The organism is Pseudomonas sp. DWRC2-2, from assembly GCF_049897885.1.
GTDB classification, from domain to species: Bacteria; Pseudomonadota; Gammaproteobacteria; order Pseudomonadales; family Pseudomonadaceae; genus Aquipseudomonas; species Aquipseudomonas azotoformans_A.
The window spans coordinates 1-221,822 of the sequence record NZ_JAFCXD010000001.1; the positions used below are offsets into that span (position 1 = coordinate 1).

232 protein-coding genes, 1 tRNA gene and 8 pseudogenes (1 of these 241 running past the window's edge) are annotated in these 221,822 nt (G+C 59.4%); 109 read left to right on the forward strand and 132 right to left on the reverse strand.

Annotation, left to right across the window (positions count from 1 at the left end; all coding sequences use genetic code 11):
- The 3 genes from ACP7EW_RS00005 to ACP7EW_RS00015 form a co-directional block, all read left to right on the forward strand.
- A partial coding sequence (locus ACP7EW_RS00005) for an RHS repeat-associated core domain-containing protein (protein WP_426214390.1) occupies positions 1–855 on the forward strand: 855 nt, incomplete at its 5' end.
- Between the two features lie 3 nt (positions 856–858).
- The gene (locus ACP7EW_RS00010; protein WP_426214392.1) at positions 859–1,248 is read left to right on the forward strand and encodes a hypothetical protein; all 390 of its coding nucleotides are present in this window, start codon (positions 859–861) and stop codon (positions 1,246–1,248) included.
- 35 nt (positions 1,249–1,283) lie between these two features.
- Positions 1,284–1,697 (forward strand): hypothetical protein, encoded by a 414-nt coding sequence (locus ACP7EW_RS00015; protein ID WP_426214394.1) that lies wholly within the window; start codon positions 1,284–1,286, stop codon positions 1,695–1,697.
- Positions 1,698–1,891: 194 nt separating this feature from the next.
- On the opposite strand, the gene ACP7EW_RS00020 is transcribed toward ACP7EW_RS00015, so the two are convergent.
- Positions 1,892–2,479: an NUDIX domain-containing protein gene (locus ACP7EW_RS00020; RefSeq protein ID WP_426214396.1), complete on the reverse strand. Its 588-nt coding sequence runs from the start codon at positions 2,477–2,479 to the stop codon at positions 1,892–1,894.
- 11 nt (positions 2,480–2,490) lie between these two features.
- Entirely contained in the window at positions 2,491–3,348 is an 858-nt protein-coding gene (locus ACP7EW_RS00025) for an SDR family NAD(P)-dependent oxidoreductase (RefSeq protein WP_426214398.1), read from the reverse strand.
- A 163-nt stretch (positions 3,349–3,511) separates the two neighbouring features.
- On the opposite strand from ACP7EW_RS00025, the gene ACP7EW_RS00030 reads away from it, so the two are divergent.
- Complete coding sequence (locus tag ACP7EW_RS00030; RefSeq protein WP_426214400.1) at positions 3,512–4,438, forward strand: alpha/beta hydrolase; 927 nt, start codon at positions 3,512–3,514, stop codon at positions 4,436–4,438.
- A gap of 192 nt (positions 4,439–4,630) precedes the next feature.
- Here the strand turns inward: ACP7EW_RS00030 and ACP7EW_RS00035 are convergent, their stop codons facing one another.
- Positions 4,631–5,791, reverse strand: a complete 1,161-nt coding sequence (locus tag ACP7EW_RS00035) for an alpha-hydroxy acid oxidase (protein ID WP_426214402.1) — start codon at positions 5,789–5,791, stop codon at positions 4,631–4,633.
- Positions 5,792–5,912: 121 nt separating this feature from the next.
- Here ACP7EW_RS00035 and ACP7EW_RS00040 point away from each other — a divergent pair, with 121 nt between their 5' ends.
- Complete coding sequence (locus ACP7EW_RS00040; protein WP_426214404.1) at positions 5,913–6,695, forward strand: DeoR/GlpR family DNA-binding transcription regulator; 783 nt, start codon at positions 5,913–5,915, stop codon at positions 6,693–6,695.
- Between the two features lie 7 nt (positions 6,696–6,702).
- Here the strand turns inward: ACP7EW_RS00040 and ACP7EW_RS00045 are convergent, their stop codons facing one another.
- Positions 6,703–7,134: a DNA methylase gene (locus ACP7EW_RS00045; protein ID WP_269130915.1), complete on the reverse strand. Its 432-nt coding sequence runs from the start codon at positions 7,132–7,134 to the stop codon at positions 6,703–6,705.
- Positions 7,135–7,136: 2 nt separating this feature from the next.
- On the reverse strand, positions 7,137–7,349 hold the full coding sequence (locus ACP7EW_RS00050; protein ID WP_426214406.1) for a hypothetical protein: 213 nt from the start codon (positions 7,347–7,349) through the stop codon (positions 7,137–7,139).
- Positions 7,350–7,549: 200 nt separating this feature from the next.
- Between ACP7EW_RS00050 and ACP7EW_RS00055 the strand changes: the two genes are divergently transcribed.
- The gene (locus ACP7EW_RS00055; RefSeq protein WP_426214408.1) at positions 7,550–8,110 is read left to right on the forward strand and encodes a type 1 glutamine amidotransferase domain-containing protein; all 561 of its coding nucleotides are present in this window, start codon (positions 7,550–7,552) and stop codon (positions 8,108–8,110) included.
- 58 nt (positions 8,111–8,168) lie between these two features.
- On the opposite strand, the gene ACP7EW_RS00060 is transcribed toward ACP7EW_RS00055, so the two are convergent.
- Positions 8,169–8,375 carry a PLDc N-terminal domain-containing protein gene (locus ACP7EW_RS00060; protein ID WP_028616597.1) on the reverse strand — a complete coding sequence of 69 codons (207 nt, stop codon included), beginning with the start codon at positions 8,373–8,375 and terminating at the stop codon, positions 8,169–8,171.
- A 267-nt stretch (positions 8,376–8,642) separates the two neighbouring features.
- On the opposite strand from ACP7EW_RS00060, the gene ACP7EW_RS00065 reads away from it, so the two are divergent.
- Positions 8,643–9,119: a hemerythrin domain-containing protein gene (locus ACP7EW_RS00065; protein ID WP_369005988.1), complete on the forward strand. Its 477-nt coding sequence runs from the start codon at positions 8,643–8,645 to the stop codon at positions 9,117–9,119.
- A 65-nt stretch (positions 9,120–9,184) separates the two neighbouring features.
- The gene (locus ACP7EW_RS00070) at positions 9,185–9,469 is read left to right on the forward strand and encodes a hypothetical protein (protein WP_426214411.1); all 285 of its coding nucleotides are present in this window, start codon (positions 9,185–9,187) and stop codon (positions 9,467–9,469) included.
- On the opposite strand, the gene ACP7EW_RS00075 is transcribed toward ACP7EW_RS00070, so the two are convergent.
- From ACP7EW_RS00075 to ACP7EW_RS00110, 8 genes and pseudogenes are all read right to left on the reverse strand, one after another.
- Positions 9,458–9,667: a DUF3079 domain-containing protein gene (locus ACP7EW_RS00075; RefSeq protein WP_426214413.1), complete on the reverse strand. Its 210-nt coding sequence runs from the start codon at positions 9,665–9,667 to the stop codon at positions 9,458–9,460. The two genes, ACP7EW_RS00070 and ACP7EW_RS00075, sit on opposite strands and share 12 nt — an antisense overlap.
- A 109-nt stretch (positions 9,668–9,776) precedes the next feature.
- A complete protein-coding gene (locus ACP7EW_RS00080) occupies positions 9,777–11,396 on the reverse strand; it encodes a methyl-accepting chemotaxis protein (protein WP_426214415.1) in 1,620 nt (539 codons plus the stop codon).
- 69 nt (positions 11,397–11,465) lie between these two features.
- Positions 11,466–11,711: pseudogene (locus tag ACP7EW_RS00085) on the reverse strand (anaerobic ribonucleoside-triphosphate reductase activating protein); the annotation flags it as partial.
- Between the two features lie 56 nt (positions 11,712–11,767).
- Positions 11,768–11,851: pseudogene (locus ACP7EW_RS00090) on the reverse strand (anaerobic ribonucleoside-triphosphate reductase); the annotation flags it as partial.
- A pseudogene (locus tag ACP7EW_RS00095) lies at positions 11,832–12,152 on the reverse strand (pyridoxine/pyridoxamine 5'-phosphate oxidase); the annotation flags it as partial. The pseudogenes ACP7EW_RS00095 and ACP7EW_RS00090, both read right to left, overlap by 20 nt.
- Positions 12,153–12,267: 115 nt before the next feature.
- On the reverse strand, positions 12,268–13,290 hold the full coding sequence (locus tag ACP7EW_RS00100; protein WP_426214417.1) for a hypothetical protein: 1,023 nt from the start codon (positions 13,288–13,290) through the stop codon (positions 12,268–12,270).
- 97 nt (positions 13,291–13,387) lie between these two features.
- Positions 13,388–14,694 (reverse strand): annotated as a pseudogene (locus tag ACP7EW_RS00105) (OprD family outer membrane porin).
- 132 nt (positions 14,695–14,826) lie between these two features.
- Positions 14,827–17,001 (reverse strand): FUSC family protein, encoded by a 2,175-nt coding sequence (locus tag ACP7EW_RS00110; RefSeq protein ID WP_426214419.1) that lies wholly within the window; start codon positions 16,999–17,001, stop codon positions 14,827–14,829.
- A gap of 184 nt (positions 17,002–17,185) precedes the next feature.
- Here ACP7EW_RS00110 and ACP7EW_RS00115 point away from each other — a divergent pair, with 184 nt between their 5' ends.
- Complete coding sequence (locus ACP7EW_RS00115; protein ID WP_033901866.1) at positions 17,186–18,139, forward strand: LysR family transcriptional regulator; 954 nt, start codon at positions 17,186–17,188, stop codon at positions 18,137–18,139.
- 145 nt (positions 18,140–18,284) lie between these two features.
- A complete protein-coding gene (locus tag ACP7EW_RS00120; protein WP_033901865.1) occupies positions 18,285–19,028 on the forward strand; it encodes an SDR family NAD(P)-dependent oxidoreductase in 744 nt (247 codons plus the stop codon).
- On the opposite strand, the gene ACP7EW_RS00125 is transcribed toward ACP7EW_RS00120, so the two are convergent.
- Together ACP7EW_RS00125 and ACP7EW_RS00130 are read right to left on the reverse strand one after the other, a co-directional pair.
- Positions 19,029–20,183, reverse strand: a complete 1,155-nt coding sequence (locus tag ACP7EW_RS00125; protein WP_426214422.1) for an MFS transporter — start codon at positions 20,181–20,183, stop codon at positions 19,029–19,031.
- Positions 20,180–21,202 (reverse strand): zinc-dependent alcohol dehydrogenase family protein, encoded by a 1,023-nt coding sequence (locus ACP7EW_RS00130; protein WP_426214424.1) that lies wholly within the window; start codon positions 21,200–21,202, stop codon positions 20,180–20,182. Before ACP7EW_RS00130 ends, ACP7EW_RS00125 begins: the two co-directional genes overlap by 4 nt.
- A gap of 154 nt (positions 21,203–21,356) precedes the next feature.
- On the opposite strand from ACP7EW_RS00130, the gene ACP7EW_RS00135 reads away from it, so the two are divergent.
- Complete coding sequence (locus ACP7EW_RS00135; RefSeq protein WP_426214426.1) at positions 21,357–22,238, forward strand: LysR family transcriptional regulator; 882 nt, start codon at positions 21,357–21,359, stop codon at positions 22,236–22,238.
- Here ACP7EW_RS00135 and ACP7EW_RS00140 read toward each other — a convergent pair whose 3' ends face one another.
- Positions 22,239–22,634: a winged helix-turn-helix transcriptional regulator gene (locus tag ACP7EW_RS00140; RefSeq protein WP_177111421.1), complete on the reverse strand. Its 396-nt coding sequence runs from the start codon at positions 22,632–22,634 to the stop codon at positions 22,239–22,241.
- Positions 22,635–22,725: 91 nt separating this feature from the next.
- On the opposite strand from ACP7EW_RS00140, the gene ACP7EW_RS00145 reads away from it, so the two are divergent.
- Complete coding sequence (locus ACP7EW_RS00145) at positions 22,726–23,640, forward strand: aromatic alcohol reductase (protein ID WP_426214428.1); 915 nt, start codon at positions 22,726–22,728, stop codon at positions 23,638–23,640.
- Here the strand turns inward: ACP7EW_RS00145 and ACP7EW_RS00150 are convergent.
- Positions 23,615–24,160 (reverse strand): putative natural product biosynthesis protein, encoded by a 546-nt coding sequence (locus ACP7EW_RS00150; protein WP_426214430.1) that lies wholly within the window; start codon positions 24,158–24,160, stop codon positions 23,615–23,617. The genes ACP7EW_RS00145 and ACP7EW_RS00150 overlap by 26 nt on opposite strands.
- Positions 24,161–24,222: 62 nt before the next feature.
- The gene (locus ACP7EW_RS00155; RefSeq protein ID WP_033901858.1) at positions 24,223–24,606 is read right to left on the reverse strand and encodes a DUF2946 domain-containing protein; all 384 of its coding nucleotides are present in this window, start codon (positions 24,604–24,606) and stop codon (positions 24,223–24,225) included.
- Positions 24,607–24,770: 164 nt separating this feature from the next.
- On the opposite strand from ACP7EW_RS00155, the gene ACP7EW_RS00160 reads away from it, so the two are divergent.
- From ACP7EW_RS00160 to ACP7EW_RS00170, 3 genes are all read left to right on the forward strand, one after another.
- Complete coding sequence (locus ACP7EW_RS00160) at positions 24,771–25,379, forward strand: SCO family protein (protein WP_016976099.1); 609 nt, start codon at positions 24,771–24,773, stop codon at positions 25,377–25,379.
- Positions 25,379–25,846, forward strand: a complete 468-nt coding sequence (locus tag ACP7EW_RS00165) for a copper chaperone PCu(A)C (RefSeq protein ID WP_033896646.1) — start codon at positions 25,379–25,381, stop codon at positions 25,844–25,846. The genes ACP7EW_RS00160 and ACP7EW_RS00165 overlap by 1 nt, the downstream gene beginning before the upstream one ends.
- Before the next feature lie 146 nt (positions 25,847–25,992).
- A complete protein-coding gene (locus tag ACP7EW_RS00170) occupies positions 25,993–27,606 on the forward strand; it encodes an argininosuccinate lyase (RefSeq protein ID WP_426214432.1) in 1,614 nt (537 codons plus the stop codon).
- Between the two features lie 70 nt (positions 27,607–27,676).
- Here ACP7EW_RS00170 and ACP7EW_RS00175 read toward each other — a convergent pair whose 3' ends face one another.
- Positions 27,677–28,885 (reverse strand): cation:dicarboxylate symporter family transporter, encoded by a 1,209-nt coding sequence (locus tag ACP7EW_RS00175; RefSeq protein ID WP_426214434.1) that lies wholly within the window; start codon positions 28,883–28,885, stop codon positions 27,677–27,679.
- Between the two features lie 118 nt (positions 28,886–29,003).
- Between ACP7EW_RS00175 and ACP7EW_RS00180 the strand changes: the two genes are divergently transcribed.
- On the forward strand, positions 29,004–29,963 hold the full coding sequence (locus tag ACP7EW_RS00180) for a LysR substrate-binding domain-containing protein (RefSeq protein ID WP_177053797.1): 960 nt from the start codon (positions 29,004–29,006) through the stop codon (positions 29,961–29,963).
- Here the strand turns inward: ACP7EW_RS00180 and ACP7EW_RS00185 are convergent.
- Positions 29,872–30,807, reverse strand: a complete 936-nt coding sequence (locus ACP7EW_RS00185; RefSeq protein ID WP_426214436.1) for a LysR family transcriptional regulator — start codon at positions 30,805–30,807, stop codon at positions 29,872–29,874. The two genes, ACP7EW_RS00180 and ACP7EW_RS00185, sit on opposite strands and share 92 nt — an antisense overlap.
- Before the next feature lie 87 nt (positions 30,808–30,894).
- Here ACP7EW_RS00185 and ACP7EW_RS00190 point away from each other — a divergent pair, with 87 nt between their 5' ends.
- Positions 30,895–31,926, forward strand: coding sequence for an NADP-dependent oxidoreductase (locus ACP7EW_RS00190; RefSeq protein WP_426214438.1), 1,032 nt, complete (start codon positions 30,895–30,897; stop codon positions 31,924–31,926).
- Here the strand turns inward: ACP7EW_RS00190 and ACP7EW_RS00195 are convergent.
- The gene (locus ACP7EW_RS00195; RefSeq protein ID WP_426214440.1) at positions 31,913–32,242 is read right to left on the reverse strand and encodes a DHCW motif cupin fold protein; all 330 of its coding nucleotides are present in this window, start codon (positions 32,240–32,242) and stop codon (positions 31,913–31,915) included. The genes ACP7EW_RS00190 and ACP7EW_RS00195 overlap by 14 nt on opposite strands.
- A gap of 125 nt (positions 32,243–32,367) precedes the next feature.
- On the opposite strand from ACP7EW_RS00195, the gene ACP7EW_RS00200 reads away from it, so the two are divergent.
- Positions 32,368–32,856, forward strand: a complete 489-nt coding sequence (locus ACP7EW_RS00200; protein ID WP_426214442.1) for an HIT family protein — start codon at positions 32,368–32,370, stop codon at positions 32,854–32,856.
- A 9-nt stretch (positions 32,857–32,865) separates the two neighbouring features.
- Here the strand turns inward: ACP7EW_RS00200 and ACP7EW_RS00205 are convergent, their stop codons facing one another.
- Positions 32,866–33,336: a GNAT family N-acetyltransferase gene (locus tag ACP7EW_RS00205; RefSeq protein ID WP_426214444.1), complete on the reverse strand. Its 471-nt coding sequence runs from the start codon at positions 33,334–33,336 to the stop codon at positions 32,866–32,868.
- A 175-nt stretch (positions 33,337–33,511) separates the two neighbouring features.
- Here ACP7EW_RS00205 and ACP7EW_RS00210 point away from each other — a divergent pair, with 175 nt between their 5' ends.
- The gene (locus ACP7EW_RS00210; RefSeq protein ID WP_033896666.1) at positions 33,512–33,847 is read left to right on the forward strand and encodes a hypothetical protein; all 336 of its coding nucleotides are present in this window, start codon (positions 33,512–33,514) and stop codon (positions 33,845–33,847) included.
- Here the strand turns inward: ACP7EW_RS00210 and ACP7EW_RS00215 are convergent.
- Positions 33,837–35,450, reverse strand: a complete 1,614-nt coding sequence (locus ACP7EW_RS00215; protein ID WP_426214446.1) for an ATP-binding response regulator — start codon at positions 35,448–35,450, stop codon at positions 33,837–33,839. The genes ACP7EW_RS00210 and ACP7EW_RS00215 overlap by 11 nt on opposite strands.
- A gap of 116 nt (positions 35,451–35,566) precedes the next feature.
- On the opposite strand from ACP7EW_RS00215, the gene ACP7EW_RS00220 reads away from it, so the two are divergent.
- The gene (locus ACP7EW_RS00220) at positions 35,567–36,169 is read left to right on the forward strand and encodes a LuxR C-terminal-related transcriptional regulator (RefSeq protein WP_038851568.1); all 603 of its coding nucleotides are present in this window, start codon (positions 35,567–35,569) and stop codon (positions 36,167–36,169) included.
- Here ACP7EW_RS00220 and ACP7EW_RS00225 read toward each other — a convergent pair.
- Together ACP7EW_RS00225 and tssM are read right to left on the reverse strand one after the other, a co-directional pair.
- On the reverse strand, positions 36,166–36,600 hold the full coding sequence (locus ACP7EW_RS00225) for a GNAT family N-acetyltransferase (RefSeq protein ID WP_426214448.1): 435 nt from the start codon (positions 36,598–36,600) through the stop codon (positions 36,166–36,168). The two genes, ACP7EW_RS00220 and ACP7EW_RS00225, sit on opposite strands and share 4 nt — an antisense overlap.
- A gap of 64 nt (positions 36,601–36,664) precedes the next feature.
- Complete coding sequence (tssM, locus tag ACP7EW_RS00230; protein ID WP_426214450.1) at positions 36,665–40,327, reverse strand: type VI secretion system membrane subunit TssM; 3,663 nt, start codon at positions 40,325–40,327, stop codon at positions 36,665–36,667.
- Positions 40,328–40,623: 296 nt separating this feature from the next.
- Between tssM and tssF the strand changes: the two genes are divergently transcribed.
- The 9 genes and pseudogenes from tssF (at position 40,624) to ACP7EW_RS00275 (ending at position 52,459) form a co-directional block, all read left to right on the forward strand.
- Positions 40,624–42,390 (forward strand): type VI secretion system baseplate subunit TssF, encoded by a 1,767-nt coding sequence (gene tssF / locus ACP7EW_RS00235; RefSeq protein ID WP_426214452.1) that lies wholly within the window; start codon positions 40,624–40,626, stop codon positions 42,388–42,390.
- A gap of 15 nt (positions 42,391–42,405) precedes the next feature.
- Positions 42,406–43,203: a type IVB secretion system protein IcmH/DotU gene (gene icmH / locus ACP7EW_RS00240; protein ID WP_061448838.1), complete on the forward strand. Its 798-nt coding sequence runs from the start codon at positions 42,406–42,408 to the stop codon at positions 43,201–43,203.
- Positions 43,204–43,429: 226 nt separating this feature from the next.
- Complete coding sequence (locus tag ACP7EW_RS00245) at positions 43,430–46,210, forward strand: type VI secretion system Vgr family protein (RefSeq protein WP_426214455.1); 2,781 nt, start codon at positions 43,430–43,432, stop codon at positions 46,208–46,210.
- Entirely contained in the window at positions 46,207–47,547 is a 1,341-nt protein-coding gene (locus tag ACP7EW_RS00250) for a DUF6531 domain-containing protein (protein WP_426214457.1), read from the forward strand. The genes ACP7EW_RS00245 and ACP7EW_RS00250 overlap by 4 nt, the downstream gene beginning before the upstream one ends.
- Before the next feature lie 1,385 nt (positions 47,548–48,932).
- A pseudogene (locus ACP7EW_RS00255) lies at positions 48,933–50,433 on the forward strand (RHS repeat-associated core domain-containing protein); the annotation flags it as partial.
- 271 nt (positions 50,434–50,704) lie between these two features.
- Positions 50,705–51,079: a hypothetical protein gene (locus tag ACP7EW_RS00260; protein ID WP_426214459.1), complete on the forward strand. Its 375-nt coding sequence runs from the start codon at positions 50,705–50,707 to the stop codon at positions 51,077–51,079.
- Positions 51,080–51,155: 76 nt separating this feature from the next.
- A pseudogene (locus tag ACP7EW_RS00265) lies at positions 51,156–51,368 on the forward strand (RHS repeat-associated core domain-containing protein); the annotation flags it as partial.
- Positions 51,369–51,657: 289 nt separating this feature from the next.
- Positions 51,658–52,017, forward strand: coding sequence for a hypothetical protein (locus ACP7EW_RS00270; RefSeq protein WP_061448841.1), 360 nt, complete (start codon positions 51,658–51,660; stop codon positions 52,015–52,017).
- 181 nt (positions 52,018–52,198) lie between these two features.
- A complete protein-coding gene (locus ACP7EW_RS00275; RefSeq protein ID WP_156487859.1) occupies positions 52,199–52,459 on the forward strand; it encodes a PAAR domain-containing protein in 261 nt (86 codons plus the stop codon).
- Between the two features lie 15 nt (positions 52,460–52,474).
- Here ACP7EW_RS00275 and ACP7EW_RS00280 read toward each other — a convergent pair whose 3' ends face one another.
- Positions 52,475–52,714 carry a hypothetical protein gene (locus ACP7EW_RS00280; protein WP_426214461.1) on the reverse strand — a complete coding sequence of 80 codons (240 nt, stop codon included), beginning with the start codon at positions 52,712–52,714 and terminating at the stop codon, positions 52,475–52,477.
- A gap of 179 nt (positions 52,715–52,893) precedes the next feature.
- On the opposite strand from ACP7EW_RS00280, the gene ACP7EW_RS00285 reads away from it, so the two are divergent.
- From ACP7EW_RS00285 to argE, 4 genes are read left to right on the forward strand one after another with little or no spacing between them, the layout of a single operon-like run.
- A complete protein-coding gene (locus tag ACP7EW_RS00285) occupies positions 52,894–54,183 on the forward strand; it encodes a flavin-containing monooxygenase (RefSeq protein WP_426214463.1) in 1,290 nt (429 codons plus the stop codon).
- A 25-nt stretch (positions 54,184–54,208) separates the two neighbouring features.
- A complete protein-coding gene (locus ACP7EW_RS00290; protein WP_016969085.1) occupies positions 54,209–54,619 on the forward strand; it encodes a RidA family protein in 411 nt (136 codons plus the stop codon).
- Between the two features lie 10 nt (positions 54,620–54,629).
- A complete protein-coding gene (locus ACP7EW_RS00295) occupies positions 54,630–55,307 on the forward strand; it encodes a DUF1028 domain-containing protein (RefSeq protein ID WP_426214465.1) in 678 nt (225 codons plus the stop codon).
- The gene (gene argE, locus ACP7EW_RS00300; RefSeq protein ID WP_426214467.1) at positions 55,304–56,449 is read left to right on the forward strand and encodes an acetylornithine deacetylase; all 1,146 of its coding nucleotides are present in this window, start codon (positions 55,304–55,306) and stop codon (positions 56,447–56,449) included. The genes ACP7EW_RS00295 and argE overlap by 4 nt, the downstream gene beginning before the upstream one ends.
- A 55-nt stretch (positions 56,450–56,504) precedes the next feature.
- Here argE and ACP7EW_RS00305 read toward each other — a convergent pair whose 3' ends face one another.
- Positions 56,505–57,416 (reverse strand): LysR substrate-binding domain-containing protein, encoded by a 912-nt coding sequence (locus ACP7EW_RS00305; protein ID WP_426214469.1) that lies wholly within the window; start codon positions 57,414–57,416, stop codon positions 56,505–56,507.
- 219 nt (positions 57,417–57,635) lie between these two features.
- On the opposite strand from ACP7EW_RS00305, the gene ACP7EW_RS00310 reads away from it, so the two are divergent.
- The 3 genes from ACP7EW_RS00310 to ACP7EW_RS00320 all read left to right on the forward strand — a co-directional run bounded on the left by ACP7EW_RS00310 (position 57,636) and on the right by ACP7EW_RS00320 (position 60,137).
- Entirely contained in the window at positions 57,636–59,051 is a 1,416-nt protein-coding gene (locus tag ACP7EW_RS00310; protein WP_033896677.1) for a purine-cytosine permease family protein, read from the forward strand.
- 166 nt (positions 59,052–59,217) lie between these two features.
- Positions 59,218–59,709 (forward strand): GNAT family N-acetyltransferase, encoded by a 492-nt coding sequence (locus tag ACP7EW_RS00315; protein WP_426214472.1) that lies wholly within the window; start codon positions 59,218–59,220, stop codon positions 59,707–59,709.
- Positions 59,710–59,711: 2 nt separating this feature from the next.
- Positions 59,712–60,137 (forward strand): GNAT family N-acetyltransferase, encoded by a 426-nt coding sequence (locus tag ACP7EW_RS00320; protein ID WP_426214474.1) that lies wholly within the window; start codon positions 59,712–59,714, stop codon positions 60,135–60,137.
- Between the two features lie 154 nt (positions 60,138–60,291).
- Here the strand turns inward: ACP7EW_RS00320 and ACP7EW_RS00325 are convergent, their stop codons facing one another.
- Positions 60,292–61,491 (reverse strand): TPM domain-containing protein, encoded by a 1,200-nt coding sequence (locus tag ACP7EW_RS00325; protein WP_426214476.1) that lies wholly within the window; start codon positions 61,489–61,491, stop codon positions 60,292–60,294.
- A 127-nt stretch (positions 61,492–61,618) separates the two neighbouring features.
- On the opposite strand from ACP7EW_RS00325, the gene ACP7EW_RS00330 reads away from it, so the two are divergent.
- The gene (locus ACP7EW_RS00330) at positions 61,619–62,434 is read left to right on the forward strand and encodes an alpha/beta fold hydrolase (protein ID WP_426214478.1); all 816 of its coding nucleotides are present in this window, start codon (positions 61,619–61,621) and stop codon (positions 62,432–62,434) included.
- The gene (locus ACP7EW_RS00335; RefSeq protein WP_426214480.1) at positions 62,424–63,566 is read left to right on the forward strand and encodes a PAS domain-containing sensor histidine kinase; all 1,143 of its coding nucleotides are present in this window, start codon (positions 62,424–62,426) and stop codon (positions 63,564–63,566) included. Before ACP7EW_RS00330 ends, ACP7EW_RS00335 begins: the two co-directional genes overlap by 11 nt.
- Here the strand turns inward: ACP7EW_RS00335 and dapF are convergent.
- On the reverse strand, positions 63,554–64,357 hold the full coding sequence (gene dapF / locus ACP7EW_RS00340; protein ID WP_426214482.1) for a diaminopimelate epimerase: 804 nt from the start codon (positions 64,355–64,357) through the stop codon (positions 63,554–63,556). The two genes, ACP7EW_RS00335 and dapF, sit on opposite strands and share 13 nt — an antisense overlap.
- A 191-nt stretch (positions 64,358–64,548) precedes the next feature.
- Positions 64,549–66,144, reverse strand: a complete 1,596-nt coding sequence (locus tag ACP7EW_RS00345) for a L,D-transpeptidase family protein (protein ID WP_426214484.1) — start codon at positions 66,142–66,144, stop codon at positions 64,549–64,551.
- Positions 66,145–66,183: 39 nt separating this feature from the next.
- Here ACP7EW_RS00345 and ACP7EW_RS00350 point away from each other — a divergent pair, with 39 nt between their 5' ends.
- Together ACP7EW_RS00350 and ACP7EW_RS00355 are read left to right on the forward strand one after the other, a co-directional pair.
- Positions 66,184–66,897, forward strand: a complete 714-nt coding sequence (locus ACP7EW_RS00350) for a murein L,D-transpeptidase catalytic domain family protein (RefSeq protein ID WP_016977141.1) — start codon at positions 66,184–66,186, stop codon at positions 66,895–66,897.
- Positions 66,898–66,925: 28 nt separating this feature from the next.
- A complete protein-coding gene (locus ACP7EW_RS00355; RefSeq protein ID WP_426214486.1) occupies positions 66,926–67,672 on the forward strand; it encodes a creatininase family protein in 747 nt (248 codons plus the stop codon).
- Positions 67,673–67,685: 13 nt separating this feature from the next.
- On the opposite strand, the gene ACP7EW_RS00360 is transcribed toward ACP7EW_RS00355, so the two are convergent.
- Both ACP7EW_RS00360 and ACP7EW_RS00365 read right to left on the reverse strand, forming a co-directional pair.
- The gene (locus ACP7EW_RS00360) at positions 67,686–68,027 is read right to left on the reverse strand and encodes a hypothetical protein (protein ID WP_269130977.1); all 342 of its coding nucleotides are present in this window, start codon (positions 68,025–68,027) and stop codon (positions 67,686–67,688) included.
- A 34-nt stretch (positions 68,028–68,061) separates the two neighbouring features.
- Positions 68,062–68,706, reverse strand: coding sequence for an ATPase (locus ACP7EW_RS00365; RefSeq protein ID WP_426214488.1), 645 nt, complete (start codon positions 68,704–68,706; stop codon positions 68,062–68,064).
- A 131-nt stretch (positions 68,707–68,837) separates the two neighbouring features.
- On the opposite strand from ACP7EW_RS00365, the gene ACP7EW_RS00370 reads away from it, so the two are divergent.
- A complete protein-coding gene (locus tag ACP7EW_RS00370) occupies positions 68,838–69,110 on the forward strand; it encodes a hypothetical protein (protein ID WP_426214490.1) in 273 nt (90 codons plus the stop codon).
- Here the strand turns inward: ACP7EW_RS00370 and yfcF are convergent.
- Entirely contained in the window at positions 69,085–69,717 is a 633-nt protein-coding gene (gene yfcF / locus ACP7EW_RS00375) for a glutathione transferase (RefSeq protein ID WP_426214492.1), read from the reverse strand. The genes ACP7EW_RS00370 and yfcF overlap by 26 nt on opposite strands.
- 177 nt (positions 69,718–69,894) lie before the next feature.
- Here yfcF and ACP7EW_RS00380 point away from each other — a divergent pair, with 177 nt between their 5' ends.
- Entirely contained in the window at positions 69,895–70,590 is a 696-nt protein-coding gene (locus ACP7EW_RS00380; RefSeq protein ID WP_426214494.1) for a hypothetical protein, read from the forward strand.
- A gap of 3 nt (positions 70,591–70,593) precedes the next feature.
- Here the strand turns inward: ACP7EW_RS00380 and ACP7EW_RS00385 are convergent.
- The 4 genes and pseudogenes from ACP7EW_RS00385 to ACP7EW_RS00400 all read right to left on the reverse strand — a co-directional run bounded on the left by ACP7EW_RS00385 (position 70,594) and on the right by ACP7EW_RS00400 (position 75,180).
- Positions 70,594–71,130 (reverse strand): annotated as a pseudogene (locus ACP7EW_RS00385) (DUF924 family protein).
- 84 nt (positions 71,131–71,214) lie between these two features.
- Complete coding sequence (locus ACP7EW_RS00390) at positions 71,215–73,644, reverse strand: TonB-dependent siderophore receptor (RefSeq protein WP_426214496.1); 2,430 nt, start codon at positions 73,642–73,644, stop codon at positions 71,215–71,217.
- An 88-nt stretch (positions 73,645–73,732) separates the two neighbouring features.
- Entirely contained in the window at positions 73,733–74,686 is a 954-nt protein-coding gene (locus ACP7EW_RS00395; protein ID WP_033896702.1) for a FecR domain-containing protein, read from the reverse strand.
- Positions 74,683–75,180: a sigma-70 family RNA polymerase sigma factor gene (locus ACP7EW_RS00400; protein ID WP_426214498.1), complete on the reverse strand. Its 498-nt coding sequence runs from the start codon at positions 75,178–75,180 to the stop codon at positions 74,683–74,685. Before ACP7EW_RS00400 ends, ACP7EW_RS00395 begins: the two co-directional genes overlap by 4 nt.
- Positions 75,181–75,309: 129 nt before the next feature.
- Between ACP7EW_RS00400 and ACP7EW_RS00405 the strand changes: the two genes are divergently transcribed.
- Positions 75,310–76,464: a DUF1624 domain-containing protein gene (locus tag ACP7EW_RS00405; protein WP_426214500.1), complete on the forward strand. Its 1,155-nt coding sequence runs from the start codon at positions 75,310–75,312 to the stop codon at positions 76,462–76,464.
- Between the two features lie 39 nt (positions 76,465–76,503).
- On the opposite strand, the gene ACP7EW_RS00410 is transcribed toward ACP7EW_RS00405, so the two are convergent.
- Positions 76,504–77,112 (reverse strand): LysE family translocator, encoded by a 609-nt coding sequence (locus ACP7EW_RS00410; RefSeq protein ID WP_426160925.1) that lies wholly within the window; start codon positions 77,110–77,112, stop codon positions 76,504–76,506.
- Positions 77,113–77,343: 231 nt separating this feature from the next.
- On the opposite strand from ACP7EW_RS00410, the gene ACP7EW_RS00415 reads away from it, so the two are divergent.
- On the forward strand, positions 77,344–78,126 hold the full coding sequence (locus tag ACP7EW_RS00415; protein ID WP_426214502.1) for a hypothetical protein: 783 nt from the start codon (positions 77,344–77,346) through the stop codon (positions 78,124–78,126).
- Between the two features lie 80 nt (positions 78,127–78,206).
- Positions 78,207–78,593: a GFA family protein gene (locus tag ACP7EW_RS00420; RefSeq protein ID WP_426214504.1), complete on the forward strand. Its 387-nt coding sequence runs from the start codon at positions 78,207–78,209 to the stop codon at positions 78,591–78,593.
- A gap of 307 nt (positions 78,594–78,900) precedes the next feature.
- On the opposite strand, the gene ACP7EW_RS00425 is transcribed toward ACP7EW_RS00420, so the two are convergent.
- From ACP7EW_RS00425 to ACP7EW_RS00455, 7 genes are read right to left on the reverse strand one after another with little or no spacing between them, the layout of a single operon-like run.
- On the reverse strand, positions 78,901–80,220 hold the full coding sequence (locus tag ACP7EW_RS00425; RefSeq protein ID WP_426214506.1) for an OprD family porin: 1,320 nt from the start codon (positions 80,218–80,220) through the stop codon (positions 78,901–78,903).
- 7 nt (positions 80,221–80,227) lie between these two features.
- The gene (locus tag ACP7EW_RS00430; protein WP_426214508.1) at positions 80,228–81,061 is read right to left on the reverse strand and encodes a phosphodiesterase; all 834 of its coding nucleotides are present in this window, start codon (positions 81,059–81,061) and stop codon (positions 80,228–80,230) included.
- A 9-nt stretch (positions 81,062–81,070) separates the two neighbouring features.
- Entirely contained in the window at positions 81,071–82,102 is a 1,032-nt protein-coding gene (locus tag ACP7EW_RS00435; RefSeq protein ID WP_426214510.1) for an ABC transporter ATP-binding protein, read from the reverse strand.
- The gene (locus ACP7EW_RS00440) at positions 82,099–82,893 is read right to left on the reverse strand and encodes an ABC transporter permease (RefSeq protein ID WP_038846943.1); all 795 of its coding nucleotides are present in this window, start codon (positions 82,891–82,893) and stop codon (positions 82,099–82,101) included. Before ACP7EW_RS00440 ends, ACP7EW_RS00435 begins: the two co-directional genes overlap by 4 nt.
- Positions 82,890–83,708 (reverse strand): ABC transporter permease, encoded by an 819-nt coding sequence (locus ACP7EW_RS00445; RefSeq protein ID WP_269130992.1) that lies wholly within the window; start codon positions 83,706–83,708, stop codon positions 82,890–82,892. The genes ACP7EW_RS00440 and ACP7EW_RS00445 overlap by 4 nt, the downstream gene beginning before the upstream one ends.
- Complete coding sequence (locus ACP7EW_RS00450; RefSeq protein WP_426214513.1) at positions 83,709–84,713, reverse strand: ABC transporter substrate-binding protein; 1,005 nt, start codon at positions 84,711–84,713, stop codon at positions 83,709–83,711.
- Positions 84,697–85,716, reverse strand: a complete 1,020-nt coding sequence (locus ACP7EW_RS00455; protein WP_426214515.1) for a LacI family DNA-binding transcriptional regulator — start codon at positions 85,714–85,716, stop codon at positions 84,697–84,699. Before ACP7EW_RS00455 ends, ACP7EW_RS00450 begins: the two co-directional genes overlap by 17 nt.
- A 255-nt stretch (positions 85,717–85,971) precedes the next feature.
- On the opposite strand from ACP7EW_RS00455, the gene ACP7EW_RS00460 reads away from it, so the two are divergent.
- The gene (locus ACP7EW_RS00460; RefSeq protein WP_028616547.1) at positions 85,972–87,069 is read left to right on the forward strand and encodes a carboxynorspermidine decarboxylase; all 1,098 of its coding nucleotides are present in this window, start codon (positions 85,972–85,974) and stop codon (positions 87,067–87,069) included.
- Between the two features lie 28 nt (positions 87,070–87,097).
- Complete coding sequence (locus ACP7EW_RS00465; RefSeq protein WP_033896713.1) at positions 87,098–88,342, forward strand: saccharopine dehydrogenase family protein; 1,245 nt, start codon at positions 87,098–87,100, stop codon at positions 88,340–88,342.
- A gap of 153 nt (positions 88,343–88,495) precedes the next feature.
- On the opposite strand, the gene ACP7EW_RS00470 is transcribed toward ACP7EW_RS00465, so the two are convergent.
- Entirely contained in the window at positions 88,496–89,275 is a 780-nt protein-coding gene (locus ACP7EW_RS00470; protein ID WP_426214516.1) for an IclR family transcriptional regulator, read from the reverse strand.
- 215 nt (positions 89,276–89,490) lie between these two features.
- On the opposite strand from ACP7EW_RS00470, the gene ACP7EW_RS00475 reads away from it, so the two are divergent.
- Genes ACP7EW_RS00475 through ACP7EW_RS00490 form a run of 4 tightly spaced genes read left to right on the forward strand, consistent with a single transcriptional unit; the run spans position 89,491 to position 92,952 of the window.
- Positions 89,491–90,273 carry an ABC transporter substrate-binding protein gene (locus tag ACP7EW_RS00475; RefSeq protein ID WP_426214518.1) on the forward strand — a complete coding sequence of 261 codons (783 nt, stop codon included), beginning with the start codon at positions 89,491–89,493 and terminating at the stop codon, positions 90,271–90,273.
- Positions 90,270–90,938: an amino acid ABC transporter permease gene (locus ACP7EW_RS00480; protein WP_034106261.1), complete on the forward strand. Its 669-nt coding sequence runs from the start codon at positions 90,270–90,272 to the stop codon at positions 90,936–90,938. Before ACP7EW_RS00475 ends, ACP7EW_RS00480 begins: the two co-directional genes overlap by 4 nt.
- Positions 90,935–91,687, forward strand: a complete 753-nt coding sequence (locus ACP7EW_RS00485) for an amino acid ABC transporter ATP-binding protein (RefSeq protein ID WP_426214521.1) — start codon at positions 90,935–90,937, stop codon at positions 91,685–91,687. The genes ACP7EW_RS00480 and ACP7EW_RS00485 overlap by 4 nt, the downstream gene beginning before the upstream one ends.
- Complete coding sequence (locus ACP7EW_RS00490; RefSeq protein ID WP_426214523.1) at positions 91,684–92,952, forward strand: NAD(P)/FAD-dependent oxidoreductase; 1,269 nt, start codon at positions 91,684–91,686, stop codon at positions 92,950–92,952. Before ACP7EW_RS00485 ends, ACP7EW_RS00490 begins: the two co-directional genes overlap by 4 nt.
- A gap of 217 nt (positions 92,953–93,169) precedes the next feature.
- Here the strand turns inward: ACP7EW_RS00490 and ACP7EW_RS00495 are convergent, their stop codons facing one another.
- Positions 93,170–93,640, reverse strand: a complete 471-nt coding sequence (locus ACP7EW_RS00495) for a hypothetical protein (protein WP_426214525.1) — start codon at positions 93,638–93,640, stop codon at positions 93,170–93,172.
- A 388-nt stretch (positions 93,641–94,028) separates the two neighbouring features.
- Here ACP7EW_RS00495 and ACP7EW_RS00500 point away from each other — a divergent pair, with 388 nt between their 5' ends.
- A complete protein-coding gene (locus tag ACP7EW_RS00500) occupies positions 94,029–94,268 on the forward strand; it encodes a DUF6124 family protein (RefSeq protein ID WP_426214527.1) in 240 nt (79 codons plus the stop codon).
- A gap of 178 nt (positions 94,269–94,446) precedes the next feature.
- Here the strand turns inward: ACP7EW_RS00500 and ACP7EW_RS00505 are convergent, their stop codons facing one another.
- The 4 genes from ACP7EW_RS00505 to ACP7EW_RS00520 form a co-directional block, all read right to left on the reverse strand.
- Complete coding sequence (locus tag ACP7EW_RS00505; RefSeq protein WP_426214529.1) at positions 94,447–95,094, reverse strand: DUF4145 domain-containing protein; 648 nt, start codon at positions 95,092–95,094, stop codon at positions 94,447–94,449.
- Between the two features lie 57 nt (positions 95,095–95,151).
- Complete coding sequence (locus tag ACP7EW_RS00510) at positions 95,152–95,535, reverse strand: hypothetical protein (protein ID WP_426214531.1); 384 nt, start codon at positions 95,533–95,535, stop codon at positions 95,152–95,154.
- A 262-nt stretch (positions 95,536–95,797) separates the two neighbouring features.
- The gene (gene glsB, locus ACP7EW_RS00515; RefSeq protein WP_033896725.1) at positions 95,798–96,706 is read right to left on the reverse strand and encodes a glutaminase B; all 909 of its coding nucleotides are present in this window, start codon (positions 96,704–96,706) and stop codon (positions 95,798–95,800) included.
- Between the two features lie 157 nt (positions 96,707–96,863).
- Positions 96,864–97,274 (reverse strand): hypothetical protein, encoded by a 411-nt coding sequence (locus ACP7EW_RS00520; protein ID WP_033896726.1) that lies wholly within the window; start codon positions 97,272–97,274, stop codon positions 96,864–96,866.
- A gap of 108 nt (positions 97,275–97,382) precedes the next feature.
- Here ACP7EW_RS00520 and ACP7EW_RS00525 point away from each other — a divergent pair, with 108 nt between their 5' ends.
- Positions 97,383–98,225 carry an AraC family transcriptional regulator gene (locus tag ACP7EW_RS00525; RefSeq protein ID WP_033896727.1) on the forward strand — a complete coding sequence of 281 codons (843 nt, stop codon included), beginning with the start codon at positions 97,383–97,385 and terminating at the stop codon, positions 98,223–98,225.
- A gap of 9 nt (positions 98,226–98,234) precedes the next feature.
- On the opposite strand, the gene ACP7EW_RS00530 is transcribed toward ACP7EW_RS00525, so the two are convergent.
- The 5 genes from ACP7EW_RS00530 to ACP7EW_RS00550 are packed head-to-tail and all read right to left on the reverse strand — an operon-like array spanning position 98,235 to position 103,334.
- Positions 98,235–99,023 carry an ABC transporter ATP-binding protein gene (locus ACP7EW_RS00530; protein WP_033896728.1) on the reverse strand — a complete coding sequence of 263 codons (789 nt, stop codon included), beginning with the start codon at positions 99,021–99,023 and terminating at the stop codon, positions 98,235–98,237.
- Entirely contained in the window at positions 99,017–100,006 is a 990-nt protein-coding gene (locus tag ACP7EW_RS00535; protein WP_426214535.1) for an ABC transporter permease, read from the reverse strand. The genes ACP7EW_RS00530 and ACP7EW_RS00535 overlap by 7 nt, the downstream gene beginning before the upstream one ends.
- Positions 99,993–101,051: an ABC transporter substrate-binding protein gene (locus ACP7EW_RS00540; RefSeq protein ID WP_061448869.1), complete on the reverse strand. Its 1,059-nt coding sequence runs from the start codon at positions 101,049–101,051 to the stop codon at positions 99,993–99,995. The genes ACP7EW_RS00535 and ACP7EW_RS00540 overlap by 14 nt, the downstream gene beginning before the upstream one ends.
- Positions 101,052–101,073: 22 nt before the next feature.
- The gene (locus ACP7EW_RS00545; RefSeq protein ID WP_426214537.1) at positions 101,074–102,399 is read right to left on the reverse strand and encodes an LLM class flavin-dependent oxidoreductase; all 1,326 of its coding nucleotides are present in this window, start codon (positions 102,397–102,399) and stop codon (positions 101,074–101,076) included.
- Positions 102,396–103,334 carry an aliphatic sulfonate ABC transporter substrate-binding protein gene (locus tag ACP7EW_RS00550; protein ID WP_426214539.1) on the reverse strand — a complete coding sequence of 313 codons (939 nt, stop codon included), beginning with the start codon at positions 103,332–103,334 and terminating at the stop codon, positions 102,396–102,398. Before ACP7EW_RS00550 ends, ACP7EW_RS00545 begins: the two co-directional genes overlap by 4 nt.
- A gap of 245 nt (positions 103,335–103,579) precedes the next feature.
- Here ACP7EW_RS00550 and ACP7EW_RS00555 point away from each other — a divergent pair, with 245 nt between their 5' ends.
- The gene (locus tag ACP7EW_RS00555; RefSeq protein ID WP_426214541.1) at positions 103,580–104,524 is read left to right on the forward strand and encodes an aliphatic sulfonate ABC transporter substrate-binding protein; all 945 of its coding nucleotides are present in this window, start codon (positions 103,580–103,582) and stop codon (positions 104,522–104,524) included.
- A 72-nt stretch (positions 104,525–104,596) separates the two neighbouring features.
- Positions 104,597–105,592, forward strand: coding sequence for a GlxA family transcriptional regulator (locus tag ACP7EW_RS00560; protein ID WP_426214543.1), 996 nt, complete (start codon positions 104,597–104,599; stop codon positions 105,590–105,592).
- A 210-nt stretch (positions 105,593–105,802) separates the two neighbouring features.
- Here the strand turns inward: ACP7EW_RS00560 and ACP7EW_RS00565 are convergent, their stop codons facing one another.
- Together ACP7EW_RS00565 and ACP7EW_RS00570 are read right to left on the reverse strand one after the other, a co-directional pair.
- Positions 105,803–107,221, reverse strand: coding sequence for a mechanosensitive ion channel family protein (locus ACP7EW_RS00565; protein ID WP_426214545.1), 1,419 nt, complete (start codon positions 107,219–107,221; stop codon positions 105,803–105,805).
- Positions 107,221–108,150: a LysR family transcriptional regulator gene (locus ACP7EW_RS00570; RefSeq protein WP_426214547.1), complete on the reverse strand. Its 930-nt coding sequence runs from the start codon at positions 108,148–108,150 to the stop codon at positions 107,221–107,223. Before ACP7EW_RS00570 ends, ACP7EW_RS00565 begins: the two co-directional genes overlap by 1 nt.
- A gap of 220 nt (positions 108,151–108,370) precedes the next feature.
- On the opposite strand from ACP7EW_RS00570, the gene ACP7EW_RS00575 reads away from it, so the two are divergent.
- The 4 genes from ACP7EW_RS00575 (at position 108,371) to ACP7EW_RS00590 (ending at position 112,360) form a co-directional block, all read left to right on the forward strand.
- Entirely contained in the window at positions 108,371–109,909 is a 1,539-nt protein-coding gene (locus ACP7EW_RS00575) for a sensor histidine kinase (RefSeq protein ID WP_426214549.1), read from the forward strand.
- Positions 109,906–110,577, forward strand: a complete 672-nt coding sequence (locus ACP7EW_RS00580; RefSeq protein ID WP_038846984.1) for a response regulator transcription factor — start codon at positions 109,906–109,908, stop codon at positions 110,575–110,577. The genes ACP7EW_RS00575 and ACP7EW_RS00580 overlap by 4 nt, the downstream gene beginning before the upstream one ends.
- 81 nt (positions 110,578–110,658) lie before the next feature.
- A complete protein-coding gene (locus tag ACP7EW_RS00585) occupies positions 110,659–111,027 on the forward strand; it encodes a response regulator transcription factor (RefSeq protein ID WP_038846986.1) in 369 nt (122 codons plus the stop codon).
- Between the two features lie 133 nt (positions 111,028–111,160).
- Positions 111,161–112,360: an NAD(P)/FAD-dependent oxidoreductase gene (locus ACP7EW_RS00590; protein ID WP_426214552.1), complete on the forward strand. Its 1,200-nt coding sequence runs from the start codon at positions 111,161–111,163 to the stop codon at positions 112,358–112,360.
- A 72-nt stretch (positions 112,361–112,432) separates the two neighbouring features.
- On the opposite strand, the gene aqpZ is transcribed toward ACP7EW_RS00590, so the two are convergent.
- From aqpZ to ACP7EW_RS00610, 4 genes are all read right to left on the reverse strand, one after another.
- Positions 112,433–113,134: an aquaporin Z gene (aqpZ, locus tag ACP7EW_RS00595; protein WP_426214554.1), complete on the reverse strand. Its 702-nt coding sequence runs from the start codon at positions 113,132–113,134 to the stop codon at positions 112,433–112,435.
- Positions 113,135–113,236: 102 nt separating this feature from the next.
- Positions 113,237–114,421, reverse strand: a complete 1,185-nt coding sequence (locus ACP7EW_RS00600) for a sugar transporter (RefSeq protein ID WP_033896745.1) — start codon at positions 114,419–114,421, stop codon at positions 113,237–113,239.
- A gap of 123 nt (positions 114,422–114,544) precedes the next feature.
- Complete coding sequence (locus ACP7EW_RS00605; RefSeq protein ID WP_426214556.1) at positions 114,545–114,904, reverse strand: type 1 fimbrial protein; 360 nt, start codon at positions 114,902–114,904, stop codon at positions 114,545–114,547.
- Between the two features lie 86 nt (positions 114,905–114,990).
- The gene (locus ACP7EW_RS00610) at positions 114,991–115,989 is read right to left on the reverse strand and encodes a bile acid:sodium symporter family protein (protein ID WP_426214558.1); all 999 of its coding nucleotides are present in this window, start codon (positions 115,987–115,989) and stop codon (positions 114,991–114,993) included.
- A gap of 86 nt (positions 115,990–116,075) precedes the next feature.
- Here ACP7EW_RS00610 and ACP7EW_RS00615 point away from each other — a divergent pair, with 86 nt between their 5' ends.
- Complete coding sequence (locus ACP7EW_RS00615; RefSeq protein WP_038847002.1) at positions 116,076–116,864, forward strand: AraC family transcriptional regulator; 789 nt, start codon at positions 116,076–116,078, stop codon at positions 116,862–116,864.
- Positions 116,865–116,889: 25 nt separating this feature from the next.
- Here the strand turns inward: ACP7EW_RS00615 and ACP7EW_RS00620 are convergent, their stop codons facing one another.
- Positions 116,890–117,666, reverse strand: a complete 777-nt coding sequence (locus tag ACP7EW_RS00620; RefSeq protein WP_426214560.1) for an alpha/beta fold hydrolase — start codon at positions 117,664–117,666, stop codon at positions 116,890–116,892.
- A gap of 147 nt (positions 117,667–117,813) precedes the next feature.
- Between ACP7EW_RS00620 and ACP7EW_RS00625 the strand changes: the two genes are divergently transcribed.
- The 4 genes from ACP7EW_RS00625 to ACP7EW_RS00640 are packed head-to-tail and all read left to right on the forward strand — an operon-like array spanning position 117,814 to position 121,695.
- On the forward strand, positions 117,814–118,998 hold the full coding sequence (locus ACP7EW_RS00625) for an iron-containing alcohol dehydrogenase (RefSeq protein WP_426214562.1): 1,185 nt from the start codon (positions 117,814–117,816) through the stop codon (positions 118,996–118,998).
- Between the two features lie 20 nt (positions 118,999–119,018).
- A complete protein-coding gene (locus tag ACP7EW_RS00630; protein ID WP_426214564.1) occupies positions 119,019–120,458 on the forward strand; it encodes an NAD-dependent succinate-semialdehyde dehydrogenase in 1,440 nt (479 codons plus the stop codon).
- Between the two features lie 26 nt (positions 120,459–120,484).
- The gene (locus ACP7EW_RS00635) at positions 120,485–121,009 is read left to right on the forward strand and encodes a GNAT family N-acetyltransferase (RefSeq protein WP_426214566.1); all 525 of its coding nucleotides are present in this window, start codon (positions 120,485–120,487) and stop codon (positions 121,007–121,009) included.
- Positions 121,006–121,695: a glutathione S-transferase family protein gene (locus ACP7EW_RS00640; protein WP_426214568.1), complete on the forward strand. Its 690-nt coding sequence runs from the start codon at positions 121,006–121,008 to the stop codon at positions 121,693–121,695. Before ACP7EW_RS00635 ends, ACP7EW_RS00640 begins: the two co-directional genes overlap by 4 nt.
- Positions 121,696–121,752: 57 nt before the next feature.
- Here ACP7EW_RS00640 and cysE read toward each other — a convergent pair whose 3' ends face one another.
- The 3 genes from cysE to ACP7EW_RS00655 all read right to left on the reverse strand — a co-directional run bounded on the left by cysE (position 121,753) and on the right by ACP7EW_RS00655 (position 124,546).
- Positions 121,753–122,568 (reverse strand): serine O-acetyltransferase, encoded by an 816-nt coding sequence (gene cysE, locus ACP7EW_RS00645; protein ID WP_426214570.1) that lies wholly within the window; start codon positions 122,566–122,568, stop codon positions 121,753–121,755.
- Positions 122,555–123,766: an amidohydrolase gene (locus ACP7EW_RS00650; RefSeq protein WP_426214572.1), complete on the reverse strand. Its 1,212-nt coding sequence runs from the start codon at positions 123,764–123,766 to the stop codon at positions 122,555–122,557. Before ACP7EW_RS00650 ends, cysE begins: the two co-directional genes overlap by 14 nt.
- Positions 123,767–123,856: 90 nt before the next feature.
- Positions 123,857–124,546, reverse strand: coding sequence for an ArsR/SmtB family transcription factor (locus tag ACP7EW_RS00655; RefSeq protein ID WP_426214574.1), 690 nt, complete (start codon positions 124,544–124,546; stop codon positions 123,857–123,859).
- Between the two features lie 70 nt (positions 124,547–124,616).
- Here ACP7EW_RS00655 and ACP7EW_RS00660 point away from each other — a divergent pair, with 70 nt between their 5' ends.
- From ACP7EW_RS00660 to ACP7EW_RS00705, 10 genes are all read left to right on the forward strand, one after another.
- A complete protein-coding gene (locus ACP7EW_RS00660) occupies positions 124,617–125,867 on the forward strand; it encodes an MFS transporter (RefSeq protein WP_426214576.1) in 1,251 nt (416 codons plus the stop codon).
- Positions 125,868–126,017: 150 nt separating this feature from the next.
- Positions 126,018–126,407, forward strand: coding sequence for a cupin domain-containing protein (locus ACP7EW_RS00665; RefSeq protein WP_426214578.1), 390 nt, complete (start codon positions 126,018–126,020; stop codon positions 126,405–126,407).
- The gene (locus tag ACP7EW_RS00670) at positions 126,400–127,908 is read left to right on the forward strand and encodes a methionine--tRNA ligase (RefSeq protein ID WP_426214580.1); all 1,509 of its coding nucleotides are present in this window, start codon (positions 126,400–126,402) and stop codon (positions 127,906–127,908) included. The genes ACP7EW_RS00665 and ACP7EW_RS00670 overlap by 8 nt, the downstream gene beginning before the upstream one ends.
- Positions 127,909–127,917: 9 nt before the next feature.
- Complete coding sequence (locus ACP7EW_RS00675) at positions 127,918–128,937, forward strand: NAD(P)/FAD-dependent oxidoreductase (RefSeq protein WP_426214582.1); 1,020 nt, start codon at positions 127,918–127,920, stop codon at positions 128,935–128,937.
- A 61-nt stretch (positions 128,938–128,998) separates the two neighbouring features.
- Complete coding sequence (locus ACP7EW_RS00680) at positions 128,999–129,901, forward strand: ABC transporter substrate-binding protein (RefSeq protein ID WP_426214584.1); 903 nt, start codon at positions 128,999–129,001, stop codon at positions 129,899–129,901.
- A 13-nt stretch (positions 129,902–129,914) separates the two neighbouring features.
- A complete protein-coding gene (locus ACP7EW_RS00685; protein ID WP_426214586.1) occupies positions 129,915–131,174 on the forward strand; it encodes a SidA/IucD/PvdA family monooxygenase in 1,260 nt (419 codons plus the stop codon).
- An 18-nt stretch (positions 131,175–131,192) separates the two neighbouring features.
- On the forward strand, positions 131,193–132,185 hold the full coding sequence (gene sbnA, locus ACP7EW_RS00690) for a 2,3-diaminopropionate biosynthesis protein SbnA (protein WP_426214588.1): 993 nt from the start codon (positions 131,193–131,195) through the stop codon (positions 132,183–132,185).
- Entirely contained in the window at positions 132,178–133,200 is a 1,023-nt protein-coding gene (gene sbnB, locus ACP7EW_RS00695) for a 2,3-diaminopropionate biosynthesis protein SbnB (protein WP_426214589.1), read from the forward strand. Before sbnA ends, sbnB begins: the two co-directional genes overlap by 8 nt.
- Before the next feature lie 3 nt (positions 133,201–133,203).
- A complete protein-coding gene (locus ACP7EW_RS00700; RefSeq protein WP_426214591.1) occupies positions 133,204–135,000 on the forward strand; it encodes an FAD/NAD(P)-binding protein in 1,797 nt (598 codons plus the stop codon).
- Positions 135,001–135,397: 397 nt separating this feature from the next.
- Positions 135,398–136,321 carry a LysR substrate-binding domain-containing protein gene (locus tag ACP7EW_RS00705; protein ID WP_426216351.1) on the forward strand — a complete coding sequence of 308 codons (924 nt, stop codon included), beginning with the start codon at positions 135,398–135,400 and terminating at the stop codon, positions 136,319–136,321.
- Between the two features lie 67 nt (positions 136,322–136,388).
- Here the strand turns inward: ACP7EW_RS00705 and ACP7EW_RS00710 are convergent, their stop codons facing one another.
- The gene (locus tag ACP7EW_RS00710; protein WP_426214593.1) at positions 136,389–137,390 is read right to left on the reverse strand and encodes an ABC transporter substrate-binding protein; all 1,002 of its coding nucleotides are present in this window, start codon (positions 137,388–137,390) and stop codon (positions 136,389–136,391) included.
- A gap of 163 nt (positions 137,391–137,553) precedes the next feature.
- On the opposite strand from ACP7EW_RS00710, the gene ACP7EW_RS00715 reads away from it, so the two are divergent.
- On the forward strand, positions 137,554–137,982 hold the full coding sequence (locus ACP7EW_RS00715) for a hypothetical protein (RefSeq protein WP_426214595.1): 429 nt from the start codon (positions 137,554–137,556) through the stop codon (positions 137,980–137,982).
- Here ACP7EW_RS00715 and ACP7EW_RS00720 read toward each other — a convergent pair whose 3' ends face one another.
- The gene (locus ACP7EW_RS00720; protein WP_426214597.1) at positions 137,983–138,732 is read right to left on the reverse strand and encodes a glucose 1-dehydrogenase; all 750 of its coding nucleotides are present in this window, start codon (positions 138,730–138,732) and stop codon (positions 137,983–137,985) included. It lies immediately after the preceding gene.
- Positions 138,733–138,879: 147 nt separating this feature from the next.
- Here ACP7EW_RS00720 and ACP7EW_RS00725 point away from each other — a divergent pair, with 147 nt between their 5' ends.
- Positions 138,880–139,746, forward strand: a complete 867-nt coding sequence (locus tag ACP7EW_RS00725) for an AraC family transcriptional regulator N-terminal domain-containing protein (protein ID WP_426214599.1) — start codon at positions 138,880–138,882, stop codon at positions 139,744–139,746.
- On the opposite strand, the gene ACP7EW_RS00730 is transcribed toward ACP7EW_RS00725, so the two are convergent.
- Genes ACP7EW_RS00730 through ACP7EW_RS00745 form a run of 4 tightly spaced genes read right to left on the reverse strand, consistent with a single transcriptional unit; the run spans position 139,743 to position 142,343 of the window.
- Positions 139,743–140,207 (reverse strand): nuclear transport factor 2 family protein, encoded by a 465-nt coding sequence (locus tag ACP7EW_RS00730; RefSeq protein WP_426214601.1) that lies wholly within the window; start codon positions 140,205–140,207, stop codon positions 139,743–139,745. The genes ACP7EW_RS00725 and ACP7EW_RS00730 overlap by 4 nt on opposite strands.
- Before the next feature lie 18 nt (positions 140,208–140,225).
- Positions 140,226–141,185, reverse strand: coding sequence for a saccharopine dehydrogenase family protein (locus tag ACP7EW_RS00735; RefSeq protein ID WP_426214603.1), 960 nt, complete (start codon positions 141,183–141,185; stop codon positions 140,226–140,228).
- Complete coding sequence (locus ACP7EW_RS00740; protein WP_426214605.1) at positions 141,182–141,583, reverse strand: VOC family protein; 402 nt, start codon at positions 141,581–141,583, stop codon at positions 141,182–141,184. The genes ACP7EW_RS00735 and ACP7EW_RS00740 overlap by 4 nt, the downstream gene beginning before the upstream one ends.
- 16 nt (positions 141,584–141,599) lie before the next feature.
- Positions 141,600–142,343, reverse strand: a complete 744-nt coding sequence (locus tag ACP7EW_RS00745; protein ID WP_426214607.1) for an SDR family NAD(P)-dependent oxidoreductase — start codon at positions 142,341–142,343, stop codon at positions 141,600–141,602.
- Between the two features lie 138 nt (positions 142,344–142,481).
- Between ACP7EW_RS00745 and ACP7EW_RS00750 the strand changes: the two genes are divergently transcribed.
- Positions 142,482–143,366, forward strand: a complete 885-nt coding sequence (locus ACP7EW_RS00750) for an AraC family transcriptional regulator (protein WP_025999803.1) — start codon at positions 142,482–142,484, stop codon at positions 143,364–143,366.
- Between the two features lie 55 nt (positions 143,367–143,421).
- On the opposite strand, the gene ACP7EW_RS00755 is transcribed toward ACP7EW_RS00750, so the two are convergent.
- From ACP7EW_RS00755 to ACP7EW_RS00780, 6 genes are read right to left on the reverse strand one after another with little or no spacing between them, the layout of a single operon-like run.
- The gene (locus tag ACP7EW_RS00755) at positions 143,422–145,164 is read right to left on the reverse strand and encodes an ABC transporter substrate-binding protein (RefSeq protein ID WP_426214610.1); all 1,743 of its coding nucleotides are present in this window, start codon (positions 145,162–145,164) and stop codon (positions 143,422–143,424) included.
- A gap of 32 nt (positions 145,165–145,196) precedes the next feature.
- The gene (locus ACP7EW_RS00760; protein ID WP_016977309.1) at positions 145,197–145,469 is read right to left on the reverse strand and encodes a DUF2160 domain-containing protein; all 273 of its coding nucleotides are present in this window, start codon (positions 145,467–145,469) and stop codon (positions 145,197–145,199) included.
- A 10-nt stretch (positions 145,470–145,479) separates the two neighbouring features.
- The gene (locus ACP7EW_RS00765; protein ID WP_003232361.1) at positions 145,480–146,280 is read right to left on the reverse strand and encodes a carbohydrate ABC transporter permease; all 801 of its coding nucleotides are present in this window, start codon (positions 146,278–146,280) and stop codon (positions 145,480–145,482) included.
- Positions 146,281–146,290: 10 nt separating this feature from the next.
- A complete protein-coding gene (locus ACP7EW_RS00770) occupies positions 146,291–147,157 on the reverse strand; it encodes a carbohydrate ABC transporter permease (protein WP_010209674.1) in 867 nt (288 codons plus the stop codon).
- Positions 147,154–148,251 (reverse strand): ABC transporter ATP-binding protein, encoded by a 1,098-nt coding sequence (locus ACP7EW_RS00775; RefSeq protein ID WP_426214612.1) that lies wholly within the window; start codon positions 148,249–148,251, stop codon positions 147,154–147,156. The genes ACP7EW_RS00770 and ACP7EW_RS00775 overlap by 4 nt, the downstream gene beginning before the upstream one ends.
- Positions 148,251–149,345, reverse strand: a complete 1,095-nt coding sequence (locus tag ACP7EW_RS00780; protein ID WP_033896779.1) for an ABC transporter ATP-binding protein — start codon at positions 149,343–149,345, stop codon at positions 148,251–148,253. Before ACP7EW_RS00780 ends, ACP7EW_RS00775 begins: the two co-directional genes overlap by 1 nt.
- Positions 149,346–149,593: 248 nt before the next feature.
- Here ACP7EW_RS00780 and ACP7EW_RS00785 point away from each other — a divergent pair, with 248 nt between their 5' ends.
- The gene (locus ACP7EW_RS00785) at positions 149,594–151,411 is read left to right on the forward strand and encodes a sigma-54-dependent Fis family transcriptional regulator (RefSeq protein WP_177077974.1); all 1,818 of its coding nucleotides are present in this window, start codon (positions 149,594–149,596) and stop codon (positions 151,409–151,411) included.
- Here the strand turns inward: ACP7EW_RS00785 and ACP7EW_RS00790 are convergent.
- The 3 genes from ACP7EW_RS00790 to ACP7EW_RS00800 all read right to left on the reverse strand — a co-directional run bounded on the left by ACP7EW_RS00790 (position 151,408) and on the right by ACP7EW_RS00800 (position 155,072).
- Positions 151,408–152,340: a FecR family protein gene (locus ACP7EW_RS00790; protein WP_426214615.1), complete on the reverse strand. Its 933-nt coding sequence runs from the start codon at positions 152,338–152,340 to the stop codon at positions 151,408–151,410. The two genes, ACP7EW_RS00785 and ACP7EW_RS00790, sit on opposite strands and share 4 nt — an antisense overlap.
- Positions 152,337–152,879 carry a sigma-70 family RNA polymerase sigma factor gene (locus tag ACP7EW_RS00795; RefSeq protein ID WP_038843667.1) on the reverse strand — a complete coding sequence of 181 codons (543 nt, stop codon included), beginning with the start codon at positions 152,877–152,879 and terminating at the stop codon, positions 152,337–152,339. Before ACP7EW_RS00795 ends, ACP7EW_RS00790 begins: the two co-directional genes overlap by 4 nt.
- 75 nt (positions 152,880–152,954) lie before the next feature.
- Positions 152,955–155,072: a TonB-dependent receptor family protein gene (locus ACP7EW_RS00800; protein ID WP_426214617.1), complete on the reverse strand. Its 2,118-nt coding sequence runs from the start codon at positions 155,070–155,072 to the stop codon at positions 152,955–152,957.
- A gap of 223 nt (positions 155,073–155,295) precedes the next feature.
- On the opposite strand from ACP7EW_RS00800, the gene ACP7EW_RS00805 reads away from it, so the two are divergent.
- Positions 155,296–155,454, forward strand: coding sequence for a hypothetical protein (locus tag ACP7EW_RS00805; protein ID WP_426214619.1), 159 nt, complete (start codon positions 155,296–155,298; stop codon positions 155,452–155,454).
- 5 nt (positions 155,455–155,459) lie between these two features.
- A complete protein-coding gene (locus ACP7EW_RS00810; protein ID WP_033896785.1) occupies positions 155,460–156,086 on the forward strand; it encodes a helix-turn-helix domain-containing protein in 627 nt (208 codons plus the stop codon).
- A gap of 50 nt (positions 156,087–156,136) precedes the next feature.
- On the opposite strand, the gene ACP7EW_RS00815 is transcribed toward ACP7EW_RS00810, so the two are convergent.
- The 5 genes from ACP7EW_RS00815 to ACP7EW_RS00835 form a co-directional block, all read right to left on the reverse strand.
- Positions 156,137–156,634, reverse strand: a complete 498-nt coding sequence (locus ACP7EW_RS00815) for a hypothetical protein (protein ID WP_073860010.1) — start codon at positions 156,632–156,634, stop codon at positions 156,137–156,139.
- A gap of 748 nt (positions 156,635–157,382) precedes the next feature.
- Entirely contained in the window at positions 157,383–157,652 is a 270-nt protein-coding gene (locus ACP7EW_RS00820) for a hypothetical protein (RefSeq protein WP_426214621.1), read from the reverse strand.
- A 134-nt stretch (positions 157,653–157,786) separates the two neighbouring features.
- A complete protein-coding gene (locus ACP7EW_RS00825; RefSeq protein WP_314528298.1) occupies positions 157,787–158,536 on the reverse strand; it encodes a hypothetical protein in 750 nt (249 codons plus the stop codon).
- A 480-nt stretch (positions 158,537–159,016) separates the two neighbouring features.
- On the reverse strand, positions 159,017–159,334 hold the full coding sequence (locus ACP7EW_RS00830) for a hypothetical protein (protein WP_061449481.1): 318 nt from the start codon (positions 159,332–159,334) through the stop codon (positions 159,017–159,019).
- A gap of 5 nt (positions 159,335–159,339) precedes the next feature.
- The gene (locus ACP7EW_RS00835; protein WP_167351270.1) at positions 159,340–159,501 is read right to left on the reverse strand and encodes a hypothetical protein; all 162 of its coding nucleotides are present in this window, start codon (positions 159,499–159,501) and stop codon (positions 159,340–159,342) included.
- Between the two features lie 192 nt (positions 159,502–159,693).
- On the opposite strand from ACP7EW_RS00835, the gene ACP7EW_RS00840 reads away from it, so the two are divergent.
- Complete coding sequence (locus ACP7EW_RS00840; RefSeq protein WP_426214624.1) at positions 159,694–160,551, forward strand: diguanylate cyclase domain-containing protein; 858 nt, start codon at positions 159,694–159,696, stop codon at positions 160,549–160,551.
- A 102-nt stretch (positions 160,552–160,653) separates the two neighbouring features.
- On the opposite strand, the gene ACP7EW_RS00845 is transcribed toward ACP7EW_RS00840, so the two are convergent.
- Together ACP7EW_RS00845 and ACP7EW_RS00850 are read right to left on the reverse strand one after the other, a co-directional pair.
- Complete coding sequence (locus ACP7EW_RS00845) at positions 160,654–161,130, reverse strand: hypothetical protein (protein ID WP_426214626.1); 477 nt, start codon at positions 161,128–161,130, stop codon at positions 160,654–160,656.
- Between the two features lie 313 nt (positions 161,131–161,443).
- Positions 161,444–162,085 (reverse strand): glycoside hydrolase family 25 protein, encoded by a 642-nt coding sequence (locus ACP7EW_RS00850; RefSeq protein WP_426214628.1) that lies wholly within the window; start codon positions 162,083–162,085, stop codon positions 161,444–161,446.
- Between the two features lie 859 nt (positions 162,086–162,944).
- Between ACP7EW_RS00850 and ACP7EW_RS00855 the strand changes: the two genes are divergently transcribed.
- Positions 162,945–165,206: a KAP family P-loop NTPase fold protein gene (locus ACP7EW_RS00855; protein WP_426214630.1), complete on the forward strand. Its 2,262-nt coding sequence runs from the start codon at positions 162,945–162,947 to the stop codon at positions 165,204–165,206.
- A 50-nt stretch (positions 165,207–165,256) separates the two neighbouring features.
- Complete coding sequence (locus tag ACP7EW_RS00860) at positions 165,257–166,042, forward strand: GIY-YIG nuclease family protein (RefSeq protein WP_426214632.1); 786 nt, start codon at positions 165,257–165,259, stop codon at positions 166,040–166,042.
- Between the two features lie 161 nt (positions 166,043–166,203).
- Here ACP7EW_RS00860 and ACP7EW_RS00865 read toward each other — a convergent pair whose 3' ends face one another.
- From ACP7EW_RS00865 to ACP7EW_RS00875, 3 genes are all read right to left on the reverse strand, one after another.
- Positions 166,204–167,868 (reverse strand): UvrD-helicase domain-containing protein, encoded by a 1,665-nt coding sequence (locus ACP7EW_RS00865; protein WP_426214634.1) that lies wholly within the window; start codon positions 167,866–167,868, stop codon positions 166,204–166,206.
- Entirely contained in the window at positions 167,865–169,820 is a 1,956-nt protein-coding gene (locus tag ACP7EW_RS00870; RefSeq protein ID WP_426214636.1) for an ATP-dependent nuclease, read from the reverse strand. The genes ACP7EW_RS00865 and ACP7EW_RS00870 overlap by 4 nt, the downstream gene beginning before the upstream one ends.
- Before the next feature lie 236 nt (positions 169,821–170,056).
- Entirely contained in the window at positions 170,057–170,965 is a 909-nt protein-coding gene (locus ACP7EW_RS00875; RefSeq protein ID WP_426214638.1) for a hypothetical protein, read from the reverse strand.
- A gap of 526 nt (positions 170,966–171,491) precedes the next feature.
- On the opposite strand from ACP7EW_RS00875, the gene ACP7EW_RS00880 reads away from it, so the two are divergent.
- From ACP7EW_RS00880 to ACP7EW_RS00895, 4 genes and pseudogenes are all read left to right on the forward strand, one after another.
- Positions 171,492–171,677 carry a hypothetical protein gene (locus ACP7EW_RS00880; protein ID WP_426214640.1) on the forward strand — a complete coding sequence of 62 codons (186 nt, stop codon included), beginning with the start codon at positions 171,492–171,494 and terminating at the stop codon, positions 171,675–171,677.
- A 172-nt stretch (positions 171,678–171,849) separates the two neighbouring features.
- A pseudogene (locus ACP7EW_RS00885) lies at positions 171,850–172,108 on the forward strand (exonuclease); the annotation flags it as partial.
- A gap of 277 nt (positions 172,109–172,385) precedes the next feature.
- Positions 172,386–172,715: a hypothetical protein gene (locus tag ACP7EW_RS00890; RefSeq protein ID WP_426214642.1), complete on the forward strand. Its 330-nt coding sequence runs from the start codon at positions 172,386–172,388 to the stop codon at positions 172,713–172,715.
- Between the two features lie 69 nt (positions 172,716–172,784).
- A complete protein-coding gene (locus ACP7EW_RS00895) occupies positions 172,785–173,078 on the forward strand; it encodes a hypothetical protein (protein ID WP_426214644.1) in 294 nt (97 codons plus the stop codon).
- Between the two features lie 1,074 nt (positions 173,079–174,152).
- Here the strand turns inward: ACP7EW_RS00895 and ACP7EW_RS00900 are convergent.
- Positions 174,153–174,857 carry a hypothetical protein gene (locus ACP7EW_RS00900; RefSeq protein ID WP_426214646.1) on the reverse strand — a complete coding sequence of 235 codons (705 nt, stop codon included), beginning with the start codon at positions 174,855–174,857 and terminating at the stop codon, positions 174,153–174,155.
- A gap of 96 nt (positions 174,858–174,953) precedes the next feature.
- On the opposite strand from ACP7EW_RS00900, the gene ACP7EW_RS00905 reads away from it, so the two are divergent.
- From ACP7EW_RS00905 to ACP7EW_RS00920, 4 genes are read left to right on the forward strand one after another with little or no spacing between them, the layout of a single operon-like run.
- A complete protein-coding gene (locus ACP7EW_RS00905; protein WP_426214648.1) occupies positions 174,954–175,466 on the forward strand; it encodes a DUF4406 domain-containing protein in 513 nt (170 codons plus the stop codon).
- A complete protein-coding gene (locus ACP7EW_RS00910; protein WP_426214650.1) occupies positions 175,459–175,647 on the forward strand; it encodes a hypothetical protein in 189 nt (62 codons plus the stop codon). Before ACP7EW_RS00905 ends, ACP7EW_RS00910 begins: the two co-directional genes overlap by 8 nt.
- Complete coding sequence (locus ACP7EW_RS00915; protein WP_426214651.1) at positions 175,644–175,877, forward strand: hypothetical protein; 234 nt, start codon at positions 175,644–175,646, stop codon at positions 175,875–175,877. Before ACP7EW_RS00910 ends, ACP7EW_RS00915 begins: the two co-directional genes overlap by 4 nt.
- Entirely contained in the window at positions 175,874–176,170 is a 297-nt protein-coding gene (locus tag ACP7EW_RS00920; protein WP_426214653.1) for a hypothetical protein, read from the forward strand. Before ACP7EW_RS00915 ends, ACP7EW_RS00920 begins: the two co-directional genes overlap by 4 nt.
- Positions 176,171–176,201: 31 nt before the next feature.
- Here ACP7EW_RS00920 and ACP7EW_RS00925 read toward each other — a convergent pair whose 3' ends face one another.
- A complete protein-coding gene (locus tag ACP7EW_RS00925) occupies positions 176,202–176,543 on the reverse strand; it encodes a hypothetical protein (RefSeq protein ID WP_426214655.1) in 342 nt (113 codons plus the stop codon).
- A gap of 271 nt (positions 176,544–176,814) precedes the next feature.
- Here ACP7EW_RS00925 and ACP7EW_RS00930 point away from each other — a divergent pair, with 271 nt between their 5' ends.
- The 6 genes from ACP7EW_RS00930 (at position 176,815) to ACP7EW_RS00955 (ending at position 179,641) form a co-directional block, all read left to right on the forward strand.
- Complete coding sequence (locus tag ACP7EW_RS00930; protein ID WP_426214657.1) at positions 176,815–177,015, forward strand: hypothetical protein; 201 nt, start codon at positions 176,815–176,817, stop codon at positions 177,013–177,015.
- Between the two features lie 49 nt (positions 177,016–177,064).
- A complete protein-coding gene (locus ACP7EW_RS00935) occupies positions 177,065–177,412 on the forward strand; it encodes a phage protein NinX family protein (RefSeq protein WP_426214659.1) in 348 nt (115 codons plus the stop codon).
- A 49-nt stretch (positions 177,413–177,461) separates the two neighbouring features.
- Positions 177,462–177,689 (forward strand): hypothetical protein, encoded by a 228-nt coding sequence (locus ACP7EW_RS00940; RefSeq protein WP_426214661.1) that lies wholly within the window; start codon positions 177,462–177,464, stop codon positions 177,687–177,689.
- 37 nt (positions 177,690–177,726) lie between these two features.
- Positions 177,727–177,963: a DUF4224 domain-containing protein gene (locus ACP7EW_RS00945; protein ID WP_017254529.1), complete on the forward strand. Its 237-nt coding sequence runs from the start codon at positions 177,727–177,729 to the stop codon at positions 177,961–177,963.
- A 4-nt stretch (positions 177,964–177,967) separates the two neighbouring features.
- Positions 177,968–179,032, forward strand: a complete 1,065-nt coding sequence (locus tag ACP7EW_RS00950) for a tyrosine-type recombinase/integrase (RefSeq protein ID WP_426214663.1) — start codon at positions 177,968–177,970, stop codon at positions 179,030–179,032.
- Between the two features lie 399 nt (positions 179,033–179,431).
- Entirely contained in the window at positions 179,432–179,641 is a 210-nt protein-coding gene (locus ACP7EW_RS00955; protein ID WP_426214665.1) for a hypothetical protein, read from the forward strand.
- Positions 179,642–179,644: 3 nt separating this feature from the next.
- Here the strand turns inward: ACP7EW_RS00955 and umuC are convergent, their stop codons facing one another.
- Together umuC and ACP7EW_RS00965 are read right to left on the reverse strand one after the other, a co-directional pair.
- Positions 179,645–180,919: a translesion error-prone DNA polymerase V subunit UmuC gene (gene umuC / locus ACP7EW_RS00960; protein ID WP_426214667.1), complete on the reverse strand. Its 1,275-nt coding sequence runs from the start codon at positions 180,917–180,919 to the stop codon at positions 179,645–179,647.
- Positions 180,912–181,337: a LexA family protein gene (locus ACP7EW_RS00965; RefSeq protein WP_426214669.1), complete on the reverse strand. Its 426-nt coding sequence runs from the start codon at positions 181,335–181,337 to the stop codon at positions 180,912–180,914. Before ACP7EW_RS00965 ends, umuC begins: the two co-directional genes overlap by 8 nt.
- A 101-nt stretch (positions 181,338–181,438) precedes the next feature.
- On the opposite strand from ACP7EW_RS00965, the gene ACP7EW_RS00970 reads away from it, so the two are divergent.
- Complete coding sequence (locus ACP7EW_RS00970; protein WP_426214671.1) at positions 181,439–182,188, forward strand: SOS response-associated peptidase family protein; 750 nt, start codon at positions 181,439–181,441, stop codon at positions 182,186–182,188.
- A 91-nt stretch (positions 182,189–182,279) separates the two neighbouring features.
- Here the strand turns inward: ACP7EW_RS00970 and ACP7EW_RS00975 are convergent, their stop codons facing one another.
- From ACP7EW_RS00975 to ACP7EW_RS01130, 32 genes are all read right to left on the reverse strand, one after another.
- Entirely contained in the window at positions 182,280–182,786 is a 507-nt protein-coding gene (locus tag ACP7EW_RS00975; RefSeq protein WP_426214673.1) for a lysis system i-spanin subunit Rz, read from the reverse strand.
- Complete coding sequence (locus ACP7EW_RS00980) at positions 182,783–183,292, reverse strand: glycoside hydrolase family 104 protein (protein ID WP_426214675.1); 510 nt, start codon at positions 183,290–183,292, stop codon at positions 182,783–182,785. The genes ACP7EW_RS00975 and ACP7EW_RS00980 overlap by 4 nt, the downstream gene beginning before the upstream one ends.
- Before the next feature lie 76 nt (positions 183,293–183,368).
- Positions 183,369–184,412: a phage late control D family protein gene (locus ACP7EW_RS00985; protein ID WP_426214677.1), complete on the reverse strand. Its 1,044-nt coding sequence runs from the start codon at positions 184,410–184,412 to the stop codon at positions 183,369–183,371.
- An 82-nt stretch (positions 184,413–184,494) separates the two neighbouring features.
- Entirely contained in the window at positions 184,495–184,701 is a 207-nt protein-coding gene (locus ACP7EW_RS00990; RefSeq protein ID WP_426214679.1) for a tail protein X, read from the reverse strand.
- Entirely contained in the window at positions 184,676–185,521 is an 846-nt protein-coding gene (locus tag ACP7EW_RS00995; RefSeq protein ID WP_426214681.1) for a phage tail protein, read from the reverse strand. The genes ACP7EW_RS00990 and ACP7EW_RS00995 overlap by 26 nt, the downstream gene beginning before the upstream one ends.
- Positions 185,522–185,533: 12 nt before the next feature.
- A complete protein-coding gene (locus tag ACP7EW_RS01000; RefSeq protein WP_426214683.1) occupies positions 185,534–187,984 on the reverse strand; it encodes a phage tail tape measure protein in 2,451 nt (816 codons plus the stop codon).
- Positions 187,985–188,123: 139 nt separating this feature from the next.
- Complete coding sequence (locus ACP7EW_RS01005) at positions 188,124–188,429, reverse strand: phage tail assembly protein (RefSeq protein WP_426214685.1); 306 nt, start codon at positions 188,427–188,429, stop codon at positions 188,124–188,126.
- A gap of 12 nt (positions 188,430–188,441) precedes the next feature.
- Positions 188,442–188,945 (reverse strand): phage major tail tube protein, encoded by a 504-nt coding sequence (locus ACP7EW_RS01010; protein ID WP_426216353.1) that lies wholly within the window; start codon positions 188,943–188,945, stop codon positions 188,442–188,444.
- Positions 188,946–188,963: 18 nt separating this feature from the next.
- Complete coding sequence (locus ACP7EW_RS01015) at positions 188,964–190,127, reverse strand: phage tail sheath subtilisin-like domain-containing protein (protein WP_426214687.1); 1,164 nt, start codon at positions 190,125–190,127, stop codon at positions 188,964–188,966.
- A gap of 99 nt (positions 190,128–190,226) precedes the next feature.
- Positions 190,227–190,655 carry a phage tail assembly chaperone gene (locus tag ACP7EW_RS01020; protein WP_426214689.1) on the reverse strand — a complete coding sequence of 143 codons (429 nt, stop codon included), beginning with the start codon at positions 190,653–190,655 and terminating at the stop codon, positions 190,227–190,229.
- Positions 190,656–190,665: 10 nt separating this feature from the next.
- The gene (locus ACP7EW_RS01025; RefSeq protein ID WP_426214691.1) at positions 190,666–192,264 is read right to left on the reverse strand and encodes a phage tail protein; all 1,599 of its coding nucleotides are present in this window, start codon (positions 192,262–192,264) and stop codon (positions 190,666–190,668) included.
- Complete coding sequence (locus ACP7EW_RS01030) at positions 192,257–192,868, reverse strand: phage tail protein I (RefSeq protein WP_426214693.1); 612 nt, start codon at positions 192,866–192,868, stop codon at positions 192,257–192,259. The genes ACP7EW_RS01025 and ACP7EW_RS01030 overlap by 8 nt, the downstream gene beginning before the upstream one ends.
- A 1-nt stretch (position 192,869) precedes the next feature.
- Positions 192,870–193,751 (reverse strand): baseplate assembly protein, encoded by an 882-nt coding sequence (locus tag ACP7EW_RS01035; protein WP_426214695.1) that lies wholly within the window; start codon positions 193,749–193,751, stop codon positions 192,870–192,872.
- Positions 193,748–194,074 carry a GPW/gp25 family protein gene (locus ACP7EW_RS01040; RefSeq protein ID WP_426214697.1) on the reverse strand — a complete coding sequence of 109 codons (327 nt, stop codon included), beginning with the start codon at positions 194,072–194,074 and terminating at the stop codon, positions 193,748–193,750. The genes ACP7EW_RS01035 and ACP7EW_RS01040 overlap by 4 nt, the downstream gene beginning before the upstream one ends.
- Positions 194,075–194,079: 5 nt before the next feature.
- Positions 194,080–194,286, reverse strand: a complete 207-nt coding sequence (locus ACP7EW_RS01045) for a hypothetical protein (RefSeq protein WP_426214699.1) — start codon at positions 194,284–194,286, stop codon at positions 194,080–194,082.
- A gap of 55 nt (positions 194,287–194,341) precedes the next feature.
- A complete protein-coding gene (locus tag ACP7EW_RS01050; protein WP_426214701.1) occupies positions 194,342–194,935 on the reverse strand; it encodes a phage baseplate assembly protein V in 594 nt (197 codons plus the stop codon).
- Positions 194,932–195,435 carry a hypothetical protein gene (locus tag ACP7EW_RS01055; RefSeq protein WP_426214703.1) on the reverse strand — a complete coding sequence of 168 codons (504 nt, stop codon included), beginning with the start codon at positions 195,433–195,435 and terminating at the stop codon, positions 194,932–194,934. Before ACP7EW_RS01055 ends, ACP7EW_RS01050 begins: the two co-directional genes overlap by 4 nt.
- The gene (locus tag ACP7EW_RS01060) at positions 195,410–195,784 is read right to left on the reverse strand and encodes a head-tail joining protein (protein WP_426214705.1); all 375 of its coding nucleotides are present in this window, start codon (positions 195,782–195,784) and stop codon (positions 195,410–195,412) included. Before ACP7EW_RS01060 ends, ACP7EW_RS01055 begins: the two co-directional genes overlap by 26 nt.
- Positions 195,784–196,098 carry a DUF2190 family protein gene (locus ACP7EW_RS01065; RefSeq protein ID WP_426214707.1) on the reverse strand — a complete coding sequence of 105 codons (315 nt, stop codon included), beginning with the start codon at positions 196,096–196,098 and terminating at the stop codon, positions 195,784–195,786. The genes ACP7EW_RS01060 and ACP7EW_RS01065 overlap by 1 nt, the downstream gene beginning before the upstream one ends.
- 68 nt (positions 196,099–196,166) lie before the next feature.
- Positions 196,167–198,131 carry a ClpP-like prohead protease/major capsid protein fusion protein gene (locus tag ACP7EW_RS01070; RefSeq protein WP_426216355.1) on the reverse strand — a complete coding sequence of 655 codons (1,965 nt, stop codon included), beginning with the start codon at positions 198,129–198,131 and terminating at the stop codon, positions 196,167–196,169.
- Positions 198,132–198,225: 94 nt separating this feature from the next.
- Positions 198,226–199,752 carry a phage portal protein gene (locus tag ACP7EW_RS01075; RefSeq protein WP_426214708.1) on the reverse strand — a complete coding sequence of 509 codons (1,527 nt, stop codon included), beginning with the start codon at positions 199,750–199,752 and terminating at the stop codon, positions 198,226–198,228.
- The gene (locus ACP7EW_RS01080; RefSeq protein ID WP_426214710.1) at positions 199,749–199,961 is read right to left on the reverse strand and encodes a primosomal replication protein PriB/PriC domain protein; all 213 of its coding nucleotides are present in this window, start codon (positions 199,959–199,961) and stop codon (positions 199,749–199,751) included. Before ACP7EW_RS01080 ends, ACP7EW_RS01075 begins: the two co-directional genes overlap by 4 nt.
- A complete protein-coding gene (locus ACP7EW_RS01085) occupies positions 199,952–202,015 on the reverse strand; it encodes a phage terminase large subunit family protein (RefSeq protein WP_426214712.1) in 2,064 nt (687 codons plus the stop codon). The genes ACP7EW_RS01080 and ACP7EW_RS01085 overlap by 10 nt, the downstream gene beginning before the upstream one ends.
- Positions 201,978–202,532, reverse strand: coding sequence for a terminase small subunit (locus ACP7EW_RS01090; protein ID WP_046035594.1), 555 nt, complete (start codon positions 202,530–202,532; stop codon positions 201,978–201,980). The genes ACP7EW_RS01085 and ACP7EW_RS01090 overlap by 38 nt, the downstream gene beginning before the upstream one ends.
- Before the next feature lie 143 nt (positions 202,533–202,675).
- Positions 202,676–203,398: a hypothetical protein gene (locus ACP7EW_RS01095; protein WP_426214714.1), complete on the reverse strand. Its 723-nt coding sequence runs from the start codon at positions 203,396–203,398 to the stop codon at positions 202,676–202,678.
- A gap of 22 nt (positions 203,399–203,420) precedes the next feature.
- A complete protein-coding gene (locus tag ACP7EW_RS01100; RefSeq protein ID WP_426214716.1) occupies positions 203,421–203,765 on the reverse strand; it encodes a phage holin family protein in 345 nt (114 codons plus the stop codon).
- 298 nt (positions 203,766–204,063) lie between these two features.
- Entirely contained in the window at positions 204,064–205,134 is a 1,071-nt protein-coding gene (locus ACP7EW_RS01105; RefSeq protein WP_426214718.1) for a hypothetical protein, read from the reverse strand.
- A 178-nt stretch (positions 205,135–205,312) separates the two neighbouring features.
- Complete coding sequence (locus ACP7EW_RS01110; RefSeq protein WP_426214720.1) at positions 205,313–205,702, reverse strand: antiterminator Q family protein; 390 nt, start codon at positions 205,700–205,702, stop codon at positions 205,313–205,315.
- A 296-nt stretch (positions 205,703–205,998) separates the two neighbouring features.
- Positions 205,999–207,327, reverse strand: coding sequence for a tyrosine-type recombinase/integrase (locus tag ACP7EW_RS01115; protein ID WP_426214722.1), 1,329 nt, complete (start codon positions 207,325–207,327; stop codon positions 205,999–206,001).
- Entirely contained in the window at positions 207,324–207,533 is a 210-nt protein-coding gene (locus ACP7EW_RS01120) for a hypothetical protein (RefSeq protein ID WP_426214724.1), read from the reverse strand. The genes ACP7EW_RS01115 and ACP7EW_RS01120 overlap by 4 nt, the downstream gene beginning before the upstream one ends.
- Positions 207,533–208,900 (reverse strand): replicative DNA helicase, encoded by a 1,368-nt coding sequence (dnaB, locus tag ACP7EW_RS01125; protein ID WP_426214726.1) that lies wholly within the window; start codon positions 208,898–208,900, stop codon positions 207,533–207,535. Before dnaB ends, ACP7EW_RS01120 begins: the two co-directional genes overlap by 1 nt.
- Positions 208,893–209,600, reverse strand: a complete 708-nt coding sequence (locus ACP7EW_RS01130; RefSeq protein ID WP_426214728.1) for a helix-turn-helix domain-containing protein — start codon at positions 209,598–209,600, stop codon at positions 208,893–208,895. The genes dnaB and ACP7EW_RS01130 overlap by 8 nt, the downstream gene beginning before the upstream one ends.
- A gap of 665 nt (positions 209,601–210,265) precedes the next feature.
- Between ACP7EW_RS01130 and ACP7EW_RS01135 the strand changes: the two genes are divergently transcribed.
- From ACP7EW_RS01135 to ACP7EW_RS01150, 4 genes are all read left to right on the forward strand, one after another.
- The gene (locus ACP7EW_RS01135; protein ID WP_426214730.1) at positions 210,266–210,961 is read left to right on the forward strand and encodes a S24 family peptidase; all 696 of its coding nucleotides are present in this window, start codon (positions 210,266–210,268) and stop codon (positions 210,959–210,961) included.
- A 400-nt stretch (positions 210,962–211,361) separates the two neighbouring features.
- Positions 211,362–211,742, forward strand: coding sequence for a LuxR C-terminal-related transcriptional regulator (locus tag ACP7EW_RS01140; RefSeq protein ID WP_426214732.1), 381 nt, complete (start codon positions 211,362–211,364; stop codon positions 211,740–211,742).
- 22 nt (positions 211,743–211,764) lie between these two features.
- Positions 211,765–212,049, forward strand: a complete 285-nt coding sequence (locus ACP7EW_RS01145) for a hypothetical protein (RefSeq protein WP_426214734.1) — start codon at positions 211,765–211,767, stop codon at positions 212,047–212,049.
- Between the two features lie 97 nt (positions 212,050–212,146).
- A complete protein-coding gene (locus tag ACP7EW_RS01150) occupies positions 212,147–212,455 on the forward strand; it encodes a hypothetical protein (RefSeq protein WP_426214736.1) in 309 nt (102 codons plus the stop codon).
- 6 nt (positions 212,456–212,461) lie between these two features.
- On the opposite strand, the gene ACP7EW_RS01155 is transcribed toward ACP7EW_RS01150, so the two are convergent.
- Together ACP7EW_RS01155 and ACP7EW_RS01160 are read right to left on the reverse strand one after the other, a co-directional pair.
- Entirely contained in the window at positions 212,462–213,043 is a 582-nt protein-coding gene (locus tag ACP7EW_RS01155; protein WP_426214738.1) for a hypothetical protein, read from the reverse strand.
- 190 nt (positions 213,044–213,233) lie between these two features.
- Positions 213,234–213,821 carry a hypothetical protein gene (locus ACP7EW_RS01160; protein ID WP_426214740.1) on the reverse strand — a complete coding sequence of 196 codons (588 nt, stop codon included), beginning with the start codon at positions 213,819–213,821 and terminating at the stop codon, positions 213,234–213,236.
- Positions 213,822–213,870: 49 nt separating this feature from the next.
- Here ACP7EW_RS01160 and ACP7EW_RS01165 point away from each other — a divergent pair, with 49 nt between their 5' ends.
- A complete protein-coding gene (locus tag ACP7EW_RS01165; protein ID WP_426214742.1) occupies positions 213,871–215,916 on the forward strand; it encodes a DNA cytosine methyltransferase in 2,046 nt (681 codons plus the stop codon).
- 580 nt (positions 215,917–216,496) lie between these two features.
- The gene (locus ACP7EW_RS01170; RefSeq protein ID WP_426214744.1) at positions 216,497–216,808 is read left to right on the forward strand and encodes a DUF4406 domain-containing protein; all 312 of its coding nucleotides are present in this window, start codon (positions 216,497–216,499) and stop codon (positions 216,806–216,808) included.
- Positions 216,809–217,154: 346 nt separating this feature from the next.
- Here ACP7EW_RS01170 and ACP7EW_RS01175 read toward each other — a convergent pair whose 3' ends face one another.
- Complete coding sequence (locus tag ACP7EW_RS01175; protein WP_426214745.1) at positions 217,155–217,355, reverse strand: hypothetical protein; 201 nt, start codon at positions 217,353–217,355, stop codon at positions 217,155–217,157.
- 834 nt (positions 217,356–218,189) lie between these two features.
- Between ACP7EW_RS01175 and ACP7EW_RS01180 the strand changes: the two genes are divergently transcribed.
- From ACP7EW_RS01180 to ACP7EW_RS01195, 4 genes are all read left to right on the forward strand, one after another.
- The gene (locus ACP7EW_RS01180; protein WP_426214747.1) at positions 218,190–218,963 is read left to right on the forward strand and encodes a hypothetical protein; all 774 of its coding nucleotides are present in this window, start codon (positions 218,190–218,192) and stop codon (positions 218,961–218,963) included.
- A 622-nt stretch (positions 218,964–219,585) separates the two neighbouring features.
- Complete coding sequence (locus ACP7EW_RS01185; protein WP_426214749.1) at positions 219,586–219,813, forward strand: hypothetical protein; 228 nt, start codon at positions 219,586–219,588, stop codon at positions 219,811–219,813.
- Positions 219,814–219,850: 37 nt separating this feature from the next.
- Positions 219,851–220,087 carry a DUF4224 domain-containing protein gene (locus ACP7EW_RS01190; protein ID WP_034127852.1) on the forward strand — a complete coding sequence of 79 codons (237 nt, stop codon included), beginning with the start codon at positions 219,851–219,853 and terminating at the stop codon, positions 220,085–220,087.
- A 4-nt stretch (positions 220,088–220,091) separates the two neighbouring features.
- A complete protein-coding gene (locus tag ACP7EW_RS01195) occupies positions 220,092–221,156 on the forward strand; it encodes a tyrosine-type recombinase/integrase (protein ID WP_426214751.1) in 1,065 nt (354 codons plus the stop codon).
- A 126-nt stretch (positions 221,157–221,282) separates the two neighbouring features.
- On the opposite strand, the gene ACP7EW_RS01200 is transcribed toward ACP7EW_RS01195, so the two are convergent.
- Positions 221,283–221,373: transfer RNA gene (locus tag ACP7EW_RS01200), tRNA-Ser, on the reverse strand.
- A 152-nt stretch (positions 221,374–221,525) separates the two neighbouring features.
- Here ACP7EW_RS01200 and ACP7EW_RS01205 point away from each other — a divergent pair.
- Positions 221,526–221,822, forward strand: the beginning of a protein-coding gene (locus tag ACP7EW_RS01205; RefSeq protein WP_025858161.1) for a Bax inhibitor-1/YccA family protein. It continues 375 nt past the right edge of the window; only the first 297 of its 672 coding nucleotides appear in the window; it begins with the start codon at positions 221,526–221,528; its stop codon lies off the right edge, out of view.

Consider the following 221,822-nt stretch of genomic DNA (forward strand, 5'->3'; position numbering starts at 1 on the left):
AGGCCATTGGCGCTGCTGGAAGGCTTTGGTCCAAAGGAAACCAAGGCCTACCACTACCAACTGGATCACTTGGGTACGCCGCAGGAACTCACCGATGCCAACGGCGAAATCGTCTGGTCTGTGCATTACCGTTCTTATGGCGAAATCAGCCGCCTCGACATCAACAAAATTGACAATTCGCTACGTTTCCAGGGCCAATACTTCGACCCAGAAAGCGGGCTGCACTACAACCGTCACCGCTACTACAATCCGGATATTGGTCGCTATCTGACGCCGGACCCGGTAAAGCTAGCGGGTGGGATCAATACGTACCAGTACGCACCCAATCCTACCGGATGGGTTGACCCGTTAGGGTTGAGCTCATGCCCTGGCGGAGATGGCTGCAAACCACACACGAATACAGAAAACTCAAACACACCGCTAAAGGTAGACGAAGGCTCTCCTTCGCTACCAGCATCAAATAAAAGACAAGAATATTTATATCGAGGAGACTCAAGGCACCCGGACGAAATTTTTGAAACCGGCTTTGAGAGCAGAGGAAAAAGCACTGACCTCTACTTACACTCGCAAAACAATGCGAGTCCACCAAGCAATTTTGTGAGTACATCAGTATCAAGAGAACAAGGGCTGACGTTCGCAACATCCTTTGGGTTTGAGGAAGGCTATCTTTACACCCTAAAGAAAATCCCGGGTCGGGATGTCAACAAAGAGCTAGGTGTTTTATCCGACTATAAAAAGGAACGCGAAATTGCCATACCAAACCGGATAGACACTAAGGATATTCTAGGAGCCACACCCGTCCACGATGATGGAACAGACAAAGGCTACTCACTAATCAATCCAAACAGAAAATAACCAATGAAAAAACTCGATATCACCATAATCAAAAACGCACAAAGAGAGACCGCTACACTTGAGCTCGACAGAGCAACATCAACCTTGTCTATAGCATTTGCTGACGGCACACAAAAAACATATTCCGACATAGATATATATGTATGCTTTGGATTACTAAGAAGAGAGTTTAGTGAAATAGCTTTTTTATGCAAAGGCTCAAAGGTGAGTGTTTACCCTTCAGCAATGGCATCTCAGATGTCAAGCGGGTTAGTTGCTTATGAGGTAACGATGGGTGAACCCGACGCGAAACTCGTCCGCATATTCGATTACGAAGAAAATGATCTCACAAACGATATCAATGAACAGATCACTTACCGGAATGAATGGGCTGAGTCTCTGCAAAGCCTTTAACAACCGGAGTCTACCTCACTCGGACCGGAACGATGATGGAATGTAAAAAAATACTAGTCATTTCCAAAAATAAAAAACTTGAAACGACCGTAAAATATGATCCAGCCAAATGCATGATGACGTTTTCAGAATCAAACAACTTTGGAAAAATCTATCATGGAAGAGACATATACATCTGCTTGGCAAAAGTAAGAGCAGAATTCCCCCATATAACTTTCTTATGCAAGGGAGCAAAAATAAATGTCACACCCTCCAGAATGGCTTCCCAGATGAGCGCCGGGCTAGTCGCATATGAATTAACTCTAGGCAAGCAAGCCACATTTGACGACATAGTTCATCTATTTGACTATGAAGACAACAACCTAACAAACAACCCACAAGAACAAGTTGATTTTTATAAAAAATGGCTTGCATCTTTAGGGGCGCAAGACCATGAAAAATTTAACTAGATCTTACAAAAGCTAACCATTCACAAAATCTACTGGCGGCGAGCAAACTTACTCGCAGGACCTTGAAGCGACCCTGCCCAAGCGATGGATGTTTTTAGGTAAGTTCGCACGGTCTGCATTAGGGCTGCTCCGCAGCCCAACGCAGGGCAAGCCTGCTCACTACAGTAATCGTGTTCACCCAGCAACAAACGAACTCACCAGCCGTCCCTCAACATCCGCAATTCCAAATGCTGCAACAACATAATCGTCTTCCCATCCACAATCTCCCCACTCTGCACCATCCCCAGCGCCTGCTCGAACCCCAGCTCCAACACCTCGATATCCTCACCCTCCTCTTCCAAACCGCCTCCGCTCCCCACCCGATCCCCCGGCTGATACTCACCGATAAAAAAGTGAATCCGCTCCGTCACCGACCCCGGGCTCATGAACGCCGCATAGATCTTCTCCACATACCTCACGCGATACCCGGTTTCTTCTTCCGCTTCCAGGCGAATACGTTCTTCGGGGCTGGCGTTGTCGAGCAAGCCGGCTGCCGCTTCGATCAGGTAGCCGTGGTAGTCGTTGACGAACGTCGGCATGCGAAACTGGCGGATCAATAACACTGTGCGCTGCTCGCGGTTGTACAGCAGGATGGTCGCGCCATTGCCGCGGTCGTACACCTCGCGGGTCTGGGCTTGCCAACTGCCGTCGCGGCGGCGCAGGTCGAAGCTGTATTTTTTCAGCAGGTACCAGTTTTCCGAGAGGGTTTCTTCGGCGGTGATGCGAACGGGGCTGTGGTCCATGCTCGGGCTTCTCAAGAAAAGGGTTGTGTTTGTTTGATGCTGTTCCAGGCAGCGGCGACTGCTTCGGCGCTGCCCGCTTTGATCCGTGCCAAGTTGCGCGGGTAGTCCACCCCTGGGTTTTCGGTGAAGCGCGTGGCCGTGAATTGGCCGTTGCTGGCGCGCAGGATATAACCCGTGTCCTCGCACTGCTCAGAGGCTAGGAACAGCACCCCCGGCGTCACCCAGTCAGGCTTGAGTTCATCCGGTTCTTCGGTCACGCCCCACATGCGCGTCTTGGCGACCGGCGAGATTGCATTGACCTTGATCCCGGCCTCCACGCCCTCATGGCTCAACGCGTTCATGATCCCCAGTTGCGCCATCTTGCCCGCGCTGTAGGCCACCAGGCCGGTCTGCTCATATTGCGCATACATGGCACGGTCGGAGGTGGTGAGGATGATGCGCGGTGCAGATGAGCGCAGCAGGTGCGGCCAGGCGTGCTTGCACAGCCATAGCGGTGCGTAGAGGTTGATGTCCATGGCGCGTTGCAGGAACGCGGCGTCGAGGTCGGCGATGGCCTGGTAACCGACCCAGCCGGCGTTGTGAATCAAGATGTCGAGTTGGCCGAAGGCCTCGATGGCGTACGCGATCAGTTGCTCGCAGCCCGCGTTCGTGGACAAGTCACCCCCATGGCCGAGCACGTTCAAGCCGTCGGCCTGCAGGGTTTCTGCCGCAGCCTGGACCACCGAGGCATCGCTGCCCGCGCCGGCATTGTCGGCACCGATATCGCTGATCACCACCCGTGCGCCGCCCAGGGCCAAAGCCCGTGCGTAACTGAGCCCCAACCCGCGTGCGCCGCCGGTGACGAGTGCGGTTTTGCCTGTGAAATCCATGTGCTTGCTCTCCTGTTCGGGCCGCCCACCCTAACAACCTCGGCGCGCCTTGTTCAATGCTGTAATACTTTGCAAGCAATCCCCGTTGACGGCTGTCGAATTAATTCCTGCCCGATTGGGCCATCTGGTAAAACCCCTGCTTCACCTTTTTCCTGGAACCTTCATGTCCTCTCGTTTCTTCTCGCGCCTGAGCCTGCGCTGGTTTCCCCTGGTGTGCATGGCGTTGTTGATCGTCGGCCTGCCGGTAGGCTGTGCTGTGCTGCAACACAAGGAGCGCGAGCTGGTGTTTCGCATCGAGCCGGGCACCGCCAGTTGGTACAGCGGCTTGCCCAAGGCAGTGCAGGAATTCGAACTCAAGCCGGCCAGTTTCAAAGCCGGACAGAATATCCATGGCTGGTGGTACCCGGCGGACAAGAAAGACGCGCCCGCCATCCTCTACCTGCACGGCGTACGCTGGAACCTGACCGGGCAACTGTTTCGCATCGAGCAACTGCACGCCCTGGGTTATTCGGTACTGGCTATCGACTATCGCGGCTTCGGCCAGAGCCACGGCGAGCTGCCGTCGGAAACCACCGTTTATGAAGACGCGCGCATCGCCTGGGAGCGTTTCCAGGTGCTGCAACCGGACCCGAATAAACGCCTGATCTACGGGCACTCACTCGGCGGCGCAGTGGCCATCGACCTGGCTGCCGAGTTGGGCAGGCAAACACCGCTGCCGGTGCGCGGGCTGGTGATCGAATCCACCTTCACGTCGCTGGCGGATGTGGCCACGGCCGTGGCGAACACCTCATTGCCGGTGCGCTGGTTGCTGTCGCAGAAATTCGATTCCATCGACAAGATTGCCGATATCCATATGCCGCTGCTGGTGGTGCATGGCCTGGATGATCGTTATGTGCCGCCGCGTTTCAGCCAGCACTTGTTTGAAGCCGCCCAGGAACCCAAGCGGCTGTTAATGGTGCCCGGTGCCAGCCATAACAACAGCATGAGCCTGGCCGGTCGCAGTTATGGCCAGGCGCTGGACAAACTGATGCAAGCGAAGATGCCGGCGCAGGTAGTCACACACTCCACAGGTCGCAGCGGCGACTCGTAAAAGCGTATTTCGGCACTGGGTTCGCGCTTGCGTGTCAAGCGCAAACCCTGCCCATGCTGGGCCAAAACAGAAGTTGATCAAATAATAACCTCTGCCGAAATCGCCAACCCTGCCGGGGCTTCGCAAAGTTATCCACAGAGATACCCACGGTTTTCGTGGACAACTCTTTTTATATTTTTACGTTTTTTTTGCTCAGCAAACCTTTTCAGGAAATGTACCCGGCAACAAAATCTCGCGATTCACATCGCGTATATCGTTATACCCACACAAGGCCATCGACACGTCCAACTCACGGGCGATGATCTCAAGCGCCTTGGTCACACCCGCCTCGCCCAACGCGCCCAGACCATACAAATGCGGGCGGCCGATCATGGTGCCCTTGGCGCCCAATGCCATCGCCTTGAGCACGTCCTGGCCGGAACGAATGCCACCGTCTAGCCACACCTCAATGCGCTCGCCCACCGCTTCGACAATCGCCGGTAACTGGCTGATGCTCGAAGGCGCACCGTCCAGTTGACGACCGCCGTGGTTGCTCACCACCAGTGCGTCGGCGCCGGCATTCGCGGCCAGGCGTGCATCCTCCACATCGAGGATGCCCTTGATGATCAACTTGCCGCCCCAGCACTTCTTGATCCATTCCACATCGTCCCAGCTCAGGCGCGGGTCGAATTGCTGGGCGGTCCAGGACGACAGCGAACTCATGTCTGCCACGCCGTTCACGTGCCCGACGATATTGCCAAAACCGCGGCGTTTAGTGCCGAGCATGCCCATCACCCAGCGTGGCTTGGTCGCCATGTTGAGGATATTCGGCAAGGTCAGTTTCGGTGGCGCCGACAGGCCATTGATCAAATCCTTGTGGCGCTGGCCGAGGATCTGCAGGTCGAGGGTCAGCACCAGGGCATCCACACCGGCAGCCTTGGCGCGCTCGATCAACTGTTCGATAAAGGCGCGGTCGCGCATCACATAGAGCTGGAACCAGAACGGCTGGCCGACGTGCTCGGCGATGTCTTCCAGGGAGCAGATACTCATGGTCGACAAGGTGTAACGCAGGCCAAATGCTGCGGCGGCGCGCGCGGTCAGAATCTCGCCATCGGCGTGCTGCATCCCGGCCAATCCGGTAGGCGCCAGTGCCACCGGCATAGCCATCTCCTGGCCGATCATCGTGGCGCGGATCGAGCGTTGATCAATGTTGCGCGCCACCCGCTGGCGGAACTTGATGCTGGCAAAATCGCTTTCATTTGCCCGGTAGGTGCTCTCAGTCCAGGAGCCGGAATCGGCGTAGTCGTAGAACATCCGTGGGACACGTTTTTGCGCGAGCTTGCGTAAATCTTCGATGGTTGTGATCAACGGCATCTAGGTCACCTCTCCCTGAACTGAATGCTGAGAGTAACCGCCCATCGACTGCGCAACCAGCCATTGCGTTTAGATAGCTGCACGGCTAATCTCGCACAAACCCGCAGAAAAACGCACAAACATGCACAACACTCATCAAGACATCGACCTGCCTTCTTTGCGCAAACAGAAGATCCTGTTGCTGCTGGAGCGCGACGGTAAAGTCACCGCCTCGGAACTGGTGGAACACTTTGCCGTGTCCCAGGACACCATCCGCCGCGACCTCGGCGAACTCGCCGCCGCCGGGCTGTTGCAACGCGTCCACGGTGGCGCCCTGCCCCGGCCCAAGGACACCGGCAAAGACTTTTTCACCCGCGTCGGCGAGACCAATGAGGCCAAGCGTCACCTCGCCCGGCTGGCGGCAGACCGTGTGGAAGATGGGCAAATCGTACTGTTCGATTCCGGCTCGACCACGCTGCAGATTGCCCAGTCATTGCCGCGCTCGATCCGCCTCACCGTGGTCACGACATCACCGATGATCGCCATCGCTTTGGCCGACCATCCTGACGTGAAAGTCATCCTCACCGGCGGCCAACTCAACCCAGCGACGCTGTCCACCAGCGGCCATGAAACCGTGCGAATGATCCAGGGCATCAAGGCCGACCTGCTGTTTACCGGCGTCTGCGCGCTGCACCCGCAAGTGGGCATCAGCTCGCTGCATTTTGATGAAGTGGCGGTCAAGCAGGCACTGCTCGACAGCGCCTCCCATGTGGTAGCGGTGACCATGGCCGACAAACTCGGTGCCGTGGAGCCTTTTGTGGTGGCACCATGCAGTCGCATTCACACGTTGATCACGGAGTGGCATGTGCCGAGTGTGGAAGCGTATGAGCAGCTGGGATTGGAAGTATTCCGGGTGGAAGTCTAAGTGCTGATTAGAACAGCACCTTGGCGGCATCGCGCATGAAAATCTCAATGGTCTTGGGCCCTACACCGTCGAATTCCCCTAGGCGTTTTTCGAAGGCCTGACGGTCATCACTGGCTCTACGCATGTGGGTGATCTTGCCTGCGTACTCAGCATTCAACTTGGCACTGAGGTCGAGCAAACGTTGTGCGGTGGTTTCGTCATAGCGCACATAACGCGCGCGTCCGAGCATGGCGACCAACTCACGCGATGTGCAGTGCTGCAGCTTGCGCGCCGTGTCGCGGCCCTGCTCTTCAACGATCACCTTGTAGGCCTGTGCGGCAATCGGAGCCTGGATGCGCTTGCCCATCAGGAAGCTGGCGATAAACCACTTGAAGAGGCCGCCATCATCGTCGGGTTTGAGCTCGATGCCCAACTCCGACGCGGTGATAGAACGAGCCACGATCAGTGGTCCAGCTTGCGCTCGGCCTTAGCGGCCTGTTCATTGATGGCATCGGTCTGGCGCTCGGTGTCCTTGATCGAGGTGGGCGTCAGCACTTTGTCGACGGTTTCGGTATTGGGATTTGGACGTTCCAGGGTCTGGCCTTTTGTGGCTTTATCAGTGCCCTGCTGAGCTTCTTCGGAACTGATGGGTGCTGGGGTCTTATCGGCAGTCATGGTGTTTCTCCAATCAGTGAATGCCCGCAAAAATGTCGGGCACCTGTGCAACAGAAGCCACCCGCCTTGGATAGTTCAAGGAAATTGGCCGCGCCAACCGCCCAGGAAATAAGCGCAAATTAATTTAAACCTTTGCCGCCCGGGCCGGATCAACTTTCCCATATCCCATCCTTCGCATCCCCATCAGGAGACACTCGATCATGAGTACAAACCTTAACGGCAAGAAGATTCTGGTCATCACATCCAACACCGGTATCGAGCGCGATGAACTGCTCAAACCCCTGGAAGCCTTGCGTGGATTTGGCGCAACGGTAACCCATGGCTCCAGCAAAGGCGGCACCACCCAGACCTTCGTCGGCGACACCGAAAAGGACACAACAGTTGAGTCCGATGCGAAGCTGTCCGAGCTATCGGGCAGTGAGTTCGATGCACTGGTGATCCCCGGCGGCACTGTTAACGCGGATACCTTGCGCCAGGATGCAGCGGCGCTCACGTTAATCAATGAGTTCGTCAAAGCGGGTAAAATCGTGGCGGCAATCTGTCACGGCCCGTGGGCATTGATCGATGCCGGTGTGATCAAGGGCAAGACCCTGACCTCCTATAAAAGCGTACGTATCGACTTGGAAAATGCGGGTGCCGCAGGCTGGGTCGATGCCGAGGTCAAGGAATGCCAGGCCAATGGTTGGACGTTGATAACGTCGCGTACACCGGACGATTTGTCAGCGTTCAGCGAGGCCATCGCCAAAGCTGTCGCCGGCTGACTCTGAGCAGAAAGAAAACAGGCGCCGCAATGGCGCCTGTTGTCTGTTCAGGCCCGACTCAACTTTTACGCTGCTCGGGCATCTCGCGTTTGGGCCCGAACATCGCCCAGGCGATAAGCCCAAACAACGGCACAAAAATCAGAATGACCAGCCACAATCCTTTCGACTCCCAGCCCCCCGTGCTGCGCAGTACGATGTTGATGGCCCAGAGTTCCAAGAGCAGCAGAATCACCGCCAGCCCGATCCAGATGTATTGAATTTCCATGCTTCACCTCCTAGGTCGTATGCATTAGGTCAAGCGATGGCTGCGAGGGTTCATTAAAATTTGCGTCAACTGATTCGGGTTGTGGAATGCAACGTGTCACAGACAACATCATGCAACCTGCACGACACGCTTCACCTTCAGATTATCGTAGGCCATTGAATTAATTGATAAATTAAAAATAGCCCAAGTTGGTACAACTGATGCAACAGAGTACGGAACGAGGTATGCATTTCGACATGCCCTGATTATTCCCGTGAGGTGTCATCCATGAACGCCATTGACCTGCTCAAAGCCGACCACGAACGCGTGAAGACCCTATTGACCCAATTGAGTGAGTCCACCGAACGCGGGGTCAAAAAACGCACTGAGTTGTTGGCCAAGCTGGAAGCAGAAATAAGCCTGCACACCAAGCTCGAAGAAGAAATCCTCTACCCGGCGTTCAGGAAAGCCGGCGGCAAGGAGCAGGACATCATGTATCACGAGGCCAAAGAGGAGCACCGCACTGTCGATTCCTTAGTACTGCCGGACCTGAAGCAGACCGAACCTTCGACTACGGAGTTTTCCGGTCGGGTCAAAGTGGTCAAGGAGCTGCTCGAACACCACATCGAGGAAGAAGAAACCGAGATGTTCCCGCAGGCTAAAAAACTGCTGGGCAAAGCCCTGCTTGAAGAGTTGGGCGCTGAAATGGAAGCGATGAAAGCGGCGCATAAAAAATTGCAGTCGACCAAGCCCATGGCGGCCTGATCGAGGCATGACCCGAGCCTGGAGGAAAGCCAGGCTCTTGATGCATCACGATAGGGGATTGCGTCATGAAGACCTGGTTGCCCCAAAGGACTTTACTCATAGTCGTCGGCCTGTCAGCCCTGCTCGCCGGCCCCGCCTTCGCCGCATTTGGCGATAACCCCGAGCCGGCTGCGAGCGCGTTGAGTAGCGACAGCGCTGCCGGTTCAGCACTGCCGCCGGGAACCTACCCCAGCAGCCCCGCCGACAGCGACAAGAAAACTAAGGAAACTGAAAAGCAACCGAGCAAGCCGGCTAAACCTGCCGACCGCCAGCAAAAAGAAACTCAGCAAAAACCCCGCTCAGGCAGTTGACGACTCATCCTTCACCGGCGGCTCAGGCGCAAGCCCCCAGTCGCCGTGTTCGTACCAATCATTACCGAGCATCTCAGCGGGGTGCATGGTGCGGTCGGCGCCGTTGCCGCAAGCCAGGTCGGCCGCGCCACAGTAGCGGTCGCAGCCCCAGCAGATGCGTTCGGGGTGTTTGGGGTGCAGCGGAAAAGGCTTGGCCATGGCTGTGATCCTTACTCCGGACAGAGCCCCCACCCTACTGCTGACGCGCGGCTGTGGACTTGACTGAAATCAAACCCACAGTCCGCACTGTTTCGGCGCCCGCTTCAGGCTAAACCTTGAACCGCGCCACCGTCTGGTGCAGCGCCCCCGCCATGCCCGCCAGGTCATGCCCCGCCGTCTCGGTATGCAACGCCCCTTGCAGCACCTGCTGCGACAAGTTGCGAATGCCCACCAGGTTGCGATCCACTTCGCGCGCCACCAGGGCCTGTTCCTCGGTGGCGCTGGCGATCATCATGTTGCGCTCGTTGATCTGCGAAATAGACCGCGTGATCTCATCCAAGGCTTCACCCGAACGCTGTGCCACGCCAAGGGTCGCCTGTACGCGCTCGCTGCTGCTGTGCATGGCCGCAACTGCGTGCTCGGTGTCCTGGCGGATGTTGCCGATCATCTGCTCAATCTCCTGGGTCGACGCCTGGGTGCGATGGGCCAACGCGCGCACCTCATCGGCGACCACCGCAAAGCCGCGTCCGGCATCGCCAGCACGGGCCGCTTCGATGGCGGCATTGAGGGCCAGCAGGTTGGTCTGGTCGGCAATGCTGCGGATCACTTCCAACACGCTACTGATGTCTTGCACGCGACCCGCCAGTTGCTGGATGCGCTCGGAGGTTTCCACAACACCGGTGGCCAAGGTGTTGATCGACGCCACGGTTTCCTGCACCTGGGCACGGCCGCGCTGGGCGGTCTGTTCCGACAGGCGTGAGGCCTCGCTGGTGCTCACGGCGTTGCGCGCGACTTCATCCACGGCGGCGGTCATTTCATTCACCGCCGTCGCCGCCTGTTCGATTTCATGACCCTGGGACTGCAAGCTACTGCTGGTCTGGCTGCTCACCGCGCTGAGTTCCTCGGAGGAACTGGCCACGCCGTCCACCGATGCCGCGATGTGGCGCACCATCTGGTTGAGGTTCTGCTGCATCTGATGCAGGTTGCGCATCACACTGCCCTCGGCGCTGTTGCCCACCGGCACGTTGATGGTCAGGTCGCCCTGGGCGATATGGCTCAACACGCGCGCGGCTTCGTCCGGCTCGCCGCCCAAAGGACGGATCACGCTGCGGGTGACGATCACGGCGGCAGTCACCACCAACGCCACGCACAGCAAAAGCAGCCCGATCATGTTGCGTCGGGCGTCGTCGTACAGCGCCTGCGCGGCCTGCTCACGCTCGGCGAACAAACGCCCTTGCATGGCCATCAACGCGTCCAGGCTCTTGAACACTTCAAGCTCGGCCGGCACCACCTGCTGCTTCAGCTGGGCCAGGCCCTGCTCGCGGGCGCCTTGCTTGATCAGCGCCTGCACCTGCGTGAACGCCGCCACATAGGTTTCACGATGGGCCTTCAAGGTCGCGTAGGCTGCCTTGCCTTCAGCGGTATCGAGCAGCGGTTCTAGGGTGGCGAACGCCTGGGTGATGCGCTGCCGAGTGGTGCCAATGGCGTCCTGGGCCTGCTGGTTTTCCTGGTCAATCAGCAGGTCGCGGGTGTTGCGGCCGTTATCGCGCACGCCGGTGGCGATCACCATGATCGGGGCGATTTTGGGCCAGTCCTGCTGCACAATCTGCTCGGATTGTTGCTTGAGGGTCGCCAGGTCGTGCAAGGCGTAGAACACCAAACCGACCAGGGCCAGCGGCGCAATCGCGAAACCGATGACAATGCGTTGTGCCGTGGTTAACTGCTTCATTCTGAACATTCCTTGATGAAAGCCTGCCCACCATGGGCAGCATCGATAAAAACCGGCTGAGGGTGCGGGTCACCCTCGCAATACAAAAACGGGAAACAACTCGCGCAGACGGCCCCACAGCTCCGGCAATGCGACCTGTACCGGGGCACTCGGCAGTTGCGCGTCGAGCATGCTGGCGGTGCGCACCCTCTGCACGACGAAGCGCTGCACGCCACGGGCTTGCAAACGTTGGGCCAGGAGCAACAGGCGCGCTGGGTCGATCAGGTGCCAATGCACGGTGGTGCGGCATTCATACTCCACGCCGCTGGCGAGCATGCCGGGGTAGTCGAGGGTGGTCAGGGGCACCAGGCTCCCGACCCGCAGCGCTCGACTCATTGGCGCCCGGCCGCAGCGGCGGCTTCAGTGAAATGCACGCGCTCCGTGTGCTCGGATTGCTTGCCGGGGTTGCAGGCAGTAGCCACCCCAATAGTCGGGCCGATGCGGTTGTCGACCGGCGAAACGCTCGGTGACCTCACGCAGGCGTCCTTCCAACTCGTTGCGATGGGCCAAGGGTTGGCTTTGGGGCGAGGCCCAGCTGCCCAACTGGCTGGCGGCCGGGCGTGCGTCGAAATAGTCGTCCGACAGCTCGGCAGCGGCCTTCACCACCGGACCTTCGATGCGCACCTGACGCTCCAGGCCCGACCAGAAAAACGTCATGGCGGCATGGGGGTTGTCCGCCAGTTCCTGGCCCTTGGCGCTCAGGTAGTTGCCGAAAAAGAGCGGCGAACAGATGGGCCAGCAGAAACAGCAGGTAAAGCATGGTGGCCTCGCAGGTCGCGTCGAGGCTCCAGTGTGGTCGGCCTGACGCTGCCAAACCTTGATGCCGATCAAGCTAAACGCGCACGCCGAGCATGCCGGCGGTAATGACCAGTGTCGCCAGCGCACCGATCCCGATCACCGTCCAGGTCAAGGTCGCGCAACGTGTTTCGCTCACCCCATGGTTGCGCAGTACCCCGCGCAAACCGCAGGCCAGGTGCGCGATCAGCAGGAACACCGCCAGGGAGTAATGCGGCACCAGGCGGATGCTCCAGGCATCGGCCAGCAAGCCCACCGGTTCGGCCACGGCCCAGGCGTAATCGGTGTCGGTGCCGAAGTAGCGTGCCAGGGTGAACACTGAGTTGATATGAGAGGCGATAAACAGCGCCAGGTAAGCGCCGGAGGCCGTCTGCAAGGCATCCAGCAGGTCGGCGCGCTGCTGGGTCCTGGGGCGGATCAGCACCAGGCCGCTGAGTATCTGGAAGAAGAACGTGACAATGATGATCGGTTCCAGCCAGCCATTGCGGTAGACCCCGCGCAACACCTCCATCACCGCCCGATGCGCATCGCTGCCCAGCACGCCGAACAGATGGTTGAACAGATGCGGCGCCAGGAACACCAGCAGGATCGCCACCGACGCAATGCCATGGGCAACCCGCAGCTTGACGTAGGTACGCGCGTGCCGACTGAAATCAATGCTCGGCAATGTGCTCGACACCATCGAGAAGTAGGCGATCAACGCCAGCCACAGGCCGCTCCACACCCAGAGGTCATGGCCATTGATCTTCATCAAGTACAACAACACGCCCATCAACGTGTAGGCCGGCGGCGCGGCCACCGCCAGGCAGGCCAGGCGCCGTGCAAGTACCACCCGTGCCGTCATCACCGGCTGTATGCCTGTGACGAAAACGCAGTAGAACGCCAGCACCGGCACCGCATAGGCACTCAACATCAACGCCAGCGTCACCGGCGCGCCAGCCTCGGCGACATGGGCCTGGTTGCTCCATTGCAGCGCCCAGGGGTAATAGAGCGCGGCAGCGAATGGCAGCAGCCAGAGCCATTCGAGCCGGGTGTGGGTGAGCTTTTGTACGCGTGACATGACAACGTCCTTACTCATGGATTTTCCCTCGCGACCCTACGGGCTGGCCCGCGGGAAACCCAGGTCCAATCCCACGCTTTTTGCCTACTCCACTGCGCTAGAGCAACGGGATGCTGTAGCTGACGATCAACCGTGTCTCGTCCTTGTCGGCCGTGTCGTTACCGCGCTGCGCCAGGTAAATCCCAGACCTTTCAAGGTGCCGGTGGGGATCACGTAATCCAGGCGCAAGTCGCGCTCCCATTCACTATTGTCGCGGCTCGCGGTGCGGATATGGCTGCCGTGCAGGTAGGTCACGCTGGAGCGCAGCCCCGGCACGCCAAGGCTGGCAAAGTCATAGGCGTAGCTGCCAACGGTGGCCTGTTCACCGGCATTCACGAACTTCAGCGACTGGGAATTGGTGATCAGGTACAGGGAGCGGCCCTGGCCCTGGTTGATGTGCGGGAAGTCACTTTGCCCGCTGGTTTTCTGGTAGCCGAGGCTCAGCGAGTGCCCACTCAAGGCATAGGTGAACATCGCGCTCCACAGGCGGTTGTCGACCTTGCCCGCATTGACGCCCGGACCGTAGTAACCCGAGCTGACGTAACCTTCGCCGCGCCCGGCAGCGCTGCCATTCTTGCCGTCGGCGGTGCTGTAGAAATACCGCAGGTCGCTCTTGAGTTGGCCCACCGGCAGTTGCCAGTTGTGCACCAAACCGAGGAAATGCTGCTGGTAAAAGTTCTCGAGGCTCGCGTAGTAGTACTGCACCTGCAACTGCTTGCTGACGGCGTAGTCCACGCCGCCGTAATAGAACTGGTTGCTCGCCTTGCCTTTGATGGGGTCGTTGGCACCGGCAATCGACAGGCCTTGGCCATTGCTGGAGTTACGGTCCATCACCTGCTCGATCTTGCCGGCAATCAGGTTGACGTCCTTGAAGTCCCTGGACTCCACTTGATACCCCCGGAAGGTCTGGGGCAACAGGCGACCGTCTTCGGTGGTCAGGATGGGCAGCTTGGGCATCAGGCTGCCGGCCTTGAGTTGGGTCTGGGCGATCCGCATCTTGCCGGTGACGCCGGTCTTGCTGAAGTCATGGGCAGCCTTGCCATCGTCCAGCGGGAAGACGCTGCCGGGGGTGTTGTCTGCGCCGGCCTTGCCCGCCCGGCCCGAAGCGTCCAGGCGCAAGCCGTACCATTCTTGCAGATCCACGCCCAGGCCGACCGTGCCCTCGGTGAAACCCGACTGGTAATTGAACATGAAGGCCTGGCCCCACTCCTTGTCCGAGGCGGCCTTGGCGTTGCGGGTGTCCTGGTTGTAATAGAAATTGCGCAGGTCGAGGCTGGCTTTGCTGTCGTCGATAAAACCCGACGCAGCCGCCTGCTGCGCGGCGCCGAGGGAGACGGCGAGCGCCAGGCAAGTCTTGTGGTTCATGAAGGCTCCGAGAAGTGATTGAGGCGATCCCGCCGGCGCCCTGTTTTTTTGTCGGCCAGGTGCTGCGGCATTCAGCGGGAGCGCGCACGGTATAGGGTTGGGGCACAGGGAAAAAGCCGGCAAAACTGCCAATCACTTTTTCAGTTTGGGTAACAATCCGGCAAACGGTGAGCGCGTATCCAGCAGCGAGGTGCGGATGAAGTGCAGATAACTTTCCACCCGGCGCAACGCCGAGGTTTCGAAGTGTGCCTCGAAGGGTTCTACGCTGTGCTGCACACACTCGATCGCCTGTTCCACGGCGGCCAATGCTCGCCGCCATGGCTTATGCTCCGGCTTCAGGAACAGGCGAACCAACGCCCGCCCCATGGCACGTACCGCTTGGCGCCAAGCGGTGGACTCGGCGTAGCAGGCCAGCGTCGGCAGCTGCGCCTGCTCGCGGCGCAGTTCGATAATCGCGTGGCCCACGTCCAGCACCACAAAGGTCCAGCGCAGCAGGCGGTGTTGCACCTGGGGCTGGCCGGCCGACAAGCCATGGGCCTGGTTCAAGAGATCACGCGTGCCGCTTTCGAAGCCTGAGCCCAGCGCCGGCAAAGGCGCGTTGATGGCGAACACGACGCGGCGGCGCAGGTCCTGTTCCAGCCGACGCCACAACCACGGACTGTTGGGCGGCAGGATGATCGCCCCGGCTGCCGCGCACACCAGCATGCCAAACACCATGGCGAGGTAGTCGTTGATCAGGCCATAAGGGTTGTAGAGCGTGGGGTTGCCGGGTATCGAACTGGTGCCGAAAAACACCAGCATGCCCAGGCCGTAGCCCGCCCATTGCGGCTTGGCCAGCAGAAACGAACCGAGCATGATCACCGGCGCAATCACCAGGCACAGCAAGGGGAACCCATCGATCTGCGGGTAGACGAAGAACACTTCGAAAATGCCGATCACCGCCGCTGCCAGCGTCCCGCAGGCAATCTGGAACGACATCCGCCGGGGGTTGGTGGAGAATGCCGACAGCCCCACCGTCAGCGCAGACACCAGGGTCATTGCCGCGCCGCTGGGCCAGGCGGTGGCGATCCACAGGGCGCACAACACCAGCAATACCAGCCCTGCACGCAGGCCTGCCGCCACCGCCGCCAGCCAATTGGTCTGGGGTTGGAAAGGCTCGGCCCAGCGCTCACGCACGGGGTGATGGTCGGCCAGGGATGCATGGGTCTTGGCGTAGCGGTGCAACTCGTCGGCGAAGCGATAGAGCAGCTCGCACGCTGTGTGAAAGTCCAGCCAATCGTCGGCGTGGGGATGGGCGCGCAACAGCTCGGCGCGCAGGTGACGGATCTGCATCGGCAACCCCTGCGTGTAGCGTTGCAGCCGTGCCGACAGGTGCGCCGCATCCAGGTCCGTCAGTACCTGGCCGGCGAACGGTTCCAGCACCTTGACCAACGCAACCAGGCCTGGGTCGACGGCGTTCAGCACTGCCGTGGCACCGCGCACCTGCAAGCGGTCCAGCAACTGATGCAGGGCATTGAAGCGTGTGGTGATGGACATGAACTCGACATTGAGGCGATCAAGCCGGCCCTTGCGTCGGCGCAGTGCAGGGTCTTCGAACACGCTGACGCTGCGCAACCCTTCCAGGCCCACCGCTTCGGCAATGAAGCGCAGGTTGGTGGCCTCGAATGCCGCCTGATCGTGGCTGCCGCGCAGCCCACTCAGCACAAATGCGGCGAAGCGGCCGAAGCGCTGATAGAGGGTATTGCGCAGGGCGGCGCCTGCCGTATTGGGCAACAGCGTTGCGCTGACCAAGGTGGCGCACAGCACGCCGAGGGTAATTTCCAGCACGCGCCAGACCGCCGCCATGAACACCTGCTCCGGGTGCCCCACCACCGGCAAGCCGACCATGACCGCCGTGTACCCCGCCAACACAAACCCATAGGCACGAAAGTGACGATTGCGCGCCGCACCACACGAACACACGCCCACCCACAACGCCAGGCCACTCAGGAACAGCTCGGTGCTTTGGGCAAACAGGGCCATCAACAGCACCATGAACGCCGACCCCACCAGGGTGCCGATTACGCGATAAACGCTCTTGGCCAGGACATGCCCGCTGAACGGCTGCATCACGATAAACACCGTGGTAATCGCGGTGCTGGGCTGCGGCAATTCCAGGCGCATCGCCAGCCACAGCGCGAGGTACGACGCGATCAGCACCTTGAACAGGTAGACCCACATCACCCCATCGGTGCGCGCCCATTCCAGGAAACCCCGACGCCAGGGCAGCGCTGTCAGCCAGCGCGAAAAATCAGTGAGTGATGGCACGAAAAGACGACTCCCGACAAGCTGGCTGGCACACAAGGCCGGCGACTTTAGGCAGTTGTGCCAGGGTCGGTAAGTCATCCAGAACGTGAATGACTGTTACGCAAAACTCCACAATAAATAGCGTTTACAGCGCCCAGCGTCTTCATGTCACACTGGAAAAACTCGTCATCCCTGGTAAGCCCCGATGGACATTCTGCAGAACATGCGCATCTTCCGTTGCGTCGCCGAAGCCGGCAGTTTCACCAGCGCGGCCTTGCGCCTGAAGACCAACACCACCCACGTTTCGCGCTCGATCTCCAACCTGGAGGCCCACCTGCGCACGCGCCTGTTCAATCGCACCACGCGCCGCATTGCCCTCACCGAATCCGGGCAACGCTACCTGCTGCGGTGCGAGCAGATCCTGCATTCGATCGAAGAAGCCGAAGTGGAAGCCGGCGATGCCCACACCCGTCCTATCGGCCAGCTCAAGGTGCATTCGATGACGGGCATCGGCCAGCATTACGTCGTGGACGCCATCGCCCGTTACCGCCAACACTATCCGGACGTGACCTTCAACCTGAGCATGAGCAACCGTATGCCCGACCTGGTGCACGAAGGTTTCGACGTGTCCATCGTGCTGGCCATTGACCTGCCGGACTCCAGCCATGTTTCGCAAAAACTCGGGACGACCTACAGCATCGTCTGCGCATCGCCCTCCTACGTGAAGAATCATGGCATCGCGCAAGTTCCCAAGGACCTGCTCGACCACGCCTGCCTGCGTCTGGTCAGCCCCGTGATCCCCCTGGAGGACTGGACGTTCGACGGTCCCAACGGCAAGGAAAACGTCATCATCACCCACTCGCCGTTCCTGGTGGACTCGGTCGACGCGATGAAGACCGCGATCAGCAATGACATGGGTATCGGCATTCTGCCGGTGCACGCCGCGATCAAGGGCTTGCGCAGCGGCAGCCTGGTCCGCGTACTGCCCGACTACCGCCTGGAAGAACTCAGCCTGTACGCCATTTACCCTTCCCGGCATTACCTGGATGCCAAGATCAAGACCTGGGTGGAATACCTGCGCAGCTCTCTGCCGGAAGTGCTCGCCGACCATAAGGCCGTGCTGAAAACCCGCGTGCCTCTCAGCGTTGTCGAGTCATAACGACTACAGCTCGTCATTGCGACTACAAAACTCTGCAGTCAAAATGACCTTATTCATACTATCTGATTGATTTATATAAAGTTATTAGCTGGCATGGTTCCTGATGGGTGTGAAGTGAATCTTCGACACTCACAGAGAGATCACCATGAGCAATGAATTCAACCAACGCCTTGCCGTCGTCACCGGCGCCAGTTCCGGTATCGGCCTGGCCGTGACCCAGCGCCTGCTCGAACGCGGTGCGAAGGTGGTAGCGATGTCGCGTCAATGGGGTGGGCTCGGCGAGCTGGCCGAGACGTTTGGCGAGCAGTTGTCGTGGCTCAGCGGGGATGTGACCAAGGCTGCCGACCTGGCACGACTGGCGCAATTGGCAGCATCGATCGGCCCCGTGGATTGCCTGGTGCCAAACGCGGGGATTGCACAGCTGGCCGACGGGCTCGACCTGGCGGCGTTTGACCGACAATGGGCGGTCAACGGGGCCGGCGCGCTGAACACCCTGGGCAGCCTGCGCGGGCAGTTGGCAGCGCAGGCGTCGGTCGTGTTCATCGGGACGTTCCTGGAGCAAGTGACCTTTCCCGGATTGGCCGCCTACATTGCCTCAAAAGCCGCGTTGCGGGCCCAGGTTCGCACCCTTGCGGTGGAGCTGGCGCCCCACGGCATTCGGCTGAACATGGTCTCGCCCGGCCCGACCGCCACCCCGATCTGGAGCACGCTGGGGCTCAATGACGAGTCACTCGGTTCCGTGGCGAAGACCGTCAACGCACGGCTGCTCGACGGGCAGTTCCTGGAGCCCGGCGCGGTGGCCGATGTGATCCTGTTCCAGCTGAGCCAAGGCGCACGCAGCGTATTCGGCCAGGACTGGGTGGTGGACGGCGGGTATACCTTGCGCTGATCACGCCCGTGCAGGCAGGCCCTTGGCACCACCGAATGCCAGGGCCTTCCAGGCGATCACCAGCAGCGACAACACGGCAAAGACCAACCCGCAGCCAATCACCCCGGTGGTGCCGAAAGCATTGATGAACAGACCGCCCATGGACGCGCCGATCACCACGCCGGCATTTGCCGACGACACGTAAAGGCTGGTCGCGAACTCATGCGCCTGGGGTGCCGAAGACGTGAGCCAGACTTGCGTGACGACCAGGCCGCAGGTGTGGGCCGCACCCCAGAGCAACACGATCACACTCATCGACCCCCACGACAGGCTGCCAAACCCATACAACACCAGGTATGCCGCCGCCAACACCACCGGATACCCCACGGCGGTCACCACCAGGTGTCGACTGAGCACACGCCCCACCAGCAGATTACCGACCACGCCGCCGATGCCAAAGATCACCAGCATCAGGCTGATGGTCTGGCCGTCCATGCCGACCTGGGTCTTGAGATATTCGGCGGCGTAGCTGTACACCGAAAACATCGTGCTAAAGACCAGCACGGTGGCAATGATCGCCAGCCACACCGAGAGGCTGCGCAGCACGGCCAGTTGCTTGCCGAAACTCAACGGCGTCGCGCGCGCATGATCGGGCAGTTTGATCCACACACCCAACGCCGCCACTGCCGTCGCCAGTGCACAAAAATAGAACGAGGCTTCATAGGAAATACGCGCGCCCACCCAGGTAGTCAACGGCACGCCCAGCACCAGCCCGAGGGTGGTACCCACTACCGCCAGGGCCGTGGCATGGGCCGCGCGCTCCTTGGGGTACAGCGAGACCGCCGTGGAAAATGCCGCAGCAAAAAACACCGGGTGCAGCATGGCCGGGATCACGCGCAGCGCCATCAGCGTTTCGAAGTTCGGCGCGTACGCCGACAACACACTGCACACCGAGAACCCCAGCAATGCCCCCACCAGGATCTTCTTGCGCGCCAGCCGCGAGGCCAGCAACACCAGGAACGGCCCCAGCACCGCGACGATCAACGCAAACAAGCCCATCAACCACCCCGCCTGGGACACGCTGATACCGAAACGCTCGACGATCATCGGCAAAATGCCCACCACGCCAAATTCCAACGTGTACAGGCCGAACAACCCAAGAATGAGGTAGATCACGGGCTGACCTCGATCACCACTTTGCCGAAAGCGCCACGCTGCAAATGAGCGAAGGCTTGAGGCACCTCGGTAAACCGGTAGGTGTGGTCGATCACCGGGGCAAGGGTGTGTCGATCCACCATGCGGATCAGGTCTTCAAAGGCGCGGCGCGGGCCCACGGCCGCGCCGACAATGGATGCGCGCTTGGCCAGCAGGCTCATCAGCGGCGCGCTCAACTGGTCACTCTCCAGCAAGCCGATCACCGAGATACGCCCGCCGTTGGCCACCGCTTGCAGTGAGCGCGCCAGGTTGTCGCCGCCGGCCATTTCCAGCACATGCTCGGCGCCGCGTCCGCCGGTGAGTTCCAGCACCGCGGTGTGCCAGTCCGGCACGCGCCCACGGTGGATGCCATGGGTCGCGCCCAACTCAACGGCACGCGCAATTTTTTCATCGCTGCTGCTGGTGATGATCACGCGGGCGCCGTGGGCCGCCGCCAGTTGCACGGCAAACAGCGACACGCCGCCGGTGCCTTGCACCACGACAGTCTGGCCAGCGTGCAGGTGGCCGAGTTCAACCAGGGCCATCCAGGCGGTCAACCCCGCCACGGGCAAGGTGCTGGCTTGAGCAGCGCTCAGCGAGCGTGGCGCCAGTACGCACCACTCGGCGGGTGTGGCCACGTATTCGGCGAGCATGCCGGGGATCGGACCGCCTTGTGGCGGTGCCTCGGCCCAGGACAATGGCTGGCCATCGACCCAGCCGGCAAAGAAGCTCGACAGCACCTGGTCGCCCACTTTGAAGCGTTGCACGCCCTCGCCCACCGCCACCACCGTGCCCGTCATGTCCGAGGCCGGGGTGAAGGGAAATTGCAGGCTGGCGCCCATGCCGTTTTCCGCCACTTCGGCATCACGGTAATTGAGCGATACCGCCGCAACGCGCACCAGCACTTCCCCGGCCTTGGCGACCGGTCGCGGCACGCGGGCCAGGTGCAAGGTGTGAAGACCAAAGCTCGGGATTTCCCAGCGCTGCATCATGTCGGTCATGTTCAAGTCTCTCGTGAAGGATTTGGCGCAAGGATAAGAACCGCGCTTCACGGGATTAAGTAGGGGGCAGTTCCTGTGTCTACGGAGCTTTCATTCCGCAATGCCGGCAATTGCGCTAGGGTAGCGGCACTTCCCGTCGCCAATCGGTGCATCGATGGACAGCCTCACCACCCTGAATGCCTTTGTGCAGGTCGCCCACACCCACAGTTTTGTCGGCGCCGGCCGTGTGCTGGGCATCACTGCATCGGCGGTCGGCAAAAGCGTGGCGCGGCTGGAGGAGCGCCTGGGCGTCCGGCTGTTCCACCGCAGTACGCGCAGCGTGACCCTGACCGCCGAGGGCGAACTGTTTCTGGAGCGCAGCCGGCGCATCCTGCTGGAGATCGAGGAAGCCGAGGCGGAGTTGTCCCAGGTCAGCCAGGCGCCCCGTGGCCGTCTCAAGGTCAGCCTGCCGCTGGTGGGTCATCCGTTTCTGCCGGTACTGGCCGACTTCAAGAAGGACTATCCCGACGTCGAGTTGGACCTGAGCTTCACCGACCGCCGCGTGGACGTGGTGGAAGAAGGCTACGACGCGGTGCTGCGCAGCGGCGAAGCGCCGGACTCGCGCTTGAGCTCACGGCTGGTCGGGGACTACCGGATGATCGTCGTGGCAGCCCCTGCCTACCTCGCCAGCCGAGGCACGCCTGGGCAACCGAGTGACCTGGCCGCGCACAGCTGCATCCTGTTCCGCTTCCCCAATACCGGCAAGTTGCAGCGCTGGCCGCTGCGCCAGGACGGCGTCGAGCTGGACATACAGTTGCCCGCCGCGATGATCTGCAACAACCTTGAAGCCAGGGTGTGCTTTGCGCGCCAGGGCATTGGCCTCGCTTACTTGCCTGACTTTGCCATACGTGAATGGCTCGAAAGCGGCGAATTGGTGCAGGTGCTGCACGACTGCACCGAACGCGGCAGCTTTCGCATGATGTGGCCGTCGAGCCGGCACCCGTCGCCCAAGCTGCGCGTGTTTATCGACTTTCTCAAGGCGCGGCTGTTTGCCTGATCAGGCGTGGTCAAACCGCTCACGCGCACGGCGGAATTCATCGCCCTTCTCCACCACCCAGGTCCACAACGGGATCATATGCACCAGCAGTTCCGTACCCAGGCTTGACAGCTCGTATTCAACCCTGGGCGGTACTTCGCGAAAGTCATGGCGCAGCACTAAACCGTCACGTTCCAGCTGGCGCAAGGTGCGGGTCAGCATGCGTTGGGTCACGCCCTGCATGCGCCGGCCGATCTCGGCGTGACGCAGGCGCCCGCTCACCCCCAACACATGCACGATGCCCAAGGACCAGCGGTTTCCCGCGTGGGTCAGCACCTCGCGCTTGAGGCCATCGTCGTCGGCGCTGAGGGCGTCGCAGGCGGCTTGCGACCGGCGGATGATCTCGTCGTTATCCATGGAAGAGCCTCGGTATCACGGGTGTGCCTTCTTATGCGCAGCGATTAATTCTGCAAGCATGCCACGACTTTCCACACAGACGGAGCCTCCTATGACCCCCTCTTCCCTCCTGGTACTCGGTGCCGGCGAACTGGGCATGGCCGTGTTGCACGCACTGGCCGAGCTGGCCGAACCCCGCACCACACGCATCGCTGTACTGCTGCGCCCCGCCAGCCTGCACTCGGCGGCCGCCAACACCCTGCGTGAGCGCGGTGTAGAGCTGGTCGTCGGTGATCTACAGAACGATAGCCAACGTGCGCTCGCCGAACGGTTTGCGCCTTTCCACACCGTGATCTGCTGCACCGGTTTCGCCGCCGGCCCCGGCACCCAACGCAAGCTGGCACGCGCGGCCATTGAAGGCGGCGTGCAGCGCTATGTGCCGTGGCAATTCGGCGTGGATTACGACGTGATCGGTCGCGGCAGCCCGCAAGACACGTTCGACGAACAACTGGATGTGCGCGACCTGCTGCGCGGGCAACAGGCCACTCAATGGCTGATCATCTCCACCGGCATGTTCACCAGTTTTCTGTTCGAGCCGTCATTTGGCGTAGTCGACCTGGCGCAAAACCGCGTGCATGCCCTGGGCGACTGGGACACCGCCGTCACGGTCACCACACCGGAGGATATCGGCCGGTTGACCGCACGCATCGTGCTGGCCGAACCGGCGCTGAGCAATCAGGTGGTGTTCACCGCCGGCGACACCCTGACTTATAGGCAATTGGCGGACACCGTGGACGCCACCCTCGGCCTGCAACTCCAGCGCGAAGCCTGGTCGGTGCCGACGCTGCTGGCCGAGTTGGCCCAGGACCCCGACGACAACCTGAAGAAGTACCGCGCGGTATTCGCCCAGGGTAACGGCGTGGCCTGGGACCCCGCCGTGACTTTCAATGCCGGGCAGCGCATTGCGGTGACAGACGTCGAACAATGGATCCGACAGCACCTCAAGGCACCGACGACCACCCACTGAAACCACCCGACGCCTTTAACGGGCACCAGGCGAAATCCCAGGGAGACGGCGGTAACGCTTGCGGTTCGACGCCGAAAAAGCGGGGGTCTTTCCAATCGACAACCCGTGACGCCTGCCAGGCCAGGGCCACTCCCTGGGCCTGGCTTGCGTCCGTATTGACCCAGCGCGCGGCAGCCGCCGCCATGAACGCCTCGATCGGTTCGTCATCGATCTGCGCCCGGTACGGCGAACCCAGCAGCCAACGGCAGACATTCAGGTGATAGGTCCAATCCAGCGGCGGCCGGTGGCGATAAGCCCAGGTCATGAAGCTGCGGAACAGGTTCAATCCTTCAGGCGGATCCAGCTTGAGCAGCGCCGGGCAGATATCGAACAGGGTGTGCCAATACGGCAACAACCGCGCATCCAGGTGCACGAAGTTGCGGGAATTACTCGGGTATTCAGGCGGCGCCGGTTCCGCGTGCAGGCGGCGGGACGCCTTGCTGACCAGGCGGCTGGCGCCTGCGGGCAACAGGTGGTTCATGAAACGCACTCACAGTCATGACGAGGGAATGCCTCCCGATCACGGGAGGCCCAAGGCATACGTCAGAATGCGGGGGAAGCGCGGGGGTTGGCCGACGGCCAGGAATAACGCGGCGGCGCCTTGTTGCGCCGCTCATGAGCCGGTCGCGGGGTTTGTCCCAGGCCGAGCAACCAGGCCAGGCCGACCAGAAACACCAGGGCGACCGTCAAGGCGTTGCAGACCGGGCAGGCAAAGTAGTTCGAGATGTTGCTGGAAGACGGGCTGCCCAACCCTTTGTCGGAAAGTGGCGCTGGCTTGCCGTCCACCGAACAGAACGCCCCGCCGATGCCATTCAGCTCCTGGCCCATCATCTGCCCATGCCCCAAACCGCAGACGAACAGGTTCATCAGCACGCAGAAGTACAGGGCCCAGGCAATCAGGGAACGGTCGGGGTGGCTCAATTTCATGGCGGCGACTCTACCACCAGAGCCGCCCAAGGATGAAGTGTCGCAGGCCCCTGTGGCAGAACGTCGCAGATTACGTGCACTTCCCAGGGTTGGTAGACTGGGCGCCCTCAAAGCCTGACGTATTGATCCAGAGCAATGCAGGCGTTTCACAGGATGCACAGTTGATGAGTACCTTATTCACCCGCCGCAAAGTGCTGACCGGAATGGGCCTGCTGGGCCTGGGCAGCCTGCTGGGCGGCTGTGACTACAGCCCCAAGCTGAACTTCAAGTACGGCAAGGACCTGAGCGACAAAATCATGGGCCGTACCTTCAAGCTCAAGAACACCGACGGCGAAACCGTCACCTTGAGCTCGTTCCGTGGCCTGATGCCGGTGGTGTTCTTCGGTTTCACCCAATGCCCGGCCGTGTGCCCGACCACCCTGGCGCGCGCTGCGCAGGCCAAGAAGCTGATGGGCCGCGACGGCGAAATCATGCAAGTGGTGTTCATCACCCTGGACCCGGAACGCGACACCCCCGAGATTCTCGACAAGTACGTCAAGGCTTTCGATCCGAGCTTCGAAGCGCTGTACGGCACCCCGGAAGAAATCGCCGTGGCCGCCAAGGAGTTCGGGATCTTTTATGAAAAGATCCCCGCCGGCGACACCTACACCCTGTCCCACACCGCCACCAGTTTCGTGTTCGACACCCGTGGCAACCTGCGCCTGGGCCTGCAGGCATCCCTTACCGCTAAAGAGTGCGCAGAAGACCTGCTCACCGTCATGGAGGTCTGCTAATGACAGCCGTTCAACACCTCAAACGCACCCTCATCGGCATGACCCTGCTGGGCCTCGCCGCCCACGCCAGCGCCCAGGTGCAAGTCACCGACGCCTGGGTACGCGCCACCGTGCCGGGCCAGCCGTCCAGCGGCGCGTTCATGACCGTCACCGCCGACACTGACAGCAAACTGCTGAGCGTGGCCTCGCCGGTGGCCAAGGACGTGCAGATCCATGAAATGAGCATGAAGGACGACGTCATGCGCATGGGCCCGGTGGACTCGGTAGCCCTGCCTGCCGGCAAGGCCGTGACCCTCGACCCAAATGGCTACCACGTAATGCTGATGGGCCTGACCGGCCAGATCAAGGAAGGCGACCAAGTACCGCTGACCCTCACCGTACAAAATGCCAAGGGCGAAAAGCAGGCAATTGAAGTGAAGGCCCCGGCCCGTGGCGTAGATGGGATGGACCACAGCAAGATGCATTGAGGCATGGCGGAGCCCGCTCACCACAACAAAGCAAAATCACTCCATACCTAAAAGCTCTGCCATCGACACTTACTATATATTTTCAATCTGAAAACAGACTCGATAGCCTGACGGCTCACAATTCCAACAATAAATCGGGTATTCCTGTGAACTCATCCCCCCGCGCCCTAAAAAGCCTGCTGCACCTGGCGGTGGCTTTCGCCCTGTTCAACAGTGTTGGCGCCTACGCGGCCAACACCGGCGAGCTGCCCTGCACCACCACCGAACAATGCGCCGCCCAGGCGGCAAAAGTCGGCGCCACGCCGGACAGTGCGCAAGCTGAGCGCAAAGCCAAAGACGATCCCACCCAGACTCAATTCGCCTGGCTCAACCGCATCAACAAAGCCTCGATCGTGATGCTCACCGAAGAAGGCATTGTGAAACCCGAGATGGGCCAGAAGATCGCTGGCGGCGTGCGTTATGCGATTGCCCAGGCCGACCAGCCCGGCGGCACGCGCCCGAGCGATGTGCTGCAACTGGAAAAAATCATGACCGACAAGATCGGTCCCGAGGCCTCGCTGATTCATTCCGGCCGCAGTCGCCAGGACATGCTCGCCACTTACCGCCTGGCAGCCCTGCGCAGCCAGGTGCTGGCCTACAGCGAAGCCCTCAACACCACGCGTCTGCGCCTGTTGAACATTGCCGACAAGAACGTCGACACCCTGGTGCCGGCCTATACCAACGGCGTGCAGGCGATGCCGATCAGCTATGCGCATTACCTGCTGGCCTTTGAGGCCGCGTTCGACCGTGACGGCCAGCGCATCCGCGAGCTGTACACACGCCTGAACAAAAGCCCGATGGGCACCGCCGTGCTGGCCAATTCGGCCTACCCGCTGAACCGCGAGCGCTTGGCCGAGCTGCTGGGCTTTGATGGGGTGCGTGAGAATTCGTTGGATTCCAGCCAGGTGTCCACCTATGACATCCCAATCGAGGCGGCCAACCTGGCGTCGTCATCGGCGATTCGCGTGGGCGCCATGATTGGCGACATCCACACCCAGTATCACCAGATCCGCCCATGGTTGTTGCTGGATGAAGAAGCCACTTACACCAGCAGCGCCATGCCGCAAAAACGCAACCCAGGCCTGCTGATGCGTGCCCGCGAGACCGCCTCGGATGTGGTCGGCCTGGCCCAGGCGGTGACCTTGCGTGCGCACAACGTCACCACCGGCATGACCGACTATAAATTCGCGTTCGATTCCCTGGGCGTGTTCCGTTCCACCCAGGAAATGTTCGAAAGCATGGATGCCGTGCTCGACGCGCTGCAGATCAACCCGCAGCGCGCATTGGAAGAACTGGAATCGGAATGGACCACCTCAATGGAGCTGGCCGACACCCTGGAGCGCCAGTTCAAGGTGCCGTTCCGGATTGGCCACAGCTTTGCCTCATTGATCGTCACCGAAGCGCGCAGCAACGGCACCACGCCGAAAACCTTCCCCTACGCCGACGCGCAGAAGCTGTATCGCCAGGCGGCAGACAAGTACAAGTGGACGCCCAATACCTTGCCGCTGGACGAGGCCGGCTTCCGTGCGGCGCTGTCGCCAACCACCATGGTGCAGACCCGCAAAGGCACGGGCGGGCCGCAGCCGCAGGAGGTCAAGCGCATGCTGGTGGAGGCGCGCAAGACGCTGGAAGGCGATCAGCAGTGGTTGAAAGAGCGGCGTGAGAAGCTCAAGGGCGCTGAAGAAAATCTCGATAGGGCCTTCGATAAGCTTAAGGGCTAACACCCAGTCCACAATGTTGCGGTTTCCTACTGTGGTGAGCGGGCTTGCCCGCTCATTACATAAAGCCAGTTCATGACAGCTCCCGTTGCAACACCCCACGATCAATCGATCGCTGCCACCCACAAATCGCCAGGCACGCCACGCAGTTGCCCAGCACATTGGTCAACGAGCGGCACTTCATCAAGCGTTCCACCCCCAGCAGCAGCCCCACCCCTTCCAGCGGCACCAGTTGCAGGATGTTCAAGGTGGCGATAAGGGTGAACAACGCCGAACCCGCCACGCTGGTAGAGCCCAGCGACGTCACCAGGCAGATCACCAGCACCGCGAGCAACTCCGGCAAGGCGATCTCGACCCCGGCCATATGGGCCAGGAACATGATCGCGGTGGTGAGGTACAGGTTGGTGCCGGCCAGGTTGAAGGTGTAGCCGGTGGTCAATACCAGGCGCACTAATTGTCGGTCGCAGCCCAGCGCTTCAAGTTTATTCACGCAGCCTGGAAGTGCGGCGACAGAAGAGCCGGTAAATGTCACCAGCAATAACTCTTCTTTTAAATACACAATCAATCGGGATAACTTCACCCCGACCAGGCGCGTAATAGTGGCGAACACTAAAACTACAAACAGTGCACTGACCAGATAAATAACCACGACAAACTTCAGCAGGGGCAATACTGAACTCACACCGTATTTACCCACCACGAAGGCCATCGCCCCAAACGCTGCCAACGGGGCAAACGTGAGAATAATCCGCAGCACGTAGAACAGCCCTTGCACCGCCGTTTCCAGCCAGCCCAGGCAGCGATTGCCGAGCGCACTGCCCCGCCCCAGCAGCAACCCGCAGACCATCGCAGCAAACATCACTTGCAAGACCAGGCTTTGGGTAAACACGCGGTACAACGTCGAGGAAGCCGACAGCAGCGACAGCTCATGCAGGAAGTTTTCCGGCAGTACAGGTGGCGTCGGCGACTCGCTGTGTTCCAGGTTGAACACCCAGCCGGTGGCCATGCCGAGCATCAGCGCAGCACAAGACATCAATTGGAAATACACAATGATCCGCCGCACGACATGGCGGTGATGAGGCTCGCGCTTGATACCCGCGACCCCGGTGGACACCAGCACAAACAACAGGAAGGGCATCAACCAGCCGACCATCTTGATAAAGGCGTCGCTGAGCACTTTCATCTCAATCGCCAGGTTCGGATAAACCAGGCCCAACATCATGCCAAGTACGATGGCAATCAGAATAGGCAGGGTTCCGTTCTTGGCGTATCGGGTCGGCATCGGTACTCCAGCCTGTTTTTATTTATTGTTATTGTCGCCCCTTGCCGCTTTGGGCATATTGGGCGCCACGGTCGCTGCCGGCCGCAAATAATAAAGTCTTGTCACGGGATATACCACCATGGAACTTCGCCATTTACGCTATTTCATCATGGTGGCTGAAGAGCGACATTTCACCCGTGCCGCCGCGCGCCTGAACATGCAACAACCGCCTCTCAGCCAACAGATCCGCGCCCTCGAAACCGAACTGGGGTTCGACCTGTTCAAGCGCCACCCCAAGGGCGTCGACCTCACCGCCGGCGGTCTGGTGTTCCTCGATGAAGCGCGGATCATCCTCGCCCGTGTCGAACAGGGTTCGCTCAAAGCCTCCCGCGCCGCCCAGGGCATCGAAGGCACGCTGGTCATCGGTTTTACCAGCTCCGCCGCCGCCCATCCGCTGATCCCTCGGATCATCCGTGCCTACCGCGAGCGCTACCCCGGCGTGGAGTTGTCGATCAACGAAGGCAGCGCCCGCGAAGTGACCGAAGACAGTGTCGAGAAACGCATCGACATCGGCATCCTGCGCGCGCCGGTCAGTACGCACCAGAGCCTGACGTTCCATCGCCTGCTCAATGAAGAAATGCTGCTGACCCTGCCCATCGGCCACCCGCTGCTGAACACCCCCGCCAGCGCCATTCCCCTCGCGGCCCTCAAGGATGAACGCTTCATCCTGGTACGTCGCCCTGGCGCACCGGGGATGTACGCGAACCTGATCAAGGCCTGCCAGAACGCCGGTTTCGAACCGAAAATCGCCTTTGAAGTGGAACGCATGCTCACCAACGTCAGCCTGGTAGCCGCTGGCGAAGGCATCTCGGTGGTCCCGGCGTCGATGCGCGATGTGCACCGCGAAAGCGTGGTGTATTGCCGGATCAAAGACGCACGGCCCAAGCTGCTGGCGCCGATCACGCTGGTGCGACGCACGTTCAATCCGTCGGCGCCGTTGCAGAACTTCATTGGGTTGGCGCGGGAGTTGGGTGGGGTGTATCGCAAGGGATCAGGCCACCTGGCCTTGGCTGCGTCATCAGGTGAAAACTCTCGCTGAGCAAGTCGACCGTTGCGCGAATACTGTCGGTTTGACGCGGTACCGCGAACAATCCGTAATTGACGCTCAAGGCCTGACTACCGCTGGGGCCCAGCGAGATCACACGCAGGGTGTCCGGGCGAATATTTTCTGCCGGCAGTAATGCGACGCCCAGGCCGCTTTCCACGGCAGCCATGATCACGCCGATATTCGGGCTGGTGACGGTCACGCGAAAATCGCGGCCGGCGGCCAACAACGCGTCGAACATCAGGCGCCGCCACGCGCAGGGTTCGGCATACACGATCACATCCAACGCCGACGCCGGGTCGATCTCATCATCGATCCCACACACCCAATACAGCGGCATGTTCCAGGTATGCACGGGGTCGGCGGCAAATACCGAACTCACGCCGACGGCCACGTCGAGCAAACCATCGTGCCAGCGTTCAGCGAGGGCATCGCCGTGGTCCACGGTGATGTCCAGGTGCACGTGGGGGCTGGCACGGCGTAAACGGCCCAGGGCAGCCGGCAACGCTGAGACGGCGATGTCTTCCGACAGGCCGACGCGCACCGTGCCCATCACCGTACGTTCCTTCGAGCGTGTCGCCACCGTTTCGCCGAGTGCCAGAATGCGTGTGGCATAGCTGAGCAACAATTCGCCCTCAGTGGTCGGCACTACACCACGCCCGGTGCGACGCAGCAGACGTTGACCGAGCAACTCCTCCAGCCGGCGAATCTGCGCGCTTAGCGCCGATTGTGCCCTCCCCGCCTGTTGCGCTGCGCCACTGAGGCTGCCGTGATGACACACCGCAACAAAAGTACGCAGCAAATAGGGTTCAAACGCGTCGGATATCATGTTTGGCATAACTCTGAATCAACTGATATCAGCCTACCGTGATAGCCACCATCTGACTACGCTGCTCAGCCTGTTCAATCAGTGAGTAGACACATCATGGATAACACCCAGAACCCACGCATCGTATTGGCCGCTCGTCCCGATGGCCGACCGAAGACCAGCGATTTCCGCCTCGAATACGCACCCATCCCAGAGCCGGTCGATGGACAGGTGCTGCTGGAAAACCTTTACCTGTCTCTCGACCCCTACATGCGTTGGCGCATGAGTGCCGCCAAATCGTATGCCGAGCCGGTGGGCATCGGTGAAGTGATGGTCGGTGGCACCGTGGCGCGTATCAAACACTCACGTCATGCCGATTGGCACGAAGGCGATTTCGTCTTGGCCTACGCCGGCTGGCAGCGCTTCGCGTTGTCTGAGGGGCAAGACCTGCGCCGACTGGACCCAGGCATCGCACCGCTGACCACTGCCCTTGGCGTGCTGGGCATGCCGGGGTTCACGGCCTATGCCGGCCTGCTCAATATCGGCAAGCCCAAACCCGGCGACACGGTCGTCGTCGCAGCGGCGAGCGGTGCAGTCGGCTCAGTGGTCGGCCAGATCGCTCGCCTGCACGGTGCACGCGCCGTGGGCATTGCCGGTGGAGTGGACAAGTGCACATTCGTGAAGGACGAACTGGGCTTTGATGCAGTCATAGACCACCGCGCCCCGGACTTTGCCGAACAGCTGGCCAAGGCGTGCCCCAAGGGTATCGACGTGTACTTTGAAAACGTCGCCGGGCCAGTCTGGGACGCCGTGCGACCGCTACTCAATGATTTTGCACGGATACCCGTGTGCGGTCTGATCGCCCATTACAACGATGGCGCCCTTCAAGAAGCAACGATCGACCGATTGCCCGCAACAATGCATGACATCCTCGCCAAGAGCCTGACCGTGCGCGGATTTATCCAGACCGAATTTGTCGATCAGCAACAGGACACATTCTTGAAAGAAGCCGCGCAGTGGATCGCTGAAGGCAAACTCAAATGGCGCGAGGATGTTGTCGACGGACTGGCCCAGGCACCCGAGGCGTTTATCGGGCTGCTGGAAGGGCGCAATTTCGGCAAGTTGATCGTGCGCCTCAATCCACAATAAACAGCCTCGCGCCAATACTCGTCGATGAGCGATGGCCTTCCATGTCATTGCCCACCTGATAACTCATTCCGGCCGTCAGGGTGAACTGACGGCCGTCTTCCAATTCAGTGTGCAACTCGCCTTCAAGACACAACAGAATATGCCCTCTCCAGCACCAGTGATCCGCCAGGTAGCCGGGGGTATATTCGACCATGCGCACGCGGGTGGTGCCGAAGTGGCAGGTGCGCCATAACGCCTTGCCGATAACGCCCGGATGAATCACGGGTTCGACAGTGGACCAGTCGGTAGTGCCAAAGGGGACGGCAGTGAGTTCCATCATGAGCTCGAAGGTTGGTTAGCGAGGCTTGAGGCTATTCATCTGGAGCAACGGGCGATAGGCACAGATCAAACGCTTTTTTGGGATACAGGTATCCTGCTCGCAACGCTCCCCTGGATTCGCTTATGCACATCGACCCCGCGTACATCCTTCACGAAACCGAACACTGGCTGCTCAACCACCACCTGACATCAGCATTGCCCGGCTACCTGATGTTGGGCGCCAAGGCGCCGATCCACTCCCTGGCCGACATGCCGGAGGCGGCGCTCGCCGAATTAGGTGGGTTGCTGGCGAAGACTCAGCGGGTGATGGAAGCGCAGCTGAAACCGAAATGGCTGTACATCAGCCGTTACGGGCACATGCCGGGGTTCCCGCTGCATTTTCATTTCATCCCGGTGTACGACTGGGTGGAGGAAGCGTTTTGGCGGGACGAGCGCTATCGGCTGCTGCAGGGTTTTGGCAAACAGGGACTGGCGCAAACATTAACCGATGGCGCTGAGTTGACGTTGTTTGTATGGCGTGAGTTTGGCGAAAGTCCCACGCCACCACACATCCAGGGAGACACCGTGCATCGAGTGATTGAGCGGTTGCGCGTAGCCTTTGCGGGTCAATGACGAGCGGTGTCAAGGGATCAGTTGTTTTGTCATCGGGATACACGCCAACGTCAACCCCAACGGTGAGTGATAAAACGCCTGTTCATCCCCCACATACCCACACGCCCGATAAAAACTCGCCGCATTCAGCGTCGCATCCAGCACCACGGTTTCAATCGCCATCTCCCGCGCCACCGTCTCAAGGTGGTCGAGCATTGCCTTGCCATATCCGCGACCGCTGCACTCGGGCAATACGAACAGGGCGCCGACTTCGTGGTTGTCCGGGTCAAGCATTCCAGTGACGACCGCCTCACCGTTCAGCCAGCCCAGGTAAAACGGTTTACCCATCAGCGCGCTGTAACCATCCTCGGCTCTGCCCCGCGTCCACAACAGCATTTGCTCACGCGTATAAGCGCCGATGCATTGGCTGCGAATGGCCTGCAAGCGGATGTCGAACGCCACTTGGGCGTCCCCTGGCGTCGCCCGTTTTATCTCCAACATTTCACGCCTCCTCCATGAAATCATCGTGCCATTAGCACACTTGTGCTAATCGACCCTTCTCCCTTGCGGCGCTATATTCCCCGGCACTTCCAACGCTCTCCCGGCACCGTGCATCCCTTGCGCGTGGGCGCGTTGTGCGCTGGAAAAACCATAACAACCCCAAGGAAGAAGCACCATGAAACTGCAATCCTCCGTTACCCGTCTCACCCTTCTGGGCGCCTTGATCATTGGCGTGGCCGGCTGCAGCAACATCAAGCCTACTGAAGACCATCTCAAGACGCTGTCGGAAACCAACCTGGGCGAGCCGGTCAAGCGTATCTCCAACGTGCGCAGCGACTCGATGACCACCTACTACGTGGCCAGCGCGGCATCCGGGGAGTACAACTGCTCGGTGCCCAGCGGTGCCAGCGGCGGCATGTTTGCCGTGGCCAGCTTCGGCATGATGAAACCTGCCGCCTACTGCCAGCCCAAAGGTGCACGCGGCAACCCACTTCAGGGCTTTACCCAGTAACCGCCTCCTGACTCAGTTCCCGCAGAACACCGCGCAGTTCCGCGGGGCGCACAGGCTTGGAGAGAATGGCGATCTGACGGTCGTGCAACGCGGCCTGGATTTTCTCCACATCGTGCCCGGTGAGGATCAGCGCCGGGACCGCCCAGCCACGTTGTTCGCGCAGGGCGTCGATGCATTCGATGCCGGTGGCGTGGTTACCCAGGTCGTAGTCGGCGACGATGATGTCGCAGTCACTGACCAGATCACGCCCCGAAGACTCCGCCTGCACCTCGCACCCCCAGCGCTCCAGCAGCGCCTGGGTGGCGAGCAGCACGTTGTGGTCATCTTCGACCAGGCACACCTTCAAACCGGTGAGCAACCCGGCCTGGCGCGTGTCATCGCGCGGTGCTGTTGCACGCGGCGCGGTGGCCAGAGTGAGGCCATACAGGCTCACGGAAGTGCCACGGCCCACCCGTGAGCGCAGGCTCACGTGCACGCCCATCAACTGCCCCAGACGCTTGACGATGGACAGCCCGAGGCCAACGCCTTCGACGTCTTTGTCACGCAGGTGGCGTACCCGATAAAACTCCTCGAAGACCTTTGACAGATGCTCCTCGGCAATCCCCCGCCCCCGGTCATGAATCTCCACCGCCAAACCGCCGTCGCGGATGCGCACGCCGATCAGCACCGGACGCTGCGCGCCATATTTGAAGCAGTTGGACAGCACGTTCTGCACCATGGTCGCCAGCAGCGCCGGGTCCACCAGCACCCAATGCGCACACGGCCGCAGGCGCAACTCCACACCGGCCCACCGCGCGGCCTCGACGTTCTGCCGCACCAGGTCGGCAAGGAAGTCGCCCAGGTGCACCGCCTGGTATTTGGGCAGCAGACGGCCGTTATCGAGGGTGTAGAGGTCGAGAATCGAGCGGAACAGTTGCGACACGTTCAGCAGCGACCGGTCGATGTTGTCCACCAGTCGCCGCTCTTCATCACCCAGGCGCGCTTCGCGCAGGCACGCGGTGAACAGGCCGATGGAGTGGATCGGCTGGCGCAGGTCGTGGCTGGCCTGGGCGAGGAAACGGGATTTTTCCAGGTTGGCGGCGATGGCTTGCTCGGACGCCTTGCGCGTGCGCTCCAGCAGGATATGCGCGTACACGGGGATCACCGTGCTGGTGATCATCAGCATCAACACCATGAAAGGTTGCGCCTGCCACACCGGCGTGAGGCGGTACACGATCAACAGCGCCAGCAACGCCAACGCCGTGGCAATCGCCAGGTATCGCGAGCCGTAGCGCATGCCATTGCCGAGGTTGACCCACACCATCACCGCATACAACGGCAGTGCTGCCTCGCCACCGACTACCATGCCAAACGAGGTGCCGGTGTAGTCGTGAAGCATCCCGAAGATCCGCCGCGCCGGGTAATGCCCAGGCCAGCGCACGATGACCTGGCGCAACACAATGGAGGCCAGCAGGAACAGGAAGATATACAGGATCACCGGCAGGTAAGTGTCCACCGACTGTCCGGGCAGAAAGCCCAACACGCTGATGTAAACGATAGCGATGGAGGCAACCACAATGCGCAGGTTGGCCTGGTCGAGTTCGGAGTTGGTCTCAAGACTCATGGGGTTACGTCCTTGTGCGGCAATCAACAAATCCAACTTGCGTCACAGGCAGGCCTCGGACGCGGTGATAAGGTAGCATGCAACCGCACAGCCTTGCCCCAGGAAGGAGCACCCACATGACCGGTCGCATCATCATCGCCGACGACCATCCGATGTTTCGCGAAGCCATGCTGCGCACCGTGCAGCGCTTGCTGCCGGACGCCGTGGTGCAGGAAGCCGGCGACCTCGACGGGGTACTCGCGCTGATCCGCGAAGGCGGCGAGGTCGACACCCTGATCCTCGACCTGCGCTTCCCTGGCCTGACCTGCATGAGCCAATTGGTCGACCTGCGCCAGCAACTGCGACGCACCACGTTGATCGTGGTGTCGATGGTGGATGACCCGGCGTTGATCGATCAGGTAATGGCCCTGGGCGCAGACGGCTTCATCGGCAAGAACATCGCCCCCGACGAGATCGGCCAGGCGCTGCTGGCCATCCGCGAAGGCGAAGTACTGGTCAAATTCGCCCCCTCCGGCCTGCTGCCACTGGACACCCACACCCTCACCGCCCGCCAGCAGGACGTGCTGCGCCTGATCGCCCAGGGCAAGACCAACAAGGAAATCGCCAAGGCCCTGGATATCTCGCCGTTTACCGTGCGCATCCATGTGTCGTCGCTGCTGCGCACGCTGGATGTACCCTCGCGGGCGGCGGCGGCGGTGAAGTATTCCGGGGAGTTCTAGGCGTTCTCATTACCGGCGCGGGTAAAGGAATAGCGGTCAATGTCGGTGCGCAGCTTCCAGCCTTGGCCTTGCCAATAATCAGCAGCGCTGATGTTGGTCTTGAACACATCGAGGTGGCATTTGTGGATGCCCAGTTGCGCCAGGGCTTCGAGGCAGCGTTGCGTCAGCGCCTGTGCGATGCCTTGGCGACGGTACTCCGGCAGCACCAACGCATGTTGCAGATAGCCGCGACGCCCGTCATGGCCGCACATCACGCAAGCGATCAGTCGTCCTGCGGCTTCAGCGACAAAACTCAAGCCAGGGTTGCGGGCCAGGTAACGCTCGGTGGCGGAGCGGGAATCGGCGTCGCGCAGGGAGATGCCGGGAGTGCCTTGCATGAGCGAGAAAACGGCGTCGTAGTCGGCTGGGGTCATTGCGCGGATATTGAGCATGGCGTAAACCTTGTGGATGTGAGCTTGCCAAATAGTACGTTCTACTACCGGGTGAGCCCATGGTCTACCGCTCCGCCACCCGCTGCCCCAACGATTCGCGCAACAACGTGCGCGGCAACTCAAACCCCTTGAACGGTGTGCGGGTAAACGGGTTATTGGCCCCTTCGGCATACAGCTTGTAGCGCATCACTCCACCGACCACCGGCAAGCTCAAATCGACGCTGGTGGCAGTGCGCGCGTTGAGCTGGCCACGATTGAGCAGGCGATAGAACGACCACGGCCCCCGAAAACCGAGGCTGACGGTGCTGCCATCGCGCTTGACCAGTGTCAGGCGACTGTCGCTGCTCTCCCCCCGCACACCCGGCCAGCTCATTGCGATGCCGCGTACCGGGCCGTGGGAATAAATATGCAGCTGTCCATCGACGCTCAGTGCGCCGTTGAGATGATCGGCGCTCAACGCAAGTGGCTCCAAGGTAAACGGTACGTTGAGCACACCTCGGTTATCGAAAAAGGTGTCGCGGATCTGTTCGACCGCCTTGAGCTGGGCGATCACCTCGGGGCGGATCAGGTAGTCCTCCTGACTGTCGGCATACAACGCTTCCAGGTTGTCCTTGAGGAACACTTTCAGGTACTGGTCGTGAAAACGTTGCACCAGACCGGCGGGACCAAAGAAGGCTTCAAAGTCCTTGAGCGACACATCGTCCTGGCTGCCGCTTAACGGGTAGCGTGAGGCCAGGCGTTCCTTGTAGAAACTGTAGACGTCCGCCTCCCAACGCTGCTCCAGCTCACGCAAGGCCAGCACCATCAGCACCTGCGAGGTCTGCTCGGCCAGGTGACGCACCTGCTGGTTCAATGGTTCGGGCAGGCCGGCGGCGATACGTTGCAGGTTGCGGATCGGGTCTGGGTCGGCTTGGGAAAACCGCGCCAGCACTGCGCCGAGCGCGGCCTTGCCACGGTTGGGGTGGTCCTGCACGGCCTTGGTGTAGTCGTAGACAGCGTTGATCGCCCGCAGGGTCTCTTCGTAGTAGGACGGCTTGTCTTGCTCAGCGTTGAGCAACCCGGACAGGCCGGCGAACGCGCGGTGAATGCCCAGCGCCTGATTACGCCCGGCCTCTTCACTGGACGACTTCTCGTCCTTGCCGGTGACGGGCGGGTAGATCAGGGTGTTGTCGCGCACGGTTTCCAGCAGCCGGCGCAGGGGCGCGGCCGGACCGGTGACCTGCCCCAGCACTTCCAGGGTTTGGGCCAGGTCGGTGAAGTCGGTGACGGTGAACTGGTTCAGCGCACGGCGCCAGCTGTCGACGTAATCGGCGCTGTACAAGGCGCGCAACCGTTCGGTCAGCACGCGACGGTCGGCCTCGGAATAATCCAGGTTACGGCGCTCGCCGAGTACCCATTGGTCGATCAAGGCCAACTCGGTGACGTTCTGGCTGTTGGGCTCGAAGTAATCACGGAATCCGCGGGCAGTCAGCAACGGCGATAGGGTCAGGTTTTCATCCAGCGCCGCGCCGCTTTCGCGCTCGCTCAAGGGACGGTAGACCACGTCAAAGGCCGGGCCGATTTCGTTGCGCAAATCCAGTTCGCCGTGCAAGCGTTCTTTCGCCTGTTGGCGCAGGGTCATGTATACCCGCTGCGCCATGGGCAGCTTGCGCAGTTGTTGCTGGGTCTGCGCGATCAGCTCGCGGTGTTCGGGCAGTTCGACGTCAGCATAAGTCAGCGCATAGGTCAGGTGGCGCATCAACGCCGCCTGGCGTTGACCCTGACCCGGATAAGCCTGTTGCCATTGCTCGGCCATCCATTGCGCGACGATCCCCGGGCGGCGGTTATTGCGGTCCTCGATCATGCGGTACACACGCAGGGCCGCGAGCTGTTCATCGCTGCCCGGCTCGGCGCGGCGGATGACCTCAACCGCCCCCGCGGCAATCGCCGGCAGGAAGCGCCGCGATAACAGGCTCAAGTACGCCTGGTCGACCATCGGCCCGATCAACTGGCCTTGATACAACCCCATATCGGCCAATTGCGGCCAGGTCGCCCGATAATCGCCATACACCGTGACCGCCTCACGGATTTCATCCAGCGGCACCAACAGGTTCAGCCCGGTGGGGTCGGCCTGCAGGTCGCTGGCCTTGCTACTGAACGCCTGGCTTTTGGCCAACACCTGGTCGGCCTTGTCGCGGTTGATGCCGTAGTAGTACCACCAGCCGCCGACCAGCAACGCCCCCATAAACCCGACCAGCACCGAGCCGCTGAGCAACAACCGGCGCTTGCGTCGCGCCACCTTGAAGTTATCGCCGGCCAACCCGGCCTCGGGATACACCACCTGCTTCAACAAGTGCTGGGCAAAATACACCACCGAATGCCCCTGCGGCTTGGTCGCGCTGACGGGTGCGGGGAACCCATAGGCCCGCGCCGAGGCTTCGACAAACAGGTTCGCCACCACGCCACGCTGATACACAGACGATAGGTACACGCCGCGCACCAACGCAGGCGTGGTGTAGCGGTCACTGCCCAGCACGTCGCCCAGAAAGTGCAGCAGGATCTCGCGTGAACCGCTGAGCTGGCGCATCAAACTGAACATACGCTCGCGTAAAGCTTGCGGGCCGGGCTCGCCCATGGCCCGTACCACTTTCCGGTTGAGCGTCTCGACAAAGCGGTCATAAGCGCCCGCCAGTTCGTCCAGCCATGCGTCAAAATCCTCAACTGCCGCGAGGCTGAAGGTAAAGCCCTGTACTTCTTCCCGCGCCGAGGCGGGCAGCTTGGCGAACAATTCTTCAAACCCTTCGAGCAAATCGAACTTGCTCAGCACCACGTACAACGGCAGGCGCGTGCCCAATTCATGGCCCAACTCGGTCAGGCGCGCGCGCAACAGAAACGCCAGGTTGCGGCGCTCGTTGGGCGGGCGTTCAAACAGGCTGACCATGTCCACTAACAGCACTACGCCATTGAGCGGGCGCCGGCTGCGGCTGCGCGCCAGCCAGTCAATCAGGTGGTGCCATAGTCGTTGCTCGGCGCCGGCGGGTAGCCCGCTGGGTTGTTCAACTTGGGCGTCCACAGGGTCGGCGATTGCCTTAGTGTCCGCCGGCGCATTATCGGTGGGTACGACGGGGGCTGGCGTTGGTGGCGGTTGCCGCTCTGGCTGACTGATGAACTCGCCAGGCGGGTCGATCAACACCGCGTCGTCGCCGATCCACCAGTCGATGTCGAACGCCAGATCCGGATCCGGCGCCGTCTGCGGGGCGCCGCTACGCGCCGTACGAGTCAGGGCAAAGCTCTGGCTGGAGCGGCTGATAAAGCTGGACTTGCCTGCATTCTCCTCGCCAAGTACCAGGTACCACGGGATCTGGTGCAGGCTGCGGCCCTGATGGTTGTCTCGCACCCGCGCCAGATTGCGCTCCAGCGAACGTTCCTGGGCTAGCAGGTAGGCCAAGCAAGGGTCCTGCCCCAGCTGAGCCTGCTGCTGACGGGCCTGCTGCAAGCGGCGTTGTTGACGATGCACTTGACCCGTCCACACCAACAGCGGCACCACCACCAATGCCACGCTGATCGCCAAGCGTAGCGGCCAGCCCGCCAGTGGTTGCTCGTCGCGCCAGGTCCAGGTCGGTCCCTGCCACCAGAGCCAACCCAGCGCCCCGGCAAGCGCCATGATCGCGACGGCGATGACGACAAGCGTCCCTCGGCGCCGAAGGATTGCAAACCCGCGAGCCAATGTGCCCAGTTGTTTATTCATGACTGTTCGCCCCTGAACTTTCCACGCAAAACAACCGCTCCCACAGTAGAAACAGTGCTTAACCTGGATATATCCGATCGTTACTTGAGCAAACAGTAACAGCGCAAACAAACATCTTTCAATGCACAACACGAAAGAAACAAAAAATTACACCTGATCTTTTTTATTATCTTGACGAACTATCCTCGCCACCCGAAACATCTATAAATATCTATCCACAGCACTAATACGCAACTCCTACAGAACATTCCCACAAAGAGCCCTAACAACTTAAACTTATTAAACAGGCCAAAGCCATGTCATTGAAAGATCGCTTCTCAGAAGAGCTCCGTTACTTGCGGGAGTTAGGCCGTGAGTTCGCCGAAGACGATCCACGACTAGCCCCCTTTCTGGGCGAGCAAGCATCGGACCCGGGTGCGGCACACCTATTGGAAGGGTTCGCTTTCCTCACGGCCAAGCTGGCCCTGAAGATCGAAGACGACCTGCCCCAACTCACCCACCCGCTGATGCAGCAGGTCTACCCCAACTACCTGCGCCCGCTCCCCAGCCTGACTCAGGTGCGCTTCGACCCCGTGGTACATGCCCTCAGCGGTCCGCAGGTGATTACCAAAGGCACCCAGCTGTTCGCCCGGCCGCTGAATGATGTCAGTTGCACCTTTCGCACCTGTACCGACGTGACGATTTATCCGCTGCAGGTCAGTGCCGCCAGCGTCGCCCATAGCGTGCAGAAGTCGGTGCTGAGTATCGAGTTGCAGGCCTTATCGGAGCAGCCGTTGAGCGAGATGAACTGCGAGCGCCTGGATTTCCACCTTGGCGGTGACGACCTGCACGCACTCACGCTCTATCAGTGGCTGGCCCAGCATCTGGACAAAATCGTGCTGTGCCTCGACGAGCAACGGCTGGCCCTGCCGCCGGAGGCCCTTAGCTTTCCTGGCTTCGAACCCGACGATGCGCTGTTACCCACCTTGGACCAGCAGTTGGAGGGCTATCGCCTGATCCAGGAATACTTCTACTTCCCCCAACGTTTTCACGGTTTTCGCATCAGCGGCCTGCGCCGCCTATGGCCGCAAACGACGGCCACGCAGATTCGCCTGGAGCTGCACTTTTCTAAGCCCCTGCCCGCCTCCGTACCGATCAATCCCGACACTCTCTGCTTGTATTGCACGCCCGCCATCAACCTGTTCGAGCACCCGGCCGAACCGGTCCAACTGGACGGTCAGGCCCTGCACGAAACGGTGCAACCGCGTGGCCCGAATGCCCGAGCCTATGAGATTTTCAGCATCGACCGGGTCAGTGCCCGGCGGCGCAAACCGCATACCCCGGCAGATAACTACCGTGTCGACTTCGCTCCCTATGAATCATTGCAGCACCAAGTGGAGCCGGCTGGCCAACGCACAGCGTGCTACTTCAGCCACACCATCGAACCTGAACTGCTCAAGACCCGCGCCAAACACAGCGTGAGCCTCATTCATGCCGATCAGCGTCCCTACCTTGGCGAGCGTGAAGTGCTTAATATCTCGCTGACCTGCACCAACGCCGACCTACCCCGGCAGTTGCAGGTAGGGGACATCAGCCTGCTCACCCAGACCACACCGTCATTCGCCACTTATCGAAACCTCACCCGCCCGACCCGCGCCTACCCGCCAATCCTCGACGGCCAAGTGCAGTGGGCGCTGATCTCCAACCTTGCGCTGAACAACCTGTCGCTGTCGTCTCCGGCGGCGCTCAAGGCCGTGTTGCAGGTTTACGACTTCATCGCCGCCCACGACCTACCTCACCATCGTGCCACCCAGCGTCGCCTGGAGGGCATCCTTGAGGTCCGCACACAACCTGTCGACTGGCTGATCAAAGGCCTGCCAGTGCGCGGCAGTTGCACCACCATGACAATGGACCCCGCCGCCTTCAGCAACGCCGGCGATTTGCATCTGTTTGGCTGCGTGCTCTCACATTTCATGGCGCTGTACGCCAACACCAACGCCTTCCATCAGTTGGAAATCATCAACGCCGCCGATGGCACGGTTTTCACTTGGCCAATGCGCACCGGCCAGCAACCGATCATATGACCCACGGAGAGCAGCATGCCGACCCTGAATCCCACCACCACGTTTTCCAGCAGCCATGGCGACGCCCGCGACGGCTGGCCCGATGGCGAGCTGTTCTGCCATCACGACCCACTCGAATTCCACCTGCGCGGCCACAGCCTAAACCCATTGGTGGATGTGGCCATGCCGTTGTTCGGGCTGGTGATCCGGCTGCGCCGGACCGAGGTCTACGCCCCGGTCGAACAACTGCAAGGTCACCTCACCAACCAGATCAAGGTGATGCTCGAAGAACTACGCCAGCACGACTACAGCGAGGCCGAGTTGCGCGTGTTCTCCTACGTACTCTGCGTCTTTGTCGATGAGGCGGTGCTGGCTACGCCGTGGGGCTCCGGCTCAATATGGCAAGCCAAATCGCTGCTGAGCACCTTCCACCAGGAAACCTGGGGCGGCGAGACCTTCTTCACCCTGCTCATCCGCTTGCAGGAAACCCCGCAGCAATACCGCGACGTGTTGCTGCTCATGTACTTGTGCCTGTGCCTGGGCTTCAAAGGCCAGTACAGCGTGCAGACTCAGGGCGACCAGGCCTTGCAGCAGGTGATCAGCCGTTTGCAGGGGGTGATCGACGCGCTGCACGAGCCGGCTCCTGCTCATCTGACTCGCCCACTGGACAACGTTGCGCCACGCCATTACCAGATGAACCGACAATGGCCGTGGTGGACACCGTGGGCGGTGGGCACGGCGCTGTGCGTGGGGGCCTATGTGTTTTTTGCCGTGCGCCTGAACAGCATGACCGAGCAAGTGATGCAATCATTGGAGACCATCTTAGTGCGTTAACCTGCGTGCACCGTTTCGCTATTGCTCGTCATACACCGGCAAGTTAGCGACCCTCTTAAACTGGGCGACACACTTAACTAGAGAAACTTCCCACAACACTTGCGGAAAGCATGAAGGCGACAGCCGGAGTATGCCTCTTTAAAGTTCGAGGCCTTCGCCTGATCGCCATTGCGTTACAACGCGTGGCGATTAAAACCTGCAACCAAGGATTGCCGCAGGAGTTGCCATGCCGAACCCGCGCGATGTGCGCTTTACCTTCAGTTCAAGCGCCGATATCAACTTCGATGTCGTCTCGTTTGAACTCACTGAGGGGCTTTGCGAACTGTATTGCCTGTCCGTAGACCTGGTCAGCACATCGGCCAATGCCGACTTCGCACAACTGCTGGATCAACCGGCGGTAATGACCATTTGGCAAGGCGAGCAACCGGTGCGCCATGTGCACGGCCTGATCAGCCGCTTCGAGCAGGGCAAGACCGGCTTTCGTCGCACCGCCTACCGCGCGGTGATCGAACCACAACTGGCCCGCGCCCGGTTGCAATCGGACTGGCGCATTTTTCAGCAGCGCAGTGTGCCGCAGATACTTGAACAGCTGTGCAACGAACGCCGTTGGGGCGCCTGCACCCAGCGTCTGACCGAAAACCACCTACCCCGCGAATACTGCGTGCAGCCCGGCGAGCTGGATTGGGACTTCTACCAGCGCCTGGCAGCCGAAGAAGGCCTGTTGTCGATCTTCCAGCACAGCGAGGGCGGGCATCAGTTGATTCAGGCCGACCATATCGCCAGCTTCGGGGTGATTGAGGGCGAAGCACTGGTGTATGAGGCCAACCCCGGCGGCGATCAGGCACAACCGGCCTTGCACAGCTTTACCTACCGCGAGCAGGTGCGCAGCGCCAACCAGACCCAGCGCGACTACACCTTCACCCACCCGCGCTACAACCTCGAACAGCGTGAACAGGCGCCGCATCTGGAGCACCAGAGCACCGACTACGAACGCTATGACTACCCTGGCCGCTACAAGCACGATGATGCCGGCAAGCCCTTCACCCTGACCCGTCTGCAAGGATTGCGCGGTGATGCGCGCACCGCCGAAGTCAGCGGCGACGATGCACGCCTGGTGCCGGGGCTGGCGTTTGATCTGGTCGGCCACCCCCGCGAAGACCTGAATATTGGCTGGCGTGCCGTCGTCATCCAGCACACGGGCCGCCAGCACACGGCGATGGAAGAGGAAGCCGCTGGCAGCACCGTCGGCACCCACTACAGCTTCACCGCCACGCTGATTCCCGACACGGTGGAGTGGCAAGCACCACCGCGCCCCAAGCCCTGCATCGAAGGCCCGCAGATTGCCACCGTGGTCGGTCCATCCGGCGAAGAAATCTACTGCGACGAACACGGCCGTGTGCGCTTGCAATTTCCCTGGGACCGCGAGGGCCAGGGCGACGATCGCAGCTCCTGCTGGGTGCGCGTCACCCACAACTGGGCCGGCGCCGGCTGGGGGCATGTCGCCCTGCCACGGGTCGGCCAGGAAGTACTGGTGGGCTTTCTGCACGGTGATCCCGACCAGCCGATGGTCATCGGTCGCAGCTACCACGTCATCAACCGTTCACCGTACAAACTCCCCGCATTCAAGGCGCTGAGCCCGATCCGCAGCAAGGAACTGCACGGCGAGCGCCACAACGAACTGCGCCTGGATGACACCACCGGGCAAATCAGCGCCACGTTGATGAGCGACCACCAAGCCAGCGCGTTGAACCTGGGCTACCTGACCCACCCTCGCCCCGGCGGCGGCGTGCCCCGTGGCGAAGGTTTTGAACTACGCACCGACGCCCACGGCGTACTGCGTGCTGGCAGCGGCCTGCTGCTCACCACCCAACGGCGCCCGCGCGCCGCCGAGCACCACACCGACCTGCCGGAAACTGCCGAACAACTCGACACCGCCGGCCAACACCACGCCACCTTCGCCAACGAAGCCCGCGACCACCTGGCTCAGGACAGCGGTGATCAGGACGAAGTCGCCGACGCCCTCAAGGCCCAGCAACAGGCCATCCGTGGCACCGGCGGCAACCCCAGCGCCAACCAGTACCCGGAACTCGCCGAACCGCACCTGGTGCTGCACAGCCCGGCCGGCATCGCCAGCAGCACCCCGCAATCGACCCATATCGCCAGCGGCGAACACCTCGCCCTGAGCAGCGGTGGCCACACCAGCCTGGCCATCGGCAAACGCCTGTTGGTCAGCGCCAGCCGGGGGGTGCGCACCTTTGTGCAGAGCCTGGGTTGGCGGCTGGTGGCGGCTTCCGGGGATATCGACATTCGGGCGCTGAAGGACAACATCAACCTGTTGGCCAAGCTCAAGGTCAGCGTTACCGCTGAGCGCATCACGTTGAGTGCCAAGGAAGAGATCGTGATTCAGGCGGCGGGGAGTAGCACTACCTACAACGCGGGTGGGATTACGCATGCCACCAGTGGGTTGTACACCGTGCATGCCGTGGACTTTATCCACGACGCTCCGAAGAGTAAGGCGGCGGCGTTTCCGGAGGAGCCGAAGGCGGGGAAAGGGAATTTGGAGCTGCTTCAACAATACGCCAACGGGATTTCCTTCAAGGGAGGTGAGTACAAGGTTGAGGATGCCTTAGGCAAGGTATTCAAAGGGTCGCTGGATGGCAATGGTTTTGCGGCTGTGGCTGGTGTTGCTCCAGGCCCGGCCAAAGTGCTTTTCAGCAAAGACCCGGTGGATGTCTGGACCGATCCCGGCTTTCCCGGTCCGCATGAGCAGATAGAAGCAGTCGCCACTGAAGTCTCCCAACCACTGACGGTACAAGCGCAAACCCTGCTGGACAAGGTGCTCAGCGCCACTAAACAAACGCCAACAAGCCTTGCTACCGACCTGCTGAAAAAGTCTGTGCCAATGCCAGACGCTGCGACCGCGCTTGCCTCCCAGCTACCTCAGTCACTCATGAAAAACGCCGAGATGCTCGGATTGCCACGCAAGCTCTCGGAGAAAACGCAATGACTACAGCCACTGCGCGCCCGCCCCAATCAGCCACCGCCCCGCTCAACACCACATCCATAAATGACATTGATGCGGGAAAAGAAAAGCTTGATCAATGGCTGCGCAAACTGACCAACGACACCATTGGATGGAATGCTGTACAGACCGCCGGAGCGGTGATTCCAGGTGTCGGCACCGTCTTTGCCGCCATTGATGCCATCGGCGACCTGCTCACCCTGATCGACGGTGATCAAAACGACTTCCTGACCTGGGTCAGCTTTGGCGTCAATGTCGTCGGCCTGGTCTCCTTTCCGGGTGTCGGCCCGGCACGGCTGGCAGTGCGAACCACCCTTTCCTCAATCAGGCGCAATGTCGGGCAATCAATTCCTGAGGCGATGCTCAGCGCATTGGAGGCAAATCTCAACGACAAAACCCGAGGTGGGCTTGAAGAGTTTGCCAAAGAAATACAGTCCCGCCTCAGTGAACTGCTCACAGGCATTGCTGCCGAGATCAAGAAAGCCTGCGATGCCTTCGAAGAAATGCTCAAGGGTATTGCCAGCGACGAAGGGCAGCGGGCGCTGGCAAAAAAGACCAAAACCGCTTCGCTTTTCGCCGGACCGGCGGTTGCCCTTGCCGCGCATTTTTTAATCGACGATAGACTGCTCTCCAAGAGTACCTGCCAAAAGCTGCTCAATATCGCCAGTGCCGCTGGCACGATTGGCAACGCAGTGTCGAATAAAATTCTAGAGGCGGGCGATCCGAAAAGAATCGGCAGTATCGGCAACCTGATCATGGAGTTGGTCAGTGCACTGGCCACCCGTAAACGTCGTGGCGCTCAAACAGCCAATGCCTCCAGTCACCAGAACAATCGGGCTCAAGCGACTCAAGGGCAAGCCCCTCTGGTGACCCAGTCAACCCAACGAAAAGGTACCAATGACCCCAATCGCTGCAAGGACTGCAATCCCCGCGTTCCTTCAGGCACTGGCCACAGCATCAGCTTCGCCACCGGCAGTGAAACGCTGGAACACACCGATTTTTCGCTGCCAGGCCCCTTCCCGATCGAGTGGACACGCACCTATCGCTCAAGCCTGTCATCGTTTGATCAGGGAAGCTTTGGCGCACGCTGGATCACACCGTTCTCGATTCGCATCGACCCACATGAAGATGGCCTGAGCTACCACGGCTACGACGGGCGCAGCCAACGTTACCCTGATATTGCGATCAGCAAGCACCACTACGACCCAATCGAAGGGGTATTGCTGATTCGCACCACGGCTAGCACGTTGGTGGTCGTACGTGGTCACGACAGCCAAGAAACTTTTCAAAACAAGGCGACCACTATTTGCTCAGTGGCATGACCTTGCGGGGTGGCGCCCGCATCGCCCTGCACTACGAGCACCAACACGCGGGTCGGGTAGTGCTGTCAGACCTGGTCACTTACCAGGACGATACGGCGCATCATCATATCCATAGCGAACTTGACGAACATGGACGCATCAACGCCCTGTGGCTGATGCATGAAGGTCAGCCCAAGCGCCAACTGGCGGGTTATGACTACGATGAACACAGCGACCTGATCGCAGCCCGCGACGAACACACCGCGCAATGGGACTACCAATACCAGCATCACCTGATCACCCACTACACCGACCGCACTGGACGCGGTATCAACCTGCAATGGCACGGCGAAGGCGCCGATGCCAAGGCCATCCGCGAATGGGCCGACGACGGAACCTACGACACCCGCCTGGAGTGGGACGACAACATCCGCCTGACCTACGTGACCGATGCGTTGGGCCAGGAGGCCTGGTACTACTACGATATCCTCGGCTACACCTACCGCATCATCTACCCCGACGGTAATGAAGAGTGGTTCTACCGCGATGATGCCAAAAACATCACCCGGCACATTCACACCGATGGCAGTACCGACCGCTACGCGTACGATGACCGTGGCAACGTGCTCCAGCACACCCGTCCGGATGGCAGTTGTGTTCATCATGCCTACGACGACCAAGACCAACGCTTTAAAACACGCGATGCCGAAGGCGGACTGTGGAAGTACGACTACGATCAACGCGGCAACATCATCGAAACAATCGATCCGCTAGAAAACACCACCCAGTACAGCTACAACAGCGACAACCTGCCCGTGGTCATCACCGATGCCAACGGCGGCAGCAAACAACTGGCCTATAACGCCGACGGCCAACTGATTCGCTACACCGACTGCTCCGGCAAGGTCAGCCAGTGGGGCTACGATGCACTCGGCCAGCTCAGCCGCTTTACCGACGCCGAAGGCAATGTCACCAGCTACGAATACCGTGCCGGGCAGCTGGTGCGACTGATCCACCCGGACAAGACCGAAGAACATTTCGAGCGCGACGCCGAAGGCCGTTTGCTCAGCCACACCGACGCCCTGCGCCAGCGCACCACCTGGCACTACAACGAAGCCGGCTTGATCCAACAGCGCCAGGATGCCAACGGCACCACCCTCGACTACCGCTGGGATCGCCTCGGCCAACTGCTGGAACTGCGCAACGAAAACAACAGCACTGCCAGCTTCAAGTACGACCCCGCCGGGCGCCTGCTCAAGGAAACCGGCTTCGACCAGCAAACCACCCACTACCTATACGACCACGGCAGCAACCAACCGACTCGCCGCCTTGATGGCGACCGGGTCAACGAGTTCGAGTACGACCCACTCGGCCGCCTGATTGCCCGACATGCAGGACACAAGGAAGGCCTGGAATGGCAGACCGAAACCTTCGCCTACGACGGCAATGGCAACCTGCTGCTGGCCGAGAACGCCGCCTGCAAACTGCAATGGTTTTATGATCGTGCCGGCAACAACACCCGTGAGCATCAATACCTGCGCTACCTGCAGGAACCGCATGTAGCCATCTGGAAGCATGAGTACGACGCTCTCAATCAGCGCATCGCCACCACCCGCCCGGATGGCCACCGGGTCAGTTGGTTGACCTATGGCAGCGGCCATCTATTGGCGCTAAAGGTCGACGACACCGAACTGCTCAGCTACCAACGCGACAACCTGCACCGTGAAATCGCCCGCGACCAAGGCAACGATCTGCAACAACGCCAAGCCTGGTCACCCAACGGCCAGTTATTGGAACAAGCCCTGGGTAAACGCGGCGACGCCCAACGCCTGGTAGTGCGCAACTATCGGCACGACGCCGCCGGCCAACTGACACGCATCGACGACACCCGGCGCGGCGCGCTCAGCTACCGCTATGACCCGCTGGGCCGATTGCTTGCCGCCCAAACCATCAGTGGCGAAGAGACCTTCGCCTTCGACCCGGCCAGCAATCTGCTGGACCCGCAGGCGCCGCGTCGTCCCAATCAATATGGCCCATCCAAGTTGCTGGACAACCTGCTCCGTGACTATGTCGGCACCCACTACAGCTACGACGAGCGCGGCAACCTGAAGGAACGCCTGCAGAACGGCAAAAAATCCCACTTTACCTGGGACCTGTACGACCGCCTGATCGGCTACGTAGATGACCGTTTGACCGTCTCCTTCGCCTACGACGCACTAGGCCGACGCCTATTTAAACTGTCCAAAGCCAAATACCACGACCGCCGCGAAGCCGGACCAATGTGGAACAAGTTGGAGCGCGCCAAGCTTGATGAGCAGTACGGCTGTGGCTACACGATCTACGGTTGGGACGGCGATGTGCTGGCCTTCGAGAGCCGCCACCACGACAAGCGCGAACGCCTGACTCACTACTTTTTTGAACCGGGCAGTTTTGTGCCGGTGGCGCAGGCCGTTGAGCAGCGCAGCATCCAACTGCTGCCCGAGCCGGTTTACGAGGGCGCTTACGACGTTGACCGCGATCCGGTGTGGCAGCACAAGCCAATACCCGTAACCTTCAGCGCGCTCGCCTGGTACCAATGCGACCACCTTGGCACGCCGATGGAGCTGACCGACGAGCACGGCGATATCGCCTGGGCCGGGGTCTACAAAGCTTGGGGGTTGGCCAGGGAACAGCGCAGCGAGACCGCCAAACGGGCTGATGTGCGCAATCCACTGCGCTTTCAGGGGCAATACTTTGATGTGGAAACCGGGCTGCACTACAACCGGTATCGGTACTATGATCCGCAGGTGGGGCGGTTTATTGGCAAGGATCCGATTGGGTTTGCGGGTGGGCTCAATGTCTATGCGTATGCGCCGAATCCCATGGATTGGATTGATCCTCTCGGGCTTGCACGAAACGACACCCTTAAACCTGGACCATTTGCGGTTGAGTCAATTCCAGCTCACCGCGGGAGACCAACTGCTGGAGAGCAACGGCAAATAAATGACCTGATGCAAAAATTTGGATGCCACACATGCGGTGACAAATTGCCCGGAACTAAAAGTGGAAATGCCATAGGCGACCACCAGCCTGCTCAAGCACTAGGGGAGCCTGAAATATTTCTCCCTCATTGCAACCATTGCAAAGCTAGACAAGGCGGCCAAGTATTACAAGAAATTCGAAGACGAGGAGTGAAACCATGAAAACAAGCGTAGAGTTGGACCACCCAGTTTTATTCATTCTTGACTACAGTAATGAGCATATAGAAATACCTGAATTCAACGAAAAAACTGGAATTAATCATTCCCCCAGCTGCGTATCAGTTGGCGCAATATCCTACGCAGATGGCAAAGTAGCAGTAAGTTTATATAAGCGAAAAGAACACAACCACGACCCAGCAAAAATGAAAAAAATAATATCAACTGAAATCCTTACCCCCAGCAAAAAAATATCTGTAACAAACGCCGAAAACTCAAAGCTATTGGAAATCGATTCGCCCGATACATCCACAACTATTACTGTATACACCGACTCATCTCCATATGCGGAAAACGTAATAATCCTAATAGGCTAAATCCACCCAAACCATAGCGAAACCTATAAACGCTGGGGGAGTTAACAAGAAACAACGCTGCGAAAAAGCCAAGCGCGCGGATGTGCGCAATCCACCGCGTTTTCAGGGCCAGTACTTCGATGCGGAAACCAGGCTGCACTACAACCGGTATCGGTACCATGATCCGCAGGTGGGGCGGTTTATTGGTAAGGATCCGATTGGGTTTGCGGGAGGGCTGAATGTCTATGCGTATGCGCCGAATCCAGTTGGGTGGATGGATCCGCTCGGGCTGGCTGCTAACAGAGGAAGAATCCAAGCCCAAGGAGCAAAACTTGAACAGTCGGTAAGCTGGAATCAGGACTCACCACTTACTGCTGCTGATGCAAAGCTAAAACTGGATGAACTCAAGGGAAAACTAGGCCGTCAAGATTTGAGGGCCAGGGAAGAAGCCTTCGGCAAAGCCGAGCGTTTTATTGATAGTGCTTGCGCCTGCGGTGGAGTTAGCGCCCCCGTGAGCAAGACATTCATGGTAAGAAATACCTCACACGAACGTGTTGATATAGAAGTTACCTCTGGAACGGCATTTACGGACAAATAATATGTTCAACGACTACCTATCTACTCCAAGCACATACAAAAATCTTGAAAATCACATCAAAGAAATATTTATCAAACTTGCCACTTCGTACAGCATAGATGCCGAGAGATTTATTATGCAATTTTACAACACAACATTTTCCGATGGCACCCCATTTATGGACGCCAACCCCATATTTTCGGTCAAGCACAAAAAAACAGGAACCATATTAAAAATAGTTCTGGATGAAAACATCAAAAAGACTATTTGCTCCACTAAAAAATCAGAGCTAGGGCCTGAAACATCCATTATTTCAAATCAAAAAAATCTCACCTCAATAAAAAACGAGATATCTAAATGGCTCAAAACACTAAACACCTAAATTGGTCATTTTCTATCATCAGTACCCATACACATCACCAGCCCAACCTTCAGTAACCACCACAATCTTTCAATGTTAATAACGAGACGAGTCCGCATGAATATCCTCTCAGCTCCATACCATCTCCAGCAGAACGAGACAGCCGTCTTCACTCAGCAACCAGAACGAGTGCTGTGAAATGATGCCAATAGTTCGACTCAGCGACACCACCGACCACGGCGGTGTTGTCACCGAATCCATCCCCCACACCAACCTCAATGGCAAACCCATGGCCGGCAAAGGTAATCTGGTGATGTGCCCCTTGTGCAAAGGCTCCTTCCCCATTGCCGAAGGCAGCAGCACCTATTCCGTCAACGGCATTCCCGTGGCGCTGGATGGCATGAAGACCACCTGCGGCGCAACTTTGATCGCCAGCGGCTCCCATGGTGCCGTGCATCGCTAACCCGCGCCCCGCTCTTTAACAACCTGACGTCACCGGCATTGGCTTGATCACGCCAATGCCCATGCCAGCTCCAAAACCCGCGACGCCGAAGGCGGCCTGTGGAAGTACGACTACGATCAACGCGGCAATATCATCGAGACCATCGATCCGCTGGAGAACAAAACCCAGTACAGCTACAACAGCGACAACCTGCCCGTACTCATCACCGATGCCAACGGTGGCAGCAAACAACTGGCTTACAACACTGACGACCAACTGATCCGCTACACCGTTCCTCCGGTAACCTCAGCCAGTGCTACTCAGAGCCCCCTCCCTCTGCATCCGATATTTATGCTCACTTCCCAGCTTAATAATATTTTATTTATGACCCCCCTCCCCCTAGCCTTGAAGTCATGTAAACGCTGAATCCAACTGCATTACGCAAGGACAGAGACATGACTGAAGCAATAACAAAAACAGACACGCTGGTGGTGGGCGCCGGCCAAGCTGGCGTGGCCATGAGCGAGCATTTGAGCAAGCAAGGTGTGCCCCACCTGGTGCTGGAGCGCAGCCGTATTGCCGAGCGCTGGCGCACCGGGCGTTGGGATTCGCTGGTGGCCAATGGCCCGGCCTGGCATGACCGCTTTCCGGGATTGGAATTCGACACGGTCGCTGCGGATGGGTTTGCGCCGAAAGAGCGTGTGGCGGATTACTTCGAGGCCTATGCCCGCAAGTTCAACGCGCCGATCCGTACCGGCGTGGAGGTGCTGTCCGTGGTGCGTAATGTCGGTCGCCCTGGCTTCACCGTGCAGACCAGCGAAGGGGTGATCGAGGCCAACCGTGTGGTCGCCGCTACCGGGCCGTTCCAGAAACCGGTGATTCCGGCCATCGCGCCGAAAGACACTGCGTTGCACCAGATCCATTCCGCTGACTATCGCAATCCCACACAATTGCCGGCCGGCGCTGTGTTGGTGGTGGGCGCGGGTTCCTCCGGCGTGCAGATCGCTGATGAATTGCAGCGCGCCGGGCGCCAGGTGTACCTCTCGGTCGGCGCCCATGACCGCCCGCCCCGCGCCTATCGCAACCGCGACTTCTGCTGGTGGCTGGGGGTGCTGGGCGAGTGGGACCAGGCCGCCATGAAACCCGGCCGCGAGCACGTGACCATCGCGGTCAGCGGCGCACACGGCGGCAAGACCATCGACTTCCGTGAGCTGGCCCAGCAAGGCATGACCCTGGTCGGCCTCACACAAGCATTCAACGGCAGTGTCGCCCGCTTCCAGCCGAACCTGGTGGAAAACCTGGCACGCGGCGATGAAAACTACCTGGCCCTGTTGGATGCGGCCGACGCCTATATCGAGCGCAACGGCGTTGACCTGCCGCTGGAGCCCGAGGCCCGCCGCGTGTTTCCCGATGCGGACTGCATCAAAAATCCGATCCTGGAACTGGACCTGGCCCAGGCCGGCGTCACCTCGATCATCTGGGCCACCGGGTTTGCCGTGGACTACAGCTGGTTGAAGGTCGCCGCCTTCGACGAAGCCGGCAAGCCCCAGCACCAGCGTGGCGTGTCCAGTGAAGCCGGGATCTACTTCCTCGGCTTGCCGTGGCAATCGCGCCGGGGTTCGTCGTTTATCTGGGGCGTTTGGCATGACGCCAAGTATGTGGCCGACCACATCGCGATCCAGCGTCAATACCTTGAATACCGCGAAGCCGCCCCGGTGGTTCGTCCCTCGCCTGTCAGCGCCTGATCCCTTTATTGCCGGAGTTTTTCTGATGCCTACTCACACTCGCATCCGCATGTTCAACACCAAGGAAACCTACCCTAACCAGAGCCTGGACAACGACCTGTGCCAGGCCGTGCGCGCCGGCAATACCGTGTACGTGCGCGGCCAGGTGGGTACGGATTTCGAGGGCAATCTGATCGGCCTTGGCGACCCGCGCGCCCAGGCCGAGCAAGCCATGAAAAACGTCAAGCAACTGCTGGAAGAAGCGGGTTCCGACCTGTCGCACATCGTCAAGACCACCACCTACCTGATCGACCCGCGCTACCGCGAACCGGTGTACCAGGAAGTCGGCAAATGGCTCAAGGGCGTGTTCCCGATTTCGACCGGACTGGTGGTGTCGGCCCTCGGCCAGCCACAGTGGTTGATGGAAATTGATGTGATCGCCGTTATTCCCGAGTAAGGAGCCGCACATGACTTTTTCAATCGTCGGCCGTTGCGCCGAAACCGGCCAGCTGGGCATTGCCATCAGCTCATCGAGCATTGCCGTGGGTGCCCGTTGCCTATGGCTGCGGCCCGGTGTGGGCGCGGTGTCGACCCAGAACATCACCCTCCCGGCCCTGGGCCCGGACGTGCTGGACCTGTTGGAACAAGGCCTCGCCCCTGCCGACGCGATCGACAAGGCCCTGACGCGCAACGGCTACAGCCAGTACCGGCAACTGACGGCGATTGATCACCTGGGCCGTAGCGTGCATTTCAGCGGCAGCGAAACCCTTGGCACCCATAACGCCGTGTCGGGTGAACAGTGTGTGGCGGCGGGCAACATGCTCGCCGACCGCGCAGTGATCGACGCGATGGTCACGGCCTTTGAGCAAGGCGAAGGCCAGTTAGCCGATCGCCTGCTGGCGGCGATGCACGCCGCCATCGCCGCCGGTGGCGAAGCCGGCCCGGTGCACTCCGCCGCGCTGGTGGTGGTGGGCGAACTAACTTGGCCGATCATCAACTTGCGCGTGGATTGGGCTGACGAACAGCCGATCCTTGAACTGCAAAAGCTCTGGGATGCCTATCGCCCGCAAGTGCAGGACTACATCGACCGCGCCCTCGCCCCGGACCGTTCCCCCGGCTACGGCGTGGCCGGAGACGACCGATGAGCACCAGCCGCGAACTGCTGCAGACGCTGGTGGGGTTCGATACCACCAGCCGCGAATCCAACCTGCACCTGATCGAGTTTGTACGCGATTACCTCGCCGGTTTCGGGGTATCCAGCCAATTGGTCTACAACGAAGAACGCAGCAAGGCCAACCTGTTTGCCAGCGTTGGCCCGGTTGAGTTGCCGGGGATCGTGCTGTCGGGGCACACCGATGTGGTGCCGGTGGACGGCCAGCCCTGGACCGTGCCGCCGTTCGAATTGACCGAACGCGACGGCAAGCTCTTCGGCCGCGGAACCGCCGACATGAAGGGCTATATTGCCTGTGTATTGGCGCTGGTGCCGGCGCTGGTCGCGGCGCCGTTGCGGATGCCGGTGCATATCGCCCTGTCCTATGATGAGGAAGTCGGTTGCCTGGGCGTGCGTTCGTTGCTCAAGGTGCTGGAAGAACGGCCAGTGAAACCGATGCTGTGCATCATCGGCGAACCGACCGAACTCAAGCCGGTACTCGGCCACAAGGGCAAGTTGGCCATGCGCTGCGATGTGCACGGTGAGGCGTGCCATTCGGCCTACGCACCGTATGGGGTGAATGCGATTGAGCAGGCTGCCGAGCTGATTGGCGAGTTGGGAAGGATCGGCCAGCGTCTGCGGGAGACCCAGGATGCGCGGTTTGATCCGCCGTTCAGCACGGTGCAAACCGGCGTGATCAGCGGTGGCAAGGCCCTGAATATCGTACCGGCGGATTGTCGGTTTGATTTTGAGGTGCGTGCATTGCCGTCGCAGGACCCGGCCAAGGTCGCGGAGGAACTGAAGGCCTACGCCGAGCAGCAGGTGTTGCCGCGCATGCAGGCGGTAAGTGCGCAGAGTGCGATTCGCTTTACCGAGCTGTCGGCCTACCCAGGTTTGGTCACCGATGAGCGCAGCCAGGCGGCAGAGTTGATCGCGGCGTTTTCCGGCTCGCGGGAGTTCGGCACGGTGGCGTTTGGCACTGAAGGCGGGCTGTTTGATGCGGTGGGCATTCCCACGGTGGTGTGCGGGCCGGGGAGCATGGATCAGGGGCATAAGCCGGATGAGTTTGTGAAGGTGGAGCAATTGCTGGGGTGTGATGCGATGCTGGGGCGGATGCTGGATTCTATTCGCGCTTGAGCCGAACACCAATCAAATGTGGGAGCAAACCGCTCCCACATTTTTGGCCTTGTCCTCAACCCAAGAGTCGGGCAAGTTCCTCGCGACAGTAGTCAACAAAGAGCTGCACCGGCTTGGTCAACGGCGCGCGGCGCAACCATACCGCTGACAAGCCTGAGCCGGTCACCGTCTCCGCCAACGGCACGCACACCACCTTCTGCCCATCATAGGTGTACTCGGTGAACGGCTTGGTCACCAGGATCGAAAACCCGAACCCCCGCCCCACCATCCCCCTCACCATCTCGATCGACGGCGAGCTGAACACGATGTTTGGCGTCAACCCACGCTCTTCGAAGATGCTTACGAAATAGGTGCGGCTCGGCAGCACGTCCAGCAAGATCATCGGTTCCAGCACCAGGTCCGCCAGCGACACCTTGGCCTGCTGCGCAAAACGATGATCGGCCGGCAACAGCGCATAAGGCTGCTGCGGCGGCATCAACGGCGTGGTCTCGATGGTCGCGCCGAGGTCGTGTTCGAACAGCATCGCCACGTCAATGCTGCCCGCCGTCAGCGCCTGCACCAGCTCTTGCTTCTCGCCATCACGTATGCGGATCTCCACCCCCGGCCAACGCGCCTTGAAACCCGCGATCAGGCGCGGCAGGTACAACGGCGCCACGGTTTCAAAGCAGCCGATATCGATCTGCCCCGCCACCACGTCATTGTCCGCCAGGGCATTCTGCTCGAACTCATGGGCCACGCGCAGCAGCTCCAGGGCCTTGCGATAGAAGCGTGCGCCGCTGGGCGTCAGTGACACACCCTGGGCGTGATGACGGATAAACAGCTGCACGCCAAAGCTGTCTTCCAGCTGCTTGATCGCCGTGGACACCGACGGCTGCGCGATATACAGCTTGCGCGAGGCCTCGGCGACGCTGCCGCATTCGGCCGTGGTGACGAAATATCTGAGTTGGCGCAGGTTATACGCAGCCATCGGGACCTCCAGAAACGTGGGACTTCGCCCGCAAAACAGGTGTAGGCAACATACCGGAGCGCAGCAAGGCTGCGAGCTATATTTTTTAAGGTCTATAGCAACAAACTTACTAATTTACCTCCCTGCGCCCATTGCAGATCATCACTCCAACAACAAAGCGCCGCGCACGTGGCGCACAGCGAAGTACGTCAACGTACTCACCTTGCCTTGGAGTTCGTCATGGTCACCACTGCAACATCCTCCGCCCCGCTTATCGAAAAACACACGATTGGATACGTGCCCCCGGAAGATCGCCATGGGAAGGTAAGAGACCTGTTCACCCTGTGGTTCGGCGGCAATATCGCGCCGCTGCCGATCGTCACGGGTGCGCTGGGTGTGCAACTGTTTCACCTCAACTTGGTATGGGGCATCATCGCCATCCTCATCGGCCACCTGGTCGGCGGCGTGCTGATGGCGCTGCACTCGGCCCAGGGCCCGCAAATGGGCATCCCGCAAATGATCCAGAGCCGCGCCCAGTTCGGCTCACTCGGCGCACTGTTGGTGGTGGTGATCGCCGGCGTGATGTACATCGGTTTCTTCGCCTCCAACATCGTGCTCGCGGGTAAATCCCTGCACGGCGTGGTCGACGCGGTGCCCGTGCCGGTGGGCATCGTCATCGGCGCCATCGGTTCCGGGATCATCGGCATCATCGGCTACCGCTTCATCCACGTGCTCAACCGTATCGGCACCTGGGTGCTGGGCGCCGGTATCGTGCTGGGCTTCGGCTACATCTTCACCCATGTGCAGACCACGGACTTCCTGACACGCGGCAGCTTCAACATCGCAGGTGTGCTGGCGACCGTGTCCCTGGCGGCCCTGTGGCAAATCGCATTTGCCCCCTACGTGTCGGACTACTCGCGCTACCTGCCCGCCGACGTGCCGGTAGCCTCCACTTTTTGGACCACCTACCTCGGTTCAGCACTGGGTTCCAGCCTGTCGTTCATCTTCGGCGCCGTCGCCGTGCTGGCGACGCCGGTGGGCATGGACACAATGGACGCGGTCAAACTCGCCACCGGCGCTATCGGGCCGTTGATGCTGGTGTTGTTCCTGCTCAGCGTGATCAGCCATAACGCGCTCAACCTGTATGGCGCCGTGCTGTCGATCATCACCCTGGTACAGACCTTTGCCTACCGCTGGATTCCAACGGCCAAAAGCCGTGCGCTGATTTCGATCCTGGTATTGGCCGCCTGCGCGATTGCGGCCGTGTTCGCCTCGAAGGACTTCATCGGTCACTTCGTCGACATGGTGCTGGTGCTGCTGGTGGTGCTGGTGCCGTGGACGGCGATCAACCTGATCGACTTCTATGCGATCCATAAGGGCAAGTACGACATTGCCTCGATCTTTCGCGTGGATGGCGGGATCTATGGGCGGTATAACCCGCAGGCGCTGTTGGCGTATGCGGTCGGCATTGTGGTGCAGATTCCGTTCATGAACACACCGCTGTACGTGGGGCCGATTTCGGAACACATCAACGGGGCCGATTTGTCCTGGGTGGTGGGGTTGGTGGTGACGTCGCCATTGTATTTCTGGCTGGCGAGTCGGGACAGTGCGTATAAGCGGCGGATGGACGGAGGGAAGTTGGTGGGTGGGGTTTGAGACATCCGCTTTGAGTTGTGAGGAAACCCGCTTTGGCGGGTTTTCTGGTTTTTGGAGGTTGGCGATGAGGTTGTTGTGGTGAGCGGGCTCACCACAGGGGTTTGTGTTGCTGGGGTCGATGTTTGTCTATCATGTGGCCTCTCGCTCAACGCCTCAGGAAACGCCCATGCCCGCCCTCACCTTCCGCAACGCCCTCCCCGCCGACGCCGCCCGCTGCTTTGACATCGAGATCAGCGCCTACGAAGGCGACGAAGCCGCGACCCTGGAGAAGATCGCCACACGTATTGCCCAGTATCCGCAAGGCTTTCTGATCCTGGAAGCCGCGGGTGAAGTGGTGGGTTTCATCAATTGTGGCTGCGCCCACGAAGTGGTGATGTCGGACGAGGCGTTCAAGGAGTTGGTGGGCCACTCGGCCGACGCGCCGAATGTGGTGATCATGTCGGTGGTGGTCGACCCGGCGCATCAGGGCAAGGGCTATTCGAAAATATTGATGACTGAGTTTGTGCAGCGCATGAGCCGCATGGGCAAGCAGACGATTCATTTGATGTGCAAGGAGCAACACGTGCCGCTGTATGAGCGCATGGGCTATCAGTATGTGCAACCCTCGCCGTCGGATCACGGTGGCATGGCGTGGCATGAAATGGTCATGGCGCTCTAGAGATGAACGCAGCGCACATTGAAATCAGCGACCAACCCAACCCCGACGCCGAGCGTATCCTCGGCGGCGGCTTGGCGGCGTTCAATGAAGCCATCACCGGCTATAACGATCGGCGTCTGCTGACGGTTTTGATCAAGGATCCCGAGACCCAGCACATCCTTGGCGGCATCACTGGCAAGACCACATTGGGCATGGCCTTTCTCGACCTGTTCCACTTGCCCGACTCGCTGCGTGGCACGGGACTGGGCAGCCAGTTACTGCAAACATTCGAAGATGAGGCGCGGCGACGGGGCTGTCGCAACGCGGTGCTGTACACCCTGAGTTTCCAGGCGCCGGGGTTTTACGAGAAGCATGGCTGGGTACGTTTTGGCGAGATAGCGTGTGAGCCTGAGGGCAGCAGCCGGGTGTTTTTGTCTAAAGCGTTGTGACGCTCAGGGCTTTACCAAACAACCCGTACTGCCTCTGCGGGCTTGAAGATGCGGTGAGTCCGATACTCCTCAGCGCCAGGTTTTGGGGCCGCTGCGCAGCCCAACGCGGGGCAAGCCCGCTCGCCACACGTGCACTAAAAAACCTGAGCCCTTTCTACCAACTGCCGGACGCCCCGCCACCGCCACTGGAGCCACCGCCGCCGGATGAGCTGCTGCTGGAACTGGAGCTGCTGGAGCTCGAACTCGAGCCACCGCCCGAAGACCCCGAGCCGCCGCTGGTCTTGCCAAAGATGAACAGCGCCGCAAACGAGGCAATCGGGAGCGCGAACAGCCAGCCATCACGGCCGAGGTCCAGTAACACCCCCGCCGCCACATACACCCCCACCGCCGCCAGTAGCCGCGCGATAAAACCCACGCGGCTCTGCTTCCAGGCATCCTTCATGATCACCAGCAGCACCAGGTACAGCCCCAGCACCACCAGCGCGACCAGTGGAAAGACCAGCCAGTGGATGAAGTTGACGTCGGCATAGCGCTGATCAACCACCACCAAGCCCAGGATGTAGGCCAGCAGCCCGATCACGCCGTAAAACACCGAACGCGCCATCCACAATGCGCCGAAGGTCGCGCCGCCGATCAGCAGGGTCAATGGCAGCACCAGCAGGAACATCAGCCAATCGCGGCCCCCGCCAAAAATCGCGAATAACACGGTGACCGCTACCGCAGCAATCAAGGCACGGCGCCAGTGCAGCTTGCCGGCGCTGATCAGCACACCGCCCAGGGCGCCGATGAAAAACGACAGCGCTATCGCAATGAACTGGGGGTTGATCCCTGGCCCGGCAATTGTGGGCAGGTCGCCGCCGTCCACCAGCACCACCAGGTCGTTCACGCCCTGGGAGACACCGCCGACGAAATCACCCTGGCGGAAGGCCGGGGTGATGTGTTCCTCGATGATGCGGTGCGCGAGCAAATCGGTGACCGTGCCTTCCAGGCCATAGCCCACCTCAATGCGCACCTTGCGGTCTTCCTTGGCCACCACCAGCAGGATGCCGTCGTTGACGTCCTTGCGTCCCAGCTTCCAGGCGCGGAACAGTTGGTTGGCGTAGTCCTCGATGCTCACGCCGCCGGTGGTCGGCACCAACAACACGGCCACTTGCGAGCCTTTGCGCTGCTCAAGGTCGGCCAATTGGGTTTTCAGAAGGGTGGTGGTCGAGGCATCCAGGGTGTTGGTGAGGTCAATCACCCGCTGGTCGAGGGCGACGCCAATCGGCGATGTGCCCGCCTGGGCGGTACTCAACAGACCTAAGAACACCAGCGCTATCAGACTCAAGGCGGACTGCCGCAGAATCGCCATCATGTTTTGTTACCTGAAGTTTCTTCCTGAAGGCGGCGACTTTACCTTATCCGCGCTATATCGCGTGACCCAGCGCCGTTGACTATCTAAACTCTCTGCACGCATAGCAAAGCGCCATAACGGGAAGCCCATGGACCTACGCCACCGTAACAATGTCAGTGTGATGGGCAACGGCCGCTCGACCCTGTTGTTTTCCCACGGCTTCGGCTGCAACCAGGCCATGTGGAATTACCTGGCACCGCAATTTTCCGAACGCTTTCGCGTGGTGATGTATGACTTGGTGGGCGCCGGTCTGTCGGACCTCAGTGCGTTCGACAAGGCCAAATACAGTGCCCTGGACGGCTACGCCCGTGATTTGAACGAGATCATCGACGCCTTCGCGGTAGGCCCGGTGATTCTGGTGAGCCATTCGGTGAGTGCCATGATCGGCACCCTCGCCGACCGCCAGGCCCCCGGCCGCATTGCCGCCCACGTCATGATCGGCCCCTCGCCGCGCTATATCGACGCCGACGGCTATGTCGGCGGCTTCAAGCTGGCGGATATCCAGGACCTGCTCGACACCCTCGACAGCAACTACCTCGGCTGGTCCAGCGCCATGGCCCCGGTGATCATGGGCGCGCCTGGGCAACCGGCGTTGAGCGAGGAACTGACGGACAGTTTCTGCCGCACCGAACCTGAGATCGCCAAGCAATTTGCGCGGGTGACGTTCATGTCGGACAACCGCCAGGACGTGATCGGCCTGGCCACTCCGGTGCTGATCCTGCAATCGAGCGACGACCTGATCGCCCCCGTGGCCGTGGGCGAATACCTGCACAGCGTGCTACCCAACAGCACCTATTGCCTGGTGGACAACGTCGGCCATTGCCCGCACATGAGCGCGCCGCAAGCGTGCGCGGCGGCGATGGAAAGCTTCCTGGCGCCGTGGACGGCCGCCCATGCCGGCTGAGTTGTTTGACAGTGCCGCCTGCGCCCTCGCTGTGACGGCTGAGGATGGCACGATCCTGCAAGCCAATACGCGTTTCAGCGAGTGGCTGGGGTTCAGCACCACAGAGCTGTGCGGTAAGCGCTTCCAGGATTTGCTGACCATGGGCGGGCGGATCTTCCACCAGACCCACCTGGCGCCGATGCTGCGCCTGCGTGGCAGCGTCACCGAAGTGAAACTCGACATGCTGCACCGTGACGGCCACAAGCTGACCGTGCTGCTCAACGGCATCAAGCGCGAGCAGGACCACGGTGCGGTGTACGACCTGGCGCTGTTCGGCACCACCGACCGCGACAAGTACGAGCGCGAGCTGCTCAATGCACGCAACTTCGCCGAAGCGCTGTTACAGGAAAAGACCGCCACCGAACTCGCGCTCAAACTGGCCCAGGCCGAATTAAACGAGGCCTATGCCATCGCCCAGCGCCGGGCGCTGTTTGCCGAGCAGATGGTGGCGATTGTCAGCCATGACTTGAAGAACCCGCTCACGGCCATTCGCATGGCCTCGGATTTTCTCAACCGTGGCGAACGCACTGCCAAGGAACGCCAACTGCTCGGGCACATTGGCCAGTCGTCCGAGCGTGCCCAGCGCATGATCGCCGACCTGCTGGACTTCACCCAGGCGCGCGTCGGCCAGGGCATTACCATCAAGGCGGCGCCGTTGGACCTGCATGAGGTGATTCATCGGGCCGTGGATGAACTGCGCGTGGCGTTTCCCACAGCAACGTTGGCGCATCTCGCCGAGGGCAGTGGCGAGGCTTGCCTGGACGCCGACCGCGTGCAGCAGATCATTGGCAACCTGGTGGCCAACAGCGTGGCGTATGGCGACCTGCAACGGCCGATCACCGTCACGTCACGGCTGGGGCGGGATAGCTGCGAGGTCTCAGTACACAACCACGGCAAGGTCATCCCCGAAGCCTTGCTCGCCGAACTGTTCGAACCCATGACCCGTGGCACCGACCAAGGCAGTGATGTGCGCAGCGTGGGCCTCGGCCTGTATATCGTGCGCGAGTTGGCCAGGGTGCATGGCGGCGATGTGGCGGTGAGTTCCTGTGTCACGGGCGGCACCACGTTTACCGTCAACTTTCAGCCAACGTAGGCGCTGCCCTGCATCACCGGCTCTACGCTGCCCGTCAGCACTACGCCACCCTCGCCTGCCCAATTCACGGTTACCGTGCCGCCGTCGCATTGCACTTCGACGGTATCGTCCAGCAGTCCGCGACGAATCCCGTTGACCACCGCGCCACAGCAACAAGAACCCGAGCCCAACGGCACACCGCCGCCGCGCTCCCAGATGCGCAGGCGGATGTGCCCACGGTCAAGCACCTGCACGAAATGCACATTGGTCTTGGCCGGGAACAACGAGTGAATTTCCAGCGCCGGGCCCAAGGCCGCCACGTCGACAGCCGCAATGTCGTCTACAAAAAACGTGCAATGCGGGTTGCCCATGCTGCACGCCGCCGGGTTGCCACCGATTGGCAAGGTGCGGGTGTCCATGGCCTCGGCCAGCGGCACGGCTGACCAGTCCAGCGACGGCTCGCCCATGTTCACCGACACCTGCCGCCCCGCTGCCCGCACACAGGTCAGCAAGCCCCGATCGGTACGCAGCACCACCGAGTCCCTGCCGGCTTCATGCATCAAGCGATCAGCCACGCCACGGGTGGCGCTGCCGCAGGTGGCCAGCGGCGTGCCGTTGGGGTTCCAGAACTTGATGCGCGCCGCGGCGTCATCACAATCGAGCAGCACAGCCAGTTGGTTGAAACCGATACCGGTGTGGCGGTTGCCGAGTTGGCGGGCGATTTTCGCGGTGATCGGATCGTCCAGGCCACGGCGGTCGATGATGATGAAGTCATCGCCATGGGCGTGCATTTTCACAAACGGCAGGGGCATGGGCTGTCCTGTGGTAGACCGGTGGGAAACTGAAGGATACCCTGAAGCGGCCCAACCTTATCGAGAGCCACCCATGCTAATTGTCTGCGGTGGTGGCGGTGACTTTGACGGACCTCACCGCTATGGCGAACTAAGTCTCTCTGTAGTGAGCCCGCTCACCACAACAAGCCCGCTCACTACAGAAGCACGCTTCAGAGCACACTCCCCATCGCCTTCATCAACACCAGGTCCCGACCATAGATATCCGGGGCATACACCAACCCGCCCTCGCGATTGACCTCCACTGTCCAGTAACTCAACAACACCGGCACAGGCGTGGCCAGCCGGAATTCATGGGTCACGCCGGTGGCCAGTAGCTCATCGGTGCGAGTACGTTCGGCCGGGCTCACCAGCAAATCCCGCAGCAACAACGGTTGCTCGACCCGCACACACCCCGAGCTGAACGCCCGCGGCCCTTTGGTGAACAGCGGCTGGCTCGGCGTGTCGTGCAGGTACACCGAGTACGGGTTGGGAAAGCGCATCACGATCTTGCCCAGCGGGTTGCGCGGCCCGGCTTCCTGGCGCAGCAGGATATTGCCAGGGCGAGCCCAGTCGATTTGCTCGGGCGCCAGCGGGTGACCTTCGGCGTCGAGTACTTGCAGGTTCTGCTGGCGCAGGTATTCAGGATTGAGGCGGATGGCCGGGAGTTTGTCCTCGCGCATGATGGTGGGCGGGATGGTCCAGGTGGGGTTGAGGGTCAGCCGGGTGATGCGCGATTTGAGCAACGGCGTCTGGCGTTCCGCGCGGCCTACTTGCAGGCGGGTTTGCCACACGGGGATGCCGCTCTGGTACACGCTCAGTTGCGCGGCGGCGACATTCACCAGCACGCCTTCGGGCTCCAGATCCTGGGCCAGCCAGCGGAAGCGTTCAAGGTTGATACGCAGTTGTTCGCGGCGCACCAACGGGCTGATGTTCAATTCGGCCACGGTGCCGGCGCCGATCACGCCATCGGCCTGCAACGAGTGGCTGAGCTGGAAGGCCTTGACCGCCTTGACCAGTTCATCGCGATACTGCCTACCGCTGGGCGCGTTGGCGAGGTAGCCACCACTGACCAGGCGCCGCGCCAGCTCCGGCACGCGGGGGTCTTCCATGCCGGGGCGCAGCAGCGGACCGCTGGCGACCGGATCCCAATGCGGCAACGGCTGCTGGCGCACGGTGGAATAGGCGTTGCGCAGGCTGCGATACAAGTCGGCACTGGGCCGCGCCTGGTCGAATGCCTGGGGCATGTCTTGCAAGCCCGTGGCGGCAAAGGCCAGCACTTCGACGTTGGGGTCGCGCGTAGGCGGTTGGGAATGCCACAAGGGTTCGAAACGTGACTGTTGCAGTCGGCCGTAATGCAGATCCTGCAAGGCTTGCAGGTAACGCTGGCTGGTGGCTATATCGCTGCACAGCACGTTGGCCGTAGCATCTGGCGCAGGCAAGCTATAGTGGGTGGGGTCCAGGCCGTCATCGGCGAGCATCAGCAACTGAGATTGCAGGGCTTGTCGGCGTTCATCGGCGGACCACAGCGGCACATTACCTTGCTGCTGGTAGAAGGCTTGCAGGCGCAGTTGCGCAGCGGGGTCGAGCTGCGGCGCCAGGCCGGGGCAGACACTCGGCAGTTGCGCCAACGCCTGTTGCACGGGCGCCAGATCGACCGGCGCCGGGGTGGTCACCGGCAACGGCTCGACCGGCAGCGCGTCCGCTGTCGCGACCAATGGTGCAACGAGCAGGCAAATGCTCAAGTAACATGCGTGTTTTTTGAACAATTGACCAGGCTCCAATCCACACCGGGGGACACTTCGTAGATGCTGACTTTCATGCGCCGCCTCGGTTTGATGACCGTGGCGTTGGCTACGCTGAGCAATTTTGCGCTCGCCGCCAATCAGACCTCTCCTAACTTGTATAGCAGCCTGGCGCGCTCGGCTCCAGAACTCAATCCCACCGTACTCAAAAGCGCCCTGAACGCGGTGCAGTGCGCGGTCAATAACGGCGAGGAACGTTCCGAGCGCCTAGCGGTTATTGACTACTCCCAGCCTTCGACCGCCCGTCGGCTGTGGATCTTCGATTTGCGCAAGAAAACCCTGGTACTACGCGACCTGGTCGCCCACGGCGCCAAATCCGGGGAAAACTTCGCCACCCAGTTCTCCAACCTGGAAGGCAGCCACCAGTCCAGCCTGGGCTTGTTCCGCACCCAGGAAAGCTACCTGGGCACCCACGGCTACTCACTGCGCATGGACGGCCTGGAGCCGGGTTTCAATGACCAGGCCCGCGACCGCGCCATCGTGATTCACGCCGCCGACTACGTGAGCCCCTTGTGGAGCAAGCGCGAAGGCCGTATCGGCCGCAGCCAGGGTTGCCCGGCCGTGCGCCCGCAGGTGGCACGCCAGGTGGTGGACAAGCTCAAGGATGGGCAGTTCATGTTTTCGTGGTACCCGGACCAGCGCTGGCTGAAGTCCTCGACCTACCTCAATTGCAAACCCCAACAGGTGGCGAGTAGTCGTACAATCCGTGGCGGATAGCCTGTCCCCATAGATAAGAGAACCTCGCATGCTTCTACACAAATCCACCTGGATCGAGATCGGGCAGTTTCTGGAACGCAGCCGCACAGTGGTGATTCCCATCGGTTCCAACGAACAGCACGGCCCTACCGGCCTGCTGGGCACCGACTGGATGTGCCCGGAAATCATCGCCCATGAAGCGCAGAAGAACGCCGACCTGCTGATCGGCCCCACCTTCAACATCGGCATGGCCCAGCATCACCTGGGCTTTCCCGGCACCATTTCCCTGCGCCCTTCCACCTTTATCGCCGCGATTGGCGATTGGGTGCGCTCGCTGGCCGGGCATGGTTTCGAGAAAATCCTGTTTCTGAACGGCCATGGCGGCAATATCGCCACGATTGAAGCGGCATTTTCCGAGCTGTACGCCGAGGCCAGCTTTGCCCGCCGCCCGGCCGGGTTTGCCTTGAAACTGGTGAACTGGTGGGACCTGGAGGGCGTGAACGACCTGGCGCAACGCCAATTTCCGGTGGGCCATGGCAGCCATGCCACACCGTCGGAGATTGCGGTGACGCAGTGGGCCTATCCGGACTCGATCAAGACGGCCGATTATTCGCCAAAAATCGCCAACACCGGGCCGATCCGTGAAGCGCTGGACTTCCGCGCGCGCTTCCCGGATGGGCGCATGGGCTCGGACCCGGCGCTGGCGACAGTAGAAAAAGGTGGGGAGTTGGTGGCGTTGGCGGCGCAAGGGCTGGTCAAGACGGTGAATGCCTTCAGCAACGAAGCCAAGCCCTAGGCCATACGCAAAACTATTGGCATTCCTTGGCAGCCAGCTCAAGCCGCGACGGCGTAATCGTCGACGCCAGCGGCTTGCGCTCATACAGGAACACTTTGCCGCCGTCCTGGGACTTGTAGGCTTCCAGCACATCATCGGCGGCAATCTTGCTGGTCAACACCACCTTGGCATGGCGCGAGTTCTGCGTCACGGTGGAGGTGATCCCATGTTTCTCCAGCTTCGGCAGCACGCACTGCACATAGGCTTCAGGCGTTTTGCTGGTCTGCAAGGTCAGGGTGGGTGCGTTGGGGGCGGACACACAACCGGCCAGCAACAGGGAAGCAAAGGCCAAGGCCGGGGCGAAAAAAGCGCGCATGAAAAATTCCTGATTATAAAAATAAAGGTTCACATCAACCGGCACGGACCAGCGCTTTGAGCGACGCATCGAACTGCTTCAAGGCATCCAGTTGCACATCGCTCTGCTGCTCGATCTGCGCGGCAATTTCCGGCGCTGCCTTGTCATGTACCCACACTGACGGCACCTGCTTGTGTACCGAGCCTTCGGCCTTGGCGATGTATTGCAGGTTCGCATCATAGAACCGCGCAATAAAACGCGCCTCGACCTGGTCGTTGCGCTGGGTCAACAGTTGGTTATGGGTATCGAGCATCACCACCACATCGGGGTGAGCCTGCACCAAGGCATCCAGGTTGTCGTAGACCGTCACCGACAAAAAAGTGCCTTGCAGCGAGTTCATCAACCAATCGATGGCCAGTTCCGGATCGGAACTGTTGACGAACGCCTGGCGGATACGCCCGTCGAGGGCATCCTTGGCGCCATTCAAAGCCATGTCGTGGTAGCGTTCAAGGTAGCTGAGGTTGTCGCGGGTGTTGTCACTCAGCAATACACCCACCGACTGCGCGTGCTGCAGGGAGTCTACGCTACCGTTGATCGGTAGCAAATGGCTCGTGGGCAGATCATCGGCCATTGCCGCGTTGTTGATGGCAACCGTGCCAAGCATCAAAGCCATCAACGCCAGCTGAATAAACGTCCTCATCGCGCATTTCCTTGAACAGCGTCTCGATGGCGTGATTTTCCGCTTTTCCCGCAAAAACAGAACTTGCGATCCTTGATGGTGACTATTATCTGAACCGATAGTGCTGACATAAAACTTATAAGGACCACGCCATGAAGCCCCACCAGAAAACCTTCGACCGCATCCGCGAAGCCGTACTACCGGAGTTTCGCGAGCGGGTCGCCGATTACCTGGTCGACTATGAACACGTGCTGCAGGACGAGGCAGCCGACGCCGATCAAATCAGCGCCAGCGCCCAGCAACTGCGCGGTTACCTGCGGGGTTTGAACACCACACGGGTGCTCGGCATGGCGGACTGGGAAGACCTCGACCGCCGTGTCGTGCAAATCACTGAACGTTCTACAGCGCAGGGCGTTGCTGATTGACCCAAGCCTGCACGGACGGCCGCTGCCACTGGCGCTGCGCGTATTCCACCAACTCGGCGGGCACGCTGTCGCCGTTGAGGATCAAGCGATTGAGCATCACCGCCAGGTCCACATCGGCAATCGACCACGCGCCGAACAGATAGGCCCGGTTACCCGCCAACAGCGCCTGGGCCGCGCCGATCAGCTTGCGCGCCGCCGCTTCGGCCACGGGGGACAAGGGCGGCATCTTCTGCCCGTAGAACACCACCATCGTCGAACGCTCCTGGCGGATCGGCAGCAAGTCACTGCGCAACCACGCCTGCACCTGCCGCGCCCTCGCCCGCTGCCGGGGATCGGTCGGATAGACCGGCGTCTCGGGGTAAGCCTCTTCCAGGTACTCCGTGATCGCCGAAGACTCCGACAGCGCAAAGTCTGCTTCTACCAGCGTTGGCACGCGCTGGGTCAGGGACAGTTGGGCGAAGTCGGCGGCCTGGTTTTGCGCGGCGTCCAAGTCCAGGGTCAAGGTGTCGAACCTCAGGCCTTTTTCCCGCAGGGTGACGAACACCGACATCGCGTAGGGACTGGTATACAAATGATCAACATACAGGCGCAACGGACGCTGGCTCATAACGATTCTCCGTGAGTGGAACACCACGCTACGAGATGTGCGGCGAGAAAGACAATGCGCTGTTTTTATGGGGGCATTCCTGGTGGGAATAGCCGCACCCGCTGTAACGGCAACGCCTGCCAAGGTAGACTTTCCACCCAGCGCGCACCTGCGTAGCACTGAAAAAGGATGTTCGTCTTGCGCTTTCCCTTCGCCGTGTTTTTGTCGTTCTCCTGTGTTTCCTACGTGGCGTCGGCCAGTGATCTCCCCGCGCTGCCCGGTGAAGTGCAGTATCAGCAAGCCGCCGCCCTGTTGAAGAAAAGCGACGCTGAGTACGCCGACCTGATGCGCTCAGTGCTGGCCAAGAAAACACCTGCCGATTTGGACGAGAAGAAAGCGAACCTGGCGCTCATCCAACAACGCTTGAGCGAATCAGCGCAGGCAGGACATCCCGTTGCCGAATACCGCCTGATGCTCCTGTATCAGATCTATTTGGTGCCCGGCAAAGAACAAGAGATGTGCCAACTGGCAATCTCAAGCCTGGAGCACGGCTTTGCCCCGGCCGCACTTTACGTCGACAACACTTGCCTGGACTATGTGATGGGCCCCAAGTACATGCCGGCGCTGCAAAACGCCCTGGCTAAAATGGACGACTTTGCACCTTACTACCCGCAGCCCGCCGTCTGGTTGACCTGCGGCGCGCCGCCCAAGGGCGTCGAGCTGCAATCAGGCAGCGAAAACGATTACCGCGCCGAACTCTATAAAGTGCTCGCCAGCCGAACCAATCGCAGAACCGCCCGGCCGTTGCGTATTGAATACCTTGAGAAAGCGCTGGCAACCAACGGCTGCCCCAACGCGCGCAAACGCCTGGAAATCGACCGGGACGCTCAATAGCCGCTAGCCAGAGAACCCGCCCGCGTCCAGAAACCTACGCTCGGCGTCGGTGGTAGCCCTGGCCAACACCTCGTTTCGATGGGGAAAGCGCCCGAATTGCTCAATGATGCGCGCGTGCTCCTTGGCCCAACGGTAAGTGTTGGCGTCCAACTGCTGGTTCAGGACCAGTGAGCGCTGTTGATCCGCCGAGTCTTCAGAATGTTCGAACGGCAGGTAGCAGAACGCACGCAATGCCGGCTCGACCTGCTAATCCAATCCGGCATCGACCATGCGCCTCGCATACAGGCGGGCCAATGGATCGGTGGCGAACATGTGGGCAGTGCCGCGAAAGGCGTTGCGCGGGTATTGGTCAAGCAGGATCAGCAGAGCCAGGGCTCCTTGCGCCGAATCCAGCCAATGTTCCAGTTCGCGCCGGGCAGCTTGCAGGTGGGCGGTGTGGAAGGTGTCGCGGAAGGTGGCGTCGAAGGCGTCATCCTTGGCGAACCAGTGTTTGGGGCCAGCGTGTTTCCAGAAGTCGAGGACGGATTGAGGGGTAGTCATGATGAGCGGCCTGCACAAGCAATTTCGCTGACAGTATCAGAATCCTCGGTGGGGCAAGGATCAATGTGGGAGCGGCGTCGTCGGTTAGAAGTCCACCGTTGCGGAGAGTTTGACCGTGCGCGGCTCACCCTGGGTCAGGTAGTTGTTGGCCGTCGACGCCGACGCCCAATACGCCTTGTTCGCCACGTTTTCGACGTTGGCGCGCAGCGTGATGTACTTGTCATCGGCCCTGAAACCATAACGAGCGCCAAGGTCGACTCGGGTCCAGGCGGGGATGCTCAGGCTATTGGCCGCGTTGACGTACTCGCCACCGGTGCGCAGCATCCGCGCGTTGACGGCGGCGCCCTGGAGGCCGGGAATATCCCAGTCGGCGCCGACGTTGTACTGGAAACGTGGCACGCCAGCCGCGCGGTTACCGTCGTTGAGGCCGTTGGAGGTGTTCTTCAGTTCGGTGTTCATCCAGGTCGCACCGGCCAGCAGGCGCAGGCCGTCAACCGGCTCACCGAACACGTTCAATTCCACGCCTTTGTTGATCTGCTCGCCATCGACGCTGAAGGTATTGGTGCCATTCGGGTTGGTGTTGGTGGCGCTGCTGGGCTGCTCGATTCGGTAGACACCCAAGGTCGCGCCAAAACTGTCCCCATCCAGCTTGACCCCGGCTTCGGTCTGCTTGCTGCGGTTAGGCGCAAAGACCTCGCCAGGGTTGGTGACGTTGGTCAACGGCGCGGTCGGCCCTTGGGCTAGGCCTTCGATGCGGTTGGCGTAGAACGACACGTGCTCCCACGGCTTGACCACCAGGCCATACACCGGCGTGGTGATGCTCTCGGCATAGTTGGCGTTGCGCACGCCGGTGGTGGTGTTCCATGCATCTACCTCGATGGTCTGGCGCCGCACGCCCAGGGTCAGCAGCACACGATCATCGATAAAGCCCAGGGTGTCGGACACTGCCGCGCTTTTGATGCGATTCTTGCCGACGATGCGCGGGTCGTGGATGTCGCTGCCGAAGTAAGTAACGGACGGACGTGGGATCTGGGTCGGGTTATAGAGGTTGCCCGGCCGGCGGTTGGCTTGCAGGATCGCTTCAAATGCCGAACGTTGCTCACCCCAGATGCCGGACAAACCGAAGTTCACCTGATGGCTCACGGGGCCGGTGTTGAAGCGCCCGTTCAAGCCGGCCATGGCGCTCTTGTTGTCCTCGTCGTGAGGCGAGTACAAAAATCCCACACGGCCACTGCCATCGTTGCCCACGTACAGCGATGAATACTGCCCGTTCTCCCGCGTGTGCTTGGCCCCGCCACCTACGTAGGCGGTCCAGCTGTCATTCAAATCGTATTCGGCATTGAACATGCCATAGGTGTCTTCCAGCTCCGACCAGCTCCAGTCCTGGGCATAGTTGTGCTTGGCCGATGGCGCCTTCGGCACCTGTGTGCCGTTGGGATAGACCACCGAGCGACCGCTGTTGATGCGCTCTTTCTGGTAGCCGAAGTCGGTGGACACGCGCAGGCGATCGCCCCGGTAATCCAGGGCGACGGCCACCAGTTGCGAGCTTTTGAATTCGTCCTCGATGGCCGTGTCGCCGCCATGCTTGGCCAGGTTGACCCGCGCGCCGAAGCGGTTGTCTTCACCGAAACGCTGGCCCAGGTCGAGGTGGCCGCCGCTCTGGCCATCGGTAGTGGTGTCGAGGCTGACGCTGCGGGTTGGCACATCTTCGGCGCGCTTGGGCACCAGGTTGACGCTGCCGCCAATGCCGCTGCCGGCTGGCGATACACCGTTGACGAAGGCGTTGGGGCCTTTGAACAACTCGACCCGCTCCAGGGCTTCGGTGGTGATGATCTGCCGTGGCAGCACGCCGTACAGACCGTTGAAGGCAATGTCATCGGTGTTCAGCGGCAGGCCGCGAATGGTAAACACCTGGGAAAAGTTGCCGAAGCCTGCCGACTGGCGCACGGACGCATCATTGAGCAGCACATCCCCGACGGTGCGCGCCTGTTGGTCGGCGATGGTCTTGGCGGTGTAGCTGACCACGCTGAACGGCACGTCATTGATCGAGCGATTGCCCAACACACCCAGGCGCGCCGATCGGGCGACCTGGCCACCGGCATAGGTATCCGCCTGCGCCCCACTCTCGCCGCTGATGGTGGTCGCGCCCAGTTGCACGGCGTCGCCCGTTGCTTCAGGCACCAGGGTGTAGCCATTGGCGCCGGTGCTTTGGAGTGCGTAGCCGCTGCCTTGCAGCAGTTGCATGAAGCCCGCCTGCGCGGTGAAGCTGCCCTGCAAACCAGCGCTTTGCTGGTCGTTGAGCAGCGTGGAATCAAATGACAACGGCACCCCGGACAACGCCGCGAATTGCGCCAACACATTGCCCAAAGGCCCCGGCGCAAGGTGGTAGCTGCGTGACGCGCTGCTCGACGGGGCGTCGGCTGCCACGGCGCTGTGCAGCGGCGCGATGGCAGCCAGGGCGACAGCCAGGCTCAAGGCCTTCAAGGGGCGGATCGGGTGCGGAGTGAAGGTCATGGGGGTTCCTGTCGACGCGGTGCAGAGTTGAGGGTTCTCCCCTACACCGGGCGACAACTGAAAAGGTATCAGCGAAACGGGAAAAAATTCAGCGCGGTTCGATCGTCACCCAGTAGCCGGTCAAGCTACTGACTTTGACCGGCAGGGTTTCCTGCAACAAACGCAGGCTGGCGTCGGTGTCCCGCAGGGGGAACGCCCCGGACACGCTCAGCCCGGCGACGCTGTCGTGGCAGCGCAACACGCCGTGGCGGTAGCGTCCCAGCTCATCGAGCAAGTCCGCCAGGCGCATCTGCTGGGCCAGCAGCATGCCGTTTTCCCAGGTGGTGGCGCCGGCCTCCAGCGGCTGCACCGCGGCCACGCTGTCACTGCCGAATGCGCTCTGCTCGCCGGCCTTGAGGATCAGCCCACGACGGGCGTGCTGCGGCAGCATTTCCACTGCACCGTCGAGCACCGCCACGCGGCTGCTCTGCTCGTCCACCCGCACGCTGAAATGCGTGCCCAGGGCGCGGGCGGTGCCGTGGCGGGTCTGGACCACAAACGGACGATGGGTCGGCGCGGGGTCCTTGGCGGTGGTGATCATCACTTCACCCTGCAGCAACTCGAGACGCCGCAGTTGGTCGGTGAACGCGATATTCAATGAGCTGGCTGTGTTGATCAGCAGGCGTGTGCCATCCGGCAAAGTGAGGTTGCGTTGCTCGCCAACGGCGGTGTGCTGGTCGGCGGTCCACGGTTGCCACGGTTTTTGCCGGTAGGCCAGCCAGGTCGCAGGGCCCGCCAGCAGCAACAGGCCAAGCGCCTGGCGGCGGCCGAGGGATTTTTTGCGGCCGATACGCTTGAGGGTGTCGCCCGCAATCGCTGCCGGCACACTGTTGAAATCCCCCAGAATCGCCTGGGCCCGTTGCCAGGCCTGGGCGTGCTGGGCGCTGCGGCCTTGCCATTGGGCGATGGCGCGACGGTCTTCGTCGGTGGCGCTGCCGGACTGCAACTGCACCATCCAGTCGGCGGCCTCCCCGAGGATCAGCGGGTCGATGGACGGGTTCATGCCACGCTCAGGCACGCAAGGAACGCATCGCGCATGTAGCGTTTGACCGAGACCAGCGACACCTTCAATTCGTCGGCGATCTGCTGATAGGTCAAGCCGTCGAGCTGTGACATCAGGAAGGCCTGGCGAGTCTTTTCCGGCAAATCCCGCAACATGGCTTCGATGCGGAACAACGCCTCAAGGATCAGCCAGCGGGTTTCCGGCGACGGCACTGCCTGCTCGGGCAGGTGCGCGATGGTTTCCAGGTAGGCGCGTTCGACTTCCTGGCGACGCCAGCTGTCGATCATCAGGCCCTTGGCGATATGGGTGAGCAACGCGCGCGGCTCGCTGCCGAAACCGGCACTGTGTTGGCGGGTGAGCAGGCGCATGAAGGTGTCGTGAGCCAGGTCGGCCGCGTCGTTGGCATTACCCAGCTTGCGGTCGAGCCAGCGGTACAGCCAACCATGATGTTCGCAGTACAACGCCTGGACAGGCAGATGGAGCGAAGACGACATGCCGATCACCCGAACCCGGTAGTAATTAAGAATTGATCGCATTCTAATCTGGGCAACGAATCGCGGCAACGCGTTAATTAATGTTATAGGATAACAACCCATTTCCGCCCTACCCTGTGACCCTCACCCATGACCGATGCTGTTCCCCTGCGCCAACGCCTGCTCTCCATCGATGCCCTGCGCGGCCTGGTGATCCTGTTCATGTTGCTGGACCATGTGCGCGAAACCTTCCTGCTGCACCGTCAGGTCAGCGACCCGATGACCATCGACAGCACCGAGCCCGCGCTGTTTGTCAGCCGCACCCTCGCCCACCTGTGTGCGCCAGTGTTTGTGTTGCTCACGGGTTTGTCGGCGTGGCTGTACGGCCAGAAATATCAGGGCCGGCGCGATGTGTCGGCGTTCCTGTTCAAACGTGGGCTGTTCCTGGTGGTGCTGGAGTTCACCCTGGTCAACTTCGCCTGGACCTTTCAGCTGCCGCCCAGCGTGATCTATATGCAAGTGATCTGGGCGATTGGCGTGAGCATGATCGCCCTTGCGGCGCTGGTGTGGTTGCCGCGTCCGCTGCTGATCGTGTTGGCCGTGGTGATCATTGCCGGGCACAACCTGCTGGACGGGCTGCACTTCGACGCCGGTTCGGCACTGCATATTCCATGGACGATCCTGCATGAGCGTAGCTGGATCGAAGTGGGCGACTCGCTGCGCCTGCGCATCACCTATCCGGTGCTGCCGTGGATCGGTGTGATTGCCCTGGGTTACAGCCTCGGCCCGTGGTTTGCCCAAGGCATGCCGCCGGCGCTGCGTCAGCGTTATCTATTGCTCGGCGGTATGAGTGCGTTGATAGGGTTCGTGGTGTTGCGAGCAGCCAACGGGTACGGCGAAAAACCCTGGCAAGCCTATGACAATGGCGTGCAGACCCTGATGAGCTTTTTCAACATCACCAAGTACCCGCCTTCGTTGTTGTTTCTGGCGCTGACGCTGGGGATCGGCTTGCTGCTGTTGCTGGCGTTCGAGAAGGCGGGAAGCAAGCGTTGGATCGGCCTGCTCGCCACCTTCGGTGCAGCGCCGATGTTCTTCTATCTGCTGCACCTGTACGTGTTGAAAATCCTCTACGTCGCGTGTGTGGCACTGTTTGGCCTGAATCACGGCAACTACTTCGGCGTCGACGGCATGGGCGCCATTTGGCTGGTGGCGTTGCTGCTGCCGCTGGCGCTGTATCCGCCGGTACGTTGGTTTGCCGGGCTCAAGGCACGACGCCGCGACCTGGCCTGGCTCAAGTACCTGTAGAAGCTCGATCTATGCGTGAGTCGAGGTGACGAGCCCCACTCACGTGGCGACCAGATGCACATAGAACGCGTGAAACATGAAATACGCACACACCGCCAGCGCCAGACCCATGCAGCGGTTGAACACGGTAAACGCCGACGTCCCGTTGATCCGCCGCCCCAGCAATGCGCCGAGCAACGCATAGATCCACGGCGCGCCAAACGCGCCAAAGGCCAGCAACGCCGACACCAGCGCAATCGACACCCCAGTGATATGCGCCGCCGGCAGCATGACGCTGGTGATCGGCAGCACCGCCATGATGCCCTTGGGGTTGAGCAACTGGATCACCAGGCCGTTCCAGAACGTGAGCGTCTTGGCCGGTGCGGTAGAGACTTTTTCATCGACCACCGTGCGCGCGGTGAACACCTGATAAGCCAGGTACAAGGTGTACACGCCGCCAATCAACGAAATATAGGGCAAGGCCGCCTGGGAAATGATCGCCTCGCCGGTGTAGCCGAACAGCACGAACAACACCAGCATCGCGCAGCCCACGCCGATGAAAAACCCGGTGGAGCGCCGGAACTGACCGGTGAGCCCGGCGTTGAGGCCCATGAAGTTCACGGGGCCGGGGCTGTACATGACGCTGAAGGCGTAGAGGAAGATGTCCATGGAAAACCTGCAGTAGAGGGAGTGCGGCGAGTCTACTGAGGGAGAGAAGGGCGAATCTTGTACGTTTGTGGAGGCGTGAGCGAGGATCTACTAGGACCAGAGCGATATCACAAAAGCCATTGACGCTATTTCATCACGTCCCCAGACTTGAGGATTGCTGTTTATCCGGTTGAACCGTGCAATTTGTATAGCGCGGTCGAGATTAGAAAACCACTCAGAATAACCTCCCACATGAATGCAACCGTATCCCGCTTCAAACAAAACGTCACTGGTCGAATAAAGGCTAACTTCCAAGGCTACCCGCTACACGAAAAATTCTACTTAGCCAGTGCTTATATTCTTGGCGGCTACGTGTTCGCCAGTTTCATAGCGGTGTTGATTTTTCGAGCAAACCTGATAGATCCCTTTGCGAAATTCAGTGCGTATTTGATTGCAGCAACCTGTACCGTTGCCGTTGTCATCGAGTATTGGGCAACGCTCAAAGCGCTGTATGAAAAAACGTGGTTCAAGTGGGCGTTGGGCATCATCGGCGTGCTTGCATTCAAATACTCTGAACAGCACGCCAACGGGTTTATCAATGACTTTACCGGAATAGACCCGGGCTATCTTCCAGCGGCCTCGTCTACACTGACCACCCTCTTTGTACTCTATTCCTGGCTGCTGGCGGTCTCATCGTTCCTTGCTGTCTTTATGCTTTTGCATTGGGCCTTTGTTGGCTTTGAAAAGCCGAAAGGCGAACGACAGCTGAGAGACTGGAAGTACATTGCAAGGTTTGTGGGGTTGTTCGTCATTTTCATCATTACCAGCATGGCCACTCGTACGTTCGAAGAAAGAGGTTCACTGACCGCTGCCCTTGCCAGACAAGTCGTACTTTCGACCGAGTACTTTAAAAAATCGCACTGCGCTAACATTTCCCCATCCCAACGATCAGCGAACCTGTCAGACGGACTTGTTTCGGTGTATCAACCTGAATCAAACACTTTCGACGTCGTCAGGTGTGAGGCCTCGCGCTGAAGAGAGTGAAGGCAGTCAATTACTGTCAAGCTGGCGTACCTTCTGGTTACCGTGCCAGCACTTACAGAACGAGAACACCTATGGACACAACGACTCAAGGCAGTTGCCTCTGCGGTGCAATCACTTATCAAGTCGCGACACCACTCAAGGCCGCCACCCACTGCCACTGCAAAAAATGCCAGAAAGGGCATGGCGCGGCGTTCGCAACGTATGCCAGCGCGCGCCGATCAGACGTGACGATCCAGGCTGTGCGTGACACGCTGAAAAGCTATGAATCTTCGCCAGGTATCACCCGTCAATTCTGCTCGGAATGCGGTTCATCGCTGTTCTGGAGCGACGCTAAAGGAGAGTATCCAGAGTGGATTTCGATTGCGCTGGGCACTCTCGATACCCCCTTCAAGGTACAGAACCAGGCGCACAGTTGCATTGAGTCCAAGGCACCCTGGCTTGATGGACAGTTCCTTTGAGTCCGCTCAATGCAAACGTCTCGATACGCAAACTGGAGTAACTTTCAGTATAGGTCCCAGCCTTTCAAGGTCCTTAGGTAGAACTGGCGATAAGCACCCTGTGGCGAGCGGGCTTGTCCCGCGTTGGGCTGCAAAGCAGCCCCAGCACCAGCGACCGAAGAAGGCCTGACTCACCGCATTCCTCCTTCTAGGGTCGCTTCGCAACCCAACGCGGGCGGTGCGACGATTCGACAAGCCCGCTCGCCACAAGAGAACCAATGTGGGGCTCGACGGCCCCACATTGGGTTTTGCAGTGGTAGAAAGGTCGTTACATCAACGGAATCGAGTAGTTCACAAACACCCGATTCTGGTCCTGGTCCCGCGCCACTTCACTGCGCGACACGCCGTTGCGCCAACCGAACCCGACGTTCTTGAAGGTGCCGCTTTGCACCACGTAATCCAGCGAGATATCACGCTCCCACTCGCTGGCGTCGTTGCCGCTGGCGGTGAGGATGTGGTCGCCCTTCAAGTACATCACCGACGCCTTCAACCCCGGCACGCCGAGTGACGCGAAGTCGTAGGCGTATTGCGCAAAGGCAGTGCGCTCGCCGGCCTGGATGAAGGTTTGCACGGTACGGTCGGTGTAAAGGTACAGGCTGGAACCGCCCTCCCCTTTGTTCACCAAACCGCCCTGGTTGAGCTGGGCGAAGTTGCTGTCGTCCGAGACTTGCTGGTAGCCGGCGGTGATCGCGTGCGGGCCCAGGGAGTAGATGAACGCCGCGCTCCAGGTGTTGTTGTCGATTTCACCGGTGCCATTCTTGGTATAGCCGCCGAGCTTGTAACCTTCAGCACGGCCAGAAGCGCTGCTGTTCTTGCCGTCGGAGGTGGTCTTGAAGTAGCGCAGGTCGGTTTTCAACGAGCCGTAGTCGCCCAGCGGCAATACGTGGATCAGCCCGGCGAAGTGCTGTTGATAATAGTCTTCGAGGTTGGCGTAGTAGTACTGGACCATCAGGTCCTTGGTCACTTGGTAATCGGCACCGGCGTAGTTGAATTTGTTGCTTTCCTGGGTGCCGCCCGCCGCCGCAAGGCCGCTGCGGTCGCTGGAGCCACGGCCGGTGGTGTGTTGCAGTTGGCCGCCGACCAGGGTCAGGTTGTCGATGTCCTTGCTGGTGATTTGCCCACCTTCGAACGACTGCGGCAACAGGCGCCCGTCGTTGCTCACCAGGATCGGCAGGTTCGGCCGCAGGTAGCCGTAGCGCAGTTCGCTCTTGGCAAAACGCGCCTTGGCCGTGGCGCCGCCACGGGCCCAGTTGTCGGTGGCCTTGCCGTCGTCGTTGGGGATCATCGAGCTGCCCACGTGGCGGCCGGCGCCGCTGTCCAGGGTGATGCCGAGCATGCCGATCGCGTCGAGACCAAAACCGACGGTGCCGTCGGTGAAGCCCGATTGGTAGTTGAGGATGAACGCCTGGCCCCACTCTTCGGTCTTCGACGGTGCGGCGGTGCCGTCCCGGTTGTCGTTGTTGAAGTAGAAATTGCGCATACTCAAGTTGGCTTTACTGTCGCTCAAGAAATCAGCCGACGCCAAAGGGCTCAGGGCGACGCCCAGGCCGCCGGTCAACACGCTTAACACATTCAAAGTGGCTTTCATCACAACCTCAGTCAATTAACCCATGAGCGTCATAAAACGGATAAGGCCCCGGGTACTCCCCGAATACGCCGTTGTGGCTGATCAAACCCTGTTGCGCCTCCCAGCGATGCAACAGATAGCCCGCCGGCTCCAGGTTGAAATGCGCGGGCGCCGCTTCTTGTAGGTCCAACACGATCTGGTGCGAGGTGCCGGGGCATACACAACTCAGGCTGCCGCCGAAACGGCGCTGCATCGGCCGGTGCAAATGCCCGCACAGCAGGCGCTCCACTTGCGGATGACGGGCGACGACCTGCTCCAGCGCCGCCGCGTTGATGAAGGGCTCGCGGTCCATATGGCCGATGCCGCTGATAAACGGCGGGTGATGCAAAATCAGCAAGGTCGGCGCCTGCGGACGCAGCGACAATTGCGCGTCCAGCCAGTGCAATTGGCTGTCGAGCAACTGGCCGCCGTGGCCGCCGGGGATGGTGGAGTCCAGACCAATCAGGCGCAGCGGATGCTCGTCCACCACCCAGTCCAAGGGCCCCTCTGCGGACAAGGGCAAATACGCGTGATCCCGGAACGCCTCCAGCAGCGGCCCGCGCGTGTCGTGGTTGCCGGGCACCAGGTAGCACGGCATGCGCAGGCGGGCGAGTTCGGGGTGCAGCACGGCATATTCATCGGCGCGGCCGAAGTCCACTAGGTCACCGCTGATCACCACGATATCGGGGCGTGGGTAACTGGCGTTGAGGTGGTCGACGGCGCGGCGCAGTGCGCCCAAGGTATCCACCACTCCATAAGTGAGGCGCTGGCCGGCTTTAAGGTGCAGGTCGCTGATCTGCGCGACAAGAAACGGACGATTCACAGAAGATTCTCAAGCATTCAGGGTGAACAACATGTGCGGCGCAATCGCCAGGGCGATCGGCGCGCCGACGGCGTACAGCTGGTTGTCGCTGCTGTCGACCAGCAGCGGTTGCGGGCCGCCCACATCCACCAGCAAGCGGCTTTGTGCGCCCTGGAAAAACTGCGCCAGCAGATGGCCGTGCAGGTGCCCTTCTCCCTCCATCACCTTCAGGTGTTCCGGGCGGCAATAGACCGTGCTGGGCCGCTCGGCGGCCTGCCACGGCAACTCGCCGCCGCAGACTTTCAAGCCATGGGCCGAGGGCTCGATTACCTCGAAGGCATTGAGGTTGCCGACGAAGCCCGCGACGAAGGCGTTGGCGGGTTTCTGGTAGATGTCACGCGGGCTGGCCAGTTGCGCGACACGGCCGTGCTCCATGACCAGGATGCGGTCGCCCAGGGCCATGGCTTCACCCTGGTCGTGAGTGACGAACACCGAGGTGATGCCAAGGCCGCGCAGCAGGTCATTCAGTTCGCTGCGCAGGCGTTCGCGCAATTGCGCGTCGAGGGCCGCCAGAGGTTCGTCCAGCAACAGCACTTTCGGACGCGGCGCCAAGGCACGGGCCAATGCCACGCGCTGGCGCTGGCCGCCGGAGAGTTCGTGGATGCTGCGCTTGCCGTGATGCTGCAAGCCCACCAGCTCCAGCAACTCGTCGCAGCGCTTGTTGCGCTCAGGCACCGACATCCCGCGAATCTTCAAGCCGTAGACGATATTTCCCGCCACATCCAGGTTGGGAAACAACGCGTAGTTCTGGAACACCATGCCCACGTCGCGACGCTCGATGGGCAGGCGCGTCACGTTCTGGTCACCGAACAACACCTGGCCCACATCCGGGCGCTCCAGGCCGGCGATCAAGCGCAAGGTGGTGGTCTTGCCACAGCCGGACGGGCCGAGAATCGCCAGGGTTTCGCCGCCTTCGACGGTCAGGTTCAAGTCATGCACAGCCACGGTGCCGTCGGCGAACGCCTTGCGACAGCCTTGCAGGCGGATAGTGATAGCGGTCATCGACGCTCTCCACGGGACAAACGAGCGCTGATGGCCTGCAACGCAATCAGCAGCGGCACGATCATCAGCAAAAAGATAAGGGTGTAGGCGCTGGCAATTTCCAGGCGCGCCGAGGCGTAGCTGTCGGCCAGGCCCACGGGCAGCGTCTTGGTCATGGGGGTGTGAAGCATCCAGGTCAGGTTGAATTCACCCAGGGACAAGGTCACCACCATCAGCACGCCCGCCAGGATTCCCGCGCGGCAGTTGGGCACCACCACACTGAAAAAGCGCTTGATCGGACCGGCGCCCAAACTGGCCGCCGCCTCTTCCAGCACCGGCAGTTGCTGGCGCTGCATCACCGCCATCACCGGGCGTACCAAAAACGGCAAGGTGAACAGCACATGCCCGACCAGGATGAACAGCCAACTGCTGCGAAAGCTGCCGAACTGGCCGTAGGTGAGCAGCAACGCCAACGCACTGGCCAACCCCGGCATCGCCACGGGCAGCACCATCAGTTCTTCGAAGGCGCGGCTGAAGCGGTTGTTCATCCGCACCAGGGCGTAGGCCGCCGGCACGCCAATCACGCAGACACACACCGCGCAGGCCAGCGCCAATTGCAGCGACAACCACACAGTGGGCGAATAGGCCTGCCACACCTGGACCAACCAATCGAAGGTCAAGCCACTGGACAGACCGACGAAGAAGTTGCGGGTCAAACCCGCCAGCAACGACATCACCACCGGCACCAACATGAAGGCGCACACCAGCAGGGTAAACAGCAGTTGCAGCACAAACAGCGATGAGCGTTTCACAGCACAGTCCCCGCGTTTTTCACCAGGCGCCGGGTCAGCAGCAACACCGCCCAGGTCACCGCGCCAAGCACCACCGACAGCGCAGCGGCGACGGCAAAGTTGGCGTAGTTGGTGAATACGTTGTAGATCGCCACCGGGGTGACATTCAGTCGCGTGCCCAAGGTAAACGCCGTGCCGAAGGCGCCCATGGACGTGGCAAAACAGATCGCCCCGCAGGACGCCAACGCGGGCGCCAGGCCCGGCACGATCACGTCACACACCACGCGCCAATGCCCGGCACCCAGGGAGTGCGCGGCCTCTTCCAGGCTGCGATCAAGGCTCTCGCAGGCCGCCATCACCGTGAGGATCACCCGTGGAATCGAGAAGTACAGGTAGCCCACGAACAGCCCCGCCAGCGAGTAGGCAAAGATCCAGCGCTCGCCAGCCAGTTGCAGGCCCAGTGAGGCCAGCAAGCCTTGGCGGCCGGCCAGCAGAATCACCAGAAAGCCCACCACCACACCGGGAAAGGCCAACGGAAAGGTGAGCAACGCCACCAGCGCCGAGCGCCCGAAAAACTGATGGCGGGCGAGGAACACACCGCTGATGCCGCCGATCACCAGGGCCACCAGCGTCACCACCACGGCCAGGATCAGCGTTTGCCCAAGGCTGCCCAAGTACTGCGCGCTGCTGAGCACCTGCCAGTAACCGCTGCCGTTGCTGTCGCGACTCTCGGCGCCGAGCACCATCAAGTGCGCCAGCGGCAACAGCCAAAAGGCGAGCAGCACCGCAAAGGCCGGGGCCAATGCCCAGGCGGCATGTTTTGCCGATGCTGCCACTTACTTGACCTCGTTCAGGTAACGGGCGGCGAAGGCTTCCTGCACAGCGGCCATTTTTTCGTAGTCCACCACCCCGGCGCGGGCGTAGTCGCTGTCGGGCAGGAACTGTGCGGCCACGTCAGCCGGCATTTTCATCGGGCGCACCGGGCGCAGGTAGGCCTTGGCCCAGAGTGCCTGACCTTCGTCCGACAGCACGAAGTCGAGGACCTTTTGCGCATTGGCGCGGTGCGGTGCGTTGGCCACCAGGCTCATCACGTAGGGCACGCTGATGCTGCCTTCCTTCGGGATCACGAAGGCGACGTTAGCCTTGTCTTTGTAGCGCGCGCGGTAGGCGTTGAAGTCGTAGTCCACCAGGATCGGCAACTCACCGGACAGCACCCGCGCATAGGCGGTTTGCTTGGGCACGATGGGGGTGTTCTTCGCCAACTTCTGGAAGTAGTCGATGGCCGGTGCGAAGTTGTCCAGGTCGCCGCCCAGGGCGCGGTTGATCGCCACGGCCGACACGTAGCCGACGAAGGCGCTGGACGGGTCGAGGTAACCAACCATGCCTTTGTATTCGGGCTTGAGCAGGTCCGCCCAGCTTTGCGGCACCGGCAAACCACCCAGCGCATCAACATTGACCATGATGCCCAAGGTGCCGGAGTGGATCGCGAACCAATGGCCGGCCGGGTCTTTCAAGCCAGCGGGAATCTGCTCCCAGGCATTGGGTTTATAGGTGTCGACCACCTCGGCTTTTTGTGCCTGCAGGCCGAAGGTCACGCCGTAGTACACGACGTCGGCCACCGGCGCGGCTTTTTCCGCCACCAACTGCGCCAGCGACTGGCCGGAGTTCTTGTTGTCCAGCGGTACTTGCACGCCGGTGCTGGCGGCGATGGCCTTGAGCTGGGTGCCCCAGTCGGCCCAGTCCGGCGGGCAGTTGTAGCAGATCGCAGTTTCGGCGGCCTGGGCCAGGCTGGCCGCACCGCACAGCAGCACGGCTGCCAGGGTTTTACTGAGTGCGCGCATCAAGGGTTTCCTCGTGGGGTTGAGTACTGTCGCCCGGCCGGATATGGCAAGGCAGGCAATGGGACGTCGGGGCGTTGCCGGCGATCTGCGCCAGCAGTTGGTCAATCACGGTGCTGGCCAGCAAGGCGATGGGCTGCACCATGCTGCACAGGGTCGGGTGCATCTGGGTGCCGAGGCTGATGCCGTCGAAGCCCATCACCGACAGTTGTTCGGGCACGTTCCAGGCGTTGCGGCGCAGTTCGGCGATCAGGCTGATCGCCAGGAAATCGTTGGAGCACACCAATGCAGTCGGGGCCTGGGCGCCTCGCAAAAAGGGTTCGATGGCGGCGAATTCGGCCTGGGTGTGGGCCGGCATTTCGATCACCGCGCGGGGTTCCAGGCTGTATTCGCGCATGGCGTCGCAATAACCGGCGTAGCGCAGGCGGGCACGGTCGGACTGCAACGCAGGGCCGGCGACCATGCCGATGCGTCGGTGCCCGGCTTCCAGCAGGTAACGCGTGGCCAGCGCCATGCCCGCGCGGTTGTCCACCGACACGGCGCTGTAGTTGGGATTGCTCGGTTGGTGATAAGCCAGCACGAACGGGGTTTGCTCGGTGTTCAGGCTGCTGAGCACGCTGTTGCTCTCGGCATCGGTGACTGTCAGCACCAGACCATCAACACGCTGGCGCAACAGTTCTTCCACCACGATGCATTCGCGCTCGCTGCTGTAATCGGTGGTCGCCAGCAACAGGCTATAGCCCCGCGCCCGAGCGGCGCGCTCCATGGCCTGGAACTGTTCGGCAAACACCGGGTTGAGCAGGTTGGGCACCACCACGCCGATCAACTGGGTGGTTTGCAGGCGCAGCTGGCGGCCCAGCAGATTGGGGCGAAAACCCAGCTCACGGGCGGCGGCGAACACCTGCTCACGGGTGGTCGGGCGCACCTGGTCAGGGGAAGCAAAAGTGCGGGCGGCGGTGGCGCGGGATACGCCCGCCAGCCGGGCTACGTCTTTCAGGTCAGTCATTGTCACTCGCTTGAGATCGATCTCATTGGCGAGGACAGTAGCGGGGGAATGTGGCAGTTCGGCGGTAAGGAGATGACAGTTTGATGGCACCTGGCTTGCTACCCATTGATCCGGGGTATGCCCATAGATGGTCATACTCAGCGGGTATCATTGAAACCCAGGGCAGCAAAATCCGCCCACTAACCTTTCGATTCGATCCAAGTGCGGGCACAATGCGTGTCCTTTTTTGGCAGGCACCGCCGCAGGCTCTCAAAAATGATCAAAACGCCGTACTACCTCATCGATAAACAGAAGCTTCTGGTCAACATGCAGAAGATTGCTTACGTGCGCGAGCAGTCCGGCGCCAAGGCGTTGCTGGCGCTCAAGTGCTTTGCCACCTGGTCGGTGTTCGACCTGATGCAGCAATACATGGACGGCACCACCTCGTCGTCGCTGTATGAGCTCAAGCTCGGTCGCCAGAAGTTCGAAGGCGAGGCACACGCCTACAGCGTGGCCTGGGCCGACGATGAAATCGAAGAGATGCTGGATAACTGCGACAAGATCATCTTCAACTCGATCAGCCAGCTGCAGCGTTTTGCCGAACGTTCCGAAGGCAAGACCCGCGGCCTGCGCGTCAACCCGCAGGTGAGCAGCTCCGACTACCTGCTGGCCGACCCGGCGCGCCCGTTCAGCCGCTTGGGCGAATGGGACCCGGTGAAGATCGAAGGCGTGATCGAGCAGATCTCCGGCTTCATGTTCCACAACAACTGCGAGAACGGCGATTTCAGCCTGTTCGACAAGATGCTGGGCACCATCGAAGAACGCTTCGGCGCGCTGCTGCACAAGGTCGAGTGGGTCAGCCTCGGCGGCGGCATTCACTTCACCGGTGAAGACTATGCGGTGGACGCGTTCTGCGCACGCCTGAAGGCGTTCTCCGAAAAGTACGGCGTGCAGGTGTACCTGGAACCCGGCGAAGCGGCGATCACCAACAGCGCCTCCCTGGAAGTCACCGTGCTCGACACCCTCTACAACGGCAAGCACCTCGCCGTGGTAGACAGCTCCATCGAAGCCCACCTGCTGGACCTGCTGATCTATCGCCTCAACGCCAAGCTGGCGCCAAGCGACGGTGAACACACCTTCATGGTGTGCGGCAAATCCTGCCTGGCCGGGGACATCTTCGGCGAGTATCAATTTGATCGTCCGCTGGCCATCGGCGATCGGCTGTCGTTCATCGACACCGCAGGCTACACCATGGTCAAGAAAAACTGGTTCAACGGCCTGAAAATGCCGTCCATCGTAGTGAAACAACTCGACGGTACAGTCGAGGTGGTTCGTGAATTTGGTTACGACGACTACCTGTCCAGCCTTTCGTAAGCTGGCGGATAAAGGAGAGATAAAGCAATTGAAAAAGAACGTTCTTATCATTGGTGCAGGAGGTGTCGCCAAGGTGGTGGCCCACAAGTGCGCGCAGCACAACGACGAACTCGGTCGTATTGCTATCGCGTCGCGCAACATCTCCAAATGCCAGGCCATCATCGACAGCGTCAAGGCCAAGGGTAGCCTCAAGGTTCCCGCCGACATCCAAGCCTTCGCGCTGAACGCCCTGGACGTGGAAGCGACCAAGGCCCTGATCCGCGAGACCGACTCGCAGATCGTCATCAACGTAGGTTCCGCGTTCCTCAACATGTCGGTACTGCGTGCCTGCATCGACACGGGCGTTGCCTACCTCGACACCGCCATCCACGAAGAGCCGGGCAAGGTCTGCGAGACCCCGCCGTGGTACGGCAACTACGAATGGAACCACCTGGAAGAGTGCAAACAGAAGAACATCACCGCCATCCTTGGCGTGGGCTTCGACCCGGGTGTCGTCAACGCGTACGCCGCGCTGGCGCAGCAACAGCATTTCGACCGCATTGATTCGATCGACATCCTCGACGTCAATGCCGGCTCCCATGGCAAATACTTCGCCACCAACTTCGACCCGGAAATCAACTTCCGCGAGTTCACCGGACAGGTGTGGAGCTGGCAGAACAGCCAGTGGACCAGCAACACCATGTTCGAAGTCAAACGCACTGATGACCTGCCGGTCGTCGGTTCGCAGAACCTCTACCTCACCGGCCACGATGAAGTGCACTCGCTGTCGAAAAATCTCGACGTGCCCAACGTGCGTTTCTGGATGAGCTTCGGCGAACACTACATCAACGTGTTCACCGTGCTGAAAAACCTCGGCCTGCTCTCCGAAAAGCCGGTCACCACCGCCGAAGGCCTGGAAGTCGTGCCGTTGAAACTGGTCAAGGCCGTGCTGCCCGACCCGTCTTCGCTCGCCCCCGGCTACACCGGCAAGACCTGCATCGGTGACCTGGTCAAGGGCACCAAAAATGGCCAGCCCCACGAGATGTTCATCTACAACGTGGCCTGCCATGAAGAAGCCTTCGCTGAAACTGACAGCCAGGGCATCTCCTACACCGCAGGCGTGCCACCGGTGGCCGCTGCGCTGCTGGTTGCCCGTGGCGAATGGGATGTGAAACACATGGCCAACGTCGAGGAACTGCCGGCCGAGCCGTTCCTGAAAGCGCTGGACGTGATGGGGTTGCCGACTCGGATCAAAGACGAGAACGGTGATCGGGCTTGGGATGCGATTGCCTGATTAGGCGATAGCGACCCGAACAAAAAAATGCGCCTCCAGGGGCGCATTTTTTGTTTGAGGAAAACACACATCTCAAACCCAATGAAATTCCAAATGTGGAATCGTCGCACCGCCGCTCCCACAGGGGATCTCTAGTGAATTTGAAATAGCGGATTATTCCAAGTTCCGCGCTGAATTGCTCAGCGCTCTTGAGCATTGCAACAACGCCGGCGCCAACTGCTTCTCCGCATCCGCCCTGCTCCACCGACTGGTCGGCGCCACCACATGCACCGCCGCCACCGGCCGGCCATTGGCACCCAACACCGGCGCGCCGATGGTCATGTCGCCCAGGAACAGCTCCTGGCCATTCACCGCGTAGCCCTGCTCGCGCACCTGTTGCAACGACTCCAGAATCTGCTCGATGTCAGTCAACGTCTGGCTGGTGTGGGCAATGCGCTGGCTGTTCTCGATCAACACCAACGCCTCGTCCTGCGGCAACGCGCTCAAATACGCGCGCCCCGACGCCGTGCAATACATCGGCACCCGCGAACCGATCGGCATGTGCACCGGCACGAACCCTGAGCTGACAAACCGCGCGATATAGGTCATGTCGTAGCCCGCAGGCTCGGTGAGGCATGACGTTTCGCCAGTCAACCGCGTCAGCTCCGACAGAAACGGGTTGGCCACCTCGATCAACGAATGCGCATCCAGATAACTGAACCCCAACTCCAGCACCCGGGGTGTGAGTTGGTAATGCCGTGTGCGGGAGTGTTTCCGAAGGTAACCCAGGCTTTCCAGGGTAAACACCATGCGCTGGGCCGAGCTTTTGGTCATGCCAGCAGCCTCGGCCACCTCTGCAAGGCTCATGCTGCGGCGCTGTGCGCTGAATGCCTTGAGCACCGACAGGCCTTTTTCCAGGGATTGGTTGTGCAGACTGTTGCGTTCTTCGGACATGGCGGACTCGCGGTCAGGTCGATCAGGCGTGGCGTTATTTCTACCTCAAATCACAAAAATAGACCATTAAATATCGCATATCGATACGAACAGTTCATTTTGTCTATTTTTAATAGCGAATATCGATTCTTATCAATCGAAATGGCACAGAGCTTGCGATTTCATCAATAACCGCTCGCGGTACTGACGATCCGTTTTCCTTCTGGAGTAACCCGATGAACAGTCTTTCGCCCTTGTTTCGCCGCCTTGCCTTCGGTCTGTGCGCCGCCGTTTGTGTCAGCGCCGCGCACGCAGACAGTGCGTCCTCGTACAAAGTCGGTGCAACGGCCAGTGGCTCGCCGTTTACCTTTCTTGACATCAAGAGCAACAGCATCCAGGGCGTGATGGTGGATGTGGCTGAGGCCGTGGGCAAGGCTGGCGGGTTCACCAGCCAGATCGAACAGACCAACTTTGCCGCGCTGATTCCATCGCTCACCTCGGGCAAGCTGGACTTCATCTCCGCCGGCATGCTCAAGACCGAAGAGCGCACCAAGGTGGTCGACTTCAGCGCGCCGGTATATGCCTACGGTGAAGGCCTGATCGTCAATGCCGACGACAACACCGCCTACCCGGACCTCATGCCACTCAAGGACCAGGTGGTCGGCGTGCAGGCTGGCACCGTCTTCTATGACCAACTGAACAAGCTCGGCATCTTCAAGGAAATCCGCACCTACGACTCCATCGGCGAGATGGTCCGCGACCTGTCCCTGGGCCGCATCAAGGCCGCCGTGGGCGACCAGCCGGTGGTGGCCTACCAGATCCGCCAGAAGCTGTTCAAAGGCGTGAAACTCGCCCCGGACTACAAGCCCACCAATGTCGGCGAAGTGTGCCTGGTGGTGCGCAAGGGTGACGCACAGACTCTGGAGCGCCTGAACTCCGCCATCGCCAGCATCAAGGCTGACGGCACCCTGGACAGCATCCTCAAGAAGTGGGGACTTGATACCCAGGTGCACCCATGAACCCGGCTGAGTTCCTGCAAAACGCCCAGGACTTCTTGCCGATCCTGCTGCAAGGCGCCTGGGTGACGATCCAGATCACGGTGCTGTCGTTCCTGCTCAGCAGTGCGATCGGCCTGGTGCTGGCGCTGCTCAAGCTGTCGCCGATCCGCGCGCTGTCGTGGACGGCCAGCACCATCATCAACGTGATTCGTGGCCTGCCGATCATTGTGCAGCTGTTCTACATCTACTTCGTGCTGCCGGACATGGGCGTGCACCTCACCGCGTTCTACGCGGGCGTGATCGGCATGGGCATCGCCTACTCGGCGTACCAGGCCGAAAACTTCCGCACCGGCATCATTGCCGTCGAACAGGGCCAGCGCGAGGCCGCCGAAGCCTTGGGCATGCGCTCGGCACTGATGATGCGCCGGGTGATCCTGCCGCAAGCGTTTCGCATCGCCCTGCCGCCCTACGGCAACACGCTGGTGATGATGCTCAAGGACTCGTCGCTGGTATCGACTATTACCGTGGCCGAGATGACCCGCCAGGGCCAACTCATCGCCTCGTCCACTTTCCAGAACATGACCGTCTACACCCTGGTCGCCCTGCTCTACCTGCTGATGAGCCTGCCGCTGGTGTATGGCCTGCGCCGCATGGAACAGCACCTGGGCCGGAGGAAAAAAGCATGATCGAAATTCGCCAACTGCAAAAACATTACGGCAGCCACCGCGTGCTGCACGGCGTCGACCTGGACGTGGCCAAGGGCGAAGTGGTGTGCCTGATCGGCCCTTCGGGTTCAGGCAAGTCCACCTTGCTGCGCTGCATCAATGCGCTGGAAGCTTATGACGGCGGCGTCATCACCGTGTTCGGCCAAACCGTACAACGCGGCAGCAAGACCGTGCACGCCCTGCGCAGCCGAATGGGCATGGTGTTCCAGCGCTTCAACCTGTTCCCCCATCGCACCGTGCTGGAAAACGTCATGGAAGGCCCGGTGTATGTCAAAGGCGAACCTGCGCAACAGGCCCGCGAGGAAGCCCTGGTGTTGCTGAAAAAGGTCGGCTTGAGTGCCAAGGCCGACGCCTACCCGGAGCAACTCTCCGGTGGCCAGCAACAACGCGTAGCCATCGCCCGCGCCCTGGCGATGAAACCCGAGGCGATGCTGTTCGATGAACCCACCTCAGCCCTCGACCCGGAGCTGGTCGGTGATGTGCTGGCGGTGATGCGCACCCTGGCGGATGAGGGCATGACCATGATCGTGGTGACGCATGAAATGGGCTTTGCCCGCGAAGTGGCCGACCGCGTGTGCTTCCTGCATGGCGGCTACATCGTCGAAAGCGGCGCGGCGGAGCAGGTGCTGGGCAATCCGCAGCATCCACGCACCCAGGACTTCCTGCGCCGTGTGCTGCATCCCACTGGCGATACGCGGAGCCTGTCATGAAATCATTGTGGTCGGCGACCGCGCCGTCGGTAGTGCCGACGCCAGCGTTAAGTGAATCGGTGAAGGTCGATGTGGCGATTGTCGGTGCGGGCTATACCGGCTTGTCCACGGCGCTGCATTTGGCCGAGCGAGGCGTGAGCGTCTGCGTGTTGGAAGCCAATGAGCCGGGTTGGGGTGCATCCGGGCGCAACGGTGGGCAGGTCAATCCGACGCTCAAATATGACCCGGAACAACTGGTGCAGATGTATGGACCGGAACGCGCCGAGCCGTTGATCTCAACCGTGTCGAACTCGGCGGACCTGGTGTTCAAGCTGATCGAAAAACACCGCATCGATTGCGCCCCGGTACGCAAGGGTTGGATGCAGGTGTCGTACACCGAAAAAGGCGTCGCCGGATTGCATGCGCGGGCAGATCAGTGGGCCCGACGTGGTGTGCCGGTACAGCAGTTGGATGCAGCGGCGGTGGCTTCGCGAATGGGCAGTGACGCGTTTGCCGGTGGTTGGCTGGACGGCCGCGCCGGCGCGATTCAGCCGTTGGCGTATGCCCGTGGGTTGGTGGGCGCAGCGTTGGCGGCGGGTGTAAGGATTCATGGGCAGAGTGCAGTGACAGGCTTGCAGCGTCAGGGGTTCGGCTGGCAATTGCAGACCGCCTCCGGTGCGCAGGTGACCGCTGACCAAGTGGTGCTCGCCACCAACGGCTACAGCGGCAACCTGTGGCCGGGCATGGCGCAAAGCATCCTGGCGGCCAACAGTTTTATCGTCGCCACCAAGCCTCTGACGGGGCGTGCGGCCGAGAGCATTCTGCCGGGCCAGGAAACCGTCTCTACCGCACAAAGGCTGCTGCTGTACTTTCGCAAAGACAGCCATGGGCGCTTGTTGATGGGCGGACGCGGGCTGTTCAACGACCCCACCTCGCCCACGGACTTTGCTCACCTAGAGCGTTCGTTGGCGCTGCTGTTTCCGCAGTTGGGACCATTGGAGTTCGAATACCGCTGGGCTGGGCGTATAGCGATCACGCGGGACTTCATGCCCCATGTCCACGAACCTGCGCCAGGCCTCACGTTGGCGCTGGGTTGTAATGGTCGGGGGATTGCGCTGTGTACCAGCCTGGGGCAGCAACTGGCGGAGCGGTTGTGTGACCGCAAGGCAGAGTTTGCCTACCCGGTGACGGCGTTGCAGCGCTTGCCGATGCATGGGTTGCAGCGGTTTTATATTGGGGCGGGGGTAGCGTGGTACAGCCTGCTGGATCGGCTCAATGTGAGCTGATCCTGCGCTCATCATTTCGTCACAAACCTGGCGTAGGCTCGCGGCCTTCAGATCTCAAGGATGAGCCCCCCTTTTATCGTGATTGGGCTTGCTTCGCGCCAGCGCAATGGACCCGCCACGGCATTTACCGAACAAACGGCGATGCCTGTGGCTGATGCTGGATGTGTTCGTGAAGCCACGCAAAACCCAGGCCTGATCGATCAGCACGGTTCGGTGACTACACACCCAGGTGCATCAACGCCGCTAATGCATCTGTGATCAACGCCTTAAGAACGGGCGTTGATTTGGCCTGCATGCGATCACTCACTTCTTGCTGCTTGGCTGTCACTTTGCTGGCGTACTTCGAGGCCGGCCCCTCGGCGGCCAGGGACGCCACCTCCTCATCGCTGAACGACTGCTGGTAAGCCTCAGCCAGGTTCAAGTCCCACAGGGGCTGGTACTTAGGCAACAATTGCGTGATTTGCTCATCGAGCGCCTTCCTAGCCCCGGCCGGCCCGATCTTTTCGGCAACCATCGCGTAAGCCACCGTCGTCTTCGCCAAGACTTGTGCAAACTGCTGCAGGTTCTTGCCCAGGTGCTGTTTGGCGACAAAATCACGGGCAGCGGGTGAAACCGTAGTGTCGGCGGAGGCGACGCTGGCGAGCGCCAGCAGCAATAGAAAGGCGAAGGCAGTGAAAGTCCGTTTCATGGTGCATATCCTTGGGGGTAGCCATCAGCGTAGCGGCGCAAGATGGCGGTTTAATGTCATGCGCGAAATCGTCCAACGCTGGCTAGTCTCGGACTTTTCCGACAAGGCTTTCAGGTTGTCGCTCGGAACTTCGCTGACTAACCTCCCCACCGTCGCTGCCAATTCAGCGGCCGGATTTGACCGTCCGACCTTGTTAACGAACTGCTACGCCCTGCACCATCTCAGGCGTTTTTTTTGTGCCTGAGGTATTGTGTCGCGGCAGTTGTGCGCGGGATACCTTCGGGTATGCCGGGTTCGTTGACAACCGGTCGGTCAACCCGCGTACAGCTGCCACCCACTTCGTTTGACCGCGAATGCTGGCGGCTCCACTTGTCAACGGAGTTCGACGATGAACAGAAATAGCCAGAATCCTGCAGAACACCTCTTCATCCTGAGAGCTGACCTCGATACTGAAACTTTATTGGCCAACGCAGCCCAGGATCTGGCCAGTATCAGTGACATAGCTATCCACCTCGCTTTTGAAATCGACGGTGCGCAACGCAATATTGCGCTAGGTATCTGCCGTATGCTGGATGGTGTGCAACTACTGGTGAACAAGGTGTTACACGAAAAAAACCCAGTTAAATAACTCATTAGGAAGCGCCCCCATGCTCCATGTTATGCATGGGGGCTCTACAGTGAGCCTTCGAAATAATGGCGTAAATTCTACCCAAAATAGAGTCGCCCCCCTACCATATAAAGTAAAAAAGGGCAGCCCTCTAAAACCTTTAGCTTTTTTAAAACGCTAAAAAGTTAAAAGCCTTTTCTCATCGAAAGTCTCGCCTAGCAATACCCTCTAGTTTGTCCGCTGGAAGTGTGCCGTAGAGCTCAGAAATCTCCCTAGGCTCCGCAATCATCTTTACCGAAATAAAATTTATCAACTTAAAAAGCTTAAAAACTATTTCTTTATCATCCTTCAAATCAATCGAACCAAGATGAACAGCCTCATTCCCTATGACACGCACACTGTCAAGTGCCTCTTGAACCTTAGCCGGTAAACCTTTGGCTACTAGAGAAGCCACATCTGCGTTTATGTTTTTCCCAGGCTCACCTAAAAAACGGCATAGTTTTTGTAAAGCGAGACGCAGCAGAGCCGCAGCCCCGCGAGGAGAGAAATTGGCGATTAGACGGGCTTCCTCATAATCCTCTTGTATATCAAGAGGCAAATCTGAATTTGGATTCTCAATAGACGAGTGCACGGGATAAACCATTGAATCCCCGTGCCAAATTGTAGGTTCATTGCAGGCTTCACAACGCGAAATTAAAAAATCTCTGTTTTGATATATTCCACCGAAACCATCTTTCTCCGTTGACCCGGACATATAATACCAATCCTGTTTGGCGTATATTCCACACCGAGTGCAATTGAACGCCTCTCCCTGCAGAGCTGGAGGAACATGATTTTTTTTAGCCATAATCTATCTCGTTGTTGACCGAACAAATAACGCCCATCTAAAACCCACAGATGAAATTTAAAAGTTATCTTCTCGACTTCTACCTTTTATATAATCACAATGTTCAAGAAGCGTATTAAGTGCAATAGCATACTCCCTACCCTCCGCGCGCGACCACTCTCTTGGGTCTGCCCACCCCAGCGACTTAAGCCTTGCACTAAAAAACAACTCTCTATCATACTCCTCAATAGCATACGCGGCTTTTTGCCACTTACTAGACAACAGTCTTTCGGTAGCTCTGCTCGCATCTCCAAGTTCCCTGTCGTAAAGATATGCTTTAGTAGCGAGCACCGCTTCCATTACTAACTCGATTGCAGCCCTACGATGAAGGTCCTTTTCGATGCCTTCAGACCTTATACCTCTCCACATTTTAACAACTTCAACTAACGCACCGTATGGCATATTCTACCTTCCTTAGTAACAACAATATCTGTTATGTAAATCACGATAGCTTTACAAACTAATCTATTACTCAATAAATCAGTCAACAGCTTTTTCACATGACGAAAGACAGCATAGACCGACCCAAGACCAAAATGCCATCACAAAATTAAACCATCATGGGCAACACAAGATCATGTCGAAAAAACGGTTGAATATCTCGCATCATTACAGAAGCCTCTGAGGAAAGGTGTCGAGAATTCATCACCTTAATTTTTCACCCTCAAAACACCGACCACCCAATCCGCTCACTCAACAACTCCAACGCCTTCATCCCCGCCAGCGAATTCCCCGCAGCGTTCAACTCCGGCGACCACACGCACACCGTGAACTGCCCCGGCACCACTGCAACAATCCCGCCCCCAACCCCGCTCTTGCCGGGCAACCCGACGCGATAGGCAAAATTGCCCGCCTCGTCATACAGCCCGCTGGTGGCCATGATCGAGTTGACCTGCTTGGTCTGGCGCGCCGTCAAAATCTGCTCGCCGCTGTGGGCGCTTATGCCCTCGTTGGCGAGGAAGCTGAATGCGCGGGCCAAGTCCAGGCAGCTCATCTGCAACGCGCAGTAGTTGAAGTAGCTGTGCAGCACCGCATCCACATCGTTGTGGAAGTTGCCGAACGATTTCATCAGATAGGCCATGGCCGCGTTACGCGCACCGTGTTGCGCTTCGGACTCGGCGACGATGCTGTTGACCAGGATTTGTGGGTTACCCGACAGGCGCCGTACAAAGTCGCGCATCGACAAGATCGGCACGGCAAAGCGCGACTGGTTGATGTCGCAGATCACCAGCGCACCGGCATTGATGAACGGATTACGCGGGCGGCCGCGCTCGAATTCCAGCTGCACCATGGAGTTGAACGGCTGTCCGGAAGGCTCATGCCCCAGGCGCTCCCAGATGGTTTCACCGCCGTGGTCGATGGCTTGCACCAGGCTGAACACCTTGGAAATGCTCTGCACCGAAAATAAGGTGTCGGCGTCGCCGGCGCAATAGGCCGTGCCATCGTTGCCGTACACGGCGATGCCCAGTTGGTTGGCCGGCACGTCGGCCAGCGCGGGGATGTAGTCGGCAACCTTGCCGAGGCCGATCAGGGGGCGCACTTCGTCGAGGATCGAGGAGAGCATCGCCTGCATGTCTTGTCCGGTCATTTGTCTTTGAATCGGTGGAAAAAGAGGCGCGGAGGATACCTGAAACACCCAGGTCAGGTGGCGTACTACAGAACGTGCAGCCTCCCCCGTCCCCCCTGTGGCGAGCGGGAACTTCCTCGTCACAGCACGACCGTGCGGGCGTTCAAAAGTGCGCCACATCCGACACCCGCTCATCCAGCACATCCCGCGCCAGCGCCCAGGCCTGGTCCTTGGATTCCACCACCAACAGCGGATAGCCCCAGGCCTTGCCGAACATCACGGCAAACGGCTTGAGCGCCAGGCGCTGTGCAGCGCTGGGTTCCACCTGGATCATGCCTCGGACGTAGGTGCGCAGCGCCTGTTTGTTTTTCTTCATCCAGATCGAGGCTTGCTTGCGCTCTTCGTGGGAGTGTTCGTGGTTGTTTTCGTCCACGGATTTTTCATGCAGCAGCAGGAAGGGTTGCTGGCGGGCCAGCAGGTTTTCGAAGACCAGGAAGGCATCCTCCTGCCCGCCCTCGTTGGGCGCGTCGAAAACGATTTTCACCACCGGGAATGTTGTGCTGTCGAGTCGCATGGCAGAGCTCCTTGTTGATAATGGCTCTCACTTTAACGATCCACCCACTGGACGGCATTGCACAGAATAGCCAGACTGTTTCGCAATTCAGCCAACCTGCGATCCCGTATGAAACACCATCGCCTTGAAATGCATGACCGCTCGATGGTCAAGGATGCAGATCTATTCCCCCGCGCGGTGGTGGCCGTGGGCGCCACCAGCACGTCTGACACCTGGGAGCATGCGCAACACGCGCACCGCAAGGGCCAGTTGCTGTACACCCTGCGCGGGGTCATCCATTGCGAGATCGAGGCGGGTATCTGGATCGTGCCACCGCAATGCGCACTGTGGATTCCCGGCGGTACGTCCCATGCGGCACGCGGGTCTGGCGAAGCGGAAGTCTATTGCCTGTTGATCGATCCCGACGCCGCCTGCGCCCTGGCCCCGCAATGCTGCACCCTGGCCGTGTCAGGGCTGTTGCATGAGCTGATCAGCAAGGCGGTGAGTTTCCCGCTGCTCTACGACGAAAGCGGCGCCCAGGGCCGCTTGATCAACACCTTGCTGGATGAGTTGGCCGCTGCACCTGTCGAAGCCTTGCACTTGCCGATGCCACAAGACCCACGGTTGCGCCGACTGGCCGATAGCCTGCTGGCCGAACCGGCGGACAAGGCCACGCTCGGTCAATGGGCCGTGCGCATCGGCATGAGCGAGCGCAGCATGACGCGCCTGTTGCTGGAGGAACTGGGGCTGAGTTTTGGCCGCTGGCGCCGGCAGTTGCATGTGATCTTGTCACTGCAACGGCTGGCCAAAGGTGAGAGTGTGCAGCGCGTGGCCCTGGACTTGGGCTATGAGAACGCCAGCGGCTTTATCACCATGTTCCGCAAGACGATGGGCCAGCCGCCGGCGCGTTACCTGGCAGACCGTGCCGGGGCCTTGAACGCCCTTGCGCCGGCGACGATTGCGCTCAACTGAGCCGGCGCGTTACCAGTTTTCGCCCAGCCCCAACAAGCCCAGGATCTGCCGCCGCAAGTCCACCAGATATGGATCATCTCGGTGCCGAGGATACGGCCGTTCGATGGTCAACTGCGCCTGGATTTTCGCCGGACGGTCGCTGAACACGATCACCCGGTTGGCCAGCAGCAAGGCTTCTTCCACATCATGGGTCACCAGCAGCGCCGTGTAGCCCTGGCGTTGCCACAGGTCGATCAGCTCTTTTTGCATGGTGATGCGGGTCAGTGAGTCGAGCTTGCCTAAAGGCTCATCCAGGATCAGCAGGCGCGGTTGATTGACCAGTGCGCGAGCCAAGGCGACCCGTTGCGCCATGCCACCGGACAACTGCCGTGGATACGCGCGCGCGAACTGGCTAAGGCCGACTTTCTCCAAAGCTTCATCGACCTTGGCCGAATGGCTCTTGAGCAGGCCCTGGGCTTCCAGGCCGACGGCGACGTTGTCCCACACCCGGCGCCATGGGTAGAGCGTCGGGTCCTGGAACACCACCACACGGCTCGGGTCCGGGCCGGTGATGGCGTCACCGTCTGCCAGCAAGCGGCCGGAGTCCGCCGGTTCCAGGCCGGCCACCAGGCGCAGCAAGGTCGACTTGCCGCACCCCGAAGGCCCGAGCAAGGCCACGAACTCGCCGGGTGCCACGTCCAGCGAAACCCGCTCCAGCACCGGCAGATGCTGGCCGTCCAGGGCAAAGCCATGGCTGAGGTTTTCTATACGTAGCGCCAAACCTTCCGACGCCGATACTGCGTGTGCCAGGGCTACCATTTCATCGATCCTTTCTGCCAGGCCAATAACCGGTCACGCACCAGGAACAACCCGGTGATCAACCCCGAACAGGCGAGTGCCATGATCAGCAAGGCGGCGTACATATTCGCGTAGGCGGCCCAGCCCTGTGCCCATTGCAGGTACCAGCCGATGCCGGATTTGACGCCCATCATCTCCGCCACCACCAAGGTCGAAAACGAGGCGCCCAGGCCCATGAACAGGCCGACAAATACATGCGGCAAGGCAGCGGGAATCGCCACCTTGAAAATCAGGAAACCTTGCTTGGCGCCGAGGGTGCGGGCCACGTCGTAATAGGCTTTATCCACGCTCGCCACGCCCGACCAGGTGAGCACCGTGACCGGAAACCAGGTGGCCAGGGCGATCAGGAATACGCTGGCGCTCCAACTGCTCGGAAACAGGAAAAAGCACAGCGGCAACAACGCCGTCGACGGCACCGGGCCGAGGATGCGCAGTACCGGGTGCAGCCAGTAGCCGATGCGCGTGGACCACCCGATCGCCACCCCCGCAATGAACCCGGTGATCGCCCCCAGCGCCACGCCCGAACCCAGCAGCAACGCCGAGTGCAACAGGCTGTCGGCCAACCGCGCGTAGTCTTCGATATACACCGCCAGCAAGGCCTGGGGCGGCGCAAAAAACGGCACCGGCAACAACGCCAATTTGGCGGTGAGCAATTCCCAGATACCCAGCAGCACCGGCAAGGCAATCAGCCAGGGACCCGCGTTGCGCAGACGCAGGCCCAGCTTCGCTACCTTGCGCCCCAACAGGCTCAACACGATGAACAGCGCCGCGATGCCCACGCTCAGATTGGCCAAGCCCTGGGTCATCGGCCAGTTACGCGTCGCGTTGGGCCAGTAGCTGATCAGCAACGCGACAGCCAACCAGGCCCCGACCACTGCCACATCCTGCCACCCGATTTTGTAGACCAGGGCTGGCGCCAGAGTTGTTGCATCAGCTGAAGACATCGGCGGTGATCTCCTTGGCAAACTCCACCGGGTCGGTGCTCTTGCTGATCACTTCGACGGTTTTCAGGTCGGTCACGTAGGTGAGGATTTCCTGGGTCAGCGCCGCACCCACCGCGTGGTGGCCGTGGGTGTGGTCGTGGAGGATCGCCTGCACTTCCTCTACCGACGTATTCAACGCATGGGCCTGGAAGCCTTTGGCGACTTCTTCGGGGTGCTGCACGGAATAGTCGTGGGCTTCCAGAATCGCTTGGGTCAGCGCCGCAACCACGCGTTTGTCTTCGCGTACCAATTTGCCGGTGACGCCGACCACGCAGCAGCTGAGGTTGGCGTATTCCTCCACCAGGTTGGTGGACAGTTCACGGGCCACGCCGGATTTGATCAGGCGATACATGAACGGGTCACTGCCACTCACCGCCTGCACTTCGCCGCGCTCCAGGGCCGTGCCGAGCAAGTCGGCCGGGTACAGGCGCCACTCGACGTCGCGCACCGGGTCCACGCCGTGTTTTTTCAGCAGGATCGAGAAGAAATTGCGGTCCGGGCTGGCCATGTCAGTCACGCCAATGGCCTTGCCCTTGAGGTCTTCCAGCTTGGTCACGCCGCCATTCGCCGCACTGAGCAAACGCAGGCAGCCGCCGTGGGTGCCGGCGGTGAGTTTCACATCAAAACCCTGCTCCAGGGCCTTGAGCCAACGCAGCGCCATGCCCACGCCGGCGTCGGCTTTACCGGTGGCGATGGCTTCCAGAAGCACCTCGGTAGAGTTGCCGAAGTTGACCAACTCCACATCCAGATTGTGCTTGGTAAAAAACCCCTGGCCGTGGGCGATTACTACGGGTGCCAGGCACACAGCGTTGAGGTTGACTGCCAGTTTCAACTTGCGTGGCGCGTCGAGGCGGATGAACTCACCGGTGCCGGCGGGTTCCTGTGAAGTGTTATGGCCAGCGTGTTCGTCAGCGGTGAACCCCAGGCGTGGCAGCGACAGGCTGGCCAGGGTGATACCGGCCAGGCCGAGCAGGCGGCGGCGGGTTAAATGATCGAAATCAGCCATGCGAAATATCCCTTTTATCAATTCAGTTGTTGAGATCGGCAAGGCCCAGGTGCTCGCGCAACGTCGCCCCTTCGTACGCCGTGCGAAACAATCCCTTGCGCTGCAAATGCGGAATCACGCTCTCGACAAACTCGGTGAACGAGCCCGGCAGGTACCCCGGTGAAATCACAAACCCATCGCACCCACCCTGCTCAAACAGTTCGGCCAATTGATCGGCCACCTGTGCCCCCGTGCCCACCAACTGCGGCACGCGCACGCTGCTGGCGAAGATGCGCCCGAGTTGTTCCAGGGTGGTGTCCGGGCCCTGCATCAACAGCTTTTCGGCAGCTGCCGGGTGGATCAGCGGCGACTGGGCGATCTCAGCCAGCGTCGCCGAAAGCGGGAATGGCGACAGGTCGACATTCAACTGTGAAGCCAATGTCACCAGCCCCAACTCAGGCCGCGCCAAAGCGTTGTGTTTGTCGCGCTTGGCCCGGGCCTCGGCCTCGCTGCCCCCAATGAACGGCATCACCGCCGTCAGCACCTTGCAGCTGTCAGCCTCACGGCCTTGCTGCACCACCTGCGCACGCACGTCATCGCGAAACGCACGCATCGCCGCCAAGTGCGGGTGGATGGTAAAAATCGCCTCGGCCCACCGCGCACCGAAGCGCCGGCCCCGACCGGACGAACCGGCCTGGATCAGCACCGGTCGGCCCTGGGGCGTACGTGGAATATTCAGCGGGCCTTCAACCCGGAACCACTCGCCCTGATGCTGCACCGAACGGATCAACGCGGGGTCCGCCAACACCCCGCTTTGGCGATCCAGCTTCAGCGCGTCCTTGCCCCAGCTGTTCCAGAGTTTGAGCGCGACTTCGACAAACTCATCGGCGCGGTCATAACGCAGGTCGTGTTCCAGGTGCTTGTCCTTGCCGAACAGGCGCCCTTCGCTGTCGTTCATCGAGGTGACGATATTCCACGCCGCACGGCCCTTGGACAGATGGTCGAGGGTGGCGAATTCACGGGCGATGTGCGCCGGTTCGTAGTAGGTGGTGGAGCGGGTCGCACCGAGCCCCAGCTTGGAGGTCTTGCCGACCAGGTAAGAGAGGATCGGCAACGGGTCCAGCCGCGTGGCGTCCTGGGCGCCGTAGCGCAAGGCGAACTCGCGGGAGCCACCCATCTGGTCACCCACGGCCAGGCGATCGGCGAAGAACAGGAAGTCGAACAGCCCCTCCTCCACCACCTTGGCCACCCGTGCGTAGTACTCGGGGTCGAGGTAATTGCCCACGGTTTCCGGATGGCGCCACACCGCGTGGCTGTGCACCACCGGCCCACTCAACAGGAATGCGGATAAATGGATTTGGCGGCTCATGGTTTTGGCGTCCACACAGTGATTGCGCTGACCTTCAACGGCTTGGGAATCAGCTTGGCGGCGTAGTAGGTGTCGGCGATGCGCTGTTGCTCGGCGAGGTTGTCCAGCTTGACCGGGATGATGTTGTAGCTGCGGCGGCTATTGGCGCGCTCTACCGTGGCCGGGGCGATGTTGCCCCACAGCGGGCCGAGGATTTCGGCAGCTTCCTTGGGGTGGGCCTTCACCCATTGGCCGGTCTCGCGCAGGGTCTCGAAGGTCACCTGCAACACGTCCGGATGAGCCTTGGCGAATTTCGTCGTAGCCAGGTAGAAGCGGTTGTAGTCGGCCAGGCCGCCTTTGCCGTCGGCAATCACCCGCACGTGGTGGTCCAGTTGCTGGGTGGCGAGGAACGGGTCCCAGATCACCCAGGCATCCACGCTGCCATTGGCGAAGGCGGCGCCACCGTCCGGCGCTTCCAGGTAGCGCGGGGTGATATCGGCCAGGGTCAGGCCGGCTTTTTTCAGGGCCGAGATCAGCAGATAGTTGCTGCCCGAGCCCTTGGACACGGCGACGGTCTTGCCTTTGAGGTCAGCAACGCTGTGGATCGACGATGTGTCCTGCACGATGATCGCCTGGGCACCGGGCGAGGAGTTTTCCTGGGCGTAGTAGGTCAACGGCGCGTCGGCGGCCTGGGTGAACAGTGCAAAGGCATCGGCCACATCGGCATGGAGGTCGACGCTGCCGGCGTTCAAGGAACTGAGCAAGCCGGTGCTGAATTCATGCCAGTTCACGGTAAAGCCCAGCGGCTTGAGGCGCTGTTCCAACTGGCCATTTTGCTTGAGCAGGATCCACAAGGTGGACGAACGCTGGTAGCTGATGTCCAGGGTTTGCTCGGCTTGGGCCGCCGCCGCGGCGAACAGCAGACTGGCGGCAACGATAAGTTTCTTGAACGTCATGGAAGGCCTTGGCGTGAGAGAAATAGAAGGAGCTGCATATGCCAAAAAACCGCGTAAGGCCTGGCAGAAAAACTCATTCGATTATATTAACGACGAGAAATGATGAAAGAATCTTATAATTCTATGGTTATGCCCAATTCGTCGGATCCAGGGAAAAGCGCCCTAAGCTAAGATCGAAAGAGTATTTAACGAATGGTTTTTAGAACTTTAAGCTCGACGCTATTTCGTTGAAGATCGAGCTCGCCATGTCCATACGTCGTCCCCTCGCCGCGGTACTCGGGTTGTTGGCCTTTTCTGTCGCCGTGAGCGCCGACGCCCAGGAAACCGTGCGCATCGGCTACCAGAAATCCTCGACCCTGATCACCCTGCTGAAAACCCAGGGCACCCTGGAAAAAGCCCTCAAGGCCGACAACATCGACGTCAGCTGGCATGAGTTTCCCAGCGGCTTGCCACTGCTCGAAGCGTTGAACGTGGGCAACGTGGACATCAGCGCCGATGTCGCCGACACCGTGCCGATCTTTGCCCAGGCCGCCCAGGCCAAGCTCACCTACTTCGCCCAGGAAGCGCCCTCGCCTTCAGCCCAGGCCATCGTGGTGCGCAAGGACTCGCCGATCCAGCAACTGGCGGACCTCAAAGGCAAGAAAATCGCCGTGACCAAGGCGGCGGGCACCCACTATTTGCTGATCGCGGCATTGGCCAAGGCGGGCCTGGAGTTTTCGGATATCACGCCGGCATACCTGACCCCCGCTGATGGTCGGGCGGCGTTCGAGAACAACAAGGTGGACGCCTGGGTCACCTGGGAACCCTTCCTCACCAGCGTGCAGCGCCAACTGCCCACACGTAACCTGGCCGACGGCGCCGGGCTGGCCAGCTACAAGCGTTACTACCTCACGGGCACGCCCTACGCCAAGGCGCATCCTGAGGTGTTGAAGGTGGTGTACGAACAGTTGGAAAAAGCCGGCCAGTGGGTGAAAACCAACCCACAGGACGCGGCCAAGATACTCGGCCCGCTGTGGGGCAACCTGGATGTAGCCACCGTTGAAGCCGCCAACGCGCACCGCAGTTACCAGGTGCAACCAGTGACGCTGGACCAACTGGGCGAACAGCAGAAGATCGCCGATGCCTTCTTCAAAGCAGGCCTGCTGCCCAAGGCGGTGGATGCCAAGGATGTGCAGACCTGGAAGCCTTGAGGGGGTGAGCAAGGAGTGCGGTAAGTGGTACAACGGTTGAGCCTTGCTCCCCGTCTCCAGGATACCGCCCCCATGTCACCGATCGCTCCACTCGCTCAAACGCGCACCCTGGTGTTCCTGGCCTACCCGCAAATGGGCCTGCTCGACCTGACCGGCGCCCAGACCGTGTTCTGGGCCGCCACCAAGGCCATGGCCGAACGCGGCTTGCCGGGTTACATGATGCACACCGCCAGCCTGGCTGGAGGCTTGATGCAGACCGCCGAAGGCTTGAGCGTAGACACGGTGGCACTCGGGCTATTGGCTGATACGCCCATCGATACCCTGATCGTACCCGGCGCGCCGGCCATTCAACAGGCGATGGCGGCCAATACAGAACTGGTCGAATGGCTGCGCATCGCCTCGGCCAGCGCCGGGCGCACCGCCTCGGTGTGCAGCGGCACCTTCCTGCTGGCCATGGCCGGCTTGCTCGACGGCCGCCGCGCCGCCACCCACTGGGCCATGTGCGACATGCTCAAGCACGGCTTCCCGGCCATCGTGGTGGACATGGACGCGATCTTTATCCAGCAGGGCAATGTGTGGACCTCGGCCGGCGTGACGGCCGGGATCGACCTGGCATTGGCCCTGGTCGAGATCGACTGTGGCCGCGATGTGGCGTTGCAAGTGGCCCGTGAGCTGGTGGTATTTCTCAAGCGCCCCGGTGGGCAGGCGCAGTTCAGCCAACTGTTGCAGGCACAGACCGATGACAGCGCGGGTTTTGATGAACTGCACCTGTGGGTTGCCGACAACTTGCAGGACTCGGACCTGTCCGTAGAACGCCTGGCACAACAGGCGCAGATGAGCCCGCGCAACTTTGCACGGGTCTACAAGCAACGCACCGGGCGCACACCGGCCAAGGCCATCGAGTTGTTCCGCATGGAAGCGGCGCGGCGGCTGCTGGAGGATTCCGACCGCAATATCGACCAGATCGCCCGGCTGTGTGGGTTCGGCGATGAGGAACGGATGCGGTATACCTTTCACCGCCACCTGACGATTTCGCCACGAGAGTATCGGGAGCGGTTTTCCCGCTGATGCGCCCATGATTTTTTCGGCAGGACGGGCTTGTTGTGATGGGCGGGCTGTTGTGGCGAGCGGGCTTGCCCCGCGTTGGGCTGCGAAGCAGCCCCAATAAGATCACCGCATTGGTTCAGATAAACCGAGGCGCCTGGTTTTTAGGGCCGCTTCGCGCCCCAACGCGGGGCAAGCCCGCTCGCCACTAGAACCGTGCTCGCCACAGTGGGCTCAGTGTTTCTGGAGCCACCGCAGCAAACCAGTTTTCTTGACCGGCGCAGGTTTCTTCAGCACCACCGCCTCCCGGATATCTTCGCGCTGATGCTGCAACCGGTCCAATGCCATCAACAAATCACTGCTGTGCTGCAACTGCGCGCCCAGCAGTGATTTTTCGATGCGGAACAACCGCCCGCTGGTGAGGCTGCGAAATTGCCCACGGGAACGCCCATCGGCGAGGATGCCCTCCTCACCCATCACTTCACCGGGCCCCATGCGCCCCGCTTCGACCACGCGGTCACCATCATGGATCGCCACCGACACCACGCCCGTGGCGATGATCATCAGGCTATCGGCGACTTCATCGAAGGCCAACAGCACCTGATTGGCCTGGAAGTCCACGGGGGTCATGGCCTCGGCCAGGCGGTCACGCTCCTCAAGGCTGAGGGCGCGCATCACCCGGACTTCCTCCAGCAATTGCCGCTGGCGGCTCCAGGCCTTGGTGTTGGAGCCTTCACCCCAGGTCAGCCCAGCCGCTTCAAGGTGCCGATGGGCCAGGTCGAACATCAGGTTACGCACGCCGCTGCGCGCCGAGCGTGAGGCGACGAAGCCCTTGAGTTCGTACTCGTTGAATTCCAGTTGCGAGCTTTTGATCGAGACCTTGGGCCCCGGCAGCAAGGCGTGCGTCCCCTGCAAGGCTTTTTCCAAGGCCTCCAGTGCCAGGCGAGGCGCGATGCCGCTGGGCACCGCCAAGCTGACGCTGACGTCATGCGCCCCGCCCGGCCGGCTGTGGTTGAGGACCTTGGCCTTGGCCGCCAGGGAATTGGGCACCACGGCAGTGCTGCCCGCCTCCGTCTGCAAATGGGTCGAACGCCAATCGATGTCCAGCACCTTGCCCTCAACCCCATCGATGCTGACCCAGTCATCGATCTGATAGGGCTTGGTGGTGTTGATCACGATGCCGCTGAACACGTCGCTCAACGTGCTTTGCAGCGCCAGGCCGAGGATGATCGCCATGGCGCCCGAGGTCGCCAGCAGGCCCTTGACCGGCAGTTGCAGCACATAGGCCGCTGCGCCGACGATGGCGACCAGGAAGATCACCGCCCCCAGCACATCATGCAGCAGGCGCGCGCTCTGCCCCACACGCGTGGTGAGGCCGTGGCCGAGGATCACGGTCAGGGTGCGTGCGGCGAACAACCACCAGCCGATGCCCAGCACGGTCGCCATCAGGTTGAGCACCGCGTCTTCCGGCCAAGGCGGTGGCTGCAAGGGGCTGATGCCGGCCGCCACCATGACCCAGCAAAACAGCGCGAACACCAGCACCCGCAATCCGCTGCGCAAGGTACGACGCGCCGGGCCAAGGCCTTGCCACAACACCAGGTCCAGCAGGATCAGCACGCCGCCGAGCAGCAAGGGATGAGTAGAGAGGTTCATCAACTGGCCACCGCGAGCACCACCGGCTCGCCCAGGAACACGCTGCAGCGCGACCGCAACCAGCGCTCTCCCGGATCGTTATGGGTGGTGCCGCGCCACACCAGCGCCAACTCCTGCTCAGGCAAGTCCAGCGGCGCACACTGCGCACGAAGGCGACCCACTCCGGCCATGGCGCGCGCCACGTAGTCGGGGACGATGGCGAGCATGTCGCTGTCGGCCAGCAGCACCGGCAATGCGCTGAACTGCGGCACGGTGAGCACCACTTTGCGCTGGCGCCCGATCAGGCCCAAGGCACGGTCGGAGTCATCGATCACATTGCCCATGGACGACACCACCGCGTGGGGCCGTTGGCAGAACTCGTCCAGTCCCACGTCCCCTGGCAGGTGATCGGCGCGCAGCAGCATCGGACGCATCGGCCGCAGGCTTTTGCGGCGTGCATTGGCCGGCAGTTCCTGGGTATGGCTGATGCCCAGGGAGATCTCGCCACTGGTGAGCAGTTGCGACATCTGCCAGTGATCGGCACGGCGCACCACCAGGGTCATGTTGGGCGCCTCGATGCGCAGGCGCCGCAACAGGCTGGGCAGCAAGGCGTATTCCACGTCGTCGGACAGGCCGATATGAAAGGTGGCCTCGCTGGTCGCCGGGTTGAACGCCTGGCAGCGACTCAGCGCCGCCGCAATGCTGTCCAGCGCCGGGCCGAGATTGCTGAAGATTTCCTCGGCACGGGACGTGGGTTGCATCAGCCGCCCAGCGCGAATGAACAGCGGGTCATCGAACATCAACCGCAAGCGGCCGAGGGCACTGCTGATGGTCGGCTGACCAAGGAACAATTTCTCGCCGACCCGGCTGACATTGCGCTCATGCATCATCGACTCGAACACCACCAGCAGATTGATGTCAGCACGACGCAGGTCATTTCTGTTCATCATGTTAGCCACCCGGCCGCAGGGCCTTGGAGAGGAGTGAGAGGCCTCAGGTTATGGCGGCTCGGGCCGAGCGTCTCTCCTACCTGGGGTCAGCGCGCTCATACCTGGGTATAGGGCTTGGCAGGATTTCAGGGTTTTGTGTCCTACTCGGTGAGAACGGATGCTTTTAAAGTGAGTGACCCCTGCTCCACCCTCGATAACACCAATGGAGTGCCCGAACGCCATGAAAATTACCGTTCCCGCGAGCGCGCGCCGCGAACAGTCGTGGTTGACCGGCCTCTGGGACCGGCTGGTATTCACCCCCCGACAGACCCACGCACGCGCCGCGTTTGGCATCAGCCCGACACCCGCAATCAACGCCCTGGGGTGGGTGGTCGGGTTGGTCGTGGCCTGCGGCATCTTCGTGATCAACTCCGAAACCCATACCGACTGGGCGCCGACGCTGCTGTACATCACGCTGCTGCTGATGGCGGCCAACCTGTTTTCGATCAATGTGGTGATTGGCGTCGCGCTGTTTTCCATCGCGCTGCTCACTGCGCTGTTTCTCTACAACGGCAACTATGAACGTTGGGAATCGATCACTGGGTTCTTCCGCTGCCTCACGGCGCTGTCCGCTATCACCTTTCTCGCCCTGCGCAGCAAGTACGCGGCGGACAGCCTGCGGCACAACGAGGCCTACCTGGTGGGCGCCCAGCGCCTGAGCCAGACGGGCAGCGTGAGTTTTCGTGGCGACAGCGATGCCATGTCGTGGTCCGAGGAATTGGCGCGGATTTTCGAATACCCACACCACCAGACGCCCACGGTAGCCATGGTGCTGGAGCGCACCCATCCCGACGACCGTCACCTGGCCCGCGAGGTCTTCGCCAAGGCCCTGAACCGCGAGCCGCTGATCGAGGTCAAGCACCGCCTGCTGATGCCCGATGGTCGCGTCAAACATATCCATATGATCGCCAGTCCCGTCGAAACCCGTGGGCATTTCGAGTACCTGGGCGCGGTGAAGGACGTCACCGCCGACAAGCTCGCCGAAGAGGCGTTGTTTCATGCGCAGAGCCAATTGGCTCACGTCACCCGTATCACCTCCCTGGGCGAATTGGCCGCCTCGATTGCCCATGAAGTGAACCAGCCGCTGACCGCCATCACCAGCAGTGGCGAAGCCTGTCGGCGCTGGCTCGACCGCGCCGAACCCGACCTCAATGAAGCCCGCCAGTCTCTGGACCGCATCGTCTCCAGCGCCTGCCGCGCCAGTGAGGTGATCAGCCGCATTCGCGCGCTGTCACGCAAGTGCGACCCACTGCGCAAACCCGAGTCGCTGGACGCCATCGTCAATGAAACCCTGGGCCTGGTGCAGCACGAACTGTCGCGCCATAAGGTGCGCAGCCGCGTGGAGCTGGGCGTGTTCGACGCACAGATCAACGCCGACCGCGTGCAGCTGCAACAGGTGCTGATCAACTTGATCATCAATGCCTGCCACGCCATGGAAACCGTCGCCCCGCGCCAGCGCCTGCTGCGGGTGCGCACCTGGGTAGACGGCGACAATGTCCTGCTCGAAGTGGCCGACCAGGGCATCGGCATTGACGCCAAGGACCTACCGACCTTGTTCCAACCCTTCTTCACCACCAAGCCCGACGGCCTGGGCATGGGCCTGTCGATCTGCCGTTCGATCATCGACTTCCACGGCGGCCGCCTCTGGGCCGCCAGCACGCCCGGCGAGGGCACCGCATTCACCTGCTCACTGCCACTGTTGGCCAAGGAGGCCCCATGAACGACCTTCACCCGATGAACCGCGTGATCAGCCAGGAACCCTGGGTGTATATCGTCGATGATGATCGCCCGCTGCGCGAATCCCTCGGCAGCCTGTTGCGCTCGGTGGGCCTGCAGGTCCAGCTGTTTGCTTCGGCCGCCGAGTTCATGCATTTCCCACGCCCCGACCTGCCCAGTTGCCTGGTGCTCGACGTACGCCTGCAAGGCACCAGCGGCCTGGATTTTCAGAATGAATTGGTGGCGGCGCGGATCAATCTGCCCATCGTGTTCATGACCGGCCACGGCGACATCGCCATGACCGTGCGCGCGATGAAAGCCGGTGCCGTGGATTTCCTGGCCAAGCCGTTCCGCGAGCAGGACCTGATCGACGCGGTATGCGCCGCCCACGCCAAGGACAAGGCGCGGCGTGAAGCCGAGCGCGGCGATGATGAACTGCGCAGCCGCTACGCCACCCTCACCCCCCGCGAGCAAACGGTGATGGCGCTGGCGGTTTCCGGCCTGATGAACAAGCAGATTGCCGGCGAGATCGGCCTGAGTGAAATCACCGTGAAGATCCATCGCGGCCAGGCGATGCGCAAGATGCTCGCCCGCTCTTTCGCTGATCTGGTACGTATGGCCCAGGCCCTCGGCATCCCGGTCAAGCAACAGGTCGGGTATACGCACGTATAGTATGTTGCCGGTGTGGACGGCGTATCGTGGGGTGATGGCGGGTTGCTTCCATGTGCAGCCCGATAGCCTCCAGGTAACGAAATGTCCGACACGAAGATAATTGCCATCGTCGATGATGATGAGTCCGTTCGCCTGGCACTGGATGGGCTGCTGCGCTCCAACGGCTACAGCGTCCGGCTCTATGCGAATGCCGAAGCCTTCCTCGGCTCGGATGCCCCCCGCACCACCGCCTGCCTGATCAGCGACATCCAGATGCCTGGCCTCACCGGCATCCAGCTCTACGAAACCCTGCATGCCGATGGCGTCTCACTGCCGGTGATTTTCATCACCGGCTACCCCGGCCCGCCGCCCAGCATCGACCCGGCATTGCCGCCACCGATTGCGTTCTTTCCCAAGCCGTTTTCCTGCGCCCAATTGATGGCCTGCCTCGCCGATGTGCTGGGCCGCTAATACCTGGGTATAGCCGCCTCACACCTATGCATGCCTGCACTGACCCTAGGTAGCAGTGTTCAAGGCAAGCCACCTGGATAGTCTGGCCCCACACAGTCCCACTCACGCAACAACGCCTCTCCAGGAGCAAACCATGAAACAGCACATTCTTATTATTGGCGCAGGGTTCGGTGGTGTCTGGAGCGCGTTGAGCGCGGCCCGCCTGCTGGACAAACATGACCGCAACGACGTGCAGATCAGCCTGCTCGCCCCGCAACCGGAACTGCGCATCCGCCCACGTTTCTACGAACCCGACGTGCACACCATGATGGCGCCGCTGGGCCCGTTGTTCGACGCGGTGAACGTAACGTTCATTGAAGGCGCGGCGGACAGCATCGACGAAAACGGCAAGCAAGTGACCTACCGCAACGCGGCCGGCACCTCCACCACCCTCCAGTACGACCGCCTGGTGCTGGCCGCTGGCAGCCGTCTGAATCGCCCGCAGATGCCAGGCATCGAGCATGTCTTCGATGTGGACCAGATCGAAGACGCCACGCGCCTCGAAGCGCATATCAAGGCCTTGAAGAACCTGCCTGACAGCGCGGCGCGCAATACCGTGGTGGTCGCCGGGGGTGGTTTTACCGGTATCGAGACCGCCACCGAAATGCCGGCGCGCCTGCGTGAAGCACTGGGTGACAAGGCTGACATTCGCGTCGTGGTGGTCGACCGTGGCCCGCAGATCGCCGCGTCCATGGGCGATGGCATTCGCCCATCGATCATCGAAGCAAGCACGGAATTGGGCCTGGATTGGGTGCTCAACACCTCGGTCGCCTCGGTGGATGCCGGCGGCGTGACCCTGGCGAATGGGCAACGGATCGAATCCAGCACCGTGATCTGGACCATCGGCTTTCGCGCCAACCCGCTCACCGAACAGGTCAGCGGCACCCGCGATCCCCAGGGCCGCCTGCATGTGGACGGCAACCTCAAGGTCAAGGGCCAGGCCGACGTGTTCGCCGCTGGCGACGTGGCTTACGCCGCCACCGATGACCTGGGCAACTTCGCCGGCATGTCCTGCCAGCACGCCATCGCCCTGGGCCGTTATGCCGGCAACAACGTGGCCGCCGACCTGATCGGCGTCGCGCCGATGACCTACAGCCAGCCCAAGTACGTGACCTGCCTCGACCTTGGTGCCTGGGGCGCGGTGTTCACCGAAGGCTGGGACCGCCAGCTGAAACTGGTCGGCCAGGAAGCCAAGGACCTCAAGCACCAGATCAACACCGTGTGGATCTACCCTCCAGCCGCTGATCGCACCGTGGCGCTGGCGGCGGCGGACCCGTTGATTCCGGTAGCCTGATCCCCGTACTCCCTACACCGGCCAGCTCACTCCTTGCTGCCCCGGTCACTCCCGAGCGCCCGCCGATGATGTTTAGGCGGGCGTTTTTTTATCGTCCTCACCCAACGAACGCGCCGCCAAGGCCCCCATCACCCCGCCCACCATCGGCGCCAGCCAGAACAGCCAAAGCTGCGCCAGGTACTCCCCCCCGGCAAACAACGCCGGCCCGGTACTGCGTGCGGGGTTCACCGAGGTATTGGTCACCGGGATCAACACCAGGTGAACGAGCGCCAGCGCCAAGCCAATCGCAATCGGCGCAAAGCCAGGCACCGCGCCCGGTGCGGTCACACGCATGATGATGAACAAGAAGAAAAACGTGGCGATGAACTCCGCGAGCAACGCGGCCTTCATGTCGAAGCGGCCAGGGCTCAATGGACCATAACCGTTGGCGGCAAAACCACCCACTGTAAAATCCGGCTGCCCATTGGCAATCAGGTACAAAGCGGCTGCCGCGCCCATCGCACCGGCAACTTGCGCCGCGATATACGGCAGCACATCCCCGCCCGCCACACGCCGCCCGGCCCATAAACCCAGGGTCACCGCCGGGTTGAAATGCCCACCGGAAATACCGCCTACCGCATAGGCCATGGTCAGCACCGTGAGCCCGAACGCCAGCGAAACGCCGACAAACCCAATGCCCAATTCCGGGAAAGCCGCCGCCAGGATGGCGCTGCCGCAGCCGCCGAACGTCAGCCAGAAAGTACCGATAAACTCGGCGGTCAAACGCTTTTGCACAATCGACTCCATTGCTGTTCAAGTGCCGTCACCACGGACCGTGGGCGGTCGTGGGGGACGGTAGCAATGGGTATCAAATTGCTGTGTAAGACTTGTCCTGTTTTATCGGGTTACGACACCCTGCCCAAACCGGCGGATCGCCAGGCAATAGCCAATCAACGCCAGCGCCGCCAGCAACCCGCCCGCCGCGCCGATCCAGGCAAAGCCAAACTGGCTGCCGACCCAACTGCCCATCAGGGCGCCGCCGCCGATGCCGATGTTGTAGATGCCGGAAAACATCGCCATGGCCACGTCGGTTGCATCCGGGGCCAGCACCAGTACCTTGGATTGCATCGCCAGGCCGAAGCCCATGATCGCCATGCCCCAGAACACGCTCAACACCACCAGGTAGGATTCTGCACCGCTCAACGGCAGCAGCAGCGCCAGGCAGGCGGCGAGGATGAATACCGCGCCGACCACGAACAGGTGCGGGTTGAATCGGTGCACCAGGCTGAACAGCAGCGAGCCGATGATGCCGGCGCCGCCGAACACCAGCAGGATCAGGGTGACCGCGCTGCCGCTCATGCCGGCGACGCCTTCGACGAAGGGTTCGATGTAGCTGTAGGCAGTGAACTGCGCGGTCACGGTCATGGCGGTGAGCACGTACAACGCCACCAGCGCCGGGCGCTTGAACAGCAGCGGCAGGCTGCGTAGGGAGCCGGAATTCTGGCTCGGCAGCAGCGGCAAGGTGCGCGCCAGCCAGAACACCAGGGCGGCGGCGAATGCGCCGATCACCAGGAACGTGGTGCGCCAGCCCATGGCTTCACCCAGCAGGCGGCCCAGTGGAATCCCCAATACCATCGCCAAAGAAGTACCGGTAGCCAGTAGACCGAGGGCTTGCACCTGCTTGCCTTCCGGCGCCAGGCGCACTGCAAGGGACGCGGTGATCGACCAGAACAAGGCGTGTGACAAGGCGATGCCAATGCGGCTGATCATCAAAAGGCCGAAGCTGTTGGCGACACTGGAGAGAATGTGGCTGACGATAAACATGCAAAACAGCACGATCAGCAGCTTGCGCCGTTCGACGTTGCGGGTCAGCAGCATCACCGGCAGCGAGGTCAGGGACACGATCCAGGCGTAGATGGTGAGCATCAGGCCGACGCTGGACACGGGCATGTCGAAGCTGGCACCGATGGCGCTGAGCAGCCCGACGGGCACGAATTCGGTGGTATTGAACACAAAGGCGGCCAACGCGAGGGCGATGACCGGTTGCCAGTTGGCTTGAGGCGTTGCGGCTGAAATGCTCATTGAAGGGCGCGGTACTCGGACGATGATCAGACGGCCACCCAGGACAAGAGCCGCCGCCGAGCATTCTATAGGTTTCTGGCGCGGCTGTTGACGCCGATCCGGCTCAAAACAACCTCAACCCCATCACGGCGCGCTCAGGGTGACCACGTAGGCCCCCGATTGAATGGGCTTGCCGAGGGCGTCCACCAGCACATACCGTTGGTCGTAATAGCGCCCATCACGGCTGTCGGCGACCAACTTGACGTTAGCCTGCGCAGTGCCCAGCGCCTTCACCGTGCGCACAGGTTGCACCACCAACTGGCTGCCACGCAGGGCCTGGGGGCAGCCCTTGAATTCCAGCGTCGACCCGCCTGGCGCAGCCGCATGACAACTGGGCTCGACAATACTGCCGTGAAATTGAATGACGCCTGAGGGCGCCGCCAGGCAAGCCCCCGCCCATACCGCAAGAACGCCGGTAACCAGTGACAAACGTTTAACGTTCATGTCGACGCTCCTTCTTGGGTAGTTAAGAAGGTAGTCGTCTGGCCCGGCGTTTACTTGAGCTTATTCGGCAAAGGCTGTGACGTAGATCAAGGATCCACCTGCCCCATCATTTCTGGAATGCTTTCCGGCCGCTTGGCGTAACGCTGGGCCAGCGCCGCACAGACCATCAGCTGAATCTGGTGGAACAGCATCAGCGGCAGAATCAGCACGCCCATGGTTGCCCCGGCAAACAATACCTGGGCCATCGGCACGCCGGTTGCCAGGCTCTTCTTCGAACCACAGAACAGGATGGTGATGCGGTCCTCCTGATTGAAGCCAAAGGCCTTGCCCAACACGGTTGAGGCCACCAGCACCAAGGCGAGCAACACGCAGCACGCCACCACCAACCCACCCAGCTCCCACAACGGGATCTGGTGCCAGATGCCTTCGTTGACCGCTTCGCTGAACGCGCCATAGACCACCAGCAGAATCGAGCCCTGGTCGACAAACTTCAGCCAGGATTTATTGCGGCCGACCCACTCGCCGATCCAGCGACGGGCGATCTGCCCGGCGATGAATGGCAGCAGCAATTGCACGCTGATTTTCAAGATCGCGTCGACGGTCGAACCACCCTCGCCGTGCACGTTGAGCAACAGGGTCACCAACAGCGGCGTGAGAAAGATCCCGAACAGGCTGGACGCCGCCGCACTGCAAATCGCCGCCGGGATATTGCCCCGCGCCAGCGACGTAAACGCAATTGCCGATTGCACCGTGGCCGGCAAGGCACAGAGGTAAAGCATGCCCATGTACAGGTCTTTGCCGATCAGCGGCGACAGCACCGGCTTGAGCGCCAGGCCCAGCAGCGGGAACAGCACGAAGGTCAGGCTGAACACCAACAAATGCAGGCGCCAGTGCCCGGCACCGGCAACAATCGCCTGGCGCGACAGCTTGGCGCCGTGCAGGAAGAACAGCAGCGCAATCGCAAGGTTGGTGACCCAGCCGAAGGCCACGGCGGTCTGGCCGCTGGCGGGCAGCAGGGAAGCGAGGATCACCGTGGCGATCAGCGTCAGGGTGAAGTTGTCGGGCAGAAAACGGGTGCGAGTCATAAGCAGGATCTTCCGGGGGTTGCCAAGAGCGTCGTCGCGACTCTAACGTAACGGCTTGTTACCGACTAACGCCAATGAGCCAGTAAATGCCGCCTAAAGGACATGACAAGACCGTCCGCCGCAGTGTTCCTGGGCTTTCCAGCCTGCCACGGCCGGTGTACGGACGCACCGAATCCTTGCCCAATCGTGCACTGACCCGTCGCCACAGCCACCCGTGGGTGCAATTGTCCTACGCGATTTCCGGGGTGCTGGAGATCCAGACCAGCGTCGGCCGCTTCGTCGCGCCGCCTCAGCGCGCGGTGTGGATTCCGGCCGGTATGCCGCACCGCGTGTTCAGCTCGCCCCACACGGAGATGCGCAGCCTGTACCTGGATTGCAGCGTCACCGCCTGGGCGGATGAGCGCTGCCATGTGCTGGAGGTAAGCAGTTTGCTGCGGGAGTTGATCCGCAGTTTCAGCGAACTGCCGGTGGAATATGCCGAGGATGGACCGGATGGGCGCCTGGCCCAAGTGGTACTGGACCAACTGGCGGCGGCGCCGCAAGTCGACTTGATGCTGCCGCTGCCGCTGGACCCGCGTTTACGCCAGATCTACCGCAGTTTGAACTCACACCCGGAGCAGCAGACCACCTTGGGCCAGTGGAGTCAGAAGCTGGGGGTGAGCGAGAAGACCCTCAGCCGCTTGTTCCTGAGCGACACCGGACTGACCTTTCGGGCGTGGCGCCAGCGTTTGCGATTGCTCACCGCCCTGCCCGCCCTGGAGCAGGGCGAGCGGGTAACGGATGTGGCACTGGGGTGTGGGTATGAATCCACCTCGGCGTTTATCAATGCGTTTCGCCAGCAATTCGAGGCGACGCCGGGGGAATTTTTTCGCTGAAATCCACGCTGACAATGGCTCGTCGTCAAGGTCGCGTCATGCTACGAGCGATAAAACCCTGAATGATCCGCGCCAACGCCTGAGGAGCCTCTGCGGTCAACAAGTGTCCGCAAGGCAGGACAAACCAATAACCCTCGCGCAGTCGTCGATACAGCAACAGACTGATCTTGATGGGGATCCACTGGTCGTGTTCAGCGGCGATCACGGCAGTCGGACAGCACACCCTGCTCACCTGATCGGTCATGTCCAATGAAAGATCCAGCGCCACTTGGGCGGCGACGGCGGGCCAATGCACCCGCTGGAAAAAGTCCTCAATGCCGTCGGCGACCTGCGCGGGCGTCATTGCGTTCAAGTAAGCCACTGAAAACCCTTGGTGAATGATCTCGTCCGCAAGCTCCCTGGGGGTGTGCGCGAGCAGATGCTGCCACCGCTCAAAGGTGTCTCGAACCCTGGGATGACGCGCATTATCGAAGGGAGCGATCAGCGTCAACGACAACACCTGGCGAGGAAACTCCGCAGCCACCTCCATCGCCAGAGCCGCGCCCAATGAGAAACCAACCAGGTGAACCGCTTGCCCCACGACAGCGCTGATCTGCCGGGCGAGCCACCGCCCCAGGCATTCGACGGTGCGTTCGCCCGTACTCAGCCGCTCCAACCGTGACAGGTCGAATGCAAGCACGCGCAGATCTCCCGACATATGCCCCATCAATGCCTCCCAGCTGGAACGTGGGCTGCCCGCCGTGCCATGAATCAACACCAGGGAGGCCTGGCTGCCCGGCCGCAGTTCGATCAAGTTCAGCATCGTCACACCTTCGCTCGGCATGGTTCGCTAATGATCTTAACCATTACACCCGCCGGTTCAGGTCATTTTTTCTAAAACCAGGCATCAGTTTTTGTGCGTTGAAAGCAAGACCGTGCCCCCTCTAAAAAGAACAAAAGGAGGAATACCATGCAAACGATAGATCCATACCCCGTTACGCCGCTGTACAAAGCCGACTGGAGCTACCCGACCGTCATCTGGTTCGGGGTCGACCGCATCAACGAACTCACCGAAGGTTGTCGGCTCCTTGGCAAGGAGCGGCCGCTGGTGGTGATCGATTCAATGCTGCTTGATCACCCGACAATTGGACTCGCGCTGGAACGCTTGGCGCAATCGGGCATCGACTTCAGGCTTTTTTCCAGCTTCCGATCAGATCCCGATACACGCATGCTAGAACACGGCATCAGAGAGTTCGACGAATACACTCGCGACATGGTGATAGGTATTGGTGGCGGCAGCGCCCTGGACCTGGCCAAGGCCATCGCATTCATGGCCGTGCAAACTGAGCACGTCTGGGCGTTCGAGAGCCTGCCGGATCAATGGAAACGTGCCAACGCAGAGCTGCCCCCCATCATCAGCGTGCCAACTACCGCCGGCACCGGCGCAGAAGTCGGTCGGGCAGCAGTGCTGATAGACGCCCAGGAACACCGCAAGCGTCTGATTTTTCATCCGCGGATGCTCTCCAACCTGGTCATCGTCGATCCCGCCCTGACGTTGTCGGTGCCAGCGCACGTTTCGGCCGCGGTCGGGATCGATGCGTTCTCCCACGCCTTCGAGGCCTATTGCGCCAATGCTTACCACCCCATGGGCGACGGCATTGCGCTGGAGGCCATGATCTTGATCAAGAATTGGTTGCCTGTGGTCGTGCGCGACGCAAGCAACCTGGAGGCGCGCAGTCACCTGAGCGCCGCCGCCTTGATGGGCGCGGTGGCCTTCCACAAGGGGCTGGGCGCCGTTCACGCCATCAGCCATTCCATAGGAGGCGTCTACGGTACGCACCACGGCTTGACCAATGGGGTACTACTGCCCTATGTCGTCGCCTGTAATCGCCCGGTCATCGAGGCGCGGTTGGTCAAGCTGTGCCAAAGCCTGAACCTGGCAGAGCCTGGATATGAGTCGTTCAGCCATTGGCTGAAAGGCTTCCTGGCGGATCTGGGCATCCCCAGCCGCCTGAGCGAAATCATTCACGAACCCTTCGACGCCGATTACATCGCCCACCTGGCAACGAAAGATCCGACCGCCAGAACCAATCCCCAACCCCTCAGCGTGCAGCAGTACAAAACGATCATCGACAACGCATGGTCCGGGCTCTGACCCGATACTCAGGAGGCGACATGTACAAGGACATCGGTTTATTCATCAACGGTACCTGGCGATACCCTCAAGCGGACAGACCCGGCATCGAAATCGTCAACCCCAGCAACCACCAGCACCTTGGCTACGTAGCGCGTGCCGATGTCAACGACCTGGACCAGGCCATTGAAGCGGCCCGGCAGGCATTTACGTTGTGGCGCGACAGCGGCGCCGAGCAGCGCAGCACGCTACTGTATGAAGTCTACCGCCTCATTTTGAACGAGGCCGAAACCATCGCTGCGTCAATGACCCTGGACCAAGGCAAGCCACTGGCAGAGTCTCTGGCCGAAGTGCGCTTCTGTGCCGAGCATGCCAAATGGCATGCCGAAGAATGTAAACGCCTGTACGGCCGGTTGATACCCGCGCGCAACCTCCGGGTTCGCCAACTCGTGGTGCAGCGGCCGGTGGGCGTGTGCTGCGCCTTCACGCCCTGGAACTTCCCGTTCAACCAGGCTATTCGCAAAATCTGCGCAGCGCTAGGTGCCGGTTGTACCTTGATCCTCAAGGGGCCGGAGGAAGCCCCCTCGGCGGTAGCTGCGCTGGCCGATATTTTCAAGCGTGCCGGGCTTCCCGACGGTTGTCTGAACCTGGTCTGGGGCGACCCAGAACAGATCTCCACCTACCTGATCGACTCTCCCGCGATTGCCAAGGTGTCGTTTACAGGTTCCATTGCGGTGGGGAAAAGACTGGCCGCCCAGGCGGGAGCCAAAATGAAACGGGTCAGCATGGAACTGGGTGGCCATGCGCCCGTTATCATCTGCGCGAGCAGCGATGTCGACAAAGTCAGCACGCTTTTAGTCAACGCCAAGTTCCGCAATGCCGGGCAGATATGCATCTCGCCCTCACGTTTTTTTGTGCACGAATCAATTGTTGAAGCCTTCACGGCCAGCCTCCTCGGCAAGATCGACGGCCTACGAGTCGGCGATGGCATGGACCCCGAGACCCAAATGGGGCCTCTGTGCAACGAGCGCCAAGTGACCCGCCTCGAAGCGCTGGTTGACGACAGCCTCGCGGCAGGCGCCAGACTGCTGGCCGGAGGGAGCCGCGTTGACCGGGCGGGCAACTACTTCCACCCCACGGTCCTTGCCGACGTGCCATCCCATGCCCGCTTGATGCAGGAGGAACCTTTTGGCCCGGTGATCCCAATCACTACCTTTCGCGACCTGGACGAGGTGATAGCCCGCGCCAATGCCCTTCCCTATGGCCTGGCAGCCTACGGTTTCAGTGAAGAGCGTAGCGAATGCGCGCAGCTGGCCGACGGTCTCCAAGCCGGCATGATTTCCATCAATCACTACGGACTCGGCATGCCGGAAACCCCCTTTGGAGGAATCAAGGACAGCGGCTACGGCAGTGAGGGCGGGGCCGAGACCTACGACAGTTATTTGTCGACCGTTTTTATCACTGAGCTGACCCGTGATTGAGCAACCGCTTTTACTGAGGATCACACATGAACATCTTGCTTAGAACGTTCCAGGCCTGCGACTTCGATACGATCATTTCCTGGATCGACAACCCGCATACGTTATCGCTTTGGGCCGGCGCTACCTTTTCCTTCCCCTTGGACAAAGATCAGTTGCAACGCTACCTGGACAAGGCCAACGACCGTTATCCCTGGCGACGCCTGTATGCGGCAGTCGATAAAGACAATGGAAAACTGGTCGGCCATATCGAGTTTTCGGATATCTGGCCGCATTTATCCCTGCGCTTCGCGCGCATCCTCATCGGCGATCCCGCAGCGCGGGGCAAGGGCCACGGCCAGGTAATCCTGCGCCAGGCCCTGGCACTGGCCTATGCGCAATTCAACGTCGCGCGCGTCGACCTGGGCGTCAAGAAGGAAAACCTGCTGGCGATCAACTGCTACCGAAAAGCCGGTTTCAACGATATCGGGCTGTGGCCAGAGGCAATCGAGACGCCCATCGGCTGGATCGATGTGCAGTGGATGACCCATACCCGTGGAGACCTGCGCCCATGAGCCCGATTATCCTGTACGGCCACCCGGAGTCCGGCCACAGCTACAAAGTCAAGTTGATGCTCGACGTAGCCCAAGTGCGCTACACCTACCGCGAAGTGGATATTCTTGTTGACCGGAATGCGCGCCCGGAACCTTTCCGGACCTTGAGCCTGGCGCGATTCGGCGAGGTGCCGCTGGTAACCATCGGTCAGGCCCACTACGTGCAATCCAATGCCATCCTGATCGAACTCGCCGACATCCTGGCTTTGTTCGGTGGCAGTGGGCGCAACAACAACGGTGTGTCGTGCAAGGAGTGGTTGATGTGGGAAGCCAACAAACTAGGGCTTTCGCTGCCTCACCTGCGACTGGCCCGCAATTACTTTCCTGACGACTACCCTGCAGGTGCGGTGGAATGGTTGGCAAAACGCTTTGAAGAGGACATCGGCCGGCTGGATCGGGCGCTGCGCGACGGTCGCCGTTATATCCTCGACGACGAGTTGTCGATTGCTGATTTCTCCCTGGCCGGCTACCTGTTCTGGAGCAACCAGGCGCAGGTAGAATTGCCTGAAACGGTGGTGGCCTGGCTGCAGCGCATGGCGAGCTTGAAGGGCTGGCAAAGCCCATACAACTGCTTGTCACAATCACCTGGCTACATCACTTTCGGCCTGATCAAGAGCGAATTCGACCCCCGCCTCACACCCGTCTGACGTCCGCCTGGCGGCGAGGGCGAGAAGCAGAACTTCTCGCCTTTTTTACTTTGGCTACTAGCTGATTGATTGATCCATTTCCTCAGCTGGTTGCGCATGCTTGGCCTGGCCGACCCCGCAGGCCGGCACACCCACTACGGTGGACCGGGCAGGGACAGGCTTGAGCACGACGCCGTTGGCGCCGATTTTGGAGCCCGCACCGATTTCAATATTGCCCAGGATCTTCGCTCCGGAGCCAATCATCACGCCGGTTCTGACCTTAGGGTGACGATCACCCGAGTCCTTGCCGGTTCCGCCCAGGGTGACCCCTTGCAAGATGGACACGTGATTTTCGACCACCGCCGTCTCGCCGATGACGATACCGGTGCCATGATCCAGCATTACACCACGCCCTATGCAACACGCCGGGTGGATATCAATACCCAGCACCACATTGCTTCGTGCCTGCAGGTACAAGGCCTCCAGGCGCCGGCCCTGGCGCAGCAGCACGTGAGCGAAGCGGTAAACCTGCAAGGCGGCAAAACCCTTGGCGAACAGCATGACTTCCAGCTCGCTATGAAACGCCGGATCACGTTGAACCACTGCTTCAAGGTCCGCAGCCATACACACCAGCAGTTCGGGTCGGGCACTGAGATTCAGCAGGACCTCACGTATTTCATCGCGATGCAGCGCATCCTGGGGCACCAGCAGGTTGACGATGTGCACCGCCATGGCCGCCCCCAAGTCCCGGCGCTCGAACACCGAGGCATCAATCAGGTAGTCGAGACCGGGTTGAACGGCAATGGCCTGCGCGGCCTGTGCCCTGAGCAGGTGCCAAGCTCGCGTGGCGTCATCCAGGGTTGCCGCGGTTTCATCAGCGTCAATCAAGAACATGGGCATAAACTCCCTGGTCCGTCGTCGAATTCAGGGCCATGAAACAGGTGCGCACGAACTCGGCGTACCAAGCCGCCCCGGTAAGCAGGATTGCATCATTGAAATCATAATGAGCGCTGTGCAAAGGCGATTCGTCCTGGTCCCGTGCCGACCCCAGGAACGCGAATACGCTGGGAACACGCTCACTGAAGAACGCAAAGTCCTCGGCAGCCAGGGTGGCCTGCGCTTGCGGTTGTACCTGCTGCTCGCCCCAGACCTGTCGCGCAGCCTGCACGGCCAGGTCGACCATGAACGCGTTGTTGACCAGTGGCGGGTAGCTGCGCTGAAAATCCACGGTTGCCCGACACCCGAAGGCTTGGCCGATACCCCTGCTCAGCCGCTCGATGGCCGCAGCCAGCCGATCAACCGTCAGGTAGTCGAAAGCGCGCACGGTCCCGCGCAGGGACGCTCGCTCGGGAATTACGTTGAAGCCTTGGCCGGCCTTCATCTCGGTCACCGTCAACACCGCGCTTTCAAGCGCATTGACCTCGCTGGCCACCAGGGCCTGCAAGGCCAGGCATATCTGAGCGCACGCAACGATCGGGTCAGTTGCACAATGCGGTTGCGCCGCATGCCCTCCCCGGCCTACAAGGTGGATTTCGAACTTATTGCTCGATGCCATCAACGCCCCAGGTCGGGTGGCAAAAGTGCCCGCCGGCAACGCGGGCCAGTTATGCAGGCCGGCGATGGCCTGGATCGCAAAACGGTCGAGCAGGCCATCCTCCAGCATGGCTTTGGCACCCGCCTGGCCTTCCTCGGCGGGCTGGAAGATGAGACACACTGAGCCGTTGAAATCCAGGGTCTGATCAATCAATTCAGCAGCGCCCAGCAGCATTGCCATGTGCCCATCATGTCCACAGGCATGCATGCAGCCCGGGTGCCGCGACACGTGCGCGAAGGTGTTCTGTTCAACGATCGGCAAAGCGTCCATGTCGGCTCGTAGGGCGATACACGGGCCGCCTTTACCTTTGGTGATCAGGCCGACAATACCGGTCTTGGCCAGCCCGCGCGTATAGGGAATACCCAGCGCATCCAGCGCGTTGCAGACCGCATCGCCGGTCAAGTTTTCCTGGTAGGCCAGCTCGGGAATCCGGTGCAGGGTCTGCCGCAGATCGGTGAGTTTTTTTGCAAAACTGTGCTGCTGTTTGCCAGTCATCATGGTGGCGTCCTCCGACAGTCATCATGACGTGTGCCTGCTGGTTGAAAATCGATTTTCATTAAACGCAGGCGTTAAAAAAGCTAAACCCAGTCAGCCTCCCAGATGAATTTCAAACACGCTGGCAAGACGCTTGCGACCTTTGCCGGTTACCATCAATGCGCGTGAGTCGAGCGTGCGCGCCAGCCACTTGTCTTGCAGCATATGCGCAAGCAACACCGCCCCCAGCGATCCACCCACATGGGCACACCGCTGGCTCCAGTCAAGGCACGGATAGGCAAACCGACGGCGCGCCTGGGGCGTGCAATCCATACCCAGGTTCGCCAGCTGTTCAATACCGCTGGACGTCAACTGATACTCTCCCCGCCACACAGACATCCACTCGCGTCTCAGCAAGGCATCATGCACGCTTACCCCTAACTCGCCGGCCAGATGGTCATAACAGCTGCGGGCATGACGCAGATGACAGGGTGTCGAGGGTTTGAATGCAAGCACTTCGAATGAGCTAATGGACAGCAGCCCTTCCAGCGCCTTGGCCACCTCGCCGCTTGCCAGTTGGAAATAGCGGTGCTTACCTTGGCTGACCATGGTCACCAGCCCCTGCTCCAGCAGCTTTTGAAAATGGCTGGATGCCGTCGGTGGGCTTTTCTGGGCGACCACCGCCAGCTCGGTCGCCGTACGGGCCCGTCCGTCCAGCAAGCAACAGAGTATTCGGGCTCTGGCCGGATCAGCGATAGCGGAGGCGACGCTGGCCAAGCGCAGTTCGGATTGCTCAACATCCATTGTTCGATGCTCCTCGAAGTGAAAGTCACACAGGCAGAATAACCTACAAGCCAACAAGGAGGAGATGGCAATGACTAACACGCGTTTTTTTGGCCAGACCGTACTGACCTGCACGTTTGTTCTGGCAATCATCGGGTGGGGTGTTGGCTTCTACGGCCCGCCGATCTACATGCAGGCTGTCATGGACCGCACGGGCTGGCCGGTCGCCCAGGTGTCGGCGGCCGTGACTCTGCACTTTCTCAGCGGCACCCTGGTCATTGCCAACCTGCCACGGTTGTACGCGCGCTTTGGCGTACCCGCCATCACATTGAGCGGTAGCCTGATGCTGGGGTTCGGGGTCAATATCTGGGCGCAGGCAAGCGCGCTGTGGGTGTTGTATGCGGGGGCCATCTGCTCGGGTATCGGCTGGGTCACCCTGGGCGCCGCCGCCGTCAACACACTGATTGCCCCTTGGTACGTCAAGGGTCGGCCCAAAGCGCTGGGCAAGGCCTACAATGGCGCCAGCCTGGGTGGGGTCATCTTCTCGCCCCTGTGGGTCGTGTTGATCGAACGGTTTGGCTTCGCGATCGCGGCACTGGTAATTACCCTTGCAACCGTGGCATTGATCGGTGGTTTTGCCCTGTGGGTGTTCGGAAAAACCCCGCAAAGCGTGGGCCAGTACCCTGATAACCTTGACGCCCCACCCGCACCGTCGACCAACGCCCCTGCCGCGCCCTGGACAACCGCGCAGGCATTCAAATCGACACAATTTCGCTCGCTGGCGGCCGGCATGTCCCTGGGGCTGTTTGCCCAGATTGGCTTGATCGCCCACCTGTATTCGATCCTGGTGGGGCATCTGGGCGCGCAGCAGGCCTCATTCGCCATGGGCCTGGCCACCGCCAGTGCCATGGGCGGGCGGTACGTCGCCGCTAGCCTGATGACCCGTGGCATCGACCGCCGCCACCTGGCCTGTCTGGCTTACGCCGTGCAAGTGCTGGGCACCCTGATGTTGCTGTGCCTGGACCTACACATCGCAACCGCCTGGGCAGCGGTCGTGCTGATCGGTTCCGGGATCGGCAACGCCACCTCGCTGCCGCCGTTGATCGCCCAGACCGAGTTCAGCCAAGAAAATACTGCCAAAGTGATTGCCCTGATGGTTGCCATCAGCCAGGCCACCTACGCCTTCGCGCCAGCATGCTTCGGCCTGATCCGCTCCGCCTATGCCGACTCCGGTCAGGCGGTGACGGCTCTGGTGCTGGTGGCCGTCGCAGTCCAGTTGCTGGCGATACTGACCTTTTATCGGGGTTCGGCTCTGCGCCCTTTCAAAAAAGCCTCGTATTGACCTCCTCTCCCCCGCCAGGCTACGTAGCCTGGCCGGCGCTTTCGGGCCTGGATTTAGCCTTCCTTAACCCACACTTGAAAAATTCTGCGTTGTCAATCGGCTCACCCGCCAACACCATCGAGTGCACCTCTTCACTCGCAGGGAAAGCCCATGAGCTACGAAATTTTCAGGAAAATGGATTGGTCTGCTCTGGTACATGAGTACGACCTTGACGGCAAGCGCCTGCTGCCCTGGAACGGTTACCCCATGCCGTTCGCAGCAGGCTGGTGCGTGGTGCGCCCCCATACACGCAGCGAACCCCATGTGCAGATCGACCAGGAGATCTTCATTGCCTTGAAGGGCACCGGGCGCCTGGTCATCGGCGAGGCGCAGCACCTGTTCGAGCCAGGCGACATCGCAGCCATTCCCAAGCACACCAACCACTACGTCATCAACGATAGCGACGAGGACTTTCACTTTTATGTGGTCTGGTGGGACAAGTTCATCGCGGGTGACTACATGGCGGCCGATATCACGCACCTGGAGACCGACAATGTCTAAATTCATTATCACCATCACGCCACCCACCCCCAATGGCGACTTGCACATCGGTCACCTGGCCGGCCCGTTCCTGAGTGCTGACATATTCACTCGGGCTCAGCGCCAGAAAGGCCATGACTGCGTGCTGGTCTCCTACTCGGATGACTACCAGTCCTATATGTTGCGCCGAGGCCTTGAACAGGGGCGCGACCCCGTGGCCATCGGCGAAGACAATACCCGCAAGATCAAGATCAGCCTTCAAATGGCCGGTATCGAGATCGATCATTGGATGACCTCTCAGGACAACAGCTACTTTCGCGATGCCGTGCTTGAGCTGTACCACCAGGGTGTCAACGACCGGAACATCTATCAGAAAAACGCCCTGGCGCCTTACTGCCGTGCCTGTAATGTGTGGGGCTATGAAGCCTTCGGCCGAGGCCAGTGCAACCATTGCGGCCAGAATTCGGATGCCAGCCAGTGCGAAGAATGCGCCGGGGCCCCGAATTACCTCTACATGAAAAACTTCACCTGCAAACTCTGCGGCGCAGAGCATGAGTGGATCGAAAAAGAACACGCCTATCTGAACATCGGTAAAAACGTGTACAAGCTGCGTCAATGGTTGGGTGACAGTGCCGTACGCCGCAACTCCCGGGCCTTCGCCGAACGGGAACTGGCCCCCACGCCGGAGGATTGGCAAATTACCCGCCATGGTGACGCCGGCCTGGATATCGGCCAGCCGGCCCTCGGCAAGGCGCACACCTGGTTCATGGGCGCGGCGGGCTACATTGCCGCCACTCGGGAACATTTCACCGTCAATCGGCAAACCCCGGAACTGTTCGATGCCTTCTGGTATGCCGACGACACGACGCTCGTCCATTTCCTGGGTTACGACTGCCTCTACAGCCACGGGATCGCCTACCCCATCCTGCTGGCGGGGAGTCGGTACGCGAAAAAGACCCAACGCCTCTACACAAACATGTTCCTCAAACTCAACGGCCTCAATCTCTCCACCAGCCGCAACCATGCCATCTGGATTCGCGACCTGGTCAGCGACTACGACACCGACTCCGTCAGACTTTACATGGCCCTGCTGGCCCCCGAAGAACAAGAAAGCGATTTCGTCGAAACGCAGTTCGTTGACTGGCATCAAGCGTTCTACCAGCAAAAGATCGAGAGCCTGACCGTAGCCGCCATGCACGAGGCACCGGCGTTCTGGCTCGACGGCCTGCAGCGCGACGAACACAAATTGTTGTGCGAGGTATACAACCGCTGGTCCACGGTGACCAGTGCCGACAGCTTTTCGAGTCGCAAGCTGGCGCAGTTGGTGGTCGAGCTTTATGAGATGGCCCATGCGCGGCTGCTGGCGCAGCGTCCACTGTACTACTTGGTGGCGCTCGCTTCGTGTATCGGCGCACCGATCACGCCGACCCTGTCCAGGCAGATCCACAAACGCTGTGCAATCAACTCGGCGCTGGTACTGGATAACCTGATCAACGCCACTTTCCTCGATTACTCCATCTAGGAGCCGACCATGCACAGTGATTTCGAAGTCGCCGTCGTGGGTGCAGGCATTATCGGCCTGACCACTGCGGCCTTGTTTGCCGAGCGGGGTATCGACACCTTGCTGGTAGAACAAAGTCGCTGTGGGTTTGCGGGAGCCACCGCCCACACCGGGGGCATTTGCCGCGCCTTCGAGCCAAATCCGCAACTGGCATGGCTGGCTGAAGTGGTCGGCTTTGAACCGGGCGAAACACACGTAGAGTCGATCCTGCGCGCCCATGAGACAACGACCGGCGCACTTTACCGGTTGCCGCCTGCGTTTACGCAAGCCCCATACGACACCAGGGTGCAGGCAATCTCTGCGCAAGCAGCGGCAAGCCTGCTCGGCCGCACGCACATGGACACGGGTGTCTATTACCATGAACCCGGTGCTGCGATCAGTGACGTGCACGCCACCATGAGCAGCCTGCGAACCACGCTGCGCAAACGCGCCAGCGTGATCGAACATTGCACCGTGCAACGCCTGGTGGAGGGCGATGCCCATGTCGACGTTCATGGCCTTGAAACCCACTACCGCGCGCGCCATGTCATCAACGCGGCCGGGGCGTCCAGCCCGACGCTCAGTGCGGTCGATGGCGCAGAGGTTCGTACCATTCCCCACTTCAAGTTGCGTGGGCCAACGGTACCCACGTTGCCCTGCATCGATTTTGTCAGTGGTAACTATCTGCTTCCGCTGTCCGCCGAGTTGTTGCAAAGCAGCACGACCTTGAGGCCCAGTCTTGCGCAGATTGCCGACGATCCTGGGCGACTGCCGCGCATGGTCGAGGATTGCAAACTACGTCTGTGCGCCCTGGTGGAAAATATCGAGGAGTATCAGTTGCTCTCGATGGGCCTGGCCCTCGACCTGTATACCCCGGACGGCTTGCCCAGGCTCGGGCCGTGTCGTCCAGGCTCGCGTATCTGGCTGGCAACCGGCCTCAACGGCATTGGCTACAAGTACGCCTACCCGATCGCCACACGCCTCTACGAACGAATAACCCAGCAGCGCTAGTTCATTCCAGGTTTCACCGCAGTTCGCACACCTTGAAACCCACGTCCAGGGAGGGACAACCATGCCCTTTTGCATTGGTATTTCAGCGATTTTCGAGAGTTCCCGAACCGTGCATGCCCGCACGTTTCTCATGGCGGTGAATCACTTCATCAACCACCACGACACCCATGGCCTGACCTTTCGCTTCGAAGATGACGACGCCAGCTACGACGGCGGTCGTCGTGCGGCACAGCGTTTACTCGACCAGGGCGCACAGGTGATCGTCGGTCATTTCTCCTCGGATGCCGCCATGGGGGCGCTGCCGCTGTACCGAGCCGTCGGGGTGCCTGTGTTATTACCGGCGGCTACCAAGCAGGATCTGCTGGGCATGGAGCCTCATGCCTTTCGCCTGTGCCCATCCGACACAGGCCTGGTGACGCTGCTGGCGCGCCGCATACGCGACGACATCCCCGGCGCTCGCCTGCTGGTCGCGCATGACTCGACCGACCACGGAGAATCCCTCGCCCGTGCCCTGATTTCAACCCTGGCGGGGTCGAACGTACGCCTGACGCTCACCCTTGAGCAAGCCGACGCTGTGGTGTATTGCGGGCGCCTGAATAACAGCATTCGCTACGTCAACACCCTGCTCAACCGGCGCCGCGACTTGAGGATCTACCTCACTGACGACGCACTTTCCAGCTGGTTCATTCAGAACACGCCTCCCTCGGACACCTTGCGCATCGTGGGTCTGGCGACAGTCGATCCGAGCCAGGCGCTGTATGAAACCTATTACCTGGAAAGCCTGGCCGCGATGCAGATCGCCGCCACCTTGATCCATTGCCAAGACCGCCTGGACACCCTGCGAACCACTCTATTCACCACCGTTCTGGGTGATGTGCGGTTTTGCGACGGGGAGAACCGGTATGCCCGAGCGGCGCTTTGGAAAATCCGCAACCAACGCTTTGTCCCGTCCACTTCCGCTTGATCACAGGTGCCCCATGCAGGTGACCCCCGACTACTACGACATGATCAATATCGGTTTCGGCCCCGCCGGCATTGCCTTGGCCTGCGCACTCGAAGAAGCCGCCCATCAACCATTGACCACAGGGCAATGCTTGTTTCTGGAGAAGAACAGCCACTGCGCGTGGCATCCGGAATTTCTGCTCGACGGCACGGACATCAATCATCACCTGCTGCGAGACCTGGTGACGCCACGCAATCCCCAAAGCCGGCACTCCTTCGCCATGTACCTCAAGGAGCATGGCCGGCTGTATCAGTTCGGCCTGCTGGGGCGCCCGGCCAGTCGCAACGAATGGTCCGACTATGTCGCCTGGGTCGGCAAAGCGTTTGCACCCTACGTGCACTATGACGAACAGGTGTTGGAAATTCGCCCCGCAATCGAAGATGGCCGGGTCGAGCAGCTGTTGGTGGTAACCACCAAAGGGCACTACCTGACCCGTAACCTGGTGCTGTCCACCGGCAGCACCGCCAATATCCCCAGACAATTTGCAAAGCTGTCCAGAACACGCGTGATCCACACTTCACACTACCTGAGCAGCATCTCCGAGCTGGAGCCTCAGGCGCCATGGTCCTTCGCCGTGGTCGGCTCCGGCCAGAGCGCAGGCGAGTCCACCGTCGACCTGCTGCGGCGTTTTCCCAACGCCCGGGTCACCTCGATCCATCGCAGCAGCGGGTTCAAGATCGCGCAGCTCGGTCAGTTTCCCAATCAGGCCTTCCACCCGGAGCGCGTGACCTACTTCCACAAGTTGGGCCAAGCCGAGAAGGCAATGATTCTGGAAGAGGTCAAGTCGACCAACTACTCAGGGATTGATGTCGACGAAAGCCAGGCGCTGTACTCGCTGTTCTACGAAGGGCTGGTCAGCCAAAAGCCGCGGCTGGAACTCAAGGTGTTCACCCACATAGAGTCGGTTTCCCAGGACCAGGCCACCCTGACTTTGCATACCTGCGACCCGTATACCCGCGAGTGCGACAGCGTCAGCGCCGACTACGTCATCCTGGGAACAGGCTACCAACAGGACTACGTGCCCGCCCCGCTTGCCCAGTTGCAGCCCTGGCTGACATTGGGCAACGACAACGGCGTATTGGTGGAGCAGAACTACAGGTTGACCACTGCGCCGAATTTCAAGCCCGCCGTTTATGTCAATGGCCTGTCCGAACGGTCCCACGGTATCGGCGAAGGGCAGTCGTTTTCACTGCTGGCCATGCGCGCCGGCATCCTGACCCATTCCTTGTTCTGAACGCCCGCAGGTGCCCCTATGTATAACGCCTCTTCCGATATCGTATTTGACGACGTTTTCCTCACTATCAAGGGCCTGGGCATCCATTGCGCCCTGAAACTGGACTACTTCAACGCGGCGGGCTCCATCAAGATGAAGACGGCCCTAGGCCTGGTATTGAGTCTTGAGCAACGAGGGCTGATCAACCACCACACAACGCTGATCGAGTCTTCATCCGGCAACCTGGGCGTTGCCCTGAGCATGATTTGCGCCGAGCGCAAGTACCGGTTCACCTGCGTCTGCGACCCGAATGTGTCCCCGTCCAACCTCAAGCTGATGAAGGCGCTGGGCACGGTCATCGTGCAGGTGGACACCAAGGACGACAACGGCGGATACCTGGGCACGCGCATTGCCTATGTCCGGCAGGCCGTTGCAGCGGACCCCAACTGCCTGTGGCTCAACCAGTACTCGAACCCCGCTAACCCCGAAACCCATGCGCGAACGACCGCGACGTCGATTTTCAACAGTTTCACACGCGTCAACTATCTGTTCGTGGGGGCTGGCACCACTGGGACCTTGATGGGGTGTGTTGACTTTTTCAAGCAGCACAGCCCGTGTACCAAGATCGTTGCCGTCGACAGCCTGGGTTCGGTGACCTTTGGTGGGCCGGCAGGGAAAAGACATATTCCGGGACTGGGTTCGAGCCAGATGCCGCCACTGTTTCGCGCTGACGACCTGCACGCACTGGAGGTCATAGAGGAGCGCGACACCATCCAGATGTGCCGCTACATGGCCAGGGAAAACGGCCTGCTGTTCGGCGGTTCTACCGGCACCGTGCTTGCCGGGGTGATGGCCTGGAAAGACCGGATTCACCCCGACGCAACGGTGGTCGCGATTTCTCCGGATGCAGGTGAGCGCTACCTGGACACCATCTACAACGACGACTGGGTACGCACGCGCTTCCCAAACTATGACTTCAATCGCCTCTGCCCCAGCGCGCTCACCTGCCACAAGGAACACTCACATGCATAGCGACCATCACGCCTTCCACGTCGTACGCGGCCGTACGATCAAGGCCATCTTTGAAACGTATTCCACCCTGGCAATGGATGTGGTGCTGACCACCTACCTCGCACACCACCGTGGCCGCAGCGAAAACCCGGACAGCTATTTCCTGCGATTCCAGGACGCGCCCGCCAATCGCATCATTGCCTTGCCCGCTGCGCTTTTGGAGGGCGAGGACAGGATCGCAGGGATCAAATGGATCGCCAGTTTTCCCGCCAATACTCGGCAAAACCTGCAGCGCGCCTCTGCGACGCTGGTACTCAATGACCTCGAGACCGGCTACCCCATCGCACTGCTGGAAGCCTCGATCATCAGCGCCATGCGGACGGCGGCGTCGGCGGTGCTGGCAGCGCACCACCTGCTGGGCGGCCGCAATGCTATCCCAAGCCTGTCTTTTATTGGCGCCGGGGTTATTTCACGCACGGTCCTGGAACAGTTCAAGGCCCATCGATGGGTCATCGGACAGGTGCTGGTGCATGATACCGATCCCGCCAGCGCGGCCGCCTTCGATGCTTATGCCACCGCCCTGGGGTTTGATTGCGTGCAGGATCAAAGCCTGCAACACGCGTTGGACAACGACGTCGTGGTACTGGCAACCAATACGGCACAGCCCTATATCGACGAGCGGTACACCCTGAGGACAGGCGGCGTGGTGCTCAACCTTTCGCTTCGCGACCTGGCGCCCTGCCAGATACTCAAGGCCTTCAACATGACCGATGACACCCAACACTGCCTCAAGGCCAACACGTCGCTGCACGTGACGCAGCGGCAAGTGGGCCACCACGACTTTATCCAGTGCAGCCTCGCACAATTGCTGCTCGGTGAAGCCGACGCCGACCCATCCCGCCCAATGATCTTCTCGCCATTCGGCTTAGGTGTACTGGATGTAGCGCTCGGGAAAAAAATCCTGGACATCGCCCTTTCCCGGAACGAGACGGTAGCCGTGGATGACTTTTTCGAATCCACCCTGCGTTGGAGTTGAACCATGCGCTTTGCACTGATCGGCATGGGGCCTACCGGCCTGCTTGCACTGACCAAGACTTTCTCAATGGCCAAACGTCACCCCCATCTGTCGGTGACCGTGCATGCCTTCGACGCCCAGGCACCGGGCCAAGGCGTTCACCGTAGCGATCAGCCCCAGTACTTGCGCCTGAACACAGTAGCGGAGCAACTGTCGATGTTTGAAGACGGTGACTTTTCGCTGTTCCCGCGCCATGCCTTTCGCCCCACACTCTATGAGTGGATGGCGCATGAGCATCCCCACGTGGTCCGTGGCGAGCAGGATCGCTTCGCGTTTTTGCCACGTAAGTACCTGGGCCTGTATCTGCAGTGGTATTACACGCAACTGCTTGAACGCATCCCCGTCAATGTGCACTTCAAATGCACGTGCATCGCTATCAACGCGATCGCGGAAGAGCCGGACGGGCGCTTTCGATTAGTCGCAACTCCACCGCCCCAAGGCGCCTACGACACCCTATTGCTGTGTACCGGACATGGGTTGCTCCCCATGCGGGGGGCGAGCGCGCCCTCGACACTCGCCTACCCTTTGCCTGACACGCTAAAAGCCATCACAGCGGGTTCAACGGTAGCCATCCAGGGCGTCGGCTTGACCGCCATGGATGTCGTCGCCGCGCTGACCGAGGGCCGCGGAGGGGTGTTCGAACGAACCCCGGCGGGGTTGCACTATCAGCCATCCGGACAGGAACCGCTGATCAGCCTGTACAGCAACTCCGGCATGCCCTACAGAGCCCGGCCGGAAACCGACGAAGCGGTGGTTCGTCACCAACCGTTGATCATGACGCAAGCGGCGCTCGATCAGCTCAGGCAAGGCAAAGGCGATCACACCCTCGACTTTGAAGAGGACCTGCTACCCCTGCTCCATCAGGAAATGCAAGCAGCGTACTACTGTGCCTGTGCCAGCCAGTACGAATATAGCGCCTACACCTATCAGAGCCACTACCACCGTATGCGCACCCAGTTGCAACAGGCACAGGCCAACGGACAACTCGGCGCGTTCCTGGCCACCCTGGCCCGCATCCACGGACCGTTCGACCCACGGGACGTGCTTGCCTGCAGCCCTCCGGACACCGTGACAGCCAGCGAATATCCACGCTGGTTTTTCGAGCAACTCCACGCCGATCTACATGAAAGCGCATTGGGCTGCCGGCGCAGCCCGCTCAAGAAATCCCTGGAGGTATGGCGCGACCTGCGCGACCAACTGTGTCATGCCATTGATTACCAAGGGCTGAACCCCGACGCTCATCGGATGTTCTACGCAACGTTCTGCCCGTTGATCAACAGATTGGTGGCCGGCCCCCAGAAGGAGCGCCACGCGGAATTGCTGGCATTGATCGAGTGCGGCGTGGTCAGCGTCCTGCCTGGATTTGACGCCACGGATAGCTTTGACCCAACGACGCAACGCCACAGTGTCGAACTCAAGCGACCCGAACCCCAGCGCTTTGAGTTCGAGTACTTGATCAAGGCCAATTTCAGCGCCCATGGTACCCGGCAAGCACTGCTGGCTTTGCTGGCGCCCGTGATAAAACCCGGCTCCACGCCTTCGTCCACCGCTTACAGTGACTTCACTGATCTTCATCACCCCGTCTTTATCAATGAACACTTACAACCACGTACTTATGTATTTGGCCCGCCCTTGGAAGGCGCTAGTTATTACAACCACTACATACCATCCCTTCAGCGCTCTCGGGTTTCAACCGCACTTGAAAACTGCCTGAAAAATGCTTTCAACTATTACAACCACTGTTTCACTGAGACATTCTAAATCATCAACTCCCCATTTGGTCAGCGGCACTACAAATGCACAACAGCTATCACTTGCGGAGCAAAACCTTTGAGATTAGCGTACAAGAGTTCTTGCCACACCCGACCGATCATCTCGTCATTCCGGACGCGCAGTAGATGGTAAAACCAGCTGTTGGCTGGCCTGTGAGTGCACCACAACAGCGCAACAAGAACATCTATAAGGGAATATTGATGCTTCGTTCAGCCGATACTACCTGACCGGGACACGACCGGTTATTACTGAGCAACCCAAACTACTTGTCGACGCCATTCGAACGAGCAAACAGTGTCATTTATATAACAATCACACCTACTGCCACCGTGTCGAAATCGCGCAGTCGCTACACCACAGCAAGGACAGAACGATGAGCAGATCAATGCCACTATCATCGCTCCATATATTTGTGGAAGTTTGCAGATACAACAGCATGAAAAAAACCGCCGATGCACTATGCGTTACGCCTGGCGCGATCAGTCAACAAATTAAAAGTCTTGAGGAGCGCATGTCCGTGAGGCTGTTTGAACGCTCTCATCGGGAAATCAGCCTGACCGGCGCGGGGCAAAACTTATTGGATCAGTTGGCCGTGTCTTTCGATAATATCGAAGCGGTCTGGGAAGATTTCGAATCATTCCGAAGTAGATCCGCCCGACTGTCGGTCAACACCACGTCCTCTTTCGCCAGTTCGTGGCTGATCCCCAGACTTACACGGTTCCACCAACATTGGCCGGACATTGAGATCAACTTGTCGACCTCCCAATCCCCGGCGGACCTTCGCCGCGATGGGATTGATGTGGCAGTGCGCCTTGGTCTCGGCAGTTTTCCTGGCCTACACAGTGAAAAACTGTGGGCACCGAAAATCTTGACCATCGCTCACCCGCGCCTACTGGAGAAAGATCGCAAGATCGAAACGCCCGCCGACTGCCTGTTTTACCCCCTGCTCCAGGACGCCAGCCGTTCGATCTGGAAGCTATGGTTTAAAAGCCATGGCGTCGAAGACCACCGCTCACGACGCGGTTCCAGCTTTACCGATGACCACCTGCTCATCGATGCCGTCATCGCAGGTCAGGGCCTGGCCCTGGTCAGTGATGTGCACGCTCGTCCAGCCATCGAAGCCGGGCTGGTGGTGCCCGTGTTAAAGGCAGCCACCGACGTTGAGGCGGCGTACTACTTGGTCAGCACACAGGAGAAGGCCGAAGACTGGAAGATCAACATCTTCAGAACCTGGCTGAAAACTGAAGTGAAGTTGTTTTTTGGTGGATCGGAACACCTGTTCCTCGCCGAACAACGCGAGTGCGTCTAGCAACAGCCGCGTAGGGTCGACGGGGAAATGCTGGGCAATCCAACTTTTTCCCGTCACCTGGGCAACCTCAACTGCCATTGCCGCCATGGGCTTCTTCGAAGAAGTAGTCCTTCCAGCTGGCGGCCTTGTTTTTCAGCACACCGAGTGCCTGCAATTTTTCGGCGTAGATGTAAGTGCGCTGCGGCACGATGGTGAAGTCGATTTCCGGGTCCTGGACGATTTTTTCAACCAGGTCCAACGGCAACTTCGACTGTTCTACGCGAATATAGGCCTTGGCCGCAGCCGGTTTGTCGGCCTTGATAATTGTCTCGGCCTCGGCCAGCGCGTCATAGAACGCCTTGTAGGTCTTGGGGTTTTCGTCGTGGAATTTCTGCGTGGTGTAGAGCACGTTGAACGTCGCCTGGCCGCCCAGGATGTCGTAGGAACTGAGCACCTTGTGCACGTTGGGATTCAACAGTTCCTGGTACTGGAACGGCGGGCTGGAGAAGTGCGAATTGATCTCCGAGCCGCCGGCAATCAGCGCGGCGGTCGCGTCGGGGTGAGCCAGGCTGATGGAGATGTCGTCAAACTTTTTGTAGTTGGCGTCGCCGAACTGCTTGGCGGTCTCGATCTGCAAGGTGCGCGACTGGAAACCCACGCCGGCGGCGGGCACGGCGATGCGGTCTTTTTCGGTGAAGTCCTTGAGAGTCTTCACGTTGGGGTTGTTGGTCAGCAGGTAGTTGGGCATCGAGCCAAGGGAAGCGATGGCCTTGACGTTCTGCTTGCCCTGGGTGCGGTCCCACAGGGTGAGCATCGGCGGCACCCCGGCCGAGACCACGTCCAACGCGCCCGCCAGCAGCGACTCATTCATCGCCGTGGCGCCAGAAATACTGTTCCACTCCACCTGGATGTCCAGGCCCTGTTCCTTGCCGTGCTTTTCGATCAGGTGCTGGTCGCGCACCACATCGAGGATCAGGTAGCCGATCCCGAATTGCTGGGCGATGCTGATCTTGCCTTCGGCTTGGGCACCGATACTGATCAAGGCGGTTGCAGCAGCCAGCAAGGTCAGGGAAGAACGCTTGAACGTCATAGGAATCTGCCGGGTTTTTAAGAAGGTGATGGAGCCTAGCGGCGATTTTTAAGACTGGAAAAGAATATCGGGATCTATTGTTATGCAAATACCCCACAAACAGACGCTCGGCTGGTATTGTGCCGCGCTTTGAAAAACTGCCGAACCTGCGAGGAAATGGACGTTGAACACTGACGAAAAAATGACCGGGGACCTGTTCGAGGTGGATAAGCGCCTGTCACTCAAAGCCGTGGTGGACTTCAACGCCTACCTGCGCAGCGCCTTCGGCGACGGCCCATGCAGTTGCATCCGCTGCACGGCCAGCCAAGGGAATGAAACCGGCTATGAGTTCCAGCACACCTTCACCTTCGACGGCAAACCCACCCATCGCCGTTTTGCCACCACGGCGGGCAGCGATGTGTTGCAAGCGTTGAAAAAAGCCTGGTTGTCGTACACCAAGGCCGAGCTGCCGTTGAGCGGTGTACTGGCGCTGGACACGGTGAAGGAGTTTGTCGAACCGCAACTGCACAAACGACTGGCGCCGCTGTTTTTGGCCAGTGAGTTGGTCAAGGAGGTAGAGGGAGTGTTGCAGGTTCAGCCGCAGGCGGCGTGATCAGTAACCCACACCCCGCACACCACCGGAAGCGCGGATAGATTCGCCGGTCACCCAATGAGCCTCATCGGAGGCGAGGAACACAGCCACCGGCGCGATATCTTCTGGCTCACCAAAGCGCCCAAGGGGCGTACCGGCGATCAGCGACTGGCCAAATTCGCCGGCAAAATTGCCTTCGGTGGCCGGCGTGTTGGTATGGCCCGGCAGGATCGAGTTGACCCGAATACCCTTCGGCCCCAGCTCACGCGCCAGGGCGAAGGTCAGCGTGTCCACCGCGCCCTTAGTGGCCGAATACACGCTGGAGGCCAGATAAGGGTCGGTACTGAGGATCGAGCTGATGTTGATGATGCTGCCGCCCTGCCCCAGTAACTTCACCGCTTCCCGCGCCGCCAGCAGATAACCCAGCACATTGAGGTTGAACTGCTGATGAAAGGCCTCTTCGGTCAGGTCTTCAATCATCTGGAACACCGCGACGCCTGCGTTGTTGACCAGGATATCCAGCGTGCCGAATTGCTCACCGACCATTGCGAACAGCCGCGTAACGTCGGCGCCCAGACTCATGTCCGCCTGCACACTGATCGCTTTGCCGCCGTGCTGCTGGATATGCGCAACCACTGCGTCGGCGTCGGTTTGACTGGTGGCGTAATTGACCACCACGGTCGCACCGGCTGCCGCCAAGCCTTTTGCGATCCCTGCGCCGATGCCTTTCGAGGCGCCGGTGACGACTGCAATTTTTCCGTCGAGCTTCATGATGCTGGTCTTCCCAAGGTTGAGTGATGTCGCTTGCCACCAGTATTCGGCCCGCCGTAGGAATGCCGGTTGCCGGTTCTTCTCCCATGCTTGCCTATTCTTCTCATCCGCCTTGCTTTGCCCGTCGACCTGGCTCAAGGTCGCTGCATGAACAACGACCTGGACGAACTGCGCCACCTTGTGATGCGCGCAGATAACAAGTGGACCGACACCGGCCTGCCGCGTGTGGCGATGGTGCGCGCCGAAGCCTGCGCGGATCAGGTGTATCAGCCGATGCTGCACCTGGTGCTGCAAGGTTCGAAGACCCTCTCCATCGGCGATCAGGTCGCGACCTACGGACCGGCCAGTTACTTCGTAGTGCCGGTGGAGGTGCCGGCTACCGGCCAGGTCCACCCTTCGGCCCCCACACTGCCCTACCTGGCGCTCAGCCTGACCCTGGAACCCTCGATGATTGCTGCCGTGCTGGCAGACGAGCGTCAACCCGCCGAACGCCCGCGCACGCAACGGTTCGCGGCGGTGCGGGCGTCGGAGGAAATGCTGGATGCATGGCTGCGTATGCTGCGGTTGATGGATCGACCCAACGAGGCGGCCGTACTGGCGCCCCTGATCGAGCGGGAAATCCTGTTTCGGGTCCTGCAGGGTCCGCTGCGCGAAACCCTGGTGGACATGGCACGCCCCGATGGTCGCCTAGCACAGATCCGCCGCGCCACCGAGTGGATCCGCCAGCACTACACCGAACCTTTTCGCGTTGAACCGCTGGCGGCCATGACCGACATGAGCGTGGCGGCGTTCTACCGGCACTTCAAAGCCATCACCGCGATGACGCCAATTCAGTACCAGAAACGCTTGCGCCTGTTGCGGGCGCGTTGGTTGCTGCTGTTCGACACCCTGGATGCGGCGTCCATCGCCTTCACCGTGGGTTACGAAAGCGCCTCGCAGTTCAGCCGCGAGTATGCGCGGCTGTTTGGTTTGCCACCGGTGAAGGACGCGGCCCGGTTCAAGGTGCCGGGTTAAACACCGGACAACACGCTGATGTCACCGGAACGCCAGACGTTATCCACCGTCACCCGCCGAATCAGCCAGACGCTGGCCTCCCTGACCAACTCAACGTCATAACGGTTCTTCATCAAGTAGTGCCGCGACGGATCGCTTTGCGGCACATGTTGCGCCTCCACCAGCGCATCCAGGCGGGCGCTGTCGCCGTCCAGCGTCACGCGCGCGTTGCTCACGGAGTGTGTGGTGTCGAGCTGGCTGAGCGCCCCCGACAGCGCGGCGACGATGGTGTCGCGGCCTTCCAGCACGGGGTACTCAAAGCCGGCCTTGGCGGCCGCCGGACGAAAGTCTGACACGGCGTTTTGAGTGAAGGCCGAAGCCAGCAGGGTCGGATCGTTCTGGTCGATGCCCGCTGCGAAGCGATGCAGGGTGTCGATCACCGCGAACGTGTCAGCGGTGGTTTGAAACTCAGTAGACGTCATGGGGCGATTCCTGTGGCGTTAATAATCGATGATCTGGGTGCCGGCAATCGTCTGGGCAAAGCCCACGCCGAACAGTTTGGCCGGGGTTTCGAAACCGGCTCGGCGTTCGCCGCCGAGCACCCGGCGTGCCGCTTCCACGGCGGCCAGTGGGGTGTAGCTGTAACCGTTGACGGTCTCGATGACCGAGCGCGCGACCGAACCGTCGAGGCCGGTGACTTCGGCCACGGCGCGCGCGCGGTGGGCGTCACGCTGGGCTTGGGTGGGGCCGTCGGGCAGCAGCGACAGGTCGCCCTCGGGGAAGGCTTCACCGGTGATGTGCACGAACATGGCGATCGTCGGGATGGCACTGGAGTGCCAGGCGGTCACCAGGTCGCCAAACGACAACGGCGCGCACAGTGCCGGTCCGTCGCCAAAGTCCAGGTGCTGAGGCTGGGCGTCCGGTGTGGCGACCAGTTCACCCTCGATGCGCGTCATCACGCCGGCACCGAGGATCTCGCTGACACTCATGGCCGAACCACGGGACATCGCGCCGGGCACCTGCAGGGCGATTTTTATCGACTGCGGCTGTTGCACACGGCTGGCGACGTGCATGGCCAGGCAGTCGGTGGGCACCACGTCCCAACCCACGCCGGGCAGCAACATCACGTCCGCTTCGGCGCCGAGTTGTTCGGCAAGGCGGTACACGTTGATTTCGGCGGTGATGTCCAGGTAGTCAGTGCCATTGGCAATACAAGCGCGCATCAGCGGTCCGGCAGTCTGGGCGAACGGCCCGGCGAAATTGAGCAGCACGTCGATGCCTTCCAACTGGGCGGCATCCGCCGTGAACACGCGGTAAGGCGCGTCCAACTCAGCTGCCAGGGACGCCAGGCGCTCGGCGTTGCGACCGGCCAGCACCAGATTGAGGCCGAGTGTTTTCGCGTGGTGCGCCGCCATGCGTCCGGTGTAGCCGGTGGCGCCGTAGATCATCAGGGTTTTCATAGGGTGTGCTGCCAGTTCTTGTAGACGAATTCGAGGCTGTAGCCGTCCGGGTCCAGCACGTTGGCCGCGTAGTAGTTGGGGTCGTAGTGCAGGCGCGCGCTCGGTGCGCCGTTGTCGGTGGCGCCGTTGGCCAGGGCGGCGGCGTAGGCGTTGTCCACCTCGGCGCGGTTATTGGCGACGAAGCCCACATGCACCGCTCGCCCTTCCACCACGCCTTCGCGCAGCCAGAAGAACATCCGGCCGTGGGCACCAAAGCCCTTCAGGTCCGGGTGGCCGGGCGGGCCGTCCTTGCCGTCGTAGTCATGCCGCGCGGTGATGCCGAGCGGCGTCAGGGTGGCTTCGTAGAAGCGGATCGAGCGTTGGATATCGCTCACCGAGATAAACAGATGATCGAGCATGGTGGAGCCTCCTGATTCAGATGATGTAGCCGCCCGCAACCTCGACGGTCTGGGCATTGATCCAGCGGCCTTCTTCCGACAGCAACAGGGCGATAACCCGTGCCACGTCTTCCGGTTCGCCTACACGACCGAGGGCGGTTTGCCCGGCCAGCAGCGCTTCGAATTCGTCATTCAAGCCGCCGCCCAGTTCGGTGCGTATGGCACCGGGGGACACCGCATTGGCGCGGACACGTCGCTCACCGAACTCCTTGGCCATGTAGCGCGTGAGCACATCCAGGCCGCCCTTGAACGCCGCGTAAGGCGCGACACCCGCCGTCGCGACGCGAGTGGTGGCGCTGGTAAGGTTGACGATGCTGGCGTGTTCTTCCAGCAGCGGCAGCAGGGTTTGGGTCAGGAAAAACGGGCCCTTGAGGTGCACGTTGAACAGGCCGTCGAACTGCGCCTCGGTCACCGACTCAAGGGGGTTGAACAGGCCGTAGCCGGCGTTGTTCACCAGCCCACTCAAGGTGCTTGCGTCCCATGTGGCCTGCAGGGCATGCGTCACCGCCTCACGGAAGACAGGGAATGTGCCGACAGCCGCAACATCCAATTCCAGCGCCACGGCTTTCCCGCCGCTGGCCTCGATTCGCTGGACCACCGCCTGCGCCGCATCCGGGTTGCGCTTAAAGGTGAGGATCACGCCATGCCCCTGACGTGCACACAGCTCGGCGGTGCTGGCACCGATCCCACGGCTGCCTCCGGTAATCACGATAACGCCCATGGCCTGCTCCACTGCTGAAAAGTTGAGTGCCCACAGTAGTCATCGCCCTACTCTTCGACGCAGCCGTTCCTACTCCAATCTTGCCTATTTCTGCTTTTTGCTTGCGCAAGGCTCAACGCAAGGCACAGCATGGCCACCATGAATACTCAATTGATCGAACTGCGCGCCTTGGCTGCCAAGGCCGAAAACCGCCGCACCGAGACCGGCATCCCCCGCGTGGCGATGGTCCAGGGCGCGATTCCCGAGCATATGCTCGCGGCGGTGTATGACCCGATGATCAACCTGATTCTGCAGGGCAGTAAGTGCATGACCGTGGGCGACCGCACGTTGCATTACGACCCGGCGACGTATTTTGTGATGTCCATCGAGTTGCCCGCAGTCGGCGTGGTGAACCCGGCGATCACGGGCGAACCCTACCTGGCGGTGAGCCTGACGCTTGATCCGACCGTGCTGACCACCCTGCTCAATGACCTGCCGGCCCCCAACGGGCGTTGCGAACAGGAAGCCGGTTTCTCCGTGGCGGCCGTCACGCCCGCCTTGATGGATGCCTGGGTGCGCATGCTGCGCCTGATGGGCGACCCGGTGGCGATTGCCGCCCTGGCGCCCGCGTATGAACGGGAAATCCTCTACCACGTGCTGCAAGGCCCACACGGCTGGATGTTGCGCGAGATTGCCGCGCCGGATACGGCCATGGCGCGGGTCAGCCGGGCGATCCAGTGGATCCGGCGTGACTATGCCGAGCCGATTCGTGTGGAGGCATTGGCGCAGAAGGCCGCGATGAGCGTTTCGGCATTTCACCGGCACTTCAAGGCGGTGACCAACCTGAGCCCGTTGCAATACCAGAAACGTGTGCGGCTGTTGCAGGCGCGCACGTTGATGGTGGCCAGTGCCAGCAGCGTGACCAGTGCGGCGTTTGAGGTGGGGTATGAAAGCGCGACCCAGTTCAGCCGGGATTATGCGCGGGTGTTCGGGTTGCCACCGGCGAGGGATACGGCGCGAATCTTGGCGGCGGCGCGAGGCTGATATGGCGAGGGAGCAAGCTCCCTCGCCACAGGTTCAGCGTCAATGACTCCGTGCGTTACTTACGCGCGGCCTCCCACTGTTTGAGCAAGTCGCCGTAAGCCACGGTCTCGCCCTTCGGCTTCTCGTTGGCCAGTTTCGGTTTCGGCGCGCCCGGCTGGTCGAACCAGTATTGCGCGTCACGCTCTGGGTTCATTTTCGGGCCGCATACCGGTTGCACCTTGGAGCGTTCCAGGCGCGTCATGATCGCGTCCTGTTCCTTGGCCAGGTTGTCCAGGGCTTGCTGCGGGGTTTTCTCGCCGCTGGCGGCCGCCGCGATGTTGCTCCACCACAGTTGCGCCAGGCGCGGGTAGTCCGGCACGTTGGTGCCGGTCGGCGACCATTCGGTACGGGCCGGGCTGCGATAGAACTCCACCAGTCCACCCAGTTTCGGCGCCATGTCGGTCATCGCTTGGGAGTTGATGTCGGACTCACGAATCGGCGTCAGGCCGACGATGGTTTTCTTCAGCGAGACGGTTTTCGAGGTCACGAACTGCGCGTAGAGCCAGGCCGCGAGTTTCTGCTTTTCAGGCGTCGACTTGAGGAAGGTCCAGGATCCTACGTCCTGATAGCCCTTCTTCATGCCCTTTTCCCAGTAAGGTCCGACCGGCGACGGCGCCATGCGCCATTTCGGCGTGCCGTCGGCATTCACCACCGGCAAGCCCGGTTTGACCATGTCGGCGGTAAACGCGGTGTACCAGAAGATCTGCTGGGCGATGTTGCCTTGCGAAGGCACCGGGCCGGATTCGGAGAAGGTCATGCCCGCCGCTTCCGGTGGCGCGTAGGCCTTCATCCAGTCCACGTATTTCTGGGTGGCGTACACGGCGGCCGGGCCGTTGGTGTCGCCACCACGGGTGACGCTGGAGCCGACCGGGTGGCAGTCCTCCACGCGAATGCCCCACTCGTCCACCGGCAAGCCGTTGGGCAAGCCCTTGTCGCCGCCACCGGCCATGGAGAACCAGGCATCGGTGAAGCGCCAGCCCAGGGACGGGTCTTTCTTGCCGTAGTCCATGTGCCCATACACGCGTTTGCCGTCGATTTCCTTGACGTCTTCACTGAAGAATTTGGCGATGTCTTCATAAGCCGACCAGTTCACCGGCACACCGAGGTCATAGCCGTATTTTTCCTTGAACTTGGCTTTCAGGTCCGCGCGTTCGAACCAGTCGGCGCGGAACCAGTACAGGTTGGCGAACTGCTGGTCGGGCAGTTGGTAGATCTTGCCGTCCGGCGCAGTGGTGAATGAGAGGCCAATGAAGTCCTTCAGATCCAGGGTCGGCGAGGTGAACTCCTTGCCTTCGTTGGCCATCAGGTCGGTGATGGATTCGGTCTTGCCGTAGCGAAAGTGCGTACCGATCAGGTCCGAGTCGTTGACCCAGCCGTCATAGATGTTCTTGTCGGACTGCATCTGGGTTTGCAGCTTCTCCACCACGTCGCCTTCCTGCAGCAGGTCGTGGGTCAGCTTGATCCCGGTGATTTCGCTGAAGGCCTTGGCCAGCACCTTGGACTCGTACTCGTGGGTGGTGAGGGTTTCCGACACCACGTTGATCTTCATCCCACGGAACGGTTCCGCCGCCTTGATAAACCACTTGAGTTCCTCAAGCTGCTGTTCAGCCGTGAGGGTGGACGGTTTGAATTCGCTGCCGATCCATTTTTTCGCGGCATCTTCGTACGCATCGGCCCAGGCCGAAGCGCTCAAACCACTGAGGGCCAGTACGGCGGCCAATGAAATGCTATGTCGCAGCTTATTGTTCTTATTCAACATAGAGACCTCCAGGTTGTTTATTCACAAGGGCATCAGCCCCAACGCATCACACTCAACAGCCATACCAGGGAGAGCGCGGACGCCACCCAGATGCTCCAGTCGGTAGCGCCGATCACCAGCAAATGCAGGTAGGCGCTGCCGAGAAGACCGATAAACAAACGATCACCACGGGTGGTGCTGATCGGTAACAAACCGCGCCGAGGGATGCTCGGCGAACGCAATTCCCAGGTGGTCATGCCCGCCAGGATCAGGGCTATGGCACCAAAGAACAGCGCGGTGGGGGTGGTCCAGGCCATCCATTCCATCATCGACTCCTCAGACCCGGCCCAGGGCAAAGCCCTTGGCCACGTGGTTGCGAACAAACCAGATCACCAGCATGCCGGGAAGGATAGTCAACACCCCCGCCGCCGCCAGCACGCCCCAATCGATACCTGACGCCGAGACCGTGCGCGTCATCACCGCCGCGATGGGCTTGGCGTTGACCGAGGTCAGGGTGCGCGCCAGCAGCAGTTCGACCCAGGAAAACATGAAGCAGAAAAACGCGGTCACACCGATGCCGGAGCCGATCAACGGGATAAAGATCTTCACGAAGAACTTGGGAAACGAGTAGCCGTCGATGTAGGCGGTTTCGTCGATTTCCTTGGGCACCCCAGACATGAAGCCTTCGAGGATCCACACCGCCAACGGCACGTTGAACAGGCAGTGCGCCAGCGCCACCGCGATATGCGTGTCAAACAGACCAATCGACGAATACAGCTGGAAGAACGGCAGCAAGAACACCGCCGGCGGCGCCATGCGGTTGGTCAGCAGCCAGAAGAACAGGTGCTTGTCGCCCAGGAAGCGGTAGCGCGAAAACGCATAGGCCGCCGGCAGCGCCACGCTCAGTGAGATCACCGTGTTCAGGCTCACGTAGTACAGCGAGTTCAGGTAACCGGTGTACCAGCTCGGGTCAGTGAAGATCACCTTGTAGTTAGCCAGGGTGAAGTCCTGTGGAAACAGCGTCAGTCCGCCAAGGATTTCGGTGTTGCTCTTGAAGGACATGTTCAGCAGCCAGTAGATCGGCACCAACAGGAACAGGATGTAGATCAGTAGCGGAATCAGCTTGCGCTTGCTCATGTTGGCGGCCTCAGCGGTTGGCGTCGGAATGGGTCATGGCGGTGTAGAACAGCCAGGACACCAACAGGATGATCAGGAAATACACCAGCGAGAAGGCTGCCGCCGGGCCCAGGTCGAATTGGCCCACGGCCATCTGGGTCAGCGTCTGACTCAGGAACGTGGTGGCGTTACCCGGCCCGCCGCCGGTGAGGACGAACGGCTCGGTGTAGATCATGAAACTGTCCATAAAGCGCAACATCACCGCGATCAGCAGCACGCTTTTCATCTTCGGCAACTGGATATGTCGGAAAACCGCCCAGGGCGATGCACGATCAATCCGCGCGGCCTGGTAGTACACATCCGGAATCGCCCGTAGGCCTGAGTAGCAAAGCAGCGCCACCAGCGACGTCCAGTGCCATACGTCCATTACCAACACCGTCACCCAGGCGTCCATGGTGTTGGCGGCGTAGTTGTAGCTGATGCCGAGGGCGTTGAGGCTGTAACCCAGCAAGCCGATATCGGCGCGGCCGAAAATCTGCCAGATCGTACCCACCACGTTCCACGGGATCAGCAGCGGAATGGCGAGGATGATCAGCACCAGCGACGACCAGCGCCCCTTGGTCGGCATGGTCAGGGCGATGGCGATGCCCAGCGGGATTTCGATCAGCAGCACGCAGGCCGAGTAGATGAACTGGCGCAGCAGCGAGTCATGCAAACGTGGGTCGAGCAGCACCTGCTTGTACCAATCGGCACCGACAAAGTAGCGGCTGGATTGGTCGAAGATGTCCTGCACCGAGTAGTTGACCACGGTCATCATCGGGATCACCGCACTGAACGCCACCAGCAGGAACACCGGCAACACCAGCCACCAGGCCTTGTTGTTCTGCACCTTGTTCATGGCTGCACCTCCAGCAGGTAATCGTCGGCGTACACCATCAGCCACTGCGCGGGAAAGCTGATGGAGGCCTGGCCTTCGGGCACCGGTTTGTCTTCGGCCAGGCGCACCTTGAGCACGGCGCCATCCAGGTTGAGGGTAATAATCTTGTAGGTGCCGAGGTCTTCCAGGTGTGTGACATCGGCCTGCAGCGCGTCGGGATTATGCTCGTCCCATACGTGGATGAATTCCGGGCGGATGCCGACCTGCAATTTCTTGTAATCGGTGTTGGCAATGCGTTGCTGCAAGGCTTCGGACAACGGCAGATGGGTGCCGGCAAAGCGCACCCCGCCCGCCTCGGCCTGCACCTCGATCAGGTTCATCCCAGGGCTGCCGATGAAATAGCCGACAAAGGTGTGGCTCGGCCGTTCGAACAGGTCACGGGGCGTGCCAAATTGCACGATCTGCCCGCCGTACATCACCGCGATTTTGTCGGCGAAGGTCGAGGCCTCCAATTGGTCGTGGGTGACGTAGACCATCGTGATGTTGAACTGCTCGTGAATCTGCTTGAGTTTGCGCCGCAGCTTCCACTTGAGGTGCGGGTCGATCACCGTCAGCGGTTCATCGAACAGGATTGCCGACACGTCGTCACGCACCAGGCCACGACCCATGGAGACTTTCTGTTTTTCGTCGGCGGTGAGGTTGCGCGCCTTTTTGCTCAGCAGATTTTGCAGGTCGAGGACCTCGGCAATTTCCTGCACCTTGCTGTGAATCTTCGCCTCGGCCATGCCCTGGTTACGCAGCGGGAACGCCAGGTTGTCGAACACCGTCATGGTGTCGTACACCACCGGGAACTGGAACACCTGGGCGATGTTGCGTTTTTCCGGGGTGAGGTCGTTGACCACTTTGGTGTCGAACAACACCTGGCCTTCGGACGGGCTGAGCAGGCCGGAGATGATATTGAGCAAGGTCGACTTACCGCAGCCCGACGGCCCGAGCAACGCGTAGGCGCCACCCTGCTCCCACACGTGGTTCATTTCCCGGATAGCGTAGTCCTCAGGACCACTCGGCGTAGGGCTGTAGCTGTGTGCCAGGTTCTGCAAATGGATCTCGGCCATCAGGCAACCCTCGCGACACGGCGTCCGGGGGCTTGGACCAAACGGCCCTGACCATCGAACACAAACAGTTTATGGGTGGGGATGTACACGCGGATCGGCGCATCGACGTCGTATTCGTGCACCCCCGGCAGGTGCAGTACCAGCAGGAAATGCTCACTGCGCACGTGCAGGAAGGTTTCCGAACCACTGATCTCCGCGACTTCCACGGTGACCGCCAGCTCCAGGTCGTCATCGTTGCTCGGCACCAGGCTGATGTGGCTGGGGCGTACGCCGAAACGGAACTCGCCCTCACCAATGGGGCGCAGGTCGACGTTCAGCGGGAAGTGCACGAAATTGGCGAAGCTCACTTCATTGCCACTGATGCGCCCCGGCATCAGGTTGATCGGCGGCTCGGAAAACAGCTCGGCGGCCAGCACCGTCTGCGGCTGGTGATACACCTCGGCGGCCTTGCCGCTCTGGATCACCCGGCCTTCGTGCAGGATGGTGGTGGTGCCGCCCAGGGCCAGGGCTTCGTTGGGCTCAGTGGTGGCGTAAATAGCAATGGTGTGGCGCGCGGCGAACAGCTCGCGCATTTCCTGACGCAGTTCTTCGCGCAGTTTGTAGTCCAGGTTCACCAGCGGCTCATCGAACAGGATCAACTCGGCGTCCTTGACCAGCGCGCGGGCCATGGCCGTGCGTTGCTGTTGGCCGCCGGAGAGTTCCAGCGGGTGGCGCTGGAGGAATTTTTCGATGCGCAGCATTTTCGCGGTTTCCAGCACCTTGCTCTGGATCACCTCGTGGGACACACCGGCCTGGCGCAATGGCGAGGCGATGTTCTCGAACACGGTCATGGTCGGGTAGTTGATGAACTGCTGGTACACCATCGACACGTTGCGCAGGCGCACCGGTTTTTGCGTGACATCCACGCCGTTCATCAGGATGCGGCCGCTGTTGGGCTTGTCCAGGCCGGCCATCAGGCGCATCAGGCTGGTTTTGCCGGACAGGGTGCGACCGAGCAAGACGTTGAAGGAACCCGCTTCGAAACGCAGGGTGGCGTCGTCGATCCAGGTCTGGCCTTCGACAACGCGGGAGACATTTTCCAGGGTCAATGACATGACACGACCTTTTTTATTATTGGAATGAATCTGGCAATCAGCTAGAGCGAGTTTCGTGCCAGAACTGGCAGGTGCTTGATCCACAAGGAAATGGCGAGCATTCGATGTTCAGGAGTGAACAGAAATGAACAACCCTGGCTGAACAACTGAACACTCAGGGGGTTGACAATGAACAGTACTGAACAACACTAATTAGGCCCCCGCGCCTGCGGGGCCCCATAAAAACAATAAAAAGCAGAAGGTCGCCCATGGCCGAACCCTTGGCTCACGACACCCTTATCCAGGAATCCTGGCGCCGTTGCCGCGCCTTCGGCCTGGACCACCAGAGCACGCCCAGCTTCGACCAACTCCCCGCCGAGGGCATCAGCCAATTGCTGGAAAGCCAGCACTCGCTGGTGCAGACCACCCATCAGGAAGTGCTGCCCTATTACGAGAACATCCTCAGCAATTCCAATTGCCTGATCATGCTGGCCGACAACCAGGGCCAGGTGCTGACCAGTTGGGGCACCCAGCGTTTTATCGAGCCCAAGCTGGCGCGCGGTTTCAACCCTGGCGCCAGTTGGATGGAGCGCTCCAGCGGCACCAATGCCATCGGCACCGCGCTGGCGTGTGCCCAGGCCGTGCATATCGAGCACGATGAACACTTCCTCAAGGCCAACCGTTTCATGACCGGCTCGGCGGCGCCGATCTTCGATGCCCAGCGCGAAATCATCGCGGTGCTGGATGTGTCCAGCGACAGCTACCTGCCGCCCTCCCACACCCTGGGCATGGTCAAGATGATGAGCCAGACCGTGGAAAACCGGCTGATCCTCAACCTGTTTCGCGGAGAGCACTTCCAACTGACCTTCAACACGGGCCTGAGCAACCTCGACAGCCAGTGGGCCGGCCTGTTGATTTTTGATGAGAGCGGCCAGGTGCTGTCGGCCAACCGGCGTGCCGACAACCTGCTGGGTATTAGCCTGTCGCGGGTGATGATCGACAGTTTGTTCAAGGTGTCATTACTGGAGCTGTTGAACCAGCCAGAAGGGCTGCCCTTCTCTCTGCAAGCCGCGGGACGCAACCGTTTCCAGTGCTTGCTCAGACGCCCTAAACAGACATCGGTGCAGGCGCGTGTGTTCACCGAGCCGACGCCACCGAAGCCCGCGCCGATTGGCCTCAAGACCTTGCATTTTGGCGATGTGCGCGTGGAAAAAGCCGTGCGCCAGGCCGAACGTTTACTGGAGAAGGACATCCCGCTGCTGATCCACGGCGAGACCGGCGTGGGTAAGGAAGTGTTCGTCAAAGCCCTGCATCAGGCCAGTTCGCGCAGCCAGAAGGCGTTTATCGCGGTGAACTGTGCGGCGATTCCGGCTGAGCTGGTGGAATCGGAACTGTTCGGCTACGAAAAAGGCGCCTTTACCGGCGCCAATCAGAAAGGCAGCATCGGCCTGATCCGCAAGGCCGACAAGGGCACGCTGTTTCTCGATGAAATCGGCGATATGCCCCTGCCGACCCAGGCCCGCCTGTTGCGGGTGCTACAGGAACGTTGCGTGCAGCCGGTGGGCAGCAGCGAGTTGTTCCCGGTGGATTTGCGCATCATCTCGGCCACCAACCGCGCACTGCGGGACTTGGTGCAGGCCGGACGTTTCCGTGAGGACCTGTACTACCGCATCGGCGGCCTGACCCTGGAACTGCCGCCGTTGCGCGAACGGACCGACAAGCAGGCGCTGTTCCAGCAACTGTGGCAGCAACACCGCGAGCCGACTCAATGGGCGGGCCTGAGCGCCGAAGTGCTCGCGCTGTTCGAGCAGCATCCGTGGCCGGGGAACCTGCGTCAGGTGAGCAGCGTGTTGCAGGTGGCGCTGGCCATGGCTGAAGAACAGCCGATCCGTGCAGAGCACCTGCCGGATGATTTCTTTGTGGACTTGAAGGTGGAGCCGCCACTGCCCGCCAGTGAATACCTGGATGACAGCATCGACCTGAACCAGCGCTTGAAGGCGGCCGGTGGCAACATCTCCCACCTGGCGCGGGAGCTGGGGGTGAGCCGCAACACCTTGTACAAGCGCCTGCGCCAGCACGAAAGCTAGCGCGGCTTGACCACCACCACCAGGTCGGTGAAGTACTCCACCTGGATCGGCAGGTTGTCTGCCAGTGACGACAGCGCCGCCGCCGTGTCATCCAGTTTGAACACGCCGGACACCCGCAGGTTTTGCAGGGCCTGGGGATCGAAGCGCAGCATGCCGTGGCGGTAGCTGGCGAGGGTTTGCAGCACCTCGCTCAGGGGTTGGTCATTGACCTTGAGCAGGCCACGGGTCCAGGCGTCCGGGTCGCTGTTGCCGATGGATTGCGGCGGTTGGGCGCGACCGTGGTCGAGGACCGAACGCTGGCCGGCGGTGACCTTCACACCGTCACTGGCATCACCCTGGACCGCGACGGTGGACTCGATCACCGTGACCACCGTGGTGCCATCCGCCGCACGCTTGACCAGATAACGCGTGCCCAATGCCGTCGCCGTGCCCTGGTCGGTACGCACCACGAAGGGCCGTTGCGCATCCTTGGCCACGTCCACCCAAAGCTCGCCTTGCAGCAGCTCGATGACCCGTTGATGGCCGTCGAACTTCACGTCCACCGCCGAATTGCTGTTGAGCTGCAACTGGCTGCCGTCTTCGAGGGCGATCTGCCGGCGCTCGCCAACGCCAGTGCGTTGGTCGGCCATCCAGACCGGCAGGTGTTGCAAGCCCAGCCAGCCGCACAGGACTACGCCGAGCAAGCCCACCACTTGCGCACCGCGCGGACGTCGCGGGGCGAATGCGCGGTTCAGGGCCATGCGTGCGGGTTTGGCCGGCAGCGTATCGAGGCTGCCCCAGAGTGCGCCCATGCGTTCGATGGCCACCGCGTGACGCGGGTCGGCCTGGCGCCAGGTGTTGAACGCGTGTCGGTCGGCTTCGGTGACGTTTTCGTCGTGCAGGCGGGTCAGCCACTGCGCCGCTTGCTGGATGATCTGTTCGGAACTCATGCCAGCGGGTCTGCCGGGTGCAGGCTGTGATAACAGTGCACCAAGGCGCTGGAGATATAGTTTTTGACGGTGCTGGAGGACACGTCCAGGCGCGTGGCGATTTCGCTGTAGGTCAGCCCATCGAGGCGACTCAACAGAAACGCTTCGCGCGCCTTGGCCGGCAATCCGGCGAGCATTTCGGCGATGCGCTCCAGGGCTTGCAGTGCCACATGAATGGCCGCCGGGTCGGGCATGCCGGCGTCCTCGCATTGGATCACCAGGGCTTCCATGTAGGCTTTTTCGATGCGACGACGACGGGCGCCATCGATCAGCAACCGCCCGGCCGTGGTGGCCAGGAACGCGCGCGGCTCTTTGATCTGCTGGGGTTCGGCCAGCATCAAGACGCGAATGAATGCGTCATGGGCGAGGTCCGCCGCATGCTGGGAACACCCGAGTTTCTTGCGCAGCCAGCCGTGCAACCAGCCGTGGTGCTCGCTGTACATCGCCGTGAGGGTCTGCTGCCGGACGGAGTCGCCCAGCGCGGCCGGAATGTCATGCATGCGCAAAAAGATCTCAAATGGGAAGAGTTACCAATTGCGCAGACAATGCCAGTAAAACGGGGTTTGGGCAAGGGCTCAGCGCCAGCTCCAGGAGACGCCGGTGTAAACGCCACGGCCATCCGCCGGCGTCGAGCGTGCGACATCCAGGCCTTTATCGTCATACCCCGGCGTGACGGTATTGGCATAACGACGGTTGGCGAGGTTGCGCAGGTCGACCCAGGCTTGCCAATCCTGCTGGGGGGCGTCGTAGCCGAAGGTGGCGCCGAGAAGGGTGTAGGACGCGGCGTAGTAGGAGTTGGCGTAGTCCACCGCCACTTTTGATGAATGCTCGGTGTTGAGGCTGGTGTAGAAACCGGTCGGATGGCTGTAGCGCACTTGCGCCTGATAGTAGTGCTTGGGGATGCCCGGCAAGGTGTTGTCGCCGAAACGGTCGTCATCACGGTAATGGAAGTCACTGAAGGTGTAGGCCTGGCGCAGGGTTAGCTGGCCGTTGCGGCCGCCCTCCCACAACGGGCTCAGCAGGCTCAACTCCACGCCCTGGTGAATCGTCGGGCTGGCATTGTTTTCGGCGACGACGGCGTTGCTGGTCGACGTCTGGGCCTGGGTTTCCACCGTGAGTAATTCGTGGCGCACTTCGGAGCGGTACAGCGCCAGGTCCCACTGGCCGAGCCATGCTTCACCACGTCCGCCGATTTCCAGGGTGGTGGCGGTCTGGTTTTTCAGGCTCACGCCTTCACGCTGCAGGCCGGTGGCAGCTCCACTGCCTGCCGGGAAGTATTTGTTGGAACCCCAGATCATCGACCATGCATGCGGCGGCTCGACCGAACGGCTCAGGTTGCCGTACACCTGTAGTTGCGGGGTGAAGTCATACCGCAGCCCAATGCGAGGCGCGTAGTCCCAGTCGTGCTGGCTGAGCGGCGCCTGCCCCTCAGGATAGGTAACTTGGGTTTCGCGACGGGTGTAGATCGCCGCCAGGCCGGTGGTCAGCCACAGGTCCGGAACCAGTTCGAGGTCGTTGCCGATATGCAGCACAGTATCGGAGCCCAGGTAGCTGTAGTCACGGGTCTTGGTGCCTGGCGCGTAGCCAGCGGTGTTGCCGGCCGGCGTGCGCACGTATTCCGAGGCACCGTTGTTGGGCATCGCCTGGGTGGTGCGCAGGCCGACGGTGGTTTTGCTGTCGTGGCCGAACAGCGTGTCCTGGCGGATGTAATTGAGGGTGCTGCTGATGTCGGTGTAGGCGACTTTCAGCCGGTTGGTGCCTTCGCGCAGGTCCATCGGGTAGTCGTGGTACGCCAGGCCGACTTCGACCCGGGCATTGTCATCCAGCTGCAAGGTGGTCTTGTTGGCGATCCAGGTGGAGCCCGGTTGCAGGCGCTTGGAATCGCGGGCGGCATTGAGGCTGTTGGCCGCGCGTGGGTCGTGGCTGATCTGGCTGCGCGTGAGTTTGCCAGGGGTGTCGTTGGTGGTTTCGCGGTAGCGGAAGTAGAAGCGGGTTTCCAGGTCCGGGTTGAACCGGTAGCCGAAGTTCGCCGCCACGCCCTTGCCGGTGGCGGCACTCTGCCGTTGGTAGCCGTCGGACTCGGAGTCGGTGAGGCTGATGTAGTAGTCGGCATCCCCCAGCACCTGGCCCGAGCTGATTTCGCGCTGGGCATAACCTTTGCTACCCGCTTCATAGCGCAGTTGCAGCTTGGGCGCGTCGTAGCCGGTACGCGTCACGTAGTTGACCGCGCCACCGAGAGCCAAGGCGCCCTGGTCAAAACCGTTGGCGCCACGCAGCACCTCGACGCGGCTTTGCCACAGGGGATCTTTCAACTCATAAGGCGTGCCGCCAGGGCCGGTCAGCGGCAGGCCGTCGAACATTTCGTACAGGCCGGAGGCATGGGAACCGGGGCTGCGGTTCAGGCCCGAACCACGAATCGAGAGTTTCACCCCTTCGTTGTTCGCCGCCTTGGCGTATACCCCGGCCTGGTACTTGAATACGTCTTCGTTGGTGCTCACCCGCCCCTGCTGCACGCTGTCCATGTCGACGTAATTGGTGCCGCCGGGCACGCTCTTGAGCTGCGCCTCGGCCACTTCACCGGCGCTGGCTTCGCTGCTGGTGACTTCGACCGGGGCCAATTGCAGGTCTTCGGCATGCACCAGTGAGCTTAACGTCAGGGCGGCAAACAGCAATGGAGGGTGGCGCAACAGCATCGGGCAGGTCCTTGGAATTCGGGGGGCACGTGGTGGGAAGGCTGGGACGCCCGCCAGGTCACTCCTTATTAACGGACCAGACCCTTCCGACAACAGGGTCGGATCTGGATTCTTTGCTAAGTCCAAAATCGAATTACCACATGCAAACTCAGTATTTAAAGAAATAACCACCACGCATTACTGTGGAGTCACTGAGTCACCCACGCACCCCGAGATCGCCCCCATGCCAGTATCCGCCACCGTCATCGACTTCACTCTCCACCGTAAACGCCGCCAAGCGCGTGCAGCGGCCGAGTTGATGTGGGCGATGTACGCAGCGCGTGCCGGGCTGGCGGTGTTTACCGCTCAAGCCGCCTCGTCCAGCGATACCCGCCGGGCGTAAGGCCGATGAATTTCCTGCACGTGATTCCCGAACCACCCGAACCACTGCCCAAGCCCAGCACTGACGACGATGTGATCAGCCAGTGCGTCGCCCACAACCTGCAACGCCTGCGCAGTAAACGCCATTTGTCCCTGGATGGATTGGCGCGCGCCTGTGGCGTGAGCAGGGCGATGCTGGCGCAGATCGAATCCGGGCGTAGCGTGCCGTCGATCAAGGTGCTGTGCAAAATTGCCAAGGGTCTGAAGGTGTCGGTGGCGGCGTTTCTGGAAGACCGCGCGTTTGAGGGAGTGGAGGTTCTGCCGGCGCAACAGAGCAAGCGCCTGGTCAGTGCCGATGGTGCGTTTATCAGCCGAGCGTTGTTCCCCTACGATACGGCGCGCCAGTCCGAGTTCTACGAGATCCGCCTGCGGGCGCTGGGCGAGGAGATTTCCGAAGGACACGGGCCCGGTATCCAGGAAAACCTGGTGGTGGCCCAAGGGGTGCTGGAGGTCAGTGTCAACGATGAGCGCTACCTCCTTTCTACCGGCGACTCGATCCTGTTCTACGCCGATCAGCCCCACCGCTACCGCAACCCGGCAGACAGCGAGGCGGTGGCCTTCCTGGTGATCACTTACCCAGAGCGCCTGGACTGAAATGCAAAACGCCCCGAGTCATCGGGGCGTTTTTTAGTGCGCCGGACTTATCAGCAGGTGCAGCACATCATCGGCATGCCGTTGCAGCTCATCATCATCGGCATGGCGCAGTCGTTCATCATTTTGTTCATCAGCATGCAGCAGTTTTTCATCATGTCCATGCTCATGCCCGGCATTGGCATCATTTTGCACATCATGCTGTCACCCATCAGGGTGCATTCCATCACGCACTTCATCATCGGCATTGGCATGCCCATCATCGGCATCATGTTCATGCCGGTCATCATGGCCATGGCATCGGCCGACATGCACATCATCGACATGTTGGCGCACTGCATCATCATCGGCATGCCGCAGTTCATCATCATCGCCATCATTTCGGCGTTGGTCTTGAACTGAGCCATGTCCATGCCGGCGGCCGGCTTCATGGTGCACATCATGGCATCCGCGGCCATTTCGCATTTCATGGTGGCCATCATCATCGGCATGCCCATCATCGGCATCATTGGCATGGCGGTGTTCATTGGCATCTGCATGGCATTCATCATCTTCGAAACTCCGTAATCGACAGGAAATGAGCAAGTTCTGGCGCCGATTCTAAAGCCGGAGAACGGCGACGCAAGACGGCGGCAGAGCAGCAGGAAAGGGTGTTTGAAGGGAAGCTTAGTTGAAGGAAACAGCTGCAACGGTTGTAACCGCGACGATTTCGACACTATTGCAACGTCAATGACTGCTGTATTTCTTCATTTGACGCTATGGATATTCTGTAAAGGAATAGCGACCAATCTTAAGGAAATAAACGTTCTAACGGATTGGGAAGAAGTAACAAATCGACACCTCATGACCTGGGAAGCTAAACCTAGCCTCCCGACAACGTCATCTAAATCCAGCGTTTAGTTACACTGCACGCTGACATTACTCGCGCTGAACTGTGACCACCCACCTCGCGTAGAGTGAATCACTTGATTTTGGATTCCTGGGTGCGCGGTTGCCTGGGTGCTAACACTTTGACCTCCAGGGCTGTTTTCTGTAGTAAATCTGAAGCTGATATGACAAGTATGGGGCTTATCGTCGGTATTGGTCGCGAATACATCCAATCCGGACTGGTCCTGGCGAACCGCTGTAGAAAACTGCGCATGGGCCAAGGTTGAAAACAATACTGCAAGTGTGCCTATCAGTAATTTCTTCATTGGAAACGTCTCCGTTCATTGATCGAAATACTGTGAAAGCCAAACTGCAGCACAGTACGTACAACTGTAGCTGGTTCGTAGACGCTGTCGCGCCCTCGCAAAATCCTCAACTATCGAAAACTTTCAGCGCCTGCATCAGTTCTTCCGCCTCTGATCCCGGAACAAACCGGAATCCATACATCTCATCAGTGCTGAGGATTTCTCCCAGTACCTCCAGCAATTGCGCCTCAGTCGGGGAATCACGCAGTAACTTGTGCGCGGGCAGTAGCAAATCGGACGAAACGCCTTGAACACTCGCCACATCGATCACGGCAAACAGGATAAAGCGCAAACGAATTTCTCTTTCAGTAGGCCAAACCGTTTTTCGCTTACCCATGGTAAAGGCCTCACATTTCAGAAAAATCCGAGGCTATTGATGACCGAGGGGTGTTTCAAGCATTGGGCAGCAAGATAGGCCGATTCCTACATGGGAAAGGGAAACACCGCACCTCTATGCTGACGCTGCGCTGTTTATTGCACCGGCAGGAAGTTCATCAGCAACAAACTCTGCGCATAGTTCAAACCGATACGCCGGTAGCGTTCATCGAGCATCTGGGTCAGCAGGTCTAGGCGCGCGACGATCTTGCCGAACTCCACCGCAAAACTGAGGTTGCTGCCCTCCTCCGAAATCTCGTTGGAGAACAGCAGCAGCACGCCATTGGCATCCTGGCGCTTGCTCAGCAGCCAGGTGGCCTTTTCGATATTGCGCGCGGCATTACTGACGAACTGCGGGTTGATCGAATCGGTGATATAGAACTCGGTACGCCCGCCGTGCGCCGTCACGATCATGCTGCCAATGGCATAGATGAAGGCGCCGACCCGGTCGCCCTTGAAGTCCGGCCCCAAGGAATAACTCAGCGCCGCCAGGTCACGACGATCGCCCAGTGCCGGCAGGGATCGACGTTGCTCGATGGCCTGGCGAATCTCCCGCGCTGCGGTCACCGCGTCCGGGTACCCCGACTGCCGCCACTGGCTGGGATTACGCAGATAGAGCTTGTTCATCAGCAGATACAAGCTCTGCAGGTTGTCGCGCATGCCCAGCGTCGCCATGCGATCGACACTGGTCTGGAAGAACTCATCGGGCTTGCCATTGCTGAACTGCTTGGCGATATCCCGGCCCTGTTGCTGGCTGCAACCGGCGGCACAGAGCATCAGCAAGGCTGCCAGCAGCAAGGGCTGGCGAATCCGTCGAAGGTTAAAACAAGGAAACGTGCGATCCATCGGCACCCGATCTGGCTCATCTGCCCACGCGGGGGATCGGCGGGGCTGGGACAAGGATAGAGCGGAGAAATCCAGAAAAGTGCAGTGGCCGCAGGCAGATAGTTGTAACCAGAGACCGCTGGGCCGATGAATCCGCTCAAACGTGAAGAATTTTTTCCAGGCTCTATACTGATTGCAACAGTTGCGTGTGTTGTTGGCGATCCAGGGTGAAATTTCAACCTTTGAACGGCCTGGCGCGTTTGTCTACATCGCCCACGGCATACTCACCAGCAGCTGTACATGAGGGTGACGGCAATGAAACATCCAATTCGTGCACAAATGGTTGTTCAAGTGATTTGCCTGCTTTCGGTGGCCCAGCTTTTTTGCTGAGCTGCGTTTCACGGCGTTAAAACCCAGCCGCCGTTGCGGCGGTGGAAGGTATTGCCAACGACAACCCCGCCTCTGGCCCGACAAGTGATTGCCGGGCCAGACCCCGTGCAGCTACAACAAGACAGTGGCCAGCATGCCCAAGGCGCCCAGGCAAAACCCGATCAATGCGCCTCGTCCGGGGAACTCCTGGAACAGCCCCCAGATCACGACCGGCTCCAGCAGCAATAACGAAGTCACGGAAACCACCGTGACCACCCAGATATCACCCACCGCCCGATAACCCAGCCAATACGCCCCCAACAGACAAAGCCCCGCGAAACACATCACCACTACCGGCATGATGAAGGCTTGCCATGAGCCGTCGCCAGCCTGGGCCAGCCTGGCGGTAACTACCTCGCTGTAGATTGCACAAAACTCACCAACGATCATCAAGCCTAGAGCAGAAACTCCGAGTAATTCTTTGGACATATCAAAAACTCCTTCGTATTCAACGCACTGTTTTTCAACGCCCAGCGGGCAATGCCGCAGCCGAGGGTTTCGTCGCAGAGATACGAAGCAGCCTTGAACAGGCCTGAATTGCCGAAGTGCTTTTGCATGCTCATGTCCTTATATAGGGGGTGAGTCTCGGCGCCTCGATAAGACGCTGGCTCCGATCATACGGTTGGCCGGCGGTTTTGAACACTCGGGGCACAATTGGCATGAGCGGCATTAAAAATTTGCAGTGCCCTCGCCGCCTTACGTGATGATCGGGCTATGATCGGCCATCTGAACCGGACGCCCTATGCCCCATGCCCGTTGACCTGCAAGCCCTTTATCCCAAACTGATCCACTTGATGCTGGATACGGTCTTCGTCGTCGACAGCGATAACCAGATTGTCTTCGTAAGTGATGCCTGCGAGGCACTGCTCGGTTACCGCGCCCAAGAGCTCACCGGCACCCTGATCACCGACTACATGCACCCTGAAGACCTGGCGCGCACGCGTGCCTCCATTGTTCGGGTCATGAATGGCCAACCCCATGTCGACTTCCGCAATCGTTACCTGCGCAAGGACGGCAGCGTCGTGCACATCCTGTGGGCGGCCTTCTGGTCCAAGGACGTCGGTGCGCGGATCGGTGTCGCGCGCGACGTCACGGCGCTCACCCAGGCCGAGGAAGAACTACGCTTCCTTGCCCATCATGATCCGCTCACAGCCCTCACCAATCGGTCGCTGTTCAATGAGCGGCTGGACCAGACCCTGCACGCTGCGCGGCGTCACAACCACACGCTTGCGTTGCTGTTTCTGGACATCAATGACTTCAAGGGCATCAACGATGTCCACGGGCATGCCATGGGCGATCGCGTACTGTGCGTGATTGCCCGACGACTGGAGCGCTGCGTACGCGAAAGCGACCTGGTGGCGCGGATGGGCGGGGATGAATTCACGGTGCTGATCACGGACATCCAGTCGCAGGACGCAGTAGCCGGGAAAGTGGCGCAGATCCTGGCGGTCATGGCTGAGCCGTTGGGCGCTGAGTTTGGCGGGGTGAAGATGCCGTCCTGCAGCGTCGGCGTGGCGTATTACCCGGGGGACGGGGAGGATGCGGATACGCTGCTGAGTCATGCCGATGGTGAGATGTATCGGGTGAAAAGGTTGCGCTGTAACTGACCGACACCAAGCAAATGCCCCGACAGGTCGGGGCATTTCAAGCCTTACGCGACTCACCAGAGCTTCTTGGACCAAGAAGCACTCGCGGTGGGTCTGCCTGTATTATTTGGCTTGACGAAGCACAAGCTCCGACAGACGGGTCTTCACCCGGAAGCAGAACTCACGAATTTGAAATTGATAGGCGGGCATGACCATATAGTTCAAATCAGAACCCAATGAGTCTTTGATTTCCATGTATTTAGCGGTCTTGGCAGCAATGGCTTGGTATTCCGCCTCGTATTTAACGTAGGACGGCTTGTTGTAAACCTTCAGAACATCCAGCTCTTTACGGCATTGCTCGGCGCGACTGGTTTCAGACTCTGGCTGAGCGGCCTCTGCAGAGGTATGGGCTGGAGCGTCAGCAACAGGGGCAGCCTCATATCGTACGGTGTAATTGGCAGACGACGCAGGTGCGACTTCAGGTGGTACTTCATGGACGACGGCAGGGGGCGGAGTCACTTCAGTTTTTTCTGGAGTTTTCGTAGCGCATCCCGCGAGGGCAAGTCCTACCACTACAACGATGCCACACATTTTATCCATCGGTTTCACCAAGAAGTAATTATGGTTGGCTGAGTCGTAAGGTTCTGGGTAAAAGCAATAGCTCACTCAATGTTCGAGTGTAAATTTCTACCAGACTCAAGGCGCTCAGCCTCTCTTCCTTGAGCGCACAGACGGGTAATAGTAGTAAAAAAACAAAGAGATGACGAGAAAAAGCTCGATCGCAGAGCAGATGATAGGGGCCATGCAAGACATGCATCCGCCAAGCCCTTCAAATAGGCAAAATTTCGGAGCACCTATGCTGAAGGTCCTCAATAACAACGGCCCGAAAATGGGGCCGTTGTGATGTTGGCCATCAAGACTTGACCCAATCCAAGTCTACCGCCCCCTGAATACCGTCAACCTGGCCCTTGCTGCTGTGCTGCCACCACTCCCAGCTTTTGCCCTTGGCGCTCCAGGTTTCAGGTACCGTGGGCTGAGCCACCTCCCAATGAGCAATCCACAGCGGGCACTCACTGAAGTCGTACTTGCGCCAGGCCACGCGGTTACTCCAGATGCTGGGAGAGGCGTAAATATGCGGGTATGCCCCCTCCAGCAGCGAAACCCTGACCAGCGTCACCAACTGAAACAGGGCATCGGCCATCTGATCCGGGCTGGCACCTTCGTTGCGATTGGTCTCGACATCAATCACCAGCCTATCCCGCCCGGCTTTGAACGCCACCTCGGCCAAACGCCCCTTGATGTTGTTCAACTGCTCGCACGGCGTACTGCTCAAGGCACGGAAATAATGATAGACCCCGGCTTTCAAACCGTTTGCCTGCATACCTTGAAAGTTCGTAACAAATTTTGGATCGGTGTAGTCTCCACCTTCCGTCATTTTAGCGATTGCATGGGTGATGCCCGCATTCGCAACGCGGCTCCAGTCAATATCGCCCTGCCAGCGCGACACATCGATGCCCCGCGCATTGTCGTTTTTTATCGGTTCGTTGCAATTCATCTGTGCGTTCCTGCGATGGATGTCGGGTCGATTCTTTCATCGACTTACATCGGCAATGCACTATGGGGATACCGCACCCGGCAATAACTAAATGACAGGCAAAAAAAATCCCGCAGAGCCTCTGGCTCGCGGGATTTCTTTATGTGTTTGGCGGGAAACCAGGCCGACAAAGGCTTTTCATTCGAACATTTCATGCTGAATCAGGTTGCGCCAGGAGGATTCAATGGCCCGAGGTAGATAGGGCTGAAGCCGATATTCGGTTGCGAACACAGTTTCATATTCAGTCATGGCATCCGAGCAAATCGCGTCAGAAACGGGGGTACAGACTGGGGTATGCAGCAGCATTTGTCGCTTGGCGGAGGAAAATTCGAACCTGTCATATTGTCGAAGGTGGCAGCTCGTCTTCACGCAATAACTAAACACTCGTCAAAGCCTGGTGCTGCAGTCCCCTGCTCTGCCCTCTGAAACCCCCACAACCAACGCTGGCTACTTTGTCTTATTGCTACCCAAAAAATTGATGGCAAACGAATCACGCTCCTGATGGTGACACATGGCGAAATGCTTGCTGCCTGCGTTATTCTGACAAAACAAGGGGCCTTTGCGCCCATGATTTCAGCGGCAACCGAGAGCTGCAATTAAAGTCGAGAAGACCATTCCCGCGCTCGTATTCCCGCCACTGCTGTGACGCATCGACGGGGCAGATAGGTGCCTGCCGGAAGATATTGGCAAAGTATCTGAGTATAAGAATTTTATGGTAGCTCTGGCTGAGTAGCGCAGCGCGTCGGACTCTTTGATTCAACCTTGTCAAAATGGCTATGCACAAACTCGGGAAAGCCGTAAGCCCTTAAAAGGAATTGAGATGTTCAAAAGGATCAAAGCGTTTTTCATCAGCGAAAAAGTATCTGTCGACGTGCCGCCGCCCGAGCCCGCCACTCCGGGACATCAATACGCCTCGGACCAACCGATTGTCACCCGCGCCGACGACCGTTTTAATCGTGCCCCTTTTGCCACGCGCATGGCCGATACAATTGCAACACGAGTAGATCCTGCGAGCATCGTCATTGGACTCTATGGACCGTGGGGAGACGGCAAAACATCCGTACTGGAAATGATGGAGGAGGCGCTGAAAGCCTACCCAGATGTAATCTGCGTGAAATTTAATCCCTGGCACTTTCAGTCTGAAGACCAACTACTCCGTGGCTTTTTCGCAACACTCGCAGGGGCTTTAAATCAGTCGCTTCCCAATTTTAAAGAGCGTGCAGGCGACGCACTACAGCAATACGGCTCTTTGCTGTCGCTCGGCTCACTAACTGTTGCCGGAGTGCTTCAAATCAACCCTGGAGATGCTGCAAAGGGGCTAGGGGAATCGCTATCAGCGGTCAAATTGGAAGAGCTGAAGCAGAGGATAGAATCGATTCTTGAGAAATGTGGCAAACGCGTGGTCACATTTATTGATGACATAGACCGTCTAGATCGCAACGAAACCCATGCAATATTCAAGCTGGTGAAATTGTCAGCAAGCTTTCGTCATACCTCTTACGTACTGGCCTTCGATGATGCCGTCGTATCCGCGGCATTGGGCGAACGCTATGGCCAAGGCGGCGAGCGCGCGGGCCGTGCATTTCTTGAGAAAATCATTCAAGTTCCGCTCCACCTTCCCCCAGCTGATGAGAAAAGCCTGCGCAACCTGACGTTTGAAGGGGTACAGGCAGCTTTGGATCAGGCTGAAATTCCACTCACCCAATCAATGGCCGATACGTTTGGACGGCATTTTGTTGATGGCCTCGAACCGCGCCTCACTACACCGCGCCTTGGGAAATTGTATGCCAACGCGTTGACCTTTGCGCTTCCATTGCTCAAGGGTGAAGTCGACACTGTGGATCTCATGTTAATTGAGGGTATACGTATCTTTTACCCTAACTTGTATGCCGAAATCCGCAGCAATCCTGATTTGCTCTTGAAGCAAGCTCAAGCTCAGAACCAAAACGCATTCGCGCAAGCACCTCAAGAAAGCCCCCTCGACACCTTACTTATCCGTAGTTTGCCTGAGGCCACTCAGCAAGAACGCCTGCGTGTCAGAAGAGGGCTGCTTGAGCCGCTCTTCCCACGCACAGGCCGCATGGGTTACGGCAGCGAATGGGATCAAACATGGGCGCGAAAGCAAAAAGCCTGCTCAAGAGAATATTTCGCGCGCTACTTCACGTACGGTATTCCTCACGGGGACGTGGGGGATGCTGCGATTCATTCGCTGCTGGAAAGTTTCACACGGGCCAATGACGCTGAGCGAATTGAACTCCTCACGGACTTTTCGTCGCGCGGAGCCTTTCCAAAACTTGTTCAAAAACTTCGTGCACACGCTGAAGAAATATCAGAAGAGCAGGCATACGCACTGATGGTCACGCTTTCTGCCAATGCAACACTGATGCCCCGAGAGCGCGGGCCAATGGTGATAGGCGGTACCATCATGCAGGGGGGCATGCTGGTATCTGAATTACTGAGGCGGATACCTGATCCTGACGCCCGACAACGTGCCGCAGAAGAAGTAATCGAGGCAGCTAATCCGCTAGGATTTGGAATGGAATGCTGTCGATGGATTCATCACCATGAAGGACGCCATGAAGACGAGCGCGTTTTTTCTGATGCCATTGAGGAGATCTTAAACCAACGTCTGGCTCACAAAATTCGCAGTGCAGACAGCGAACGCCCACTCTTTGTTTCTGACCCCAAAGACATGCCGAGTCTGTACTGGCTTTGGAATAAGCATCTTGGAAATACGTCTGTACGAAAAGCACTCACTGCTCACTTCGAAGCGGAGCCAATTGGTGTCGACACTTTTCTGGAGTGCTTTGTTGGTGAGGGCTGGTTTGTAGAGTCAGGGCTGCCTGTCAGGTCTGACTTTGAAAGGCGCAGCTACGATTCTGTCGCGGACCTAATAACGCCAGAGTTGATCGCAGAGAACCTGCGAACCCGTTACGGTAACGCATTGCGCGATCCGGTGTATCACCCGGAAGAACATTTACCGCCTGCTTTGAAAACAGCCCATCAATTTATGTACATCCACCAGCAGGTATTGAATGACCCAAAGCAAAACGATCCCACTCCCTCATCCGGCGCAAAGTAAGTGTCGAATCTTGACGCGCTGACTTAAGCAACTGGAGGCCAAAGGGATCTATGGATTGGACGTTAGAAAAATGCACGCGATATCTCTACGTGCTTGAGCTCGCGAACGATAAATTCTATGTGGGACAATCCAAAGATCCAGACAAGCGCATCCGCAAACATTTCAATGGGAGCGGTTCAGCGTGGACACGCCTACATCCGCCGGTGAAAGAACTGATGCGAAGTCGCCTTGAGTACGTGGATTACCGAATGGGTGAACTGGCAGAAAACGAATTAGTACTGCAGTTGATGCACCAGCATGGCTATCAAAATGTTCGCGGGGGATTCTTTTCCAACACCAATGTTGAGCACGTTGAAAAAGGGCTCATCAGCCATGGCTACGGTTTAGTACTTTCGGCTACTACATCTTCAGAATGCCTCGCAAACGCGGACGGTAACCTCGCCCCCAGACTGTCACGCAACACAAGTGTGCTTGACACCGTGACTCAAACATCGAGTCCGACAAGGCAAAATACCGAGTATTTCCTGTTTGTTCTGACGCTGGAGGATGACTGCTACTACGTTGGCTACAGCAGCAAGCCCGATGTGCGAATCAAGCGCTACTTTTCCGGAAAAGGTGCAACCTGGACAGCGCTTCACAAGCCTGTCGGAGTATTGACCACTCGTTCACTAGGCCTCCTGTGCGAGTCTGACGCCGCTACCAAGGCTGCCGATGCTACGTTATCCATGATGAAGCTGTTCGGTTGGCGCAACGTGCGTGGTGCAGCCTGGAAGTCGGTGGATCCTGATATAACTTTTAAACAGCTTCGAACCTACGGTTACGTGCCTTCGAACTAGGCTGGCAGGATAATAAATGCCAACATCTGGCACTCCGTAGCCAGAGGCAAGAATGTCAGCAGCTTCGAACAGAGCGGCAACTTCGACGAGGTCAACCACGGGAAAATTGGTAGGAGGTTCCCAGATCGTGAACTGCGCGCCACCCTTATATTTATTCATGCTCAAGGTGTTTGCCAGTTCTTAACATAGCCAAGAAATTCGCCATGTGACCTACGCTGGGTACGCCAACTATCGATGTCAGCGAGCTTATCCCTAGTCTGAGCGGTCGTGACCACCAGGCGCCTCTTGGCACGCGAGATCCCCACGAAGAACGTACAGCGGACTTCATGGGTGTCCTTGCCCCAATAGGCCTCCTCCTCCACACCGAGCAAAATCACCGAATCAAACTCCAGGCCCTTGCTCTTGTGGACTGTCAGAATCCGGATCGACTGATCATCAGACAGTTGGGCAAGCGCCTTGAGCAAGTCAGGCTCTTGGCCGAGTGCTGCATCGATGTGCTTCTTGATATCGCGGATGATCTCCTTCAAACGGTCACGCGACTCGTAATCATGAGAGAGGCTCGTCAGCAGGCTCACGCCCACCATGGACAGAAACCCTTTGAGCAACGTCCACCTCTGAGCATAGTTTTTTGCGGCAAGGTCCTCGGCAGCAGTCTTGCGTGCCTCCTTGATGAACCTGTTCCAATCGTTTCGAACGGAACCGCCATGTTCGTCATCATCTGCGGGAATGATCCGCCGCAATAACCTCGTCCAGGCTTTCGGCTCGCGCGAACCATAGAGGCACAGCAGAAAGTCCACGACGACCAAGGCAATGGGCTCGGTGGTGATGTCCTGCATCTGATTTTCGTTACGGTAGGCGATCCCAAGCCCATCAAGCGCAGAGGTCAAACGGACGGTATAAGCCTCAGGATAACTTCTGACCAACACCGCAATTTCGGAGGGCGCCACGCCCTCGATGTTGATCCAGGTGTTGATCTGATCGGCAAGGCTGAAGGCCTCGCTGGAACAGTTATTGAAAGACTGAAGCAAGATCTCGCCGCCCTCGCCGCCCAAGAGTTCTACGGGCATCTCGGAACCGGGATCGAGGACTTTTATGAGGTCGTTCTGCAGCCTGAGAAGCTGAGGTTGTGAGCGAAAATTGCGGTAGATGTTGAGATGGATGGCCGAAAAGTCTGCCTCAAACTTTCCGAATACGCCTTCGAGCGCGCCTGCCCAGCCCATGATTTTCTGTTTAACGTCGCCGACCGCAGTGACCCGGCGCTCAGTACCACCAAAAATCTTGCTGACCAGCGAGTACTGCTCATACGTGCAGTCCTGAAACTCATCGAGAAACACGTCACTGTAAGTTTGCCTGACGGCGCTCACCGCCATGGGATAGGCGTCGAGAATCTTTAGGGCCAGCGGGATCAGAAGCCCGAACTCGGTCTGGGCAGGGTGTACCTTCCCTTTGGGTACCACTCGAAAACCCGCGTCTAGCGCATCGTCGCCGGTGAGAACAGGGCGAAATCGCTCGATAATCCGCTTCGCGAAGCCATGGAACGTGTAGCTGTCGAACCGGCTGGCGTAGTCGGGCCCGCATCGCCGCCACACCCGCTCTTTCAGGTTATTGCTCGCATCCACCTTGAAGGCAATGGCCAATATCCTCTTCGGGTAACGGCATGCACCCGTGGTCAGCAGGAAGTCAGCGCGCTGGGCAAGCAGTTCAGACTTGCCTGCACCCGGGCCAGCAGTCAGCGCCACGCACCGTTTGACCTCCCTGACAGCTGCCTCCGCATTTGGCTCCAAAACAATGCCCTCGGATGACTTCCAATCCTCGGAGGAAATCATTCAGACAGACCTTCAATCTTGTCGATCACGAAATCTGCCAGACGATTTAGAGACGCCGGCATTTTGGCTATCAACTGAGCATTCGTCAGGTTGGAAAGCGCTTCGATATGCGACTTGGGCTTGCTGTCGAGCTTGAAAAGTTTGTGGTAGGCGACAAAGTGCTTTCGTTCGATCAACGAGTATTGGAAACGATCGTGATGACTATCACCCAGCACGGACTTGGTTTGCCCCTGTTTCGGAACAACCAGGTCTTCCGGGGCCAATCCGTACGCAAGCGGATAGGCCCTGAGCATCGAAAAGTCCAGATCCATCGGCGCGGAAAAAAATACTCCAAACTGCTCCAAATTCGCTATGCAGGATTTGTATTTCGGATCCTTCTCAACCTGCAGAATTTTATGGGTCAGATCATTCCATGCAGGTAGACTCTTGAGTTCATCGTCTGTCAGGTACAAATCGCCCTGGCGATGCTTTTTCATCTCAGTCGCGACGTATTTGATACGACCCCATCCCCCACCGAAACGCGCCACGTCCAGATCCAGCAGCGTGACGTAAGGGATCTTGAGGCCACTGAGCAGCCTCCAAAAGTGATTGATATGGCGACCACCTAGTGGAGCGATGGTGATGGCTGCTTCATCGACTTGCAGATTCTTCGCTGCGAGCAGCCGAGGCAGGACTATCTCCTCACTGTCGCCCTCCCCTAGGATGACCAGCCGAGAAAAATAAACCTCAGGATAGGCCTGAACGGCCTCTCTCACGAACTTATAGGCCTCACCCTTCTCATTGGGTGGCATTTGAATCTTCGTCACCACGGTGCATCGCGACTCGATCAATCTCAGGTACCTGATGGCCGATGGATCTACGCGTCGAAGCATAGAAGGCGCATGCGTAGCAATCAGAGCCTGGGAGTCGGCAAATTGGGAATCCCCAACCAACCCTTTGAGGGACGACACGATTCGCCCCAAGTAATGCGGCGACAGGCTGTTCTCTGGTTCTTCCAAAGCGACGATGGTGAACACCGCAGGCCTTAGCTTTTCAGCGTCAAAGGAATCGTCATTACCATGCAGCACCGCTCGCCCGACGGCCTGAGAAGACAAAACCAGCGAGAGGTAGAGCATCGATTTTTGGCCATCACTCAACCGCGAGAAATCGACTAGTTGCTCCCCATGACCTGGGGAGAACGACACAGAAAGATGGCGCAACAGCGACTCGATTTCATTGGCCATGAACGTAACGCTCGGCTGCGTGAAAAACTGGCCCTTGTGAAGTTCTTTCCAAGTCTTGGTCAGGCCGGCGCTGAGGCTGAGCACGGATTCATTCTGGGTCAGGCTTTGGGAAATGTCCGAGGTGAGCTGCTGGATCGTCTCGCGCTGCTCCGTCCAGTTCACAGCTCGCAGTAAACGTCCCAGCAAGGCGTTCGCACCATAGGCGATATGGTCAGCCGGATCCCGGCGAGCTGGAAGGTAGTGAACCTGGATGAAGTTTCGCTCGTCTCTGGGCACTGGGGCGGTGTCGACCGGAGCATCATCTTCATTCACGTCCAGGACGTACACCAGGCTCTGTTCGATTTCATCATCAATGCCGATGGTGGCATTCAGACGATACCTCACTCGGGGCATACCATCAGGAGTATCTAGGCGCATATGCCCAAAGTGAGCGGGAATCGTCGGGTGTTCGTTCTCGACGTCACTGAGTTCGGGAAAGGTGAATTCAGCCTCGATCCACAGCGCTCGCTGATCGGGAGCCTGAGTCTCATCGTGCGGGACGAAGAAATCTGATTTGCGGAGTCGCCGCTGATTCGGGTCAAACGAAAAGAGACGGCAAAGCGCCTGTAAAGTCGCAGTCTTCCCTGAGCCATTCGGCCCGATCAGGAATGTAAGGTCAGACAGATCAACAATTTCTGGTTCTGCACCAAACGATTGAAAACCACAGATGCGAACGAACTGAAGCTTCAAAGTAGAATCCTTTCCAAGTGAGGTCAGCGGTGCTTGAAGATAAAAGGTTCAATCGCAACTAGACGCTCAATTAATCCAACAGCGAACATCGCCGACGCTTAGCCAATCCAGCCGCGAGCATTGCGATCCAATTCGACGAATACGTCGACCTCTGGCTAAGAGCCAGTCACGACGCGCCAGAAGCCGAGTCTTCGTAGAACACGTGCCTGGTCTGCACGAGGAAGAGTCGTAAACCACTACGCGTACGCGAGCATTTCACGGATCTTACGTCCCCAGGCTTTATCGTGGATCAGACGCTTATGGTTGTGATCGCCGTTGATGATCTCGTCCTTGGTCAGGGTCGACAGGACTTCCCAATCCTCACCAAACTTATAGGTGGCGTTATCCAAATGTGAGCTTTCAAGAAGATAAATCCCACGTTTGACAAAGCCAAAGACGAAGTAACCTTGGTAGCCACCTCGGCCCGTGGCAAAGAAATCAGGCTCGAATCGAGTAATCTCCCTGATACGGTGCTCGATCACTCCCTGCTCTGAAGGTCGCAAACCGGCCAGATATGGTTTCACGATGGCCTCTGCGCTCTTCCAAGGGTACTTCCCAGGAGGAAGCAAATCCCACTGCAGCTGGCGTGCCTGCACCTTTGCAATGCGTTTGCGGTCGACGTCGAAAATCTCAAACTCCTGGAAAAATTCGAGCATGAGGTTCGCCACGTGAATAAGCGCGGTGGACGGTTCATCGATTTTCACCCTGCGCGTCACGACGTATTCCTTCCCATCAATGACATTCAGAGAAAGGTGCTCCATGGGCGGACGAACAAAGTCGATGGGATACACATCCATGGTTCGGATTTGCACACCACTGTGATCGTTGCCATGCCAGTCTTTCCAGCTCCGGTACTGAGGGACTAATTTTTTGATGAGCGGGAGATCTCGCCGTTTGATCTCCTTGCCGCGCGCATTGAATTCGCTGACTTTGCCGATCGTCGCAGGAAGGATAGTGTCACCGTCTTTTTCAAGGTGAGCGATCGCTAGCCGCGCCTGAAGGTTCTGATCGACCTTTTCTCGCTCAATCACGAAAAGCATTTCACGGGCACCATGCGAGTGCACGATGATTCGATTAACGCTGTTGATTGACTTGCCTGTGACCATCGCTATCGCCCCTGCTTTCCGTGAGAGGAGCCCAAGGTAGCATACTGCCAGCAGATCTGAAGCGACTGGTCGCTTGACCGGCATTTGTCTATCGAATCCGCAGTCGTGAGTTGCTAAGGTGGGAGGTTGCTCAGGCGGTGAACGCCCAATGGCCGGTAGTCAGGTTTGATGCAATTGGAGTTTCTGGGATGCCGTATACGCCGTTGTCGAGCAAGACTTCAGGGAGGCCATGGACCTGGTCTATTTGACCAGGCAGCGGCCTGCTGACGTGCTGATCATGCACAGAGACGATATAGAGGGGGTTTACTTCCTGGTAACTCAGAGCAAGACCGGGCAGAGGCTCCGGATCCTAATGCGTTCGAAAGCAGGGGAAAATAGCTTGGCGAAACTGGGCAGGAAGATCGGTGAAAGGAATTCCGGGCATCCGTCCAAATATTTGTTGATCGTCAGGCATGGAAAGCGGATGACGAAAAGGATGTTGCGATTGCGCTGGGACAAAGCGACGGAGAAGGGGCGGCAATGAGCAATGGATCAGGTAGACCCGATGCTCACCGCGAAGATCGGCGGGTTTCAATTTCGTGATATCGAGCCAAAGGCAGCATCGGAAATCGTCGACATTGATGACGCAAACCTGCTGCTGGGACACAGCAAACAGGAAATTACCAAACGCGTTAATAGGAGGATCGGCGCTACCGCGAAGCCTTCAAAATAGAAAAGTTCTGGAACACTTCCATAATAGTTATGGAACGCCTATGACAAACCGTCTCGCGCTACTCGAACCCCAGAAACACGAAAGCCCCGCATTCGGCGGGGCTTTCGTTTGAATCTTGGCGGGAAACCAGGGATTCGAACCCTGGAGACGCTATTAACGTCCGCAGGTTTTCAAGACCAAGCTGCTGAAGTTTCAGGTGGAGGTGATCCTGTCTGGCGAGATTCCAAAAGAACACGTCGCACAGTGCCAGGGTGGCCTGTGGATATCGGAACGCGAGTGGATCGACTTTGTTTGCTACTGGCCCGGCATGCCCCTGTTCATCAAGCGCGCTTACCGGGACGAAGCGTTGATCCGTAAGCTCTCTGAGCGCGTGAAGACCTTCTACGAAATCCTTAGACCGCATGAACCAAGTGCTGGGGATCGCAGCATGATCAGCAACCACCTAAGCCTGGTCGAGGCACTACGGCCAGCATCGGACGAACTTGCAGCAGCGGTTGACCAGTACCTGGCGGCTGGCGGCTGGCGGCTGGCGGCAAGATCGAAGTAGCTGAGCCCATCGGCTACAAGCCAAAGCCCATCACCTACAGTAACCAGATGCCGCCGGCGCCAAAGCCGTTCGTTCGGCGGCGTGTTGAGCCTATCGAGCCGCCGCCCCCTACCCCGCTTGAGATTCGGCAGGAGCAGCGCCGCAAGCGTGTTGATCTGGTGATGCAGCTCGCACGCACTCACACCCAGTCCGAAGTCATCGATGCCACGGGCATTGGCCGGCGCACGCTGCTCGCCATGTCGAAAGAGTTCGACTTCAAGTTCAAGCGATCCGCCCACGGCGGCCACAACAGTCCCGAGCGAAAGAAGGCCTTGGCTGAGCGCGATGCAGTGCTGGTCGAGCGGATCAAGGCTTACAAAGAGCTTGGCATCAGTCGGCGACGGGTATGCGTAAAGCTCTACATCACCAGCGGCACACTCAAGCGGATACTCGAAACTCACTCAATCGACTATCCCATGTCTGCTGCAGGTGGTAACCGATGCGCCGCATAGCCCGCACCCAGCAACGCAAACGTCAAACCTGGCTCGCACTGCCGGCCAGCGGAATAGAAGAGGTAGGCCATGGCCAAGACTGTGCAGGAACGATCTGCCAAGGCAGCGCAGAAGCGGCTTGCCGTCGCCGAGAAGGAATTACGGCACAAAGTCAGACCGGGTATCGAGCAGGCTATGGAACGGATCCGGCTGCGCGGCCAAGTACCGATCATCAGCGAGGTCCTGCAGATCGCTATCATGAAGATGGACTTGATGGGCGACGACGAACTCGCGGCCTTTTTGGCTCATCCGCGCCACGAAATCGTGATTAGCGAAAACGTGGCGCGGATGTTTCGGATCGAGAGCCTGGCAGAACTAAATTGAGATCCGGGCGATGAAGTAATACCTCCCGCCCGCTAAATTTATCAAATCGTTTCATATGGCCTGAATGTCGAAAAATCAGACTCCGTACCTATCAACGGCACATAGACTTCACTGATCGGTACATTCGGAAATTCCGTGACTTCGAAAATACTGTACCGAGGAGAGTCCGTCACATCAAATAAACTAGGACCCCATTGCGCCACCTGTAGTATATGCAACGCAGCACACGCATTCAGCACGTGTTCCAGTGTGGATATGTGAAAGTTTGATTCACGATCGTGTTTTACTGCATTGTAAGCATCGTACCAGGCTAATGACGAAGTAGGGGCAGTGCCGTCCCATGAGACGTATGGAGAAAAGCTACAATGTGGGTAGTCCTTCAATCGTGTCTTGTAACTTCCGAGCCGGAGGGGCGCCTTCAGTAAAAAGTAGTCTTTTGTGGTATGTCGAGTAACTTGTTTGCTCGGGTAATTCAGGTCATATATTGGCTTCCAATTGGCCTCAATCTCCGTACAAAGCAATATAAGCAACTCTCTGAGCTTATGACTGAAAACCCCATAATTCGGTTGGTCAGGCTCCACAAACCTGAAAACCTCACTAACCTCCTTGAACAGACTTTCAGACGCTACCACCGACCCCATGAACGAGCGGCCATAGACTAGTTGCGGATTTAGTACATCATATTGATCAAGAAACGGATTACCTCGGTGCCCTCTCCATATGCGAGGCAAGAACTCGCCGGCGTCGAGCAACACCTTTTTGAAATCTGCAGGAGTCAAATGCTTTTGATCACTTAGCAATGGCGAAAGATAATTTAGGAGAGTTGCCTCGTCTCTGAGTTTATCTGCCCCTCCTATATCATCTATCGTGTGAAGGGAGATGGAGTGAGCGCCATAGGACACATCCTTCTTCACAATCTGAACGCCGTCCGTTTGGACTGTTACCCACGCCAGGCCTTCGACCCCACGGTCATAAACGTACCTATTTCCAATCATTCGCGCCTCCCCGTGACCCGGCCTCATGCCGGGCCGAACACAAATACCCCATATCAACGAATCACACCAGCTGGCGAGGCTACCATGGCCTGTTTGGCGATCTGCCATTTTTTACCATCCAGGTTAAAAATTCATTTCCCCTAGGCGCAATAAAAAGAGCATCGTCCGTCTTTGTTATAAGCTCCCTGACAACCAAAAAATCTATAAATGGGGTCATCTCCCATTCATTAAGATGCGGAGCGAAACGATCTTTGTAGGCCTGCCACTCTCTCACAGCTTCATCGTTTGGAAAGCCAGCGACTCCTCGTTCGTTCAGCAGTTGAAGCAATTGAATCTGCCCACCAAAAATAACCGAATACGTATTTTCAAATAACCACAACACCCGCCAGTTCGCGTCGGTCATGACAAGATACTGGATTTGCTCAGTTTGATTTTTGTTAAGAATCTCACCCTGTATTAAACCTAATGCAACCGCAAAGGTACTTGGGTAATCACCACTATGGGCATGCTGAAGTTTCTCTTCGTCTCTAAGTGACGGCTGCACAAGTGGAGGTTGCGGATCAACCTCAACACCAGTCGCCCCCACCTTTTTAATTCGAGGAAGAATGCTTTTTATTTCACTGCTGAAGCAATAAACACTGACGATGAAGATTATTAAAGTCGCGTGCGGCCAGCCCAGACCGCCCCAGATTGTGGCAAATAGGTGTTGAAACCATTCCCATATTGCCACTACGCCCGCGATAAATAACGACCAGTTACCACTGGCTTCAGTTGCACTGTTCAATAGCCCCCCCATTCCCGGCCCCATGCCAGCCTTAAAGCAATAGCCCACATGCTCAAATTACGCCACCGCCCGGGCATGGCCCGGCAAGGACTCCCCATGCCTACAGAAAACCGAAACCACCCTGAAGACCACTCCGCTATCGAACGCCTGCACCAGAACTATGTGGGCAAGATCGAGCGCTTCTCCGATGAGGTGATGACCTTTCAGGATGCGGCCTACGCCATGGGATTGGATCGCGGAAAGAAGCTCGCCAGCAAGCCCGGCGTAACGCTCCAGGCTGACCGCTCCAATCGCGTGTACGTGGCCGGACCCATGACTGGTATCGCCGACTTCAACTACCCGGCCTTCAACACCGTGGCCGACCAGCTTCGCGCCCAGGGGTTCGAAGTCGAGAAACCGGCAGACCACGGCATCGTCGAGGGTGCCCAGTGGACGGACTACATGGCCTACAACCTCACCCGCCTGGGGCTGTGCGGCGTTATCGCCTTGCTACCGGACTGGGAGAAATCGCAAGGCGCCAAGCTGGAAGTCCAGATCGCCGAACGCCTCGGCATGACGGTTGTGAATGCCGCCGATCTGATTACGAGGGAGGCTGCAACCCATGCCTGATTTCAGAAGAAAGCGCGACGGCGCGCTGTACTCCACGAACCGGAAAGTCTGCCGTCGGCCGGGTTGGGACCACTGGGGCGACTGCTACCACCTGGTGCCGATCTGGGAAGGACGAAGCCACTACAAAACTGTCGAGGCGTTCAATCGCGAATACCTCACCCTCGCAGGAGAGAAGCCGTGAGCGAAGTAGAGCGCTACTGGATCGAACCAAGCCGATTGGTTCAGGAAGGCTGGCACCAGGACGACACCTGCGTGGTGAAGGACTGGGCATACGACCGCGTTGTCGCCGAGCGTGACGCCCTACAACAGCGCCTGACCGCAGCCGATCAGGAGATAGATGATTTGCGGGCTGAACTCAAGGTTGTACGCATGGGACCCTGCAAGATGATCGTCGGGGACGAACTGCCATGACCCACAAAAGCTACAGGCTCGATCCGAACGTGAGGACCATCACAGACTTGGTGACCGATAAGCAGATGCACAGCTCATTCCAGGGCACCAACTTCGGCCACAATGACTTTCGCGGGCTACTGGGCCAGGACTGCATCAAGGCGCTGGCCGGCTGGCACCAGGGCCACACGCTGACGACCATCCTTGAAGAGCTGCGGCTGATCAGCTGGAACCGGCAGGTTGGCAAGATCAAGGTCACAGCGAAAGGCCGCCACTACATTTGGCTCGCCTTCAAGGGCCGGCCTGGCGTCTGAGTCGGGCGAGGGTACACGCGATCTTAAATGACTAAAACCTGGTCGCCCACGCCTCTCTAACGAACCACCAAATAATCATCTGAAACAGAAATACACCCCATATCACGGCGGCACTCGCGAAAAGCCAATAAGCCGGGACTGCCGCAGAAAAACGAGGCTTGAGGAAGCTATGTCCCGCCACGATTAGCTGAAACGCAACCACCAAGGTTCCGATAGATACAAGCGCACCCGCGACACTTGCCACGCCGCCAAAAAGCGCTGTCATAAAGCTAGCTTCCTTTGTTAACGCCTGCAGCCATACAAGAGAGACACCGGTGATGGACGCAACAGAGCTTATGACGCTCAGGTGCTCTGTCCATTTCATATCTTTCATATCCGCTCCTTAGAAATTAGCAGCGGATAGTCGCATAACCATATTAAAAAGCCACTATTTCAGCCGCTGTAGCGGCTAGGAACCCGACATGCCTGAAGAAAAGAGAATCCCCGACGAAACCTAGTCAGCCAATGAAGAGCTGTTCAATTGCGAGAGTCTTGTTGAGCTGCTGGACGAGAACGACGACCTTGACGTTGGGGCAACCGTTTGGAGGGGAGAGAAATTCCCGATAAACACCGCTGGCTATGTCGATGCGGGCGACGTCATTGAAATGCTCGGCGAGCGCGCCTATGACGATGTGGGCGAATTCGCGGAGGACTGGCCGGATGTTCCTGATGAGGCCCGCCAGGAGCTCGACGAATTTCTGTCCGCATGGATAAGCAACCATTGCACCGCGACGTTCTACCGCGTGCGCAACGTCGTCGAGTACCAGATCACCGCAGAGGATTTGGCGGATCGGGTGACGCCATGATCGCCACCCTCTGGTTCGCCTACGTGTTCATCTACAAGGGACCAAGGCAATGAATCAACACGTCCGAGTAAATACGGCTGATCTGATCGGCCAAGCCTTGAACTGGGCAATGGCCCAAGCCGAAGGAAAGCGGGCCAGAATCACCAAGAGCGGCGTTCGCCTAGCACTGGGCGGAAGCACTTACGGGAAGATTAATCCGGCCACCGACGAGAAGGCCGGGACACTAGCGATACTGCGGCACCGCGTGCGTTTTGATGTTCGGATGCCTAACCATCAATGGGCTGCCCGGGTTGGAGAGGTCATCGCCGGCGGCCCAACCATCACTATTGCAGCTTGCCGCGCTATCGCCGTCGCCAGTCTTGGCGATGTCATCGACATCCCCGCCGAACTCGTTTAAGCCCAACCCCCCTACATGCCTGCCGGTGAGCGGCTGGCGAGGTATTCCTATGTCCGAATTGATCGTTGCACAACTGATGGCATTCCGAGGCCAGGGTGAAGAAGCCGGCGTAGAGGAATCAGTCTTGCTTGAGGTTGTCGACTTCTCGAAAAACGGAGATATCGAAATCGCCTTCACATCACAAAAGTTGATCGGCAAGCCGCGAGTCTATCTGACCTTGTCTTCGCCTGAACTTGTGGCGAAAGGCATGGCGCTGGTCGGAACGAATACACCCTAACCCACCTTCTGCCGCCCAGCGCGGCAAGGACACCTCAATGGAAATGCAAAGCGAAACCCTTGCCGAAGAAGAGTTGGCGGCGATCACCGGCTACATGATCCCGTCGGGCCAGATTGCGTGGCTCAATCGGAACGGCTGGAAATACGTACTGACCCGGGCGCGTCGGCCGGTTGTTGGCCGGGTCTATGCCCGGATGAAGCTGGCAGGCGTGAAGCCATCAGCTGAAAACGTCGCGGCCGAGGCTTGGTCGCTGGATCTTTCAAAAGTAGGATAATTCGATGCGAGCAAAAAAGGCGGCAAACAGGGATCTGCCGCCGCGAATGATTCGGCGGGTGCCCACGCTGAAAGGCGGTAAAGAGTGGGTTGGGTACTATTACGACGGGAGGAATGAAGACGGGAAGCGAATAGAAATACCGCTCGGGGGTGACTTGGATATCGCCAAGGCTGAATGGGCAAAGCTCGATTGCAAGCCAGTGCCGAAGAAGAATGCTTTACTGGGCCAGGTGTTCGACCGTTATGAACGAGAGATCATCCCCGGCAAAGCGCCGAAGACGCAGAGCGATAACCTGCTGAGCCTGAAGCAGCTGCGCAAAGCTTTCTGCGATGCGCCCATCGACGCGGCGACGCCGCAGATCATCGCCCAGTACCGAGACGGCCGAACCGCCAAGGTGCGAGCCAACCGCGAGATCTCCCTGCTCTCGCACATCTACAACATCGCCCGAGAGTGGGGGTTAACCGAGAACAACCCTGCCGCCGGCGTGCGCAAGAACAAAGAGGCACCGCGAGACTTTTACGCGACAGAGGAAATCTGGAACGCTGTGTACGGCAATGCCGCCTCAGAACTGCGTGACGCGATGGACCTCGCCTACCTCACCGGGCAGCGCCCGGCCGACGTGCTGTCGATGCGTGAGGCGGATGCAGTCAATGAGTTCCTGCAGGTAGCTCAGGGTAAGACCGCCAAGAAGCTGCGCATCCGGCTGACCGCCGCCGGCGCGCTCAATGATTTGGGCATTCTGGTGGCAAGGCTGATCGAGCAAAGACGCTTGCGGGGGGTCAGAAACCCCTACCTGATAGTCACCGAGGACGGCAGGCAGGTTACAAAGCACATGCTCCGTCTCCGCTTCGACGATGCTCGCGACAAGGCGATCACCATCGCCAGAGAAAACGGCGATGGAGTGTTGGCAGCCAGCATTCGAAATTTCCAGTTCCGCGACATCCGTCCCAAGGCTGCAAGCGAAATCCTCGACGTTGGAGATGCAAGCCGGCTCCTGGGCCACACCGACAAGCGGATAACCGAGACCGTTTATAGACGCGTCGGGGAGATCGTGAAGCCGACTCGCTGACCGCAATTTGCAACGAGTTGCGGAAAACGCCTGAAATGATGCGGAAACGATCGGCCTGTACGCTGATAGCTTTGCCAAATCCCAGAAACACAAAAGCCCCGCAATCGCGGGGCTTTCGTTTGAATCTTGGCGGGAAACCAGGGATTCGAACCCTGGAGACGCTATTAACGTCCGCCGGTTTTCAAGACCGATACGCAAACGCATGCAGGCTATGGCCTAGAGGGTAACCGGAGTTCCTGAACTGACAATCACCGACCGGGCTGGAGGCCGCATTCTACAAGGGGTGCGGCTTTAGTTTCGGAACCGATTCCCTCCCCCTCCTCCGGCGTCTTGCCGACCGAACACAAATTCCCCAAATTGCACCGACTGCTAAGCTGTTCCCTTTACAGAGGAACAGCCATGCCCAATTCAGACCTACTCCCTTCCCTGCTCTCAAAACTCTACGAAAACCAGCTGGCCCTAGAGGCTGCGATCATGGAGCTTACGAATTGGGTTGAACAACGTGGCTCCGCGGAGGTGGCTGAAAACATACGTGGCGCCTTACACACCATCGATCAGAATGAAGAGTTCATTAAGCTGACACTGGCAGTTCTCATGGCGCCGGAGTAATCGCTACTTGCAGGCCACCGACCAGAGCTGGTCGAGCTTGGTGGTGTAGCTCTGGCTCATCATCTCGCGCCTCATGCCCCACTCTGGATTCGTGGGTACGCTGGCAGATCTCAGCGTTCCCTTTCCCCACCTGTCATTGATCTGGTCCAGCACAGTCATCACTCTAGTGGCCTCAGCCGGCTGCGAGACTGCGAAAAGATCATCGGTGTACTCGCCAGGCTGGCAGAGGTTTAGCAGCATCACCTCGGCCTTGCTGTACTTAAATCCTGGCCGGAATATACGGTCGAGCGCATCAACGGCCGCTTTGGTGAGTAGCCGAACGTCATCGGTTGGATACGGCATGTCCACCACTACCCCGTTCGCGTACTTCGCCTCTTCCGGGTTGAACATGCCAGTGCGTATGCACACGCGGACCTTCTTGCAAAGCGAGTTCTGAGCGCGGAGCTTTTCAGAGGCTCGCATCATGTAGGTGGCTACCGCCTCTTTGATCGGGGCAAGGTCGGTCAAGCGCATGCCAAACATTCGGCTGCAGCAAATTTCCTGTTTCGGCGGATCCGGCTCGTCCAGCTCAAGACACGAGGTGCCGGCCAGCTCGCGCGCCGTCTTCTCGATCACAACGCTGAATTTCTTACGAAGCGTCCAAGGATCGGCTTTGGCCAGGTCCATTGCGGACTTAATGCCCAGCGCGTCGAGGTGGAGCTTCATTTTGCGGCCCACGCCCCACACCTCAGATACATCGGTGTTGCGCAAAACCCAATCACGCTTCACCGGGTCGGTAATGTTTACCACTCCCCCTGTCTGCGCCTGCAAGCGTTTCGCCGTATGGTTCGCCAGCTTGGCCAGGGTCTTCGTATTGGCGATGCCGACACCAACGGGAATGCCGGTGCAGCGCAGTACTTGGGCTCGAATCTGCCTGCCGAGCGCGTCAAGTTCACCAACTCCAGTGAGGTCGGCGAAGGCTTCGTCGATGCTGTAGATCTCCACGGCGGGCACCATGCTCTCGATCAGCGTCATTACCCGCTCACTCATGTCCCCGTAAAGGGCGTAATTTGATGAAAACGGGACAATGCCGTGTTGCTTGAGCTTGTGCTTGATCTGGAAATACGGTTCTCCCATCTTGATGAAAGGTTTCGCGTCGTAGCTTCGGGCGATGACGCATCCGTCATTGTTACTCAACACGACGATGGGCGTCTTTGCCAGATCCGGCCTAAATACCCGCTCACAACTGGCATAGAAGCTGTTGCAGTCGATTAGCGCGAATACCGGCAAATTAGACATGGCTGCGTACTGTACCGGTGATCACTCCCCAGATAGACAACTCGTCGCCTTCCAACACGTAACGCGCGGGGTACTTGGGGTTTTCGGATAGCAAGATAACTTCTTTGCCACGCTTGCACAGTCTCTTGCACATAGGGTCATTGTTGAGCAACGCCACGACGATGTGGCCGTGGGCCGGCTCAATGGATCGATCCACCACCGCCAGGTCACCCTCAAATATTCCCGCGCCCTGCATGCTTTCGCCGGTGATCATCACTAGGTAGACGTGCGGAGCCCTGATGTTGAGTACTTCATCCAGGGAAATATGCTGCTCAATGTGATCGGCCGCAGGCGACGGAAAGCCGGCCGGTACGTGAAACGAGCAGAGAGGCAGTTTTACGCCGCCGCTGGCAATTGGACCCAGGATGTTGAAGCTCATGACAATGCCTTGTGCAAATACTGTACGAATGTACAGTTAACTTTGTACGAAGCTTGCGGTCAATTTCTCTGTAGGGGATTTCGACGGGCGGAGGTGTGGCTATGTGCGGTCGATTCGTGCAGTACGAGGGGATGGCGATCTACATCGAGGAGCTGAGCCCTCAGATCGAGCTGTTCAGTGGCTACGACGCCGAGCCAATAAACCGGTTCAATGTCGCGCCGTCGACGCGTGTGCAACTGCTGCACAGCAAAGAGGATGGTTTGCACATTGATGCTGTGCATTGGGGATGGGCGCCATTCTGGGCGAAGGGAAAGCGGCCTGATCCGATAAACGCTCGGGTCGAGACCGTGACTACCGGGAAGTTCTTTAAACAGCTTTGGCCGACTGGCCGGGCAATCGTACCCAGTGAAGGCTGGTACGAATGGGTCAAAGACCCAAACGATCCGAAAAAGAAGCAGCCCTACTTCATCAGATTGAAAACTAGAAAGCCCATGTTTTTTGGTGCCTTGGCCCAAATTCACCCAGGCCTAGACCCGCACGAAGGTGACGGCTTCGTCATCATCACCGCTGCCAGCGATCAGGGAATGGTCGACATACATGACCGCCGGCCATTAGTGCTTACCCCTGAGCACGCCAATGAATGGCTCGATCCTGACCTTTCGCCCACACGCGCGGAGGAAATAGCAAAGGAACTATGCCAACCAACCGAACAATTTGAGTGGTTCCCTGTAGGAAAAGCGGTGGGCAACGTGAGAAATCAGGGTCCGCAGCTTATAGAGCCGGACCCATCAGCTGAAAAACCACATGACGATCACGACCGCCGTGACCCAGCCGAGAGTAAGCAGAAATGAAAGGCCTGCAAGCCGCTTGTCCATGGTCCCCCTTTTCTGTTGACTAGGCGATCGCTATACGAACGCCAGCCTTAAGGGTAGTTCAGTATGCTCAACGGACAACTGCCCTGACGTATGCCTGGCAAGCCCGCAGCGCGATCAGTCCTTGGTCACCGGCGTCCGTGATGCCGACAATTCTTTGAGCATGCGCTGGGTCAAGTTGGACTCGACGGGCTGCATGAACCACGCCGACGGCGCCGGGGGTGGCAGGCAAGTTACAGCCATTGACTGAAGCCGTGGCGTCGAGAAGGACTGACAGCCGCAGTTCAGTAGTAGCAATGCGGCCACGCAGCAGAGCTTGATTACGCTGAGCATCGGATAATTCCTTGGTATGTTGTTGATCGGAGGAAGCAAGCTGCTGCTCGGTGGCCAGCCGTCTGTCTTGCTCGGTGCGGGCCTGAGCTGCAGCGGCATTGCCAATCGCGGCCAAATCCGTCTGGAACTGTGCGCCCTGCTCCGCTAGCGTCTTGCCGAGGCGCCAGTCCTGGACCTGCCAGGTGCCGGCGGCGCTGATCATCATCGCCAGCAGGATCGCTGCCAGGATCTGCCCGGGCTTCACGACATCACCCCGCCCGCCAGTCGGTACTGCTTCAGCAGATCCTCCAGCCGGTGCTCGCGCTGGCCATACCCGGCGCCCGGTAGACTGGCCCAGATGTTCCGGCACTTCGCGATAGCCGTCTCAATCCGTCCGGCAAGAACGTCAGGCAATGCCCTGCACTCGCGAATGTGCTGCAGCGCCAAAAGGTCCTGACTGATCGGACTGAAGTCCGACAGCTTGAGCAGGGCCTTGTAGTGCGGCCAGTCCCTCAGCATCTGCTGATAGCGGCCAGATGCATTGGAGGTCAGCCCCTTACTATTGATGACCTTCGATGCACGCCCCTTCGCGAAAGGGTGATCAGTGAAGTCCTTAAACACTTCGGGTTTGCGGTCGATGCCGGTCACGATCACGTCGTAACCGTCCATAGCCGTGGCCGGTGAGGTGCTCGTGCCCTCACTCCATCCGAGCATATCGAGGAAGGCCAGCACGTTACGGCTGCCGGCGAGTGATTCGGAAAGTCGCGCCATTAGTTTTCTCCAGGCATAAAAAAGCCGCCAAGCGGCGGCGGTCAAAGTGGTTAAGCGGGCGTTTCAGGGGGTGACATCAAAGCTCTAAAACCTTGACCTCCTTGGATTTCTTCGTCTTCTTGCTTTTGGCCTTGGCCTTACCTTTCTTGCCGCCGTTACACTCAACAGTGGTCGACCAGCCCGCTTGGGTGAATACCTGCTCCACCGAGTCGACCAGGTACTCACCGTCAATGCCGACTTTGAAGCCCACGGCGTTTACTGATCGCTCGGCAAACAGATCGGTACGCCCAGGCATTTCAAGGCGAACACTTGCCGAGGACCGATTGAAGGCCGTCAGGCGAGCCTTGGCGGCTTGTTCCGCAGCGGTCTTGTTCGGGTAGATATGCCGGTCGGTGTGAACCGCCGGCAACCCATCAGGCGCATCGGTGTTGTCCAGACTGATGAGCTTCAGCTCACCTGTTTTCTTGTCCTGGTGTTTGGTGGCCACAGTCTTGTGTGTGTTGCGATCACCTAGGCGAAACTGCCACCGGCTAACGTCCTGGCGCGTGATGGTGACGGCGCCGAAGGCCTTACCGCTCGCACTGGTGCCGCCGTCGCGGGTCATGACAATCAACTTCCCATCGGCCACCTTGGCCGTACAGTCGTGCTGCTTGGCAATGCGAGTGATGAAATTAAAGTCCGACTCGCTGAGCTGATCAGCCCGGGGAACGTTCGTGGAGACGTTGCACACCGGCGTCCAGCCGTTGCGGGCGGCCACGTCGGCCACGATCTTGGACAGCGGCACGTCTTCCCAGCTACCACTACGCACGGTCTTGCCGGTGCCGCGCATGTCGCCCGCCTTGCCGCGCACGACGATGGTGTCAGGCGGGCCGGATATCTCGACTTCGTCCACCATGTAACGCCCCAGGCGAACCATGGACGTCTCGGCGTAGCCCATGTAGATCTCAATGCCGGCGCCGCGCTTTGGCAGCGCCACGGCGCTGTCACGATCGTCAATGCGTAGCTCAAAGTCGTCCGACTCCATGCCTGGCTTGTCAGTGGTTTTCAGCAGCAACAGGCGGTCGTTGATCAGCGCGGTAATGTCTTTACCGTCAGCAACGACGCGAAAGCGAGGGGTCATAGTTCACCCAGTTGCCCCGCCAACGCGGGGGAGTGTTGGCGGCCGTTACGCGTAACGGAACGAAAAGGACAGCCAGGCCCGGCTAATCCCAAAGCATCACAAGTTCTTCAGTCGGTGCCGGCATATCCGGCAGGCCAATCACAACTCCTGCCCGGTAAGGCTGGGGCTCATCAGCCAGGCCCTGATTGGCATCCAGCACGGCCTCGAGCGTGCCGTTCAGGTGTCCGTAGTAGTTGTTGCAGATGGTATCCAGCAGATCCCCATCAGACGTTCTGCATGTCGTCGCCATAGCGCACAAACTCCAGGGTAAAGCCTTGCTTACGCGGGATGCCGCCAGCCAGCAGCGCGCTTTGTTCTTCCTCAACACTGGTCATGCACCAGGTACCCAGCACATCGCCGTAACCGGTGGTCAGTGTCAGGGGCTGCAACTTGCCGCCCAGGCTTCGCAAGGTGTCCAACTGCTTAATGCCGCCCCTGAAGCCCGGAAAAATAGCGCCCTTGAGCGTCAGTTTCTCCTCACCCATGCCGATTGCCTGCTGGGCCGGTCGACGCGTCAGACGCTCCTGAGAGGCCCAACGAAAAGCAGTCGAGCGCCGCAGCTCATCAAAGGCCGCCGTGTCCAGGTTGAAGAAGTACGGCTGCTGTTTCGGATCACGCGGCTGCATGATCATCAGGTGCGGGAAGGGTTTCACAGCCTCCGGCGCCGGCGTGGCATCCGCTGCAAAGGCCCCGGTTGGGAGAATGCCCGACAGCGAAGGGCTGATCTTGCCGGCGATGTTGTTGATCGCCGTCGCCGCCCGCCCGGCCTGCTCCTTGAGCGCTCCCAGGCGCTCGTCAATTTGTGACGCCGCCCGGGTTGCTGCGTTGTACACCGAAACGACCTGGCCAACCTTCGCCTGGGCAGCCGTGACGCCGCGCATAACGCGCTGCAGCTTTTCGCCAATGGCATGCCCCACAAAGGGCACGCCTTCCAGCTCCGACGCGGCCCCGCTGAGTTCACTGATTGCGCCGTCCACCGGCTCGATCATCCCATCCAGGCTACGGCGACCGGTCTCGCCCGCCGCAGCCAGGTACTTCACGCTTGATTGCAACTGATCCATGTAGCCCATAAATCCCCCAGGTCAAAGATGCGCGTCGTCGTAGAGCTTGCGGCCCTCCAACTGCTGAGCGATATCCCGTTGATGCTGATCAAAGTACGGCTGTAGCTCACGGGCAAGCTGCGCAGGATCCTTCACATCGCCCTGTACCGTCAGATGCAGGGGCGCGCTGATATCAACCTTCTGCTCAAACTTCGGCGCTGGCGGTTTCGCCGGTACCGCCATCAGCGAGACGGCTCCGGCCGCGCTCGATGCCGGCGGTGAGGCCAGCGAGCGCACCACGTCACCACCGACCGGCCCAGGCGCCTTGACGGTACCTGGCATCAACAGCGGGCCAGCACCATTGCCCTTCCGTGCGAAAGACGCCGCGATATCCCCCAGCACCGGCGGGATGTCTTGCCCGGCATTGGCCATCATCAGCGGACCGACGTCGGGCATTTTCTTCCGCCCATCCTCGCCACCAAAAAGTGACTTACCCAAATAGCCGCCCAGGGCGTCGCCGCCCATGCTGCCCAGATAAGCGCCAAGCAGGCCGCCGACCACCGTGCCGATTATCGGCACCGCCGAGCCAATCGCGGCACCGGCCGCAGCACCGGCGAGGGTGCCCGCCAAGCCGCCGGCCGCTTCGCCGTAGCCCTCAGCCTTTTCATCGCGGGTCGTGGCGTTGTCGTAGGTGTCTTTGATCTTAAAGCCGGCCTCAACCACTGCCAGCGCGGCGACGCCCTTTACCATCGAGCCGCCTCTACCGCCCGGCTTTCCGCCCTTACCACCCTTGCCGCCACCGTCCACACCACCATCCAGCCCACCCAGGCCACCGGCGGGAAGGTTGGTCACGATCACTTTTTGCGGAATGTTCGGATTGCCCATCAGCGAGCCACGTCCAACGTTGAGCAGGCCCTTGCCGAGCTTAAGCGTACTCATGGCCGCGCCCAGGGCTATGGCCCCGGCAGCTACACCGGCGATCACTGCCGTAACCGGCTGGTACTTGTTGGCCAGGTCAGCCAGCGCATAGCCCACTCTGCCCATGCCATCCGCGACCTTGTCAGTCAGTGGTCGCAGACCATCGCCGATGCTGATCATGGAAGCCTCCATGCCCGCCGTGGCCGTCTTCCATTTGGCGTTCGACGTTTCCCGGGCCGCCGCCGCGTCGGCCTCGATCTTGGCCTTGCCGTCCGTGTCCTTGATCGTGACCATGTCGGCCTTGATCTTGTCGCCGTATTTGATTTGCGCAAGCAAACCCGCACTGGCGCTCTGATCGCTGACGATGTTGGCCAGACCGGCCGCCTCAGTCAGCGCAACCATGGCCTGTTGTTCCTCGGCGCTGCCATCCGCTGCCGCCTTGATTTGCGCCTTGAGGGCTTCGATCTTCTTGGCTTTCGCCGGATCTTGGCGCTTGATCATTTCCTGGCTGAGCATGATGAACGCGTCGACCGGGTTCGCCGCCTTGCCGCTTTTCGTCGCCGCAACGATAGAGCCGGCCAGGTCGTAGCCTTCCTTAGCAAAACGTTCCTGGCTGGTACTGCTGATCACTGCGCTCAACAGGTTGTTCATGTTGGTCGCAGCGGCCGCCGAGTCCTGCGTTTGCGAGTACTGCGACTGCAAGCTGGCACCGAGAAAGCGCACCGCCTCCGGGCCTTCCATGCCCAGGCGTTTGATGTTGCCGAGCATGGCCGGCAAGTACTTGGCCATTTCCTTTGGACCAAAGGCGCCGATATCGCCCGCTGCTGCCACCTGGCCGAGCATCCCGCCCATGTCTTGCTGCTTAACGCCGGCCTCCTTGAACGAGTTGATCAAGGTGGCGATGGTGTCAGCCTCCATCCCCTGCCCGTCCATCAGGTCGGCAATCTGGCCCGCGTAGCCGCTGGCTTCCTCCCAATCCACCCCTTTCTCGATCAGGCCGCCGACAGCTTCAGCCAGCAGCTGACGCCCCATGCCCTTATCATCCGCAACGGTGGAAATGATCCCGGCCAACTTGGCCTCATCCTCTGTGCCGGACGTATGCGCCCACAGAGACAGCTGACGAATTTGCGCCTGATAGTCGCCGGATATCTTGGTGGGAATGGCAACGGCCGCTGACAGCGCCGTGGCCTGCCCGAGCGAGCTTTTTAGCCCGTCCTTGCCCTGCTTGATTTGAGTGTGCCCGAGCGCCTTTAGCTCAGCCCCACGGGCCACCTGGCCAAGCTTTTGGTACTCACTGCGCAGCTTGCCAACTTCAACGCCCTGATCCTTGAGCGTTCTAAGGTTGGACTCCAGTTTTTTCAGTAGCCCGTCCGCCGATGCGGATCCGGTGTCGTGGGCTTTTTTCCACTCGTCCCGCAAGCGGATGGTGTCGCCAATGGTGTTTTGCAGAACCCGGGCTTTCGTGCCCTGATCACTGAGTTTCTTGATACGCCCTTCAACGTCCTTGAAGGCCGCGCCAACGGTTGAACTGATCGCGCCACCGATGACTACGCCAAGCGCCAGGTTGTTCGCCATGGGTCACTCCGAAAAGGTCCAGGCGGCTCACTCCTTGAGCCACCAGATCATCGTTGAGAAAGACATGTTCTCGATTTCGCTGGCCGAGAAAGACATTTCCCTGGCCAGCCGCTGAGCCAGCTTTCTCTGTATTTCTTCGTTAAACCCGGTCCTCGCGCACCAGACGAAAATAGGCAGCCTGAAGGCGTTTATAGTCCCGCACGCTCAGCTCCCCCAGGTCGTTTTGGCCTGCATCGGTCAGGCTGGCAAACAGGATCATCTCGCTTTGTTCTTCATCGTCCGGGGCGGCCTTGGTTGCGGCGCGAACCTCGCGGACAGTTGGGGAGCGCATGGTCAACTGATCGGTGTCGACCTGATTGACTTTGACGATTTTCGACAGTTTGATGATTGCCGAGTCCGCGCTAACAGTCAGCCACTCCGGGGTTTTGTTGGTGTCTTGAGGCATGGGTTACTTTCCTTAAAGGCCGAGGTCGCGGCGAACGCCGGCGAGTTGGTCAACGCCATTGATGACGCGTACCGCGTTAACAGGATCGATTTCAAACATGCGCACGCCACCGACTTCCAGCTTGTAATAGCTGACGCTGACGGCGTACTTGAACTCAGCGTCGCCGCCCGGCTTCCACTCGCCCGGATCCAACTCCGAGACCATGCCGCGAATGGTGGCGACCACCGCCGTGGTGGCTCCCTTTTGCCCCTTGAACGAGCCACGGAATACGGCGTTGAACGCCGTCTGATCCGCCAGGCCGAAAAACTTCATCGACTCACGGCGCACGCCCTTGGTGCTGAAAGACGCCTCGAGCTTTTCCATGCCCTGATCCATATCAATGGGGGCATCCATGCCGCCGCCCTGGTACTCGCCGGTTTTGATTTTCATCTTGGGCAAGCTCAAGGTCGGCACGTCGCCGGCAAAGCTCATGCCGTCGACAAACATGTTCATCATGAACAGCGTTTGGGGAATCATGGACATTGCGAAGCCTCCTTAGGCTTTGGTTTCGATGACTTCGGTGATCCACTGATTAGTGACTTCAACGAGGAAAGTGGGGTTCTCAGCCGGCGGCACGTCGGTGAAGCGGATGCGCCAATAGACTTTGCCCTGCTCCAGCTGACTGGCCGTGTTCAGCTCGTCGTCCGGGAACACTTCGAAGTTGATCACCGCACCCTGTTTCTTCAGGTCGCGCATGAAGTTCTCCAAGCCTTCGGTTACGTCGCTGACGTAGGTCTTGGTGATCGAGCGGTCGACCGCCCACTTGTGCCCGTAGAGGATCGCGTCCATGACGATATCCTGGGTGCGCACACGCGTGACAAAGGCCCACTTCGGATCGCTGGAACAGGTACGGTTGCCCCACAAGCGGTAGCCATCGTCACGGATGATCGTGGTGATGTTCGCGTTGTTGAGCAGGTTTGCCCGGCACGTGGCGTCACCGTCCAAAAACTCAATCGGGCGCCTGGTACCGGTAATGCCGACAAACTCCTTGTTCGACGGCGAGGCCCAAAAGCCATATTCGTTATCGGTCCAGGCGAACAGGCCAGCCACCCAGGCCGACGCCGGCGCGTCGACCGTCTCGCTGAGAACGGTGTCCCAGGTCTGCACGCCCGGGTCCACCAGAAACACGCGCTTGCTGCCGAAGTTCTTGACATAGGCAATTGCGGCCTCGTCAGTGGTGTTCGGGCCATCAACGATGGCGATGCCCCGAAGCTTGCCAGCGAGCGCATCGAGCGACGTGGCCACGGCCTGGGTCGCGCTATGGCCGGGGGTGATCAGCAAACGGGGTTGAGCATTGAAACGGCTCTTACCGTCCAGCAGCGCCTGCATGCCGGTACGCTGGCCATCAGCCAGAACGCCGCCGATGATGGCCGAGGTCTGCAACGCTGGTGTGGTCATCTTCTCGACGCCGCACGCCACAATCACCGCTTTGGCGCGCATATAGATCGCCTTGATGGATTTGGTGATCGCAGCGTCTTCGCCCCAGGCGGCCACCGCTTCGCTTTCGCGGGTGATCAGCAGCACCTGGTTAGGCTTGGCCGTTACCTTCGGCCCTGGGGTGAAGGTGTCGCACAGACCGATAATCGAGGAAGACGGCAGCGAGATAATGCGGGCGCCGGTGTCCACGTTGGTGACGGTCACACCGTGAAAGAAACTCATAGGGCAATCTCCAGAAACGAAAAAGCCCCGCATAAGCGAGGCCGTGGGTGGTTCGTGTTACGCGTAACGGAAAAGAAAACGCCCCGTCAGTGCGGGGCGTTATTCGATTTGGTCGGCGATCCAGGCCGGAGCTACGGGGCGATGTTCGCTGTCCGGGAATTGCTGCGATTGCGGCCAGTCGCGCAGAGCCTGCATGTATACGAGCAAAGCCGCGAACTGCTCGGCGGTAAGAGTCGTTTGCTCCGAGATTTCGACCTGATCACGGTGACGCTCGCGCAACCACATAACCGAGGACAGCGCGGCATCCCGCCACTCGCGCTCCTGAGCAACAGGGTCAGGTACCAACACAGGCGCATCCACCAAATAGGGCAAACCCATTTCGTCATGAGCACGGACCTTTCCTAAATTGGGGTTTGCGATCACCACGTCATAGCGCTCAGCAGTAATTTCAACCGCGTCGGGCGGCATTACCGGGTTAATGCCGACTAGGTACGTGCAACCCGTGGACTTGCTATAAAAACGCTTCATTTATCTTCCTTTAGCTGCCGAGCGCCATCCAGCGAAACGTAAAGTTGCCTGTACCCCACACATAGACCGTGGCGCCTATGCGCGAACCAGCTGCAATAGCACCACCTCCCGCACCTGACGAGTAGCTAGTCCCAATCGGGCTACCAACCACCGTGTAAAGAGCACCGGGGAACTCAAGCGGGAATGAAATAACTCCACTCGTACTGGATACAGCGACGCTGCCCCATTGCAAAATTAGGCCCCCAAGCCACGACGGAAACACGAGATAGCCATTTAAACCGAGACTTACTGCAAAGCCTTTGCGTAGTTTTTTCGGCGTGGCGATCACAGCGTCGTTTGCGCTGTCGAGCATTTGCGCATCAGTGGCAACCTTTGCCGTGCCCTGATTGATCTCGGTCGCCTGAGCGGCCAGAGAAACCAGTGCTGCAATATCAATGTTTCCCTGATTGATCGGGGCGTTCCATGCCTTGATGCACCACATCACGGCCAGGTTTCGGCCACGGGTCTCTGTGCTTGTACGTGCTACCAACGAGGCATCGAAGGTGGTTACGTCTGCTGCAACTGTCCCACCGCCGCCTCCAAGGGAGGTTGTTCCAGCAACACCAGCACCAATCTTGGTCCCGCCAAAAGGACTTGGAGCGGTGCCGCCGAGAATCGCACCTGCCGCCCCGCCAAATGAACGGCTTGTAAAATCTCCTTTAATGTTTTGCAATGCGTCGAGCTGATAGCTACCAATTGCACGGCCCGCGTCGATGCCGCGCCCATGGTCCCAACCACGCAGGAACTCGCCGCGCGACTCGGGCAAACGGAAATTACCAGCCCCCTCGTCGCCCTTGTTGAAAGCGCCGCCAAGGAACGTCGCCAGGTCTGGATAAGCGGCCACGCTCTTGACGCTCCCGTCCAGCTCCAGAAAGCCCGGCGATACCTTGCTCACCGGGACACCAATCATCGAGCCCACCGGTAGCGCCGAGGCCTGAGCGATCATCGCCGCGATTTCTTCCTTGGTGTACGTGTCGGTAATGCCGTACCCCGCCAGCGTGGTCGGGTTAGAGCCGGACAAGAAAACACCACGGTCGTTGACCTTAACCTTGGTATAGGTTCCGGCGACTTTGTTCGCCGGCAAAAGCCCATTAACCGCCTCGTCGACGTACTGGCGCGTCGCCAGGACCACCGCCGGGTCAATCTTCAGCTGAATGTTCGAAGTGCCACTGGTGATGATGTGCATCCGCACCACCTGGTTACGCCCCGAGCCCTGGGCCAGTACCGGCTTATAACTCGGCGGCGCGTTGGCCACCGCAGAAAACACACCGTCCTTGTCTTCAAGGGCCAGCTCGCGTACCCACCAGCCGCCCACGTCAGGCGGCAACACCACTTCGGCAATCAGCACATTGGCGTCAGTCGGAGAGACCCGCAGCTGATTGATTTGCGCCCTGTAAACCTGATTGACCAGCTTGGTTTGTGATGGATTGGGCACCGGATCGGCGCCATTCGCGTCACCGATCAGCATGTAACGCGGCTCCCACGGAATACCGAGGGCATCGCAGTTGGTCTTCTTGGCCGCCCCCGTCGTGGTGATCATGCCGCCAAAAATAGAATTCTTATCAACCATGTGAGTACACATCCAGTTCGTCGAGGGTGTATTCGCTTACGCCTGTATGCCCCTGTATCACCACGTCGATATCCGGGTTGGCCCAGGGGTAAACGTCGATTTCCTCACCGTCATAAACAGCGAAGCCGGTATAGGCGTCCAAGCGCGTTTCTAGCGTTATGTCGAGCCCGGTCAGATGTCGGCTCACGGGCTTTGCATCGTCAATCAAACGCTCCAGCTCACCGAACATTTCTTCCGTGATACCGGTGTCGAGCACGCCGACCCTCAGGGCGAACGTCGCCGGCGGGCCTTCGGGCACCGTCTGCCACCACTCGATGACCTCCAGCAGATAGCCAAGCGGCTCCACCACGCGGCGCAGCGCGCCAATGGTTCCTTTGCGGGAGTGGATATAGAACGAGGCCCGTACTGCGTTGCGCTTGGCCGCCTCGGGCCAGCGATCATCCCAGCGATCAACAGACCAGGCCCACGCAAGGTGGGGCAGCAAATGAACGGGGCACGTCGCGGGGTTGTATAGAGAGCGCAGCGGGATCACGGTTCGATCCGTGCTGGCCGCCTCAATCGCACGCTCCAACTGCGTGCTGTTGTGCGGGAGCAGGCTTTTCATGTCACTCCCCCAGCACTACGCTGTAGCCAGTACAAAACGCCGCCTGCGCTTCTGTAGGGGCCAGATCCGCCCAGCCGGTCAACTCAACGCGTGAAACCGCCGGCACATGCAGTTGCGCGTCCATAGCCGACCGCGCCACCTCGACGCCCAGGCGTTTGCGTGGGTTGATCCAGGCCGCAAGCCGTCTTTCAGCTTCTGCCAGCGCTACCGCGCTTTCAGGCCCCGGGCCTTTCATGTACAGCACTGCGTCGACGCGGTAGGGCAACACCTCGGCGCTTTGCACGGTGACCCGATCACCCAATGGCCGGACGTCTTCATCGTTGACCGCCGCCGCGACCACTGCCAGCAACTCAGGGCCGACCGTCCCATCGCCCAACAAGCCCAGCACCGTTACCGTAACGCGTGCCGGCGACGGGCTTTCAGCGGACGCATCCGCCACCAGGGCCGACGCGTTGCGGGCATGAAGTTTGTAGCTGTTGCGCGGCCCGGCCGTCGTCAGGCCCTCATAGGCCATCTGGATTCGCTCGCGGTAAGCGTCGTCACTTTCGGTGATCTTCTCCACCGGCGGAACCGCACGCAGATCCTCGGCCTGGATCACCAGGCGCGGCGTGTTGACGTTCGCCCCCAACTGATCGAGGTCGCCACGAATCGCATAGGCCAGCATCAATGCCTTGGCAGCATCGTTTACCCGGGCACGGTCACCAATACGCGCATAGGCGCCGGCTTCCAACAACTTGACCACCGGATCGCTTTCAAGCGGCGCGCTCCAGTTTTCGCCCATGAACTCACGGAACACGCCGAGCGCTTCCGCATAGACCTCTTCAAAGTCCAGGGGCTCAAGCACGTCCGGCGCCGGTAACTCGGACAGGTCAACGATACTCATACACTTACCTCCAGCAACACGTTATCGCCCAGGTAAACACCGGTTATTTGGATCTTGATCAGACCGCCCAGGACAGAAACGGCCTGCACGCGCTCCAGCTTCAGGCGAGGTTCCCAGCGGCCTAACGCCCTGCTCGCCTCGGCCTGCACTGCGCCCTTCCAGCCTTCGTTAACCGGTAGATCCACGTAACGGCGTATTTTGCTGCCGTACTCCGGTCGCTGCCGGCGACTGCCCAACGGGGTGCTTAGAATGTCTTCAATGCACTGCCGCAAATGCGCCAGGCCCGAGATGGGCTGGCCGGTGTGGCGGTCCATTCCAATCATCTAAATCACTCCTGCAACAGTTCGAATTCCTCATGGGCCTTGAGGTATTCCAGCGCCTCGGTATCCGTGGCTGGTACCGACACCTGCGCCTTGAACACCGCCAGAGGGCGGCCGCTATCGGGCAGGATCAAGGTGCGGGAGGTATAGAGCTTGTCGCGGAACGTTGAGCTATGCTCGATGCCGGCGACGGGTTTATCAGAAGTCTTGGGCATGGTTTCCCCCGGGCACAAAAAAGCCCGCACGCGGCGGGCTTGTTAAATTGAATAGCTAGTGTTTGTGGTTCGCGCTGTTACCGCCGGCGTCGAGGATCTTGCCGGCACTGGTGATGTCTTTCACCGCATGCAAAGCACCCTGGACCGATACGTCTTTCGTTACGGATAACGAACCTTCGATTGCCACGTCTGCAATCAACTTGATGTTAGTCGTTGTGACCGTCACCGCGTTATCCGTAACGACAGCCTCAGTCTCCCCCACCTTGATGGTCACGGTACCCGTGGGTACGGTGATCGTGTAGCTGTTGGCCTCCCAGTCATAGACCAAGGAGCCGCCATCATCAAAACGCCACACCTCGACATGATCGCGGTTATCCGGCGGCGCACCGGCACCGCCGTACAGCCCCGGGACAAACGTACCCATACCGGCCTGGCCGCTGGGATTGAACAACACCCCCTGCTCACCCAGGCTCGGCGCACGCCAATGCCGGGCTTTGCCTGCCGCCTGGCTGTGCCAGCGCACCCAGGCGCTGACCCACTCGCCCGACCTGACGCGAACGGCCGGGGCCATCAGGTCCACCCCGACCACCACACACGGCATCATCATCGCCGCGATCATGCGGTCATGTTCGCCCTGTGCCCAGCTCATGGCGCGCCCCCTTGGCTGTCAGCATCCGGGACGCCCGACAGATTTAGGCTACGCATGTCGGGGCTTTCCGGTGGCCATGGCCACACCATTTCCCCAACGCGCATCACCTGCGTCCACTGGACCACCCACACAAGGAAGCTGGCCAGCTCAGGACTGGAATCATCTGGTCGCGCCGATACGTCCTTAGTGCCTTCGACAAAATCCAGATCCCAGTATTGGGCATGCAGCAACATGGAAAGCTTTGCAGCCAGCCAGGAAGCCTGTAAGGACGCATACGGCAATACTGGATCCACCAGAATGATCGCCTGAAACGTACCACGCAGGACCGTCTCACCTGTCCCCATGTCCGAGTCAGGATGAAACTCAGAAAGCCCGAAAAACACCGCCGGCAAATTGAACCGGTTATCCATTTCCGGGTACGCCTCGACAGTAACGGCGTCAGGCATATCCGCCTTGATGGTGGCGGTCATGGCGTCATGCAGGATTTTGAATACGTTCATTGCCGGGCCTCAATATCACGTCGACCATACCCGAGCCGTCAGGCTTGAGCTGCACGACCACATAGGCCCCACCGCCATCTACCGGCGGCAGATCCACGATTAGGGGGGTGCCCTTCTTGAATCCCACAGTGTCGATCACGCGGGCCGTAAACGTCGGTTGCTGCACGTCTTCGGCATTCGCTACGGCGCCGATTCGGTGACTACCGCCGGACAGCTCGCCGCTGATAAACGGGGAAACAAAAATACCGAACAACTCGGTGCCATCTTCACGAATCGCGCGGTCACCCAAGCGGCTCACCAGCAGCGCGTCCATCCGCGCGGCCAGGGCGCGAAAACGACCGGCGCGCATCACGGAATCAACAGCGCTTCAGCGAAACCGCCAGACGCATCGGAAAGCAGTTTGCCGAAAGGCACAGCATCCGCCGTGCCGTCTGCCACAAGACCACCGGCCAACAAACTGACCTTGGCCCCGAGCTTTAAGGCACCGGTGACGGGCAGCAACCACGAGCCGCCCAGGGCCCCCACACACAGCTCGCCCTTCTTGGTAGTGTCCAACGGCACCACAACCAGGGTATTGATCACCAGCGGAACGCCGGAAGTCGTGCCAGCAGTTGGCGAAGTAAAGTTGAGCGTCTTCCCGGCGCTTTGATAATTCTTAGCCATCGTTCAATTCTCCAGAACGCAAAAACAATAAACCCCGCACTGGGCGGGGTCGTCAGGGACAGCTGGGACTACTTGCCAGCGGCGCTGTACAGGCCACGGAAGTCGGCAGGTGCAACACCTGCGTCGATACGTACCTTGCTGGCCACACCATCGACGCTGAAGCCGTTTTGCTGCTCAACGTATGGAGTATCGATGCCGTTGAGGTAGGCGACCTCGATGGTGTCGCTGCCCTGCTTGGCCGCCATGTACCAGGCCGACGAAGATGCATCATCCAGGCGCGGCTCACCGATAACCTGGGCAAAGCCGCGGATCGGGTTGATGATGCCGGAATTAACATCAGCCCCTGGGACAGACGCCGAGTTGATCAACTGATTGGCCCTGTCTTCCAAGGCCACCGGCGTTAGCACGTAAGCCGGGCGAATGTTCAAGGTGCGCGCTTTGCCACCGTCGACCTGAGTTTTCTGCGAAGCCATCGCAGTCTTGCCGGCGATCAAGCTGGTAATCGACAGCTCAGACGCCGGGCCAGCCGCGTTGTTTTTACGCGAGGCATCAAACAGCGACTTACCATCGCGCATTTTCGGTGGGCTAGTCAGCACTGCGTAGACCAAATCGCCGATGGTCGCGCGGGCGGCCTGGCCCATCTTGTAAGGTACGTCACTCAACAACGACAGATCGTCATTGATGATCGCCTGACGGGTGATCGAAAAAAGCTCGCCGTAGGTGGCCAACGTGATCGGCTCGCCACGATCACTCAGGGTGATGTGCTTGTATTCGGCGCCCGGGCGCACTTCGCGCAAACTTGGGAACTCACCCAGGCCGACCCGCGAAGACGTTTTGAAGTCGCTCAGTTGGCCTTTTTTGGTCCAAAGCTGGAATGTCTCCGGCGCCTCCTCCCAGCCCTGCAATACCGACTTACCAGAGATATCCAGCAGAATCTGCCCGAAATCGCTGGAGCTATGAGTGAATGCCAGGCCGACCATCTGCATCGGGTTGAGCGTCGCCACTAGAATGCCACGCTCGGTCAGAGAGGCGCGGGCCAGCTCGCGCATGCTCATGTGATTGAGGCCGTTGCTGGTCTCGATTGCAGCGATACCGATTCGCGCTTCCAAGCAGGCACGTACGGAGTCTCCAACCAAATTACCGTTGGAGACATGGCCATGCATTCCGGGAATGCTCGACGGGGTGGACTGCTCGCCCAGTTTCGCCAGCAACTGCGCCCGGGCACTCTCGACAGTGCAAGCCATGTCAGTCACACAAGCCTGTAACAGCTCGGCATGAGCAGCAGCAAAGCCGCCGAAAGCGTTGGTAATGCCGGTACGGCGCTCGCCCTCCTCGGCAATGACCTGGGCTCGAATCTGCTCGGCCGACAGCGAATTGGCCGGCGCCGGTGCCGGGACAGGCGCGGGAGCCGGCGACGGTACAGGCAATTGGTTACGCGGGTTCATCAGGCTGTTAAAAGCTTCTGGCGGCATGTGTTCAAACTCCTGCATGCGTTTCGATTTGAGTTGTGCGGCAGCTACCAGCGGATCAATCAACTGATCAGCAAAGCCAGCTGCCACCGCTTCGCTGCCATCCATCCATGTTTCATCCTTCAACAACGCGTGAATTGCTTCCGCGCTTTTTCCGGTCTTGCCGATGTAGGCTTGCACCAACGTTCCTTCAACCTTGTCGAGCAGGTCGGCATATCGGCGCATATCATCCGCATCGCCACCCTGCGCGCCCCAGGGCTTGTGAATCATCATCATGGCGTTGGTGGGCATGTACACCTTGTCACCCGCCATCGCGATCACGCTGGCCATGGAAGCCGCTAGCCCGTCGATGTACACATCTACACGGGCCGGGTGAGCCTTCAGCGTGTTGTAGATCGCCATGCCGGCAAACACATCCCCGCCCGGCGAATGAATACGCAGATTGATTTGTGAAACGTCACCGCAGGCCGCCAGATCCTGTGCGAACTGCTTGGCGGTAATACCCCATCCGCCAATCTCGTCGTACAGCAAAATTTCGACACTGCCACGCGCCATGGCGCGCATTGAGTACCAACTTTCCACTGGCTGGTTTGCCGCAGTGATCACGGACGACACCGACGACTGAACCGATGCCCTAGGCACCGTCAGCGGCGGCGCTTCAGGCTTTCTCTTTCTCGTTTGATAGGTCTGCATTGAAGGTCACTTTCCCGTAGAACTTGTGATAGGCATCGGAGCTGAACACCAGCTTTTTAGCCCGGTTGCTTTCGATTTCCGCCTGACGCGATCGCTTAAGCTCTTGCGGGTTGCGCCCACGCGCCCGGGCCACTTCGGCCTCATCGGCAAAACCGCTCTGTACCAATTGATCCCATGCGTTGGCCTCATGCACCGGGTTGATCCAGGGCATTACCGGCCCCTGATAAACTGCGCTGTACACCGAGTTCATGTTGACGTCGCCAGGGGGGATCAGTACGCCGCTGACCAGCGCCATTTCGATAAAGGCCCTGTAGACCTTGCGCGACCAGTAATCGATGAACTCGTGCTGCAGAAGGTCGTACCCCAGCTGCGACTCCACCAACTCCTGGCGCTGGGCCGAGTAAGTACCGGTATATGTCCGCGTCGCCGTGGAGTAGCCAATGCGTGTACCGCACGAAACGGCACGAAGCTGACCGTTACGGAAACTCTCCACAAACTGGCTGGGCCGATTGCTTTCGATCATGCCCACGTCTTCTCCGGGCAACAGCCCGTCAAACACCATGCCGGGGGCAATTGGAATACTTCGCGCTCCGGTGGCCTGGCCATCTTTGCCAGCGGTCGTAGGTGCAACCACGTAGTCTTCGGTTGAGCCCTTCTTGATGAACATCGCCAGGGCTGCGCTGATACGAGCGGCTACGCGCTCGCTTTCCTCGTAGTCCTTGATATCCGCCAAGCGCGTTATCACCGCGTGCAACAACGGCTGCCCCCGGTTCTGACCAATCCGCTTGCGATAAGCGATGTGCAGCATCCGATTCGCCGGTACGAATTTGGTATCTGCCGACAGGCTGAAACCCAAGGCGCTACCCGGGTGACGCTTCAACAGGTTATAACCGGTGACCCGGCGCCAAGCGTCACGTGTGATGCCCTGGCAAATCCCCTTCGATTCATCGTTGTAGTTCCAGGGAAGGTAATCTGGCTCCAGCAACTCCAGGGTAAATGGCACTTTATGCAGGTGCTTGAAGTTGGGCACCTTGCCCAATAGTTGCTGGGCCAGCGCCTCACCATCGCGCAGCCAGGTGCGGCACACCAGGCGCTCCATTTGTGCCCGGGTCAACTCGCCCGAGGTCTCCGGTCGCATGGACCACTCGGCCCACAGATCTTTAATCTGCGCCGCGAACTCCAGGTGAATATTGCCCGCGTGGTCCAGGGGCAACGGCTCTACCGCGATCCCTGCACCACCCACCACCCGCTCTTCCAATCGGTCGAAAATGCCCGTCACCAGGTCGTGATCTTCATCCAGTTTTCGAGCCTGGCCGCGCAACGATTCCGCATCACGCTGCAATGAACTGTCAGCGCTTCGCGTTTGCCGCTTTGCCTTGTGTGTACGCGAGACCTCGGCCGCCTCAAAGGCTTGGATGCCACTGCGTGCCGCCAGACGCCGCAACCCTGCTCCAGGGCTAACCGCTGCAATGCAGCGGTCGAGGAAGTTCACCGAAATTCAGCCAGGGAATAACCCGGACTGCCTTGCGCGGCGGCCTGCTGGGCGTTAACCCGGCGCTCCCATTCGCGTCGTCCTGCTTGGATTTGCGGCAATTCGGCCATGGTGTGGGTACGGCCGTTAAAAACGGTCGTTTTACCCAGCAGAATGGCGGCCTCTGCCTCCAGATACTGGTCCAGCATCTCCTGCGCGTTTATAGCCATCCGTTACTTTCCACGTTATGCCGGTCGCCTCGGGCGTCGACTTGAGTTGATGGGGGCTCAGGCCGCGCCAATTCAATCGGCGGCTCTGATTCTTCTGGCTCGTCCACGTCAGGCGCCTCTGGCACCTCCCATGTGCCCGAAGACGGCACGAACTGAGCTTCCATGGCGAGCTGATCCAGATCCATACCGAACCGCTCTTGACTGATCCGCAGGGCGGCCAGTGCGTATACAAAACAGTCGAGGGCTTCATTCCGGCGACGGCCATTAGTCCAGCGCTGAACGCGGCGCCCTTTAGAGATCACCCACTCCTTACGCTCACTGGTCAACTGCTTCATTTCGTCTTCGTCGCATACCTGCTCGTTAAGGGGCAGGTGGACGCACTCAGGCACCGGACGGTCGCCGTCCGGTTCGATTTTCAAGCGGCTGTAGATCAGTTCCTTGGCGTTGTCCGTGCCGACTTCCGTGAGGTAAACCCGGTCACCCTTGGTTTTTTTCTTAGGGAAATTGGCAATCTTCTTGCCGTAGGTTGCAGCACCAAACACCGGGATAACCCAGGTGACACCGTGTTTTTTACTTTCTTTGCGCACCTCGTCCGAGTAATGCCCGCCGGAATCCCAGCACCAGCGATCTACACGCATCAGCGTGCCGTCTTCACGGGTAAATTGGCGGCGAATCTCTTGGCCAACTTTCTTGCGCAACTCAACGCTGGCAGGGTCACCGGTCAGCACCCAACGGTGAATCAACCATGCTTCCTCACCTGCACCGAAGGCCCACACACGCCCCTCATACCGGTCATCCTGCGTGTCGATCCCGCCGAACAATGCAACGCCACGCGCGGGCACCTTCAGGTAGTTGCTGCGCCGCTTGGCCAGTACCTCCCATTCCAGTTTCTCGCCTTGGTCCTCTTCCCAGGCTTCGCCAAGGGTGGTGTTGATAAAGGTCTTGAGCTTGCCTCGGTCCTTGCCTACCTTCAGCCATTCACTTACCACCGAAGCCCAGGTAACGAACTCGGAATAAACGGTCCAGATGTGGAACGTGACAGATCGAGGCGTGGTGATTGGCTGATCGTCAGCAGAAAACCAATCCATCCCGTCACGCGTCCAAACGCCCTGCCGTTCGCAGATGTAGCGCCCAGCAACCGACGCCTGGATCATTTCGTGGTATTCGAACGTGCAGCCGTTGCCGGACTCACACAAGTACCAGGCTTTTTCTACCTGGCCATAACCATCGAGCCTCCAGCGCATGCCGAAGGGTTTGTCGAACGCACCCCATTTCAAGTGCTGCTCTGTGCCACAACATGGGCATCTGATGTTGAACCGCAGGAAGTGCGGCGACTCATCAGCCGCCCGGCTGATTTGGCAGCCCTCTCCAACTGACTCGTCATCCTCGCCGCTGGCGACGATTACCCCGGGGGTAGATCCGCGAATTGACTTGGGAAACGTCGCACCCTCAAGACGCTTATCTCCCAGCATCGTCGGGGAGCCTTCACCCTCGATGTCAGCATCGAACTTCGACAGCTCGTCGTAGATCACCTCGTCGGGGCTTTTCTCCCGATAGTTACGTGCGGCCTTGCCACCCAGGCACCAAAGCATTTTCGAGTTATCAAAACGCTTTTCGTCCAGGGTGTTGTCCCGGTGCTTCACGCCGTACCAAGGCGCCAAAGCACGCACCAACGGAACGTCGCGGATCATCGTTTCGATGTGCCGCTTCATCATGGTGTCAGCGTCGGGATCGGTTGGGCACCACGACAACACGTTGCGTTTCTTGTGCTGGATCTTGTAGCCCTTATTGGCTACCAACATCTTGGTATAGCCAACCCGCGCTGACTTCAGCACGTTGACTACGGCGATCAGGTCATTACCCATCGCGTTGAGAATGGCAACCTGAAACGGTGCCGTAGTCCACCGACCTTCCTGATAGGACGACTCGGAAGACAGGTAAAAATGCTTATTCGCCCACTCAACTGCCGTCAGTGGCGGCTCTTTGTAGAGGCCGGTCAGGCCCTTACGGACGCTATCAATCAGCGCCCTCATCCAGGGCTTCGACGAACTCATCTAGAAGCTCCGGCAAGGTATCGGCCAGGTTGACCGCTTCGTTCCGCGTAACGGCTATTTCACGTTGGATAGCCTCGATGTGACGCACCTCGATATCCGGGTGCTTGCGTTTCACTTTGATGTGAATGGTGTCCAGGGTTGAGCCGAGCATGGCGCTCAACTTGCCCAAAGCGAACAGGCAGAAATCCACCGGTACCAGCTTCTTAGCCTTAACCCGATTGCGCATTTCTTGGGCGTCGGCTTGCTCAGTAGTTAACCGTAACTTCTGCTGCGCTTGTTTGTACTCGATCAGCGGATCAATGGGTTGGCCATCGTCGTCGAGTGGTTGTTGCTTCTCGCCCTTGTGAACCAGCCGGTTGTCGAGCACAGAACGCACGTCGTAAAACGACTCGCGGCCGATCTTGGCAATTGGCGTCACGCCCCATTTATCGAAGGCTTGAGTGGTAATTCCAAGACTGTCAGCCATGCGAGACTTGTTCAGCCACTCAGGTTTTCGGGTGATCGATTGATTAGCCATAACTACACAACAACCAACCTTTGAAAATGGGTCATATATAGCGAAGACGCGGGCCTCGAATTACCCCCTGAGGGGGGTGAGGTCCGGGAGTACCTTTACGATAATTATTCTCATTGGCGGCGCATGGCCAGCTGGCGTCGTGGTCATTTCGCTTTCAGGACCGCTTGCGCCAGGGACTGGCGCGCCTGCTCGGGCAAATTGTCACGCACGACACGATCAGCAACTCCGTAGAAGTCGAGCCGATGCTTGTAGGTCGGGCGAGCCGCGAAGGCCATCATGATCCGTAACCCCGTCGAGCCCTTACCGGTACGCTGTGCAACACCAACGGACTTGCTGCCCTTGCCTAGCACAAAGAAGCGCTTACTGTTGCGGCGACTCCGGCGGCTATCGGTACTGTTTGCGTACTTATCACCTTGGGCGCCGAGACCAGACAGAACCTTTTGCATCACACCGCGACTGATGTTGCCGTGACTATCCAACGTCATCCCACCGCCCGGCATCAGGAAGCGACCAGATGAAAGAATGCCTCGGGCACTCAAGAGTTTCTCGCTGCGCTTGGCCTGCCGCTCGCCGCCGTCAACCTCAGGCAGAAGCCAGCGAATGGGTGCGTCGGCCTTGGATGCATAGTCCTTGACCCACACCACCGCCCCCGGCCCGCCCTTCCTGGCTGGCCGGACGAAAACACTGTTGAGTGTGAATCGAGTAGGCCGGTCAAACACCCGGGCCATTTCCTCAATCTCGGCTGCCTCAACCAGTTTTGCTGTGAGTGTCTGAGCCCGCGCCAGAGCAAACGGCATTTGCCGCTGCTCCAGGTCACTCAGTGTTTTCTTCAGAAGGTTGCCGCCTTTCGTCTCGATCTTAAGCATGCCTCCTCTCCCATTTAGCGAACTACTGCTCGTTTGCATTACGACCCACAGCGGGATCACTAACACCGGCCTTTCGTGCCAGGAATTGCGTATACAGCCCACCAGCGACGTCAGCGCCGATCACAGCGATGACAATGCCCAGGCCTGCTGCCAGGTAGAGGTTGTTCCAAAGGGCCATAGCAAGCAGCAACGTGGCCATACCCAACAGGCCAGAAGCGAGAAAGCGTAACGCAACTCGCTGAAGGATTTGGCGAAGGCCCAGGTCACTACCTGATGCGCGAAGCATTTCTCCAGACAAACCGGCGAGGCTCAGCAGAACCAACAACCACAGAGGTACATCGGTCAGTGCCTGATGCTCGGAGTTCATCTTGAGTCCTCAAATAGGTCGGCCTCCACGTCGCTGGCATCCGCTTTAGGCAAGGAGACAGTCGTGGGGCCGAAAACAAAAAAGCCCCGCTCAATTGCAGGGCTTGAAAATAGGAACAAAAAACCCGGCTCAGTGGCCGGGTCTTGGTAGGCGTCATGCTGCGTTCACAGCAGTTCACGCTGCAATGAAAACAGATCTATTCCGCGCGGAAAACACTTTTCTATACAACCTCTCAAAAACGATTAGACGTTATCAAGCTAAGCAACCTGTTCCTTTACACTTAAAAAACCCACAAATCTTATTTTTTTCGTTCCAGAAGAATTCTAGGAAGAGCCTTAACAAAAGTCCTACTGATAAAAGTTTCAGACTTGGCCCTTTCTAGCTCAACCGTAGTCTGCCCCTTAGCCAAAACAAAGTTTCGTTCAGTGCCGGACAGAGCCTCAATCGCAGACTTCAACGCTTCATTGTCTTTTGTTATGTAGGCAAACTCAATAGCAGTTAATTTTGACTCGACATTAGTCAACTCGTTCTGAAAATATTTAATTTCAGAGAGACCATCCCGATAAAGGCGCAAAAAGAAATAAGCAAAAATCTCAACGAAAACCACCAATAGGATACGGGGTATTATCGGGAGAATTAAACTTTTTAAAAATTTCGAATCTGATTCAGCCCCCCCAGCGGCAAGTAACTTTAGTAGCTCCGAAGCATCAATAATTGACACTGTAGACCACAGAAGCCAAAGGCCACCTGCCGTTATCGACATGCCTATTATAAGGTTTATGTTAGATCGGAGTCGAAGGTCGGATATTTCACGAGTCAAGCGTCCCACGCTATTCCTGGCAACCGATTCCAATCTATCTAAACCTAAGTTATCCGATAGCTGGGACTCTAGCCTAGCTGTCTCAAAAGCAAAAACCTCTTTAATTGCCTCAGTACTTGAAGCTTTTATCGCGCCGTCAACTACACGTTGCCGGTCTTCCGGACTCAAACCTTTGGACGTTTCAGCCTCTTCAAGCTTTTTATCCAATAGACTGAGCTTGTCTGTAAGCTCCGCATTTCTACGCTCAACTTCCTCAAGCATTCTACTCGCTTTATTTACATATATATTACTTGAAGCATCAGACCCAACATTAGATAAAGCCTGCTTACCGCCTGACTGTAAATATACAAATGTAAACGCTACCGCCGATGCAAACATCGAAATCAACGCTAGCTCGCCACTAAAGCTGTATTCCCTACCCCCACCAACTAGAATACTAAACCGCTCAGAAAAAAGAAGTAACATAGAAAAAATGCCACTTAAAGATCCAAGCACTACAAAAATGCGTTTCACTTGATAGCTAATATCAAAACCAATATCTGAATCCATTCGCTTATTCCGGTTTTTTTCACAGCACGACTCATCACAAGCCATTTAGCGACACCCCGTGCAAGGGCATCTTGAATTTTAATGATACGTTATCGTCGAAAAAAAACAATTTTCTCGGCGTGAGTCGGAATCACTTTATTTTTGAAATTATGCAAAAGCAGACATTTCGATTGCATAGCTAAGATAGCTGCCGCATATCATCAATTGCGCAGTCAACCCACGCCGTCCCAGCCCTGGTTAGTTCGCGCGCCTTTCCCTCACTGATGCCGAAATGCTTTCCCACTCGTAGCATCGGCCATTTCTGCCCGTAGTACAGCCAAAGCACGTCGCCCATTTGCTGATCCCTACGGGAGAGCCTAGCCATGGCGTTATCGATAGCCAGAGCCCAGTCGTCAGTAATGCAATAGTTTTTACAGACTGTTACCTGCGCTACCGCCTGCCGCATCAGAGCTAAAGTTGGAGACGTGTAACCAGAGACCCCCATACCGTCCATTCTCCACCAACCCCACTGCTCAAGCAGGTATTCGGTATCTCCCAAAGGCCGGCCAGCCGGCTTACGAATCATCATGCTATCAATCCCCTGTATAATTTGTCCCGCCTGCTCCCAAGCGGTTTGATTGCTCGTATTGGCTCTGCGGCCCTATTGGTGTTGAAGGAGTCTTTAACGCCAAGACTTCGCTCTCTACCTGCTGCAACTTGAAACTCAATTGGGTGACCAACTCGTCGACAGAAAGCACCAACTTGGTCCCCTGAACAACCCAACCTGAGCCGTTGCAATCCGTGCAAACCACCTCATAAAACACCCCCGCCACTAACGCCCTACCCTTGCAGATCTCGCAGGGTTCAAGCTCGATCCGATCCCGCTTAAAGCCAGGCACCTGTCGTTTCTGCACGTTTTAAAACCTCGCCCTTAACAAATTGTGGTTCTGGCTCGCAGACCCCGCCGTTCAAGGCGTCTACGAGGTTTTGCGAATCTTCATATCTAACGCCTGTCTGCTCATGGATCGCCTTGAAGCCACGCGCATCTAACCAGTCGTGCCACTTCACCAACGCGAGGCGGCGCTGCTCTTTGGCCTGAGTGTTGATGTAGGTAGAAGCGATCTTGCCCAGGGAGTGGTTCAGCAACATCTCGCCGATGTGGCCGTCGACGCCGAGGTCAGTCCAGCCGGTGCGGGCCACCTTGCGCAGGTCGTGACTGGTCCAGGCGCCCTGCCCCAACCGAGTGAACGCGGCACTGGCTTGGTTATCACTCAGCGGCTTGCCACGGCGCGACGGGAACAGAAAAGCCCCTGTGTAGCCCTGGGTGGTTTGGCGGTCACGGTAAAGGCGCAACAGTGCGCACACTTGATCAGTCAGCGGCACGCGCAGCTCGGTCTTGCTCTTGGTGTGCTCCGCCGGCAGGAACCACTCACGCTCGGGCAATGCAACGTCAGCCCACCGCGCTTGGCGGGTTTCACCGATTCGGGTGCCGTGGCACAGCATCATTAAGGCCAGCATGGCGTCACCTGGCGCGCTGTCGAATCGCTCAGCCAGCAGCATCACCAACTCGTGCACCTGCACATCGCGAAGCCGGGCGGGCTTGGGCTGAATGCGCGCCGACGTGAAGTTGCTGAACTTCAGCTCGGCCATCGGGTTAACCGGGATCAGGTCCAGCTTGCGCGCCTGACGAAAGGCCATCGCTAGCAGACGAAACAGCTGCTGGACATACGACAAGGACAGCTCAGCCTGCACCGGCCACATCAGCAACTGGTCGAGGGCCTGGGCGTTTACATCGCGAAGCAACAAATCATCCAGCCGCGGCTTCAGCTGGCAGCTGATCGACGACTTGATGGCCGCGCGGCGTTTATCGGACAGCGCCCGCGACTTGGTCATACGGTCGCCAAACCAGTCGAGCAGCTCGCCGACGGTAAGCCAGCCCGACACGCTGGCCGCTCCATCAGCCGCCACGCGCAGGCGCACCGACGGCAACGCTGCGATCACCTGCTTGGTGTTGAGGTCTGGATAGGCTCCGATGCGGTGCCATTGGCGCTTATTGAGAAAGTACCAAGAACCACGCGTACGATTTTTGGCGAAACGAAAGTGCAACGCAGGGTGGCCGGCATCGCGCAGGTCACGCACACGCTCAAGCTTGGCGTTGCGCACAATCTCGGCATCCGACAGTTTTACTGTCAGGGTTTTGATTTGAGTATTCAAACGTTGCCCTCCTTTCGGGCAAGTAGGTCAACGACCTCAAAAGTCGATGGCCACATCCAATCGCCGTAGCGCTTGGCCATGGCCTCATCAGCGAACAAAGCCACGGCATGGTCAGGCAGGACGTCCATGTCCAACTTGAAGCCGCAGCAATGAACCGCATAGCGGTAATTGGCCGAGACCGGAACGGCCAGGCGAATCGGTGCCATCAGTTGTTTTCCTTTCTGTAACGACCGGCCAGACTGCTGATCTTTTCGGGTTTGGTCGGCTCAACCCAGCCCGCTGCGAGCTGTTCGAATCGGCTGTACTGACCGTGGAAAGCGGCGCGCACGGTGCCGCCGGCAATATCACGGCCCTTGCCGATAATGATTTCGGCAATGCCTTTGGCTTCGGAGTGTTCGTGGTAGACCTCGTCGCGGTACACGAACAGGATGATGTCAGCGTCCTGCTCGATGGCGCCGGATTCACGCAGGTCAGAACACAGCGGGCGCTTGTTGGGCCGCTCTTCGCATTTACGGGAGAGCTGGCTGAGCAGGATCACCGGAACGCCCAGCTCGCGGGCCATGAGCTTCGCTGTGCGTGTCATGTGGCTGACTTCCTGCTCACGACTGGACGTGCGCGAGTCGGACTCCACCAATTGCAGGTAGTCGATGACAATGAGGTCCAAGCCATACCGACGCTTATGGCGGCGAGCCGCCGAGCGCAGTCGATTCATTGACATCGACGCGCGATCCGACAGGAACAGGTTCGACTTCTTGAGCTTGCCGGCGGCACTCATCAGCTCGGCACCGTGAGTGTTAGGGGCTTTGCCATTTTTGATCAGCTGTAAGGGCACTCGCCCTTCGGACGCCATGAAGCGATCCATCAGGCCCGTGTTATCCATTTCCAGGCTGAACGCCATCACGCTTTTGCCATCACGGATGGCCGCGTGAGACGCGATGTTCATGGCGAGCGTGGTTTTGCCCATGGCCGGACGGCCAGCAATCACGATCAGTTGGCCAGGCTTGAGCCCTTGCAGCTTCTCGTCCAAATCAGGAATGCCCGTGGACAGGCCGTCAATTTCATTACCACGATCAGCTCGGGCCTGCAGCACCTCGATGTAGTCGTTGAGAAAGTCCTCAGCCTTGACCACTTCAGATGTTGCCGATTGGCTGTCAATGGCATGGGACTCAGCCTGTACCGCTGCCACCTTGTCAGCTGCTGGCTGGTCACCGTAGGCAATGTCGTTGATCCGCACGCTAAGCTCGATGATCGACCTATCCAAGCTGCGCTCACGAACCGTTCCGGCGTAGGAAGCGGCGTTTGCAACGCTTGGCGTATTGCGAGCAATTTCTGCGGCATAGGCAAACGAACTCGCACCACCAGGCAGATCCCCCACATAAACCCCGACGGTCACGATATCGACGGGATGACCATCACCGTGCAAGGCCAAAATCCCGCGATACAGCTCGGCGTTGTCCTCGTAGTAGAAGTCCTCGGGCACCAGATCGGCGGCAAGTACGTCGATCAGCTCTGGGCGCAGGAACATCGCTCCCAGTACACCGTGTTCAGCTTCCAGGCTGTAGGGGTCACGCATTGTAATTACCCTCAACGACCTTCACGAAGTTGCTCGGGGCAATCAGCCAATCGAAGTTACAGCGGAAGGGATTACCGCCAGCGGTCGAAACCTTACCCATCAAAAAGTCGCTGGAGCGCACCAGGGCGAAGTACTCAGCCCAGAAACTGAGATCCTGATGAACATCGCTTTCGTTCCAACGTGCGCTGACTTTTGCAATCCGATCCTTGGTCAACAACATGACCCGGGGAAACTCCGGGATCGTTGCGTTGAACAAATCGACGATTGCCTGGGTTGGGCATTTCGGCTTCGAAATTTTCGTGGGTTGCTCAGCGCCAACAAGAGGTGACGGTTCACTTGATGGTTCTATTACGGTTCTGGGTGCGGCTGCTGCGGGGGTTTTCGTCGTGAGCTGCGGGGGTGGTGGTGCATCTGCTGCGGGGTGCGCCGCCTGCGGGGGTGCATAAGATGCGGGGGTTAGGGTGTAAATCGTCGAACGCCCCATCCTTTCCCGGACAGACAAAATGCCCACCTGACCCAGCCACTTTATGGCGGCCTGAACAGTTCTTTCTGCGAGGCATGTCCGCTCAGAGATGCGAGCGACCGAAGGCCAGCAGACACCCTCGTCATTTGCATTATCGGCCAGCGAAATCAGTACAGCCTTTTGCGGGCCGCTCATGCCTTGCAACGGCCAGCACAGGCTCATGATGATGGTACTCATGCAGGGACATCCTGGGCAGGAGCCAGGGATGCCTTCAAGTGATCGAGGCATTCCCGGCGGAATTGAGACTTGGAAGCGCGCGAATACTGGCCGCTGATCATCAGGGAGGCGTTCATCGCTGCGGATTGATTGGTGACCCTGTGTCGAGACACCTTTTCGGACTCGCCGGGAAGTGTCGCGACATCGCCAGAACTATTGACTGGAGGGTTGTTTTTGATCATTATTGACCTCGCTAAACGCTGTACTGAACCGCCCTGCCAGGCGGTTTTTTTATGTCTGCGATCTGGGTACTGGATGAATCAACAGCTAAGCCAGCTCGCCTTTTGGTTTTCGCCGAATGGGCGGAAAATCAACTCATCGAACGGTTAGGCCGCCGAGTCCTTTGTTGCATTTGCAGGATCGTCTTCGCGAGTAGCACTTAGCTTTCCACCGGATTCCTTTTCCAATACACACTGCATTGGGTAGGAGAACCCGCCAGCGGATCTGCACTGCGAAACTCGGCTTCTTGTCACGCCGAGAGCCGCACCAATCGCGCCAGGCGAGCCGAAAAACGTTAAGGCTTGGTCATAGTTCATTGAGGCTTCTCCATTTCACCGAAGCGAGTTTAGAAATGTTAACCACAAAAGGCAAGTTATCTAAACTCACCATTGTTTAGAATCCTAAATATGAATTTCAGCGAACGACTCAAAGCACGCATGGACGCCCTAGGCCTCCGCGCGACAGATATCAGCGAAATGACTGGCGTATCTAAGGCCACTGTCTCTTTCTGGATTAATGGGACGAATGGCGCGAAAGGAAAAAACCTGACCTCGCTGGCCAGAGCTCTTGACTGTTCGGCAGAGTGGTTGTCAGAAGGCATCGATCCGCCCAAGGCACCCACCCTCGCTCCCATTGAAACTTGGGACGATGAAACTCCACTGGATGAAGACGAGGTCTACGTCCCATTCCTGGAAGAGGTCGAGCTGTCTGCTGGCTCCGGCAAATACTCCATAGAGCAAAGCGACTCAGCGCGGCTGCGTTTTTTCAAGAAGGACTTGCGCCAGAACAACGTGCAGTTCGCCAATGCAAAGTGCGTGTCCGTCAGCGGAAATAGCATGATTCCAGTGCTTCGAGATGGGGCCACCGTCGGTGTAAACGTCGGAAAAAACTCGCTACGCGACGTCGTTGACGGAGAGATGTACGCGATAAGTCATAACGGGCAGCTCCGTGTGAAGCAGGTTTATCGGACCCCCACGGGTATCAGGTTGCGCAGCTTCAACAGAGATGAGCACCCGGACGAGGACTACACCTTTCAAGATATCCAAGATCAACAAATAACGATTATTGGCCATGTGTTTTGGTGGGCCATGTACTCCCGCTGAAGACCTACCAGCACAGAACAAGACCCGCTTACGAGCGGGTTTTTTTATGCCTTGAGATTGGCAATCTTAACAATCTGTTAAGTTCTCTAAAGAAATCTCTTGACCGCATCTGTTAAGTTTTCTAAATTTGCCTGGTCGCCGGATAACCACCGGCCAGATCCAAGGCAGCGATGAACCGGCCTCAACGGTTCAGAGGGTTGGCAACTGACCCGGGTGCGCAGCGTAAAGCGCCAAGACGAGTTATCCAGCGGGAGAACAAGCCGAAAGGCCCGCGGCTGGACAAATAATTTGATGGGCCGGCGACCGACGCCAGTAGCGGGAAGCCGGCAAGCGTCACCAGAAGATTTCACTTCTGCACCTGGTGACGGGTGCAGTGGGAAAACAACCGGGAGTCACAGCGATGAACGAAATCATCAACGGCGCATGGAAGGGTCACCTCGGTAGAGGCCTTGCGCCCAAAGAGCTTCAGTACCTACTGGCCGCAGCCCAGGGCATGACGGCCAAAGAGATTGCCCGTCAGTTCGACGTGGCAGCCTGCACGGTAGCGAAGCGCCTTTCCTGCGCCATGTTCAAGCTCGGCGTTACCCGCCAGACAGCCATGATTGCCGAGGCTATGCGCCGCCAGATCATCTCGCCCATGTGCTTCGTGTTGGCGGCGCTGATCGCCATGCACGCAATGATTGGTGACGAGTCAATGCGTCGTGACCGCCGGGCGCCAGAACGTCGTACGGCAGAAGTCAGGATGGTACGCCGCGCCGAACAACCGATGCTGCTCGCCTAACTCAAACACCAAGGAAAAAGATATGCCCCCATCAATTCAAGAGCGGGCCGAAGGACTAGCGGCTCTACGTGTTCGCGCAACCATTGCCACCAGCACGATGTACGCCATGATCGGAAAGGAACAGCCCGTGCAAGAGGTTCGCTTCCAGGTAGTCAACAAGGGCACCGGCGCCTACCACGTTGTCGAGCGCTCCACCGGCAAGGTCATGGGGATTTGCTTCACCTGGAAGGCAGCGCTCAACCGCGCCAAGGTTCTTGAGGCTCGCGCCGATGGTAAGAAGATCAACATTGAAGGATGGTCCCAGTAATCAGGGTAATCCGTGAAGCGAATCAACAACCAGGTGCGACAGCGCCGGCGGCACGCATGGCTTGATTTGCCAGCACATGAAATCGAAGAGGTAGGCCATGGCCAAGCACAACGCGCAGATGCAGCGGGACAAGCGCGCGAAAGACAAGGCGCTGCTCGAACGGATCGGCACCGAGAAACGAACGTTGATTGTCTCGAAAGCGCTCGATGATGCACTTCAGGTGCTTGGCGAGCGCCACGATTTCGAGGAATGGCGGGAGACAGTCTCGACGCTCCTGATCAACCTGGTAACAACGCCTGCCGCCGAATCTGCGCGCTTCTCCTCCATGTCGCGACCTGTTTTCGAAGTAACCGAAAAGCAGTCTCGACAGCTAGCGCAGTTTGCAAAGACCGGAAACGAAGCGTGACCGATTTCACTTCCCCGCTTGCAATCGGCGAAGCAACTCGAGCCCGTCATCGCCCGGCTTCAATTGCCAAGGCTCCACGCTCAAGACAGTTTCGATGCCACCAGGAAGGCATTTGCAAAGATTAATGCAGAACTTATGAGTGGATTTGAGCAGGCTCATAATATCGCCGTCTTTGATTGTGTGTGATACGGAAGACTCGCCAAACACAGTAGCTAAATCATTGTGCGCGATTAACTTATTTCTGTAATTCTTTATATTTAGTTTTCGATAGAACCCCTTAAGCTCATTGAATTCTGAAAGCAACGCCTCGCTGGCAAACTCTCGATACTTGTGTTCTAAAAAATCGAGAGACAAGTTATTATCGGACCCAAAAGACTTAGAATCAAAAACCGCAGAAATTCGCGTCAATATACTAATGAACATTGACTTCTGAATAATACTAAATACCGGCGTGAGGTTTCTATTCAAAATATCCGTAGAAGCCGAAAAGCAGTAAAGCTGCTCATACAACTGAACTTCCCTCCTGATATCTGAGATATATGAGTTGTAACGTGAAATTTCATTCAGCGCCGCTTTTAAATCAAACATTTTCCTCTCCTATCGGCTCCATGCCGGTCACCCGTAATACCCCATATCAACATTTTATGCCAGCCGGCGAGGATCCCATATGACCGATGTCAACTTCGGCTTTGTATGCAGTGGCATCGAAGCTTGCCTTCGAGAGCGAGTCGATGCGCGCCTGCAATGGTGAAGATTCTTATTCACCAAAACTCAGCCGCTACGAAGTCAATTCGGCTATAGCCACTTCACATAGCAAAATTTGGTGCTGTGTTGTACTGATACAAGCCCTGGCGACGCCAAGCCTGTAATGAAGGGCGAACACAGTAGCCCCCCTGTGTTCAAGGAGTTTCTTATCCAGCAGTTCTATCGACCTGCGCACAGTGCAGACTGCGTTTACAACGACGGGATCAGGAAGTGCTAATAGATCAATTCGGTCGAGCATTAAAATTACTTTTTGGATATCGGCTCGCACGTGGAGAGGATTAACACTCCCATTTTCAGTTAATGACTCTTGCTCAATGACATTCAGTGCGTAGTTAAGAACCCCGACGATCACGGCACATTTAGCTGAATCCTGACGCATTGCGACTTTCTCTGCTCGTCTGCTCTGGCGGCTCGCAATGACCCACGCGGCCCAGATCGAAACAATCGCCCCAACTGCCTGAACCCAGCTTGCCCACTCACTGGTAGTTAACTCCACGTTCATCAAAGCCAAAGCTAAGGCGAAAACGGCAGACAAACATAAAACAATGTTTGGAACCGATAGTAACGGTTCAAACAAACTCTTCCCGTAATCATTAAGCATCGCGATCTCCCTTTCCCTATCCGCCAAATACACCCGGCAAGGATCCCCTATGTCCGCACAACAGAAGAAAAACCCCTTCGACTTCAAAACCCAATACGGACTCGGCTTCAACCCTCAGGACGATGAGATTGTTGTCGACTTCTTCTGTGGTGGCGGCGGGGCCGGTACCGGGCTGGAAATGGGCCTGGGCCGCACGGTGAACGTGGCGAAGAATCACAGTCCGCAAGCGATAGGCATGCACACCGTCAATCACCCAGGCGCCAAGCACTTCACCACCGACGTGTTCGATGGTGACCCGGACACCGAATGCGGCGGCATGGCCGTGGGCTGGTTCCACATGTCACCGGACTGCACGCACCACTCCCAGGCCGCGGGCGGCCAGCCGCGCAAGCGCGAGATCCGCAACCTGTCGTGGATCGGCCTCAAGTGGGGAGGAAAGAAGCGCCCACGGGTGATCAGCCTGGAGAACGTGAAGCAGATCCTGCAGTGGGGCCGACTGATCGCCAAGCGCGACAAGGCCACGGGCCGAGTGGTCAAGCTGGACGGCACTATTGCTGCGCCTGGTGAGGTTGTGCCGGTGGGCCAGCAGTTCCTGATTCCTGACCCGAAACAGCGCGGCCGCACCTGGCGCCGCTTCGTGGCTCTGCTGGAAGGAATGGGCTATGTGGTGGAGTGGAAGGTGATCAAGGCATGCGACTTCGGCGCGCCGACCAGCCGGGAACGCCTGTTCATGATCGCCCGGTGCGACGGCCAGCCGATTGTGTGGCCTGAGCCAACCCACGCCAAGAACCCGGCCAAGGGCCAGCAAAAGTGGAAGACGGCCGCTGATTGCATCGACTTTACCGACCTGGGCAAAAGCATTTTTGGCCGCAAGAAGGACCTGGCGCCGGCCACCCTACGCCGCGTTGCCAAGGGCATGAAGAAATTCGTTATCGACAGCGCGGCGCCATTCATTGTCCCGATCGCCAACTGGTCAGGGGAGGCGGTGCAGTCGGCCGCCGAGCCGCTGCGCACGATCACCTCCTACCCGAAGGGCGGAGCCTTCTCGGTGGTCAGCCCTGTGATTGCCCCGGCAACGCACCAGGGTAGCGACCGCATCAACGACCCGCTCGACCCGTTACCGACAGTGACCTGCGCAAATCGCGGCGAGCTAACGCTGATCGGCCCGGTGAGGGTTGGAGCCGGCGGGCCAGAGTACTCCGGCAAGCCGGTGGGCATGAACCAGCCGGTGGGCACGCTGATGACCCAGAACCACCGCGCGATCGCAGCGGCACACCTTGTGAAGTTCCGCTTCGATGACGCGGGCAAGGCGCTGGACGAGCCGCTACCGACCATAACCAGCGGCGGCAACTACCAGCGCCCGGCCGGTGCCGCCCACGCCATGGGCATTTCAACGGTGTTCATGGCTCAAATGAATGGCGGTTTCAACACCACGACCGCCAAGAGCATCGAAGACCCGATGACCACGGTGGCCAACACCGGCAGTCAGCAGCAGCTGGTGGCGGCGAACCTGGTGCACCTTCGCGGCAACTGCGATGCGCGTGGCGTAAACGGCCCGCTGCACACCATCAGCGCCGGCGGCCAGCACCACGGGTTGGCCAGCGCATTCATGGAGCGGGCATTCGGCGGCAGTGTTGGCCAGGTCCTGGAAGATCCGGCGCCGACCATCACGGCCGGCGCCGGTGGCAAGAGCTCACTGGTGTCGCTCACCCTCTCGCCAGAGCATGAAGCGGGCGCCCTGCGGGTTGCCGCCTTCCTGATCAGCTACTACGGCACCGAGAACGTCAGCGCTTGCGACTCGCCGGCGCCGACGATCACCACCAAGGACCGCCTAGCCATGGTCACCGTGATGGTCAAGGGCACGCCCTACGTGATCGTCGACATCTGCCTGCGGATGCTGAAACCGGATGAGCTGTACAAGGCCCAGGGCTTCCCAGCCGACTACATCATAAGCCACGGCGCCGACGGCAAGCCGTTCACCAAGACTCAGCAGGTGCACATGTGCGGCAACAGCGTCAGCCCTCCGCCGATGGCAGCACTGGCGCGGGCCAACGACCCGTGGCGCACTGAGCAACGCCAATCGCGGGCAGCTTGATGGTCAGCTCGAACCGGGGGGAATACCGTCCTTGTTGAAGTCCTTCAGGCGCTCCCGCTCCTCCTCGGTGGAATGCGCCGGGGTTTCTTGCTCGGGCTCTTTATTCTTTTCTTCAGTCATCGCTACGTCCTCTGGGTTGTAGCTGTTTCGGCACCTGGCGGAATCAGCAGTTCAAATCAGTCCACTCCACCGCCCGAACACGGCCAAGCGAGACAAGCAATGTCTAAGGAAGGCACACCATTGCCTACCGGATACCGCTTAGACGTACACAAGCCTGGTGACAATATCCGAGTCGATTAATGGGGTGGTGCCAACCTCTTGCTGATCAGCTATCCACCGCCGTGACAGGTATATATCGAACTTCCAGGGATGCAGCTTAAGCAGCTCAATTGCAGACCCGGTAATTCGGTACCGCCCGCATGCTGTGCACGAATACTCCTCAGTGTCCGGCAGCACTATCGGCACAACGTTATATCCGCATATGTAGCAGCCCATGATTACCCTCCCCGGTAATCGCTGAACTTTAACTGCTCTTTGTCTGCCATCCAACACTCGGGCATGGCCCGGCAAGGACTCCCCCGTGAAACGGATTTACCTCAGCGGCCCAATGACAGGTCTGCCCGGCCTCAACTTTGCCGCCTTCCACACAATGACCACTAAACTGCGCGCCGGCGGCCACACTGTCACCAACCCCGCCGAGATCAACACTGACGGCGGCACCTGGAACGACTGCATGCGCCGGGACATTGCCGCCCTGATGGGATGCGACACCATAGCAACCCTGCCCGGCTGGGAGCATTCAACGGGTGCCCGCCTGGAAGTCCTGATCGCCGAACGTCTCAGCATGACGGTTGTGAACGCCCATGATCTGATAACGAGGGAGGCCGTATGAGTGAAGCACCAGATATTGTCGCCTACCACGTTGTTGATGAGTACGGGCAGAAGAAGGTGTTGCTGCCAGGAGCGGAAGGCATCAAGCGTCACCGGAGCCGTTGCGCAACATTGAGAGGCTTGTCGATATCGACACCGCCAACCGGCTGCTGGCCGAGTGAGACGCCCTGCAACAGCGCCTGACCGCAGCGGATGAGCGCAATGATGCGAAAATCGAGCTGCTACAGCGCTCCCGCGCAGTTATCGAAGGCGGAGGTTAGGTGGATCTTGGAAGAGATATCGCCAAGTTCTTCAAGCCATGAAGGCCAAATCCCCGCCCACTGTAGGTGCCTGCTGGCACTTGTGTCCTAGGCGGGCTCGGCGGAGCCACTTAACTCCAAGAGAGCCTGCCACTTTTCGACCGCCAGTCGGTGCTGCTTTACAGCCTCATCCCAGACATGCCCATTCATGTCCCCGGCTGATACCAACATCATGATCCTAGTGGTCGCAGCATCCAAATCAATCAGTAGCTCGTGGGATTTAAATCTAAAATCATCGATTTCGCGCATAAGTCCGCCTTGCGACAGGGCTATCAAAAATGCCGCTGTTGTACCCGTCATAAATGACCAGCACGAAATCAATTAAGTCCAATTTGTGGATGAAAGGTTATTTGCTTCCGCTGGATCCCAATTTAGACAGGGGGGCGGGCTTTCCCAAACTTGATAAAGGGCCGTGGAGAGCTTTTTCTTTCCCTCGCTCGATCCCCCACTTCATGGCCTGGGTCATCGTCTCACCTGGTCGAGAATCGAATGCCTCTTCGAAGATCATCATCCCCTTCACGCCGTAAACCCCAACAAACAGTTGGGTTGCACCGGTCTGTGACATCCGGACATGGACATTTACCAAGGTACCGTCCGCCAGCCGCTCATCAACTGAGCGTGTATGGATGGCAGGATCTGCCCATTCCCAATAGACCCTACCCCGTGTTCTCATTTTTGTCGTCTCATGATTAAGGTGGCAATTATGCGACCTGAGTGAACTTGAACGAAATACCAAGCAACAAATATTTATTCCTCCCTCCCCCCTTCAAAGTCAGCCGCTATAGCGGCAAGGAACCCGGCATGCCTGAAGAAAGTAAATCAAGCTTGCGCCAGCGCATGGCGACATATATGAGCGGCATAGGCGGCTCCCGAGGTAACTGGTTCTGCACCTGGTGGTTCCGGTTTCACATTGAGCCGTTCACCACCAAGCAGATCCGCCGGGAGCTTGAGCTAATGACGCGTAAGGGTTGGTCGAGTCGGAGCACAGTCAGAGTAACAACACAAAATGGAAACTGGTCGAGGTGGCGCCATGATCGCCACCCTCTGGATCGCCTACGTCTTCATCTACAAGGGGCCTAGGCCATGAGTAACAGAATCGTTTGCCAGTTCAGCTGCGGTGCTGCTTCGGCGGTGGCCACCAAACTGGCTCTGGCCGAATATGGCGCAACCCGCGATGTGCAGATAATCAACGCCTTCCTGGCCAATGAGCACGACGACAACCGGCGGTTCGCCCAGGACTGTGAAGTCTGGTTCGGCCAACCTATCACCGTGCTTCGGGATGATAAATACGGGGCCGACGTGCAGAGCGTGTTCCTACGCGAACGGTACATGAAGGGCCCTCACGGAGCGCCATGCTCGACGCTGCTTAAGCGCAGGCTGCTCTCCACCTACGAACAACCGGGTGACGTGATGGTCTTCGGCTACACCGCCGAAGAGACCGATCGGCTGGACGACTTCAGAGAAAGAAACCCAGACCGACCAGTGATTGCTCCGCTAATAGATCGAGGCCTGGGCAAAGAGGACTGCAAAGCCATCATAGAACGAGCCGGTGTCGAACTGCCTGCCATGTATCGCATTGGCTATTACAACGCGAACTGTATTGGCTGCCCAAAAGGCGGCGAAGGATATTGGCGCGCAATTCGTGAAGACTTTCCAGAGGTGTTCGAGCAGCGTTGTTTGGTCCAGGACGAACTGGGGCCCGGCTCATGGTTTCTTCGCTACCGGTCAGGAACTAGGAAGGATGAGCGATTCCCTTTGCGCGACCTTCCTGTTGGCCCGATCGCGCGCAACGAGAAGCTGCCCAACTGCAGCTTTTTCTGCGAGATGGCCGAGGCCGATATCGCCGCAACAGCCTAACCCCAAGCCCCCTACATGCCTGCCGGTTAGCGGCCAGTAAGGTGCCCACCCAGCAGAATTAGCCTCGCCATCCATAGACCGGTAAAGAGCCTCTTGTGCAGGGTGGGCACGGAAAAGAATACTCACGCAAAAAACATATTCAATAGCCAATTATCGACTGGATAAAAGCGTAGAGATAAAAGTGTTCGCCCGAACCAGATGCAAGTCCCCCGGTAAGGCTGCAATGAAGTTCTGGCAGGGCGAACGCTAAAAAACTATCACAGGTAGTGCTCCGCTCCAACTTGACACTTTAAACCGATGCAGGAAGCCAGCAAGTTGGGCAGGGCACTTCCCCAATCCCAGTCCCTAAAACGCCAGCCGGTGAGCGGCGTTTCACTTATCCCGTCCACGCCAACCTATCAACATCAATACTAAGCCAGGTATTAGTAGCCCCGGCGCGACATAGGCCAACGTTCCGCTCGCCAGTAGTCCAGTAAGCCCGAAAACCAATCCGCAAATCGTAAGCGGCAGTCCTACTACAAATATTGGCTGCTTGAACGCCTTATCCATCGTTCGATTCCATCCAGAATTTTTCTTATTAAACCATATGTGCCTGCCGGTGAGCGGCGGGCGAGGTATTCCTATGCCCTTCATCATGAGAACGAGCGCGATAACAACAGTTTTCGAGGTTCCGGACAGGGTCGATCTTTTACGTGTTCGCCAGCTGGGCCTTTCAGAGCTTGGCGATGACGAGGACGCCATCGACTCCGTATCCATTCAGCACGACAAAGTCATGAACGAGATCTATCTCGGAGACGCTGCGCGGAAGACGGTTTCAATCTCGCACAGCATCGTCGACCCCAACGAATGACCCACCTTCTGCCGCCCAGCGCGGCAAGGACACCATCATGGAAATGCAGAGCGAAACCCTTGCCGAGGAAGAGATCGCGGCAATCACCGGCTACATGATCCCGTCGGGCCAGATTGCGTGGCTCAATCGGAACGGCTGGAAATACGTACTGACCCGGGCGCGTCGGCCGGTTGTTGGCCGGGTCTATGCCCGGATGAAGCTGGCAGGCGTGAAGCCATCAGCTGAAAACGTCGCGGCCGAGGCCTGGTCGCTGGATCTTTCAAAAGTAGGATAATTCGATGCGAGCAAAAAAGGCGGCAAACAGGGACCTGCCGCCGCGAATGATTCGGCGTGTACGCACGCTGAAAGGCGGTAAAGAGTGGGTGGGCTACTACTACGACGGGAGGAATGAAGACGGGAAGCGGGTGGAAATCCCGCTCGGGGGTGACTTGGATATCGCCAAAGCTGAATGGGCAAAGCTCGATTGCAAGCCAGTGCCGAAGAAGAATGCTTTACTGGGCCAGGTGTTCGACCGTTATGAACGAGAGATCATCCCCGGCAAAGCGCCGAAGACGCAGAGCGATAACCTGCTGAGCCTGAAGCAGCTGCGCAAAGCTTTCTGCGATGCGCCCATCGACGCGGTGACGCCGCAGATCATCGCGCAGTATCGAGACAGTCGAAGTGCAAAGGTGCGTGCAAACCGGGAAATCTCGCTGCTGTCACACATTTACAATATAGCGCGCGAGTGGGGTCTCACCGAAAACAACCCTGCCGCCGGCGTGCGCAAGAACAAAGAGGCGCCGCGAGACTTCTACGCCAGCGAGGAAATCTGGAGCGCCGTGTATACCGTGGCAGCCTCAGAGCTGCGCGATGCAATGGACCTGGCCTACCTGACCGCACAGCGCCCTGCGGACACCCTGTCCATGCGAGAGGCTGACGCCGTTAACGAGTTCCTGCAGGTGTCTCAGGGCAAGACGTCCAAGAAGCTGCGAATCCGCCTGACGGCCGCCGGCGCGATGAATGATTTAGGCGCACTGGTTGAGCGCTTGATCGCACAGAGACGCACCCGTGGAGTTCGAAACCCCTACCTGATAGTCACCGAGGACGGCAGGCAGGTAACAAAGCACATGCTCCGTCTCCGCTTCGACGATGCTCGCGACAAGGCGATCACCATCGCCAGAGAAAACGGCGATGGAGTGTTGGCAGCCAGCATTCGAAATTTCCAGTTCCGCGACATCCGTCCCAAGGCTGCAAGCGAGATCCTCGACCTAGGAGATGCAAGCCGGCTCCTGGGCCACACGGACAAACGGATAACCGAGACCGTTTATCGACGCGTCGGGGAGATTGTGAAGCCGACTCGCTGACCGCAATTTGCAACGAGTTGCGGAAACCGCCTGAAATCATGCGGAAACGATCGGCCTGTACGCTGAAAACTTTGCCAAATCCCAGAAACACAAAAGCCCCGCACTGCGGGGCTTTCATTTGAATCTTGGCGGGAAACCAGGGATTCGAACCCTGGAGACGCTATTAACGTCCGCCGGTTTTCAAGACCGGTGCATTCAACCACTCTGCCAATTTCCCTTGTGCATCACAGGATTATAGTAGCCCATCCCGTCTCAGCGGGCGCCATAATACCCGAATGAAACACACTGTCAAACTCTTGCCATAGCTTGTTACAGAGCGTCTGTTATGATCTTTGCGACTGAACGTTTCAAAACCGAAGGAGTGTCGCCATGCGCGAACAGAATTACGCAGTGAATGGTAACGCGCAGGCTGAGCAGCTTGAAGTCAGCCGCGTGTTGCGCAACACCTATGGCTTGCTCGCCCTTACCCTCGCATTCAGCGGCGTGATGGCGTTCGTGGCCCAGCAGATGCGCGTCGGCTACCCGAATATCTTTGTCGTGCTGATCGGCTTCTATGGCCTGTTCTTCCTGACCAACAAGCTGCGTGACTCGGCCTGGGGCCTGGTATCGGCATTTGCCTTGACCGGTTTCATGGGCTTTATCCTCGGCCCGATCCTCAACCGTTAC

Bases quoted from the DNA above. Each gene is read 5' to 3' on its own strand.
- ACP7EW_RS00010 (WP_426214392.1), top strand. From the start codon at position 859: ATGAAAAAACTCGATATCACCATAATCAAAAACGCACAAAGAGAGACC.
- ACP7EW_RS00015 (WP_426214394.1), top strand. From the start codon at position 1,284: ATGGAATGTAAAAAAATACTAGTCATTTCCAAAAATAAAAAACTTGAA.
- ACP7EW_RS00020 (WP_426214396.1), bottom strand. From the start codon at position 2,479: ATGGACCACAGCCCCGTTCGCATCACCGCCGAAGAAACCCTCTCGGAA.
- ACP7EW_RS00025 (WP_426214398.1), bottom strand. From the start codon at position 3,348: ATGGATTTCACAGGCAAAACCGCACTCGTCACCGGCGGCGCACGCGGG.
- ACP7EW_RS00030 (WP_426214400.1), top strand. From the start codon at position 3,512: ATGTCCTCTCGTTTCTTCTCGCGCCTGAGCCTGCGCTGGTTTCCCCTG.
- ACP7EW_RS00035 (WP_426214402.1), bottom strand. From the start codon at position 5,791: ATGCCGTTGATCACAACCATCGAAGATTTACGCAAGCTCGCGCAAAAA.
- ACP7EW_RS00040 (WP_426214404.1), top strand. From the start codon at position 5,913: ATGCACAACACTCATCAAGACATCGACCTGCCTTCTTTGCGCAAACAG.
- ACP7EW_RS00050 (WP_426214406.1), bottom strand. From the start codon at position 7,349: ATGACTGCCGATAAGACCCCAGCACCCATCAGTTCCGAAGAAGCTCAG.
- ACP7EW_RS00055 (WP_426214408.1), top strand. From the start codon at position 7,550: ATGAGTACAAACCTTAACGGCAAGAAGATTCTGGTCATCACATCCAAC.
- ACP7EW_RS00060 (WP_028616597.1), bottom strand. From the start codon at position 8,375: ATGGAAATTCAATACATCTGGATCGGGCTGGCGGTGATTCTGCTGCTC.
- ACP7EW_RS00065 (WP_369005988.1), top strand. From the start codon at position 8,643: ATGAACGCCATTGACCTGCTCAAAGCCGACCACGAACGCGTGAAGACC.
- ACP7EW_RS00070 (WP_426214411.1), top strand. From the start codon at position 9,185: ATGAAGACCTGGTTGCCCCAAAGGACTTTACTCATAGTCGTCGGCCTG.
- ACP7EW_RS00075 (WP_426214413.1), bottom strand. From the start codon at position 9,667: ATGGCCAAGCCTTTTCCGCTGCACCCCAAACACCCCGAACGCATCTGC.
- ACP7EW_RS00080 (WP_426214415.1), bottom strand. From the start codon at position 11,396: ATGAAGCAGTTAACCACGGCACAACGCATTGTCATCGGTTTCGCGATT.
- ACP7EW_RS00100 (WP_426214417.1), bottom strand. From the start codon at position 13,290: ATGTCACGCGTACAAAAGCTCACCCACACCCGGCTCGAATGGCTCTGG.
- ACP7EW_RS00115 (WP_033901866.1), top strand. From the start codon at position 17,186: ATGGACATTCTGCAGAACATGCGCATCTTCCGTTGCGTCGCCGAAGCC.
- ACP7EW_RS00120 (WP_033901865.1), top strand. From the start codon at position 18,285: ATGAGCAATGAATTCAACCAACGCCTTGCCGTCGTCACCGGCGCCAGT.
- ACP7EW_RS00130 (WP_426214424.1), bottom strand. From the start codon at position 21,202: ATGACCGACATGATGCAGCGCTGGGAAATCCCGAGCTTTGGTCTTCAC.
- ACP7EW_RS00135 (WP_426214426.1), top strand. From the start codon at position 21,357: ATGGACAGCCTCACCACCCTGAATGCCTTTGTGCAGGTCGCCCACACC.
- ACP7EW_RS00140 (WP_177111421.1), bottom strand. From the start codon at position 22,634: ATGGATAACGACGAGATCATCCGCCGGTCGCAAGCCGCCTGCGACGCC.
- ACP7EW_RS00145 (WP_426214428.1), top strand. From the start codon at position 22,726: ATGACCCCCTCTTCCCTCCTGGTACTCGGTGCCGGCGAACTGGGCATG.
- ACP7EW_RS00150 (WP_426214430.1), bottom strand. From the start codon at position 24,160: ATGAACCACCTGTTGCCCGCAGGCGCCAGCCGCCTGGTCAGCAAGGCG.
- ACP7EW_RS00155 (WP_033901858.1), bottom strand. From the start codon at position 24,606: ATGAAATTGAGCCACCCCGACCGTTCCCTGATTGCCTGGGCCCTGTAC.
- ACP7EW_RS00160 (WP_016976099.1), top strand. From the start codon at position 24,771: ATGAGTACCTTATTCACCCGCCGCAAAGTGCTGACCGGAATGGGCCTG.
- ACP7EW_RS00165 (WP_033896646.1), top strand. From the start codon at position 25,379: ATGACAGCCGTTCAACACCTCAAACGCACCCTCATCGGCATGACCCTG.
- ACP7EW_RS00175 (WP_426214434.1), bottom strand. From the start codon at position 28,885: ATGCCGACCCGATACGCCAAGAACGGAACCCTGCCTATTCTGATTGCC.
- ACP7EW_RS00180 (WP_177053797.1), top strand. From the start codon at position 29,004: ATGGAACTTCGCCATTTACGCTATTTCATCATGGTGGCTGAAGAGCGA.
- ACP7EW_RS00185 (WP_426214436.1), bottom strand. From the start codon at position 30,807: ATGCCAAACATGATATCCGACGCGTTTGAACCCTATTTGCTGCGTACT.
- ACP7EW_RS00190 (WP_426214438.1), top strand. From the start codon at position 30,895: ATGGATAACACCCAGAACCCACGCATCGTATTGGCCGCTCGTCCCGAT.
- ACP7EW_RS00195 (WP_426214440.1), bottom strand. From the start codon at position 32,242: ATGGAACTCACTGCCGTCCCCTTTGGCACTACCGACTGGTCCACTGTC.
- ACP7EW_RS00200 (WP_426214442.1), top strand. From the start codon at position 32,368: ATGCACATCGACCCCGCGTACATCCTTCACGAAACCGAACACTGGCTG.
- ACP7EW_RS00205 (WP_426214444.1), bottom strand. From the start codon at position 33,336: ATGTTGGAGATAAAACGGGCGACGCCAGGGGACGCCCAAGTGGCGTTC.
- ACP7EW_RS00210 (WP_033896666.1), top strand. From the start codon at position 33,512: ATGAAACTGCAATCCTCCGTTACCCGTCTCACCCTTCTGGGCGCCTTG.
- ACP7EW_RS00215 (WP_426214446.1), bottom strand. From the start codon at position 35,450: ATGAGTCTTGAGACCAACTCCGAACTCGACCAGGCCAACCTGCGCATT.
- ACP7EW_RS00220 (WP_038851568.1), top strand. From the start codon at position 35,567: ATGACCGGTCGCATCATCATCGCCGACGACCATCCGATGTTTCGCGAA.
- ACP7EW_RS00225 (WP_426214448.1), bottom strand. From the start codon at position 36,600: ATGCTCAATATCCGCGCAATGACCCCAGCCGACTACGACGCCGTTTTC.
- tssM (WP_426214450.1), bottom strand. From the start codon at position 40,327: ATGAATAAACAACTGGGCACATTGGCTCGCGGGTTTGCAATCCTTCGG.
- tssF (WP_426214452.1), top strand. From the start codon at position 40,624: ATGTCATTGAAAGATCGCTTCTCAGAAGAGCTCCGTTACTTGCGGGAG.
- icmH (WP_061448838.1), top strand. From the start codon at position 42,406: ATGCCGACCCTGAATCCCACCACCACGTTTTCCAGCAGCCATGGCGAC.
- ACP7EW_RS00245 (WP_426214455.1), top strand. From the start codon at position 43,430: ATGCCGAACCCGCGCGATGTGCGCTTTACCTTCAGTTCAAGCGCCGAT.
- ACP7EW_RS00250 (WP_426214457.1), top strand. From the start codon at position 46,207: ATGACTACAGCCACTGCGCGCCCGCCCCAATCAGCCACCGCCCCGCTC.
- ACP7EW_RS00260 (WP_426214459.1), top strand. From the start codon at position 50,705: ATGAAAACAAGCGTAGAGTTGGACCACCCAGTTTTATTCATTCTTGAC.
- ACP7EW_RS00270 (WP_061448841.1), top strand. From the start codon at position 51,658: ATGTTCAACGACTACCTATCTACTCCAAGCACATACAAAAATCTTGAA.
- ACP7EW_RS00275 (WP_156487859.1), top strand. From the start codon at position 52,199: ATGCCAATAGTTCGACTCAGCGACACCACCGACCACGGCGGTGTTGTC.
- ACP7EW_RS00285 (WP_426214463.1), top strand. From the start codon at position 52,894: ATGACTGAAGCAATAACAAAAACAGACACGCTGGTGGTGGGCGCCGGC.
- ACP7EW_RS00290 (WP_016969085.1), top strand. From the start codon at position 54,209: ATGCCTACTCACACTCGCATCCGCATGTTCAACACCAAGGAAACCTAC.
- ACP7EW_RS00295 (WP_426214465.1), top strand. From the start codon at position 54,630: ATGACTTTTTCAATCGTCGGCCGTTGCGCCGAAACCGGCCAGCTGGGC.
- argE (WP_426214467.1), top strand. From the start codon at position 55,304: ATGAGCACCAGCCGCGAACTGCTGCAGACGCTGGTGGGGTTCGATACC.
- ACP7EW_RS00305 (WP_426214469.1), bottom strand. From the start codon at position 57,416: ATGGCTGCGTATAACCTGCGCCAACTCAGATATTTCGTCACCACGGCC.
- ACP7EW_RS00310 (WP_033896677.1), top strand. From the start codon at position 57,636: ATGGTCACCACTGCAACATCCTCCGCCCCGCTTATCGAAAAACACACG.
- ACP7EW_RS00315 (WP_426214472.1), top strand. From the start codon at position 59,218: ATGCCCGCCCTCACCTTCCGCAACGCCCTCCCCGCCGACGCCGCCCGC.
- ACP7EW_RS00320 (WP_426214474.1), top strand. From the start codon at position 59,712: ATGAACGCAGCGCACATTGAAATCAGCGACCAACCCAACCCCGACGCC.
- ACP7EW_RS00325 (WP_426214476.1), bottom strand. From the start codon at position 61,491: ATGATGGCGATTCTGCGGCAGTCCGCCTTGAGTCTGATAGCGCTGGTG.
- ACP7EW_RS00330 (WP_426214478.1), top strand. From the start codon at position 61,619: ATGGACCTACGCCACCGTAACAATGTCAGTGTGATGGGCAACGGCCGC.
- ACP7EW_RS00335 (WP_426214480.1), top strand. From the start codon at position 62,424: ATGCCGGCTGAGTTGTTTGACAGTGCCGCCTGCGCCCTCGCTGTGACG.
- dapF (WP_426214482.1), bottom strand. From the start codon at position 64,357: ATGCCCCTGCCGTTTGTGAAAATGCACGCCCATGGCGATGACTTCATC.
- ACP7EW_RS00350 (WP_016977141.1), top strand. From the start codon at position 66,184: ATGCTGACTTTCATGCGCCGCCTCGGTTTGATGACCGTGGCGTTGGCT.
- ACP7EW_RS00355 (WP_426214486.1), top strand. From the start codon at position 66,926: ATGCTTCTACACAAATCCACCTGGATCGAGATCGGGCAGTTTCTGGAA.
- ACP7EW_RS00360 (WP_269130977.1), bottom strand. From the start codon at position 68,027: ATGCGCGCTTTTTTCGCCCCGGCCTTGGCCTTTGCTTCCCTGTTGCTG.
- ACP7EW_RS00365 (WP_426214488.1), bottom strand. From the start codon at position 68,706: ATGAGGACGTTTATTCAGCTGGCGTTGATGGCTTTGATGCTTGGCACG.
- ACP7EW_RS00370 (WP_426214490.1), top strand. From the start codon at position 68,838: ATGAAGCCCCACCAGAAAACCTTCGACCGCATCCGCGAAGCCGTACTA.
- yfcF (WP_426214492.1), bottom strand. From the start codon at position 69,717: ATGAGCCAGCGTCCGTTGCGCCTGTATGTTGATCATTTGTATACCAGT.
- ACP7EW_RS00390 (WP_426214496.1), bottom strand. From the start codon at position 73,644: ATGACCTTCACTCCGCACCCGATCCGCCCCTTGAAGGCCTTGAGCCTG.
- ACP7EW_RS00395 (WP_033896702.1), bottom strand. From the start codon at position 74,686: ATGAACCCGTCCATCGACCCGCTGATCCTCGGGGAGGCCGCCGACTGG.
- ACP7EW_RS00400 (WP_426214498.1), bottom strand. From the start codon at position 75,180: ATGTCGTCTTCGCTCCATCTGCCTGTCCAGGCGTTGTACTGCGAACAT.
- ACP7EW_RS00405 (WP_426214500.1), top strand. From the start codon at position 75,310: ATGACCGATGCTGTTCCCCTGCGCCAACGCCTGCTCTCCATCGATGCC.
- ACP7EW_RS00410 (WP_426160925.1), bottom strand. From the start codon at position 77,112: ATGGACATCTTCCTCTACGCCTTCAGCGTCATGTACAGCCCCGGCCCC.
- ACP7EW_RS00415 (WP_426214502.1), top strand. From the start codon at position 77,344: ATGAATGCAACCGTATCCCGCTTCAAACAAAACGTCACTGGTCGAATA.
- ACP7EW_RS00420 (WP_426214504.1), top strand. From the start codon at position 78,207: ATGGACACAACGACTCAAGGCAGTTGCCTCTGCGGTGCAATCACTTAT.
- ACP7EW_RS00425 (WP_426214506.1), bottom strand. From the start codon at position 80,220: ATGAAAGCCACTTTGAATGTGTTAAGCGTGTTGACCGGCGGCCTGGGC.
- ACP7EW_RS00435 (WP_426214510.1), bottom strand. From the start codon at position 82,102: ATGACCGCTATCACTATCCGCCTGCAAGGCTGTCGCAAGGCGTTCGCC.
- ACP7EW_RS00450 (WP_426214513.1), bottom strand. From the start codon at position 84,713: ATGCGCGCACTCAGTAAAACCCTGGCAGCCGTGCTGCTGTGCGGTGCG.
- ACP7EW_RS00455 (WP_426214515.1), bottom strand. From the start codon at position 85,716: ATGACTGACCTGAAAGACGTAGCCCGGCTGGCGGGCGTATCCCGCGCC.
- ACP7EW_RS00460 (WP_028616547.1), top strand. From the start codon at position 85,972: ATGATCAAAACGCCGTACTACCTCATCGATAAACAGAAGCTTCTGGTC.
- ACP7EW_RS00470 (WP_426214516.1), bottom strand. From the start codon at position 89,275: ATGTCCGAAGAACGCAACAGTCTGCACAACCAATCCCTGGAAAAAGGC.
- ACP7EW_RS00475 (WP_426214518.1), top strand. From the start codon at position 89,491: ATGAACAGTCTTTCGCCCTTGTTTCGCCGCCTTGCCTTCGGTCTGTGC.
- ACP7EW_RS00480 (WP_034106261.1), top strand. From the start codon at position 90,270: ATGAACCCGGCTGAGTTCCTGCAAAACGCCCAGGACTTCTTGCCGATC.
- ACP7EW_RS00485 (WP_426214521.1), top strand. From the start codon at position 90,935: ATGATCGAAATTCGCCAACTGCAAAAACATTACGGCAGCCACCGCGTG.
- ACP7EW_RS00490 (WP_426214523.1), top strand. From the start codon at position 91,684: ATGAAATCATTGTGGTCGGCGACCGCGCCGTCGGTAGTGCCGACGCCA.
- ACP7EW_RS00495 (WP_426214525.1), bottom strand. From the start codon at position 93,640: ATGAAACGGACTTTCACTGCCTTCGCCTTTCTATTGCTGCTGGCGCTC.
- ACP7EW_RS00500 (WP_426214527.1), top strand. From the start codon at position 94,029: ATGAACAGAAATAGCCAGAATCCTGCAGAACACCTCTTCATCCTGAGA.
- ACP7EW_RS00505 (WP_426214529.1), bottom strand. From the start codon at position 95,094: ATGGCTAAAAAAAATCATGTTCCTCCAGCTCTGCAGGGAGAGGCGTTC.
- ACP7EW_RS00510 (WP_426214531.1), bottom strand. From the start codon at position 95,535: ATGCCATACGGTGCGTTAGTTGAAGTTGTTAAAATGTGGAGAGGTATA.
- glsB (WP_033896725.1), bottom strand. From the start codon at position 96,706: ATGCAGGCGATGCTCTCCTCGATCCTCGACGAAGTGCGCCCCCTGATC.
- ACP7EW_RS00520 (WP_033896726.1), bottom strand. From the start codon at position 97,274: ATGCGACTCGACAGCACAACATTCCCGGTGGTGAAAATCGTTTTCGAC.
- ACP7EW_RS00525 (WP_033896727.1), top strand. From the start codon at position 97,383: ATGAAACACCATCGCCTTGAAATGCATGACCGCTCGATGGTCAAGGAT.
- ACP7EW_RS00530 (WP_033896728.1), bottom strand. From the start codon at position 99,023: ATGGTAGCCCTGGCACACGCAGTATCGGCGTCGGAAGGTTTGGCGCTA.
- ACP7EW_RS00535 (WP_426214535.1), bottom strand. From the start codon at position 100,006: ATGTCTTCAGCTGATGCAACAACTCTGGCGCCAGCCCTGGTCTACAAA.
- ACP7EW_RS00540 (WP_061448869.1), bottom strand. From the start codon at position 101,051: ATGGCTGATTTCGATCATTTAACCCGCCGCCGCCTGCTCGGCCTGGCC.
- ACP7EW_RS00545 (WP_426214537.1), bottom strand. From the start codon at position 102,399: ATGAGCCGCCAAATCCATTTATCCGCATTCCTGTTGAGTGGGCCGGTG.
- ACP7EW_RS00550 (WP_426214539.1), bottom strand. From the start codon at position 103,334: ATGACGTTCAAGAAACTTATCGTTGCCGCCAGTCTGCTGTTCGCCGCG.
- ACP7EW_RS00555 (WP_426214541.1), top strand. From the start codon at position 103,580: ATGTCCATACGTCGTCCCCTCGCCGCGGTACTCGGGTTGTTGGCCTTT.
- ACP7EW_RS00560 (WP_426214543.1), top strand. From the start codon at position 104,597: ATGTCACCGATCGCTCCACTCGCTCAAACGCGCACCCTGGTGTTCCTG.
- ACP7EW_RS00565 (WP_426214545.1), bottom strand. From the start codon at position 107,221: ATGAACCTCTCTACTCATCCCTTGCTGCTCGGCGGCGTGCTGATCCTG.
- ACP7EW_RS00570 (WP_426214547.1), bottom strand. From the start codon at position 108,150: ATGATGAACAGAAATGACCTGCGTCGTGCTGACATCAATCTGCTGGTG.
- ACP7EW_RS00575 (WP_426214549.1), top strand. From the start codon at position 108,371: ATGAAAATTACCGTTCCCGCGAGCGCGCGCCGCGAACAGTCGTGGTTG.
- ACP7EW_RS00580 (WP_038846984.1), top strand. From the start codon at position 109,906: ATGAACGACCTTCACCCGATGAACCGCGTGATCAGCCAGGAACCCTGG.
- ACP7EW_RS00585 (WP_038846986.1), top strand. From the start codon at position 110,659: ATGTCCGACACGAAGATAATTGCCATCGTCGATGATGATGAGTCCGTT.
- ACP7EW_RS00590 (WP_426214552.1), top strand. From the start codon at position 111,161: ATGAAACAGCACATTCTTATTATTGGCGCAGGGTTCGGTGGTGTCTGG.
- ACP7EW_RS00600 (WP_033896745.1), bottom strand. From the start codon at position 114,421: ATGAGCATTTCAGCCGCAACGCCTCAAGCCAACTGGCAACCGGTCATC.
- ACP7EW_RS00605 (WP_426214556.1), bottom strand. From the start codon at position 114,904: ATGAACGTTAAACGTTTGTCACTGGTTACCGGCGTTCTTGCGGTATGG.
- ACP7EW_RS00610 (WP_426214558.1), bottom strand. From the start codon at position 115,989: ATGACTCGCACCCGTTTTCTGCCCGACAACTTCACCCTGACGCTGATC.
- ACP7EW_RS00615 (WP_038847002.1), top strand. From the start codon at position 116,076: ATGCCGCCTAAAGGACATGACAAGACCGTCCGCCGCAGTGTTCCTGGG.
- ACP7EW_RS00620 (WP_426214560.1), bottom strand. From the start codon at position 117,666: ATGCTGAACTTGATCGAACTGCGGCCGGGCAGCCAGGCCTCCCTGGTG.
- ACP7EW_RS00625 (WP_426214562.1), top strand. From the start codon at position 117,814: ATGCAAACGATAGATCCATACCCCGTTACGCCGCTGTACAAAGCCGAC.
- ACP7EW_RS00630 (WP_426214564.1), top strand. From the start codon at position 119,019: ATGTACAAGGACATCGGTTTATTCATCAACGGTACCTGGCGATACCCT.
- ACP7EW_RS00635 (WP_426214566.1), top strand. From the start codon at position 120,485: ATGAACATCTTGCTTAGAACGTTCCAGGCCTGCGACTTCGATACGATC.
- ACP7EW_RS00640 (WP_426214568.1), top strand. From the start codon at position 121,006: ATGAGCCCGATTATCCTGTACGGCCACCCGGAGTCCGGCCACAGCTAC.
- cysE (WP_426214570.1), bottom strand. From the start codon at position 122,568: ATGTTCTTGATTGACGCTGATGAAACCGCGGCAACCCTGGATGACGCC.
- ACP7EW_RS00650 (WP_426214572.1), bottom strand. From the start codon at position 123,766: ATGATGACTGGCAAACAGCAGCACAGTTTTGCAAAAAAACTCACCGAT.
- ACP7EW_RS00655 (WP_426214574.1), bottom strand. From the start codon at position 124,546: ATGGATGTTGAGCAATCCGAACTGCGCTTGGCCAGCGTCGCCTCCGCT.
- ACP7EW_RS00660 (WP_426214576.1), top strand. From the start codon at position 124,617: ATGACTAACACGCGTTTTTTTGGCCAGACCGTACTGACCTGCACGTTT.
- ACP7EW_RS00665 (WP_426214578.1), top strand. From the start codon at position 126,018: ATGAGCTACGAAATTTTCAGGAAAATGGATTGGTCTGCTCTGGTACAT.
- ACP7EW_RS00670 (WP_426214580.1), top strand. From the start codon at position 126,400: ATGTCTAAATTCATTATCACCATCACGCCACCCACCCCCAATGGCGAC.
- ACP7EW_RS00675 (WP_426214582.1), top strand. From the start codon at position 127,918: ATGCACAGTGATTTCGAAGTCGCCGTCGTGGGTGCAGGCATTATCGGC.
- ACP7EW_RS00680 (WP_426214584.1), top strand. From the start codon at position 128,999: ATGCCCTTTTGCATTGGTATTTCAGCGATTTTCGAGAGTTCCCGAACC.
- ACP7EW_RS00685 (WP_426214586.1), top strand. From the start codon at position 129,915: ATGCAGGTGACCCCCGACTACTACGACATGATCAATATCGGTTTCGGC.
- sbnA (WP_426214588.1), top strand. From the start codon at position 131,193: ATGTATAACGCCTCTTCCGATATCGTATTTGACGACGTTTTCCTCACT.
- sbnB (WP_426214589.1), top strand. From the start codon at position 132,178: ATGCATAGCGACCATCACGCCTTCCACGTCGTACGCGGCCGTACGATC.
- ACP7EW_RS00700 (WP_426214591.1), top strand. From the start codon at position 133,204: ATGCGCTTTGCACTGATCGGCATGGGGCCTACCGGCCTGCTTGCACTG.
- ACP7EW_RS00705 (WP_426216351.1), top strand. From the start codon at position 135,398: ATGCCACTATCATCGCTCCATATATTTGTGGAAGTTTGCAGATACAAC.
- ACP7EW_RS00710 (WP_426214593.1), bottom strand. From the start codon at position 137,390: ATGACGTTCAAGCGTTCTTCCCTGACCTTGCTGGCTGCTGCAACCGCC.
- ACP7EW_RS00720 (WP_426214597.1), bottom strand. From the start codon at position 138,732: ATGAAGCTCGACGGAAAAATTGCAGTCGTCACCGGCGCCTCGAAAGGC.
- ACP7EW_RS00725 (WP_426214599.1), top strand. From the start codon at position 138,880: ATGAACAACGACCTGGACGAACTGCGCCACCTTGTGATGCGCGCAGAT.
- ACP7EW_RS00730 (WP_426214601.1), bottom strand. From the start codon at position 140,207: ATGACGTCTACTGAGTTTCAAACCACCGCTGACACGTTCGCGGTGATC.
- ACP7EW_RS00735 (WP_426214603.1), bottom strand. From the start codon at position 141,185: ATGAAAACCCTGATGATCTACGGCGCCACCGGCTACACCGGACGCATG.
- ACP7EW_RS00740 (WP_426214605.1), bottom strand. From the start codon at position 141,583: ATGCTCGATCATCTGTTTATCTCGGTGAGCGATATCCAACGCTCGATC.
- ACP7EW_RS00745 (WP_426214607.1), bottom strand. From the start codon at position 142,343: ATGGGCGTTATCGTGATTACCGGAGGCAGCCGTGGGATCGGTGCCAGC.
- ACP7EW_RS00750 (WP_025999803.1), top strand. From the start codon at position 142,482: ATGAATACTCAATTGATCGAACTGCGCGCCTTGGCTGCCAAGGCCGAA.
- ACP7EW_RS00755 (WP_426214610.1), bottom strand. From the start codon at position 145,164: ATGTTGAATAAGAACAATAAGCTGCGACATAGCATTTCATTGGCCGCC.
- ACP7EW_RS00760 (WP_016977309.1), bottom strand. From the start codon at position 145,469: ATGGAATGGATGGCCTGGACCACCCCCACCGCGCTGTTCTTTGGTGCC.
- ACP7EW_RS00765 (WP_003232361.1), bottom strand. From the start codon at position 146,280: ATGAGCAAGCGCAAGCTGATTCCGCTACTGATCTACATCCTGTTCCTG.
- ACP7EW_RS00770 (WP_010209674.1), bottom strand. From the start codon at position 147,157: ATGAACAAGGTGCAGAACAACAAGGCCTGGTGGCTGGTGTTGCCGGTG.
- ACP7EW_RS00775 (WP_426214612.1), bottom strand. From the start codon at position 148,251: ATGGCCGAGATCCATTTGCAGAACCTGGCACACAGCTACAGCCCTACG.
- ACP7EW_RS00780 (WP_033896779.1), bottom strand. From the start codon at position 149,345: ATGTCATTGACCCTGGAAAATGTCTCCCGCGTTGTCGAAGGCCAGACC.
- ACP7EW_RS00785 (WP_177077974.1), top strand. From the start codon at position 149,594: ATGGCCGAACCCTTGGCTCACGACACCCTTATCCAGGAATCCTGGCGC.
- ACP7EW_RS00790 (WP_426214615.1), bottom strand. From the start codon at position 152,340: ATGAGTTCCGAACAGATCATCCAGCAAGCGGCGCAGTGGCTGACCCGC.
- ACP7EW_RS00795 (WP_038843667.1), bottom strand. From the start codon at position 152,879: ATGCATGACATTCCGGCCGCGCTGGGCGACTCCGTCCGGCAGCAGACC.
- ACP7EW_RS00800 (WP_426214617.1), bottom strand. From the start codon at position 155,072: ATGCTGTTGCGCCACCCTCCATTGCTGTTTGCCGCCCTGACGTTAAGC.
- ACP7EW_RS00805 (WP_426214619.1), top strand. From the start codon at position 155,296: ATGCCAGTATCCGCCACCGTCATCGACTTCACTCTCCACCGTAAACGC.
- ACP7EW_RS00810 (WP_033896785.1), top strand. From the start codon at position 155,460: ATGAATTTCCTGCACGTGATTCCCGAACCACCCGAACCACTGCCCAAG.
- ACP7EW_RS00815 (WP_073860010.1), bottom strand. From the start codon at position 156,634: ATGATGAATGCCATGCAGATGCCAATGAACACCGCCATGCCAATGATG.
- ACP7EW_RS00820 (WP_426214621.1), bottom strand. From the start codon at position 157,652: ATGGGTAAGCGAAAAACGGTTTGGCCTACTGAAAGAGAAATTCGTTTG.
- ACP7EW_RS00825 (WP_314528298.1), bottom strand. From the start codon at position 158,536: ATGGATCGCACGTTTCCTTGTTTTAACCTTCGACGGATTCGCCAGCCC.
- ACP7EW_RS00830 (WP_061449481.1), bottom strand. From the start codon at position 159,334: ATGATCGTTGGTGAGTTTTGTGCAATCTACAGCGAGGTAGTTACCGCC.
- ACP7EW_RS00835 (WP_167351270.1), bottom strand. From the start codon at position 159,501: ATGCAAAAGCACTTCGGCAATTCAGGCCTGTTCAAGGCTGCTTCGTAT.
- ACP7EW_RS00840 (WP_426214624.1), top strand. From the start codon at position 159,694: ATGCCCGTTGACCTGCAAGCCCTTTATCCCAAACTGATCCACTTGATG.
- ACP7EW_RS00845 (WP_426214626.1), bottom strand. From the start codon at position 161,130: ATGGATAAAATGTGTGGCATCGTTGTAGTGGTAGGACTTGCCCTCGCG.
- ACP7EW_RS00850 (WP_426214628.1), bottom strand. From the start codon at position 162,085: ATGAATTGCAACGAACCGATAAAAAACGACAATGCGCGGGGCATCGAT.
- ACP7EW_RS00855 (WP_426214630.1), top strand. From the start codon at position 162,945: ATGTTCAAAAGGATCAAAGCGTTTTTCATCAGCGAAAAAGTATCTGTC.
- ACP7EW_RS00860 (WP_426214632.1), top strand. From the start codon at position 165,257: ATGGATTGGACGTTAGAAAAATGCACGCGATATCTCTACGTGCTTGAG.
- ACP7EW_RS00865 (WP_426214634.1), bottom strand. From the start codon at position 167,868: ATGATTTCCTCCGAGGATTGGAAGTCATCCGAGGGCATTGTTTTGGAG.
- ACP7EW_RS00875 (WP_426214638.1), bottom strand. From the start codon at position 170,965: ATGGTCACAGGCAAGTCAATCAACAGCGTTAATCGAATCATCGTGCAC.
- ACP7EW_RS00880 (WP_426214640.1), top strand. From the start codon at position 171,492: ATGGATCAGGTAGACCCGATGCTCACCGCGAAGATCGGCGGGTTTCAA.
- ACP7EW_RS00890 (WP_426214642.1), top strand. From the start codon at position 172,386: ATGCAGCTCGCACGCACTCACACCCAGTCCGAAGTCATCGATGCCACG.
- ACP7EW_RS00895 (WP_426214644.1), top strand. From the start codon at position 172,785: ATGGCCAAGACTGTGCAGGAACGATCTGCCAAGGCAGCGCAGAAGCGG.
- ACP7EW_RS00905 (WP_426214648.1), top strand. From the start codon at position 174,954: ATGCCTACAGAAAACCGAAACCACCCTGAAGACCACTCCGCTATCGAA.
- ACP7EW_RS00910 (WP_426214650.1), top strand. From the start codon at position 175,459: ATGCCTGATTTCAGAAGAAAGCGCGACGGCGCGCTGTACTCCACGAAC.
- ACP7EW_RS00920 (WP_426214653.1), top strand. From the start codon at position 175,874: ATGACCCACAAAAGCTACAGGCTCGATCCGAACGTGAGGACCATCACA.
- ACP7EW_RS00925 (WP_426214655.1), bottom strand. From the start codon at position 176,543: ATGAAAGATATGAAATGGACAGAGCACCTGAGCGTCATAAGCTCTGTT.
- ACP7EW_RS00930 (WP_426214657.1), top strand. From the start codon at position 176,815: ATGCTCGGCGAGCGCGCCTATGACGATGTGGGCGAATTCGCGGAGGAC.
- ACP7EW_RS00935 (WP_426214659.1), top strand. From the start codon at position 177,065: ATGAATCAACACGTCCGAGTAAATACGGCTGATCTGATCGGCCAAGCC.
- ACP7EW_RS00940 (WP_426214661.1), top strand. From the start codon at position 177,462: ATGTCCGAATTGATCGTTGCACAACTGATGGCATTCCGAGGCCAGGGT.
- ACP7EW_RS00945 (WP_017254529.1), top strand. From the start codon at position 177,727: ATGGAAATGCAAAGCGAAACCCTTGCCGAAGAAGAGTTGGCGGCGATC.
- ACP7EW_RS00950 (WP_426214663.1), top strand. From the start codon at position 177,968: ATGCGAGCAAAAAAGGCGGCAAACAGGGATCTGCCGCCGCGAATGATT.
- ACP7EW_RS00955 (WP_426214665.1), top strand. From the start codon at position 179,432: ATGCCCAATTCAGACCTACTCCCTTCCCTGCTCTCAAAACTCTACGAA.
- umuC (WP_426214667.1), bottom strand. From the start codon at position 180,919: ATGTCTAATTTGCCGGTATTCGCGCTAATCGACTGCAACAGCTTCTAT.
- ACP7EW_RS00965 (WP_426214669.1), bottom strand. From the start codon at position 181,337: ATGAGCTTCAACATCCTGGGTCCAATTGCCAGCGGCGGCGTAAAACTG.
- ACP7EW_RS00970 (WP_426214671.1), top strand. From the start codon at position 181,439: ATGTGCGGTCGATTCGTGCAGTACGAGGGGATGGCGATCTACATCGAG.
- ACP7EW_RS00980 (WP_426214675.1), bottom strand. From the start codon at position 183,292: ATGGCGCGACTTTCCGAATCACTCGCCGGCAGCCGTAACGTGCTGGCC.
- ACP7EW_RS00985 (WP_426214677.1), bottom strand. From the start codon at position 184,412: ATGACCCCTCGCTTTCGCGTCGTTGCTGACGGTAAAGACATTACCGCG.
- ACP7EW_RS00990 (WP_426214679.1), bottom strand. From the start codon at position 184,701: ATGGCGACGACATGCAGAACGTCTGATGGGGATCTGCTGGATACCATC.
- ACP7EW_RS00995 (WP_426214681.1), bottom strand. From the start codon at position 185,521: ATGGGCTACATGGATCAGTTGCAATCAAGCGTGAAGTACCTGGCTGCG.
- ACP7EW_RS01000 (WP_426214683.1), bottom strand. From the start codon at position 187,984: ATGGCGAACAACCTGGCGCTTGGCGTAGTCATCGGTGGCGCGATCAGT.
- ACP7EW_RS01005 (WP_426214685.1), bottom strand. From the start codon at position 188,429: ATGCCTCAAGACACCAACAAAACCCCGGAGTGGCTGACTGTTAGCGCG.
- ACP7EW_RS01010 (WP_426216353.1), bottom strand. From the start codon at position 188,945: ATGATTCCCCAAACGCTGTTCATGATGAACATGTTTGTCGACGGCATG.
- ACP7EW_RS01015 (WP_426214687.1), bottom strand. From the start codon at position 190,127: ATGAGTTTCTTTCACGGTGTGACCGTCACCAACGTGGACACCGGCGCC.
- ACP7EW_RS01020 (WP_426214689.1), bottom strand. From the start codon at position 190,655: ATGAAGCGTTTTTATAGCAAGTCCACGGGTTGCACGTACCTAGTCGGC.
- ACP7EW_RS01025 (WP_426214691.1), bottom strand. From the start codon at position 192,264: ATGGTTGATAAGAATTCTATTTTTGGCGGCATGATCACCACGACGGGG.
- ACP7EW_RS01030 (WP_426214693.1), bottom strand. From the start codon at position 192,868: ATGAAAAGCCTGCTCCCGCACAACAGCACGCAGTTGGAGCGTGCGATT.
- ACP7EW_RS01035 (WP_426214695.1), bottom strand. From the start codon at position 193,751: ATGAGTATCGTTGACCTGTCCGAGTTACCGGCGCCGGACGTGCTTGAG.
- ACP7EW_RS01040 (WP_426214697.1), bottom strand. From the start codon at position 194,074: ATGATTGGAATGGACCGCCACACCGGCCAGCCCATCTCGGGCCTGGCG.
- ACP7EW_RS01045 (WP_426214699.1), bottom strand. From the start codon at position 194,286: ATGCCCAAGACTTCTGATAAACCCGTCGCCGGCATCGAGCATAGCTCA.
- ACP7EW_RS01050 (WP_426214701.1), bottom strand. From the start codon at position 194,935: ATGAGCTGGGCACAGGGCGAACATGACCGCATGATCGCGGCGATGATG.
- ACP7EW_RS01055 (WP_426214703.1), bottom strand. From the start codon at position 195,435: ATGAACGTATTCAAAATCCTGCATGACGCCATGACCGCCACCATCAAG.
- ACP7EW_RS01060 (WP_426214705.1), bottom strand. From the start codon at position 195,784: ATGCGCGCCGGTCGTTTTCGCGCCCTGGCCGCGCGGATGGACGCGCTG.
- ACP7EW_RS01065 (WP_426214707.1), bottom strand. From the start codon at position 196,098: ATGGCTAAGAATTATCAAAGCGCCGGGAAGACGCTCAACTTTACTTCG.
- ACP7EW_RS01070 (WP_426216355.1), bottom strand. From the start codon at position 198,131: ATGCGCGCCATGGCGCGTGGCAGTGTCGAAATTTTGCTGTACGACGAG.
- ACP7EW_RS01080 (WP_426214710.1), bottom strand. From the start codon at position 199,961: ATGGCTATAAACGCGCAGGAGATGCTGGACCAGTATCTGGAGGCAGAG.
- ACP7EW_RS01085 (WP_426214712.1), bottom strand. From the start codon at position 202,015: ATGAGTTCGTCGAAGCCCTGGATGAGGGCGCTGATTGATAGCGTCCGT.
- ACP7EW_RS01090 (WP_046035594.1), bottom strand. From the start codon at position 202,532: ATGGCTAATCAATCGATCACCCGAAAACCTGAGTGGCTGAACAAGTCT.
- ACP7EW_RS01095 (WP_426214714.1), bottom strand. From the start codon at position 203,398: ATGCTTAAGATCGAGACGAAAGGCGGCAACCTTCTGAAGAAAACACTG.
- ACP7EW_RS01100 (WP_426214716.1), bottom strand. From the start codon at position 203,765: ATGAACTCCGAGCATCAGGCACTGACCGATGTACCTCTGTGGTTGTTG.
- ACP7EW_RS01105 (WP_426214718.1), bottom strand. From the start codon at position 205,134: ATGGATTCAGATATTGGTTTTGATATTAGCTATCAAGTGAAACGCATT.
- ACP7EW_RS01110 (WP_426214720.1), bottom strand. From the start codon at position 205,702: ATGATGATTCGTAAGCCGGCTGGCCGGCCTTTGGGAGATACCGAATAC.
- ACP7EW_RS01120 (WP_426214724.1), bottom strand. From the start codon at position 207,533: ATGGCACCGATTCGCCTGGCCGTTCCGGTCTCGGCCAATTACCGCTAT.
- dnaB (WP_426214726.1), bottom strand. From the start codon at position 208,900: ATGCGTGACCCCTACAGCCTGGAAGCTGAACACGGTGTACTGGGAGCG.
- ACP7EW_RS01130 (WP_426214728.1), bottom strand. From the start codon at position 209,600: ATGAGTACCATCATCATGAGCCTGTGCTGGCCGTTGCAAGGCATGAGC.
- ACP7EW_RS01135 (WP_426214730.1), top strand. From the start codon at position 210,266: ATGAATTTCAGCGAACGACTCAAAGCACGCATGGACGCCCTAGGCCTC.
- ACP7EW_RS01140 (WP_426214732.1), top strand. From the start codon at position 211,362: ATGAACGAAATCATCAACGGCGCATGGAAGGGTCACCTCGGTAGAGGC.
- ACP7EW_RS01145 (WP_426214734.1), top strand. From the start codon at position 211,765: ATGCCCCCATCAATTCAAGAGCGGGCCGAAGGACTAGCGGCTCTACGT.
- ACP7EW_RS01150 (WP_426214736.1), top strand. From the start codon at position 212,147: ATGGCCAAGCACAACGCGCAGATGCAGCGGGACAAGCGCGCGAAAGAC.
- ACP7EW_RS01155 (WP_426214738.1), bottom strand. From the start codon at position 213,043: ATGTTTGATTTAAAAGCGGCGCTGAATGAAATTTCACGTTACAACTCA.
- ACP7EW_RS01160 (WP_426214740.1), bottom strand. From the start codon at position 213,821: ATGCTTAATGATTACGGGAAGAGTTTGTTTGAACCGTTACTATCGGTT.
- ACP7EW_RS01165 (WP_426214742.1), top strand. From the start codon at position 213,871: ATGTCCGCACAACAGAAGAAAAACCCCTTCGACTTCAAAACCCAATAC.
- ACP7EW_RS01175 (WP_426214745.1), bottom strand. From the start codon at position 217,355: ATGCGCGAAATCGATGATTTTAGATTTAAATCCCACGAGCTACTGATT.
- ACP7EW_RS01180 (WP_426214747.1), top strand. From the start codon at position 218,190: ATGAGTAACAGAATCGTTTGCCAGTTCAGCTGCGGTGCTGCTTCGGCG.
- ACP7EW_RS01185 (WP_426214749.1), top strand. From the start codon at position 219,586: ATGCCCTTCATCATGAGAACGAGCGCGATAACAACAGTTTTCGAGGTT.
- ACP7EW_RS01190 (WP_034127852.1), top strand. From the start codon at position 219,851: ATGGAAATGCAGAGCGAAACCCTTGCCGAGGAAGAGATCGCGGCAATC.
- ACP7EW_RS01195 (WP_426214751.1), top strand. From the start codon at position 220,092: ATGCGAGCAAAAAAGGCGGCAAACAGGGACCTGCCGCCGCGAATGATT.